Raw genomic sequence first — 224954 nt, forward strand, 5'->3', positions numbered from 1 at the left:
CTTTTGCCTCGAGCGCCTTGTCCGCCGTTTGTGTTCTGAGTGGATCTTCGCAGCCTGTGCTTTGCCGCAGGCTGTTTTGCCATCTGAAAGGAAAGCATGATGGATGCCATGCAGGATTTCCTGCGCCGCGCCGAGGCGGTGCTGACCCGGCTGGAGCCTATGCTGCCGCCGCCCGGGCGCGAGCCGGACTGGAGAGGCCAGGCTTTCCGCTGGCGCCGCCAGGGCCTGGCCGGCTGGCTGGAGGCGGTGCGCGATCCGCACACGGTGGAGCTGACGCGGCTGACCCAGGTGGACAGCCAGCGCGAGCAGCTGCTGGCCAACACCCGCCAGTTCGCCGCCGGCCTGCCGGCCAACAACGTGTTGCTGACCGGCGCGCGCGGCACCGGCAAGTCCTCGCTGGTGAAAGCGTTGCTGCCGCTGTTCGCCGCCGAGGGGCTGAGGCTGATCGAGATCGAGCGCGAGCACCTGGCCGACCTGCCGCAGCTGGTGGAACTGGTGGCGGGGCGTCCGGAGCGCTTCATCCTGTATTGCGACGACCTGTCGTTCGAAGCCGGCGACGCTGGCTACAAGGCGTTGAAAAGCGCGCTGGACGGCGGCCTCTCGCGCCGTTGCGACAACCTGCTGGTGTATGCCACTTCCAACCGCCGCCACTTGCTGGCGGAGCAGATGGCCGACAATCGCGAAGGCTGGCTGAAGGATGGCGAGATCCACCCGGGCGAGGCGGTGGAGGAGAAAGTGTCGCTATCCGACCGCTTTGGCCTGTGGCTGTCCTTCTACCCGTTCGACCAGGACGGCTATCTGGCGGCGGTGCGGCAGTGGCTGGGCCATTTCGGCCTGAAATACGGCGATCGCGCCGAGCGGGCGGCGTTGCAGTGGAGCCTGTCGCGCGGTAGCCGTTCCGGCCGGGTGGCCTGGCAGTTCGCCTGCCACTGGGCCGGCAGCGAGCGCCTGGCGCGGCGCAAGGACAAGGCTGGCAAGTGACGCAACCGGGCGGCCGCGATGCGGCGGCCCACAGAGACGACGGAATATGACGGGCAGCAAGATCATTGAAGTAGTGGCCGGCGCGCTGATGCGGGCGGACGGCGGTTTCATGCTGGGCAGCCGGCCCGAAGGCAAGCCCTATGCCGGCTATTGGGAGTTTCCCGGCGGCAAGGTGGAGGCGGGGGAGACGGCGCTGCAGGCGCTTAAGCGCGAGTTCGTCGAGGAGATGGGCATAGCTGTCACCGATGCCACGCCGTGGCTGACCAAGACCCACCATTACGAGCACGCCTCGGTGCATCTGCGCTTTTTCCGCATCTGGGACTGGCAGGGCGAGCCGCAGCCGCGGGAGGGCCAGTCTTTCGCCTGGCAACTGCCCGGCCGCTACACGGTGGCGCCGATGTTGCCGGCCAACGGCCCCATCCTGAAGTCGTTGGAACTGCCGCCGCATTACGCGATCACTTGCGCGCATGAGATCGGCGTGGCGGCGCAATTGCAGAAGCTCGCCGAGCGCGACTGGGCGATGGTGCAGGTGCGCGAACCGCAGATGGTGCGGGACGAGCTTGCCGATTTTGTCGCCCGCGCCGCCGCCATCGTCCGGCCGCGCGGCGGCAAGCTGCTGGTGAACGCCGATCCGGCCTGGCTGGCGGGTTGGCCGGTGGATGGCGCGCACTTGAACGGCGCGCGCTTGGCCGCGTGCGAGCGGCGGCCTGATTTTGCCTGGGTGGGCGCGTCGATCCATAGCCAGGCCGAGTTGCTGCGCGCGGGTGAGCTGGGCCTGGATTACGCGTTACTGGGCCATGTGGCCGCCACCGCCAGCCATCCCGGCCATGCGCCCTTGGCTTGGGACGGCTTCACCGGCTGTCTGGCGGGCGACGTGCCGTTGCCGGTGTACGCGCTGGGCGGTCTGGCCGCGGATGATCTGCCCATCGCGCGCGAGCACGGCGCGCACGGCGTGGCCTTGATGCGCGGAGCCTGGCGATGAACCGGCAGCAGCGCAAGTGGTTGATCATAGGCGTGGCGCTGATCGCGCTGGCGGCGGTGAAGGCCGGTCTGATCTACTGGTATCTGCACAACAAGCAGTCGAAGCCCAAACCGCAGGCCCTGGCCTGCGCCATGGGCCGCGGCGCCTGCGCCTTGCCGGGCGGCGGTAGTTTGCGCTTCGTCTCGCCGCCGCAACACGGCCAGCCGTTCGAGGTGAGGCTGGAGGGCGTGACGGGCGGCGCCGCGCCGACGGTGGATTTCGCCATGCCGGAAATGGACATGGGCTTCAACCGCTATACCTTTGTCCGCGAGGGCGCTGGCTGGAAGGCCCAGGTGATCCTGCCGATGTGCGTCAGCGGCAGCCGCCGCTGGGTGGCCGAGGTGAAGGTGGGCGAGGCGGCCTATAGCCTGCCGTTCAACGTCAGGTAGGCGTTGGCTGCAATGAAAAAAGCTCCCTCGCGGGAGCTTTTTTTACGCCTGGAGCTTACTTGGCGGCCGAGGCTGCCTTGTGTTCAGCCTTGTGCTTTTGATGCGCGGCGCCGGAAGCGTGCTTCTTGTGCGCTTTCTTGTGCTGGGCCTTCTTGTGTTCGGCCTTGTGTTCCATTTTCTTTTCGGCGGCCGGAGCGGAAGCGGCCGGAGCGGCGAAAGCGGAGCCAGCGAAAGCAGCAGCGATCAGAGCGGTCAGCAGTTTTTTCATGATGTTCACCTTCCTGTGTGACTTATTGGTATCGGCGTGTATGCCCTTTGCCGGGACAGGACCCGGCCATGCTCAGAGCCGGCTGGCGCGGGAGAAGTTCATGAAAATGGGTCAATCTGGATGTAATTTATTGTAAATGTCATATTTTTTTGGGGTCAGCGCAGCCAGTAGCTGAGCAGCACGCCGGCGAAAATCGCGGTGCCGACGCGGTTGTTGTCCAGGAAAGCCTTGAAGCACAAGGCGCGGTCGCGGTGGCGGATGTCGCGGTATTGCAGCGCCATCAGCGCGGCAGCCGCGGCCAGTCCCAAGTAGTAGGGCCATAGCAGGCCCAGATGCAAGCCTATGGCTGCCATCGATGCGAGAAAAAGCATATGGAACAACATCACACTGGCGACATCAAAGTTGCCGAAGGTAATCGCCGCGGTTTTAATGCCGATCTTCAGGTCGTCTGGTTTGTCGGCAATGGCGTAGGCGGTGTCATAGGCCAGTACCCAGAGTAAGTTGGCCAGCATCAGAGCCCAAGCCAGCAATGGTACTCGGCCGGTCTGTGCGGCGAAGGCCATTGGAATGCCAAAGGAAAACGCTATGCCGAGATATGCTTGAGGCATGATGAAGAAGCGTTTGGTGAACGGGTAGCTGGCGGCCACCAGCAGCGCTGGCACGCTGAGCAACCAGGTGAGGTGGTTTAGCGGCAGCACTAGCAGGAAGGACAGAATGGCAAGCGCGGCCGCCAGCAACAGGGCTTCCCTCTCGCTCACCGCGCCGCGGGCGAAAGGGCGCTGGCTGGTGCGCGCCACATGGGCGTCGAAGTTGCGGTCGGCATAGTCGTTGATCACGCAGCCGGCCGAGCGCATCAAGAAGGTGCCCAGGCAGAAGATGGCCACCACCAGCGCATCCGGTTTGCCGTCGCCGGCCATCCAGAGTGCCCACAGTGTCGGCCATAGCAGGAGCAAGGTGCCGATGGGCTTGTCCCAGCGCATCAGCTGCTGGTAGTTGTCGTAGCGGTCGCGGAGCGTAGCAAGCGGCATCACAGGAAATCCTTCAAGGTGGGCAGGAACAGTTCGGTCAACAGCAGCGGCGCGTCGTCCAGCAGGAAACGGCAGCGCCGCGCAGGATACTCTGTTGCCGCCCTGGCGACGGCAGCCGCTTCCGCCAGCGGGTGGCTGGCGGCCAGCAGCTGGTAATGCAGCGCTTCGCGGCGCAGCTGCGGCAGCTCGCCGAACAATGTCAGGCCCAGCGAGCGGCTGCCGCGCAGCAGCACCGGCATCCAGGCCGGACAGTTGTGGCGGGTGGCGCTACGGGCGTATACCACCGGGGTTTCGTCCAAGGTCAGCAGCACATGGCGAGCGTATAGCGGGGCGCCGGCGGGCAGGCCGAGCGCGTCGGCCTCGTCGGCGAGCGCGCGGCTGTCGCCCTGATCGAGCACCTGAACGGCGAAACGGCGGCCGCCGGCCTGCAGGCGCAGGCTGAGCGAGGCGGGTTCGGTCAGGCAATCCCGGATGGGGGCGGGGAGGGCGGGCGGCGCGCAGCGCCATTGAGCATCGTTAACCATGGCGCGCATTATGCCAAAAGCCAAGCCGGCTTGTCGCTATCCGCCAGCGCCGGCTTGCCCTTATCATGCAGGCTGGATGCGTGAAGGGAGGCGGTATGCTGGACCTGTTGTTGTGGCTGCTGGCTTATCAGCTGGCGGGCGAGGCGCTGGCGCGGACGTTGGGCTGGCCCTTGCCCGGGCCGGTGCTGGGCATGTTGCTGTTGTTCGCCACGCTGTGGCTGCGCCGCGCGGTGCCGGCCACGCTCAAGAGCGAGACGCCGCGCTTCCTCGGCCATATGTCCTTGCTGTTCATACCGGCCGGCGGCGCGCTCTTGGCTTACGCGCCGCTGCTGCGGAGCCGGGGCGGACAACTGCTGCTGATCCTGTTGGCCTCCACCCTGCTTACCTTGCTGGTCACCGCCGGCATGCTGAAGCTGCTGCTGCGGGGCCGGCACCGATGACCCCGCTCCTGCCCGCCGCGATTCTGGGCTCGCCGCTGACCGGCGTGTTCGTCACCTTGCTGGCCTACCGGCTGGCGCTGGCGGCGAGCCGGCGCGGCAATGGCCATCCGCTGGCCAATCGGGTGCTGCTCGGGGTGTTGATCCTGTTGCTATGGCTGTGGCTGAGCGGCAGCAGCTATGGGCAGTATATGGAGGGGGCGCGCTTTATTCAGCTGCTGCTGGGCCCGGCCACGGTGGCGCTGGCGGTGCCGCTGTACGGCAATTTGTCTCGTCTCAAGCGCGCCGCCGCGCCGTTGTTGCTCAGCATCTTCGCCGGCGGCCTGGCCGGCATGACCAGCGCGGCGGGCCTGGGGTGGTGGCTGGGGCTGGATCGGACGGTGCTGGTGTCGCTGGCCACGCGCACGGTGACCACGCCGATCGCGATGAGTCTGGCCGGCGGCCTGGGCGGCGCGCCGGAACTGGCGGCGATGTTCGTCATCGTGTCCGGCATTCTGGGCGCGGTGCTGGCGCCGCCGCTGTTCCGTCGCCTGGGCTGGGACGACGACATGCTGCTGGGCGTGGCCACAGGGGTTACCGCCCACGGCATCGGCACCGCTCGGGTGTTCCACCTCTCCGAAGCCGCCGGGGCCTTCGCCGGCTTGGCGATGGGGCTGAATGGCGTGTTCACCGCGATGCTGTTGCCATGGCTGGTGCGCTGGCTGCAGGTCGGTTAGCATGCAGAGCGCGGTTGGCTTGGCATGAAGGCAAGCCGCCGGCGAGAAAAGGAGAGCGATATGGATTTGATCTTGTGGCGCCACGCCGAAGCGGAAGAGGGCGTGGACGATCTGGCGCGGGCGCTGACCCGGCGCGGCCAGCAGCAGGCCAGCCAGATGGCGTCCTGGTTGCGTCAGCGCCTGCCGGACAATTATCTGCTGCTGGCTTCCGAAGCCAGGCGTTCGCAGCAGACGGCCAATTATCTGGCCAAGAGTTATACCGTGCTGCCTGAGCTGAACCCGGGCGCCGAGGTGGACGAGGTGCTGGCGGCGGTGGGCTGGCCGGATGCCGAGCGCGCGGTGGTGCTGGTGGGCCATCAGCCTTATATCGGCTGGCTCGCGGCCAGGCTGCTGGCGGAGCAGCAACAGATGTGGAGCGTGAAGAAGGGCTCGGTGTGGTGGCTGAACCACCGCGAGCGCAATGGTTATGAACAGACCAGGCTGAAGCTGATGCTGACGCCGGGAATGCTGGAGCCGTGATGGACGAACAGCCCCCACCCACGACGCCCCGGCTTGTCCGGGGCGTCTTCCTTTGCGCGCCCGCCTTATGCGGTGTGCGCCAGTTCCTCGCGCAATTTTCTGCTGACCTGAACCATGGTCGCCAACGCCGCTTCCACTTCCGGCCAGTCGCGCGTCTTCAGGCCGCAGTCCGGATTCACCCATAGCTGTTCCGCTGGAATCACCTGCAGCGCCTTTTGTAGCAGATGGCGGATTTCATCCGTTTGCGGCACGCGCGGGCTGTGGATGTCGTAGACGCCCGGACCGATGGCGTTGGGGTAGCGGAAGCGGCCGAAGTCGGCCAACAGCGCCATGTCCGAACGCGAGGTTTCGATGGTGATGACGTCGGCGTCCAGCGCGGCGATGGCCGGCAGGATATCGCCGAACTCCGAATAGCACATATGGGTGTGGATCTGAGTGGCGTCGTCGACGCCGCGGCAGGACAGGCGGAAGGCCTGGCCGGCCCAGTTCAGATAGCCTTGGCGCTCGGCGCGCTTCAGCGGCAGCCCTTCGCGGATCGCCGGCTCGTCGATCTGGATCACGCGGATGCCGGCGGCCTCCAGGTCTCTCACCTCGTCGTTCAGCGCCAGCGCGATCTGGCGGCATACCTCGCTGCGCGGCAGGTCATTGCGCGTGAAGCTCCATTGCAGGATGGTGACCGGCCCGGTGAGCATGCCCTTCACCGGCTTGGCGCTGAGGCTTTGCGCAAAGCGCGCCCACGCCACCGTCATCGGCTGCGGCCGAGTGATGTCGCCGTAGATGATCGGCGGCTTCACGCAGCGGCTGCCGTAGCTCTGCACCCAGCCGCCGGCGGTGAAGGCGAAGCCGGACAGCTGCTCGCCGAAATATTCCACCATATCGTTGCGTTCGGCTTCCCCATGGACCAGCACGTCCAGCCCCAGCTCCTCCTGGCGGCGGATCGCCAGTTCGATTTCGCTTTCCATCGCTTTTTGGTAATCAGCGGCGGACAATTCGCCGCGCTTGAAGGCGGCACGGCTGGCGCGGATGGCGGCGGTTTGCGGGAAGGAGCCTATGGTGGTGGTGGGCAGCGGCGGCAGCTTGAGCCACGCCTGCTGCCGCGCGGCGCGTTGCGGATAGGGGCTGGCGCGGCGGTCGGCGTCAGCCGGCAACGCGGCGATGCGCTGGCGCACCGCCGGGCGGTGGATCAGCGGACTACCCTGTTTTTGCTGCTGGGCGAAGTCGCTGCCGGCCAATTCGCCGGCGATGGCGGCGCGGCCCCGCCGCAGACCGCGCTGCAGCGTTTTCAGCTCGTTAAGCTTCTGCACCGCGAACGCCAGCCAGGACTTGAGATCGGCATCCAGCTGGATCTCGGCGGCCAAGTCGAAGGGGCTGTGCAGCAAGGAGCAGCTCGGCGCCAGCCATAGCCGTTCGCCCAGTTGCGCATGGGCGGCCTGCAGCTGCCGCAGCATGAGCGACAGATCGGCGCGCCAGACGTTGCGGCCGTCGATGATGCCGGCCGACAGCACCTTGTCTTCCGGGAAGCCAGCCAGGAAGGCTTGCAGCTGCTGCGGCGCGCGCGCCAGATCCAGGTGCAGGCCGGCCACCGGCAGCGCCTTGAGCCGTGCCGCGTGCTCCGCCGCGCTGCCGAAGTAGCTCGCCAGCAGGATGCTGGGCGCGCCGGCTTGCAGCTGTTGATAGGCCGGAGCGAAGGCGTCCAGCCAGTCCTGTGGCAGGTCCAGCGCCAGGATGGGCTCGTCCAGTTGCACCCACTCCACGCCGGAGGCCCGCAGCGCTGCCAGCAGATCCCGATAGGCGGCCAGCAGGCCCGGCAGCAGTCTCAGCTTGTCGAAGGCCAGGCCCTTGGCCTTGCCCAGCCACAGCAGGCTGAGCGGCCCCACCAGCACTGGCTTGGCGTGGATGCCCAGAGCCTGCGCTTCGCGCACCTGGCCGAGCAGCCGCTGGGGTTGGGCGCTGAACGCGGTGTCCGCATGCCATTCCGGCACCAGGTAGTGGTAGTTGGTGTCGAACCACTTGGTCATTTCCTGCGCCGGTTGTCCGGCATTGCCGCGCGCCAGCTGGAAGTATTGTTCGGCGTCCAGGGCGGCGGGATCGAAGCCGAAGCGCGGCGGCGCCGCGCCCACCAGCAGTTGCGCGTCCAGCACGTGGTCGTACAGCGAGAAGTCCCCCACCGGCAGCAATTCGACGCCGGCGCCTTTTTGCAGCAGCCAGTGGCGCTGGCGCAGCGCGCGCGCGCCGGCTAGCAGCGCGGCTTCGTCGATCTCCTGCTTCCAATAGTTTTCCAGCAGGGTTTTCAGTTCGCGCTTGGCGCCGATGCGGGGGAAGCCCAGCAGGTGGGTGGTGGTCATGGCTTGTTCCTTGTTCCTGTTGGAACAAGCATCTGTCATTGTACTGTATGATTCAAACTCATTATTTTGTAGTTCAGCATGAATGGAATTAATGATGAGCGTACTGGAGCTTCGGCATCTGAAAAGCCTGCTGGCCTTGGCCGAAACCGGCAGCGTGTCGCAGGCGGCGCAAAGGGTTCACCTGACCCAGTCGGCACTGTCGCACCAGCTCAAGCAGCTGGAGGCGGGCTATGGCCTGTCGCTGTTCGAGCGCAAAACCCAGCCCTTGCGCTTCACGCCAGCGGGCGAGCGCCTGCTGGGCCTGGCGCGCGATCTGCTGGCACGGGTGGCGGCGGCCGAGCGCGATCTGGCGCGCATCCGTCAGGGGGAGGCCGGCGAAATCCGGGTGGCGGTGGAGTGCCATACCTGCTTCGACTGGCTGATGCCGGCGATGGACCAGTTCCGCCAGCACTGGCCGGCGGTGGAGCTGGACATCGTGTCCGGCTTTCACGCCGATCCGGTCGGCCTGCTGCTGTCCGACCGCGCCGATCTGGCCATCGTGTCCGAGGCCGAACCGCAGGCCGGCATCGTCCATCAGCCGCTGTTTTCCTACGAGATGGTGGCCATCGCCGCGCGCGAGCATCCGCTGGCGCACAAGGCGTGTTGGCAGGCGGCGGATTTTGCCGGCGAGACGCTGATCCATTACCCGGTGCCGGACGAGATGCTGGACCTGCTGCGCAAGGTGTTGCTGCCGATAGGCGTCAACCCGGCGCGGCGCACCGCCGAGCTGACCATCGCCATCATCCAGCTGGTGGCCAGCCGGCGCGGGGTGGCGGTGCTGCCGTACTGGACGGTGCAACCTTATCTGGAGCGCGGCTACGTGGTGGCGCGCCAGGTGGGGGACGGCGGCTTGCAGAGCGAGCTGTACGCGGCGCTGCGCGGCGAGGATGCCGCCCAGGTCTATATGCTGGATTTTCTGCAGACGGTGCGCGATTGCAGTTTCGCCGCCTTACCTGGCTTGTCGCCGCTGTCCAGTTGAACGCCGCGCTGGCACGGCCATGCGGTATTCATTCAGAATGACGCATGGCGCGCGGGCGGGCGGAGGCCAGTTGCCGGCGCCGCTTCCGCTGGGCTGGCCTCGAATCGCCTAGCGGATTTCCGGCTGTGATGGCGCGGGGCTTTATGTCAGCGCAGCTGAAGCAACAGGTAGTAAGCGACGTAAAGCCAGCTGAGAAAGCCGTGAATGATCGCCCAGAGCAGCGAGTGGTTGTGGGACCATGACAGGGCGACGGCTATCAGCGTCCCCAAGGTAAAGCCTGTGCGTGTTGCATTCATGAGCGGGATCCTGGATGGCGAATCGGGATTGGAGTGGGTTATACAATATATGTTGACAGCTTTTAAGCATTCGAACGAAAGATAGATCATTCAATGGGCATCAAACGACTCAACCACGCCGTGCTGTACGTCAGCGATGTGACCGGCAGCGCCGCTTTCTACCGTGACGTGCTGGGCTTCCGCCCCAAGGGCGACGCCGCCTCCAGCCGCGCGGTGTTCACCCAAGCCGCGCATTCCGACAACGACCACGATCTGGCGCTGTTCAGCCGCAATCTGGGCCAGCAGCGCTCGGGCCCGTTCAGCCCGCGCGGCGAGACTCCCGGCGCGCACGAGCCTGCCGCCGGCTTGTATCACCTGGCCTGGGAGGTGGACACGCTGAGCGAGCTCAAGCGCATCCGCGACCAACTTGCCGAGTTGGGCAAGCTGGGGATGGAGGAAGACCACGGCGTGCACAAGAGCGTCTACGGACACGATCCGGACGGCTTGCTGTTCGAGGTGTGTTGGTTTGTGCCGGAGGAATTGCAGACGGCAGCCGACAGGGAGCCGGCGGATGGCCAGCTGGATTGGACGCGCGAGCTGGCGCGTTTCATCGTGGAGTAAAGGTTTCCGGCAGGTAGCGCGCGCGCAGGATGGGCATCTGCCGCCACAGGCAGGCCACTTGGCGCGGATGCTGGCGAGCGTAGCCGGTGCTGAACACCCAGTAATAGGTTTTGCTCTGCAGCGGCGGCGAAAGCCGGCGGATCTTCAGTTCCGGGTGATGGCGCAGGTAGAGGTCGCCGGCCAGCTGGTGCAGCGCGTAGGCGTCGGTGCGGCCGGCCTGCAGCTTGGCGAAATTGTCGGCGATGCCGTGGCTTTCCTCCACCGGAACGCCGCGCGCCAGCAGGTCGCGCCCTATCGACCAGCCCTGGTTGATGCCTACCGCGCTGGAGAGGCCGCTCAGCTGATTGCCATTCCAGCGCAGCGGGCTGTCGTCCCTGACATAAAAAGCGTAACTGAAGGTGGCCATCCGCCGTTCCGGATCGGCTTGCCCCCGACGCAGCGGAAACGCCATCTGGCCGGCCCGTTCGCTCTTGTAGGACAGCAACAGCGCGCTGTCGATGCGGTTCAGCTCGAGATTCTGCACGATGCGCTCGCCGGGCTGGCGCAGGAACCGGCCAGCCAGCCGGCAGTGGCTCAGCGCCGCCTGGGCCAACTCGATGGCGCGGCCGCGCGGCGGGCTGGCGGCGGATGGGTCTTCAATCACGTAGGGGCTGGTGAGCGCGTCGCTGACGGCGATCTGGAGCGGGGCGGCCGACAGCGACAGCGGACATAGACAGGCCAGTGCGAGGACAGAGCGTGGCATGAAAAGAATCGGGTGGAGATTTTGCCCGATTCTATCAATAAATATTGAAAATTAGAGCTTTTTTCAGCGCTGATTGATTAATAATTGTCAGCCGGCATCGCCATGCTCCAGGCCCAGCTCCTGGATTTTGCGCGTCAGCGTATTGCGCCCCCAGCCCAAGAGATGGGCCGCCTCCACCCGCCGTCCGCCGGTGTGGGCCAGGCTGGCGCGGATGCAGCAGCTTTCGAAGCGCCGCGCCAGCTCGTCGGCGATGCCGCTTTCCCCCGCCTGCAGGCGGAGCCGGATTTCCTCCTCCAGCTGCCGGTCCCAGTCGCTGTCTTCGCGGCGGCTGGCGGCTTGGCCGTGCGGTTCGCGCAATTCCGGCGGCAGATCGGCCACTTCCACCGTCTGGCCCGGGGCCATCACGCAGATCCACTGGCACAGGTTTTCCAGCTCGCGCACATTGCCGGTGAAGACGCTGCGCTGGATCAGCGCCATCGCCGTCTCGGACAGCCGCTTGGGCTCCACTCCCAGTTGCGCGGCGCTTTTGGCCAGGAAGTGGCGGGTCAGCAGCGGAATGTCCTCGGGCCGCTCGCGCAGCGGCGGCAGCCGCAGCCGGATCACGTTGAGGCGGTGATAGAGGTCTTCGCGGAACTGGCCGTCGCGCACCCTCTGCTCCAGATTCTGGTGAGTGGCGGCGATCACCCGCACATTGGCCTTGATCGGCGTATGGCCGCCGACGCGGTAGAAATGGCCATCTGACAGCACCCTCAGCAGCCGGGTTTGCAGCTCGGTCGGCATGTCGCCGATCTCGTCCAGGAACAGCGTGCCGCCCTCGGCTTCCTCGAAGCGGCCGCGGCGGGTGGCCAGCGCGCCGGTGAAGGCGCCTTTCTCATGGCCGAACAGTTCCGACTCCAGCAGGTCCTTGGGGATGGCGGCGGTGTTGAGCGCGATGAAGGGCTTGCCGGCGCGCACCGAATGGCGGTGCAGCGCCTCGGCCACCCGTTCCTTGCCGGTGCCGGATTCGCCGGTGATCAGCACGGTGACGCTGGATTGCGCCAGCCGGCCGATGGCGCGGAACACGTCCTGCATCGCCGGCGCCTGGCCCAGCAGCACCGGCATCGCCTCCGGGCTGTCCGGGCCGGCGGCCTGCGCCTGGCTTTCCGCCAGCGCGCGCTCTATCAGCAGCACCGCCTGGTCGATGTCGAAGGGCTTGGGCAGGTACTCGAAGGCGCCGCCCTGGAAGGCGGACACCGCCGAGTCCAGATCGGAGTGGGCGGTCATGATGATCACCGGCAGCTGCGGGTGCTCGGTTTTGACCTTGGCCAGGAATTTCAGCCCGTCGGTGCCGGGCATGCGGATGTCGGAAATGATGGCCTGCGGCGTGGCGTCGTACAGAGCGTTGAGCGCGTCGTCGGCGCTGGCGAAGCTGTCGAAGCCGATGTCGGCGCGGGTGAGCGCCTTTTCCAGCACCCAGCGTATCGCCTTGTCGTCGTCGATGATCCAGACCGGCTTGGTCATAGGGTTGCCTCCTGAGCGTTCTTGTTGGTATCTGTCAGTTCGTGGTTTCGGTCAGCAGGGGCAGCAGCACGGTGAAGCAGGTCTGTCCCGGGCGCGATTCGAACTCTATGCTGCCGCCGTGCTGGTGGACGAAGGCCTGCGCCAGCGTCAGGCCCAGGCCGGTGCCTTCGGCGCGGCCGGTGACCAGCGGATAAAAGATATGGTCGCGGATGTCATCGGGGACGCCGGGGCCGTTGTCGATGATCTGCAGTTTCAGCGCCAGTTGGTGGCGCTTGCGCGCCAGCGTGGTCTGGCGCGCCACCCGGGTGCGCAGCACGATCCTGCCCTGGCCGCGCAGCGCCTGCACCGCGTTGTTGACGATGTTGAGCACCACCTGGATCAGCTGCTCCTTGTCGGCGGACAGCAGCGGCAGGCTGGTATCGTAGTCGCGGATCACCGCCAGTCCCTGCGGATGCTGGGCCAGCGCGATGCTGCGCACCCGCTCCAGCACCTCGTGGATATTGATCGGACCGCGGCTGTGGCTGCGGTGCGGCGCCAGCAACCGGTCCACCAGCGCCTGCAGCCGCAGCGCTTCCTCGGTGATGACCGCGGTGTATTCCTTCAGTTCGGGCCGGTCGGACAGCTCGTGCTCCAAGAGCTGCGCCGCGCCGCGGATGCCGCCCAGCGGATTCTTGATCTCGTGCGCAAGGTTGCGGATCAGCTCCCGGTTGGCCTGGTGCTGCAACAGCAGCCTCTCCTCGTTGGCTATCTTCAGCTGCTGGTCCAGCGGCCTCAGCTCGATCAGCGCCAGGCTGCCCTCGGCGTCCATGTCTATCGGCGTGATCGACAGCGCGACGTGCAGCACCGCGTCGTTGTGCTGCGGCTTGAGCTCCAGATCGTGTTCGATGTAGCTGGCGCCCTGCTGCAGCGCGGTGGACAACGCCTGCTGCAGCGCGGAGCTGGGCTGGAACAGCTCCAGCAGGCTGTGGCGCAGCATTTCGCGGCTGCCCAGCGCCAGCAGGTTTTCGCAGGCGGGATTGACGAAGCGCAGCGAGGCCGCGGCGTCGCAGATCAGCACCGGCGTGTCTAGGAGTTCCAGTCCGGCAAAGCTGGGTATCGGCATGAGGTTCCGGTTTCGGGTGGTCGGCGCGCGCGCATCGCGCATGACATTGCACAGCAATAAGCGGGCCAGCTCCAGGGCGGGCGGGGAGGCGCTGCGATGCGGCGCGGCGGAGCGCAGGTGTCGTAGTTTGCACCAACTTGGTGCAAGTAGCCATCACATGCCCAGTTCGCGTTTCAGCGCTTCGACATTCTTCTGGCGGTCGGTGACTTCGTCCTGCAGCTTCTGCACCCGGTCCAGGTATTTCTGATAGTTGCGGGCCTCGTCGCCCAGCCGGGTGGCCTTGCCATCGGCCAGCGCCTTCTTGGCGGCTTCCAGCGCCTTCACCTCGTTGGCCAGTTCCTGTTCCAGTATCTTCTTGCGGCCGCTGTTGCGCTGTTTCTGGGTGTCGGCGTCGACATTGGGGTAGCCGCCGGAGGCGGCGGGCTTGCCGGCGGACGCGCCGTTGTCCCTGCGGCTGGGATAGGACGACAGCGGGCTCAGCTTGATCGGCTGCGCGCCGCGTATCGGCACATTGGTGTAGGTGACGTTGCCGTTGGCGTCGACGTATTTGTAGATGGTGGCCGCCTGGGCGCCGCCGCAGGCCAGCAGCAGAATGAGGGCTAATGTTTTCATCGTCTGTGACTGGTTAGGGTGCTTTTGCATGATAAGCAAATCGGGCGGCGTCGTCATATAAGCTTAAGACGGGACGCAAAAAAACGGCAGCCGCGGCTGCCGTTTTTGCAAGCGCCGGTTGGCGTTTAAAGCGAGTAGTACATCGCGAATTCCACCGGGTGGGTGGTCATGCGGGTCAGGTTGACTTCCTGCATCTTCAGCTCGATGTAGGCGTCGATCCAGTCGTTGGAGAACACGCCGCCGCGGGTCAGGAACTCGCGATCCTTGTCCAGCGCGGCCAGCGCTTCGTCCAGCGACGCGCACACGGTCGGGATTAGCTTGTCCTCTTCCGGCGGCAGGTCGTACAGGTTCTTGTCGGCGGCGTCGCCCGGGTGGATCTTGTTCTGGATGCCGTCCAGGCCGGCCATCAGCAGCGCGGAGAAGCACAGGTACGGGTTGGCCAGCGGGTCCGGGAAGCGGGTTTCGATGCGGCGCGCCTTCGGGCTGGCCACGTGCGGGATGCGCACTGAGGCGGAGCGGTTCTTGGCGGAGTAGGCCAGCTTCACCGGGGCTTCGTAATGTGGTACCAGGCGCTTGTAGGAGTTGGTGCCTGGGTTGGTGATGGCGTTCAGCGCCTTGGCGTGCTTGATGATGCCGCCGATGTAGTACAGCGCGGTATCGGACAGGCCGGCGTAGCCGTCGCCGGCGAACAGGTTGACGCCATCCTTCCAGATGGACTGGTGCACGTGCATGCCGGAGCCGTTGTCGCCGACGATGGGCTTGGGCATGAAGGTGGCGGTCTTGCCGTAGCTGTGGGCCACGTTGTGCACCACGTACTTCAGGATCTGGGTCCAGTCGGCGCGCTGGGTCAGCGTGCTGAAGCGGGTGCCGATCTCGTTCTGGCCGGCGGTGGCCACTTCGTGGTGGTGCACTTCAACCGGTACCCCCAGTTCCTCCAGCAGGAGTACCATGGCGGAACGGATGTCTTGCGACGAGTCCACCGGCGGCACCGGGAAGTAGCCGCCCTTAATGCCCGGACGATGGCCCATATTGCCGCCTTCGAACTCTTCCGCCGAGGCCCAGGCCGCTTCTTCGGCCTTGATCTTGACGAAGCAGCCGGACATGTCGGCGCCCCAGGTGATGCTGTCGAAGATGAAGAATTCCGGCTCGGGGCCGAAGTAGGCGGTGTCGCCGTGGCCGGAGGCCTTCAGGTAGGCTTCGGCGCGTTTGGCGATGGAGCGCGGGTCGCGGTCGTAGCCCTTGCCGTCGGCCGGGTCGATCACGTCGCAGTGCATGAACACGGTCGGCTCGTCGAAGAACGGATCGATGCGGGCGGTGGATGGGTCGGCCATCAGCAGCATGTCGGATGCCTGGATGCCTTTCCAGCCGGCGATGGAGGAGCCGTCGAAGGCATGGCCGCGTTCGAACCAGGCGTCGGCGTCTTCCAGCAGCACGTGGGCCGGGATGGAGACGTGCTGTTCTTTGCCGCGGGTATCGGTAAAGCGCAGATCGACAAATTTGACGTCGTTTTCTTGGATCAGTTTGACTACGTCGGCTACGGCCATGGTTTATCTCCTGAAAGGCAACGTGCACCCAAGGGCAAGTGCGAAAAAATCGGTACGCCCGGCTTTAAGCAGAAAGCGTGCCAGCTCCAAAATCGCTGCTGTTGCATTGTGTCATAGGCGGATGGGCTTAGCCAGCCGGCTGGGATGCCGGTTATCGAACCAAACTGGTGCTGATGATTTTGATGTGCACCAATTTGGTGCGATTTGCCAGTCATGCCGACTGGATCGATAATCGGCGACATTAAGCCAATCGTGTTGCAGGAGGAAACCAGCATGAGCAAAGTGAACCAGATTCTGCAAACCGCCCACCAGCGGGCGGAGCAGCTGCAACTGCCCTACAGCGGCGCGCTGCTGCCCGACGAGGCTTACGAGCTGCTGCAGTCGCTGCCCAAGGCGGTGCTGCTGGATGTGCGCAGCCATGCCGAGTGGCAGTTCGTCGGCACCGTGCCGCAGGCGGTCAACATCGAGTGGCGCAGCTATCCGGGCATGGTGGCTAACCCCAACTTCATCGCGCAGCTGACCCACCAGGTGGACCCGGAGGCGGTGCTGATGGTGATGTGCCGCTCCGGAGCCCGCTCCGACGAAGTGGCCCGCCTGGCGGTGAATTCCGGCTATAGCGAGGTGTACAACGTGCTGGAGGGCTTCGAGGGCGATCGCGACGGCGCCGGCCACCGCAATTCGCTGGGCGGCTGGCGCCAGCGCGGCCTGCCCTGGGTGCAGGGCTGAGCGCAGACCGCGCGGCGGCGGTTGAAGTTTGCCGCGTTACGCGGCAAAGTGTGGCTTGAACCCGCTGCCGTTGCCGCAGCCGCCTAAATTTTTGGAAAAGCGAACATGACCGACCGTTACGCCGTTATCGGCAACCCGATTTCCCACAGCCAGTCGCCGTTCATTCATCAAGAGTTTGCCCGGGCCAGCGGCCAGGACATCAGCTATGAGAGGCTGTCTGCCGAACTGGGCGGTTTTCGCCAGGTGGTGGAGGCGTTTGTCGCCGCCGGCGGCAAGGGCCTCAACATCACGCTGCCGTTCAAGGGCGACGCCTTCCGTTTCGCGCAGGAGCTGACCGAGCGGGCGAGCGCCGCCGAGGCGGTGAACACGCTGACCTTCCGCGACGGCAAGGTCTACGGCGACAATACCGACGGCGTCGGCCTGGTGCGCGACATCGTGGAAAACCTGGACTATCCGATCGCCGGCCGGCGCGTGCTGATCCTGGGCGCGGGCGGCGCGGTGCGCGGCGTGCTGGAGCCCATCCTGGAGCAGAAGCCGGCGGCGCTCACCATCGCCAACCGCACCGTGATCAAGGCCGAGGCGCTGGCGCACCATTTCGCCCGCTGGGGCAAGGTTGAGGCGGTAGGCTACGACGCGCTGCAGGGCCGCAGCTTCGACATCATCATCAACGCCACCTCCACCAGCCTCAACAATGAGATGCCGCCGCTGCCGCACGGCGTGTTTACCGCCCGCACCCTGGCCTACGACATGGTGTACAGCAGCGGGCTGACGCCCTTCCTGCAGCGCGCGCAGGGGGAAAACGCCGGCATGCTGGCCGATGGCCTGGGCATGCTGGTGGAGCAGGCGGCCGAATCCTTCTCCATCTGGCGCGGCATCCAGCCGGATACGCGCAAGGTGACCAATATGCTGAGGGAAGTGTTGGCCTGAGCATGTCGCGACTGATATTCAAGTTGTTGGCGGCCCTGGCGGCCGCCTTTGTTCTGTATAACCTGTGGGTGTTCGGCCATGTGCTCTACTGGCGCGACCACAATCCCAGCGCCAGTTCCTTCATGAACGAGCGGCTAGCCAAGCTGCAGGCCGACGATCCGGACGCCGAGCTGAGCCAGCGCTGGGTGCCATACGAGAAGATTTCGCCCAATCTGAAGCGGGCGCTGATCGCCTCCGAGGACGCCCGTTTCGTCGACCACGAAGGCTTCGACTGGGACGGCATCGAGGCGGCGTTCGAGAAAAACCTGAAGAAAGGCAAGATCGTCGCCGGCGGCTCCACCATCAGCCAGCAACTGGCCAAGAACCTGTTTCTATCCAGCGGCAAGACGCCGTGGCGCAAGCTGGAGGAGGCGCTGATCACGCTGATGCTGGAGGCGGTGCTGGACAAGCGCCGCATCTACGAGATCTACCTCAATGTGATCGAGTGGGGCAACGGCGTGTTCGGCGCCGAGGCCGCCGCCCGCTACTACTACCATACCAGCGCGGCCAGGCTGTCGTCGTTCCAGGGCGCCAAGCTGGCGGCGATGGTGCCCAACCCGCGCTATTACGATACTCACCGCAACGCGCCGGGCCTGGCGCGCAAGACGCGCATCATCCAGCGGCGCATGGCTTACGTCGAACTGCCCTGAGCCGCCTGCCTGCGCTCCGATCCGCGCCTTCCCGCGCTGGTTGGAGCGCATTATTACCGTATGTTACAATCGCAACTTTCTTTCCGATTGCCGCGCGCAAGCTGCGGTAAGCGCAATGGACTTACCCGGTTACCCCGTAATCCAATCCCGTTATACCCTTAGCGAATAAGCCCGCCTCACACCGTCAGCACCCTGTGCGCCCTGTGGGCGGAAGGAGACGTGCATGACGGTTGCCTACAAGCAACAATCCGCCGATCGTCTGCAAGAAAGCCTGGGCCTGGTGCAAAGCCTGATCGAGCGCCAACGCCAGCTGGAACATCTTGTATCGCGCCAGGACGCCGCCGAATCGCCGGCCGTCGACCCCCTGGCGCCGCAACACAATCTGACCGAATTGCGCCAGAAACTGGCGCAGCTGCATCCGGCCGACATTGCCCATATCCTGGAGGCGCTGCCGCTGGAGGACCGCCTGCTGGCCTGGGACATGGCTGACGCCGCGCGCGACGGCCCCATTCTGCTGGAAGTCTCCGACGCGGTGCGCGAATCGCTGATCGAGGTGATGGACCAGGAGCAGCTGGTGGCGGCGGTGGGCGATCTGGACGCCGACGAGCTGGCCGAACTGGCGCCGGACCTGCCGCGCCAGGTCGTGTACGAAGTGATGGGGCGGCTGGACGAGGAGGAGCGCGGCCAGTTGCAGGCGGTGCTGTCCTATGGCGACGACCGCGTCGGCGCGCTGATGGATTTCGAGCTGGTGACCATCCGCGCCGACGTCAGCTGCGAGGTGGTGTTGCGTTACCTGCGCCGCTTCGACGAACTGCCGGGCCAGACCGACAAGATCTTCGTTACCGACGAGGCCGGCCATCTCAAGGGCGTGCTGTCCATCCGCAAGCTGCTGGTGTCCGACCCGGATGCCGGGGTGGCCCGGGTGATGGCCACCGAAGTGGTGAGCTTCCACCCGGACGAGGCGGCGCTGGACGCCGCGCTGGCCTTTGAACGCTATGACTTGGTGAGCGCGCCGGTGGTGGACGAGCGCGGCGTGCTGCTGGGCCGCTTGACCGTGGACGCGATGGTGGACGTGATCCGCGAGGAATCCGACAGCGAAGTGCTGAACCTGGCCGGTCTGAAGGAAGAGGAAGACCTGTTCGCGCCGGTGATGGATTCGGTGAGGAACCGCTGGTCCTGGCTGGCGATCAATCTGTGCACCGCCTTCTTCGCCTCGCGGGTCATCGGGGCCTTCGAGCATTCCATCGCCCAACTGGTGGCGCTGGCGGCCTTGATGCCCATCGTCGCCGGCATCGGCGGCAATTCCGGCAACCAGACCATCACCATGATCGTGCGCGCGCTGGCGATGGGCCAGATGCGCATCGGCCAGACCGGCCGGCTATGGCGCAAGGAGCTGGGCGTCAGCATCATCAACGGCATGGTGTGGGGCAGCGTGATCGGCGCGGTGGCCTGGCTGCTGTACGGCAGCGTATCGCTGGGCCTGGTGATGCTGGCGGCGATGACGCTCAACCTGATGCTGGCGGCCACCATGGGCGTGATGATTCCGACGCTGATGCAGAAGTTGGGGAAGGATCCGGCGCTCGGCTCCAGCGTGCTGATCACCGCCTGCACCGACTCAGGCGGCTTCCTGATTTTTCTCGGCCTGGCCACCTTATTCCTACTCTAAATCATGATGCTGACCATAGAACAGGCGCTGCGCCGCCACCCCTTGCCTCGGCTGGAAAGCCGCATGCTGCTGATGCATGCCTGGCCCGGCCTGAGCCATGCAACCATAGTCGGCTACCCCGAGAGGGAACTGGCGGAAGATATCGCAATGGTTTTTGACGCGCTGGCGGCGCGCCGGCTGGCCGGAGAGCCGATGGCTTACCTGCTGGGCGTGCGCGAATTCTACGGCCGCGACTTCGCGGTGAGCCCGGCGGTGCTGATCCCGCGGCCGGAAACCGAACACCTGATCGAGCAGGCGCTGTCGCGGCTGGACGCGGCCCAGCCGGCGCGGGTGGTGGACCTGGGCACCGGCAGCGGCATCATCGCCGTCACCCTGGCGCTGCAGGCGCCGCAGTGGCGCGTCAGCGCGGTGGACCTGTCGGCCGAGGCGCTGGAGGTGGCGAGCGGCAACGCGGCGGCTTTGGGCGCCCAGGTGGATTTCCGGCATGGCAGCTGGTTCGATCCGCTGGCGCCGGATGACAGATTCGAGCTGATCGTCTCCAATCCGCCGTATATCGAGCGCGGCGACCGCCACCTGGGCGAGGGCGACCTGCGCTTCGAGCCGCGCGGCGCGTTGACCGACGAAGCCGACGGCCTGGCCTGCCTGCGCGAGATTGCCGCTGGCGCGCCGGCTCGTCTGCTGCCGGCAGGCTGGCTGATGGTCGAGCACGGCTACGACCAGGGCGCCGCGGTGCGCGGGCTGTTTTGCGCCGCCGGTCTGCTGCAAGTGGAAACCATCCGCGACCTGGCCGGTCAGGACCGTATCACCATCGGGCAAAAACGGGCGGATTGATGTCTCCACGCTGGATTTCCTACTGGCCGGCGCTGCTGCTGGTTCCGCCGATCGCCGCCTTGTTGCTGTGGCCTGACGCCAACCGCCAGCTGTTCCTGGCGCTGCATCCTTGGCTGCATCATGCGCCGGCGCCGCTGTGGCGCTTCGCCAGCGTGTTCGGCGACTGGCCGACGGTGCTGGCGCTGCTGCTGGCCTTGAGTTGGCGCGCGCCGCAGCGGCTGCCGGCATTGGTGGTCGGCAGCATCGCCGCCATTTTGCTGGCCATTGCCTTGAAGGCCGGCTTCGCGGTGCCGAGGCCGCCCCTGGTGCTGCCGCACGGGATGGTGGATCTGCTGGACAAGCTGCCTGGCAATGGCTCCTTCCCCTCCGGCCACGCGATGGCGGTGGCGGCCTTGGCCACCTTCGCCTGGCATGGCGCGCGTTGGGGCAAGGCCGCCGGCTGGTGTCTGCTGGCGGCGCTGGTGATGCTGTCGCGCATCGCCATCGGCGTGCATTGGCCGCTGGACCTGCTGGCGGGGGCCATGCTGGGCTGGGCGTCGATGCGGCTGGCCCTGAGTCATGCCTGGCCCGCCGGCTGGGCGCGCGACGTCACCCGCACCGCGCAGATGATCCTGCTGGTGCTGTTGGCGGGCGAGCTGGCTTGGTTGCTGGGGCATCACGGGGTGTATGCCGAATACTGGCTGCGGGTGGGGATTGGCGCGCTGGTGCTGTTGTCGGGCTTTGCCAGACTGGCCCGCTCCGGCCGCTAGGCAAAACAAAGGCGGGCCCTGGGGCCCGCCCGAGGCGGCGATGGCGTTTCACGCCGCCTGCGGCGCATCAATGATGATGGCCGTGCTCGCCGTGGGCGTGGCCGTGGCTGACTTCCTCGGCGGATGCCGCGCGCACTTCGATCACCTTGGCGGAGAAGCGGATGCTCTGGCCTGCCAGCGGGTGGTTGGCATCGACGATGGCTTTGCCGTCGGCGATGTCGGTGACGCGGAACAGCAGCAGTTCGCCGGTTTCCGGATCATCGGCTTCGAATACCATGCCCACTTCCACATCGGCCGGGAACACGTCCAGGTCTTCCACGCGGACCAGCTCTTCTTCCGGGTCGCCGAAAGCGTCGTCCGGGGTCAGCTTGACGTCGATGGCATCGCCGACTGCCTTGCCTTCCAGCGCCTCTTCCACCAGCGGGAAGATGCCGTCGTAGCCGCCGTGCAGGTAGCTGATCGGCTCTTCGGTCTTGTCGAGGAGGTTGTTGTCGACATCGAACATCTCGTAGTGGAGGGTGACGATGGTGTTTTTGGCGATTTGCATGAGTTGGTTATCCGTGATGGATGGTAAAAAAACTTGACAGGGACGGTCCCGAGGGTGTTCCTTCCACCGCAAGATAGGGCGCTCGCGCTCCTGGCCATATTGTAAACCATAGACGGGCATCTTAGGCCCGTGAAACCGCAATGAACACTACAACTTTACTGGGCGGCATGTCGCCCGAGCAGTTCCTGGCCGAGTACTGGCACAAGAAGCCGCTGCTGATCCGTGGCGCCTTGACCGAGGTCGGTCCGCATGTCGATTTCTCCGTATTGTCGCAATTGGCGCAGCGAGACGACGCCGAGTCCAGGCTGATCGAATGCCGGCAGGGCCGCTGGCATCTGGAGCGCGGCCCGTTCCGCGCCGCGCGTTTCCGCAAGCTGGCGGAGACCGACTGGACCTTGCTGGTGCAGGGGGTGAATCATCATTTGCCGCATATCGACGAGATTTTGTGGCGTTTCAACTTCATCCCTTATGCCAGGCTGGACGACCTGATGATCAGCTATGCTCCGCCGGGTGGCACCGTGGGTCCGCATTTCGACGCCTACGATGTGTTCCTGCTGCAGGTGGGCGGCAGCAAGCGCTGGCAAATCTCGTCGCAGCACGACGACGATTTCATCGAGGACGCGCCGATCCGCGTGTTGAAAGACTTCCGCATGGAACAGGAGTTCGTGCTGGAGCACGGCGACATGCTCTACCTGCCGCCGCGCTATGCGCACCACGGCGTGGCGCTGGAGCCGGGCATGACCTATTCGATCGGATTCCGCGCGCCGCCGGCGCAGGAACTGGCCACCCAGTTCCTGGTTTATCTGCAGGACCGGGTCTGCCTGGACGGCGTGTATGCCGACCCTGACCTCAAGCTGCAGGCGGAGCCTGCGCGCATCGGCGAGGAAATGATAGAGCAGGTGTCCGGCCTGTTGTCGCAGATCCGCTGGGACAAGGCCACGGTTTGCGATTTTTTGGGCCATTACCTGACCGAGCCCAAGGCCCATGTGTTCTACGATGGCCCGAAAGAAGAGTTGGACGAGGAGGCGTTCATCGAAGCGATGGCAGCCCAGGGACTGGAATTGGATCGCAAGAGCCAGATTCTGTTCTGCGACGCCTGCGTCTACTGCAACGGAGAGAAAGTGGCGGCGGAGAACGGGGATTTTGACCACTGGCGGCAATTTGCCAACCATCGCCGGTTGGCTGCGGGCGAATATTCGGCCGATATGCTGGCTTCTTTGTACGATGGTTACTTGTCAGGTTATTGGCATTTGCTGGCTGATGTAGCACAATAACAACAGTTTTTGCACTTGTATCGAATTGGCAACGCGATGGATGGCTACATTTGGGGGGTAAACGCCCGTTTTTGTGCCTGCGCCATCCGCTGCCCGGCTTAGATTGGCAATGTGGTTTTTTTAGATTTTTGCCCTCTATACAGCTATTTTTTTCGTGATACAATTTGCTCACTGATGGATTTTCAGTCGCCCGGCTTATTGTCGAGACCGTGCGATAACTGACGTCTTGTTCAACTTATCCTCAAAGGTAAAGAAAAAATGAAACAGTCGCTCCTCGTTGCTGCCCTGCTGGCCGTAGCCCTGTCCGCTTGCGGTAAGAAAGAAGCTCCGGCTGAGGCTTCCGCTCCTGCAGTTGAAGCTTCCGCTCCGGCCGCTTCGGCTCCGGCTGCTGACGCTTCCGCTCCGGCTGCTTCCGCTCCGGCTGCTGACGCTTCTGCTCCGGCTGCTTCCGCTGCCAAGTAATTCGCAGCAAGCAACATCAAAAAAACCGGCTTCGGCCGGTTTTTTTGTGCCTGCCATTCAGTGGCTTATTAGCCATAGTTGTAAATTTGGTGGAAAAACCACAGAAATTGCCGCGAAATACAAAACGTTACATATTGCGGGACGAGACGGCTCGGATCGATTGGAATCTGGCAACTTGATTCATCCTATCCGATAAATAGATGTGCCCGGCATAAAAAACAGCCCGCAGATGCGGGCTGTTGTTTTTTCGGCTGGAGCCTGTTGCGTTATTGCAGTTCGGTCTGCAGTTTCCCCAGCGCGGCTTTGACGAACTCGTCGGACAGCGGCTTGCCCTGCTTGTCCTGGATCTGCAGCGTGGTGTTGCCGCCGGACTGCTCCACCAGCTTGATCCGGTATTCCTGCTCGGTCGGCTTCACGGACTTGCCGTCGCTGCTCTTCCAGAAGGCCAGGCTGGACCAGAAGCCGCCGCCGGAGTCTTCCTTGCTGTCGGTCTCGCCCTTGGCCGGCTTCACGTAGTACAGGCCCTGCGAGCGGTCGCGGTCGGTGACGATCAGGCCGACGCGGTCCAGCGCCAGGCCGACGCGGCGCCAGGCGCGGTCGAAGCCGTCGGCGAGCTGCAGCTGGCCATCGACGATGGGGTCTTGCGGCTTGGCCGGCTTGGCCAGGGTCTGCTGCACCTGAGCCTTGGCCTTCTCTTCGGTCATGCCCAGGCGGATCATGAAGCGACCCAGCAGTTCGGCTTCCAGGTTGGGATCGGTCGGGCGCGCCTGCCAGATGGTGTTGGTCTTGCTGTTGTCGGCATAGATCTCTTCCATGCCGCGATGCGAGAAGTACACCTCGGTGCCCTGCGGCGTGTTTTCCAGGCGGATGCGGAACTTGTCGCGTTCGCCGGTGGAGTAGACGCTGCCGAGGCCGACGGTTTCCAGCAGTTTGCGCAGGCCGTCGTTGGGCAGTTTGGCGCGGTTTTCCGCCCAGTCGGTTTCCATGATGCCGACGCCTGGGTCTTCAGTCTTGATGACGAAGCCGTTCTCCTGCCAGAAGGCCTTAAGCACCGGCCACAATTCGGCGGCCTTTTTGTTGCCCACCAGCAGCCAGCGTTGGGTGCCGGCGCGCTCCATGCGGACATTGTCCAGCTGGTTGATGGCAACCGGCGAGGCGGCAGCCGCAACGGCGGGATCGGCGCTGGCAGTGGTGACGCCGCCGGGCAGGTTGTATTTGTTCTGGATCTGCGGGGTGGTCAGATCGGGCGGAACTTCCAGGCTGTTGACCGTGGCTTTCGGCGCGTCGGACTTGTAGTCCAGCGGCTTGGTAAGCGGTTGTTCGGTACTGCAAGCGGCCATAATGCCAGTTGCCAGCAAAATCGCGACGGACGCGCTGTGTTTCATGCGGACTCCCATCGTGCAAGGGATGATCAAAGGACTTCTGCTTGTTTCAGGGCCGCTTCGACGGCTGCCTCGGCAGCCTGGCTGAGCGGGGTGAGCGGCAGGCGGATGCCTTCGGGGATGCGTTGCATCCGCGCGAGGGCCCACTTGGCCGGGATAGGGTTGGGCTCGACGAACAGCTGCTTGTGCAGGCCTTGCAGCTTGTCGTTGATGGCGCGGGCGCGTTCGGCCTTGCCGCCGATGGCGGCGGCGCACAGCTCGCTCATCTGCCTGGGGGCGATGTTGGCGGTGACCGAGATCACGCCGTTGCCGCCGCACAGCATGAAGGCCATGCCGCTGGCGTCGTCGCCGGAATACAGCGCAAAGTCGGCAGGCGCGCGCAGCCTCAGGTCGCACAGGCGGGCGATGTCGCCAGTGGCGTCCTTCAAGCCGACGATATTGGGGTGTTCGGCCAGGCGCAGCGCGGTGTCGTTGCTCATGTCGGCCACGGTGCGGCCGGGCACATTATAAAGGATGACCGGCAACGCGCTGGCGTCGGCGATCGCCTTGAAATGCTGGTACAGGCCTTCCTGGGTGGGCTTGTTGTAGTAGGGCACTACCGACAGCAGCATGTCGGCGCCAGCCTCTGCCGAGCGTTGCCCCAGCTCGATGGCTTCGGCGGTGGCGTTGCCGCCGGCTCCGGCGATGACCTTGACGCGTCCGGCAGCGTATTTGACTACGGCTGCGACCACTTCGATATGTTCTTCCACAGACAATGTGGCCGATTCGCCGGTGGTGCCGACGGCGACGATGCCGGCAGTGCCGTTTTCGATGTGGAACTCAACCAATCGTTGCAACGCTGCAAAGTCTACCGCGCCGTCCTGCGACATCGGAGTGACCAGAGCTACCAAGCTGCCGGTAAGCATAGTTCTGCCTATCTGGGATAAGGATTTACAAGGCTTACGATTGTAGCGGAATTCGTCTGGCTGGCAAAAGTTCGTGGAGAGGCGGCGGCGGGGGCTTCGGGAACGTCAGGTGATTGTGCTAGAATCCTACGTTTTTCCGATACTTACGGCGAGCTGGCTGAAGGATCCTCAAGCGTGATTACCACAAGCAACATTACCATGCAGTTTGGCGTGAAACCTTTGTTCGAAAAGGTGACCGTCAAATTCGGCGAAGGCAACCGTTACGGCCTGATCGGCGCCAACGGCTCCGGCAAATCCACTTTCATGAAGATTCTGGGCGGCGACCTGGAGCAGACCTCGGGGGAAGTCGCCATCGAGAACGGCCTGCGCCTGGGCAAGCTGCGCCAGGATCAGTTCGGCTACGAAGATCAGCGCGTGATCGACGTGGTGATGATGGGCCATACCGAGATGTGGGCGGCGATGAGCGAACGCGATGCGATCTACGCCAATCTCGAAGCCACCGAAGACGACTACATGCACGCGGCCGAACTGGAGGCCAAGTTCGCCGAGTACGACGGCTACACCGCCGAAGCGCGCGCCGGCGAGCTGCTGATGGGCGTCGGCATTCCGGTTGAACAGCATTTCGGCCCGATGAGCGAAGTGGCTCCCGGCTGGAAGTTGCGCGTGCTCTTGGCGCAGGCGCTGTTCTCCAACCCGGACATCCTGTTGCTGGACGAACCGACCAACAACCTGGACATCAACACCATCCGCTGGCTGGAACACGTGCTCAACGAGCGCAACGCCACCATGATCATCATCTCGCACGACCGTCACTTCCTGAACTCGGTCTGCACCCACATGGCGGATCTGGACTACAACACCATCCGCATCTACCCGGGCAACTACGACGACTACATGATCGCCTCGGCCCAGGCGCGCGAACGCCAGTTGAGCTCCAACAGCAAGGCCAAGGAGCGGATCCAGGAACTGCAGGAGTTCGTCGCCCGCTTCTCGGCCAACAAGTCCAAGGCCCGCCAGGCTACCAGCCGCCTGAAGCAGGTGGACAAGCTGAAGTCCGAGATGGTGGAAGTGAAGCCGTCCAGCCGGCAAAACCCGTTCATCCGCTTCGAGATGGACGACAAGTTCAAGCTGCACCGCCAGGCCGTTGAGGTGGAAAACCTCAACAAGGCCTACGACAACAAGGTGCTGTTCAAGGACCTGAACCTGATCCTGGAAGCCGGCGCCCGTCTGGCGGTGATCGGCCCCAACGGCGCGGGCAAGACCTCGCTGGCCAAGCTGCTGGCCGGCGCTTTCGACCCCAAGTTCGCCGAAGGGCTGACTGCCGACTACGGCAGCATCAAGTGGGCGGAGAAGGCGCAGATCGGCTACTTCGCGCAGGACCACGAAGCCGACTTCGACAGCGACTGGACCTTGACCGAGTGGATGCGGCAATGGGGCCAGGAGGGCGACGACGAGCAGGTGATCCGCGCCACGCTGGGCCGCCTGCTGTTCGGCGGCGACGAGGTGGGCAAGCCGGTGCGCGTGCTGTCCGGCGGCGAGAAGGGCCGCATGCTGTACGGCAAGCTGCTGCTGCAGAAGCCCAATGTGATGATCATGGACGAACCCACCAACCACATGGACATGGAGTCGATCGAATCCCTGAACATGGCGCTGGAAAAGTACAAGGGCACCCTGATCTTCGTATCGCACGACCGCCAGTTTGTAAGCTCGCTGGCCACCCACGTGCTGGAACTGGATGGCAAGGGTGGTTACGACTACTACACCGGCAACTACGAAGATTATCTGGCCAGCAAGGGCCTGGAGTAAATTCGGATACGGTCTGTCACAGGCCGTAGCTTTACCGGCGGGAGGGCGTGCGCTATATTGCGGTGCACAAACTCCCGCTTTTCATATGCGCCGTCCGCGGCGCGACAACAACAATCAGGGACCTGGCCGGGAAGGCCGATGCTGGAGACATCACGTGCTCATCCGTCCTGGTGATCTGGTGAGATCTGCAAAGTGAAAAAAGGGAATACCATGCGTTTAAAAGGGAAAGTGTCCATCATCACCGGTTCGGCCAGCGGCATCGGCAAGGCCACCGCCGAGAAATTCGTCAAGGAAGGCGCCATCGTCGCGGTGTGCGACCTGAACACGGAGGCCGTCAACGCCGTGGTTGACGAGCTGAAGGCGCTGGGCGGCGAAGCCTACGGCTACAAGGTGGATGTGACCAACAAGGGCCAGATCGCCGAGATGGTGGCCGATCTGAAAAACCGCTGCGGCCGCATCGACGTGCTGGTCAACAACGCCGGCATCGTGCAGGACGCGCAACTGATCAAGATGAGCGAAGACCAGTTTGACAAGGTGATCGACATCAACCTGAAGGGCGTCTACAACTGTGCCCGCGCCGTGGTGGACACCATGGTGGAGCAGGGCGGCGGCGTGATCCTCAACGCATCTTCGGTCGTGGGCGTCTATGGCAACTTCGGCCAGACCAACTACGCCGCGGCCAAGTTCGGCGTAATCGGCTTCGTCAAGACCTGGGCCAAGGAGCTGGGCAAGAAGGGCATTCGCGCCAATGCGGTGTGCCCGGGCTTTGTCGCCACTCCGATCCTGAAGGCGATGCCGGAAAAGGTGCTGCAGGCGATGGAAGACAAAGTGCCGATGCGCCGCATGGCAGATCCGGCCGAGATCGCCAACGTCTACGCCTTCCTGGCGTCGGACGAGGCCAGCTACATCAACGGCGCGGCGATCGAAGTGACGGGCGGCCTGACGCTGTAAGGGCTCGCCGCGGATGCGGGGTCATCGGCTATGGTTTGCGCGTCTGGAGCGGGCGCCTGCTGCGGTTTGGCGATGGCTCCCGCCGCCGGCCGCGCAAAATCCGGCCAGCCAGGGAGGCGTCTATATATGAGTGGCAAAACGTTTGCCGTGCCGGAGGACGAGGTCGAACTCAGCGCCATCCGCGCGCAAGGCGCGGGCGGGCAGAACGTTAACAAGGTGTCGTCGGCGATCCACCTGCGGTTCGACGTGCGCGCCTCGTCGTTGCCGGACTGGCTCAAGCAGCGCCTGCTGCAGCTGGGCGACCAGCGGGTGAGCAAGGACGGCACGGTGGTGATCAAGGCCCAGCAGCACCGCACGCAGGAGCAGAATCGCGCCGATGCGCTGTTGCGCCTGCAGGCCTTGATCGACGGCGCCAGCCATACGCCCAAGGCGCGCCGGGCCACCAAGCCGACCTTCGGCTCCAAGCAGCGCCGCCTGGCAAGCAAGGCCAATCGCAGCGGGACCAAGGCTTTGCGGGGCAAGGTGGATATCTGAAGAGCAGGCTTGCCGAGTCCGAGGCCGGCGGCGTTGATCGCCGCTGCATGCGCCAACAAAACGCCCCGCGCGCTTGCCGGGGCGTTGTCTTTGGGCGAGGAGCCTTATTCGTCCAGCTCGCCGTCGTGCGCCAGCAGCGCCGAGTCCACTTCGCGCCGGTGCAGGTGCGGGGCGAACAGCTCGATGAAGGTGTAGGCGAAGCCGCGCAGATAGGCGTCCTTGCGTATGCCTATCTTGGTGGTGGACGGCTCGAACAGGTGGCTGGCGTCCATCGCCACCAGGCTCTGATCGCGCTCCGGCTCGAAGGCCATGCTGGCGATGATGCCTATGCCCAGGCCCAGCGAGACGTAGGTCTTGATCACGTCGGTATCGATGGCGGTAAGCACCACATTGGGCGTCAGGCCCTCGTCGGCGAACGACTTGTTGATCTTGGAGCGGCCGGCGAAGGCGAAGTCATAGGTGACGATGGGATAGTTGGCGATATCGGCCAGCGTCATCTTTCTGTCCAGTTGGGAGAGCGGGTGGCCGCGCGGCACCACGACCGAGCGGTTCCATTCGTAACAGGGCAGCATCGCCAGTTCCTTGTACAGCGAGATGCCCTCGGTGGCGATGGCGAGGTCGGCTTCGCCGGATACCACCATTTCACAGATCTGCGTCGGGCTGCCCTGCTTCAGCGACAGGCGCACCTTGGGATAGCGGCGCACGAATTCGGCTATCGCCTGCGGCAGCGCGTAACGGGCCTGGGTGTGGGTGGTGGCGATGATGAGCGCACCTTCCGATTCGCGGGAGAACTCGTCGCCGACGCGCTTGAGGTTCTGCGCTTCGCGCAGGATGCGTTCCGAGATGCGCAGCACTTCCTTGCCGGGCTCGGACACCGATACCACCCGCTTGCCGTTGCGGATGAACACCTGAATGCCCAGTTCGTCCTCCAGCAAGCGGATCTGCTTGGAAATGCCGGGCTGCGAGGTATGCAGCTTCTCGGCGGCTTCGGAAACGTTCAGCCCCTGTTTGGCCACTTCCACCAGGTAGCGAAGTTGTTGTAGCTTCATCTTTTCGACCTGCCCTCTATAAAACCTGTAGTCATTAAATACTAACACAATATTCTTTTAGGTTTATAAGCGCTTTGGTTAGGATAAGCTCGAACCATCCCCGGAGCGCTCGATGAGCCTGGAGTCAAAACTCGCCGCTACCACGGTCCTGCTGCAAACCATCGCCAAAGCGCATCCCGACGCGGCGCTGGCCAACAGCTACGGCGCCGAAGACATGGTGCTGACCGATCTGATCGCCAGCCTGGGCCTGCCGCTGCAGAGCTTCAGCCTGGACACCGGCCGTTTGCCGGCGGAAACCTACGCTTTGATGCAACAGGTGGCCGAGCGTTATCCGGCGCACCCGGTCAAGGTCTACTTTCCCGATACGACCGCCACCGAGTCTTACGTCAACCTGCATGGAATCAACGGCTTCTATCAGAGCGTGGCGCTGCGCAAGTCCTGTTGCCAGGTGCGCAAGATTGAGCCGCTCAAACGCGCGCTGACCGGCCGTTCGGCCTGGATTACCGGTCTGAGGCGCGAGCAGTCGCCCACCCGCCAGGATCTGGCCAGCCAAGAATACGACGCCGACAACGGTCTGGAGAAGTTCAGCCCGCTGTTGGAGTGGACCGAGGCCGAGGTATGGCAATACCTGCGTGAGCGCCAGGTGCCGTACAACGCGCTGCACGACCGCCATTACCCGTCGATCGGCTGCGCGCCCTGTACCCGCGCCATCAGCGTGGGCGAGGATGTGCGCGCCGGCCGCTGGTGGTGGGAGAACCCGGAAACCAAGGAGTGCGGGCTGCACGTCAAGGCCAGTCCGCTGCAACGTCCCGTCTGATCCTGCCGGCCTGCAGCCGTCGGCATTCCCGCTGGAATCCATATATGTATCGATATGATGAAGTAGACCACCGCCTGGTGCGGGAGCGCGTTGTGCAGTTCCGCGACCAGACCCGCCGTTTTCTGGCCGGCGAGTTGTCGGAAGACGAATTCCGTCCGCTGCGGCTGATGAATGGCCTGTATATCCAGCGCCACGCGCCGATGCTGCGGGTGGCGATTCCTTATGGCCATCTGCGCAGCGTGCAGCTACGCAAGCTGGCCGAGATCGCCCGCCGCTACGACAAGGGCTATGGCCATTTCACCACCCGGCAGAACATCCAGTTCAACTGGCCTGAGTTGTCGCGGGTGCCGGACATCCTGGAGGAACTGTCCACGGTGGAGATGCACGCCATTCAGACTTCCGGCAACTGCGTGCGCAACACCACCACCGACGCCTTCGCCGGGGTGGCGGCGGATCAATTGTTCGACCCGCGGCCTTACTGCGAGATCATCCGCCAGTGGAGCACCATGCATCCGGAGTTCAGCTTCCTGCCGCGCAAGTTCAAGATCGCGGTGTCCGGCAGCGAGGAAGACCGCGCGGCCACCCAGGTGCACGACATCGGCCTTCACGTCAGCCGCAATGCGGCCGGCGAAGTGGGCTTCCGCGTGATGGCGGGCGGCGGCCTGGGCCGCACGCCGATGGTGGGCGAGGTGGTGCGCGAATTCCTGCCGCGCCAGCACCTGCTGACCTATCTGGACGCGGTGCTGCGGGTGTACAACCGTTTCGGCCGCCGCGACAACAAATACAAGGCGCGCATCAAGATCCTGGTGAAGGCGATGACGCGGGACGGCTTCGCCGCCAAGGTGGAGGACGAGTGGCGGCATCTGAAGGATGGCCCGTCCACGCTGCGCGACGAGGACGTGGCGCACTACGCCAGCTTCTTTGTCGATCCGGATTATCAGCCGCTGGCCGACCAACCGGCCGAACTGGCCACGGCGCTGGCGGCGGACAAGGCCTTCGCCCGCTGGTACGAGCGCAACACCCGCCCCCACCGCCATGCAGGCTACCGCTCGGTTATCCTGTCGCTGAAGGAAACCGGCGCGCCGCCGGGAGACATCACTGCCGAACAGATGGAAGCCGCCGCCGACTGGGCCGACCGTTTCGGTTTTGGCGAATTGCGCGTGGCGCACGAGCAGAATCTGGTGTTGCCTGACGTGGCGCAGAAGGACCTGCCCGCCTTGTGGCAGGCGGCGCGCAAGGCGCGGATGGCCACGCCCAACATCGGCCTGTTGACCGACATCATCAGTTGCCCAGGCGGCGATTTCTGTTCGCTGGCCAACGCCCGCTCCATTCCGGTGGCCAACGCCATCCAGCAGACTTTCGACGATCTGGATTACCTGTACGACCTGGGCGATATCGCCTGTAACTTTTCCGGTTGCATGAACGCCTGCGGCCATCACCATATCGGCAATATCGGCATTCTCGGCGTCGACAAGAACGGCGAGGAGTGGTACCAGATCACGCTGGGCGGCAGCCAGGGCAGCCATACCGCCATCGGCAAGGTGATCGGCCCCTCGTTCGCGCAGGCGGATGTGCCGCGCGCCTTCGCCAAGATCATGCAGGTTTACCTGGAGCGGCGCCAGGCGGGCGAACCCTTCATCGACACGCTGCGCCGCGTGGGCGTCGAGCCTTTCAAGGAGAGGGTGTATGCCCCAGTACATTAAGGATGGCCGCGTCGGCGAGGATGGCTGGCTGCAATTGCGCCTGGACGAGCAGGGCCGGCTGCCGGCCGCGCCAATCGGGCGGGATGTGATCGTGCCGCTGGCCTGCTGGCTGGCGGAGACGGACAGATGGCTGGCGCATGGCGGCCGGGTGGGCGTGTGCCTGGCGCCGGAAGACGATCCGGCCTTGCTGGGAACGCATCTGGCCGACCTTGTCCTGATTGCCATTGACTTTCCGGCTTTCACCGATGGCCGCGGATACAGCCTCGCCAGGCTGCTGCGCGAGCGCTATGATTATGCCGGTGAGCTGCGAGCGGTGGGCGATGTCTGGCCGGATCTGATCCGACCGTTGTGGCAGGTGGGTTTCGATGCCTTCGTGATCAAGGATGGCAAAGCGCTGGATGGGGGGGATTGTTACAATACCTTCAGCGATAGCTATCAGATGACATATCGACAACCTATACCACTGTTTCGCAGACGCGTCACATGATCGTAATGTGTCGCATAGGGGAGACAGGTAGTCGCAATAATTAGCGAAATGTGATGCATTTCTGCAACGCTATAATGACTTTGCTTCGCGCCCTGTGTTGACATGGTGTTGCCGCATTCCTATAGTGCGGGTTAACTGCATTAACACAGCATGTAGCCATCTCTGATGTTTGCAGTCAACTTGTTCGCGTGGTCTTTGCGTCAGCCCGCATTGCTACCCATTTTATAGATTAAAGAGGGAATAACATGACTAAACAGCTGAAACTGAGCGCACTGGTTGCCGCCCTGTTGGTTTCTGCTAGCGCTTTTGCTGCTAAACCGGGTTACGTCGCAGACCAATCCACCGAAGCAGTGACCCGCAACAACTACGGCGAATGCTGGCACACCACCTACTTCGACAAGGCCAAGGATGGTCTGGTCGAATGTGGCGACCGCGAAGCCGCCAAGCCGGTAGTGGTGAAAGATACTCCGAAGCCGGTTATGGTTTCCGTGAAGGAAAAGGTTACCTTGTCCGCCAAGGTTCTGTTCGACTTCAACAAGAACAACCTGCGTCCGGATGCCAAGAACGAACTGGATCCGCTGGTGGCCAAGCTGAAGGCCCACGCCGGCCAAGGCCACCTGAACGGTGTTGAAATCGATGGTTACACCGACTTCCTGGGTTCCGACAAGCTGAACAACGCGCTGTCCCAGAAGCGTGCTGACGCTGTCAAGGCTTACTTCGAGAACGCAGGCGTTCCGGCGGAGAAAATCACTGCCGTAGGCAAGGGCAAGGCTGAAGCCAAGATGACCGAAGAGTGCAAGGCCAAGTTCCCGCGCTACGTGAAGAACAAGAAGCAGAACGCCGAGATCAAGGCTTGCATCGAGTCTGACCGTCGCGTAGAAGTGGTCATCGACGCGGTTAAAGAATCCGTAGTCGAAAAGCCGGCTGCCAACTAAGCATTCCGGTTTGAATCCAAAACCCCGCCAATGTGCGGGGTTTTTTGTTTTTGGCGCTGCGGATAACGGCTGGACGCTATTGACTGCTGGCGGCTACAATCGAAGGTTTCAGGACGTATGTAAAGACCGCAAATGCAGGTATTTCTGGGGGATCCGCGTCGCTTTGCCCTGCAGGGGTGCGCATTGACCATCGGCAATTTCGATGGCGTGCACCTGGGGCACAGACGCATGCTGGAGCGGCTGCGCGCAGAGGCGCGGGTGCGCGGTTTGCCGACTGCCTTGCTGACCTTCGAGCCGCATCCGCGCGAGTTTTTCAGCCGAACCGCTCCGCCGGCCCGTCTGTCGACGCTGCGCGACAAGTTCGCGATGCTGGGCGAGCTGGGCCTGGTGGACTATGTGTTCGTCTATCGCTTCAATCGTAGCTTCTCGAATATGCCAGCCGGCGAATTTGTCGACAAGGTGCTGGTTGAGGAATTGAAAACCCGTTACCTGTTGATTGGCGATGATTTCCAGTTTGGCGCCGCGCGCAAGGGAAATTTCGATCTGCTGGCCTCCTGTCCCCATTTCGCCACCGAGGCCATGCCTTCGGTACTGGTGCAAGGAGAGCGGGCTTCCAGTACGCTGGTGCGGGAAAGATTGGCGGCTGGCGATCTGGATTCGGCGACATCCTTGCTGGGAGGCTGCTACCGGATATCCGGCAAGGTGATGCACGGGCGCAAGCTGGGGCGTACCATAGGCTTTCCGACCGCCAATATCCATCTGCCGCATCTGAAGCCCGCGTTGCGGGGCGTGTTCGTGGTGGAGGCGGATACGCCGCATGGGCGTCTGGGCGGCGTGGCCAGTTTGGGGCTGAATCCCACAGTCAGCGATACGCCCGACTACAAGCTGGAAGTGCATCTGTTCGATTTTGCCGGCGACCTCTACGGCAAGCGTTTGACAGTACGATTCCTGAAAAAGCTGCGCGATGAAGCGCGCTATGATGATTTGGCAACACTGGTGGCGCAGATAGAACGCGACGCCGCCAGCGCCAAGACCTATTTGACAAGTTTGCAGCGAGAGCAGGCATGAGCATCGATTATCGTAAAACCGTAAACCTGCTGGATACACCCTTCGCCATGCGCGGGGATCTAGCCAAACGCGAACCGGCCTGGGTCAAGCGCTGGCAGGACGAAAGGCGCTACGACAAGCTGCGCAAGCTGTCCGCCGGCCGTCCCAAATTCATCCTGCACGACGGCCCGCCCTACGCCAACAACGACATCCACCTGGGCCACGCGGTCAACAAGGTGCTGAAGGACATCATCGTCCGCTCCAAAACGCTGGCCGGCTTCGACGCGCCTTATGTGCCGGGCTGGGATTGCCACGGCCTGCCGATCGAGCTGATGGTGGAGAAGCTGCACGGCAAGGACATTCCCGCCGCCAAGTTCCGCGAATTGTGCCGCGAATACGCGAAGGAGCAGGTGGCGCGCCAGAAGAAGGGCTTCATCCGCCTGGGCGTGCTGGGCGACTGGGACAATCCCTATCTGACCATGGACTTCAAGACCGAGGCCGACATCGTGCGCACCCTCGGCAAGATTCACGAAAACGGCTACCTAAGCAAGGGCGAGAAGCCGGTGCACTGGTGCATCGAGTGCGGCTCGTCGCTGGCCGAAGCCGAGGTGGAGTACGAGGACAAGGTGTCGCCTGCGATCGACGTCGGCTTCAAGGTGATTGACGGCGCCAGGCTGGAGGAGATTTTCGGCGTCGGCGCCGCTGGTGCGATGGCGGTGATCTGGACCACCACGCCGTGGACGCTGCCGGCCAACCAGGCGGTGGCGGTCAACGCCAACCTGGATTACCAGTTGCTGGACACGCCCAAGGGCAAGCTGATCCTGGGCAAGGACCTGGTCGAATCCGCGATGAAGCGCTACGGCGTCGAGTCCTACCGTGTGCTGGGCGAGGCCAAGGGCGCGGAACTGGACCTGCTGCAGCTGCAGCACCCGTTCTACGACCGCCAGGTGCCGGTGATCTGTGGCGACCACGTCACCACCGACGCCGGCACCGGCCTGGTGCACACCGCGCCGGCGCATGGTCTGGAAGACTTCCAGGCCGGCCTGCAGTACCGCTTGCCGATCGCCAACCCGGTGGCCGACGACGGCCGCTACAAGTCCACCACGGAAATCTTCGCCGGCATGCTGGTGTGGGATGCCAACCCGCGCGTGATCGAGACGCTGGAAGCCCATGGCTCGCTGGTGCACAAGACCAAGCTGGAACACAGCTATCCGCACTGCTGGCGCCACAAGACGCCGATCATTTTCCGCGCCACGCCGCAATGGTTCATCAGCATGGACCGCAAGGCAAATGGCGGCGAGACGCTGCGCGAGATCAGCCAGCGCGCGGTGGACGCCACCGAATTCTTCCCGTCCTGGGGCCGCGCGCGCCTGGACGCGATGATCAAGAACAGCCCGGATTGGTGCGTATCGCGCCAGCGCAACTGGGGCGTGCCGATGACCTTCTTCATCCACAAGGAGTCGGGCGAGTTGCATCCGCGCTCGGGCCAACTGCTGGAAGAAGTGGCGCTGCGCATCGAGCAGCAGGGCATCGAAGCCTGGTTCAGCTTGGACGCCAGGGAGTTGCTGGGCGACGAGGCCGAGCAATACCGCAAGCTGACTGACACGCTGGACGTATGGTTCGACTCCGGCGCCACCCACTTCGCGGTGCTGAAGCAGCGCCCGGAGCTGGCCTGGCCGGCCGACTTGTACCTGGAAGGCTCCGACCAGCACCGCGGCTGGTTCCAGTCGTCGCTGAAAACCGGCTGCGCCACCATAGGCCGCGCGCCGTACAAGCAGCTGCTGACCCACGGCTTCACCGTCGACGACAAGGGCTACAAGATGTCCAAGTCGCGCGGCAACGGCATCGCGCCGGATGAGATCTGCGGCACGCTGGGCGCCGATATTCTGCGCCTGTGGGTGGCCAGCGCCGACTACTCCGGCGACATGTCGCTGTCGCAGGAAATCCTCAAGCGGACCACCGAGAGTTACCGCCGCTTGCGCAACACCATCCGCTTCCTGTTGGCCAACCTGTCCGACTTCAGCCCGCTGGAGCACACCGTGCCGCTGGCCGACATGGTGGAACTGGACCAATACGCGCTGCTGCGCGCCCGCGAGGTGCAGGAGAAGGTAGTGGGCGAGCTGTACTCGCGCTACGCCTTCCACCACGTGGTACAGGAGGTGGTCGGCTACTGCTCGGAAGACCTGGGCGCCTTCTACCTGGACGTGATCAAGGACCGACTGTACACCACCCAGGCCGACAGCCATGTCCGCCGCAGCGCGCAGACCGCGCTGTACCACATCACCCGCAGCCTGCTGCTGATGGTGGCGCCCATTCTGTGCTTCACCGCCGACGAGGCGTGGAATGTGTTGGTGGACAGCGAGGAAGAGTCGACGCTGTACCATATCTGGCACGAGTTCCCGAGCCAGGCGGTAGAGCGCGAGCAGGCGTTGGCCGGCAAGTGGCAGGCCATCCGCGAGCTGCGCGCCCAGGTCAATAAACAGATCGAAGAGCTACGCAGCGCGGACAAGCTGGGCTCCTCGCTGCAGGCCGAGGTGGAGATCGACGCGCCGGTGGCCCTGGCGCAGCAGTTGCTGAGCCTGGGCGACGAGCTCAAGTTCGTGCTGATCGTCTCCAAGGCCGGCGTCAAGGAAGCGGCAGAAGTCGCGGTGCGGGTGCACGCCTCTACGCATGAGAAGTGCGAGCGCTGCTGGCATTACTGCACCGACGTGGGCAGCCACGCCGGGCACGGCGCTGTTTGCGGCCGCTGTGTGGACAACCTGGACGGCCAGGGCGAGCATCGCCGCCACGCCTGATCGTCTGATGCGGGGCCGCAGTCGCTGCCCCGCCAGCCCATGGATACAGATTGATGGATTCTGCAATGACTATGCCTGGGGCCCGCCGCTGGTCCAAATGGTTCGTGCTGGCGGCGCTGGTTATCGTGCTGGACCAGTTCAGCAAGCTTTATTTCAACGGCCGTTTCCAGTACGGCGAAGTGCGCTCGGTGGTGGAGGGCTTTTTCAGCTTCACGCTGATCTACAATCCGGGAGCGGCCTTCAGCTTCCTGCACGATGCCGGCGGCTGGCAGAAATACCTGTTCACCGCGCTGGCTTTCGCCGTGTCCGGCTGGCTGGGCTGGAACATCGTCAAGGGCCGCTTTACCGGCATGATGAACCTGGCCGCCGCATTCATCATCGGCGGGGCGCTGGGCAATGTGATCGACCGCCTGGCTTATGGCCACGTGATCGACTTCATCATGGTGCACTACTACAACCAGTGGTACTACCCGGCGTTCAACCTGGCCGACTCCTTCATCTGTGTCGGCGCGGCGCTGATGGTGCTGGACAGCCTGAAAAAGCCGTCGCGCTGAGACGCAGCTAATCTGCGGCATGGCCCGCGAGAGGGTCGTGCGCGCAATTGCCGGAACGTCCGCCGTTCCGGCCTGATCGAGGAAATTCTGATGACGAAGACCATCATGCTCGCCAATCCGCGCGGCTTCTGCGCCGGCGTGGACCGGGCCATCGCCATCGTCGAGCGCGCCATCGAACTGTATGGTGCCCCCATCTACGTGCGCCACGAGGTGGTGCACAACCGTTTCGTGGTGGATGACCTGCGCGGCAAGGGCGCGGTGTTCATCGAGGACTTGAAGGATGTTCCTGCCGGCAGCACGCTGATCTATTCCGCCCATGGTGTGCCGCTGTCGGTGCGGGCCGAGGCCGAGGCTCTGGGGCTGACCGTGTATGACGCCACTTGTCCGCTGGTGACCAAGGTGCATGTGGAAGTGAAGCGCATGCACAAGGCCGACATGGAGATCATCATGATCGGCCACGCCGGCCACCCGGAAGTGGAGGGCACCATGGGCCAGGTGGGCGGCGGCATGTATCTGGTGCAGACGGTCGACGATGTGGCCACGCTTGAGGTGCGGCGCCCAGATGCGCTGTCTTATGTCAGTCAAACCACGCTGTCGGTGGATGAGACCCGCGACATCATCGAGGCGCTGAAGGCCCGCTTTCCGGCTATCCACAGCCCGAAGAAGGACGACATCTGCTACGCCACGCAAAACCGCCAGGACGCGGTCAAGCAGCTGGCGGCGGAGTGCGACATCGTGATCGTGGTGGGTTCGCCCAACAGCTCCAACTCCAACCGCTTGCGCGAAGTGGCGGCGCTGAAGGGCGTGGACGCCTATATGGTGGACAATGCCAGCCTGCTGGAGCCGCAATGGTTCACCGGCAAGCAGCGGGTGGGGCTCACCGCCGGCGCCAGCGCGCCGGAAGTGCTGGTGCAGGCGGTGATAGACCGCATCAAGACCTTCGACATCAGCCAGGTGACGGAGCTGCCCGGCGTGGAGGAGAGCACGGTGTTCGCGTTGCCGCCGGCGCTGCGGCAAGTTTGATTACCCGCGTGCTCCGTCCTGTGAAAAGCCTGCGATGGTCGCAGGCTTTTTTATTGCCCGGAACCGGATCGGGCATTTACATTCGGCGCGGGCTTGAATAGCATATTTGCATAATTATCCGCCTGCCTTCCGGCCGCTGCGCCCGGGCACGTTCCTGTCGATGATCCGCCATGGATGAAGCTGTGATGAACCCTGCCAAATTGATGCCGTTGCTGTCCTGTTCACTGCTGCTGGCCGCGTGCGCCGCGACGCCTGGCGCAAGCGCCTTGTCAGGCGACGATTCGGGCCGTGAAGAGGCGAAGTATATTACCGGCAGCAATATTCCCCACCGCAGCGGAAAGACGGAGGTGCTGTCGGATCAGGCGATGCAAGACCTTGCCGACCGGATTCGGCGCGGCAGCCTGGTGACCCCAGGCGGAAAGCCTTGAGACGAAGCCCGGCGTAGGCGGGTCCTTCGTTCCCGCGCTGCAGGTGGCGTCAGAACGGCAATTCCGGCTGCGCGCCCTGCGGATGCTCGATGCGGGCCTCGGTGCTGCCTTCGGCCAGCCGCAGCGTCACCTTCTCGTGATTGCGCAGCTCCGCCGGGTTTTTCACCGCTTGGCCGTCCTGCTTTTGCACGATGGCGTAGCCGCGGGCCAGCACCGCTTCCGGATTGAAGGCCGCCAGCGTGGCGGACAGCTGCGCCAGCTGTTGTTGGCGGCGCTCCAGCAACCGGTCTTTGGCGCGCTCCAGCCGCGCCTGCCGTTGTTGCATCGCCTGCGCCAGGCGGGCCAGGTCGGGCTGGTGGCGCGAAAGCTTGCTGCCGGCCAGCTGCAGCCGCCAGCGGCTCTGCTCGAAGGCGCCGTTCACACGCTGGCTCAGGCGCCGCGACAGCGCGTCCAGCCGCTCGCGCTGGGCCTGCAGCTTGAGGCCGGGGTGGACCAGGCGGCGACCCAGGAAGTCAAGTTGCTGGGCCTTGTCCGTCAGCAGGCGGCTCAGCGCCCGCTCCAGAGCGCGGCGGGTCTGCTCCAGTTGGATCGCCAGATGCTCGCGGTTGGGCGATACCAGTTCGGCGGCGGCGGTCGGCGTCGGCGCGCGGCGGTCGGCGACGAAGTCGCAGATGGTGAAGTCGGTTTCGTGGCCGACGCCGCTGACGGTGGGAATCGGGCAGGCCGCCACGGCGCGGGCGACGATCTCCTCGTTGAATGACCATAGGTCCTCGATGCTGCCGCCGCCGCGGCAGACGATCAATACATCCACTTCGCGGCGTTCGCCGGCCTGCTGGATGGCCCTGGCGATCTGCTGCGCCGAGCCTTCGCCCTGCACCTGGGCCGGGTAGAGTATCAGCGGTATGCCGGGCATGCGGCGGCGCAGGGTGCTGGCCACGTCTCGCAGCGCGGCGGCGGCGGGCGAGGTGACGATGCCGATGGCTGCCGGGTGGCTGGGCAGCTCGCGCTTGCGGCCGGTGTCGAACAGGCCCTCGGCCTGCAGTTTGGCCTTCAGTCGTTCGAAAGCCTCGAACAGCCTGCCCAGGCCGGCGGAGCGCATTTCTCCGACATTGATCTGAAAATCGCCGCGCGCCTCGTACAGCGTCACCTGGCCGCGCAGTTCCACCTGCATGCCCTCCTTGGGACGGAAGGGCAGGGCGGACACCTTATGGCGGAACATCACGCAGCGAACCTGGGCGCCGCCGTCCTTCAGCGAAAAATAGGCATGGCCGGAACTGGCCAGCGTCAGGTTGGAAATCTCCCCGCCTATCCAGATCGGCGGTATCCCGCTTTCCAGCAGGTCGCGCGCCATGCGGTTGAGGGAGGAGACGCTGATCACATCTTGGCTGTGATCAAAAAAATTATGTCTTGTCAAGTGATCCACAGTGGCTCGCTGGAGTAATTATTCAATGCCCGCTTGGGCGGCAACGCTTGCGTAGTGTTTGATATCAGAGTTAAAGCACAATTAAATCAATGACTTGCAAAAATCAATCCCCGGATGAGAAAATCATTGAAAGCTTGTGCCGGCGGGCGTTTGCACGGTCTATGCACCGGCTTATCAACAAAGTTATCCACAGCCTTGGCCGGAAAAACAGCTTGCCGGCCGGAGAGCCTGACCTGGCCTGGCGCGGCGTTTTTGACTTGCAAATGGCATGTTGTTTTGACGCCGCAGCCTTGAGTAAACGCTAGCTATTTGCGTCGCAACATGCCGGACGGTTGACCTTGACGGGTATGCAACAGCTGGCCGCGCTGCGGACGCGCCATGATAGCAAGAGCCCGGCCGTCTGGCAGCGCATCATCCGCTTGGCGGGGCGGCATGGAAGGGTGGTTTTCAGCTGACTTGGTCTCTGGAGGGACGCGGCAGCTGACCGCCGCAGTGCTTGCAGAAATGGGCGTCCCAGTCGTGGCCTTCGCTGAAGCAGTGCGGGCACAGCCGGGTGGCCGACTGGTTGTCGGAGCGGGAGGCGGGCTTGCCGCGGGCGATTTCCGCAGTGACGATGCCGGTGGGCACGGCGATGATGCCGTAGCCGGTGATCATCACCAGGCTGGCCAGTGCCTGGCCCAGCGGCGTCTTGGGCGTGATGTCGCCGAAACCCACCGTGGTGAGGGTGACGATGGCCCAGTAGATGCTGATGGGGATGCTGGTGAAGCCGTGTTCCGGCCCTTCTATCACGTACATCAGGGTGCCCAGGATGATGACCAGCAGGATGACGGTGGCCAGGAACACGGTGATCTTGCGCCGGCTGGCCGCCAGCGCGCGCCGCAATTCCAGTGCCTCGCTCAGGTGGCGGCTGAGCTTGAGGATGCGGAACATCCTCAGCAGCCTGAGGATGCGGATGTCCGCCAGGAAGCGGCTTTCCGGGATGAACAGGCCCAGATACAGCGGCAGGATGGACAACAGGTCGATCACGCCGAAGAAGCTTTTCACGTAACGCAGCGGCTTGTGCACGCAGATCAGCCGCAGCGCATACTCCACGGTGAACAGTATGGTGAAAAACCAGTCCAACAGGCTGAGCAGCGCGCCGTAGCGCTGGCGAATGCCGGCCACGCTTTCCAGCATCACGCAGGCGACGGATACCAGGATGGCCAGGGTCAGGGTCAGGTCGAACAGGCGGCCGGCGCGGGTGTCGGCTTCGTAGATGATGATGTAGAGCTTGCGGCGCCAGCCGGATAGCGGAATCAGGGTTTCCTGGGTGGGCATGGGTTTCGGACCTGTGTTTCCATTGACTATAACAAAGCCGCTTAGAGCGGGCATGCGGAACTTGGTTTATTGGTTTGCTGGATATAAGCAAACAATATTAGGTTGGATTCTAGCGATTGATTATGATGCTGGGGAATATCATTACAGCTATTGTCGGTTAATGAGGAATAAGACTATGCGTATCGCCAATACCATTACCGACCTGATCGGCAACACTCCGCTGGTCAGGCTTAACCGCGTCACTGAAGGAGCAGGCGCCACCGTGGTGGCCAAGCTGGAGTTCTTCAATCCGGCGCACAGCGTCAAGGATCGCATCGCGGTGGCGATGCTGGATGCGGCGGAGAGGGCCGGCAAGATCGGGCCGGACACCGTCATCGTCGAACCCACCTCGGGCAACACCGGCATCGGTCTGGCGATGGTGTGCGCGGCGCGCGGCTACAAGCTGGTGATCACCATGCCGGAGACGATGAGCAAAGAGCGCCGCCAGCTGTTGAAGGCCTACGGCGCCGAACTGATCCTGACGCCGGGGCCGGACGGGATGGGCGGCGCCATCGCCAAGGCGCGCGCGCTGGTGGACGAATTCCCCGACACCTATTTCATGCCGCAGCAGTTCGAGAATCCGGCGAACCCGGCCATCCACCGCGCCACCACCGCGGAAGAGGTGTGGAACGATACCGAAGGCCAGGTGGATATCTTTGTCTCCGGCGTCGGCACCGGCGGCACCATCACCGGCGTGGGCGAGGTGCTGAAGGCCAGAAAGCCCGGCGTGCGGATCGTGGCGGTGGAGCCGGACGCCTCGCCGGTGCTGTCCGGCGGCGCCAAAGGGCCGCATCCTATCCAGGGAATCGGCGCGGGCTTTGTGCCGGCGATACTGAACACCGATATTTACGACGAGATCATCCGCGTCAAGAACGACGATGCGCTGCAGATCGCGCGCGACGTCGCCACCAAGGAGGGCATCCTGGTCGGCATCTCTTCCGGCGCCGCGGTATGGGCGGCGTTGCAGCTGGCCAAGCGGCCGGAGAACGCCGGCAAGCTGATCGTGGTGGTGATCCCGTCGTTTGGCGAGCGCTATCTGTCCACGGTGCTGTTCGAACATCTGGCCTGAGCCAGCCGCGCACGCGTCTGCCCAGCCCGGTGCGCCGGGCTTTTGCATTTGATGCCGGGCGGCTTGCGCAATCGATCGCAAGATGTTTGCGATTGACGCCGCGCCGGTCGGCCGGGCTACAATGGCCGGCATGAAAAGACTGCTTATGATATCCCTGCTGGCCGGACTTGCCGGTTGCAGCAGCCTGCAGCAGTTGGGCGCGCCGGTGCACTCCGCCAGCCAGACGTCCCAGCCGCCGGCGCATGCCGCCGGCAAGGTCGATCTGCTGCTGGCCGAGGCCAACCGGTTGGCCGACCAGGTGAAGAGCGGCGCGCTGACCCGCACCGCCGCCGCCGATCAACTGAATGCCGCCCGCCTGCGCATTGTCGGCAGCAACGCCGTCGATAACGACAACTTCGCCGTCTACCGCCAGTTGACGGTGGAGCGCGATGCCGGCCGGCTGGATTCCGACGCTTTCCGCTCCCGGCTGGAGCTGCATTTGCGCGAATGGATGCGGCGCTGGCCCAAGTATGCGCCCAAGCCCGCCGATCCGGCCTTCAGCAATTTCCTGCTGAAGCTGTACGGTTTGCCGCCGCTGGGTTACTGATGAAGTCCCGCAAGCAAGCCAACACCGCCTGTCCCTGCGGCGGCGCCGACCTGTCCGCCTGCTGCGGACGCTATCTGGCGCCGGACGGGCCGCCGGCGCCTACCGCCCAGGCCTTGATGCGCTCGCGCTTCAGCGCGTATGCGCTGGGGCGCGAGGACTATCTGCTGGCTACCTGGCATCCGTCCACCCGGCCGCAAAGCCTGGACTTGGCCGAAGAGGCTGGGGTGGTCAAATGGATAGGCCTGGAGGTGAAGCGCTGCGAAGCCGGCCTGCACGGCGACGAGGCGGGCACCGTGGAGTTCGTCGCCCGTTACAAGGTGGGCGGCAAGGCTGAGCGCCTGCATGAAGCCAGCCGCTTCGTCCGCGAGGACGGCCGCTGGTATTACCTGGCGGGCGAGGTGTCCTGAGCGGCGCTTGCTCTGGCGCAAACACGCCGTCATCAGCATTTGACCGCTGCCGGCCGCGGCGGGAGCATGAGGTTTTCCACCCTTGGAAAATATCATGCTCACCATCTATTCCGATTCCCATCGCCTGCAGCACGGCCGCGCCGAGCTGATAGACGGCACCCTCAAGCCTTGTTTCGAAACCCCGTCCCGCGCCGACATGGTGCTGGCCGCGGTGCGCGGGCGCCAGCTGGGCGATGTGGTCCATCCGCGCCGCCATGGCCTGGCATCCATCCTGCGCGTGCACGACGAAGGCTACGTCCGTTTCCTGGAGACCGCCTGGCAGCGCTGGAGCGCGCTGGGCCGCGATTACGACGCGCTGCCGAAGATGTGGCAGATTCGCCGGCTACGCGAGGCGGTGCCAGAGCATGTGGAAGGCCAGCTCTGTTATTACTCGATGGACTGCGGCACGCCGCTCACCGCCGGCACTTGGCCTGCGATCACCGCCGCCGCCGACTGCGCGCTGACCGGGGTGGAGAGGGTCATCGGTGGGGAGCGGGCGGCATTCGCGCTGACCCGGCCGCCCGGCCATCATGCCGCGCGCGACTATTGCGGCGGCTACTGTTTTTTCAACAACGCGGCCATCGCCGCCCAGGCATTGCGCGATCAGGGCCTGCGCAGAGTGGCAGTGCTGGATGTCGACTACCACCACGGCAACGGCACCCAGGACATCTTCTATTCGCGCTCCGACGTATTGTTCCTGTCCATCCATGGCGATCCGCGCACCGAGTACCCGTTCTTCCTGGGTTTTGCCGATGAAAAGGGCGAGGGCGAGGGCTTGGGCTACAATTTCAACTTTCCCTTGCCGGCGGGCGCCTGCGTCAGCACCTGGTTCGTCGCGCTCGATTGCGCGCTGGAGCAGATCGCCCGTTTCGGGGCCGAGGCGCTGGTGGTGTCGCTTGGCGTGGACACTTTCCGCGGCGACCCGATCTCGCGCTTCCAGCTGGATTCGCCGGATTTCGTCACCCTGGGCGCCAGGTTGGCCGGGCTGAAGCTGCCTACGCTGTTCTGCTTGGAGGGCGGCTACGCGGTGGAGCCGATCGGCACCAATGTGGCCAATGTGCTGGCCGGTTTTGAAACTCGCGGCTAGGCGCAGACTTTCACGCCGGCGTGGCCTATGTTCAAAGAGTCGGTCGCAGCCTGGGAGAGGCTGTCAGGTATTGGGAAAGGGAAGGAAGCCGGGCCAAGCCTGTCGGCCGGCAAGGCGCGGCGCAGGGAAGCATCAGACCGAGGGGCCGGGCATGGGTCCGGCATGATGGCAATCTGACTGGGAGGGACGGGATGGGACTGGCCTTGAAAACCTTGCTGGTCGAGCTGGAAACCCAGCGCGTCGGCAATCCTGATGCGATGGTCGAATTGTCCTTGGCGGTGGTGCGCACGCTGGAAGTGCCGTTGGACATCACCGCCTGCCGCGAGCTGAGAATCCTGGCCCATGTGTTCAATGGCGATCAGACCAGGTTGGCCGCGGCTGTGCTGCGCGCGGCGCTGGTGGATATCCAGGAGCATTTGGATGACGATCTGGATTTATTGGCGGCGGATGCCAGGCGCAGCATAGATTCCTGCAGTTGACCGGGGCGCTGGCGCCCCATGACCCGTCTGCCCGACGGGATAGCAAAGCCAGGCGGCTTGGGTGCCAGCCTGGCTTTTGTCATTTCAGCAACGCCTCTATTCGCGACGCTAGCTTTTCCGGGCGGGTGAAGGGCGCAAAGCGCGCCACCACCCGGCCTTGCCGGTCTATCAGGAATTTACTGAAGTTCCAGCGTATCGGCTTGCCCAGCAGGCCCGGCTTCTGATGTTTCAGATAGCGCCATAGCGGGTGGGCGGCGCGGCCGTTGACGTCTATCTTGTCGGCCATGGTGAAGTCCACGCCGTAGTTTTTCTCGCAGAAGGCACCGATCTCCAGGGCACCGCCCGGTTCCTGGCCGCCGAACTGATTGCAGGGAAAGCCGATGACCGCGAGTCCCTGCTCGGCGAAGCGCCGGTGCAGCGATTCCAGCCCGGCGTATTGCGGCGTGAAGCCGCATTGGCTGGCGGTATTGACCAGCAACATCACTTTGCCGCGGTAGGCCGACAGCGCTTGTTCGACGCCGTCGATGCGGCGGAAGGAAAAATCGTAAAGGCTCATGCCGGATTTTGCAGACAAAGAACCGATCATGGCGGGCTTGGCCGGCGCTGACAACTGTCTGGAGCGCATGGCGGCATCAGGGGACGGCGTTAGGCCGGTGAGGGCAGAGGAGAGCTGAGAATAAAAAGGGGGCGCAGCGGCAAGGGGGAACCGCGACGCCCCAAGAAGAAACAGCTTGCTGTGCAAAGGGTCGGCACAACCGGGATGTCAGCTAACCCTTTGTTTATCCTAGAACAGATGCGAAAAATAGCGAGAGGGTTTTTATCCCCCGGCAAACAAAACAGGATGGCCGCAGCCATCCTGTCGTATGCGGGAGAAGGGCGGTTTCAGGGGCGCGGCAGGGTGACGCCCACCTGTCCCATATACTTGCCCGCGCGGTCGGCATAGGACACGTCGCAGATTTCATCGGATTCGAAGAACAGCACCTGGGCCACGCCTTCGTTGGCATAGATCTTGGCCGGCAGCGGCGTGGTGTTGGAGAATTCCAGCGTCACGTAGCCTTCCCATTCCGGCTCGAACGGGGTGACGTTGACGATGATGCCGCAGCGGGCGTAGGTGGATTTGCCCAGGCAGACCGTGAGCACGCTGCGCGGAATGCGGAAATACTCCACGGTGCGCGCCAGAGCGAAGCTATTGGGCGGAATGATGCAATAGCCCTTGCCGGAGACTTCGACGAAGGAGTCCGGATCGAATTTCTTCGGATCGACGATGGTGCTGTTGATATTGGTGAACACCTTGAATTCGTCGGCGCAGCGGATATCGTAGCCGTAGCTTGAGGTGCCGTAGGAGATCACCTTCTGGCCGTCCACCGATTTGATCTGGTTGGATTCGAACGGCGCTATCATATTGTGCTCCGCCGCCATGCGGCGGATCCACTTGTCCGATTTGATGCTCATAGTCTTGGCCCGTGTGTGTCGATATTTCGCAATGGCTGCGATTTTAACCGCTTAGCCGACCAGTAGGCTATTGAAACGGCGGAGAGTTGCCGATGGCGGCGCGGCGGTGCCGGCCGGGGGCGCTTGATCAAGGTCAAGCCGAGCGCGGATTGCGACAATTTGCCGCAAGAGGCGCGTTGCGGCTTCGATATACTAATGCAAACTATTCGCGTTATTGTCGGAGCAATCAAACACATGCCGTCTCTGGATACTGTTCCCGCCGGCTGCCATGGCGTGGTGGCCAGCTTGGAGCTGAGCGACGAAGCTTTCCGCCGGGTAGCGGCCTTCGGCCTCGCGCCGGGCTGCCGTTTTCATCTGCGCCAGGCGGCGCCGTGGGGCGGCCCGCTACTGTTGGAGGTGGGCGCCACCCGCTTTCTGCTCAGGCGCAGCCTGGCCCGGCTGATCCGGGTGAGGATTGCCGAATGAAGCGCTTCGCCCTGCTGGGACTGCCCAATACCGGCAAATCCACCTTGTTCAATCGCCTCACCGGCATGTCGCAGCGGGTGGGCAACTGGCCGGGCCTCACCGTTGACTTGATCAGCTCTCGCCTGCTGTTGGGCGGCAGAATGGTGGAGCTGATCGATCTGCCCGGCGTCAACGATCTCACCGGCTATAGCGATGACGAGGCGGTGGTGCGCGACGTGCTGCTGGCCAGCGCCTTCGACGGCGCGGTGCTGGTGCTCAATGCCTGCCAGCTAGACCGTCAACTGCCCTTGGCCTTGCAGGTGATAGCCAGCGGCCTGCGCTGCCTGATAGTGCTGAACATGGCCGACGAAGCCAGGCTGCTGGGCGTGAGCGTGGACGCCGGCGCGCTGGCGGCGAAGCTTGGCGCGCCTGTGGTGCTGGTGTCGGCCAAGCGGATGGAGGGCTGGCCGCGCCTCAACGCCGCGCTGAACCAGCTGGCCGGCTTCGAGGGGTCGGCAGTGCGCGCCGGGCTGGAGCGGGTGCCTGAATCGTGGCAGGCGATAGACCAGGCCCGCGCCGCGCTGGACGGTTGCTGGCGGCTGCCGCCGGTGCTGCCGACGCTGCTGACCGAAAAAGTGGACCGCTGGCTGCTGCATCCCTGGCTGGGCCTGCCCTTGTTCTTCGTCTTCATGGCGTTGCTGTTCAACCTCACTTATCAGATAGGTACGCCGCTGCAGGATGGCGTGGGCGGCTGGCTGGACTGGATCAAGGACCAGGCATTGACGCCGGCGCTGTCGGCGCTGCCGGCCATGCTGCAGAGCCTGCTGTTGGACGGCGTCTGGCAGGGCGTGGCCACGGTGCTGACTTTCGCCCCGATCCTGTTTGTATTCTTCGTGCTGATGGCGATGGTGGAGGACAGCGGCTATCTGGCGCGCGCGGCCTTCCTCACCGACGCGATGATGGCGAGGCTGGGCCTGGATGGCCGCGGCTTCGTGATGCAGTTGATGGGCTTCGGCTGCAATGTGCCGGCGATACTGGGCACCCGGGTGATGCGCGAGCGCAGGCAGCGGCTGCTGACCATGCTGGTGATCCCGTTTTCGCTATGCTCGGCGCGCTTGCAGGTGGTAGTGTTCTTCGCCGGCATCCTGTTCAGCAAAAGTCAGGCGCCGTGGGTGGTATCGGTCTTGTATCTGCTGACCTTCGTGGTGGCGGTGTTCACCGCCTGGGTGTTCAAGCGCCGCTATCGCGGCGACGAGGCCTTTCTGCTGGAGGTGCCGCCGTACCGGCTGCCGGGCGCGCGCCACATGCTGACCCGGGCTGCGGGGGAGGTCAGCGCCTTTCTCCGGCTGGCCTCCACCTTCATCCTGGCCGGCGTGGTGATGGTGTGGCTGCTCACCCATATTCCGGCCGGCCACGGCCAGACGCTGGCTTATGCCTTGGGCGAGGCGCTGTCGCCGGTGCTCGATCCGATAGGCATCCGCGCCGAGCTGGCTGTGGCGCTGCTGTTCGGCTTCATCGCCAAGGAAATCCTGCTGGGCAGTCTGGCGGTGATCTACGGCGTGTCCGAGAGCGGCCTGGGCGGCGTGCTGGCGCATCAGCTGGACTGGGCGTCGGCGATGAGCTTCCTGATTTTCACGCTGGTGTACGTGCCCTGCCTGTCCACGGTGGCGGCGATGCACCGCGAATCGAAAAGCTGGCGCTTCGCCGCGATGTCGGTGGCTTGGTCGGTGCTGCTGGCCTGGCTGCTGTCCTTCGCCTTCTACCAGGGCGTGCATCTCGCGCGCTGAGCGCCTAGAATGACGGCTTGAGTCACCAGAACAACAAGGTAACAACATGCAAGGCGATCCCAAGACCATAGCGCTGCTCAACGAACTCTTGGCCGAGGAGCTATCCGCCGCCGACCAGTATTTCATCCATGCCGAGATGTACAAGGACATGGGGCTGAACAAGCTGTTCGAACGGATAGACCACGAGCGCGAGGACGAGCTGGAGCACGCGCGCGCGCTGATCGCCCGCATGTTGTTCCTGCAAGGCAAGCCCAATGTGGCGCGCCGGGTGCCTATCCAGGTGGGCGAGGACGTGCCTGGCATGCTGAAGAGCGATCTGGAGGTGGAATACCGCGTCGGCGCCTTGCTGAAGGAGGTGGTCGCCCATTGCGAGAGCGTGCGCGACTACGTCACCCGCGACGCGCTGATGGTGCTGCTGGAAGAAACCGAGAACGACCACGCCCACTGGCTGGAGCAGCAGTTGCGCCTGATCCAGCTGACCGGCCTGGAGAACTACCAGCAGTCGCAGATGTAAGCGCCTCGTCCTTGCTTGCGGTTTATGGAATGCCCGGCCTTGGCCGGGCATTTTTGCAGGGGGCGTTGCCCGCCGGTTGTCTCCCTCCCGGCGGGAAGAGAGGGCGGCATGCGTCATGGTATTGACCTCGCTCAGCGCGCCGGTCGCGGTTTGGCCGCACACTGCCGCCATCTCCAAGCCATTCCCGAGAGCGGCCATGCCTGATCACTTTGCCATAGACCTGTCCGTAAGCTGGCTGGGCCAGACCCTGCCCGGCTGCCTGTACAACGCCTCCGGCGTGATGTGCCGCGAGGAGGGGGAGCTGGAAGCGGTGCGCGCCTCAGCCGCCGGCGCGGTGGTCACCAAGAGCTGCACGTTGCAGCCGCGCGAGGGCAACCCGGAACCGCGCTATTTTCGCACCGTCATTGGCAGCATCAACTCCATGGGCTTGCCCAACCGCGGTTTCGCCTACTACCTGGACTACGCTCGCCGTTACGACTACCGCTGCGGCAAGCCCTTGTTCCTGTCGCTGTCCGGTCTGATGCTGGACGACAACTGCGCGATGCTGCGCGGGTTGGCGGTCGAGGGCCTGCCGGCGATCCCGGAGATCAACCTGTCCTGCCCCAATGTGCCGGGCAAACCGCAGCTGGGTTACGACTTCGCGGCGACGGCCGAGGCGCTGGACGCTTTTGACGCCGCCTATTCTGGTCTGTACGGCGTCAAACTGCCGCCTTATTTCGATCCCGCCCATTTCGCCGCGATGGCGGAGATATTGAACCGCCACTCGAGGCTGGCCTTCGTCACTTGCATCAACTCGATCGGCAACGGCCTAGTGGTGGACATCGACAGCGAGGCGGTGGTCATCAAGCCCAAGGGTGGCCTGGGCGGGCTGGGGGGAGATTACGTGTTGCCCACCGCGCTGGCCAATGTGCGCGAGTTTTACCGGCTGCTGCCGGGCAAGGACATCGTCGGTTGCGGCGGGGTCAGCAGCGGGCGCGAGGCTTTCATGCACATCCTGGCCGGCGCGCGCGCGGTGCAGGTGGGCACTTGCCTGCATCGCGAAGGCGTGGGCGCGTTCGCCCGCATCGCCGCCGAATTGACGGAATTGATGCGGGCCAAGGGCTACCGCAGCCTGGATGATTTCCGCGGCAGGCTGCGCACGCTGTAGCCGCGTTCAGTCGAAGCGCCAGCAGGCCATAGACAATGCGCCCATGCGCCAGTCGTCGTGCAGCTTGAGCGGCGGCGCGCCGTCGCTGGCCGCGCCCAGTGCCACCAGCAGCGGATTGAAATGCTCGTCGCTGGGGTGGTTTTGCCGCGCCTGCGGCGCTCGTTCCAGCCAATGAATGATGTCGTCGTCGCGGCGCTCAAGCAGCGCCTGGTCCATCCAGCCGGTAAACTCGGCCGCCCATGGCGCAACGCTGCTGCCGTCCTGGCGCAGCTCACGCAGATTATGGGTGTAGCTGCCGCTACCTATCAGCAGCACATTGTCGTCGCGCAGCGGCCGCAGCGCGCGGCCCAGCGCGTAGTGCTCGGCGGCGCTGGCGCGATGGCGCAGCGACACCGTCACCAGCGGGATGTCCGACTGCGGGTACATCAGCAGCAACGGCGTCCATATGCCGTGGTCCAGCGGCCTCTCATGCGTTGATTCCGTGCGCAGCCCGGCGCCGCGCAGCAGGGTTTCCGCTTCGGCCGCCAGCGCCGCGTCGGTGGCGGCCGGGTAGCGCAGCGTGCGCAGCAGCGGCGGAAAACCGCCGAAGTCGTACAGGGTGCCGGGGCGCGGCTGGCGGTTGACGGTGAACGCCTGCGCCTCCCAGTGGGCGGAGACGATGACGATGGCGCGCGGCCGCGGCCAATCCTGTCCCAGCTGTGCCAGGAAATGGCGGGTGGGACTGTCCTCGATCGGCAGCGTGGGCGCGCCGTGGGAGATGAACAGGGCGGCTTGTCGGGTGTTCATGATCGGTTGCCTGCAATGAGGGGATGGCAACAGCTTACGCCGGGCGGACGGGTAAAAAAATCCGCTTTCACTCACTTGATTGTTTCTTATTTTTCAATAGTCTCCGCCGGCGCTGACCGCGTGGGCTGGTGTTTCGCGTTGGCGGGATGGTGGGCATCCAGTGCTTGTTGCAGCAGCAGCAGGCAGCCGGCAAGGAAGATGAGCAGGCCCAGCAGGCGGCGCCAGCCTAGGGGGCGCGGTTGCGAAGCTCTGGGCGGATGACGGCGGGACGGGAAGGGGCTGACGGTATGCATGGCGGTTCTCGCGGGTAGTCTTGATATTATAATGATAATGATTATCATTTAATGCAAGAGGCAAAGAAAAACCGCCCCGCCGCAGCGGCAACCCTGGCGGCTTTGAATGGATTTTTATTCCATGCCCTGCGGGCCTGGATGGTGTTGCACTGGTCTTGCTGCGCCGGTGGCGCCGGATCGACGGTTTGCGCGTTGAGATTGTCGACGGCAGGGGGCTTGTCTAGCTGCTTTTCCTGGTGCGATGGCTCCTATGGCAGGCATCCCGATTACTGCAGCCAGGCGAAGCCGGCCCACATTTCCAGCAAGGCGTTGCTCCAGCTTTGCTTCATTACAGGCTCCCGATAGTGAATGGCTGAAGTATCCGTAGCTTTTATAGCCTTGTTAAATTAATTGTTTTCACCACGCAGTTAGATTAAAGCTATTGCTGGATTTGTATCGATAGCATGCGATATGCCTGGCGTAAAAAAACCCGGCCAGGCCGGGTGTTGTTTGCGGGAGGCGCGGTCGCTCAGTCCCAGGGCACATCGTCGGCGTTGCCGGATGCCGGTGCCGGAGCGGAGCCGGTTTGCGGCGGCATCGCCTGGCTGTCTTCTAGGCCGCCCAGCGCATCCACCAGCGCGGTCACCAGTTCGCCCAGCTCTTCGCTCATCAGCAGGAAGGTGGCGGCGAATAGGCTGTCGCGGTCGTCGCCAGCCTGGCTGGCTTCCTCTTGCAGCACGTCTAGAAACTGGATACGTTTGAGCTGCAGGGTATCGGTCAGCTGGAAACGCACCTTTTCGTTCCAGACCAGACCCAGCTTGGTGGCCTGCTTGCCGGTGGCGATGTGTTGGCGGATTTCATCGCTGGTGAGGTCGATGCGGCTGCAGCGCACCACCGCGCCGTTTTCGCTGCCGTCCTTCAGTTCGCAGTCGGCATCCAGCTCGAAGCCGCCCGGCGCTTCGCCGGCGGCCAGCCAGTCTGTCATCGCGGTGTGCGGAGCGATCTTGGTGCGCGGCAGCGCGGCAGGGAAGGGCGGTAGCGCTTCGCGTAGCTTGGACAGCAACGCCTCGGCCTTGCTGGCGGTGCCGGAGTCCACCATCAGCCAGCCACGCTGGATATCCAGATAGGCGCTGGTGCGGCCGCTGCGGACGAAGGCGCGCGGCAGCAGGTCGTCGGTGACCTGTTCCTTCAGCGCCAGCTTCTCCTTACGGCCAACCTTGCGCAACTCCTTGTCCTCGATCTCCTGCACCTTCATGTCGACGAAGTCGCGGATCACCGAGGCCGGCAATACCTTGTCCTCGCGCCGCATCGAAACCATCAGGCTGCCGCGCGCGGCGTAGACCGGCGCATCCAGATGGCCGGCCGGCGGCACCCAGCCTTCGCTGAACCAGTCCAGGCCCATGCAGGGCTGGAACGGACGTTTTTCCAATGCCTGCAGCAGCTTGTCAGCGCCCACCAGGCTTTCCGCGTTCAAACGATAAAAAGATAGTTGCCTAAACCACATATTTGTTCCATAATGCGCGTCCTCTGAAGCCGCTGATTGTACCGCAGCAAGCGATGCAGCAGCAGTTTTTCGGAGCAAGCAGTTTGGCAAGGTCGTCGGAGTGTAGCTTAGCCTGGTAGAGCGCTACGTTCGGGACGTAGAGGCCGGAGGTTCGAATCCTCTCACTCCGACCAGTTAAACAAAATGCTTGTTTGAAAGCGGAACTTGATGTAAATTGGCTTCCCTCGGCGCAAGTCGAAAAAAGTTGTAAATCGGAGTGTAGCTTAGCCTGGTAGAGCGCTACGTTCGGGACGTAGAGGCCGGAGGTTCGAATCCTCTCACTCCGACCAGAATTCTAAAAAGCCTTGATTTTCCCAAACGAGAATCAAGGCTTTTTTAACAGATTGGCTTGCCGGTATAGCTCAGTTGGTAGAGCAGCGCATTCGTAATGCGAAGGTCGGGGGTTCGACTCCTCTTACCGGCACCATTAGAAATCAAGGGGTTAGGCGAATTAAACGCCTGCCCCTTTTTCTTTTGTGCCACGTTTGTGCCACTTCATCCCAAGATGTTGTCTATCTGTCTGGCGTGTTCCGTCAGGTGCGAGGGGGTAAGGTGCGCATAGCGGCGCACCATGTCTATGCTTTCCCATCCCCCATTTCCTGCAGAACGGATAGCGGCACGCCCGATTGAACAAGCAAGCTCGCCCAAGTGTGTCGAAGATCATGAAAGCGGAAATTCTCTATCCCGACACTCTTCAGAGTGGTTTGCCATGCCCGGTTTGAATCTACCCCCATCTTTCGTGCTTTGGGCGTTTGCGTCCCATCTGCCCGAAAGGCTTCTTCAGTGTGAACAAAGACCCATCGCGGGTGCTTGCCAGCCTGCTGGCGCAATATTCCGCAAGCGGGGTCTGCCGCAACGCCAGCCGGAACAGGTTCTTGACGGTCAAGCAGAACTGAATGGCTGCATCGCTGTAGGTCTGTGATCGACCTTTCTTCCCTTGCGGTCTTGCCTGCCATGTCATGCTTGTGTCAAGCCAGATGGACAGAAAGCCGCGTTGGATCAGGGCTTGGTTGTAGCCTTTCCAGTTGGTCGTTCGGTAGCGTTTCGGAGCGGACTTGGTCATGCCACTATCTTACCAGGCCGCTGCGCTGGCGGATTTGTGCAACAGAGCCCGATACGGTCGAACTCGCCCGCCAACAGCTGGCGGTAGATTCTGATCCTTGATCAGCAGCGACTTGCCAGTCCGGCCGGCGCACGGCAGGCGCGAGGGATTGTCGCCGGGGCTGAAGATACCGGAGGCGATCAGGTATTGGGATAGAACGTATTCGCTTCTGGAGTCAGGTGGTTAGCCGGTCGCAGCGTCTCTACGCGGGGCCTGCTGGCCTCAGTTGTAGCCCTGACATAGCTGGATTGACGCTCTATGACGATTTCGGCGTGCATGCCTCGCCGGAAATGGACTCCAGGTCTTGGCTGGCGATTTCGTCGAGGATTTTGGCGGACTCGCGGCGAAGTTCGTCAAGCATGGTTTGCAAAGATGGACTCTTCATAATGGTTCTCCCTAGCGGCGCCGGTTGCTTATTTTACGATATCAAGCCCTGATTTGGTCGTGCCCGGACCGCTTGATGCGCCGCTCAGGGCGGGGTGACGACGATGCCGCGGTAGCGGTGCAGCATGCCCAGCAGGTAATGGACCTTTTTTTCCGCCAGCGGGTCGTCGACCATCGCGACAATCTCCTCGACGGCGAACTTGCCGCCGCCGTTCAATCGATCGACGATGCCCTCCAGTCCCGGGAAGTTGCCGAGCGCGATCTTGGTGCCGCGCACGTAGAGTTCGAGGCGGCCGGCCTGGGGCGCAGGGCGGCACAGCATCCGGTACGGCGGCTCGATGGCGACGCGGCTGTCCGCTTGCATCGCGGGCTTGTCTTGGCGTGGAATCGGGCTGTTGCGGTAGCCGCCGTTGCTGAACAGCGAATAGCGCAAGTCGCGATAGACCTCGCGCATCAACGAGCGCAGATCGCCGCCGCCAGGCAGCGTCAGCAGAGCCAGCGCGGACTCGGCCGCGCCGATGTCGTCTATTGGATGCCGGTCGGCCTTGAGCATGATCTCGGATGGGCGCAGATAGGCTTCCCGGACCCGATGCAGCAGCTCGCAGGCGAAATCGTGGTCGGAGCGGTTGTAGAACCAGCAGGCGATGCCGACCGACAACTCGTCCTGCATGCCGAGGTGGAAGGTGTTGGCCGGCATGTAGTAGAGCTGGCCCTCGCCGAAGGTGTGGCGCGCGGCGCTGGGCAGATGGGGAGCAATGTCCATATTGTTGCAGCGCTTTTCGCCGGGCGCGGTGACGTAGTCGTCATCGCCCCAGGTATACATGGTCTTGGGGCCGGGTCCGAGGTGGAAATGGATCACGCTCTTGCCGAGCGAGTCCTTGTGTATGCCCAGCGGGGTCATGTCGTAATTGCCGATGAACACCGTGAACAGGATGCCCTCGGTCGGCATGCCTATCATGCGCAGAGCCGGCTCCAGGATGTGCGCGATCGCCTGGGACAGGCCGGAGCTGAACTTTTCGCCCCGGTTCAGGATAATGCCGAACTTGCGTTCGCCGAAGGCGCGGCGCACCCAGTCCCCGATGTCTTCGTGGGGCTGGGGATGCTGGGCGAAGTGTTCGTCCAGATCATCGATCTGCCGGCCATCCAGCCACAGGCGGTAGCCGTATTTCGCCTTGTGTATCTGGCCGATCTCGGCCAGGATGTCCAGCACCTGGCGGCGCATGATGCGCGCTTGCGGCGCGTCCAGCGCGTCGGCAAAGACGCAGGGCCGGCTCATCTGCTCGGTTCGGTCTAGGAAGCGGGTCCACCAACCGGCGTCGAACTGTTGTCGCAGGTGGGCCGGGGCGAGGCTGTTGGCCGTCGTTTCGTTCTCGCTGGGATGATGCATGCTTGGCTCCCTGGCTCGGGTGGGGGAAGGCGATCAGTCCGATGGCGGGTCCAGCCGGCTGATGCCGCGCCAGTGGAGCAATTCGGTCAGCAGATGCAGCCCTATCTTGGCCGGCCAGTGCGGGTCCAGCAGCTCCAGTAGCTCGGCCACGCCGCAGTCCTGGCCTTGGTTCAAGCGGTGAAGCATCGAGATCAGGCCGGGATGGCGGTTCATTTCCAGCTTGTTGCCGCGAACGTAGACGGCCATTCTGCCCGGCGTTGTCTCGCGCGTCAGGATGCGGTATGGCGTTTCTGCCCGTACCCGGTCGGCAGGCGTCAAGCTTTCCCTCGCTTCCTGCGGGAAGGGCGGGCTGCGGTAGCCTGCATTGCTGGCCAGGCAGTGGCGCCAGTCAAGGTAGGCTAGGCGCATCAGTTGGTGGTAATCCCGCCCGCGGTACTCCTCCGGCAGCCGGCGGTTGGCGAAGATCGCATCCAGCGCGCTGGCGTCGTCCGGCGGGGATGGGTCGTGGACGATGGCCTCGTCCGGCTGGCCGTCCAGTTGTTTGAGCAGGAAGGCGTGCAGGTTCCTGGCCATCGCCTGATTGGTGTGGGTGTATTGCCAGACGGTGATGCCGATGGACAGCTCGTCTTGCTCGCCGATGTGGAAGGTGCCTTCCGGCATGAAGAACAGGTCGCCGGCTTCGAAGTGGAAGATTCTGGCGTAAGGTTTGAGCGCGGCGAAGTCGCGCTTGGTGACGCCTTCTTCTTCAGTGAGCCGGCGATATTGTTCCGGATCCCACAGATACATTGTCTTGGCGCCGGGGCCGACATGGAAATGGATGACGTTCTCGCCGCGCAGGTCCTGGTGTACGCCGAGCGGGGTCTTGTCGTAATTGCCGATGAAGATGCTGAACTGGACGCCGTCACGCGGCAGGCCGATTTTCTGGAACAGCGGGCCCAGCATCAGCGCGATCTCGCGCGATAATTGATGGTGGAATTTCTCCCCGGCATTGAGAATGATGCCGTACGGCGTGCCGGGAAACACCCGCTCGCCCCACGTCTCCAGGTTTTCCCCGGGCTGGGGCGGACAGTCGTAGACGCGCTCCAGTTCATCGCGATTCAACAGCCGTCCGTCCGCGTAGACGCGAAAGCCATAGGGGCGCTCGCGCAGGCTAGCCCGGGTGGCCAGCAGCTCCAGCACCGCCTGCCGGAACGCGGCGACCTGGGCATCGCCGAGCGCGCCCTTGAACACGACCGGGTTGTTCAGCTGCCGGGACTCCTGCAGAAAACCCTCCCACCATGCGTCGCTGAAGCTTGGGGTGTGCTTGTCCATCGAATGTGTTCTCCGAAATGGCCGCTGAGCGAGAGGCAAGGGGCGAAGCGCGCCCGGTCTCCTGGCGGAGCCGGGCGCTAATGCGGGCTCTGGGGAAGGCGGGCTGGCTTAGCTGGCGCTCGGATGGACGTGGACATGGTCCTCGTCGGTGTGGACGGGTTCAACGCCGCCGCTGACCGCGCCTTCCTCCAGCGGCGACAGGACGGTGATGCCGAGGATGTCAGCGATTTCCTGGTCCTGATCCAGTTCGGTCTGTTCCACTTGCTTGTCGGTTTGCATGGTGCTTCTCCTAATGCGTGTGTGGGGGTCGACAGCGGTCGGCCCGAACGCGTCAACGAATGGATCCCGCGGCCTGGTTGCGTGGCCGAGCGATGGGTGAGACATGGATCATTCCATTGATGACAGTAAAATATTGAACTGTGCGGATGGGGAAACAATCGGGGTGATTACGGATGCGCGGCAGCGGTGAAACAGCGTCGGATTGTCTGCATTGCGCAACAGATCAGTCATCCTTGCCCAGCATGGTTATTGCCGATGGAGGAGGAGGAACATGTTCGAAATGATGGACATTGACCAGTCCTAATGGACAGTGTGGTGCGCATGTGGTCTGTGATGGGAATTTAAAGAAGAGAACCAGTTGAATTGGCGTCCGCCCACTCGCCGTGGCGCATGAATGCCGTTGGCGCTTTTTGCTTTTTTAAAATGTCATTGGAATTAATGGTAAAGTGCCGAACCTCCGCATGTCGCGACTAGGCATGCCCACCGAAGGCGTCCTATCCGTGCCACTTTTTCGTTCCGCAGCGCTCACCCATGCCTCAGATCGGCGTTATGGCCGCATCGTGTTGTTGCGTCCCGCCAGCTTCGCCTGGCTGACCGCCGTGTTCGCGCTGATCGCCATCGCCATCGTCCTGTTCTTTTCCCTGGCCAGCTATACCCGCAAGGCCCAGGTGCCGGGCGTGCTGCTGCCCAGCCAGGGCCTGATCCGGGTGCAGCCGGCGCAGTCCGGCGTGGTGGCCGAGGTGAAGGTGCGCGAGGGCCAGCAGGTGCGGGCCGGCGACGTGCTGTTCGTGCTCGGCAACGAACGCGAGAGCGCCACCCGCGGCGATACCGGCCGCGAGATCACCTCGCTGCTGCAATCGCGGCGCGACAGCCTGGCCGGCGACCAGGCGATGCTGCGTTTGCAGGCCAGGCAAAAACAGGAAACGCTGCGGCGCAAGGCCGACGATCTGGGGCGCGAGTTGCAGCGGATGGACGAGCAGATCGGTCTGCAGCGGCGGCGGGTGGCGCTGGCCGAGGACACGCTGCGGCGCAACCGCAGGCTGCTGGAGTCGCAGTTCATCTCCGCCGCCGCGTTGCAGGACAAGCAGGCCGAGGTGATAGACCAGCAGACCAAGCTGGCCGATCTGCAGCGCAGCCGCGCCGCCCTGCAGAGCGAGCATGACGCGGCTTTGTCCGATCTGGCCGATTTGCAGCTGCAGGCGAAGCGGGACGAGGCGGCGGCGCAGCGCGGCATGGCGGAGCTGGAGCAGGACCTGACCGAGAACGAAGCCAAGCGCAAATTGCTGGTGCGGGCATCGCAGGCTGGCATGGTCAGCGGCATCGCCGCCCAGCTCGGCCAGACCGTGGCGTCCGGACAGACGCTGGCGAATCTGTCGCCGGCCGGCTCGCCTCTGGAGGCGGAGCTGTACGCGCCGTCGCGCGCCGCCGGCTTCGTCAAGCCGGGCATGGCGGTGCTGATCCGCTACCAGGCTTACCCCTACCAGAAGTTCGGCCAGTTCAAGGGCACAGTGCGCGAGGTGTCGCGCAGCGCGCTGCGGCCGGAGGAGCTGTACCTGCCCGGCGGCCAGGGCGGCTCCAGCGAGCAGTTGTACCGGGTGCGGGTGAGGCTGGAGCGCCAGAGCGTCATCACCTACGGCCAGTCCCAATCCTTGAAGGCCGGCATGGCGCTGGACGCCAGCGTGCTGCTGGAGCGGCGCAAGCTGTACGAATGGGTGCTGGAGCCGCTCTACAGCATCAGCGGAAAGGTGTGAGATGAGCCATCAGCAACCGACACTGCGATTTTGGGGCCGCCGCCGGCTGCCGCTGCTGCTGCAGACCGAGGCCGCCGAATGCGGACTGGCCAGCCTGGCGATGGTGGCCGGCTATTGGGGCCACCGCATCGACCTGGCCAATATGCGCCGCCGCTTCTCGGTGTCGCTGAAGGGCAGCACGCTGAAAAGCCTGATCGCGATGGCCCAGGGTCTCGGACTGGCGGCCCGTCCGCTGAAGCTGGATCTGCCGCATCTGCCGCAGCTGAAGCTGCCCTGTGTGCTGCACTGGGACATGAACCATTTCGTGGTGCTCAGGCAGGTGTCGGCGCGCCACATCGTCATCCACGATCCGGCGGTGGGCGAGCGCAAGCTGACGCTGGACGAGGCGTCCAAGCATTTCACCGGCGTGGCGCTGGAGCTGACGCCGGACACATCGTTTCAAAAGCGCGAGGAAAAGCTGCAGTTCAGCCTGCTGTCGCTGATGGGGCGGGTGGACGGCCTGGGCGGCGGGCTGTTCCAGCTGTTGCTGCTGGGCATCGCTCTGCAGGTATGCGCGCTGGCCGCGCCGTTCTACCTGCAGTGGGTGGTGGACGAAGCGCTGGTGGCGGCCGATCGCGACCTGATCACCGTGTTGGGCATCGGCTTCCTGCTGCTGGTGCTGTTGCAGACCGCGATCGGCGCGGTGCGTTCCTGGGCGACGACGGCGCTGGCCACCAGCCTCAACTTCCAGTGGCTGGGCAACGCCTTCGCCCACCTGATGCGGCTGCCGCTGCCGTGGTTCGAGAAGCGCCACCTGGGCGACATCACCTCGCGCTTCGGCTCGATCCAGACCATCCAGAAGAGCCTGACCACCCAGTTCGTCGAGGGGGTGATAGACGGCTTGCTGGTGATCGCCACGCTGATCGTGATGCTGCTCTACAGCGCGCCGCTGGCGGCGGTGAGCCTAATCGCGGTGGGCTTGTACGCGCTGTTGCGCTGGAGCATTTTCCGCGCGCTGCGCGAGGCCACTGCCGAGCAGATCATCCACGCCTCGCGGCAGAGCACTCATTTCATCGAGTCGGCGCGGGGCGCGCAGAGCGTGCGGCTGTTCGGCCGCCAGGAGGAGCGGCGCATCGGCTGGATGAACGCGCTGGCCGAGCAGTTCAACGCCGACCTGCGCATCGCCCGGCTCAGCCTGTCGTTCCAGACCGCCAACGCGTTGTTGTTCAACGCCGAACGGGTGATCGTGGTGTGGCTGGCGGCGCTGGCGGTGATGGACGGCCGCTTCTCGGTGGGCATGCTGTTCGCCTTCCTCAGCTACAAGGACCAGTTCAGCCAGCGCATCGCCGCGCTGATCGACAAGCTGTTCGAGCTGCGCATGCTGCGGCTGCACGGCGAGCGCGTGGCCGACATTCTGCTGACCGAGCCGGAGCCGGAGCTGAACGACGTGGAAATCGATCCGGCCCAGGTCCAGGCGGCGATCGAGCTGCGCAACGTCTCCTTCCGATATTCCGACAGCGAGCCCTATGTGCTGCGCGAACTGAGCCTGGCGATTCCGGCCGGCCAGTGCCTGGCCGTCACCGGCGCGTCCGGCTGCGGCAAGACCACGTTGTTGAAGTTGATCCTGGGCCTGATGGAACCGACGGAGGGCGAGGTGCTGATCGGCGGCGTGCCGCTCAAGCAGCTGGGCCTGACCAATTACCGTCAGATGCTGGGCACGGTGATGCAGGATGACCTGCTGTTCTCCGGCTCCATCGCCGACAATATCTGTTTTTTCGACCCGCAGCCGGATCAGGAGCGCATCCGCCGCTGCGCCGGCTTCGCCGCCATCCACGACGAAATCATGGCGATGCCGATGAACTACAACACCCTGGTCGGCGACATCGGCTCCGGCCTGTCCGGCGGCCAGAAGCAGCGCGTGCTGCTGGCGCGGGCGCTGTACAAGCAGCCGCGGCTTCTGGTGCTGGACGAAGCCACCAGCCATCTGGACGTATGGAACGAACAGCTGGTCAACGCCGCGGTGAGGGATATCGACATGACGCGCATCCTGGTCGCCCACCGGCCGGAAACCATCGCCATGGCCGAGCGGGTGGTGGTGCTGGAGCAGGGACGCATCGTGCAGGATTCTCCGGCGGCGGCCGCGGCGGGACAGAGGATGGCGAGGGTGGGCGGCGGTCCCGGGCGGGCCGGCGATCATGTAGAATGATCGCGCCCGGCGGCACCCGCAGACGATCCGCCGCGCATCCCCATGGCTCTGTTGCACAAATCCGCCAGCGCAGCGGCCTGGTAAGATAGCTGCATGACTAAGCCGGCTCCGAAACGCTACCGAACCGCCAACTGGAAAGCCTACAACCAAGCCCTGATCCAGCGCGGCTCCCTGTCCATCTGGTTGGACACGAGCATGTCATGGCGGGCAACGCGACAGGACAAACGCGGACGGACGCAGACCTATAGCGATGCCGCCATTCCATTCTGTCTGACCATCAAGAACCTATTTGGACTGCCTTTGCGGCAGACCATCGGTTTCATTCAAAGCCTGCTCAAGTTGGCGGACTGGACTGGAGCGTCCTGGACTACAGCACGTTGTCCAGCCGGCAGCAGACGCTGCAAGTCAGCATCCCCTATCAAAAGCGTTCAGGCGCGTTGCATCCGCTGGTGGATAGCACCGGCATCAAGATGCTGGGCGAAGGCGAGTGGAAAACCAAGAAACACGGCGCGGAATACCGCCGGCAATGGCGCAAGGTGCATTTGGGCATCGATGCGAAAACCCTGCAAATCCGCGCCATGGAGGTGACAGACAAGCGCCAGGGCGATGCGCAAATGCTGCCTTCGCTCTTGGTGCAAATCCCGGCCGATCAGCCGATAGCCTGCGTGAGTGGCGAGGGGGCTTTCGATACCAAGGCATGTCATGAGGCGATTGCCGCGCGCGGTGCAATCGGGTGCATCCCGACGCGCAAGAATGCGCGGCCGTGGAAAGGAAGTTCGCCGGGTGTGCTGGCTCGAAACGAGATTCTGCGGGCCACCAAACGGCTAGGCAGGGCGATCGGGAAACGCTGGAGCGGCTACCATCGCCGCAGCTTGGTGGAAACCAAGATGCATTGCTTCAAGTTACTGGGTGAAAGAGTGACCGCCCGGTGCTTCGATGGCCAAGTGGCAGAGCTGCAAGTGCGTGTTGCCATCTTGAACCGCTTCAGCATGCTGGGCCGTCCGTGGACGGTGGCTGTGGCGTAAATCCGCTTGGGTCCCTGGCTTGGATTTATGCAACAGGGCCGCTAGAGGGGGGTGATCCGCCGCGAATCGCCCGATTGGTGAGGCGCGTGCCAAGCTAGTTCGCCGCGACTTCACCCAAGCTATTGACTCCCATTGGCGCAAGCGGGCGATAGAGTGGAACCGGATTGATCCGAACAGCCAAGTTAGGGAAGCTAGGTTGTGTCGAGTGTATGACGTAGCTTGTGCCATAGATGTGTCGTGAAGGTGTGAAATACTACCGAGTGTCACTTTGGTGTGTGCGATAAATTTATTTTTAATCAATGATTTAGTAGTTGTGCTGCTGATTCGTAATGCGAAGGTCGGGGGGAGGGGGCGACTCCTCTTACCGGCACCATAAGCAAATAAGGGTTGAGCCAAGCTCAGCCCTTTTGCTTGCCGTCTGGTTGGCGGTTGATTGTTTTTTGATTGCGGTCGGTAAAAAAAATTAAAAAACACTTGCAGAGATAAAAAGCTGAAGGTAATATTATCTTCTCTCGAGACGGAAAGCGAATCGGGAAGTGTTGGCGGTTAGCTCAGTTGGTAGAGCATCGGATTTTGATTCCGAGGGTCACAGGTTCGAACCCTGTATCGCCTGCCAGAATATGAAAAGCCCCAGGTGAAGACCTGGGGCTTTTCGCGTTTGGATTGCTTTGCCTGGTTTATTTGGCAGATAAAAAAGGCCCGCAAATGCGGGCCTTTTTATTTATTGGCCGCTGGCCGCCAGGAGTGGCGAATATCCCAGGTTGCGCAGCTTGCTCATCGCCTCGTCGGCCTCGGCGCGGGTTTTGAATGGTCCCAGCTGGACGCGGGTGACGGTGTGAGCGGCGATGCCGTGTTTTTGCAGGTCTTTGACCAGCTTCTGCGCATTGCCGATGCTGGTGAACAGGCCGAGCTGTACCTGATAGCCGACCGAGCTGCCGGCTGGCAGCGCCTTGTTGGTGGCTTCCGCGGTTGCCTTGGCGGGGGGGCGCTGTCGATGGCGGCTGCCGCCGGTTGCGAAGTGGCTTCCGGCGCGCTGCTGCGGGCAGGTTCGGTCTGTCGGCTGGCGGCGGCAGCGGTTTGGCGGTTTGGCGGCGCGGCCTTTTCCTGCGGGGCTGGCTTGGCTTGGGCGGAGGAGGGTTGGCGCGTGTTGGCGGCATGGCGGCTGGCGGCCTGCTGGTTGGCTACCGCCGGAGTCTTGCTCAGGTCGGGTGTTGCTGGGCTGTTGGCAGCCGGCGCGACCGGGGCGTGGTCGACGGGTTCCACCGCTGGGGCGCTGCTCTGCGTTGCCGGCGCGCTGGCCACCTTGGGCAGGGTGATGGCGCCGGCTTCGGGGGGCGGGACGGCGGGTTTGATGATTTTGCCGGAGCTTGGACTCTGCGCGTCGCTGCTCATTTCTACCTTGGGCTTGGTCAGCGCGTCCATCAATGGGATGGCGGCCAGGGCGACGGCGACCAGGCCGCCGGCTATCCATAGCCGTTTCTTCAGCTTGCTGTTGAGGTCGGATTCGTCGCCGTCGTCGACCGGCGGTTGCTGTTGGTTTTGTTCGCGCATGGTGCCTGGATGGAATGTGCAGCACGTGTTTGAAAACACTGCTAAAATAGCGGGTTCGTCAGAATTGGGTAACCCGAGTGGCGTAATAATACTCAAGTTTAGCCACTTGTCTTGTCGTTAGGGAGAATTTATATGGCAATTGAACGTACCTTGTCCATCGTTAAGCCGGACGCTGTAGCCAAAAACGTCATCGGCAAAATTTACGACCGTTTCGAATCCGCCGGCCTGAAGGTCGTGGCCGCCAAGATGAAGCAACTGTCCCGCGCCGAAGCCGAGGGCTTCTACGCCGTGCACAAAGAGCGTCCTTTCTTCAAGGACCTGGTTGACTTCATGGTTTCCGGCCCGGTGATGATCCAGGCGCTGGAAGGCGAGAACGCCGTTCTGAAGAACCGCGAACTGATGGGCGCCACCGACCCGAAAAAGGCTGAGGCCGGCACCATCCGCGCCGACTTCGCCGAATCAATCGACGCCAATGCCGTTCACGGTTCCGACAGCGTGGAAAACGCTGCCATCGAAGTGGCTTATTTCTTTGCCGCTTCCGAGATCAGCTCGCGCTAATCTCAATAAAGGTAGTTGATTGACCGGAGGCTGCCGTCGTCTGAGGCGGCCTCTTTTCCCTCTTGAGGATTGCATGAAAACCAACCTGCTCGACTTCAATCTGGATCAGCTCACCCAGCATTTTGCCGAAATGGGCGAGAAGCCGTTCCGCGCCAAGCAAGTGATGCGCTGGATGCACCAGATGGCGGAAGCCGATTTTGACGCGATGACCGACCTTGCCAAGAGCCTGCGCGCCAAGCTGCACGAGCGCGCCGAGGTGAGAGTGCCGTCGCTGATGACCGGGCAGGCGTCCAGTGATGGCACCCGCAAGTGGCTGCTCGACGTCGGCACCGGCAACGGTGTGGAAACCGTGTTCATTCCGGAAGACGAACGCGGCACCTTGTGCGTGTCATCCCAGGTGGGCTGTGCGCTGGAGTGCACTTTCTGCTCCACCGGCCGCCAGGGATTCAACCGCAATCTGTCCACCGCCGAGATCATCGGCCAGCTGTGGTGGGCCAACAAGGCGATGGGCGTGACGCCCAAGAACGAGCGCGTGGTGTCCAATGTGGTGATGATGGGCATGGGCGAGCCGCTGGCCAACTTCGACAATGTGGTCAGCGCCTTGCAAATCATGCTGGACGATCACGGCTACGGCCTGTCGCGCCGCCGCGTGACGTTATCGACCTCAGGCCTGGTGCCGCAAATGGACCGGCTGCGCGAGGCATGCCCGGTGGCGCTGGCGGTGTCGCTGCATGCGCCCAACGACGCCATTCGCGACGAAATCGTGCCCATCAACAAGAAATATCCGCTCGCGGAGCTGATGGCGGCCTGCCGCCGCTATCTGGAAAAGGCGCCGCGCGATTTCATCACCTTTGAATATGTGATGCTTGACGGGGTTAACGATAGGCCGGAACATGCTCGCCAGCTGCTGGAGTTGGTGCGGGATGTGCCGTGCAAATTCAATCTGATCCCGTTCAACCCGTTTCCCAACTCGGGGTATGATCGCTCCAGCAACAACGCGATTCGCATTTTCCGTGAAATTCTGCAAGAACGAGGATATGTGGTGACGGTGCGCAAGACCCGCGGCGACGACATCGATGCCGCCTGTGGCCAGCTCGCCGGCCAGGTACAGGACAAGACGCGGCGCCAGGCCAAGTGGATGCAGATAGTCGAGGACAAGAAACTATGATGACGTGGCGAAAGTGGTGGGCTGGATGGCTGTTGGCATTTGGCGTTTCCACTTTCGCCATGGCGGCGGGCGGCGGCCGCGAGCTGGCGCAGATCCGCAGCCAGCTGGCGGTTGAGTATGCGAAGATCGGCAATCTGAAATCGGCGCTGGACAACGCCAACCAGGCGGTCAAGGCCGATCCGTCCTTCATCACCGCCTATGTGACCCGCGCCTACGTGCTGGGCCTGCTGCAGCAGGACGGGCAGGCCGAGGAGGATTTCAGGCAGGCGCTGCGGCTGGACCCCGCCAATCCTGAAGCCAATAATAATTACGGCTTGTTCCTGTGCGAGCATGAACGGGCCAAGGACTCGCTGGCGCTGTTCCAGAAGGCGCTGGCCAATCCCTTGTATGATTCGCCGCAGTCGGCCTATCTCAACCTTGGGCGCTGCAGCGCGAAGTTGGGGCAGACCGATCAGGCCAATGACTATCTGCTCAGCGCCCTGCGGCTGGCGCCGGATTACGCGCCGGCGCTGCGCGAGCTGGCGGAGATGCATCTTGGCCTGGGCAACGCCAAACTGGCCGCGTTTTATTTTGGACGGCTGCGCAACGGCGGTCCAAACGGTTTGACCGCGGCCGATCTGTGGCTGGGAGCCAGAATCGCCCGCAAGACCGGTGACGGCGCGTTGGAGAGCGAATGCGCCAATACGCTGAAAAACCGGTATCCGGACTCTAGGGAAACACAACTGCTGTTGAGTGGAAGCTGAGGATGGAAAAAAAAATCGAACATCATGACTCGCCTATGCCCAGCGGTATCGGCGCTCGTTTGAAAGCCGCCCGCGAAGCGGCTGGCCTGGGCCTGGGGGAAGTGGCCGACAGGCTGAAATTATCGCTCAGGCAACTGGAGGCGATAGAGCGCGACGATTTCGACGCTTTGCCCGGCGCGACATTCGTTCGCGGTTTTGTCCGCAACTACGCGCGTTTTCTGGAGGTGGATTCCGAGCCGCTGATGCAGGCGCTGGAGCAGCACTTTCCTTCCGCGGTCAATGAAGTGGCCAATCTGGTCAAAGGCACCGCCGCGCGCGAGGCCACGCATGTGCCGGAAGAGCCGGAGCCGGAGTCCTCCGGCGACGGCGCCGCCGGCAAATGGCTGGCTCTGGTCGTGGTGGTGGCCGCGCTGGTGGGCGCCAGCGTCTGGTACGCCAACCGCGACAGCGATTCCGCGGCCAAGCCGGCGGACAGCGCCGACAGCCAGCTGGCTCCGATGCTGACTCAGCAGCATGAAGCGTCGGCCGCGGCGGCGAATAAGGTTGCCCAGGCGGCGTCGGCGCCATCCGCGGCGGCGGCATCGGCTCCCGCCAAGCTGGCCAAGCCCCAGGCGTCCGCGCCACCGGCCGTTGCCAAGGCCGCGGTCAAGCCGGTCGCCAGCGCGGTAGTGGCCAAGGCGGCAAAGCCGGCGGCCAGCGCGCCGCAAGCGGAGGGAACGGATCGCGTCAGCGTCAATGTCAAGGACGCGGCCTGGGTTTCGGTGCAGGACGCCAATGGCCGCCGCCTGATTTATCAGGTGATGCAGCCGGGCAGTCCCAGCGAAGTGACCGGCCTGGCGCCGTTCAAGGTGGTGGTGGGCAACGCCAGCCAGGTGGAATTGAACTACAACGGCAAGCCGGTGGATTTGAGCGGCAAGATCCGCGGCACCACCGCTAAGATTCAACTTAAGTAATGCTTAGGGTAGCGAATGGATAGCGTGAACATCGCGCGCCGCCTCACCCGCCAGGTGCGGGTCGGGCATGTTTTGGTGGGCTCGGCCGCGCCGGTGATGGTGCAGTCGATGACCAATACCGACACCGCCGACGCGGCGGCCACCATCGAACAGGTTTACCAGTTGGCCGAGGCCGGCTCCGAAGTGGTGCGCATCACGGTCAACTCGCCCGAGGCTGCGGCCAAGGTGGCGGAAATCCGCCAACGCCTGGACGATATGGGCTGCGACGTGCCGCTGGTGGGCGACTTCCACTTCAACGGCGACCGCCTGCTGAAGGAATATCCGGACTGCGCGCGCGCGCTGGCCAAGTACCGGATCAATCCCGGCAACGTCGGCAAGGGCGCCAAGGGCGACGACAAGTTCGCCTTCATGATCCGCACCGCGATGGAGCACGACAAGGCGGTGCGCATCGGCGTCAACTGGGGCAGCCTGGATCAGGCCTTGCTCGCGCGGATGATGGACGCCAACAGCCGCGCCGCCAGTCCGCTGCCTTTGCCCAAGCTGATGCAGGAGGCGCTGATCGTCTCGGCGCTGGAGTCGGCCGAGAAGGCGGTGGAGATCGGCCTGTCGCCCGACAACATCATTCTCTCCTGCAAGGTCAGCAATGTGCAGGATCTGATCAGCGTCTACCGCGATCTGGGCAGCCGCTGCGATTACCCGCTGCACCTGGGCCTGACCGAGGCCGGCATGGGCAGCAAGGGCATCGTCGCCTCCAGCGCCGCTCTGGCCGTCTTGCTGCAGGAAGGCATAGGCGACACCATCCGGATCTCGCTGACGCCGCAGCCGGGCGAGGCGCGCACCAAGGAAGTGGTGGTGGCGCAGGAGCTGCTGCAGACCATGGGCCTGCGCAGCTTCACGCCGCTGGTCACTGCCTGTCCCGGCTGCGGCCGCACCACCAGCACCTTCTTCCAGGAACTGGCCGACCACATCCAGAGCTATCTGCGCGAGCAGATGCCGATCTGGCGCCTGCAGTATCCGGGCGTGGAGGACATGAAAGTGGCGGTGATGGGCTGCGTGGTCAATGGGCCCGGCGAGAGCAAGCTGGCCGACATCGGCATCAGCCTGCCCGGCACCGGCGAAGTGCCGGTGGCGCCGGTCTATGTGGACGGCTGCAAGGACGTGACGCTGAAGGGAGACAACATCCCCGCGGAATTCACCGCCATTGTCGACAATTATGTGCGGACCCGCTACGGCGAGGGCGGCGCCAAGCGCCGCGAAGGGCCGGCGGAGCGCACCATTCCCATCCACCCGGTGGGCGCCAGATAATTACAGATCAAGCAGATACAAGAAGACAGCAATGACTCAGAAATACCAAGCGGTCAAAGGCATGAACGATGTGCTGCCGGCCGAGTCGTACCAGTGGGAATATTTTGAAGGGGTGCTGCGCAAGCTGCTGGCCGATTACGGCTATCAGAACATCCGTACTCCCATCGTCGAGGGCACGCCGCTGTTCGTGCGCTCCATCGGCGAAGTGACCGACATCGTCGAGAAGGAAATGTACACTTTCATCGACAGCCTGAACGGCGACAGCTTGACGCTGCGTCCGGAAGGCACCGCCGGCACGCTGCGCGCGGTGGTGGAGCACAACCTGCTCTACAACGCTACGCCCAAGCTGTGGTATATGGGTCCGATGTACCGCCATGAGCGCCCGCAGAAGGGCCGCTACCGTCAGTTCCACCAGGTGGGCGTGGAAGCGCTGGGTCTGGCCGGTCCGGACATCGACGCCGAAGTCATCGCGATGACCGCTGACCTGTGGCGCCGCCTGGGCATCAGCCAGTTCGTCCGCCTGGAGATCAACTCCCTGGGCAACGCCGAAGAGCGCGCCGCCCACCGCGAAGCGCTGATCCAGTATCTGGAACAGCACGTCGACATCATGGACGAGGACGGCAAGCGCCGCCTGTACACCAATCCGTTGCGCGTGCTGGACACCAAGAATCCGGCGTTGCAGGACATGGCCGACAACGCGCCCAGGCTGTCCGACTACCTGGGCGAAGAGTCGCGCGCCCATTATGCCGGCTGGAAGGCGACGATCGCCGCGCTGGGCATCGAATTCGTCGAAAATCCGCGCTTGGTGCGCGGTCTCGATTACTATAACCGTTCGGTGTTCGAGTGGGTGACCAGCGAGCTGGGCGCTCAGGGCACGGTTTGCGCCGGCGGCCGCTACGACGGGCTGGTCGAGCAATTGGGCGGCAAGGCCGCGCCCGGCATCGGTTTCGGCATGGGCATGGAGCGCGTGCTGCTGTTGCTGCAGGACAAGAACCTGTTGCCGGCGCAGCGCAGCGTCGACGTCTACCTGGTCAACCAGGGCGAGGGCGCCGGGTTGTACTCGATGAAACTGGCGCAGCAGCTGCGCGCCGCGGGCTACTCGGTGGTGCAGCATCTGGGCGAGGCCAGTTTCAAGTCGCAAATGAAAAAGGCCGACGGCAGCGGCGCCGAGTTCGCGCTGATCGTCGGTGAAAACGAAATCCAGGCCGGTCAGGTGGTGATCAAGGCGCTGCGCGCCGACATCGTTCAGCAGACCGTGGCGGCCGATGCGGTTCTGGCCACTCTTGCCTCTTTGAAAGCTTGATAGAAAGGGGAACGCAATGGCGTTCGACTTGCAGGAACAGGAACAGATTGATTCGTTGAAGGCGTTCTGGCAGCAGTGGGGCAAATTGCTGAGCGGCGCGCTGCTGGCGGTTTGCCTGGGCACGCTGGGCTACAAGGGCTATCAGCTGTACCAGAAGCAGCAGTCGGAGAAGGCTGCCGCGGCCTATCAGGCCGTCGACAACGCGGTGGAAGCCAAGGACATCGCCAAGCTGAAGTCGGCCGCCCAGTTGCTGCAGGGCGAGTATCCCGGCACTGTCTACGCCAGCCGCAGCGCGCTGGTGCTGGCCAAGGCGGCGTTCGACAAGAATGACGCGGCGCTGGCCTCCAGCCAGTTGGAGTGGGTGGTGAAGAACGGCAAGGACGAAGCGATCCAGGCGATCGCCCGCATGCGCCTGGCGTCCTTGCAGCTGGACCAGAAGAAATACGATGCCGCCGTCTCCGAGCTGAACCAGGAGCATCCTGCCGCATTCGACGCGCAATACCTGGAGCTGAAGGGCGATGTGTTCGTCGCCAAGGGCGACAATGCCGCCGCCCGCGACGCTTACAAGGCCGCCCTGGCCAAGCTGGTGGAGGATAGCCCGAACCGCCAACTGGTCCAGACCAAACTCGACGCGCTGGGAGCCTGACTGCATGCGCCGCCAACTGTTGCTTACTACCGTTTTGTCCTCGATGTTGCTGGCCGGTTGCGCCAGCTGGTTTGAAGGTTCTTCGCAGTTCCAGCCGACCCCGCTGGCCAGCATCAAGCCGTTGCAGGCGCTGGATGTCAAATGGTCGCTGCAGCAGGCTGCGCCGGCCGGCAGTTTCCTGCCGGTCTACGAAAGCGGCGATGTGGTGAGCGCCGACGCCGAAGGCCGCATCCGCAGCGTGGACGCGCTCAGCGGCAAAGTGCAGGCCGACGTGGCGCTCAAGCGCCCGTTGGCCAGCGGCGTCGCGGTCAGCGGGGACACCGCGCTGGTCGGCAGCGCGGACGCCCAGCTGCTCGCGGTTGACCGCAAGAGCGGCAAGATACTGTGGCAGCAGGCTTTGACCAGCCTGATGCTGGAGCCGCCGCAGGTCGCCGGCGGCATCGTGGTGGTGCGTACCAACGACGCCCGCCTGACCGGCTTCAATCTGGCCGACGGCAAGCAACAATGGTCGGTGGGCAATGTGCTGCCGCAGCTGACGGTGCGCAACAACGGCTCCATGCGCGCGGTGGGCAAGGAGGCGGTGATGGTCGGCCAGGCCGGCGGCCGCCTTGACATCATCAATCCGCAAACCGGCAACACCCTGTGGCAGGGCGCGGTGGCCACGCCGCGCGGCGCCACCGAGCTGGAGCGCGTCACCGACGTCACCAGCCGTCCGGCATACGACGGCGGCCAGGTGTGCGCGGTGGCTTACCAGGGCCGCGTCGCCTGCTTCGAGGCGCGCAACGGCAGCCTGTTGTGGGGCCGCGAGGTGTCGTCCAGCCGCGGTCTGACGGTGGACGCGCGCAATGTCTACGTGACCGCCGAAGACGGCTCGATCTGGGCTTACGACCGCCAGAGCGGCCGCAATGTCTGGAAAAACGATGAACTCAAGTACCGCAATGTTTCCGGCCCGGCCATGATCGGGCGTTTCGTGCTGGTGGTGGATGGCGAAGGCTATGCGCATCTGCTATCCAACGAGAGCGGCAGCATTGTCGGACGCAGCAAGATCGGCACCTCCGGGCCGGTCAATCAACCGGTATCGCTCGGTTCCTCCGCCCTGATCCAGGGGCAGGACGGTCGCTTGGCGATGCTGAATCTGGGATAAAAAGCAGTATTACATGAAACCTACCGTAGCTCTGGTCGGCCGCCCCAATGTGGGCAAGTCGACCCTCTTCAACCGGCTGACTCGCAGCCGTGACGCACTGGTCGCCGACCTGCCGGGTTTGACGCGTGACCGACACTACGGCCAAGGCCGCGTGGGCGAGAAACCGTATCTGGTGGTGGATACCGGTGGCTTCGAGCCGGTAGTGGACGAAGGCATCCTCTTTGAAATGGCCAAGCAGACGCTGCAGGCCGTGGACGAGGCCGATGCCGTGGTTTTCCTGGTGGATGGCCGTTCGGGCCTGACGCCGCAAGACAAGATCATCGCCAACCGCCTGCGCCAGCTTGACCGCCCGGTATACCTGGCAGTCAACAAGGCCGAGGGCATGCGCCACGCCATCGCCGGCGCCGAGTTCCATGAACTGGCGCTGGGCGAGCCGCTGGTGATTTCCGCCGCCCACGGCGACGGCGTGCGCGAACTGATGGAGCTGGTGCTGGAAACCTTCCCGGAAGAAGTCGAGGAAGAAGACAGCCGCCATCCCAAGTTCGCCGTCATCGGCCGCCCCAACGTCGGCAAATCCACGCTGGTGAACGCCATTCTGGGCGAGGAGCGGGTGATCGCCTTCGACCAGGCCGGCACCACGCGCGACAGCATCTATATTGATTTTGAGCGCGAAGGCCATACCTATACCATCATCGACACCGCCGGCGTGCGCCGTCGGGCCAAGGTCAACGAGATGCTGGAGAAGTTCTCGGTGATCAAGACCATGAAGGCGATCGAGGACGCCAACGTGGCGGTGCTGGTGCTGGATGCTCAGCTGGACATTTCCGAGCAGGACGCCACCATCGCCGGCTTCGCGCTGGAAGCGGGGCGGGCCCTGGTGGTGGCCGTCAATAAGTGGGACAACCTGGACAGCGAGCAGAAGGATAACGTTCGCCGCGAGATTGCCCGCAAGCTGAACTTCCTCGATTTTGCGAAGTTTCATTACATCTCGGCCATTGAGGGCCGCGGTGTGGCAGACTTGTTCAAATCCATCGACGAGGCCTACCGGGCGGCGATGGTGAAGCTCGCAACGCCGAAGCTGACGCGGGTGCTGCAGGTGGCGCTGGAGCGCCAGCAGCCGCCGCGCTCCGGTCTGATCCGCCCCAAGATGCGCTACGCGCACCAGGGCGGCCAGAACCCGCCGATCATCGTCGTGCACGGCAATGCGCTAGACAATATACCGGCCAGCTATACTCGTTATCTGGAACATACTTTCCGGAAAGTGTTCAAACTGCAGGGGACGCCGCTGCGCGTGCAGTACAAGTCGTCGGAAAACCCGTTCGACACCGAGGAAGGCAAGGAAAAGTCTCGCGCCAAGCCCAAGCCGATGTCCAAGATGCGGGGCAGGGAAAAAGAAGTTCGCTACGGCAAAAGCAGCAAAAAATAGTACGGCGGAATGTTTTCTGCTAAAAATAAGCAGGCCGCCACTGCTGTTCGCTGCAGAGTCAATACAACAATCAACGATTCGGAGAAAAACGAATGAGCTCTAAAGGGCAAATGTTACAAGACCCGTTCCTGAATATCCTGCGCAAGGAACACGTGCCGGTCTCCATCTATCTGGTAAACGGCATCAAGCTGCAGGGGCAGGTTGAATCCTTCGACCAATATGTGGTGCTGCTGAAGAACACGGTTACCCAGATGGTCTACAAGCACGCCATCTCCACCGTGGTTCCGGCCCGTCCGGTCAGCATCCCGCACGAACATCCGGTGCAAAAGCAGGAACAGGCGCAGGACGCTTAAGGCGCCGCTGCCGCATCGATCGGGCCGATTGGCTGCATCGCAAGATGCAGTCATTCGGCTTTTGTCATTTATTGCCCCATCCATTTGGCTGATAAACCGTGTTTGATCGTCCCGACTTAGGAGACCAGGCCATCCTGGTCAGCCTGGATTTCGGTGATCCCGACTACCAGGAAAGTGTCGCTGAATGCGCCGAATTGGTGCGCAGCAGCAATGTGGAAATCCTCGGCAAGGTGGAGGGCAAGCGCCAGCGCCCGGATGCCGCGCTGTTCGCCGGCAAGGGCAAGGTAGAGGAGATCGCTGTCATGGTGCGCGCCACCGGCGCCAATGTGGTGATCTTCAACCATGCGCTGTCACCGGGGCAGGAGCGCAATCTGGAGCGCGCGCTGCAGTGCCGGGTGATAGACCGCAACAGCCTGATTCTGGACATCTTCGCCCAGCGCGCGCGCAGCCATGAAGGCAAGCTGCAGGTGGAGCTGGCGCAATTGTCGCACTTGTCCACCCGCCTGGTGCGGGGTTGGACCCACCTGGAGCGGCAGAAAGGCGGCATCGGCCTGCGCGGCCCCGGCGAAACCCAGCTGGAAACCGACCGCCGGCTGTTGGGCATCCGCGTCAAGGCGTTGAAGGACCGGCTGGCCCAGGTGCAGAAGCAGCGCACTACCCAGCGCAGGAGCCGCAGCCGCGCCGGCATCGCCTCGGTGTCCATTGTCGGCTATACCAACGCCGGCAAGTCGACGCTGTTCAACGCGCTGACCAAGGCCAACATCTATGCCGCCGACCAGCTGTTCGCCACGCTGGACACCACCAGCCGCAAGCTGTTCCTCCACCACCAGCTCTCGGTGGTGCTGTCGGACACTGTCGGCTTCATCCGCGATCTGCCGCACACCCTGGTGGCCGCTTTCCGCGCCACGCTGGAGGAGACGCTGCAGGCCAACCTGCTGCTGCACGTGGTGGACTGCTCCAATCCGATGCGCGACGCGCAAATCGAGGAGGTGAACAAGGTGTTGGCGGAGATCGACGCCGATGGCATCGAACAGCTGATCGTCTGGAATAAGTGCGACCTGCGCGAGGAATTGGCGCCGGAGCTGGAGCGCGACGCCGAAGGCAGGATCGTCGCGGTGCGGGTATCGGCGCTGACCGGCGCCGGCCTGGAACTCTTGCGCGAAGCGATTGCCGAAAAGGTGCAACCTTCCGCAAATAACCATAAAGAACCATACGAGCATGTCGCAGAATGACCCGAACCGTGGCCGCAACGGCCAGAATGGGCCGCCGGACCTCGATGAAGTGTTCCGTAACCTGAACCAGAAACTGGCCCGCCTGTTGGGGGGTAAATCCGCCGGAGGCCGGCCTGGCGGCGCCGGAGCGCCTCCCTCCTACAAAGGCGGCGCCGTCGCCGTGGTCGGCGTGCTGGCGGCCCTGTGGCTGGCCAGCGGCTTTTACGTGGTGGACGCCCGCGAAGAGGGCGTGGTGCTGCGTCTTGGCAGCTTCAACCGCCTGACCGAGCCCGGCCTGCAGTGGCATGCGCCCTATCCGTTCGAGAAAGTGGAGATCGTCAACCTGACCGAACTGCGCAGCGTGGAAGTGGGCTACCGCAGCAGCGCGCAGAACCGCGTGCCGGAAGAGTCGCTGATGCTGACCGCCGACCAGAACATCATCGATGTGCAGCTGTCGGTGCAGTACGACATCAAGGACGCCCGGGCCTTCCTGTTCAACAACGCCGCGCGCGAGCGCGACGCCAAGGACATCGTCAAACAGGCCACCGAAACCGCCATCCGCGAAGTGGTGGGCCGCAACAAGGTGGACTTCGTGCTGAACGAGGGCCGCGCGGTGATCGCCGCCGAGGCGCGCAAGGTGATCCAGGACGTGCTGGACCGCTATTCGCTGGGCATCCGCATCGCCAAGGTCAACATCAACGACGTGCAGCCGCCGCAAGCGGTGCTGGCGGCGTTCGACGATGCGGTGAAGGCCGGTCAGGACAAGGACAAGCTGCTGAACGAAGGCATGGCCTACGCCAACGAGGTGGTGCCCAAGGCCAAGGGCATGGCCGCGCGTCTGGAGCAGGAAGCCGAGGGTTACCAGCAGCAGGTGGTGTCGCGCGCCCAAGGCGATGCCGAGCGTTTCAAACAAGTGTTGTCTGAATACAACAAGGCTCCCAAGGTGATGCGCGAGCGCATGTATCTGGACATGATGCAGCAGGTGATGAACAGCAGCAGCAAGGTGCTGGTGGATCAGAAGGGTGGCAGCAACCTGCTCTATCTGCCGCTGGACAAGCTGATGCAGATGTCGGAATCGCCGTCGGCGACCTCGGCCCAACCTCCCGCAGCCACGCCCGCGGCCCCGGCAGCCACACCGCCGGCGGCGAAGAACGGGCGCGATATTTCGCGCGGTCGCGATTTCTTTGGAGCGGAGCGATGATGGATAGATTGATTCCGACTGTGGTGGCGATAGCCGGTGCGCTGTTTGTCGCCAGCCTATCCCTGTTTACCGTGGATCAACGGCAATTCGCGCTGGTATTCCAGTTTGGCGAGGTGGTGAAGATCATCAGCCAGCCGGGCATCCAGTTCAAGATCCCGCTGCTGCAGAACGTCCGCTATTTCGACCGCCGGGTGCAGACCATAGACGCCGAGGCGCCGGAGCTGTTCAATACCCGCGAGAAAAAGAACGTGCTGGTGGACAGCTTCGTGAAGTGGCGTGTGGTAGATGTGTCACAGTTCTACAAGAGCGTCGGTTCCGAGGCCGCGGCGGTGGCGCGCCTGAAGCAGACCATCAACGATGGCCTGCGCGCCGAGTTCGGCCAGAAGACGGTTGCCGACGTCATTTCCGGCCAGCGCGACCAGGTGATGGAGACGGTTCGCAAGCGCGCCGACGCGGATGCGCGTAAAATAGGCGTGGAAATTCTCGACGTGCGCTTAAAACGCGTCGATTTTCCGGATAAAATAAGCAGTTCCGTCTACGACCGCATGCAGTCCGAGCGTCGCACCGTGGCCAGTCAGCTGCGCAGCGAAGGTTCCGCCGACGCCGAGCGGGTGCGGGCCGAGGCCGACAAGCAGCGCGAGGTGATCCTGGCCGAAGCCTATAGCAAGGCCCAGGCGCTGAAGGGGCAGGGCGACGCCAAGGCGGCGGCGATTTACGCCGATGCTTACGGCCGGAATCCGGAGTTCTACGCCTTCTGGCGCAGCATGGACGCCTACAAGGAATCGTTCAAGAACAAGAGCGATGTGCTGGTGCTGGACCCGAGCAGCGATTTCTTCAAGTATCTGAAGAACCCGCAGGCGGGCCAGGGCAAAGGCAAGTAGCGGACTGACAATTTGATTTTTAAAGAAGACTGGCCGGGGAGACCTGGCCAGTTTGCTGATAACAAGGCGGGCTACCATCCCGCCTTTTATTCTGTTGAAACGAAATGCGCAACTGGCTGTTACCCGAATATATCGCTGACATCCTGCCGGCCACCGCCAGGCAGGTAGAGTCGGCCAAGGCCGCGATGCTGGAAGGCTTCCGCGTAGCCGGCTACGAGCTGGTGCTGCCGCCGCTGATCGAATACATCGATTCCCTGGTGAGCGAAGGCGACGTCACGCTGGATCTGAAAACCTTCAAGCTGGACGACCAGCTGTCTGGACGCCAGCTTGGCCTGCGCGCCGACATCACGCCGCAGGTGGCGCGCATCGACGCCCACCTGCTCGGCGGCCGCACCGGTGTCACCCGCCTGTGCTACGCCGGCAGCGTGGTGCACAGCCGCCCGTCCGGCCTGACCAGCTCGCGCGAGCCGCTGCAGGTGGGCGCCGAGTTGTACGGCTACGCCGGCATCGAGGCCGATCTGGAAATCATCGATTTGATGCTGTCCACGCTGGAAAAAGCCGGTGTGAAGCAGCTGCGGCTCGATGTCGGCCATATCGCCATCTTCCGCGGCCTGGCCGCGGCGGCTGGTCTGGCGCCGGAGATGACCCGCGAGCTGTTCAGCCTGTTGCAGAACAAGGATGCGGCTAGCATCGCCGAATTGGTTGCCGGCGTGGCCGAGCCGTACAAGAGCGCTTTCCTCGCCTTGCCCGAGCTGTACGGCCCAGCCAGCGTGCTGGACAAGGCGCGCACCCGCCTGCCTTCGCTGCCGGAGGTGGAGCTGGGGCTGATGCAGCTGTCGGCCATCGCCCGCGCGGCGCAGGGCAGGGTGGAGCTGAGCTTCGACCTGGCCGAGCTGCGCGGCGATTTCTACCACACCGGCCTGATGTTCGCCGCCTATGCGCCGGGCTGGTCCGACGCTATCGCCCGCGGCGGCCGCTATGACAATGTCGGCCGCCGTTTCGGCCGCGCCCGTCCGGCCACCGGCTTCAGCCTGGATCTGCGCGACTTGGTGCGCATCCTGCCGGAGCGCGATCCGTGCCGCGGAGTGCGGGTGGCCGCGCGCCATCTGCCGGCGGCGGCGGAAGAGGTGGCGCGCTTGCGCGCCGCCGGCGAGATGGTGGTGGTGGATTATCTCGGGGAGTCCGCGGTGGCGCTCAATTGCGACCGCGAGCTGGCGCCGGCTGCCGATGGATGGCAGCTGGCTCCTTTTAACTGATTTTTGTTTGAATCTGACTGAAGAAGAGGTTTTTTCCAATGTCCAAGAACGTTGTCGTGATTGGCACCCAGTGGGGTGACGAAGGCAAGGGCAAGATCGTTGACTGGCTGACCGACCATGCGCGCGCGGTCGTTCGCTTCCAGGGCGGCCACAATGCCGGCCATACCCTGGTGGTGGGCGGCAAGAAAACCGTGTTGCGCCTGATTCCGTCCGGCATCCTGCGTCCCGACGTGGAATGCTTCATCGGCAACGGCGTGGTGTTGTCGCCGGAAGCGCTGCTGAAGGAAATCGACGAGCTGGAAACCGCCGGCGTCAATGTGGCCGCGCGTCTGAAGATCGCCGAGGGCTGCCCGCTGATTCTGCCGTATCACGTCGCGCTGGATCAGGCGCGCGAAGCCGCCAAGGGCGAAGCCAAGATCGGCACCACCGGCCGCGGCATCGGTCCCTGCTATGAAGACAAGGTGGCGCGCCGCGCGCTGAAGGTGATCGACCTGTTCGATCCGGCCGGCTTCGCCGTCAAGCTGCGTGAAAACGTCGACTACTACAACTTCCTGCTGACTCAGCTGTTCAAAGCCGAGCCGGTGAGTTTCGACGCCATCCTGGCGCAAACCATGCTGCTGGCCGAGCGCATCAAGCCTATGGTGGCGGATGTGTCGCGCACGCTGTACGACATGAACCAGGCCGGCACCCCGCTGCTGTTCGAAGGCGCGCAAGGCACGCTGCTGGACATCGACCACGGCACCTACCCGTTCGTCACCTCGTCCAACTGCGTGGCTGGCGCGGCTGCGCCGGGCGCCGGCGTGGCGCCGCAGATGCTCAACTACGTGCTGGGCATCGTCAAGGGTTACACCACCCGCGTCGGCTCCGGCCCGTTCCCGACCGAGCAGGACAACGATATCGGCATGTTCCTGGCCAAGCGCGGCAACGAGTTCGGTTCGGTCACCGGCCGTCCGCGCCGCTGTGGCTGGTTCGACGCCGCTGCGCTGAAGCGCTCCATCCAGATCAACGGCGTGTCCGGTCTGTGCGTGACCAAGCTGGACGTGATGGACGGTTTGGAAGAGATCAAGCTGTGCGTGGGCTACATGCTGGACGGCAAGCGGGTGGACATCCTGCCGTTCGGTTCCGACGCGGTGACCAAGTGCGAGCCGATCTATGAAAGCATGCCGGGCTGGACCGAATCCACTTTCGGCACCAAGCGCTGGGAAGATCTGCCGGCCAACGCGCAGGCTTACCTGACCCGCATCGCCGATGTTTGCGGCGCGCCGGTTGCCATCGTCTCCACGGGTCCGGACCGCGAAGAAACCATCGTGCTGGACCACCCGTACGGTCTGTAAGCGATTTGCTTGCAGCATGCGAAAGCCCACCGCGATGCGGTGGGCTTTTTTTGTCAGCCTGCGTCATCTGGCATGGCTTGCCGACGGCGCTATTCGTGCTGCAGGATGTTGACGAGTTTTTCCAGCGGATCGCGGACGAAGAAGCGCCGCACGCCCCACGGTTCGCTGGTGGGACCGTATTCGACGGCGATGCCGGCCTGAAGGACCCGCGTCAAAGCCTGCTCCAGATCACCTCGACCGACAGCTCCGGCACCGGCGCGCCGGAGCCGCCTTCGCTGGCCAAGCTGAGCTGCGCCTGCATTGAGGCAGCGGCTGCGTAGGTGCGAATCCAGCCATGGTCCATGACGACGTTCAGGCCCAGGATGCCACGGTAGAACGCGTCAGCGCGTTCCGGGTCCGCGGCGGCGATATTGGCGACGATGCGCTGCACTTGCATGGGGCCTCCCGAAGGATTTCATGTGAACGATATACGCACATCATGGATTGAATCCGCAGCTTGCCGCCCGGCCTCTAATGGCGATGCCGGACGGGCGCTGGCCTCAGCCGCGTCGTCCCGGCTTGTAGCCATCGTTCAGCGTTTTCAGGAAGACCAGCATGTCGACGATGTCGCGCTCGTTGAAGGCTGGTTTGCCGCCGGGCTTGCCGCCAAACGGCGCTTCCATGTTGACGTTGCCCTGGTAGCGCGCCGGCAGATCGTCGAACTTGGCCGTCTTGCCATCCTTGCCCTTCGGATACCATTTTTCCGGCTTCACGTCGCGTTCGGCGTAGAAGCGCAGCACCTGGCGCAGGTCGTGGAAGGCGCCGTTATGGAAGAACACCTTGCGGGTGGCGACATTGCGCAGGCCGGGCGTGCGGAACAGGCCGCAGTAATCGTCGCGGGTCTTGAAGTCGGTGCGGTAGGGGCCGCACAGGCCCAGGTCGTAGTAACGGCTATTGCTGTTGGCGGCGATGGCCGGATTGCGCGGCGCGCCGACGGCGATGTGGCCGTAGTCGCTGAAGAAGGGGAAGGCTCCGCTTTCGCTGCGCTGGCTGAGGTGGCAGGAGGCGCAGTTGCCCTTGTCCGGATCGTTGAAGATTTTCAGGCCGCGCATTTCCTGGGCGGACAGCTTGACCTGTCCGCGCAGGTAGAAATCGTATTTGCTGTCGTAGGGGTAGAACTCCTGAGGATTTTGCTGGAACACCTCCAGCGCCAGCACCGCCTTGTCGAAAGTCTGTTTGGGCTGTTGGAAGATGTCCTGGCCGAACAGCTGCCGGAATGCGGGCGCATGGGCGGAGGCCTGTAGTTTCCTCGCGACTTCTTCCGGACTGCCGTTGGCCATTTCGTTGGCGGCCAGCAGCGGCAACGCCGCCTGATTGTGGGTATAGTCGGCGCGGCCATCCCAGGTGAAGCCGCCGGTGGGGCCGGCGTCTTCACTGTCGTTGCCGTCGTTGTCATGGAAGTGCTCGCTGAAGGGCGGCACGTTCTGCAGATAGCGCAGGGATGGCACGGTGCGCGTCCCCGGCTGTTTACCGTCCTTGCCGCCCAGTTGAACCGCCAGTCCATTGGGCGGGCCATAGGCATGGGCCGGGCTGTGGCAGGTGGCGCAGGACATCTGGCCGGAGGCGGATAGCGAGCGGTCGAAGAACAATTGCCGGCCCAGCGCCTCCAGCTGCCTGGCGGAGGGGGGATGGGCGCCGGGCGCATAGCTGGCGTCGCTGTAGGCGGGTTTGCCGGGGCTTGCCGCGTGGGAGGCGGTGGCGGCGATCGCCAGGGTGCCGGCGGCGATCAGACTGAGGGTCAAAACCCAAGGGGTGGCAACGTGCATGGCATGGACAAGGGAAGTGAGTTGGCGGCGACTGTAATGCACGAAAATGACAGAAATATGAAAAATGGCGACGGGATTTATACCCAGCATGCCTTGAAAAAAATTAACAGAATGTAAATGGAGTGTAACATTCCATGGTGATAATCCGCGCTTCCCTCCATTTCTAGGAAATGCGCAATGAACCGCCTGACCTGTAGCTTGGCGCTGACGCTGATCAGCGCCGCCGTGTTGAGTGCCTGTGGCAGTTCTTCCTCTTCCGCCAATGCCACCAGCGGCGTCGTCACCGGCAGCTATTTCCGCCATGCCAAGGTCTGCCTGGATGTGAACGGCAATGGCCATTGCGATGCGGGCGAGCCGAGCACGTATACCGATAATGACGGCGCATTCAAATTGATTGGCAGCGGCGGGGTGGTGGTGGAGGTGGGCGTCGACGCCACCCGTTACGACCCCGATACCAATACCGCCGCAGCCGTGACCCAGCCGCTGGTATTCCGCGCCCCGGCTGGCAGCGGCAATGTGGTGGTCAGCTCGCTCACCACTGAAGTGGCCGACCTGATGGACAATAACGGCGGCGACCTGAACGCCGCGCGCAACGCGGTGGCGGACCGCCTGGGCGTGCCGGCCGACAAGGTGATGGCCGATCACAACAAGGAAACCGATCCGGACATCAAAGCCACGCTGAAAGCGGCGATCAACCAGAACATCGACGCGATCGCCGACGCGGTGAAGGAAGCCGGCATGAGCGGCGACATCAAGACCAGCCTGCACAAGCGCATGGCGCTGAGCGATATCAAGAACGTGGTGGTGATCTACGCGGAGAACCGCGGCTTCGACAACCTGTACGGGCTGTTTCCCGGCGCCAACGGCATTCCGGGCGTGAATCCGGCGTCCCGAGGCCAGTATGTGCCGCAGAAGGACTTCGACAATTCGGCGCTGCCGGTCCTGCCGCCGACCTGGGGCGGCCTGACCGCCGCCGGCCAGACGGTGACGCTGAACCAGGCGCAGACCATGAATTTCGCCAACAAGCCGTTCCAGATCGATGACGCCAATGGCCTGAACGGCACCGGCGTGGTGGTTCCGCAATCGGTGGTGACGCGCGATCTGGTGCATCGCTTCTATAACAACCAGATGCAGATCGACGGCGGCGCCAACGACAAGTTCGCCGCCTACACCGATGCCGGCGGCCTGACCATGGGCTACTACGACGGCAGCAAGATGTCGATGTGGAATCTGGCCCAGCAGTACACGCTGGCGGACAACTTCTTCATGGGCGCTTTCGGCGGCTCCTTCCTCAATCACCAATACCTGATCTGCGGCTGCGCGCCGGAATATCCGAATGCCGACACCTCGCCGGCCAAGGGCAGCATCTCCGCGATCGACACCGACGCCAAGGGCAACTTCATCCGGCTGACGCCGGCCGTCAATACCCCGGCGTCGGTGCTTTCCGGCACGGCCAAGTATCTGAACGACGGCAACCTGACGCCGAAGGACGGCGCAGGCAAGTATTACGCGGTGAATACCATGCAGCCGCCGTTTCAGCCCAGCGGCAACGCGCCCACGGCCGACAAGCCGCAGTATGCCGACCCGAGCAAGGCCACCACGCTGCCGGCCCAGAGCCAGGCGACCATCGCCGACCGTCTGGATGCCAGGCAGATCAGTTGGGCCTGGTACGCCGGCGGCTGGGCGGCGTCGCTGTCCGATCGCGGCAACATTTATAATGGCAGCCAGCCCAACTTCCAAGCTCATCATCAGCCCTTCAACTACTTTGCCTCTTTTGATCCGGTGGCGCAGGCAGGCTACCGCAGCGCGCATTTGAAAGATTTCGACCAGAGCTTCCTAGCGGATGCCGCGGCCGGAAAATTGCCGCAGGTGGCGTTCTACAAGCCGCAGGGCAATCTCAACCAGCACTCCGGCTATGCCAGCGTGGCCGATGGCGACGCCCACATCGCAGCGGTGGTCGCCAAGCTGCAGCAGAGTCCGCAATGGAAGAACATGATGGTGGTGGTCACCTATGACGAAAACGGCGGTTTCTACGATCATGCGCAAGTGCCGAAGGGCGATCGCTGGGGGCCGGGCACCCGCATTCCTGCGATCCTGATCTCGCCGTTCGCCAAGAGGGGCTATGTCGATCACACCCAGTACGATACCGGCTCTATCCTGCGCTTCCTGACCCGGCGCTTCGGCTTGAAATCGCTGCCGGGCGTGGCGGCCCGCGATGCTTCGCTGGTGAAGAACGGCGGCCAGCCTATGGGCGACTTCACCACCGCCTTGTCGTTCGGCAATAAATAAGATCGGCAGAATATTCGTCAGCCACCCGGCAGACCGGGTGGCTTTTCGTTTTCTGTCAGTACGGTTCGGCTCGGCGGCTGGCGATGGCCAGTGGTAAACTGCATGCCCCGCCATCATCAGTTCCCCGTCATGCAGTTGAAAATCGCTCCCGGCATGCTGACGCCGTTGATTGTCGCCACCGCCCTGTTCATGGAAAACATGGACGCCACCGTCATCTCTACCTCCTTGCCGGCCATCGCCCAGGATCTGGCTGTCGATCCCATCTCGCTGAAGCTGGCGTTGACGTCCTATCTAGTCAGCCTGGCAGTGTTCATCCCGGTCAGCGGCTGGATGGCCGACCGTTTCGGCGCGCGCCGCATTTTCCGTTCGGCCATCGTGGTGTTCATGCTGGGCTCGCTGCTGTGCGCGGTGACCAGCACCCTGCATGGCTTCGTGGCGGCGCGCTTCCTGCAGGGCATAGGCGGCGCGATGATGGTGCCGGTCGGCCGGCTGGTGATTCTGCGCACCATAGACAAGGCGGATCTGGTGCGGGCGCTCAGCTATCTCACCGTGCCGGCGCTGCTGGGGCCAGTGATCGGCCCGCCGCTGGGCGGCTTCATCAGCACCTATTTCCACTGGCGCTGGATTTTCCTGATCAATATCCCGATTGGCCTGCTGGGGTTGGTTTTGGCCGGGCGATTCATCGCCAATCTGAAAGAGGACGATGTGCCCAGGCTGGACGTGTCCGGCTTCGCTTTGACCGGGGCCGGCTTGTCGATGCTGATGCTGGGGTTGGCCTCGGAGGGCAAGCACATGCTGTCGGCCACTGCCTCCGTCTGGCTCACCGGATTGGGCGCGGTGTTGTTGCTGGCCTATCTCTGGCATTACCGCCGCCAGCAGCATCCGCTACTGGATTTGTCCCTGTTGCGTTTGTCCACTTTCAATGCTGGCGTGGTGGGCGGCTTCATGTTCCGGGTGGGCATCGGCACCATTCCCTTCCTGCTGCCGCTGATGTTGCAATTAGGCTTCGGCTTTTCGCCATTTGAATCCGGCCTGCTGACCTGTTCCACGGCGATGGGGGCGATAGGCATGAAGACGGTGGTGGCCAGGGTGCTGCAGCGTTTCGGCTTCCGCCGCGTGCTGGTGCTCAACAGTATCCTGGCAGGGTGTTCGGTGGCGGTGTATGCGCTGTTCAAGGCGGACACGTCGCATTGGATATTGCTGATGGTGTTTGTTCTGGGCGGTTGCCTGCGTTCGCTGCAATTCACCAGCCTCAACGCCATTACCTTCGCCGATGTCGACAAGGATAGGCTGAGCCATGCCACTAGCCTGTCCAGCGTGGCGCAGCAACTGGCGGCTGGGATGGGGGTGACGGTGGGGGCATTTGCCTTGCAGGCCGCGTCCTGGCTGCAAGGCCATCAGCAGCTGATGGCCGGCGATTTCGGCGATGCCTTCCTGTTCATGGGCAGCCTGACGGCTTTGTCCAGCCTGCTGTTCCTGCGGTTGGAACGCGATGCCGGCCAGCAGGTGTCGGCCGGCCATGAGGGCGGTGAGGGGAAGTAGGCAAGATCGGAAGGCTGGCCTGAGCCGGCTTTTTTCTTGATGAGAATGGACGCAAAAAAGCCGCTGATCAGAGATCAGCGGCTTTTTTATTTGGTGCCCAAGAGAAGACTCGAACTTCCACACCCTTGCGGGCGCTAGGACCTGAACCTAGTGCGTCTACCAATTCCGCCACCTGGGCAAAGCAAATTGTCTACAGCCGGCCAGTAGCAGTTGTACTAACCTTAATGAATTGTGTTGGTGCCCAAGAGAAGACTCGAACTTCCACACCCTTGCGGGCGCTAGGACCTGAACCTAGTGCGTCTACCAATTCCGCCACCTGGGCAACAAAGATACTGCCAGCCGATACCAAGGTACCAGCCTTGAAACTTTAAAACCTGTTTGGTGCCCAAGAGAAGACTCGAACTTCCACACCCTTGCGGGCGCTAGGACCTGAACCTAGTGCGTCTACCAATTCCGCCACCTGGGCCAACCAGATTTTTATGATGCCAGCAAAGCAACGCGCTTACAATAGTAAGATGGTGCCCAAGAGAAGACTCGAACTTCCACACCCTTGCGGGCGCTAGGACCTGAACCTAGTGCGTCTACCAATTCCGCCACCTGGGCTTCGCTTTACTGTATCATCTGTTGCATAGCTGCAACGAGATGCGAATTATAGACATAATATTGAGGGTGTCAATGGCTCAACCGCAAAAAAAACAAAAAAAACTTTCCCTGAGAGACCAGGATCCTTTTCTGGAACGGGAAAAACTTAAATATTCCAATCCCTTGCCTAGCCGTGAATTCGTCATGCAAATTCTCGCCGAGCAAGGGGTTCCGCTGTTTCCGGATGAATTGGCGCAAATGTTGTCGATTCATCAAGATGAGATCATTTATTTCGAGCGCCGTCTGCGTGCAATGGAGCGCGACGGTGAAGTCATCATCAACCGCAAGGGCGCGGTTTGCGTCGCCCAGAAGCTAGACCTGGTCCGTTGCAAGGTTTCTGGCCACCGCGACGGTTTTGGTTTTGCCGTGCCTGACGAAGGCGAGGGTAGTGGCAGCGATATCTTCCTGCCCGAGCGCGAGATGAAGAAGGTTATGCATGGCGACCGAGTCATGGTGCGGCCGTCGGGCGTGGACCGGCGTGGCCGGCAGGAAGGGAAGATCGTCGAGGTGCTGGAGCACGCGGTCAGCCGTCTGGTGGGCCGCATCCAGCGCGAGCGCGGCGTGTGGGTGGTGCGTCCGGAAGACAAGCGCATCAATCACGACATCCTGATCGAGCCGGGCGGCGAAGCCGGCGCCAAGGACGGTCAGGTGGTGATGGTGGAAATCCTGCAGCAGCCGGACGCCTTCCGCCAGCCGATAGGCCAGGTGAGCGAGGTGCTGGGCAATTACGCCGATCCCGGGATGGAGATCGAGATCGCGTTGCGCAAGCACGATCTGCCGCACCGCTTCCCGGACGAAGCGCTGGTCCAGGCCAAGGACACGCCGAGGAAGGTGCGTAAAAAAGACTGGGCCAAGGACCGAGTCGATCTGCGCGATCTGCCATTGGTTACCATCGATGGCGAAACCGCGCGCGATTTCGACGACGCGGTGTATGCGCAGAAGCAAGGCAAGGGCTTCCGCTTGGTGGTGGCCATCGCTGACGTCAGCTTCTATGTGCAGCCGGGCGACGCGCTCGACCAGGAGGCGCTCAACCGCGGCACTTCGGTCTATTTCCCGCGCCGGGTCATTCCGATGCTGCCGGAGGCGCTGTCCAACGGCATCTGTTCGCTCAATCCGGATGTGGAGCGGATGTGCGTGGTCTGTGACATGCAGATCAACAGCAAGGGCGAAGTGAAGAAGTACCAGTTCTATCCGGCGGTGATGCAGTCCAAGGCCAGGCTGACATACAACCAAGTATGGGACTGGCTGCAGAACGGCAGCGACCATCCGATGCTGCCGGATATCAAGGCTTTGTACGCGCTGTTCAAGGTGCTGTTGGCTGCGCGCGGCAAGCGCGGCGCCATCGAGTTCGACTCCACCGAAACCCAGATGATCTTCAACGACAACGGCAAGATCGACCGCATCGTGCCGGTGGTGCGCAACGATGCGCACCGGTTGATTGAGGAATGCATGCTGGCGGCCAACGTCTGCTCGGCCGATTTCCTGCTGAAGAGCGGCCATAAGGCGTTGTACCGCGTGCATGAGGGGCCGACGCCGGAGAAACTGGAAAACCTGCGCACCTATCTGCGCCTGGTCGGCCTGACCCTGAGTGGCGAAGACAAGCCCAGCGCGAAGGACTACGCCAAGCTGGCGGAACAGATCCATGGCCGTCCCGACGCGCCGGTGCTGCAGACCATGCTGCTGCGCTCGATGCAGCAAGCGGTCTATACGCCGGACAACAACGGCCACTTCGGCCTGGCTTACGAGGCTTATACCCACTTCACTTCGCCGATCCGTCGTTACCCCGATCTGCTGGTGCATCGGGCGATCAAGGCGGTGCTGAAGAGCGAAAAATACAAGCCGGGCAAATGGTCGGCTTTGGGCGTGCATTGCTCGATGGCCGAGCGGCGCGCCGACGACGCCAGCCGCGACGTGGAGTCCTGGCTGAAAACCTACTATATGCGCGACAAGGTCGGCGAGATCTTCCACGGCAAGATCAGCGCGGTCACCAGCTTTGGCGTGTTCGTGCTGCTGGATGACGTCTATGCCGAGGGGTTGGTGCATATTTCCGAGCTGGGCAAGGACTACTTCCACTTCAAGAAGGATATCCAGGCGATTGTCGGTGAGAAGAGCGGTATGCAGTACCGCCTGGGCGATCCGCTGACGGTCAAGGTGATGAGCGCCAATCTTGAAAGCGCGCAGGTCGATTTTGCCCTGGTTAAGGAGTCGTCTCCTGTGGCGGAAGGAGGGGAAGCACAGTCCGCTCCCGCCAAGCCGGCCCACCGTGACAGTCGATCGCGATCAACTGCAAGATCCGGACGCGAGGCCAAGCCCCAGTTGCGGACTCAGCCTCAAGTCGAGGCGAGTCGTCAGGTGGCCAAGCCTCAAGCGACAGCCAAGCCTCAAGCGACAGCCAAGCCTCAAGCGACAGCCAAGCCTCAAGCGACAGCCAAGCCTCAAGCGACAGCCAAGCCTCAAGCGACAGCCAAGCCTCAAGCGACAGCCAAGCCTCAAGTGGCGGCCAAACCTCAAGTGGCGGCCAAACCGCCTGTTGCGGAAAACACTGCGCAGGATGTGGTGGCGCCGGAAGGCAAGCCGGCAGGGCTGCCTAACGCACCCAGAGGGCGGACGCGCAGCCGCGCCAAGCCGGCGGTTTCGGAGCCGATTGCCCCGGCGTCAACTCCGCAAGGTCAGCGCCGTCAGCCGGCAACGCCTGCCGATGATGCTCAGCCCGTTGCGCGCAAGCGGCGGAATCCCAGAAACGCCAACAAGGGCGGGAGCGAGGAGTAGTCAGATCATATCTATATTAAAGGTATAAGAAAGCCGGCCTGAGCGTGATGTTCGGGCCGGCTTTTTTTGGAGAGGAGGGTGGCTTTGTCGTGCGTTTGATGATGAGATGAACATGGATTGAAAATTCTTTCCAGCCCAGTTTCATTGCACATCAATGACTTGGGTGGGTGGGTGCCGGTTTTTTGCATTTCATCCGGCAAAAGGTGTTGACGAGGATAGGGCGCGGCGGTATAGTTCGCCTCCTCAGCTGACGCAGCGAACGAAACAAGCCGAACGAAACAGGTTCCGGCGGTGTTCGAAGCGGCCGGCACTGCTCTTTAACAGAACGAATAACCGATAGGTGTAAGTGCTTGGCGAAAGCCAAAAACTTGCACTGCAAGAGACAAGAAATACTTGTTTTATTTCTTTGAACTTGCGTGCCAGAAAATTTGCTATGAGATTGAACTGAAGAGTTTGATCCTGGCTCAGATTGAACGCTGGCGGCATGCTTTACACATGCAAGTCGAACGGTAACAGGGAGCTTGCTCCGCTGACGAGTGGCGAACGGGTGAGTAACGCATCGGAATGTACCGTGTAATGGGGGATAGCTCGGCGAAAGCCGGATTAATACCGCATACGCCCTGAGGGGGAAAGTGGGGGACCGTAAGGCCTCACGTTATACGAGCAGCCGATGTCTGATTAGCTAGTTGGTGAGGTAAGAGCTCACCAAGGCGACGATCAGTAGCGGGTCTGAGAGGATGATCCGCCACACTGGGACTGAGACACGGCCCAGACTCCTACGGGAGGCAGCAGTGGGGAATTTTGGACAATGGGCGCAAGCCTGATCCAGCCATGCCGCGTGTCTGAAGAAGGCCTTCGGGTTGTAAAGGACTTTTGTTCGGGAGGAAATCCCGCTGGTTAATACCTGGCGGGGATGACAGTACCGGAAGAATAAGCACCGGCTAACTACGTGCCAGCAGCCGCGGTAATACGTAGGGTGCAAGCGTTAATCGGAATTACTGGGCGTAAAGCGTGCGCAGGCGGTTTTGCAAGTCTGATGTGAAAGCCCCGGGCTCAACCTGGGAACGGCATTGGAGACTGCAAGACTAGAGTGCGTCAGAGGGGGGTAGAATTCCGCGTGTAGCAGTGAAATGCGTAGAGATGCGGAGGAATACCGATGGCGAAGGCAGCCCCCTGGGATGACACTGACGCTCATGCACGAAAGCGTGGGGAGCAAACAGGATTAGATACCCTGGTAGTCCACGCCCTAAACGATGTCAATTAGCTGTTGGGGGTTTGAATCCTTGGTAGCGTAGCTAACGCGTGAAATTGACCGCCTGGGGAGTACGGCCGCAAGGTTAAAACTCAAAGGAATTGACGGGGACCCGCACAAGCGGTGGATGATGTGGATTAATTCGATGCAACGCGAAAAACCTTACCTGCTCTTGACATGTACGGAACTTGCCAGAGATGGCTTGGTGCCCGAAAGGGAGCCGTAACACAGGTGCTGCATGGCTGTCGTCAGCTCGTGTCGTGAGATGTTGGGTTAAGTCCCGCAACGAGCGCAACCCTTGTCATTAGTTGCCATCATTAAGTTGGGCACTCTAATGAGACTGCCGGTGACAAACCGGAGGAAGGTGGGGATGACGTCAAGTCCTCATGGCCCTTATGAGCAGGGCTTCACACGTCATACAATGGTCGGTACAGAGGGTCGCTAAGCCGCGAGGTGGTGCCAATCTCATAAAACCGATCGTAGTCCGGATCGCACTCTGCAACTCGAGTGCGTGAAGTCGGAATCGCTAGTAATCGCAGATCAGCATGCTGCGGTGAATACGTTCCCGGGTCTTGTACACACCGCCCGTCACACCATGGGAGTGAGTTTCACCAGAAGTGGGTAGGCTAACCGCAAGGAGGCCGCTTACCACGGTGGGATTCATGACTGGGGTGAAGTCGTAACAAGGTAGCCGTAGGGGAACCTGCGGCTGGATCACCTCCTTTCTAGAGAAGGCGATCGTCAAGTACTTACAGCCTATCGGTTATTCAAGTTAAGGGCATGGCGGCGGAAGCCGTCGAGTCAACTGGGTTTGTAGCTCAGCTGGTTAGAGCACTGTGTTGATAACGCAGGGGTCGTAGGTTCGAGTCCTACCAGACCCACCAGTATGTATCTGGGTGATCTGAACTGGCACCCGGAGATAAAGCCGAAAGACAAGGCGCGAAGAAGCGACGTGTGCGGATGCACACGAGCGACTGAGCAACGCGGTATTTCGGATTTAGAGGGGGATTAGCTCAGTTGGGAGAGCACCTGCTTTGCAAGCAGGGGGTCGTCGGTTCGATCCCGTCATCCTCCACCACAACTCAAACACAAGCGAACTCGGAAGAGTTTGGTTCTGTTTGCGTTGTAATTTTAACGCCCGATCTTTAACAAACTGAAGAAGCCGAATATATAAGACGGCGAAATGAAAGCGTAGAGTTAATTCTGTACGCGGACAAATCGTCATCTTGGGTATTTGATTGTATCTAAGGCTGCGTCGCCATATCAAAAGGGGCGGTGCAGTCGTCGCGCAAACACGCTCTGTCATGAAGTGACGTAGGTTACTGAAATGATAGGGTCAAGCGACTAAGTGCATCTGGTGGATGCCTTGGCGATCACAGGCGATGAAGGACGTGTAAGCCTGCGAAAAGCGTGGGGGAGCTGGCAATAGAGCTTTGATCCCACGATATCCGAATGGGGAAACCCGGCCCTTAGGGGTCATCCCGTGCTGAATACATAGGCACGAGGAAGCGAACTCAGCGAACTGAAACATCTAAGTAGCTGAAGGAAAAGAAATCAACCGAGATTCCGTAAGTAGTGGCGAGCGAACGCGGAACAGCCTGTATGTGATAGAGATTGAGTTAGTGGAAGGTTCATGGAAAGGACCGCCGTAGTGGGTGATAGCCCCGTACACGAAAACGCATTCTTGGTACTAAGCATACGAAAAGTAGGGCGGGACACGCGAAATCCTGTTTGAAGATGGGGGGACCATCCTCCAAGGCTAAATACTCGTGATCGACCGATAGTGAACCAGTACCGTGAGGGAAAGGCGAAAAGAACCCCGGGAGGGGAGTGAAATAGAACCTGAAACCGGATGCATACAAACAGTGGGAGCGGACTTGTTCCGTGACTGCGTACCTTTTGTATAATGGGTCAGCGACTTACATTCAGTGGCAAGCTTAACCGAATAGGGGAGGCGTAGGGAAACCGAGTCCGAATAGGGCGAATCAGTCGCTGGGTGTAGACCCGAAACCGAGTGATCTATCCATGGCCAGGATGAAGGTGCGGTAACACGCACTGGAGGTCCGAACCCACTAGTGTTGCAAAACTAGGGGATGAGCTGTGGATAGGGGTGAAAGGCTAAACAAACTCGGAGATAGCTGGTTCTCCCCGAAAACTATTTAGGTAGTGCCTCATGTATCACTTCCGGGGGTAAAGCACTGTTATGGCTAGGGGGTCATTGCGATTTACCAAACCATGGCAAACTCTGAATACCGGAAAGTGCCAGCATGGGAGACAGACAGTGGGTGCTAACGTCCATTGTCAAGAGGGAAACAACCCAGACCGCCAGCTAAGGTCCCAAATGATCAGTTAAGTGGTAAACGAAGTGGGAAGGCATAGACAGCCAGGATGTTGGCTTAGAAGCAGCCATCATTTAAAGAAAGCGTAATAGCTCACTGGTCGAGTCGTCCTGCGCGGAAGATGTAACGGGGCTCAAACTGATAACCGAAGCTGCGGATGGGCACAGTCAAATGTGTCCGTGGTAGGGGAGCGTTCTGTAGGTCTGTGAAGGTGTGTCGAGAGGCATGCTGGAGATATCAGAAGTGCGAATGCTGACATGAGTAGCGATAAAGCGGGTGAAAAGCCCGCTCGCCGAAAGCCCAAGGTTTCCTACGCAACGTTCATCGGCGTAGGGTGAGTCGGCCCCTAAGGCGAGGCTGAAAAGCGTAGTCGATGGGAAACGGGTTAAAATTCCCGTACTTTTGTGTAGTGCGATGTGGGGACGGAGAAGGTTAGGTCAGCAGACTGTTGGAATAGTCTGTTCAAGCCGGTAGGTGTGAAGAGTAGGCAAATCCGCTCTTCTTTAACACCGAGACGTGATAACGAGGGTCTACGGACCTGAAGTGACTGATACCACGCTTCCAGGAAAAGCCACTAAGCTTCAGCTACACAAGAACCGTACCGCAAACCGACACAGGTGGGCAGGATGAGAATTCTAAGGCGCTTGAGAGAACTCAGGAGAAGGAACTCGGCAAATTGATACCGTAACTTCGGGAGAAGGTATGCCTGTTGTGGTGTAAGACTTCGCGTCTGAAGCTATGACAGGTCGCAGAGAATCGGTGGCTGCGACTGTTTAACAAAAACACAGCACTGTGCCAACACGAAAGTGGACGTATACGGTGTGACGCCTGCCCGGTGCCGGAAGGTTAAGTGATGGGGTGCAAGCTCTTGATCGAAGCCCCGGTAAACGGCGGCCGTAACTATAACGGTCCTAAGGTAGCGAAATTCCTTGTCGGGTAAGTTCCGACCCGCACGAATGGCGTAACGATGGCCACACTGTCTCCTCCTGAGACTCAGCGAAGTTGAAGTGTTTGTGAAGATGCAATCTACCCGCTGCTAGACGGAAAGACCCCGTGAACCTTTACTGTAGCTTTGCATTGGACTTTGAAGTGGTTTGTGTAGGATAGGTGGGAGGCTATGAAGCCTGGACGCTAGTTCAGGTGGAGCCAACCTTGAAATACCACCCTGACCCCTTTGAGGTTCTAACCTTGGTCCGTGATCCGGATTGGGGACAGTGCATGGTAGGCAGTTTGACTGGGGCGGTCTCCTCCCAAAGTGTAACGGAGGAGTTCGAAGGTTACCTAGGTACGGTCGGAAATCGTGCTGATAGTGCAATGGCAAAAGGTAGCTTAACTGCGAGACCGACAAGTCGAGCAGGTGCGAAAGCAGGACATAGTGATCCGGTGGTTCTGTATGGAAGGGCCATCGCTCAACGGATAAAAGGTACTCCGGGGATAACAGGCTGATACCGCCCAAGAGTTCACATCGACGGCGGTGTTTGGCACCTCGATGTCGGCTCATCACATCCTGGGGCTGTAGCCGGTCCCAAGGGTATGGCTGTTCGCCATTTAAAGTGGTACGTGAGCTGGGTTCAAAACGTCGTGAGACAGTTTGGTCCCTATCTGCAGTGGGCGTTGGAAGTTTGACGGGGGCTGCTCCTAGTACGAGAGGACCGGAGTGGACGAACCTCTGGTGTACCGGTTGTCACGCCAGTGGCATCGCCGGGTAGCTAAGTTCGGAAGAGATAACCGCTGAAAGCATCTAAGCGGGAAACTCGCCTGAAGATGAGACTTCCCTGGAGGCTAGACCTCCCTGAAGAGTCGTTCGAGACCAGGACGTTGATAGGTCGGGTGTGGAAGCGCTGTGAGGCGTGAAGCTAACCGATACTAATTGCTCGTGAGGCTTGATCCTATCATTTGAGTGGCTTGGGAAACTGAGTGACGAAGATGGAGTGTGAGTGCGACACAATTGAGTACCCGAAAAAATATTCAGAACGCGTTGAGAGACGAGTTCAGGCTTCTTGAGTTTGTACCAGTTTATGTCTGGTGGCCATAGCGAGGTGGTCCCACGCCTTCCCATCCCGAACAGGACCGTGAAACGCCTTAGCGCCGATGATAGTGTGGCATTCGCCATGTGAAAGTAGGACACCGCCAGACGCCCGATAGCGGAACCCCAGCTCAATGAGCTGGGGTTTTTGCGTTTGGCGCGCCGGATGAGTTTGTTGAAACCCCATGGACCGATTCCATGGGGTTTTTGCGTTTCAGTCGGTAGTCGTATCATGATGGTTTGTCATGGGAGACGATGATGTTTGATCGATTATTGAGAGTGGGGCTGCTGGGCTTTGGCTATGCGGGGGCGACATTTCATGCGCCACTGCTGGTCGCGACACCTGGCGTCAAGTTGATGGCAGTGGCCTCGAGCAGGCCTGAACTGGTCCGGAGCGCCTTGTCGGAGGTTCGGGTTTTTCCATCGCCGGAGGAGCTGTTGACCGGCTCGGATGTGGATCTGGTCGTGATCGCCACGCCAAACGACAGTCATTTTCCATTGGCTCGGGCGGCGCTGTTGGCCGGCAAACATGTTGTGGTGGACAAGCCGTTCACCGTGCGGGCGGATGAGGCGGGTCAGTTGGCTGCGCAGGCCGAGCAAGCCGGCTTGCTGCTGTCGGTGTTTCATAATCGCCGTTGGGATGCCGATTTCCTCACGGTGCAAAAGTTGTTGGCGGAGGGCGCGTTGGGACGGGTGACGCATTTCGAGTCGCATTTCGACCGCTACCGGCCCCAGGTACGCGAACGTTGGCGCGAGTCGGCCCAGGCTGGCGCCGGCTTGTGGTATGACCTGGGGCCGCATTTGCTGGATCAGGCGCTGCGACTTTTTGGCGCCCCGCTGGCCATGATGCTGGAGCGAGCGGCATTGCGCGACGGCGCGCAAGCCGACGATTGGTTTCATGCCCAATTGCGCTATGCCGACAAGCGGGTGATTCTGCATGCCAGCGCTTTGGTGGCGGATGCCGGCCCGCGTTTCGCGATTCACGGCACCGGCGGCAGCTTCACCAAATACGGACTGGATCCGCAGGAAGACGCGTTGAAGGCCGGTGGCCGGCCAGGTCAGGCGGAATGGGGGCGGGATGCCACGTCCGGACGCTTGCTGCTCGCCGGAAGCGAGCCGGTGGAGTATCCCGGAGAGACTGGAGATTACACCCGCTACTATGCCGGAGTGCGCGATGCGATCCTGGATGGCGCCGCCAATCCGGTGGCGGCGCGAGAGGCCTGGCAGGTGATGGTTTTACTGGAACTTGGGCTGGAAAGCGCTGCCCAACAGTCCTGGAAGACCGTGATGCAGCCTTTGGCCTAGCCTTTGCTCTTGTCTTTGCCGCGGCCGCTTTTTCCGTTGCCGTCCGCTTCGGGCGAGGCTTGCTGCGCAGGGGCGATTTCGGTCAGCAGTTGCTCCAGCAGCTTGCTGCGCGAGCTGATGTGGTGGTCGAAGCGCCAGTCTTTCAGCAGGTCTATGGCGACATCAAAGTAGCGCATGTCGATGTCGTACAGTTGGCTCAGATCGAAAGAGCGGCCCATCTCCAGCGAGGAGGCCAATTCCTTCAGTACCTGCATCTGCTGCGGGTCATGGCCTTCTTCGATGAAGCGGCGGATTTTTTTGGCGGCGTTCATATGCGGTCCTGTGTGCTCGGCTATTGGGCATGTCCAATGGTTGGCAATGCATCCGTTATGATGGGCGGCGACGTCGGCTGCGTCAATTTTCCTTTCATGCTCTTCATTGCCGCTTTGCGAACGGAATAACTGCGGCAAAGCGGCATATCCGTCTGGCAATTCTGCGTATTGAGCCGGATTTCCATCTGGAATATGTTGAGTCAGCTCAATATAAATCAGTAATTTGTCGTTGCATGTTGTCATTCTTCGTGTTTTTCAAGGAGTTTTCTCTATGAAGCCGGAAGAAGTGCGTCGTCGTGCCTTTGCCATGCCCTTGACCAGCCCGGCCTTTCCGCCGGGGCCTTACCGCTTCTGCGATCGGGAATATATGGTCATTACCTATCGTACCGATCCCGAAGCCATCCAGGCGATATTGCCGGAGCCGCTGCAGGCGGATGGGGCGATCGTGAAGTATGAGTTCATCCGCATGCCCGATTCGACTGGTTTCGGCGACTACTCCGAGAGCGGCCAGGTGATTCCAGTGACCTTCCATGGCACGCGTGGCAGCTATGTCCATTCGATGTACCTGGATGATTTGCCGCCGATTGCCGGCGGGAGGGAGCTGTGGGGGTTTCCGAAGAAGGCCGGCAAGCCGCGGCTGGAGGTGCAGCGCGACACCTTGATCGGCAGCCTGGATTTCGGGCCGCTGCGCATCGCCACCGGCACCATGGGCTACAAGTATGAGACGCTGGATCATGCGGCATTGCAAACCAGCATGGCAGAGCCCAATTTCCTATTGAAGATCATTCCCCATGTGGATGGCACGCCGCGGATCTGCGAGCTGGTGCGTTATTACACCAGCGATGTCACCATCAAGGGCGCATGGAGCTCTCCCGGCGCGCTGGAGCTACATCCGCACGCATTGGCGCCGGTGGCGCAGTTGCCGGTGCTGGAGGTGCTGTCGGCGCATCATTTCATTTGCGACCTGACGCTGGATCTGGGATCGGTGGCATTCGACTATCTGCAGCAATAGCCGATGCCGGGGTGGATGGTGCCATGTAAATAAATGTGAATAATCGCTAACATTTAGATACAGACGAACTGGCGGGGCAGCCTTTATGCTCTGGCTTCAACTTTCAGGCGAGTGTACGAAATGAAGTCGAGCATTCTGATGTTTGCCATCGGGCTGGCGCTGTCTGCTGGGGCCGCCCTTGCGGATACCACCACTAATACCATCGTCGGAGGCGCGCTGGGCGGTGCGGCTGGCGCGGCGATTGGCCATTCGGTAGGAGGCCGCGATGGCGCGATCATCGGCGGTGCGCTCGGCGGCGGCGCCGGCGCTGCCATCGGCAATGGTTATGGCAAGTCCGACCGGCGCGAAGCAGCCAGCGATAGGCGCGCTTATCGCTGCAAGCACAGGCATCGCCGCCGGCATTGCCGATAAGCGCTTGCCGCCTCAGTCCGTCCCCCTTTGAAAAACGCCCGGTTTCCGGGCGTTTTTTGCACGGATGTACTAGTAATAGTACTGATGCGGATCATTGTTTTATCGTCCGCCCATGGGGGTGGAGCATGCCGTCATCCGTCTGATTTCAACTGCAGGACGGGGCGGAGCGGGATGCTGTGGCCGATGAGCCGGTTTACGGCTTGCTTGCTCGTCTTGGCCGTGTTTTCGGCATGCTTGCGCGGCAGTCCGCCAAACCTTGGCGTTGGCGGCCGGGATTGTCGTCATCGGATGTTTCCGGCGCGTCGCTTGCGGCCGCCAGCCTCACGTCCGATCCGCCTGGGAGGCTGAATCATGTTGTCGCGCCTGTCGCTGGCCAGCAAACTGTTGCTGCTGATCATTCCCTTCTCCCTTGTCCTGATCCTGCTGGCTGCGGTGCTGGCCATGGGCAGGCTGCGCACGCTGGACGAGTTGCGGCAATCGGACCAGCTGATCAGCCTGGCCGGCAGCGCCAGCCAGTTGATTCACGACCTGCAGACCGAGCGGGGGCTGACCAATGGCTTCCTGAGCGGCAAGGCGGCATCGCCGCCGGATGCGCTGATTCAGGCCCAGGCCCAAAGCGACAAGGATGTGGCAGGTTTCCGCCTGCAGGCGGATAGCCTGGCAGGTTCGGCGCTGGGCGCGGATGCGGCGGGGACCGCGCGAGCGCTGGAGGCGGTGCCGGGGTTGCGCAAGCAGACCGGCAACCGGACGATTGCGGCGGCGGACGCTTTCGCCGTTTATTCCGCGCGGATCGACGGATTGATCGCCATGATCGCTCATCTGGCTCAGGCCAATGACGATGGCGATTTGCTGCGCAGCACGGCGGCGTTGCTCAGCTTGCAATGCGAAAAGGAATTCGCCGGACGCGAGCGCGGTTTTGTCAACGGCGTGCTGAGCGGCGCCGGCTTCAATCAGGCCAGCCTGACCCAGGCGGCCGGCTTGGCGGCGCGGCAGCAGGCTTGCGAGGGACAGTTCAAGTTGATGGCATCGGCGGCGCTGCGCAGCCAAATGGAGGCCCTGGACCAGGGGGCGGAAACCCAGGCGGTGCTGGCGTTGCGCGGCAAATTGTTGCAACAGCCGCTGGGACAAGCGCCGGGTGTGACGGCATCGGACTGGTTTCAGGCAGCCACCGCGCGGATCGCGGCATTGAAGGCCTTGCAGGACCAGCTGCTGCAGGACCTGTCGCAGCAGGTGGCGCGCAAGGTGGAGCAGGCGCGGACCGATCTGGAGCTGACTCTGGGTGGTTCGGGAGCGGTGATCCTGCTGCTGGGCGCGATGGGCTGGCTAATCTATCGCAGCGTGCATGGGCCGGTGCGCTTGCTCGAACGGATGATGACTTCGATGAGCCGGGATCTGGACCTGGGGCCGCGCGCCGGCATCCGCGGATCGGACGAGGTGGCACGGATGGGGCAGGCTTTTGACCACCTGGTGGAGGCCTTCGCCCAGACGCTGAACCAGGTGAAAAACAATGCGCATCAGGTGGTAGACGCAGCCAGCGCCATGCTGGACATCTCGCGACGCGCGTCGGAGGCTGCGACTTCGCAAAGCGAGTCCGCCGCCCAAATCGCGGCGGCGGTGGAGCAGATGACCGCCGGGATCGAGTCGGTATCGGACAATACCCGCCTGTCGCTGACGGTGGCGCGGCAGATGCAGGGCAGCGTCACCGACGGCCGCGAGCGGATGCAGGACACAGCCTCGGCCATCAGTCAGACCGCCGCGGTGCTGGACGACGCCGGCAGCCGCATCGAGACCTTGCAGCAAAAGTCGGAAGACATCCGCTCCATCATCACGGCGATCCGGGAAATCGCCGATCAGACCAACCTGCTGGCGCTGAACGCCGCCATTGAAGCGGCGCGCGCCGGCGAGATGGGGCGCGGTTTCGCGGTGGTGGCGGACGAAGTGCGCAAACTGGCCGAGCGCACCGGCAAGGAGACGCTGGACATCACCACGCTGATCGAGGATATCCGCGATGAAACCCGGACCGCCGCCCTGCATATGCAAGAGGCCAGGCAGCGGATGGAGTCGGGCTTGAAGATGGTGGGCCTCACGGTGGAGGATCTTAACCATATCCATGGCGAGGCGGCGGAGGCCGCCAGCAAGAGCCATGGCACGGCGGCGGCGATGGCCGAGCAAAGCCAGGCCAGCACCGAGGTGGCCAACAATATCTGCGTGATCGCCTCGTTGGCCGAAGACAACTCCGGCATGGTCAAGGAGGTCGCGACGCTGTCGATGAGCTTGAACCGCTCGGCTTCGGAGCTGGCGGCGCTGGTGGACCGTTTCCGTCACGCCTGACGGGCTGACTGCGATGAATGGAAAAACGGCCTTCGCGTGCGAAGGCCGTTTGCGTTGCCAGCCTAAGGCTGGATCAGAACCAGAAGTAGCGGTGCAGCGCCGCGTCCAGGTTGGCGACGTCGGGCGCGCCGACGCCGGTAGCCTGATCGTAGCCGCGGTGCGCGTTGTAGCCCCAGTTGCCGCCGGCGGTGATGTCGCGCAACGGCGCGCCGTGGTGGCCGAAACCGTGATAGGCGTGGCCGGTGGCCAGCAGGCTGTACAGCGAGAAGTTGAGCAGGCCCAGGCGGCCGCCCATCGACTGGTTGAGCAGGGCGGTGATGCCGGCCAGCTGCGGCGCGACGAAGCTGGTGCCGCCGCTGTTGCTCTGGATGGCGAAGCCGTTCTTGTCCGAGGTGTAGTACACCACGTAGCCGGTTTCCGGGTCGCCGTTCATCGAGATGTCGGGCAGATTGCGGCCCTTGAAGTTGGCCGGCACGCTGCCGATCACCTGCGGCGGGGTCTGGCTGCTATCAACCAGTTGCTGGCCGGCTGGGGTGTTCTGCATGCCGGGTATCCAGTTCTGGTAGAACGGACGGCTGATGAAGCCGCTGACGCCGCCGCCGTCGCCCACCGGGAAGATGCCGCACGCCACCTGATCCTTGCCCAGCGCCTTGCACAGGCCGTTCAGGTAGTCCCAGCCCCAGGCGCGCTCGGTGGAGATCTTCACTTTCATCTCCTTGCCGTTGGGGTGGAAGGTGAGAGTGGTGGGAACGGTGGTGGCGCCGGCCGCGGTGATGAATTGCTGGTTGGCGGGGCTGTCCACCGACAGCACCTTGTTGTATTGCGGCAGGGGGGCGGCGCGGTTGACATCGTAGGCTCCGGAGTCGCCAGAGGCCGCGAACAGGGTCTGGCCTTGCAGCGCGGCCTGCAGGAACAGGTCATGGTAGGCCTGCAGCACATTGGTGGTCTTGCCGTTCACCGGGTCCACCGCCTGGCTTTGCTGGTCAAACCATTCCCACTCGCCCCAGCTGACCGACAGCGTGTCGGCGCTGTTGCTTTCTATGGCCTGGGCGAAGGCGTCGACAAAGCCCTGGGTGGTGTTGGGCGCCTGGTAGACAATGATCTTGGCGTCCGGAGCGATGCCGCCGGATTGCTCCACGTCCAGCGTGGTCTCGTCGGAGCCGCCGGTGTCGCTGGGCGCGCCGGGACCGCCGTCGATGTTGACGATGCTCAGGCGGTTGGGGTCGGTGGACAGGCCGACGGCGCTCCAGTATTGGAAGGCGTCGGACGGCGTGAAGCTGGCCAGGGTGACGATGCCGATGGTGCTGCCCTTGCCATGGATGCCTTTGTTGTAAAGTGGGGTGATGTCATAGTGGCGTGCCAGGTCGGTCACGGTCCACTGGCCGGGGGCGTTGCCGCTGGTCACCGCGCTGGCACCCTTGCCGAGAGAGGGTTGCAGATGGTTGGGCACCTGGCGCAGGTGCGGGCGGAAATGCGGGCGGCTGTCCAGGCCGATCACGGCTTGTACTTCGCTCAGGTCAACCTTGGGCGTCGCGGTGCGCACTGGCGCGATGTAGCGGGCTGTGCCTTGGACGGCGGTCTTGTTTTGGAACACATGGACTTCCGCGCCGAAGGCCTGTTGCACGGTGGCGGCCGGACCGCTGACCTGCAGCAGGGTGCTGCCTATGCGCTTTACGGTCAGGCCGGCGGCCTGCAGGTGGGCGCTGACGCGGCTGACGGTGGCGTCGTTGGGCGCGAAGCGGGCGCGGAACTCGGCCGGGGTCAGGAATCTGTGATAGTTGGCGTCGGCGGGGCTGTGAACCGCTTGCAGATAGCGGGTGGCGGCGTCGCGGTCGCGCAGGTTCAGGGCTACGGTCACGGTCAGTTGTTGCGATGGCGCGGCTTGTTCGACCTTGCCCAGATCGAAGGCCGCGGCGGCCATCGCGCTGGAGGAAACCGCTGCCGCCAGGGCGGCGACCACCATTTTTATTTTGAAGGCATTTGCCATGTTTCTAGTTCTCCTTTGAGGGGCCGGGCCGGGTCCGCGCGGCATGGCGGATGGCGGCCCTATCCTGCCGCTTGCGATCTGTGGGCGGGACTTGCCGAGTGTTGGCGAGTCCGGCTGCGCTGTGTTTTCATGATCGGCGGGATATCCAATTTGATTAAACTGGAGAGGCCAGTATAAGAACGGCGAATTGTGACAAGTTGAGTGTTTTTGTAACATTCTGTATGGCAATTTTGTCAGTAAATTATTGCTAACTTGTTGATCTAAATGTTAAGTAGCTGGTGCTTTCAATTAATGTTGCGGGATTTTTCATGCGCATGGCCTGACATTGGTATGATCGATGCCGCGAAGTCGCGGGTTTTGCTGCGGCAATGGTTATGCATTTTGGTTTTGCCAGCTATCGATGATGTTGAGCGGTGAAGCGGGGACTGCTGCAGTACAATTCAGATAGAGCTTGTTAGCTGTTGTGATGAGCGGCAGTGTCAAATTGCCAAAATGGCGACAGATTGCGTCGGCGACGGCGACCAAATGGAATCAAGTGAGAGAAGGTGTTGGAGGATGCATGCTGATTGATCGTTTTGGTCGCGCCATCGAGTATCTGCGGCTGTCGGTGACCGACCGCTGCGACCTGCGTTGCAGCTATTGCCTGCCCAAGGGCTTCAAGGGTTTCGAAGAGCCGGCCAACTGGCTGACTTTCGACGAAATCGAGCGGGTGGTGGCGGTGTTTGCGCGGCTGGGTACCCGTCGCGTGCGCTTGACTGGCGGCGAGCCGCTGCTCAGACGCAATCTGCCCGAACTGGCGGCCAGGCTGTCCGCCCTGCCCGGGCTGGACGACCTGTCGCTGACGACCAACGGCACCCAGCTGCAGCGTCATGCGCTGGCATTGCGGCAGGCCGGCGTGCGCCGCATCAATCTCAGCCTGGATTCGCTGCGCGGCGATTGCGTCGAGCAGATCACCGGCAGCGACAGCCTGCCGCGGGTGTTGGAGGGCTTGATGGCGGCTAAGGCCGCCGGCTTCGCGCCGATCAAGATCAATATGGTGGCGATGCGCGGGGTCAACGAGCAGGACATCGAAGCCATGGTCGCTTTCTGCATCGAGCATGGCTTCATCCTGCGGTTGATTGAAACCATGCCGATGGGCGATACCGGCCGCGCCGCGCATTATCTTGATCTACAGCCGGTGCTGCGGCGTTTATGCGGCCAGTTTGGCCTGGTGGCGCAGACCTGTACGCTGGGAGGCGGGCCGGCCCGCTACTGGGGCAGCGCCGACGGCCGCTTTTCGCTGGGGGTGATCACGCCGATTTCGCAGCACTTCTGCGCGACCTGCAACCGCGTGCGGCTGTCGGTGGATGGCACCCTGTACATGTGCCTGGGGCAGGAGGAGAAGATGGAGTTGCGGCCCTTGCTGCGCGCCGGCATTGACGATGCCGGCCTGGAGGAGGCGATCCGGCTGGCGATAGAGCTGAAACCCGAGCGCCACGAGTTTCTCGAGCAGCCGCAGAAGCTGGTGCGCTTCATGTCGATGACCGGCGGTTGAGCCGGAGCCTCAGCGCTCCAGTATGGCGCGGCGGTGGCGGCGGAATACCCATTTCTCCCACATCAGATGGGTGTCCAGATCGAATGTGCCGCGAATGTCGGCAACCAGCAGATGGTGCTGTTGCGACAGGCTGTCGCACTGGGTGACGTAGCCATTGAGGCACAGGCTGAGCGCGGAGTCCGGGTTGGGGTAGAGCGAGATCAGCAGCGGCTGGCCCAGCGGCCAGGACTGGCTATCCTGCCAGGCCACCGAATTGAGGCCCAGCCGGCAGGGCGTGCAGGTGGGGCGGTCCGGGTGGCGCTCCAGTAGCGAAACCTCCAGCGCCAGGTCCAGCTTGGCTTCCAGTCTAAGCAGCACCGGGTTGCTGTCGTCCGGCGTTTCGCCCGGCGCGGCCAGCACGCGCAGCGCCAGCCGGGTTTCCCTCTGCAGCCGCGGCGAGTAGTCGCCCTCCCGCACCTGCGCCAGAAAAGGCAGATCCGCATCAAAGCTGACGGTATCCAGTTGCAGCAGGTCGGGGGCCTTGGTGTCTTGCATGTCCATCGCTCAGTGATACAGCTGCAGGATGGCGTCCAGGCCGCCGTGCTCGATGGCGATGTCGGCTGCGGCGCTGACCCTGGGTTTGGCGTGATAGGCGACGCCGATGCCGGCCTCTTGCAGCATCGGCAAGTCGTTGGCGCCGTCGCCGACAGCCATCACCTGCTCCGGCTTCAGCTTGAGCGCGGAGCGGGTCGCCATCAGCAGCTGTTTCTTGGCGACGGCGTCGATGATCTCGCCGCTCAGGCGGCCGGTCAGACGGCCATCGACGATTTCCAGCTGGTTGGCGTAGGCGTAGTCCAGGCCGTAGTCGGCTTTCAGCCTGTCGGTGAAATAGGTGAAGCCGCCGGACACCAGCAGGGTCTTGATACCCAGCCTGCGGCAGGCCGACAGCAGCTGCTCCGCGCCGGGATTGAGCCGCAGCCGCTCGCGGTACACCTGTTCCAATGCCGATTCCGGCAGGCCTGCCAGCAGCGCCACCCTTTCCTGCAGCGCGGCGGAAAAGTCCAGTTCGCCGCGCATCGCCCTTTCCGTAATCTCCGCCACTTGCGGCTTGATGCCCTTGATGTCGGCGATTTCGTCTATGCACTCGATATTGATCAACGTGGAGTCCATGTCGGACACCAGCAGGCGGAAGTCGCCCAGATGCTTGCCGTTGTCGATGTAGGCGGCGTCGTAGCCGTGACGGTGGCACAGCGCGATCACTTCCTGGCGGCGTTCCGCTTTGGCTCCGCGCATGCGCACGATATCGGCGCCGGGGTGGTCCAGATGCGGGGCCTCCGCCAGATGGGCGATGTCGGTGATGTGCTGGGGGTCCGGTTGCGGAGCGAGTACTACCAGGGTTTTCAGTGTGCTCATTGTGCGATCGGCATCAGGGTGGTTTGCTTTATTATGCCACGTCTTTTACCGTTTTCCGCTCCGCAACCGGGTTTTGTCAGCTCTGGGAATGGCCGCCGCGCTTTTGCAGCCACCATTGAACCAGCCGGTCCAGCGACACCAGGCCGGGGCCGAAGGCTAGCAGCACCAGGATCTGCGCGCCCCAGAAATAGTGGAACTGGCGCGTGGCTTCGGTCAGGTCCGGATAGCTGATGACGGCGACAGCGTTGAGAATGAACAGGCCGGAGGCGGCGAAGCGTCCGCCCAACCCGAATGCCAGCAAGGAAGACAGGCCCAGTTCGCCGCAGGTGGCCATCACCGCGGCCACGGCCGGCGGCAGCAGCGGTACATGGTATTCGTCGGTGAACAAGGCCAGAGTCACGTCCCAGTCGGCGATCTTGGTCAGGCCGGAGCTGAAGAAGACATGGGCGATCCACAGCCGCAGCAACAGCAGCACCAGCGGCTGCAGCAGATTGCCGGCGCGGATCAACAGCTGATAGGCGCATACGGGAGCTTGGAGAGGTTTGTTCATGTGCTTGAGCCTTGCAAGTGGATGGCGGAGAGCAGGGGTGGCTGAAACAGGCCGAGCAAGGCGGCCTGCAGATCGAAGCCTTCATCGAGCTGCAGGGCCGGGCCGATGGCGTTCCCCAGCGGTTGCCGCTTGAACAGCGCGGCGTAAAAAGCGTGGCGGGCCGGATCCAGCGCCAGCACCTGGACCTCGCCATGCCGGCGCAGCACCAGGGCGTTTTCCGCCGGTCGCTGCAAAATGCCTTCCAGCGAGCCGCCATCGCGGTGCGCGAGCCAGATGCTGGCCGCCGGAGTGGCGGCGGCGCATAGCGCCACGTCCGGCAAGGGTGTGAAGCAGAGCTGGTCCCATTGTTCCGGAGCGATGGCAGCCAGCGCGCCGCTGTCTAGCGGCTGGATGTCGGCGGCGTAGTAGCTGCGGTGCACCGCCCATTCCAGGCGGGCGACATCGGCCAGGTAGGGCAGGTCGCGGCAGTGTGCGAAACCGGCGATGAAATCGGCGAAGGCATCGCCGTACAGGTGCAGATTGCCGCTGTGCGAAGCGTGGCCCTTGACGTATTCGCGCGCCAGCGCGGTGAAGAACTCCTCTCCCACCAGCTGCAGGCAAACCGGGTGGCTGTGGGACAGCGCGTCGATCAGGCCGACCCGGTAGTTGTTGCGGTATACCGCCAGTCCGGCGGCCCGCAGCTGCAACCCGGCGGGAGGCTCTTGCTGGGCGGGGTCGGCAATCGCCTCCAGCAATGCGCTTTGCCAGTCATGCCAATTCATGGCGGGCCTCCAGTATCGCTTGCGCCTTGGCGGCCTCGTCCAGCAGCACCGCCAGCGGTGGAATCTCCATGTCCCATTCGATCAGGGTCGGCCGCGGGCCGATCTGCGCGATCACTTCGCGGAAGAATTGCCAGACGCCGTCATGCACCGGCTGGCTGTGGGTGTCCACCAGCAGGCCCTCGCGCTCGCTGTAGCCGGCCAGGTGGATTTCACCTATCGCGTCGGCGGGCAGGGCTGCCAGCACCGCGCGGGTGTCGGTGCCGAGATTGACGCGGTTGACGTAGAGATTGTTGACGTCCAGCAGGATGCCGCAACCGGTGGTGCGCACCAATTCAGCCAGGAATTCGCCCTCGTTCATTTCATTGCCGGGAAACTCGACGTAGCTGGACAGGTTTTCCAGCAGGATGCGGCGCTGCAGCGTGTCCTGGGTTTCCGCCACATGGCCGGCGATCGCGTCGAGCGCGGCGCGGGTGTACGGAACGGGCAGCAGATCGTTGACGTAGCGCAGCGGCGAATGGTTGAACGACAGGTGCTCGGAGATGGATGCTGGATTGAGCTCGTCCACCAGCCGCTTCAGCGACGCCAGGTGTGCGGCGTCGGGGCGGGGACAGGAGCCCAGGCCCAGGCCGACGCCATGCAGCGACAGCGGCCAGTGGGCGGCCACGCGTCTGAGCATGGCGAGCGGCGTGCCGCCATCGAAGAAGTTTTCACTATGCACCTCAACCCAGCCCAGCGGCGGCAGGGTTTCCAGCGTTTCGCGGTAGTGCGGGGCGCGCAGGCCTATGCCACAGACATTGGGCAGGATGGACATCGATGACTTCCTGTAGGGCGGGAGGACAGCCCGCCGGGAAGCGGGCTTGTTGCGGTCAGGCTTAGTTTTTTTTGACGGCCGTGCTGCCGCCCATCTTTTCGCAACTGCCCTTGGCCACGTATTTCCAGTCGCCCGGGTCCTTGTCCGTCTTGGCCTGGCCGGCGCAGGAATGGGCGCCGGTGGCGGAGGCGCAGTCGTTCTTGCCCGCCTGGGCGATGCCGTAACACTTTTCCTTGTCTGCGGCGGACGCCGGAGCGGCGGTGAGGACGCCCATGGCGATGACGGCGCCGAGCGCGGATGCGATGAGGGCTTTGTTCTGGTTCATGTCTGACTCCTGGGTGGTATGGCCCGGCAGGCGAAGCTGCCGGGCGGTGAACGTATGGTAATCAAAGTGGCTGGGGTTGCCACCAGGGAAAATTACATCGGCTTGCTTTGACCGCCCATTTGCTGACAAGTGCCGGCTGGAACCAGCTTGAAGTCGGTCGGGTCATTGTCCGTTTTGGCCTGGCCCGCGCAGGCGTGGCTGGCGTTCTTGCAGTCGTTCTGGCCGGCCTTGGCGATGCCGAAACACGGGTCTTTATCGGCCGCTGCCGCCGGGGTGCTGGCCAGTACGCCCATGGCGATGACGGCGCCGAGTGCGGATGCGATCAGAGTCTTGTTGCGGTTCATGGCTTTCTCCTGGGAAGTTCACCAAGTCGGTGAATGGCGATTGGTCGCCGGAAGTGGCGGGTCATTACAGTCCTGGTGGGCTGAAGCATCGCCTGACAAAGGTTGAGTCGGGGTGTCTTCGGCTTTCTTACGCGGGAGGGGAAAAAATATTCCAGCGCGCCAGGATCGTCGTGCCGGACGACTGCCACATATCATCCGGTGTTGATGCTCCCGTCGTTATAGTGCGCTTTATCATGGACGCATAGATCGCATGCGCAGGCCGTTTGACCTAATTGGCGTGGCGAGAAGGAGATAGGGGGAAAGCCAGGCCGCATTGCACGGCCTGACTGGGCCTTTAGCGGATATGCACCACCTTGTGGGTCTGCACCGACAGCCGCCATTTCGGGTGGGCCATGCAGTATTCGATGGCGGCGCGGGTGTTGGCGGCGATGTCGGGCCCGTCCATCGGTTGCAGGTAAAAGGTGTCGAAATCCAGATGGGACACGGTTTCCGGCAGTTGCGCCTGTTGCGGGTAGACCAGCTTCAGCTCGTTGCCGGACAGCTGCTTCAGCTCCGATCCCGCCTTGGGGCTGACGCAGATCCAGTCCAGTCCGGCCGGCGCGGCGATGGTGCCGTTGGTTTCCACCGCCACTTCAAAGCCCTCGGCGTGCAGCGCGCGGATCAGCGCTTCGTCCAGTTGCAGCAGCGGCTCGCCGCCGGTGCACACCACGTAGCGCACGCCGCCTGCGTCCTCGGGCCATTCGCTGGCGATACGCGCCGCTAGCTTGGCCGCGCCGCTGAACTTGCCGCCGTCCGGGCCGGTGCCGACGAAGTCGGTATCGCAGAACTGGCAGACCGCCTTGCCGCGGTCCTCCTCGCGGCCCGACCATAGATTGCAGCCGGCGAAGCGGCAGAACACCGCGGCGCGGCCGGCCTGGCGGCCCTCGCCCTGCAGCGTGTAGAAGATTTCCTTGACGGTATAGGTAGTCACAGCGGTATCTCGAAGTGGATGGCTTACAGCAGCGGCCAGCGCATGTCCTGATTGAAGTGCAGCGACACGCCGGCGTGCTCGTTTTCCATCAGGTCGATGCGGGCCAGCTCCGGAACCAGCGGCGACAGTTGGGCATGGATCCACTCGGCCACGGCGGCGTTGTCCCGGCTGCGCAGCCCGGACAGCTTGTCCAGCGGGTTGTGGTCCAACTGGCGGTAGATGGGCTTGAAGCGGTCCTTCACATCGCCGAAATCCAGCAGCCAGCCCATGGTGCGGTCGATGTCGCCGGCCAGCATCAGCCGCACTAGATAGCTGTGGCCGGTGTAGTTGCCGGCCGCGTCGAAGGGCATGGCGCTTTCGAAGCGCTGTTCTTTCCAGATGCGGAAGCGTTGGCCGTCGAACTGGCTGCCGGCGCTGTGCGTCTCGCGCACCTCCACCCAGGCTAGTCCCGGCAGCTCGCCTTGCAACTGCTGATGCAGCCAGTGCGCCAGCACCTCGCTGGTCGGATTGTCCAGCCCGGCGATGTCGTTGAGGTAATGCTGGTCGAGGCGGCGGTGCAGCGGCGCCCAGGCGCGTGCCAGATCATGCTGGTTGCAGCTGGCGGCATCGGCCGCTAGACGCACGCCGAAACCATGGCCGTGCAGGCGGCCGCACTTGTGTCCCGCCGGCACATGCGGCAGATAGTGGGCGGCCTCGAACGACACGTTCAGCCAGACCAGTGTCCGGGCGCCATCCAGCATCACTCCGCGGTCCGGCGCGCCTTGCAGCTTGATGGCTGCCGGATGGGGCAGGGCATGGGCCACATGGCGAGCCAGGGCGAGGTCGTCGCAGGCGGCCAGCACGGCGTTGAGGTCGGCGTAATCCAGTGGCGCCACAGCGGCTTGCAACGCTGCCTGCAGCGCGGCCTGGTCGGTGTATTGGGCTTCGCAGCGGGCGCTGAGGCGGAAGCTGTGGCCATGCAGGCGGGCTTCGCGGCCAGGAGCGGCATGCAGCCGCCGCGCCGCTTCAAAGCCGGCGTCGGCCATCATGTAACAGGCGTGCATGTCAGTTTCCTTGCGCTTCCGCCTGGCAGCGCGCTACCAGCGGGTCGGCCACGCCCACTTCGGCGAAGCCTTTGGCGCGCAGCTCGCATGACGCGCAGCGGCCGCAAGGCGGCACCTCGCCGTTGTAACAGGTGTGGCTCCAGGCCAGGGCGTCCATGGCGCCTACCTGTTGCGCCAGCGTCACAGTTTCAGCCTTGGATAGATACATCAGCGGAGCATGCAGCTCCACCCGGCTATCCATGCCCAGCCGCAGCGCCACTTCCAGCGCCTTCAGCGTGTTTTCGCGGCAGTCCGGGTAGCCGGAGTAGTCGGTCTGGGCGACTCCGGCTACCAGATGGCGGGCGCCGCGGGTGTAGCCGAAGGCGGCCGCGAAGGTGAGGAATACCAGATTGCGGCCGGGCACGAAGGTGTTGGGCAGCGCGTCGTCGTCGCGCGCGCCGGACTCCGGCGCGATGCTGTCGTCGGTCAGCGCGTTGCCGCCGATGGCGGCGAAGGTATCGATCGGGAGCACGGTCTGGCGCACGCCGGCGAGGGCGGCGATTTTCCTGGCGCACTCCAGTTCGACGCGGTGGCGCTGGCCGTAGTCGAAGGTTACAGCTTCCACATTGCCGGCGCCGAAGCGCCGCAGCGCCCAGTACAGGCAGGTGGTGGAGTCCTGGCCGCCGGAGAGAACCACCAGGGCCTTTTCAGATGCTTGATTCATAGTCCGTCGAAAAACAGTCGAGGGTTGCAACGGCGCGCCGGGATCGGTCTCACCCAGCGCAGGTAACCTTAAATTCTACCCCACTATAGCCCAGCGATGTTGGCTATGAAACGAGTGGCATTTTTATGACATGTGGAATTGTTGCAACGATGCGGATTTTATTGATTGCGATCATGGCTTGTTCATGCAATTAATTATATTCGCATGACAAATGCGTTCTTTATAACTTTTCGTGATGTAAAAAACACCCAATAAAGGGGAAAAAAATGGACAAGAGATTGCCTATCGCCGTGTCGGCCCTGCTGTTGGCCGCTTCCGCAGCCCATGCCGCAGATCTGCAGGTCAGTTTGGGACAGCCTGTGATCAGCGCCGGCCAGGAGGTTGATGTGGCCTTGACCTATCGCAATACCGGCAAGGAGACCTTGCATGTCTACCGCTGGTTTGTGCCGGGCAAGGATCTGCAGGAGCAATTCCTGGCGGTGAACGTGGACGGCAAGCCGGTCGAGTATCTGGGGCCGCGCTACAAGCGCGTGGTGCCGTCGCTGCGGGATACCGTGACGTTGGCTCCCGGCGCCACGCTGAGCGCCAAGGTGAGGGTGTCCGAGTACTACGACCTGTCCAAGGCCGGCCAGTTGAGCGTCCGCTTTGAAAGCAGCAGCAACAAGGTGCTCAACCGCAGCCTGCCGGCCGGCGTCAGCGCCAAGCAGGCCGCGGCTCCGCAGGCGGACGAGGCGATTGCCTCCAATGTGGTGGGCGTCTATAGCTCGGGCCACGTCAGCTCCTTGTTGACCAAGTCCCGCACCGCCAAGCAGGAGTGGCAGGCGCTCAGCCGCAGCGCGGTAAGCGGCGTCAGTTACGCCGGCAATTGCTCGGTGAGCCAGCAGTCGCAATCGCGCGACGGCGTGGTGGCGGCGGGCGCGATGGCCGATGAGGCCGCGGCCTATCTGAACGGCTCGCCATCCAGCACTCCGCGCTATTCCACGTGGTTCGGCAAGTTCAGCCAGGCTAACTGGGCCACAGCCAAGTCGCATTACGTGAAGATCAAGGATGCGCTGGACAGCAAACCGATCCAGCTGGATTGCAGCTGCACCGACGGCGGCACTTATGCCTACGTTTATCCGTCGCAGCCTTACACCGTTTACCTGTGCGGCGCGTTCTGGACCGCTCCGACCAAGGGAACCGACTCCAAGGGCGGCACCCTGGTGCATGAGCTGTCGCATTTCACCGTCGTCGCGGGCACTCAGGACCATGTCTACGGCCAGGCCGGCGCCAAAAACCTGGCCAAGAGCAGTCCCGCCCAGGCGCTGGACAATGCGGACAATCATGAATATTTCGCCGAGAATACTCCGGCGCAGCAGTGATTAGGCCGGTTGTCTGACCGTTCCATCCCCGCCGCGGCGCCTGCTGCGTCGGGGATGTTTGCATTGCGGCGCAGATGGCGTATCGGCTAGGCCGGGGCGGGATGGCTGGTCTATTATGTGCCGCAGCGGCGGCCGATAGTGGGCTATGCTATTGACAAGGGCAGGGTTCGGGTGACGGCCCGGCTTAACGGCCAGGCCGCAATGTCATGCCGACCGGCAGCATACATGGGCTAGAGGGAGCGATGTCGTCGACGACCATTTTGCTGGTAGAGGATAGCGCCACCAACCGGTACTTCATCGAGCAGTTTGTCATGGAGCTGGGCTATCAATGCGTGGCGGCTAAGAATGGATTGGAAGCGGTGGCCTATTGCAGGGACAAGGTGCCGGATTTGATCCTGATGGATGTCATCATGCCGGAAATGGACGGCCTGCAGGCAACCGCCGAGCTGCGCCGGATGTTTGGCGAGCATTGGGTGCCCATCATCTTTCTCACCAGCCTGAACGAATTGGAAAGCGTGGTGGGAGGGCTGAAGTCGGGCGGTGACGACTATCTGGCCAAGCCGGTGAGCTTCGATCTGCTGTCTGCCAAGATCCATGTCTTCCTGCGCATCGCCGAAATGCAGAACCAGATCAATCAGGATGCGGTGCGGCTGGAGAAATACTATCGCGAGAACGAGGTCGAGCAGCAGCTGGCGCTGGAGCTGATCGAGCGGCTGATAGGCCAGCGCACCTCCAGGCCGGACCACGTCTGGCAGTATCTCAGCCCGGCAGCCGGTTTCAATGGCGACCTGATCATCATTTGCCAGCCGCCGTCCGGCGGAGAGCACATCATGCTGGCCGACTGCACTGGCCACGGCCTGACGGCGGCCATCAGCGCCTTGCCGGCGATCGACTGTTTCTATGAAATGACCCAGGCGGGCTGCGGCATGGCCGAGATCGCCAGAGGGGTCAACCAGAAGTTGCACCGCCTGCTGCCGGGAGGGCGCTTTGTGGCGGCGGCGCTGATCGCCATCGATCCGGACGGCGTGCGGGTTAGCATCTGGAATGGCGGTGTGCCATGCGTACTGCTGTTCAACGAGCGGGCCGAAGTGGCCGCCAGCTGCAACTCCACCCATCCGCCATTGGGCATTTTGCCGGCCGAGGCGTTCGACGATTCGATGCAGTCGCTTGATTGGCAGCCGTCGCAGGTGCTGGTGGTGAGTTCGGACGGCATCACCGAGGCGAAGGACGGCAACGGCGTGATGTTCGGTTTGCCGGGGGTGGTGGAGGCGGTGGGCAGGGGCTGGCCCGCCCGGATTGGCGAGGGCGTTCTGGAAGCGGTCAGGGCGCATATGCATGGCGACGCGGCGAGCGACGATATTTCCCTGCTGGTGATCCGCCACGCGGCGGCCGAGCAGCCGCCGGGCGGCTAAACGGCGCAAACGCGCGCGCGGCCGGTTTTCTTGGCCAGATAGAGCTGATCGTCGGCCAGTTGAATCAGGTGCTGGCTGTTGTTGTCGGCGTCCGGTTCGACGGTGGCCACGCCCAAGCTGAGGGTGACGACATCGGCGGCCGCCGAGTCGGCATGTTCGATATGCAAGGCGCGGATCGCCGCTTCCATCTTGATGGCCACGGAGACGGCGCCCGCCAGGCTGGTTTCCGGCAGCAGACAGGCAAACTCCTCTCCGCCCAGGCGCGCCGCCAGGTCATAGGGCCGGTTCAGCTGCAGTTGCAAGGTGTGCGCCACCTGTTGCAGACATTCGTCTCCCGACAGGTTGCCGTAGCGGTCGTTGTATTTCTTGAAATGGTCGATGTCGGACAGGATCAGGGCCAGGCTGGCGCGGTGGCGCTGGCAATGCCGCCATTCACGGTCCAGCCTTTCATTGAACAGGCGCCGGTTGGCGATGCCGGTCAGACTGTCGGTGAAGGCCAGCTCCCGCAACTGGTCGGCCTGGAATTTCAGCGTGAGATGGGCATGGACCCGGTTGCGCAGCGTCGCCGGCGTGACCGGCTTGGTGACGAAGTCCACGGCGCCGGCCTCCCAGCAGGCCATTTCCTGCTCCTGGCTCTGGAGTCCGGTCACGAAGATGACCGGGATGTCCCGAGTGTCCGGCCACTGTTTCAACAGCCGGCATACCTCCATGCCGTTCATCCCCGGCATCTCCACGTCCAGCAACAGCAGATCGGGCGGCGTGTTCTGACAGAAGGCGATGGCCTGCTCGCCGTTGGTGGCCATGAAAACCTCATGCAGCGGGTGCAATATCTGGTGGGCGACCACGATATTGGTCGGCTGGTCGTCCACTATCAGTATCCGGCCGCGGCGGCAGCCTTGGCTGCCGGATGTCGGGGAGGGGATGTCGTCGTTCATGACTGGTCTACCTTCTGCCGTTGCAGGATCTCCGCGCACAGGCTGGCGGCTGCCGCGAAGTTCATTTTCATGATGGCGTCGTTGAGCTGGTCGAACTCATTCGGCATGACGCGATAGTATTGCTGCCTCAGCTGGTCGAAAACGTTCATCGCGTCCAGATTGGACATGCTCAGCATGTGCCGCAGGCCGACCAGGCCGATCTGCAGGTCTTCGGCGTCCTGTTCGGTCGGGGCGTCCGAGTTTGTTTCCACGGCGGCGAGCGGCAGCTGCTGAGCCTCAAGCCGGGCGGCAGCCTCCGCGCGCTGCGCAGCCTCTTGCAGCGGCGAAAAGTCTTCCGGCCAAGGCTGGGCGGGATCGCGCATGGCTTTTTCCTCCGCGGCGGCCAGTCCGGCCAACTCTTCGGCGCCGACGGTGGCGGCCAGGCCCTTCAGCGTGTGCAGGGCTTGCACGGCCTGGTCCCGCTGCTGCTGTTGCCGCGCGTTTGACAGATTGGCCAGCAGCGAGTGGATTTCATCGCAGAAACTGAGCAGGGTGTGGCGGTAGATTTCAAGATTGCCGCCGAAGCGCGGGATGGCCGCCTGGCTGTTCATCACCCGATTACCGCCCGCCGTCGCCTGCGGCGGAGGCGACGGGGCCATGGGCGGAGCCGATTGGCGGCTGGTGTGGTGCAGGATGACTTCCACCAGTTGGGTCAGGTCAAAAGGTTTGCCGACGTGATCGTTCATGCCTGCCGTCAGCGCGGCTTCGCGGTCGGCCGGCATCACATTGGCGGTCATGGCGATGATGGGCAGTTGCTCGGCGGAGAAGCTGGCGCGGATCAGCCTGGTGACGGTGTAGCCGTCCATATCGGGCATTTGGATGTCCATCAGCACCAGGTCGTATAAGGGGGAGGCTTTCTGCATGGCAAGCAGCGCCGCCTGTCCGCAATCGGCCACATCCACATGCGCGCCTTCATTGTTCAGCAGTTCGCGGGCGACCTGCTGGTTGGTAAGGTTATCCTCCACCAGCAGCAGGTGAAGTCCGTTCAGCCGGGGCTCGAGATCCGCTGGGCGGCTGGGTTGCGGGGTGGGTTGGCCATGGTTGGCGTGGGCGTCTGCCACCGCGTCGAACAGCATGGAGGCGGTGATCGGCTTGATCAGCAGGCTGTCGAAGATGCCGGGATTCAGCTTCTGCCTCTGGGCAAACAGTTCGCGTCCATAGGCGGTGACCATCACGATCACCGGCGTGTGCTTGCCGCTTTGCATCTGCCGCAGATGGTTGCAGGTTTCCCAGCCGTCCATGCCAGGCATACGCCAGTCTATCAGGATGATGTTGTAGTCCCTTTCCGGGCCGCCTTCCGCTACCATTTCCAGCGCTTCCTCGCCGCTGCGGGCGACGTCCACCTGCCAGCCGAAAGAGCTCAGGATGGCGCCTTGCGCTTCGCGCGCGGTGTCGTTGTCCTCGATCACCAGGCAGCGCAGGCTCTGCAGCGAGATGCGGCTGGCCTCCGGGGCGGACGATGCGCTTTCCGCCCTGTCGCATTCGATGGTGAAGCTGAAAGTGCTGCCTTGTCCCTGCGTGCTTTTCACATCAAGTTGGCCGCCCATCAGGCTGACCAGGCGCTGGCTGATGGCCAGGCCCAGGCCCGAGCCGCCATAGCGGCGCGCGGTGGAGGTCTCCGCCTGTGAAAAGCCTTCGAAGATGCGCTGGCACTGTTCCGGCGAGATGCCTATGCCCGTGTCGCGCACGGCGAAGGCGATTCTCATCAACTTGCCTTCCTGGTGCAGCAGCCGGGCCGACAATACCACTTCGCCGTGCTCGGTGAACTTGATGGCATTGCCTGACAGGTTGATCAGGATCTGCTGCAGGCGCAGGGCGTCGCCGATGATCCAGTTGGGCAGCTCGGGATCGATGTCGAACAGGATTTCGACATCCTTGCTGCCCACATTGGAGGACAGGATCACACCGATGTCGCGCAGCAGCTTGTCCAGGCTGAAAGCATGGGGGTCCAGCGTCAGCTTGCCGGCCTCCACCCGCGAGAAGTCTAGGATGTCGTTGAGAATGGCCAGCAGCGTGCGCGCCGCGGTGCTGGCTTTCTCGGTGTAGTCGGCTTGGCGCATGTTCAGGCCGGTCTGCTGCAGCAGTTGCAGCATGCCGAGGATGGCGTTCATCGGCGTTCGGATTTCATGGCTCATATTGGCCAGAAACTCCGACTTGGCGCGGCTGGCGCTGTCCGCGGCGGCTTTGGCCGCCAGCAGCCAGTCTTCCTGCTGGCGTTGCAGGGTGACGTCGCGGTTGATGCCCAGCATGCGGCGGGGCTTGCCGCTGGCTTCGTATTCGATCAGCGCGGCGGCCTGCACGTAGCGGACTTCGCCGTCCTGCCGGACGATGCGGAAGATGGGGTTGTAGACGTCGGTTCCTTCCAGCGCGCCTTGCAGTTTGAGCTCCGCCATCTCGATGTCGTCCGGATGGACGCGCGAGCGCCAGTGATTGTAGTACAGGCCGAATGCCTTGAAAGATTTGGGGATGTCGTATATTTCGAACATCCGGTCGTTCCACTCCAGCGTATCGCTGTCTATTTTCCAGTTCCAAATGCCCAGCTCGGCCACTTCGGCGGCCTTCTCCAACTGGTCGCGCGCGGACTCCAGCTCGCGCCTGTCCTGCTCGCGCTGAGTGATGTCCGATGCGATGCCCAGGTAGCCGGTGATGGTGCCGACCTCGTTTTCCAGCGTGGAGACCGTCAGCAGCACCGGCAGCAGGCTGCCGTCGCGGCGGGTATAGGTCCACTGGCTTTCGTTGAACTGGCCGTGCCTTGACTTGGCGACGATGGCGTCGAAGCCGGCGGCCACGTTTTCTTGCAATTCCTGGGACAGCATGGCGGCCCGGGCGGCCAATTCGCTCTTGCTATGGAAGCGCGTCAAGGACTGCTGGCCCAACATGTCCTCCGACCGGTATCCCAGCATGCGTTCGGCCGCCGGATTGAACAGGGTGATCAGGCCTTCCGGGTCGGTGGCGATGATGGCATAGCCGGCATTGGCCAGGATGGCGTTCTGCAGCGCGGAGTAGATGCGGATCTGCGCGGTGCGCTCCTCCACCTGCTGCTCCAGGGAGGCGTTCAATTCCAGGATCTGTTTCTCGGCCGCCTTCTGCCGGCTGATGTCCCGTATGGTCTTGGCAATGCCTATCACCTGTTTGTGGCTTCCCAGAATCGGCGACATGGTGATGGCCACATCCATCCACTGGCCGCTGCGGGTGCGGTTGATGCTGTTCATGCTGATGATGGCGCTGCCCTTGCGGACTTGTTCCGTCAACGCCTCCTCTTCCGCCATGACTTCCGCCGGAATGATCAGCTGGGTCAGCTTCTGTCCTATGGCTTCCTGGGCGGAAAAACCGAACAGCTTTTCCGCGCCCTTGTTCCAGCTGGTGATGGTTCCATCCAGGGTCTTGCCGATGATCGCGTCGTGAGAGCTTTCCACGATGGCGGCCAGCTCCGCCTGCCTGGCGCTGGCTTGGCGGTATTTTCTCAGGTAAAGCGAGGATATGGCGCCTATCAGCAGAAAGATGCCGAGCGTGGTGGCCAGCGTGGCGCGGCGGGTGGTGTCCACCATGCGGGCGACATCCTGGTCTTGCAGCACCGCGTGCACGGTGGCGTAATGATTGGGAAAGTCGGAGTTGAACGGGATATCTATCGAACGGACATAGGCGGTGCCGTGAGGCGATGTGTAAGTCTGCAGGTCTTCCAGCTGTTCCGGTTTGGCGGCGGCCGGATGGAAGTCGTCTTGCCAGCGCCATTGCTGTTTCTTCACAAAGCCGAAGACGCGGTTGGCGTCCGGCTGGGCCAGATAGTCGCCGTCCTGGTTGGTGATGTAGAGCTTCAGTTCAACCGGAATGCTCTGGAATAGCGAGTCCAGCAGATTGCGCGCGTTGAAGTTGATGATCACGATGCCGAACACCTTGCCGTTCTGATCGTGGATCGGAGTGGCTACGCGGATGGTGGGGATCGCGCCGGTGCTGGCCGGTTTGCCGTGCGTAGAGCCCAAGTTGATGTCGGAGAAATATATCTGTCCAGGCCGCAGCTTGACGGTTTCCCGCATGTAGTCGCGGTTGCCGTGTGGTGCCAGCTGCTTGGCCGAGGCGGTTTCCACCTGGCCCTGCGCATTGCGTTGCGCCCGCACCAGTTCTTGCCCGCCGTTGGCGACGCCGATGAAGCGGATGGACGAGAATTCCGGGTTGGCGGTGAGGAAGGCGCTGAAAATGGAGGTTAGGCGCGCGTTCCAGGCCGCCATTGTGGAGCTTTCCTGCGGGTCGACGCCGCCATGCTCGCTGGCGCGGACCATGCCGGAAACCGGCGGCGTGGAACTGAGGAAGCGCACATCGCGCGCCAACTGGTCGAATTGGTTTCTCAGCATGACGTTGCGGGTGTGGATCACATAGCCCAGGCGTATCTGGTAGGTGGCAAGCAATTGCTGGCGCTGGTGTAATCCGGTCTGCAAAACGACTACGGTTGTGACGACTATCATCGTGCAGATAAATGCTATGGCGAGGCGCAACTCAGGCCGTGACCAGATGTGGGGACGGGGAATGGGCAAGTTGCCGCTCCTGAAGAGGGATCAAGGAGGTGCAGGCCCCCTGGGGGAGCCTTGTGCTTCATTATAGGAGCTGCTGTAGGTCATTCAAATTGCATCGGTCTCTCCTAGGCCTGCCGCCGGCTGCAAGCAGAAAAAACCCCGCCGCGGCGGGGTTGTAAGCGGAGTCAGCGCAGCTGTTTCCACAGGAAGGCGTATTCCATCGCGGCGATGCGCGCTTCCTCGTCGTGGTTGGCCGCCGCGCCGTGGCCGCCCTCGGTGCGCTCGTAATAGCGGACGTCGGCGCCGATCTGCTTCATGGCGGCGAACATCTTGCGGGCGTGGCCGGGGTGGACGCGGTCGTCCAGCGTCGAGGTGACGAACAGCGTGGCCGGATACGGTGTGCCCCGGCGGATGTTCTGGTACGGCGAGTACTTGCGGATATAGGCCCAGTCGGAAGGCTTGTCCGGATTGCCGTATTCATCCATCCAGCTGGCGCCGGCCAGCAGCTTGTTGAAGCGCTTCATGTCCAGCAGCGGCACCTGGCAGACAATGGCGTTGAACAGCTGCGGGTACTTGGTCAGCATCACGCCCATCAGCAAGCCGCCGTTGCTGCCGCCTTTGATGCCCAGATGATGCGCGTCGGCGATGCCGCGGCGCGCGAGATCCCTGGCGATCGACGAGAAGTCGTCGTAGGCTTTTTGCCGATGCTGCTTGCGCGCCGCCTCGTGCCAGGCCGGGCCGTATTCGCCGCCGCCGCGGATATTGCCCAGCGCGTAGACGCCGCCCTTCTCCAGCCACGCCTTGCCCAAAGTGCCGCTGTAGTAGGGCGTCATCGACACTTCAAAGCCGCCGTAGCCGTAGAGCAGGGTGGGGTTCTTGCCGTTCAGTTTCAGGTCTTTGCGCGCCACCACGAAATAGGGCACTTTGGTGCCGTCATCGGAGCGGGCGAAGAACTGCTTGATCTGGTAGCGGCTGGCGTCGAAGAAGGCCGGCTGCTGTTTCAGCAGCTCGCGCGCGTCGCTGCCGGCATGGGCCAGCGACAGCGTGGTCGGCGTCAGGAAGTCGGTGAAGGTGAAGAAGTAGTCGTCGGAGCTGTCGTTGTCCACCGGGCTGACGTCTATGCTGCCATAGCCTGGCGCGGTCACTTGGCGCGATTGCCATTTGCCGTCCACCACTTTCCATTCCACCAGCCGGCTCTTGACGTTGTCCAGCACGGTCAGGATCAGCGCGTTGCGGGTGCTGGCGTTGCTGGACAGCGAGGTGGTGGCGGTGGGTTGGAACAGCGGGGTGAAGTCGCGCTTGCCCTGCTGGTAGTCGTCCGCGCGTATCGCCAGCAGGCTGCCGGACTTCCAGCGGCGGCCGGCCACTTTCCAGTCCTGGCGCGGTTTCAGCAGCAGCCAGGGGCCGTAGAAGCCGGCCTCCACGTGGCCGGGCTTGTCCAGCTTCTGCCACTGTTCGCCCTGCTTCAGATAGGTGTCATTGCTGAAGAAGCTGGTGCCCTGGCTGATCAGGTCGTAGTGATGGCCGGCGGTGTCGATATGGCTGGCGTTGACCGAGATGTCGGTGCGCTTTCCCTCGAACAGGGTGCGGGCGGCGCTCAGCGGCTGGCCGCGCTTCCATTCCTTGACGATGCGCGGGTAGCCGGAGTCGGTCAGCGTGTCCTTGCCGAAATCGGTGCTGACATACAGCGTGTCGCGGTCTTTCCAGTTGACTTCGCTCTTGGCTTCCGGCACCAGGAAACCGTCGCCGACGAAGCGCTTGCCGGCCAGGTCGAACTCCCTCACCACCGCGGCGTCGCCGCCGCCGCGGCTCAGGCGGAGCAGGCAGCGGTCTTGCTGCGGCTTGACGCAGTCGGCGCCTTGCCATACCCAGTTTTCCTTTTCATCCTTGGCCAACTTGTCCAGGTCCAGCACGGTCTCCCAGGCCGGGCTGGCCTTGCGGTATTCGTCCAGCGTGCTGCTGCGCCACAGGCCGCGCGGATGTTCTGCGTCGCGCCAGAAGTTGTAGTAGCGGTCGCCTATCTTCTCGATGCCGGGGATGCGCGCGCCGGAGTTGAGAATGGACAGGATGTCCTGTTTCAAGGGCTGGAAATCCTGCCAGTGTTCCACTTCTTTGCTGGTGGTGGCATTTTGCTGGTGTACCCATTGCAGGGCATCCTGGCCTTGTACGGCCTCCAGCCACAGATAGGGGTCGTCGGCCGCATGGCATTGCGCGGCCAGCATCAGAGCGGCGGCGAGCAATTTGGTCTTCATGATGTTCTCCTGAGTGCGGAGCCCTTGCCGCCGGCGGAGCCGGCGTGCAGCGCGTCCTGTTGTCGCGGCGAGCCGCTTGCGGCGGCGGCCAGTCCCAGACTGTAGCGCGTTTCAAATCCTACTGTCATCACCGCGCCGCGACGGTTCTCCCTGCCTCTTGCTTGGTATATGCCTTGATGGCTACGCCCAGAGACTTCCGATGCCGGCGTGGTGTGCGGTGGCCGGGCATGGCCCTGTCACGTTTGAGCAGGCTCCCGCCTGGCTGGCGGAATGGGATAGCGGCTTGCTGAACGCCGCCGCTCCCCTGTTACGCCATTGGCGAGGCTCATTCTCCCCCGCCCATGCTGTAGGTCTGCGGTCTTCCCGCGGCAAGCTCCGCTCCAGCTAGCCGGCTATCCGGAACAGCGCATCCTCCCGCCCGCCCGGCGCGACGAACTGCATGCCGACCGGCAAACCCGATGCCGCGTCCTGAAAAAGCGGAACCGACATGGCCGGCGATCCGGACGCGTTGAAGACCGGAGTGAAAGGCGAACTGCCCATCACCCGCTCGGTCCACTGCTGGCCGTCCATCGTTTCCGCGCCAACTGCATAGGCAGGGGCCAGATCCGGCAACGTCGGCGTCAAAAGCAGGTCGTAGCGCGTGAAGAACGCCGCAACGCTACGGGCGACCGCATTGCGCAGATCGAGCGCCCGCACTATTTCGGTTCCACGGATTGCGCGTCCCGTTCGATAAACCACGAGCGTCTGCGGCTTTAGCGTCGCCAGATCGACCTTGCGTTCCATCGCGGCCGCCATGTCGTCAACCCGGGCGGCGATGTTGACGGCCGACAGCGCCGAGCTGGCGCCAAGGGAAGCTCGCTTCTTCCATGACATGGCCGAGGGATGGATGCCGCGGTGCGCTTTCCGTCCCAGGAATGGGGCATGACGCCGATGCGCAGATTGCCAGGGTCGGCGCCGATTTGCGAAAGATAACCGCCAGCGGGCCTTGAGATGGAGAAAGGCCCTGCGCAGTCCGCTCCGTGCACCGCGTCGACGAGCGCGGCGTTGTCGCGCACCGAACGGCTCACGTCCAGCTGCGCGGCCAGGCGATTGATCGCCTCGTCCTGCGCGGGTCCATCGGAAACACGGCCGCGCGTCGGCTTGAGTCCGGATACGCCGCGGTCGAGCTGTTCTACAGCGGGCGAAGGCGTAGCCTGGGGAGAGCGTCGCGGCGCAATGAAAAAGCCCCGCGGATCGGCGGGGCTGGAGAGTAGCTTATAGCGCGGGGTAGTCGGTATAGCCTTCCGCGCCGCCGCCGTAGAAGGTTTCCGGCTTGGGAGGGTTAAGCGGCGCATTGTGTTTCAGCCGCTCCACCAGGTCGGGGTTGGCGATGTAGCTGCGGCCGAAGGCGGCAGCGTCGATATAGCCTTTCTTCAGCAACGTTTCGGCCTTCTCCGCGGTGTAGCCGCCGGCGCCGACGATCACGCCCGGGTAGCGCTGACGCAGTTCGGCGCGGAAGGCGTCGTCCAGCGCCGGGCCGCCGGCCCAGTCCGGTTCGGAAATGTGCAGGAAGGCCAGCTTGCGCTTGGCCAGCTGTTCTGCCAGGTACAGCGCCATTTCCAACTGGTCGGTGTTGGACACGCCGTTGAAGATGCCCAGCGGCGAGATGCGGATGCCGACATGGCCGGCGTCCCATTCCGCCACCACCGCGTCCACGACCTCTAGCAGGAAGCGGGCGCGGTTTTCCACGCGGCCGCCGTACTGGTCGGTGCGGACATTGGCTTGCGGCGACAGGAACTGGTCCAGCAGATAGCCGTGGGCGCCGTGGATTTCCACCAGGTCGAAGCCGGCGCGGCGCGCGTTGTCGGTGGCGCGGCGGTAGTCTTCCAGGATGTCGTCGATTTCCTCGATCTCCAGCGCGCGCGGGGTGTCGCACTGTTCGCGCACCAGGCTGCCGTCGGCGGCGCGGATATTGGTGCGGCTGTCGGCCTGGATGGCGGACGGGCCCACCGGCGCGTCGCCGTTAGGCTGCAGCGAACGGTGCGAAATGCGGCCGGTGTGCCACAGCTGCAGCGCGATCTTGCCGCCGTCCCGATGCACGGCCGCGGTGACTTCGCTCCAGGCCCTCACCTGCTCTTCGCTGTAGATGCCGGGCGCGCCGGCATAGCCCTTGGCGGTGGCGGAGATGTGGGTGCCTTCGGCCACGATCAGGCCGGCGCTGGCGCGCTGACGGTAGTATTCCTTGGCCAGCGGGCCCGGCACGTCGCCCGGCTCGATGTTGCGCAGGCGGGTCAGCGGCGCCATCGCCACGCGGTTGGCCAGGGTGACGGCGCCCATTTGCAGCGGCGTGAACAGTTTGTCGGCTTGCATGTCTTGGTCCTCAAAGAATGGGGTGATGGCTTACTGCTCGAATCCGAAGCCCTGGCGGCGCGCGGCCGGCGCCACCTGGGGGAAGTACACCTGGCGGTAGTAGCGGGCGGTATTGCTGGTCCACGCTTCGCCGTCGCCGCGGCCAATGTCCTGCCAGTGGCGCTGCAGGATCCGATCGTAGTCGGCGATGTGGTCGGCGAGGCCTTCGGCCTGGTAATGCTCGGTGTGGACGAAACTGGCGCGCGGCAGGCGCGGCTTTTGCTCGCCGTCCTGATCGGTGTGGCCCAGCACCAGTCCCACCAACGGGAAGGTCAGCTCCGGCAGCTGCAGCAGTTCAATCATCGCCTGCGGATCGCGGCGGATGCCGCCGATCGGCACCACGCCCAGGCCGGCGGCGTGGGCGGCGGTCATCATATTGCCCAGCGCGATGCCGGCATCGACCGCGCCGACGGCGAACGCCTCCACGCTGTTGTGTATCACCTGCTCGGCGCCGGCCATTTCCACGCCCAGGCGGGTCTTGTGGAAGTCGATCACCACGGCGACGAATACCGGCGCTTGGGCGATCCAGGGCTGGCCGCCGGCGATCTCGGCGATGCGCTGGCGGCGTTCGGCGTCTCGTACCACTACCAGCGAGACCTGCTGGCCGTTGATGGAGGTGGGGCCTTTCCAGGCGGCGTCCAGCACCGCGTCCAGCGTTTCGGCGGCGATGGGCTTGTCCTGGTAGCTGCGCACGCTGCGGTGTTGCTGCATCAGTTGCAAGGTTTCGTTCATGACAACTCCATTTAGTAGACCAGTCGTCTAGTTTTTGTGTCAACAAAACCCGCTGCGTGCAGCGGGCATTCAGGGGATTAGCCGCCGCAGCTGACTGCGGACGGTATCTTCAACATGGCTTCGGTCAGCTTCAGCGCATTGAGCATCGGTTGGCCGGAACGTTGCACCTTGTACAGCAGGGCGCTTCCCACCCACAGGCTGTATAGGCTGGCGGCCAGTTCGTCCGCCGGCAGATGAACGCACAGGCTGCCTTCCTGCTGGCCGCGGCGGATGGCATCGGCCAGCCGCGCCATCACCCGGGCCATGCCTTCCGCCAGCGCCTCGCGCATCGGCTCGGACAGGTCGGATACCTCGGCGGCCAGTTTCACCGCCAGGCAGGTATGGCTTTGCGCATCGCAGCGGTGCTTGTTCACCCAGCCATCGAAATATTTGAGCAGGGCGTCGCGGGCCGGGCCTGTTTCCGGGCGCAGCAGTACAAGCAGCTGTTCGTCGTAGTTGAGGAAATAACGACGCAGCATCTCCACGCCATAGCCTTCCTTGGACTGGAAGTAATGGTAGAACGACCCCTTGGGCACGCCGGCGCTGGACAGGATTTCCGCCAGGCCGACAGCGGCAAAGCCCTTGCCCAGAATGATTTCCTCTCCTGTGGCAAGCAGGTGCTCACGGGTATCGGCGGTGTGATTGGCTCGTGACATGGATTGATACTACTAGACCAGTCGTCTAGTTTCAAGGCAGTTGATCATTTCTTCGGGCGGAATGTTGCGCAAAGCAGACAAGCATGCGGCGATGGCGGCCAGATTTGCCTGTTTGCGCGCGCTCGCCACCTGCTTGGCCTTCTCATTCGGGCTGGGCATCCCCCCGCAGTCGGCGGCCTTCGGCACGGAAGCGTACGTGTTCGGCGGCCGGCACCAGCGAACCACCGGTGGACCAGACGACATGGGTGGCGTTGGCAAGCAGATGGCCCAGTCCGTGGCGATCCAGATAGGCGCGGCCGGTTTCCGAGCGGCAGATCCAGGCCGGGCCGGGCAGACCGGCGGCCGCGGAGGGCTCCAGCTCGATGCCTTCGGCTTCGAACAGGCTGAGCAGCGCGGCGAACAGCTGCCTGTCTTCCACGGTAAACACGCCGGAGAGCAGGCTGGCCATCAAGGGACTGACCAGCGGGGAGGCCAGACCCACCGCCAGCCCGTCCGCCTCGGTGCGATTGTCCAGGCCGATGTCGTAGACTGACACCGGCGCGCCCAGCCCCGCAGCCAGTTGCACTAGCATGCAGGGCGCGGCGGCCGGCTCGGCGAAGAAGCAATGCACATGTTCGCCGAACAAGGTTTTCAGTCCCAAGGCGATGCCGCCGGGCGCGCCGCCGACGCCGCAGGGCAGGTAGACGAACAGTGGGTGTGCCGCATCCACCATGCGGCCGGCCTGCTGCAATTGGTCCGCCAGTTCCCGGGCAGCGGTGGCGTAGCCCAGGAACAGTTCCAGCGAGTGTTCGTCATCGACGAAGTGGGTCGTCGGGTCGGCCAGGGCGGCGGAGCGGCCGGCGGCCACCGCCTGTGCATAGTCGCCAGCGTGTTCCACCACTTGCACGCCGTGGCGGCGCAGCCGCTCCTTCTTCCATGCTTTCGCGTCCACCGACATGTGGACCACGGCGCGGAATCCCAATGCCGCGGCGATCAATCCTATGCTCATGCCCAGATTGCCGGTGCTGCCGACCATCACCGCATGATGGGAGAAGCATTCGCGCGCGGCGGGCGAGGCCAGCGCGGCGCGGTCGCCGGCTTCGTCCAGCAGGCCGTGGCGCTGGGCGATGGATTCCGCCAGCGCCAATACCTCGTGAAAGCCGCCGCGAGCCTTGATCGAGCCTGCCACCGGCAGCGCGTGGTCGGCCTTGAGCAGCCACATGCCTTCTCGCGCGGCGTCGCTGCCTTGGGCCTGCTGCAGGCTCGCCAGCGGCAGCAGCGGCGACTCGATGGCGCCGCCGTTGCCGGCCAGCTGCGGAAACAGTTTCGCCAGCAGCCCCCGGCAGCGTTGCAGCCTGGCGCGGGCGGACTCTATGTCGGAAGGCGCCGGCTGCGGCGGCACGGGGGCGGATCCCGCATTGTCGTTCAGCCATAGCATGGCCTGTTTGGACAGAAGTCTGGCGGATAGCGGGCTAGGAAGGTGCTGGCTCATGGCGGCGGCGGAGAGTGGGATACCGGCAAATCCTATAAGGACAAGCGGCGGGCGGGAAGCGATAATTGCTGCTTCTATCATTAGCCAGGCTAATGCCAATGCTCGATTCCTCCGTGCTCGGCGCGCTGAAAAGCTTCGAAGCCGCCGGGCGCCTGCTCAACTTCACCCGGGCGGCGCAAGAGCTGCATCTCACTCAGGGCGCGGTGAGCCAGCAGATCCGCAATCTGGAAGACCGCCTGGGATACCGGCTGTTCCTGCGTGGCCGGCGCGCGCTGTCGCTGACGGAGAAGGGGACCGTGCTGCTGCAGACCGTGGCCCGGTCGCTGGACGAGATCGAGCGGACGCTGGCGCGCTTGGGCGCTGACGCCGCGCCGTTGCGGCTCAGCTGCGTGCCTTCCTTCGCGCTGTGCTGGCTGATGCCGCGACTGACCGAGTTTCAGCGCCTGGCGCCGGACGCGCCGCTGCGCATGCTGGCCGAATTCCAGGCGTGGGACGGCCTGGCGGAGGGGCCGGGGGGCGCGGACATTTCGATCCGCTACGACACCGCGTGCTGCGCCATCGCGCAAGCCCGGCCGCTGTTGGACGAATACATGATGCCGGTGGCCACGCCCGCCTACCTGGCGAGCCATCCGGCCTTCGCCGCCGGCGAATCCATCGCAGGCGTCGCGATGCTGCACGACGCCTCGCCATGGGCCGGAGCCGGGGATTTTGCCGAATGGCGCGTGTGGCTGGCGGCGGAGCGGCCAGACTGGCTGCCGATGCTGGGCGGCGCGCAGTTCAACCTGTCCAGCCTGGCTCTCGGCATGGCGTTGAATCACCAGGGCGTGGCGATGGCGCGCAGCGCGCTGGTGTGGGATGAGCTGCGGAGCGGCAGGCTGGTGGACGTGTTTGGCCGGTGGGTGGCGTCGCCGGCGCGCTACATGCTGCTCAGCCGCGATCCCTTGCGGCGGGAGACCCGAGTATTCACGGACTGGATGACGGCTGTCTGCAAACGCTTCGACGCCGAACGCAGACAGGCGTTGTGGCCTGGAAGCCAAGCTTTGCCGGAAGCGTGACCGTCGGGCGGTGGGGGCCTGGGTTCGGATAGACTTGGCGAAATATTTGTTATGTTATAACATTTATATGTTACGGTATAACATGATAATTTATTTCGATGGATGGGACTGGCCAGCGTGGCGGAGGCTGCGGCAAGCGCCAGCCTGCGGCTTTCAAGGAAAATCCGATGCAGAAACTTCCCGTCACCGTATTGTCCGGCTTCCTCGGCGCCGGCAAGACCACCTTGCTCAACCATATCCTCAACAACCGCGAGGGTCGGCGGGTGGCGGTGATCGTCAACGACATGTCCGAAGTCAATATCGACGCCCGGCTGGTGCGCGAGGGTGGTGCCCAATTGTCGCGCGCCGAGGAAAAACTGGTGGAGATGAGCAATGGCTGCATCTGCTGCACCCTGCGCGAAGACTTGCTGCTGGAAATCGGCAAGCTGGCGCAGGCGGGGCGTTTCGACTACCTGCTGATCGAATCCACCGGTATTTCCGAACCGTTGCCGGTGGCGGAGACTTTCACGTTCCGCGACGAGCAGGGGCAGAGCCTGTCCGATATCGCCCGGCTGGATACCATGGTGACGGTGGTGGATGCCTTCAACTTTCTGCGCGACTACGGCTCGCGCGCCAGCCTGTCCGAGCGCGGCGAAAGCCTGGGCGAGCAGGATGATCGCACCGTGGTGGATCTGTTGGTGGAACAGGTGGAGTTTTGCGACGTCATCGTGCTGAACAAGACCGATCTGGTGGGCGAGGACGATCTGGCCCGGCTGGATGGCATGCTGCGCGCGCTCAACCCGCGCGCCGACATCGTGCGCGGCGCGTTTGGCGCGGTGCCGCTGGCAAGCGTGCTGGACACCGGCCGCTTCGACTTTGAAGCCGCCGCCGAAGCGCCGGGCTGGCTGGCCGAGCTGCGCGGCGAGCATCTGCCGGAAAGCGAGGCTTACGGCATCGCCAGTTTCGTCTACCGCGCGCGGCGGCCGTTCCATCCGCAACGGTTGTGGCGGTGGCTGGCGCGCGAATGGCCGGGGGTGGTGCGCTCCAAGGGCTATTTTTGGCTGGCCAGCCGGCCGGATTTCGCCGGGATCTGGTCGCAGGCCGGCGCCGTGGTCCGCCACAGCCGGGCCGGATTGTGGTGGGCGGCGGTGGATCGCCAGGATTGGCCGCGGGATGAGGACAGCCTGGCGATGATAGCGGCGCGCTGGCGAGAACCCCATGGCGACCGCCAGCAGGAATTGGTGCTGATCGGCGCCGGGATGGATCAGGCGGCATTGACCGCCGGCTTCGACGCCTGTCTGCTGAATGACGCGGAGATGGCCGAGGGCGAGCTTGGCTGGCTGCGTCTGTCCGATCCGTTTCCCGCCTGGGCGGATGCCGAGGAGGCGTCATTGCCGGCCTGATGACGGTGGTCCGGGATCAGTTCTGGCTGGCGAGTGGCTTGTACATCAGCGTGGTGGCGTCCAGCTGGCGGCCATGCACGTCCAGCGCGAAGCCGGGAATCACGCCGGCGATTTGATAACCCAGCGCCCGGTACAGCGGCTCGGCCTTGTCGCCGCTGCGGGTGTCCAGGGTCAGCAGGCAGTGGCCCCGCGCGAGGGCGTGCTCTTCCGCCGCGCGCATCAAGGCCTTGGCTATGCCCTGGCGGCGGTTGTCGGGATGCACCATCAACTTGCATATTTCGGCGCGGTGCGGCTGATTCGGCGGCGTGTCGCAGTCCAACTGCACGCTGCCTACCAGTTGTTCCCGCAAGAATGCCGCCAGCAGCAGGCGGCCATCGCGCCGCAGGGCCGGCAGCGCCTTGTTTTGCCAGAAGCCGGCCGCATCCTCGCGGCGGAACGGCAGGATGAAATTGAGGCTGGCGCCGTCCCGCACGCAGGCGCGCAGCAGTTCCGCCAGTTCCGGCAGCAGGGCTTCGGCTTGTTCGGCGCTGAGTGTCACGATTTCCAGCTTGGCCATGGCTTGTTGCCTCATACGATGAACAGCAGATAGCGTGCCGGCGCGTCGCCGGTGCGAAAGGCGCTGGCGCCGGATAGCCGATAGCGCAGGCAGTCGCCGGCCTGCAGCCGGTAGCTTTGCCCGCCCACGCTGATTTCCAGGCATCCGTCCAGCATCAGCAGGTGGTGTTCCAGCCCGCGGCGCGGCGGCGCGTCGTAGCGGATGTCGCAGAACGGCGGCAGCTCGCATCGCAGCACCTCGCCGGCCAGGCCGCGCGCCGGCGGCGAGACCGAATGGCGGCGCTGGCCGCTGGCGGGGTCGGTCCACAAGGGCTGGACGGCGGCTGGCAGCAGCGGCGTAAATTCGTCTTCCACCATGCGCATCAATTGCGACAGCGCCAGGCCGTGGGCGGCGCATAATTTGCCCAGCGCGGCGGCGGTGGCGCTGACTTCGGCGTTTTCCAGCCTCGACAGCGTGGCCCGGCTGAGCCCGCTGCGCCGCGCGAGCTCGTCCAGCGGCCAGCCGCGCGCGCGGCGCAGCGCTTTCAACCTGTCGGCGATCTGGCGGTCAAGGTTGGGATTGTCGGTGTTTTCCACATATGGAAATATATTTCACAAGTGGAAATCATGGCAAGGGATAAGGAGGCAATCCGCGCGTGGCCAGGCGCGCCGGGGCGAAAGCCGCAACCGGCCCCGGCAAGGGGCCGGCCATGGCTCAGGGATCGGGCGGGCGCGGCAGCGGCTTGGCGTCGGGGATGTCCGGCGCGCCGCGCTGGACGTCCGCCTTGGCCACTGGCGCCGCCTCCGGCCGCCAGCTGTTGCCGCCTTTCCTCACCGGCGGCAGCGCCGGCCGGCTGGGGGGATGCCAGGGCGTGGCCGGGGTGGGGCGGCTGACGATGGGCCGGGCCGGCGGCGCGGCAGCCGCGGCGCGTGGCGCGGGAGGAGCGGCCGGCTCTGGAGCCGGCCACAGCCGCCAGGCCGCGCCGCCGGCCGCCGCCATCAGCAGCGCGGCGGACCAGGCGCGGCGCCGGCTCACCAGCTCACCTGATCGTTCAGGCTGAGGCCGCCGCTGGTCGGCGTCGCCATGCTGCGGTTGCCGGAGAGGTTTTCCCAGCTGACGCTGCCGTCGGCGTTCTTGCGGTAGTACTTGTAGGCGATCTGCTGGCCGGCCGGCAGGTTGACGCTGTTCTGCCATAGCGGGTAGTTGGCCGGGTCCACCGGGAGGCCGAGGTCGGTGTTCCAGTTGCCCAGCGCGCGGGCGTTGCCGGTGATGTAAACCTGCTGGCCCCATTGGGTGGCGGCGTTGACGCTGATGCTGACCGGCGCCTCGCCGGCGTTGGGCGCGGCTGCGCAGTTGTGGTAGCGCGCGCATACCACTTGCGGAATGTCGACGATGCGGCCGGCGTGGATCGAGGCCAGCAGGCTGATGTATTCGCCCATCGCCCAGTTCAGCGGCGCCATCGACTTGGTGGGGGCGCCTGCTTGATAGCCGGCCGGCGTGGTAACCGCCCAGCCGTCCGGCAGCGTGGCGCTGTTGGACCATACCTGTTCCGGCAACATGCCTTCCGGCGTGGCCAGCAGCCTCAGCGTGGCGAAGTAGGGCTGGCCGGCGCTGCCTGCGCGCTGGCGGGCGATTTCGTAAATGCCGCGTTCGGCGGTGAAGATGGGCCACAGCCGGCCGGCGCCGCTGCCGTCGAAATCGTTGCCGTCGTTGTGTTCGCCGTAGCCGTCGAAGTTGTAGCGGAACCACGCGTTGGCGGGCAGCGCCGGCGCGCCCGGCAGCGCGAGGCTCTGCCCCAGCACGCTGTCGAACACCCCTATGGTGTTGGCGATGGTGGGGTCGTTGGCGCTTTTCACGCCCATCCGCACCAGTTCCAGGAAGCCGCCGTCCACCACCCGGCGCGCGTCGTGGCTGCCGCCGCCGTTCTTGATCGTCAAGGTCTGCGCGGTGTCCGGGCCGCTTTGCGGCGCGAAGCTGGCGCGGTCGGCGCCTGCGCCTGCGCGCGCGGCCGGGTTGATCCGCAGGTAGTAGCTGCCGTTGCCGAAGCTGCCGCTGCTGGTGTAGGTCCAGGCGGCGACATTCTCTTGCCAGTAGTCGGCGGCGGACAGATAGCGGCCGGCGCTGGCGTCGTCGCCGTTGTTGCGGGCGATGTCGGCGGCGGCCACCAGGCCGGCGATCTCGGCGGCGATGGTGGACGGCGAGTAGCCGGAGTTCTCTTCCCAGCGCTCCTGGTAGCTCCACGGTCCGGTGGCCACGATGTAGTCGGCGGTCAGCTTGATCTTGGGCCACAAGGGATTGGACACCGCCGGCCCCAGCCGCCAGGCCAGCAGGATGGGCATGGCCTGTTCGTCCATCTGGGTGCCTTGCCAGTAGGGCCAGCCGCTGACCCAGGCGTTCTGCGGGAAGCGGCCGATGCGGCTGTAGCCGGCCGCGCAGCCGGCGGCGTTGTATTCGGCCGTGCCGCAGTTGCTGGTTTGCTGCAGTGTATTGAACAGATAGCCCACCACGGTGGTGGCGCTGGCGCTGTCGCCGGCGGTGTAGAGCGCGTTGGCGAACTTGAACAGGTCTCGCGGCCATACCAGGTGGTAGCCGCCCTGGTTAGCGTCGCCCTGGGTTTCGCCCCATGGCGTGCCGATGCCGGCCACCATCGCGCCGTTGCTCTTGTCCTGCATGGTTTTCAGCGTCATCGCCGCCAGGTAGTAGCGGTCGTCGGCCAAGCCTCCCTGGCCGGACAGGCCGGCGGCATAGTTGTGCCAGCCATTGTCGTACTGCTGCTGCGCGGCGGTGAGGTCAGAATCCAGCGAGGCGGCGGCGGTATTGAGCGCGTCGCCCTGGCTGGCGCCGAAACCCAGCACCACGTCGAAGGACACGCTGGCGGCGGCGGGGTCGCCCAGGTCAAGCCAGCCCATCTGCGCGACGTTGCCGTTGGTCGCCGAGCTGTAGCTCCAGTTCATGGCGTTGTCGCCGCTGCCTATCAGGTCGGTCCAGCCGTCGCTGTGGCCGACGAAGCCGTTGGAGACCATGCTTTGGCCGTTCACAACCTTCCACGGCAGGCTGGCCAGCAGCGCCGAGGCGCGGCTGTTGTGGCTGGCGGCCAGCGCGTAGCCGCCGGCGGTGGACACGGTCTGCGCGCTGTTGCCGCTGCCGGCGTTGTCCAGATAGGGCTTGAACAGCAGGTAGAGGTTGAAGTCTCCCACCGTGCGGCCGTTGAGCGCGGTGAAGGTGACGCGCTGCACCAGCGAGTCATGGCTGGGATCGGTGAAGATACGCTTGCTGATCTGCCAGTTGTGGCCGGCGTTGCCGGTGCTGGCCAGCCAGCTCATGGTGCGGCTGTCGCTCTGGCTGGCCGAATAAGCCTGGCGCTTCTCTTCATCGACGAAGGTCTTGCCGGCGTCGCTGACCAAGAATTGCAGATCCACCGATTCCGGCGTGTCCAGCACCGGGTAGTACACCTCGGACACGATGCCGCGGTAGCCGGTGAAGTAGACGCGCGAGGAACTGCCCACCGCTGTGCCGAGGAAGGACTTGGCGGCCTGGCCGCGTACCGGGGCTTGGCCGGGAGAGCCGAATGCCTCATCGGCGCGGGCGAAGGGGTTGAATAAGCTGGCGATCAGAAGGCCCAGCAACGCCGGGCGGGCAAGGGATGGGTGAGGCATGGTGTTGTCTCCATTTGTAGTTTTGTCTGCCCTTTACTACAGGTTTTGCCTGATGTAAATGTAGTTTTACTACTAAATATATCAAATAAATAGCAAATGTCATTTTTTTGGTTGGTGTGAATAAAGGCGGCGCCGTTGTCTTATCGGCGCCAACCCTGTGCGGAGAGGACCCGGCAGTACGGTCAGCGATGGCCGGTGTTTGCGGCGCGCTAGTCAGAAAGGCCAGCTCTCGGCCGTGGCGAAATGGCTACGATGCGTGCAGCCGGTTTGCCGTCTGGCGACGCCGGTTTTGTTTATTTCCATCATTCAAGGGGATTGCCATGAGTCAAACCAAGATGGAGTCGAAAGCCGGCCTGCAGCCCAGGCATGGCCAGGTGTTCAAGCCGGAGTCGCGCGGCCAGTTCTGCGTGGACGGCGTCAACGCCCAGTGTCCGCTGCAAAGCTGGCAGGTGAATGGCCTGGAGGGCGGCAAGTTCTTCCCGGCGGCCGCCGCTGGCCTGATGGATCCGCTGGCGCCGACCGATACCCCGAATGCGGCGCCGCCGGCCGACGGCAAGATCGCCAGCGCCGGCCAGGCGCACTCGGCGGTGCTGGACGAGCAAAGCGCCGAGCGCTGGCGCAAGCATCCGGTCAGGGCCGGGCAGGAGATGGAGTTCAAGTGGAGCTACCATGCCCGCCATCTGACCCGGCGCTGGAACTATTTCATCACCAAGGCCGACTGGAATCCGAACCAGCCGTTGACCCGCGCCCAGTTCGAGGCCACGCCGTTCCACAAAGTGGAGATGACTGCCCAGCCATACTGGGAGCACAGCGCCGAGCTGATGCCGCCGGAACCCACGATTCATATGATGCGCATGCCGCAACGCCAGGGTTACCACGTGGTGCTGGCGGTGTGGGAAGTCGCCGATACCGGCAATGCCTTCTATCAGGTGATCGATTTCGATTTCTCTTGAAGCGCGGATAGCTGACGCGGGCCAGGCGTCCCCGCCGGTTTTTCCGGCGGCCGCCCGGCCCGATCCTTTGCCGCCCGGCGGCGGCGTTGAGTAAAAATGGCAACACTTAATGGATGGCTTTGCATGCTATGGCTGACAGGCGTATCTTTAAGATGTATTATTTTTACATCTTAAGTTTGCAAGCCTCCTTCGCGAGGTATTTTTCGATCATTAAAGATGTATTTTATTTATATCTTATAAGGGGCAAAACATGCTGAGCGAACACACCCGTTCCCTGGTCAAGGCCACTGTGCCGGTGCTGCAACAACATGGCGTGGCGCTGACCAGCCATTTCTACCGCCGCATGTTCGAGCACAATCCGGAGCTGAAGCACCTGTTCAACCAGGGCCACCAGCACTCCGGCCAGCAGCAGCAGGCGCTGGCGATGGCGGTGCTGGCCTATGCCCAGCACATCGACGATCCGTCGCCGCTGCTGCCGGTGTTGACGCGGGTGGGGCACAAGCATGCCAGCTTGGGCATCCGCGCCGAGCACTATCCGGTAGTCGGCAAGCACCTGTTGGCTTCCATCCGCGAAGTGCTGGGCGAGGCCGCCAGCGACGAGTTGATCCAGGCCTGGGCCGAGGCCTATGGCCAGCTGGCGGGCCTGATGGTGGGAGTAGAGAACGAGCTGTATCAGAGCACTACCGCCGGCGATGGCGGCTGGAGCGGCTGGCGGCCGTTCCGGGTGGTGCGCAAGGAGGCGGAGAGCGAGGAGATCACTTCCTTCTACTTACAGCCATCGGACGGCGGCGCGCTGCCCGTTTTCCGTCCCGGTCAGTATGTGTCGGTCAGGCATTTCGTGTCAGAGTGGGGGCTGAGCCAGCCGCGGCAGTACAGCCTGTCCGACGCGCCCAACGGCGTGCACCTGCGCATCTCGGTGAAGCGCGAGGATGCCGGCGCGGGCAAGCCGGCGGGGCGGATGTCCAATCTACTGCACGGCGAAGTGAATGTCGGCGACGTGCTGGACCTGAGCGCGCCGCAGGGCGATTTCTTCCTGAACGAGCAAGGCGATGGCCCGGTGGTGATGATCAGCGCCGGCGTCGGCCAGACGCCGATGCAGTCGATGCTGGGCCATTTGCTGGCCGGCGGCGGCCAGCGCGAAATCCGTTTCCTGCATGCGGCGCGCCACGGCGGCGCGCATGCGATGAAGCACAAAGTGCGCCAGTTGGCCGAGCGCCATCCACAGCTGAAACTGCATGTCTGCTACGAACAGCCGCGCGCGCAGGACGTGGCCGGCACGGATTACCACGCCGCGGGCCGGCTGCAGTTGTCGGACGTGAAGAGCCTGGCGCTGCTGCCGGACGCCGATTACTACCTGTGCGGCCCGCTGGGTTTCATGCACGCGCAGAAGGGCAGCCTGCTGGAGTGGGGCGTGCCGGCGGGGCGCATCCATTACGAGGTGTTCGGCTCCAATCCGTCTGCGGACTGAGCGCTGTCGCGGGTCGATTGAGGCGGCGCGCCAATCCGGGGTATGCTGCCGCCCATTGATTCATGTGAAAACCATCGATGCGACCATCACCATGCAACTGACCCGCTTCACCGACCTCGGCCTGCGCGTGCTGATGTACCTGACCGGCCTGGAGGCCGGCCAACTGGCCACCATTCCGGAGATCGCCGAGCGCTTCGCCATCTCGCGCAACCATCTGGTGAAGGTGGTGCATTTCATGGCGCAGCAGGGTTGGCTGGCCACCAGCCGCGGCAAGGGCGGCGGGCTGGCGCTGGCCAGGCCGCCGGAGCACTTCCGGCTGGGCCAGGTGGTGCGCGCGCTGGAGGGCTTGTCGCAACTGATAGACTGCGCCGAGCCGCCATGCGCGCTCTACGGCGGCTGTCGGCTGAAGGGCGCGCTGGACGCGGCCTTGCTGGTGTTTTTCCAGACGCTGGACGGCTACACCCTGCGCGACATCATCGCCAGTCCCACCGGCGAGGCCATCATCCGCATGCACCGCGGCTTGTCGGCCTTTCAGGCCGAAGGCGGCCCCTTTCGCTCCACCGCCTCGCCGCCCGGATCGGGCAGGTAGCGCGAGGCCTGCGGCTTTCGGCGCCTGGCCGGCTCCACCTGCAATGGCGCCCCGGCCGCGCCGACGGAATGAGGAAGGGAAATAATGGAGATGCTATCTGGTTTGCTGCGGACAACTGGCCTGTTTGTCCTGACCGCGCTGGCGGAAATTCTTGGCTGCTATCTGCCCTGGCTGGTGTTGCGCCAGGGCAGGCCGATGTGGTTGTTGTTGCCGGCGGCGGCTGCGCTGGCGCTGTTCGCCTGGCTGCTGACGCTGCACCCCACCGCCGCAGGCCGCACCTACGCCGCGTACGGCGGCGTGTACGTGGTGGTGGCGCTGGGCTGGCTGTGGCTGGTGGACGGCGTCCAGCCCAGCCGCTGGGACGCGCTGGGCGCCGCCATCGTGCTGGCCGGCATGGCGGTGATCATGCTGGCGCCGCGCGGTTGAACTTAGCGGGCTATTTCAATGCGGCGGTAGCCGCGCGCATCCAGCCCGCGCCGGCGTAGCGCCGCATTGGCGGGGTCCGTGACGAGGCGTGCAACCAGCGTCGCCGTCAGCATGCTCAGTAATAGAAATACCGCCAGCCAAGGAAGGCCCGTGGCGAAGCTCAACTGATCCTTGTTGACCAGATTACGCAATAGCGCCAGCACGATGATGTGAAACAGATAGAGTTCATAGCTGCGCCGGCCCAGCCAGCGCAGTGGCGCGCTCAGGCGCAGCCGCCATATCCCCGGTGAGGATGCGTGGGCCGAACCGATTAGCCAGCAGGCGCTGGTCAGGGCAAGCAGCGAGAAGCCTGCGATTTGATGGCCGTCGATGCCCTGCAGGTAGACGGCCGATATCGACAGCGCCGCCAACAGTCGCAATCCGGCTGCTGTCCGGTCGGAGAGGGTGACGCGATGCGACAGCAAAGCGGCCAGGCAGCCGATGGCGATGGCGTCGATACAGGCGAAATAGCCATACAAATAGAAAATCTCATTGTTCAGATTGGCGGCGCGGTACAACGGGCCGGCGATAACCAGTCCTAGGCAGACCAGCGCCAGCATCCAGGTGCGGCCCAACAACAGGCAGAGCAGTGGCAGAGTCAGATAGAATTTCCTCCACCGCCAGGGCCAGCAGCAGCGGTAGCAGAATGCGGGCAAAGCGCAGGATATAGAATGCGCGCAGTTCCATCGCGGGCAGTTTTTCCGCCGCCGCCGGCCGGCTGGGCTTGACCAAGCCGGCGGCCTGCAGAGCCAGCCGCAGGGCCTGCTGCGCCTCAGCGTGCCGATGGCCTTCGGCCGCTTGCACTTGTCGCCGCTAGTGCCGCAGTTCCTGCGAGAGCATCCGGGCATCCAGTTGGACATGGTGATGGACGACAGGATGGTGGATCTGGTGGAGGGCGGCTACGACCTGGCCATCCGCATCGGCAATCTGCCGGACAACCGCATGGTGGCGCGCCGCCTGGCGCCGTGCCGGGTGGTGATGTGCGCATCGCCGGACTATCTGGCGGCGCATGGCGCGCCCCGGCATCCGGCCGAGCTGGCCAGCCACAACTGCATCCATTATTCCGATTACCGCGGTGGCGCCAGCTGGGTGTTCGGCGGACCGGACGGACCGCACAAGGTACAGCCGCGCGGCAATTACCAGGTCAACAACAGCGAAGCGCGCCGCGACGCGCTACTGGCGGGGCTGGGCATCTGCGAGATGCCCACCTTCATCGTCGGGCCGGATCTGCTGGCTGGCCGTTTGCAGGCGGTCCTGCAGGACTACCCGCTACCGCTGCATGCGATCTATGCGGTGTTTCCCGAGCGGCGGCAGGTGGCGGCCAAGGTGCGCGCCTTCGTCGATTTCATCGAACAGCGGCTGGGACGGGATGCCCCGGACTGGGACCAGGGCCTGAGAATCTGGTCTAGCGGGACCGGCTGATTCATACTGCGTTTCTTTGTCGTCGCTCCGGAGCCTTGCATGTCCGAACTCCATCAAACCGCCCTGGTCTGGCTGCGCCGCGATCTGCGGCTGGAAGACCATGCCGCCTTGTACCATGCGCTCAAATCCAGCCGCGCCGCGCTGCCGGTATTCATTTTTGACCGCGCCATCCTGGATGGGCTGCCGCGCGATGACCGCCGCGTCGATTTCATCTGGCAAAGCGTGGCGGCGCTGAAGGCGGAATTGCAGGCGCTGGGCGGCGATCTGCTAGTGCGCCACGGTCTGCCGGCCGAGGAGATTCCGCGCTTGGCTGTCGAGCTGGGCGCTCAGGCGGTGTTCTGCAACCATGATTACGAGCCGGCGGCGCGGGCGCGCGACGCCGAGGTGGAGCGGCGGCTGGCGCGGCAGGGCGTGGCGATGTTCAGCTTCAAGGACCAGGTGGTGTTCGAGCGCGACGAGGTGCTGACCGGCGCCGGCAAGCCGTTCGGGGTGTTCACGCCGTACAAGAACGCCTGGCTGAAGAAGCTGACGCCGTTCTACCTGCAGGCCTACCCGGTGCGGCGCTATCTGCGGTCCTTGATGCCGCGGACGGCCGAGCCGATGCCGCCGCTGACCGATATCGGCTTTCGCGCGAGCGATTTGGACTCGCTGCCGGTTCAGCCGGGCTCGGCCGGCGCGGAGGCGCTGTTTGCCGACTTCGCCGGCCGAATCGATCATTACCAGGCGGCGCGCGATTTTCCCGCGGTGAAGGGTGTGTCCTATCTCAGCGCCCACCTGCGTTTCGGCACGATTTCCATCCGCCAGCTGGCGGCCTACGCCTGGCATGAGGGCAGCGCGGGCGCCATGTGCTGGCTGGGCGAGCTGATCTGGCGCGACTTCTATCAACAGGTGCTATGGCACCGGCCGGAGGTGGCAGAGCATGCGTTCAAGCCGGAGTACGACGCGCTGCCGTTTCCCAACAATCCGGAGTGGTTCGCAGCCTGGCGCGAGGGCCGCACCGGTTATCCGCTGGTGGATGCGGCGATGCGCCAGCTCAACCGCAGCGGCTATATGCACAACCGGCTGCGGATGGTGGCGGCGAGCTTCCTGGTGAAGGACCTGCTGATAGATTGGCGCTGGGGCGAAAAATACTTCGCAGAGAAGCTGCTGGACTTCGATCTGGCGGCCAACAACGGCGGTTGGCAGTGGGCGGCCAGCACCGGCTGCGACGCCCAGCCGTACTTTCGCATCTTCAATCCGGTCAGCCAGAGCGAGAAGTTCGATGCCGCCGGCCGCTTCATCCGCCGCTACGTGCCGGAGCTGTCGCGGCTGCCGGACAAGCTGATCCACGCCCCGTGGCAGGCCAAGGCGGAACAGCTGGCGGCGGCCGGGATCCAGTTGGGGCGCGATTATCCGCATCCCATCGTAGACCACGCGGTGCAGCGCTTGCTGGCGCTGGCGCTGTTCAAACGCTGAGGCCATCCTGCCACTGGCCATCCTGCAATAGCTGGCGGCGGTAGCGCTCCGGCGAATCGCCCAGCTGTTTCTGGAACATGGCGATGAAGGCGGACGGGGTGGCATAGCCCAGCGCCGCGGAAATATCTTGCACGCTGTCGCCCTGCTTCAGCCGCGACAGCGCCTCCAGCAACCGCGCCCGGGCGCGCCATTGGCCGAAGCTCATCCCCAGTTCGCGTTGAAACAGCCGCGCCAGCGTGCGCTCGGTGCTGAACACCTGTTCCGCCCACTGCTTGAGCGTGGTGGCGTCGGCCGGATCTTGGCGTATCGCCTGCAAGATCGGTTGCAGCAGCCGCTGGGCGCTGTCCGGCAGATAGCTTTCCTCGTGGCTGGCGCGCACCAGCCTTTCCACCAGCAGCTCGGCCTGGCGCGTGTCCCATGGGTCGGATATCACGGTGATCTGGCGCTGGCAGAAATCGTCGAGCAGCGCGCGGATCAGCGACGTCTGTTCGATCAGGCAGATATGCGCCGGCAACCGCGCTGCCTGTTCGCGATTGATGTAGATCGAGGTGTAGTGCATGGCGTGGCGGATATAGGCGGCATGTGGCACTTCGGCCGGCGTCCACAACAGGTATTGCGCCGGAGCCACCACCCGCTGGTCTTCCAGCAACAGCTCCATCAGTCCCAGGCTGATGCGGCTCAACTGCCCCCAGCGGTGGCGGTGGCGGCCGAATTCGCTGTGGGGGGCGAAGCGGTGGTAGCGGAAGGTCAGCGGCGCCGGTTCCGCCAGTCCCTGATCCACCAGAAAGTATTCAGCGTCCATCTTGTCGGATTTGCCTCAGCATCTTGTCTGTTTTGAATTATATAGCCGTTAACGGACGGCACTAGAATAGCAGAGTCGAATATTTGCCGGAGGCTGCGATGGCCATGCTGTTCCCCTTGCTGGCGGTGCTGATCTGGGCCGCCAATACCGTTGTTTCCAAGGCTGCCGCCCAGGTGCTGGACCCGGCGGCGATCTCCTTCTACCGCTGGCTGCTGGCGGCGCTGATCTTGACGCCGTTCTGCCTGCGCCCGCTGTGGCGTTTGCGCCATGAATTGCGCCCCTGGCTGGGCAAATTCCTGCTGTTGTCGGCGCTGGGCATGGTGATGTTCCAGTGCCTGGCCTATTATGCCGCGCACAACACCACTGCCACCAATATGGGCGTGATCACCGCGCTGGTGCCGCTGCTGGGCCTGGTATTGAACGCGCTGGCATTCCGCCAGCCGGTGGGCGGGCAGGCCTGGTTCGGCGTGGCGGTGTCGCTGGCCGGCGTGCTGTATCTGCTGGGGCACGGCAATCCGCTGGGGCTGATCGCCAATGGCATCAACCACGGCGACGCGCTGATGCTGTCGGGCGCCGCCGCCTATGCTCTGTACGGCATTTTGCTGCGGCGCTGGGCGCCGCCTTTCGGCGCCTGGCTCAATCTTTATCTGCAGGTGGGCATGGCGGTATTGTTGCTGGCGCCGTTGACCTTGACCGCCGACAGCATGGCGATTCCGGCGCGCGGCGTCGGCCTAGTGTTGTTCGCCGGCATAGGCTCGTCGGTGCTGGCGGCTTATCTGTGGATGCGCGGCATCCAGCGGTTGGGCAGCGAGCGCACCGCCATCTTCATGAACCTGCTGCCTTTGTTCACCGCGCTGATGGCCAGCGCGACGCTGGGCGAAACCATCCATTCCTACCACTGGCTGGGCGGCGGCATGATTCTGCTGGGGGTGGTGCTGGGACAGGGCATGCTGCGGCTGAAAACGGCTGGCAGGCCGGCTTTTGTAAATAAATAATATAAATCGTTCACAAAAATTTACTGTGTGATTTTGGCGTTTTGTTGCGTGAAAATCGCAATCGGAGCGCCAATTTTTTTCTTTTGGCGAATGCGAGGTTGTCTTGTGGCAGCTTGCCGCCAACCGCGCTGCCGCGCCGCAAAATCTTGATGTCATCGGGTGGTTGACGATGATTTCGCCGCGGGATTAACATCTCGCCGTTTTCGTTACTGGGGGCTGATGCCTTGGAAAGTTGCAGTAGTAGTTGGTTAACGACAGGGTCGTGCCGACCGGCAAAGGCATAGCTTCCATTCTGAATGGCCGCTGTCTTGCCGCGAGGCGAGACGGTGCGCATCTTGAGCGGTCCATCCGGGCCGCCGCCGCGTATCCACCCATACCATTGTTGCTAGTTACTGCTTGATTACTGCGTCCTGCCATGTACTGGGCGCCGAGTCAGGCTTGCGCATGTCGTGTCTGCACCGGGCGGGACTTTCATGTCTTCCGCCATCGCAGCCGCGTTCGTGCCCGCATGCCTTCGTTTGCTTGCAAAACGATGGGCGGTCCTCCCTTGGCCGCCGGTCGGGAGATAACAATGACCAATCCAATCAAAAACGAAGCTGTACTGGATAGCGCCCACGTCGGCGACATCCGCGGTGCTTTCGGCACCATCCGCCATGGCGATGTGGCGGCCCGCAAAGGCGTCTGGCAGCGTCTGCGCACGCTGATGGCCATCCTGGGCCCTGGCCTGATCGTGATGGTGGGCGACAACGACGCCGGCGCTTTCAGCACTTATTCGCAGGCCGGCCAGAATTACGGCACGTCGTTGCTGTGGACGCTGATCCTGCTGATCCCGGTGCTGTATGTGAATCAGGAAATGGTGCTGCGCCTGGGCGCCGTCACTGGCGTCGGCCATGCGAGGCTGATCCTGGAGCGCTTCGGCAAGTTCTGGGGCGCCTTCAGCGCCATCGACCTGTTCCTGCTCAACGCGCTGACCATCGTCACCGAGTTCATCGGCATCACCCTTGCCTTGCAGTATCTGGGGCTGCCCAAGGAGTGGGGGGTGGTGGCGTCCGCGGTGCTGGTGATGGCCGCGGCCAGTACCGGCGACTTCCGCCGCTTCGAGCGCTTCTCGATGATACTGGTGGTGTTCAGCCTGCTGTTGGTGCCGGTATTCATGATGGTGCATCCGCCGCTGGCGCAGATCGGCCATGACCTGTTTGTGCCGGGCATGCCGGCCGGCGGCAAGATGTCCGACGTGATGCTGCTGATCATCGGCATCGTAGGCACCACCGTGGCGCCGTGGCAGCTGTTCTTCCAGCAAAGCTATGTGATAGACAAGCGCATCACCCCGCGTTTCATCAAGTATGAGCGCGCTGACCTGTGGCTGGGCATCGTAATGGTGTTGATCGGTGCCATCGCCATCATCGCGATGGCCGCCGCGCTGTTCGCCGGCAAGCCGGAATTCGGCAATTTCCAGGACGCGGGCGCGGTTGCCGCCGGGCTGGGCAAATACCACAGCCATCTGGCCGGGGTGTTGTTCTCGGTCGCGCTGATCGACGCCAGCCTGATCGGCGCCAGCGCGGTGTCGCTGTCCACCGCCTACGCGCTGGCCGACGTGCTGAACATGAAGCACTCGCTGCACCGCAAACCGACCGATGCGCGCGCCTTCTACCTGGTGTACTTCCTGCTGATCGCCGGCGCCGCCGCGCTGGTGTTGATTCCGGGCGTGCCGCTGGGCCTGCTGACCAATGCCGTGCAAACGCTTGCCGGCGTGCTGTTGCCGTCCGCTTCCGTTTTCCTGCTGTTGCTGTGCAATGACAAGGAAGTGCTGGGTCCGTGGGTGAACGGCCGCTGGACCAATCTGTTCACCGGCGCCGTCGCCGCGGTGCTGGTGCTGTTGTCGGTGATTCTGACCGCTTCGGTGCTGTGGCCGGACATCAGCAGCCAGACCATCATCAACATCCTGGTGGGCGGCGGCATCGTTGGCGGCATCGTGGTGATCGCCGCTCACACCGTCAAGCTGCGCCGCGACGCCGAAACCGGCGCCGATCTGGCGGAGGAGGCCAAGCCGACCAAGCTGTACCTGCACAACTGGCGCATGCCGCCGCTGGCGCAGCTCAAGCCCATGGTGCTGTCGCGCACCAACCGCCTGTGGATGGGTGTATTGCGCGGCTATCTGGTCGTGGCTGTCATCATGGTGGTGTACAAGGTGACAGAGCTCGCCTTGCTAGCCCACTGAGAGGCGGGTTAAGGTGTGGCCGGCGACGTGGAATTTGGCGCCGCCGGCGGTGTGGAAGCCGCCCCTCGTGGGCGGTTTTCGCATTAGGGCCTGGGCATGGTGGTTTTCATGGAAAGCCACGATGCGCGTACCTTATATATCAACACTCAACAAGCAGGAGGACGCATGCATTACAACCTGCATAATCTATTCGATATCGACCTGTTCGGCATGTTGCATACCTTGGTCTGTCTGGCGACGGCTTTCATCTCCGGCACGGTGATCGGCCTGGAGCGGCAATACCGGCAACGTACCGCCGGCTTGCGCACCAACGCGCTGGTGGCGGTGAGCGCGGCGGCCTTTGTCAATATGGCCTTGCAACTGGATGGCACCGGCAGCGCGGCCAGAGTGGTGGCCTATGTGGTGTCCGGCGTCGGTTTTCTCGGCGCGGGCACCATCATGAAGGAAGGCCTGAACGTGCGCGGCCTGAATACCGCCGCCACGCTGTGGGGCTCGGCGGCCACCGGCGCTTGCGCCGGCGCCGGCATGCTGGGCCAGGCTTTTCTCACCACGCTGTTCGTGCTGGCGGTGAACACGCTGCTGCGGCCGGTGGTGAACTCCATCAATCGCCGCCCGATCGACGACGAGACCAGCGAAGTCACTTATCAGCTGTGCGTGATCGCCAGCCGCGACGAGCAGAAGCGGGCGTTGGCGCAGGTGGGCGAGCTGTTGGAGCAGGCCAACTACCCGGTGGGCGATCTGGATGTGGAGTCGTTCAGCGACGACGAGGTGGAGATGACCGCCACCCTGCTGGCGACATCGGTGGATTCCGATGAACTGGACCGCATCGCCGCCGCGCTGGCCGCCCATCCCTACATCAGCCAGGCGTATTGGAATACCAGCACCAGCGAGTAATACGCTGCTTTTTGCGCAAGGCCGCAGCCGCCGCGACTTCCGTCCGGCGGCTGTTTTTGTTGCGGGCGGGCGCGGCGCAGGATGGTTGGCGATGAGATCGTCCGCATGCCTTGTCCGGGATCAAAGTTGGTGACGGACAGTGATACAATTCAGACAGGTTTTTAGTTGTCGCGCGGCGCCGGAATTGCGGGGGCGCCGGTGCGGCGGGGTAATCCACGGGCGGCCGCATCGGCGCCCGGTTTCTCGAGACAGCCTTATGACCATCATCCGGCAGGACGACTTCATCCAGAGCATCGCCGATGCTTTCCAGTACATCAGCTGTTATCACCCGAAAGACTATATCGACGCGCTGTACCAGGCCTACCTGAACGAGGAAAGCGTCGCCGCCAAGGACGCGATGGCGCAGATCCTGGTCAACAGCCGCATGTGCGCCGAAGGGCAGCGTCCCATTTGCCAGGATACCGGCATCGCCGTGGTATTCCTCAAGGTGGGCATGCAAGTGCAATGGGACGCCACCCTCAGCGTGCAGGAGATGGTCAACGAAGGCGTGCGCCGCGCCTACAACCATCCGGACAACAAGCTGCGCGCCTCGGTGCTGCTGGACCCGGCCGGCAAGCGCCAGAACTCCAAGGACAACACCCCGGCGGTGGTCCACTTCGAGATCGTCGAAGGCGACCAGCTGGACGTGATCTGCGCGGCCAAGGGCGGCGGCTCGGAGAACAAGTCCAAGATGGTGATGCTCAATCCATCCGACTCCATCGTCGATTGGGTGTTGAAGACGCTGCCGACCATGGGCGCGGGCTGGTGTCCGCCGGGCATTCTCGGCCTGGGCATAGGCGGCACGCCGGAAAAGGCGATGTTGCTGGCGAAAGAGTCGCTGATGGACCACGTCGACATCCACGAACTGAAGGCCAAGGCGGCTGGCGGCGCGGAATTGTCCCGCGTCGAGCAACTGCGTCTGGAGCTGTTCGAGAAGGTCAATGCGCTGGGCATAGGCGCGCAGGGCCTCGGCGGCCTGACCACCGTGCTGGACGTCAAGATCCTGGATTATCCGACCCACGCGGCGTCCTTGCCGGTGGCGATGATCCCCAACTGCGCGGCCACCCGCCACATCCATTTCCATCTGGACGGCAACGGCCCGGCGCATTTGGAGCCGCCTAAGCTGGAAGACTGGCCGGACATCACCTACGACCCTTCCAACGGCAAGCGGGTGAACCTCGACAACATCACCCGCGAAGAAGTGGCCAGCTGGCAGCCGGGCGACGTGCTGCTGCTCAACGGCAAGATACTTACCGGCCGCGACGCCGCCCACAAGCGCATGATTGACATGCTGAACAAGGGCGAGAAGCTGCCGGTGGACTTCACCAACCGCTTCATCTATTACGTCGGCCCGGTGGATCCGGTGCGCGACGAAGTGGTCGGCCCGGCCGGCCCCACCACCGCCACCCGGATGGACAAGTTCACCCGCCAGATGCTGGAGCAGACCGGTCTTCTGGGCATGATAGGCAAGGCCGAGCGCGGCCCGGCGGCGATCGAGGCGATCAAGGACAACAAGGCGGTGTACCTGATGGCGGTCGGCGGTTCGGCTTATCTGGTGTCCAAGGCGATCAAGGCGTCCCGCGTGGTGGGCTTCGCCGATCTCGGCATGGAGGCGATCTACGAGTTCGAGGTCAAGGACATGCCGGTGACGGTGGCGGTGGATTCCTGTGGCACCTCGGTGCACAACACCGGCCCGGCGGAGTGGCGGGTGAAGATAGGCAAGATTCCGGTGAGTATCGGTTGATATCCGCGAGTTCATAGGCTCGATGTCGGCAATGCCGTTCGCTTGTATCAAGTGGACGGCATTTTTTATTCTGTTTCGGCGGCGGGGCGCGACGCCTGACAGCTTGTGCTGCCTAAGAGATCCCGGCTGAGGAGATATTCTGCAGGGCGGTTTTTATGGTGATAAATGGCGGAGCCTAGGTTGTCCCGCTGCCATTGCTGAACTTCCTGGCGCGGATTGCCACTGTTTTCAGGCTAGCATGGCCTGCAATCAAGCAGTGTTTTTATGGCAAATAAATTTAATATTCAATTATTAAGTTATTTTATTATTTTAATACCATAGAGATGGTAACGGCAGCATTTGCCCCACCCACTGCGGGCACCGCATCGGTGTCGCGGTGTTGTGGATGAGCGTTTTCTTTAAACCATTGATTTTTAATTGATATTGTCGTCGTGTGAAATCGATTGAGAGTGTCCTACTGTTGTTGTAGAGTGGCGGCACTAGTGAGAGAATATGAAAGAAAAAACGCGGTTGGGCTTGCAAATGCCGTGGTTACAGCATAAATACTGAAAATGTTTTCGGCATTGTTTCAGTGGTTCTACCTAGCGAGTAATGAATATGGCCCCCGGTTCCGTAGCAACCTTCAGCCTGTACGCCGATCTGTACGCGCGTTATCGTCCTTCCTACCCGGAAGAGTTGTACGGTTGGCTGCTGCCGTTGTGTCCCGGTTACCAGCGGGCGTGGGATTGCGCTACCGGCAGCGGGCAGACCGCGGTCCGGCTGGGCGAGAGCTTTGCCCGCGTCGATGCCACCGATATCAGCTCTACCCAATTGTCGGTTGCCGAACCGCATACCCAGGTGTATTACCGCGAGTGCCCGGCGGAGGTGACGCCGTTCGACGATGATTGTTTCGATCTGGTCTGCGTGTCGCAGGCCTTGCACTGGTTCCACCACCCTTCGTTCTGGCCAGAGGTGCAGCGGGTCTTGAAGCCGGGCGGGATTTTTGCCGCCTGGGGTTATCACCATTGCGTGGTGACGCCGGAAATAGACCGCGCCTGCAGCGTGTTGTGGTCCATCATCGAACCGTTCTGGTCCAGCCGCTGCCAGCTGCTGTGGGATGACTTCCGCAGCAGCGGCTGTCCATTGCCGCTGCTCAAGGCGCCCTGTTTCACCATCAGCAATGATTGGACGCTGGAGCACTTTCTGGGTTTTCTCAACACCACTTCCGCCAGCAAGCTGTGCAAGCAGGCACTGGGGGAGAATATCCTGGACGACGCCTGTCTGCGCATTGCGCGCGCCTGGGGCTTGCCCAGCCAGACGCGGCGGGTGGAACTGCCGCTGCACCTGATGGTGGCGCGCAAGGATATGCCACGGGATTTTTCCGTTTACGGTTGAGTCAACGCCGGCGCTCGTATTCGGCCTGCAGGTCGGACAGCAGGATGTTGAGCGCGTCCGACGAGCGCACCAGTTCCAGCAGCGACACCGCCAGCGAGCCTATCATGCTCAGCAGGCTTGCGCCGAAAGTGATTTCCCCCCACGCCTGCCAGCCGGTGTAAACCTGAAACATCGCCACCGTGCACAAGAACAGGCTGGCGATGCCGAGAAACTGCATCCATTTTATCAGCGTGATGCGGGTGCGCAGATTGCCGATCTGGCGCAGGATTTTCGGGTCCTGGCTGTCGCGGTATTCTTCGTACAGATTGCGGATGATGCCGGCCAGGCCGAGGAAGCGGTTGGTGTAGGCCAGCAATAGCAGGGAGATGGCGGGAAACAGCAGCGCCGGGGTGCTCAGGGTCAGTGCGGAATGCATCAGGAGTTCTCGTCTATCCATACGTCGACGCCAGTGCGGGTGGCGTCGAACAGTTCAATCACATCGTGGTTCTTCATGCGGATGCAGCCCAGCGAACTGGGTGTTCCCCATGGTACATGATCGCCGGCGCCGTGGATGTAGATGGCGCGATCATAGCTGTCGACATCACCGCCCTGATTCAATCCCGGCTCCTGGCCGCACAGCCACAGGATGCGGGTAAGGATCCAGTCCTTGTTCGGATATTGCGCGTGCAGCTCCGGCGTGTATTTCCATGGCGTGATCTGGCGGCGGAAGATGATGGTGTTTTCCGCCGCGCCGTCGCCTATGCGCTGGCAGACGGTGTGCCAGCCGCGCGGCGTCTGGTAGCTGCCGCTGCTTTCGCCCACGCCGTTCTTCGCCGTGGACACCAGATATCGCTTCTGCTGTAGACCCCAGCCATCGAACAGCCGCAGGCTTTGCGACTTCACTCCCACCCAGATCCAGGGCGCGCCGTAATGGCGCGGATTGGCGTGGGTTTCCCGCAGCGGCGCGTCGGTTTGCGCCTGCAGCAGCATGGCGGCCGGACTGTCGTTCGCCTGGCAGGCCAGGGAGAAGCCGCATAGCAGGATAGCGGCAGGGACGCGCATTCAATCCTCCTTGTTTTGTCGGCGAAGCTGGAAGAAAGCGGATAGTTGTTCCGCGCAGCGTTCGGCCTCGATGCCGCCGAAAACCGCCGCATGGTGGTTCAACTGCGCATTGGCGAACAAATCGACGGTGCTGCCAGCCGCGCCGGTCTTGGCATCGCGCGCGCCGTACAGCACGCGGGCTATGCGGGCGTGCAGGATAGCGCCGCTGCACATCGGGCAGGGTTCCAGCGTCACGTACAGGTCGCAGCCATCCAGCCGGTAATTGCCCAGATGCCGCGCGGCGTCGCGCAGCGCCAGCATCTCGGCATGAGCGGAAGGGTCGTGCAGGCCTATCGGTTGATTATAGCCGCGGCCTACCACCATCCCATTTTTCACCACCACTGCGCCTACCGGCACTTCCCCCTCGACGGCGGCCAGTTCCGCCAATTGCAGCGCCTGCAGCATGAAGCCGCGGCGGCTGGCCTCATCCGGCGGCAGCGCTACCGGAGGATGGCTGGCCAACTGCTGCAACAGGGCTGCCCGGTCTCCGTCGTTCAATTGCTGCCAATGTATGCCACGGGCGGCGGCTTCCAGCGCGAACAGCAGGCGGCGGGTGACGGTGTGGCCGGCGGCCTTCAGTTGCAGAAAGGCCGTGACGGCGCCGCGCTGCTGCAATTGCGGGCGGGTGCGGATGTTCAGGCTGGCAAGCCAGCCTATGGCGGCGGGAGGAAGCGGCGGGGAGCTGAGTGTCACGGCAATGGGCTATCGGGATGTGGTTTAACGCTAGCTGCTGGCGCGAGGTTTTGCAGCCGACGCGGCAAGGTACACCGAAACGCCGCCGCTTGCCAGCGCGGATTGGATGGGCGGCTTCCGCTCAAGCATCGGCGCTTGTGGCCGATATGAAAAGCATAAACACTAAAAAAGAAGCATGCCATGTCCGTGATATCGTCAGCAACCGCCGGGCTGTCGCCCATTGCCGTCAGGCAGGCGGCGCAGTCCGCATCCAAGCCTGCATCTATTCCACCTTCGAACCCTCCGGACTCTATGGCCGGCAATGCCGCTGCCCCATCCGCTGGGGGCGCGTTCCGGGGGCTGGAGCAAAGCCTGTTGGCGATAGCCAATCGCAGCAAGGTGTTCTGGCCGGCGTCGTCAAAGCCCAAGGGGCAGGTGGACCCCTTCATGAAGGAAATGTTGAAGAAAAAGGTGGAAATGCTGCAGTGGATGATGCGTACCGCCGGCCACGACAAGGGCAGCCTCAAGGCGCTGGCGGCCCAGTTGGCCCAGGTGGCGCGCGAGTTGAAGCAACTGGTTGGCGATGCGCAGGGCGGAGGCGACGATACGCAGATATCGGCGAATATCGCCGCGCCGGCCAGTGCGGATGCCTCCGCTGCCGCTTCCGGCGGGCAGGGCGCGCTTGCTGCCGGAGCGGATGGCTCCGCCGATGGCGGGGATGCCGAAAACGATGCGCCGGCAGACCCCGAGGCCGAGGCTGCTGCCAGTGCCAGTGCCAGTGCCAGTGCCAGTGCCAGCGCCACGGTTGCCGCTTCAGCCCGCGGCGGGACCAGCGCGGACGCGGGGGGCGAGGCTGGCTCAGGCGGGAAAGATGCGAGCGGCAGCCAGGTTGCTGCGTCGTCTGGTTCCGCGAAAGCGGGGAATGGCGCAAGCGCCGATCCTGACGTCATGCAGATGCTGCAGACGCTGAAAGCGATTCAGAGTTGGTTGAAGCAGCAGACGAGGCAGATGCGCGGCAGCGACCGGGAGCTGTCGGAGAACCTGGACAAGACGGACAAGGCGTTGCATGGAGTCGATCAATTGCTGGCCGGCCAGCCCGACGATGCCGGCTTCGACGACCTGCGGATCAACATCGATCAGGGGAGCATGTCGTCGCTGGGGGCGACCAGCGCCTGAGGCTCAGCGCCGCAGCCAGCGCCGGGCCAGCCGCCATAACAGCCAACCGCTGCCGCCGGCTTTCAGCAGCCGGCGCAGCCTGGCCGAAGGTATCCAGTCCTCCAGCAATGAAAGCCAGCGTTGCAACTGCTGGTTTTCAGCCAAGAGACCAACGCTGGCTCCCGCAGCCTGCCATGGCTGGCACAGCCTCTCCTTCTCCAGTCTGAGCTTGAGGCGCAGCGCCTCTCCCTTCATCAGCAGCAGTTGTTTCCTCAGTGCGCGGTCTTGCGGACTCATTTGGGCTCCTGTCCGGACATGGCGCCCCAATCCTTGCGCAGCTCTTGTATGGTGAGGGCGAAGGCTGGACCCTGGCGGAGCAGGCGGCGGCGCAATTGCCACAGCAGCAGCAGGCTGCCGCCTATGAACAGCAGCGCCATGCTGGCCATTGCCCATGCCTTGAATGCGACAGGAGTCAGTATCCACAGCAAGAACAGGGTGGCCAGCAGGCCTATGGCCAGCAAAATCAACGCCAGCATGCCGCTGAACAGGTTGGCCAGGATTTCGTCCTTCAATTCCTGGGCTTCCAGCGTCAACAGCTCGGCACGGGTCAGTAGCAGCGAAACCACCCCATCGGCAAATGAGCTCAGGCTGCCGGGGTGGTGAGAGTGCTGTTTTTCAGACATGGGCGGGGCGCGGACTCAGCGGCGGGAAACCAGCATGCCCAGCAGGAAGCCGACGCCGGCAGCGATGCTGATCGACTTCCACGGATTTTCATGCACGTACTGATCGGTTGCCTTGACCGCCTCCTTGGCTTTGCCGACCACCACTTGCTCGGCCTCCACCAGCTTGGCCTTGGCCACGGTCAGCTTGTCGGCCAGCCGTTTGCGCAATTCCTTGCTTTGCTGGCTGCCATCGTCGATGGTGGCATTCAGCAACTCCTCCGTGCTGGCCAGCACCTGGCGCACGTCATCCAGTAACTGTTCTTTTTCCTTGGCAATTGCGGCAGTAGACATAGCAAGCTCCTGGCGAATGAAAATAAGGAAGAATCGGGACGGCGCGGGTTTGCGCAGCGTAGCAACTCGGCCGGCAAGGTTCAAGCTAACAGGCTGGCGCGGCGCCGTCAAACCGCGCCAGCCCAGGTTTCAGCCTTGCTGATACAGCGCTTCATCCAGGGCCGGCGTTTTGCCAGCCTGGGCGCGGCGAGCGCAGAACAGGCCGACAACGGCCATCAGCGCGCAGTAGAACACACAGATCCACGGGCTCCACGGCATGGCGGCGATCAGCAGCAGCGGGGTGACGCTGGCCCAGATCGAGTAGGCGATGTTGTAGGTGAAGGAGATGCCGGAAACGCGCACTCTGGCCGGGAACATGCCGACCATGATGGAGGGCACCACGCCGACGATGCCGCAACACAGGCCGGCTACCGCGTAGGCGAGTCCCGGCCAGCCCCAGCCGCCGATCAGGCAGGCGTACAGCAGGCCGATCCCCAGTGGCAGCAGCAGGCTGTACAACGCCAGGCTGCGGCGCTGGCCGATGCGGTCGCAGGCGTGGCCGGCGATGACGCAGCCGATGTTGAGGAAGACGATGCCTATGCTGCTCAGGCCGAAGGCGTGATCGGCGCTCATGCCGAAGCGTTGTTGCAGCAGTGTGGGGGTCACCACGACCAGCACCACCACCGCGGAGGTGAGCACGCAAGTGAGCAGGGCCGCCGGCAGCAAGGTGGCGCGGTGTTCCCGGATCACCGTCAGCAAGGGATAGGAAACCTGTTCGGCCTGGCGGCTGCGCATCGCCAGAAAGATGGGGGTCTCGTTGAGCCAGCGGCGCAGCCATACGCCCAGCAGGCCGAACGGCCCGCCCAGCAGGAAGGGAATGCGCCAGCCATAGTCCAACATTTCCTGCGGGGTGAAAACGCGCGCCAGCAGGGTAGCGGTGAGCGCGCCCAGCAGGTAGCCGAAGGTCAGCCCGGCTTGCAGCACACCCAGCGCATAGCCGCGGCGCTTAAGCGGCGCATGCTCGGCGACGAAGGACCAGGCGCTGGGCACCTCGCCCCCTACCGCCGCCCCCTGCAAAATGCGCAGCGCCAGCAGGATCAGCGCGGCGGCGTAGCCGATGTCGGCATAGGTGGGGAGCAGGCCTATCAGCAGGCAGGGGCCGGCCATCAGCAGGATGGTCAGGCTGAAGATGCGCTTGCGGCCGAGCACATCGGCGAAGTGGGCCATCAGGATGCCGCCCAGCGGCCGGGCCAGGTAGCCGGTGGCGAAGATGCCGAAGGTCTGCAGCAGGCGCAGCCATTCCGGCATGTGCGGCGGGAAGAATAGCTTGCTCAGCGTGGTGGCGAAGAAGGCGAAGATGATGAAATCGTAGATTTCCAGCGCGCCGCCCAGCGCCGCCAGGCCCAGAGTCTGGTAGTCGGCGCGGGAAAGCGTTGCGGAGTGGGAGTCAGTCATGTGCAATCACGAAGTGCTTGGGCCGCCGGCATGCGGTTCGGCTCTGGTAGTAATGATGGGTCCGCTCAGCTTTGCCGGCGCGCATGCCTGAGCCATGTGGCGGCGGTGCGTAGAAGCGGCGGCAGAGGGCCTGCATGGCGGCCAGTTTAGCGCGTGAGCGGCATTCTGCGGGAATAATGATATTCCTATTGCATTTCTCTGCGCGGGAAGTGCGATCACGGTTTTGCTGGCGATAAAAGCCGCTCGGCCAGAAAGTCGATGAATACCCGCAATTTGGGTGGCTGGTGGCGGCTAGAGGGCCAGACGGCAGAGAACTTTCCCGGTTCGGCGGCGCAATTCTCCAGCACGGGCAGCAACCGGCCATCCGCCAGTTCGCGGCCAACCGCGAAGTCGGGCAGCCAGGCAATGCCCAAGCCGTCGGCGGCTGCGGCGACCAGCGCTTCTATGCTGTTGCAAGTCAGGAAATGGCTCAGTTGCGGCGTTGCCACATCGCCAATATGACGCAAGGCCCAGAGCTGCAGTTGGCCGTTGTACGGAAACCGGTAGCGCAGGCAGGCATGGTCAAGCAAATCTCCAGGATGCAGGGGCAGGCCGCGGCGGTGGAAATAGCCGGGCGAGCCGACCAGCATGAAACGAAATGGTCCCAGCAGCCTGGCCTGAAGCCTCGAGTCGCTCAGTTCGCCGCTACGCACCGCAACATCGAATCCCTCTGCCACCAGATCCACCATGCGGTCGCTGAAGTCCAGCTCCAGTTCGATCTCCGGGTAGCGGGCGTGGAATTCCGGCAGCAGGGGCGACAGCATGCGGTGGCCGATCAAGGGCAAGCTGGCTTTCAGCCGACCGCGAGGCGCGGCGGCATTCTGCGCCAGTTCGGCCGAAGCCTCTTCCAGCTCCGCCATGATGCGGCGGCAGCGTTCAAATAGCAGGAGACCTTCCTGCGTCAGACTGATGCGGCGGGTGCTGCGGTGAAACAGCCGCGCCGCCAGCTTGTCTTCCAGGCGGCTGATGCTTTTGCTGACCGCGGAGGCTGAAATGCCCAGACGATCGCCCGCGGCGACGAAACTGCCCAGCTCCGCCGCGCGGACAAAGGCCAACAGGCCGCTCAAACTGTCCATGCCATTCATGGTAAGCACCATTTGCCGATATTAAGTCATGAATAAGATGACATTGTGCCCATTTATTGGAGTAATTGCCCGGCTTATCATTTTCTTGATTGCAACCAGCGCCTGGCTCAGCCTGGGCGCGCTGGACGGAGGAAGAGGGAAAATGGAGCCAAGAGGTGGAGGAGGCGGGCGATGGTCGGTATTGGCGGCGGTATGCTTGGCTGCGCTGGCGTTGCCGTGGAGCTTTGTCGGCGGCGCGGTGGCCACGCCGGCCGTGGGGCGCGAGTTGGGCGGCAGCCCGCAGGCGCTAGGCTGGGTGACCAGCGCCTTCATGCTGAGTTTTGGCAGCTGCCTGATGGTGGCGGGCGCGTTGGCTGACCAGTTTGGCCGCAAGCGGCTGTTCGGCATCGGCATCGCGCTATTCGGGCTGGTCTCGCTAGCCATCTGCCTGGCGCCGGACATATGGTGGCTGAACGCGCTGCGCGCGGCGCAGGGGCTGGCGGCCGCGGCGGCGATGGCTGGCGGCTCGGCCGCGCTGGCGCAGGAATATGAAGGAGAGGCAAGGGGGCGCGCGTTCAGCCTGCTGGGTACGACTTTTGGCCTGGGGCTGGCCTTTGGCCCGCTATTGTCCGGCTACTTGATCCAGTGCTTGAGCTGGCGGGCCATATTCGCCTGTGGCGCGGCCATGGGCTTGCTGGCCCTGCTGCTGGGATTGCCGCGCATGCACGAGTCGCGTGATCCGAGTGCGGCGGGGCTGGACTGGCCGGGAGCCTGCAGCTTTACGGCTATGCTGGCGCTGTTCACTACGGCCTTGCTGCAGGGGCCGCAACTGGGGTGGTATAGCTTGCTTGTACGCATGCTGTTGCTTGGATCTCTGGCGCTATTGCTGGCTTTTGTCTGGATAGAGCGGCGCGTGGCGCGTCCGATGTTGGATCTATCGCTGTTTCGCTACCCGCGCTTTGTCGGCGTGCAGTGCTTGCCGATTGCCACTAGCTATTGTTATGTGGCGCTATTGGTGCTGCTGCCGCTACGCTTCATCGGCATCGAGGGAGTGGGAGAGGTGGGGGCGGGCTTATGGATGTTGGCCTTGTCTGCGCCGATGCTGGTGGTGCCGTCTCTGGCGGTATCGCTGACGCGCTGGCGCTCCGCCGGCTTCATTTCCGCCATGGGCCTGCTGCTGGCGGCGATCGGACTGCTTGGCTTGAGTCAGGCGCGGGCAGGCTCGCCCGCCATGTTGCTGGCGCTGCTGCTGATAGGCTGTGGCAGCGGCCTGCCCTGGGGCTTGATGGACGGCTTGTCGGTGAGCGTGGTGCCCAAGGAGCGCGCCGGCATGGCCAGCGGCATCTTCAGCACCACCCGGGTGGCCGGCGAAGGCATCGCGCTGGCGATGGCCGGCGCGCTGATGGCCTTGTTTACCGGGAAGGGTTTGGCGGATGCCGGGCTAAGAACCTCGGCCGCTGTCGTGCAGCGCCTGGCCTCGGGGAATCTGACCCAGGCTCATGCCCTGTTGCCCATGGTGAATCCTGCGCGGCTGGCAGAGACCTATGGACTGGCTTTCCAGCAGTTGCTTTATCTGCTGATTGCGCTGACGCTGCTGTCGGCGGGGATGGTGCTGGTTTTTCTGCGAAGCGAAACCGAGAGTCGCGTCTAGCGAGGGGCAATAAAAAACGCCCCGTTCGAATCGGGGCGTTTTGCGCGGGGATGGCCAGAGTCAGGCTCATTCCCACTCAATAGTAACGTTGGTTGAAAACGTAGCATTTATAGGGGTTACAGCGCACCGTAAGTCCGTTGTGTAACTTTTGCGCAACTTTACCATTGTGTATTTAAGCACTCTTTTTTACGTTGGTTGTTGTGTTTGTTAGATTTTACACGCTTATGGTTACACGTTGCGCGGCAGAAACAGAAAACACTTTGAGCTGCTACGAAGCACGAGTAAAATGAAGCGTCGCCACACAACAAATAACATGACGCATGACGCACGAAACACAAACTTGCTACGAAAAGAACCAAAACTTCAATCCGCTTGTAAGTTGGCTACATAGCATTAGGTACAAATATCTGATTGAACTTTTTGACCAGCTAAGAAATGAAAATCCAGACAAGCAACTAAAGGTTGTCGATATAGGCTGCGCACACGCAAAAACGTTTGGCTTATTGAACGAACGATACAACATAAGTTATGTTGGCATTGAACTTGATCAGACGTTTGCTGAAACAGCCAAATCGAGATACGGTTCAAAATCTAACTTTCGAATAATCAACGACAGCATTGAGAACCACTATACAGAGCTTGAAAACGTTGATTTTTTAATGTCTCTCGAAACGTTAGAGCATATTCCAGAAAATATCGTCGTTCGCCTAATCGAGCATATCGCCGCCGCAAATCCAAAATACTTTGTTTGCTCCGTTCCAAACGAAGTGGGCCCGATAGTATGGATTAAAAATGTCGGGAGCTTACTAATGGGCTATATGCGACACACGGAGTATAAGTGGAGCGAAACTTTATACGCTGGACTTTATCAACTCGACAAAGTAGAAACGCACGGAACTGGGCACAAAGGTTTTGATTGGCGCTGGCTTGCGCAGACTATTAGGCACAATAGGAAGATAACTCAAACGCTTTCCAGCCCTTTCCGCTGGCTACCAAAGACATTTTCTGTTTCGGTTATTTTTATTTCTCGTCGTTCAGACTAAACCAACTCAATAGCAGCTTTAATAACAGCTGGGCGCAAGTCAATATAGCGTTGTGTAGTCGCCATATTGCTGTGTCCAGCCAATGCCATAAGCGTTCTCACACCCACTCCACGTTCCGCTAAGTTTGTAAGTCCAGTGCGTCTTCCACTATGCGACGTTGCGCCACTAATGCCTGCGACTTTGTAAATGCCATTCACAATGTGCGTCAACGTGTTAGCTGTAAATCCGTCACTGCGCTGCGTATAAAACAATGGCTGTGTAAGTTGCTTTGGTTTGTGCGCTGACAGATAAGCAGCAAGTTCAACACGTATCTTTTCAGCAAACCAAACCTTACGTGCTTTGTTGCCCTTCGTTTGTGCCGCACTAATCGTTGTCTCCGCTTTAATCTCTCCGTCTGCGTCAACAACGTCGCAATAACGCAAAGCGGCAACTTCGCCAACACGCAACATTGCGTAATACGTCAGTAAAATAATCGCTCTGTTACGCTTGGAGTGTCTGCGTGTTCGCAAGTAATCTAAAACACGTTGTAGCTGCTGCTGTGTCAGTGTTGCTGCCTGTGCCATTTTGTAGCCCTTTCGCTTTGGTGCTGTTTTGCTACATATATTGTGTTTTCTGTTCAAAGTTTTTCCTACCTCTTTTTGCCAGCACAAACCACGTTGATTTTGTTAGTTTGCTTTGTGTATTTTTTGCGCTGCTATTTTCAGCACATACCCATTTTCTTTTGTGCTGGTGATTTTTACCTATACCCCCTTTTTTTGCTACTTTGTATAGCAAACCTACATTGCCATTGCCAGTCTCACTTATTGTTAGCATTCAATAGTCTGTATTGTGTGTTTGAAAGGCTTAGACAATACCAATACAACTAACACTTCATCCAGTGTCAGCAAAGTCGTTTATGTTGTCCAATCAGTTTTTGTTTGTCGCCAGCGCTGCGTCAAACGCCAAGCCGTGCCTATGTGTTGTAGATTAAATCGCTGCCAGTATGTGCTTTGGTGCTTGTGTGTTGCTGTAGTCAATAACTTCCTAGTTGCCTATATGTGCGTCTTTGCTAATATATTCATTCCAACGTTGTTCAGTGCCTTTTGTTAGCTTATCTAACTTTATGTCTGTTGTGCCTACTGCTGTTGCTGCCCATAACTGCCTAATGCCGTCTTCTAATAAATCGTGTGTAGCAGCATTCGGCAAGTTACCTAACGCTATGTGTATGTGTAGTGTTCTATTCTTATCGTATGTGTTTCGCGTGCCTTCAATCGCAGCAACAAACACGGGCACATATTTGTCATTGCGTAGCCAGCCATTACCAGTTAGCAAGCGATTTAGACGAAGACGAAACTGACACAAGCTACTTCGTGTTGCGTCTAAACGCTATTCCATAGTTGTCGCGCTGATAGCGTAAGTTGGTAAGCTGGTTTGTAAAGTCAGTGTGTAGTCACAATGCTGCGCTAATCGTTCCAAATAGTCTGCTTGCGCTGCCACATATGCCGTTTTGTTAGTGTTTTGCTTTTCATTATTCATATCCTTATTTATGTTTGAACAGAAAAAGTTAAATATTTTTACCTTATCTGTTCATACAGCCTTAAAGCCTTGTCCAGCAACGCTTTACGAGCATATTGTTAGTGTTGCGCTGCGTCATAAATCGCTTACGCACACAACTGAAAAACTGAAAGGACTGAAAATGACACTGGCAAACTTAAAACTCACTGCTGCTAAAAAGCCCACTCAAATCTCTGCTGTTGTTCAACGTCGCAATAGGCTCGTTATGCGTTTGCGCGAACAAATAAAACTGGCGAAAGCGGAACAAAATGGCACAGCATATTTGCCAACAAAACTACGAAGCGTGACTGACACTGAAACTGGTATTCGCAAGCAAGTCGCTCTGCCAAAGCGTCTTAAAAGTTGGGCGTTTGTTACTGAAAACGGCAAGCTCTGCGTCAATGTGCGTTACGGCGCACGTATTTTGGAGTTGGCTAAAGGCAAAACAGCGATTGAAGTAGCCACAGCGAAAGAACTTGTCACAACGTTTGAGACAATATGTGCTGCGGTAACTGCTGACGAGTTAGACGCTGCGATTGACGCAGCAAGCAATCAGCTGCGTTCTGGCTTTACCAAATAACATCCAAGCTCGTCGCTTCTGCTGTCACTCTTTCTGTTCAATAAATACATTAGCAACATAGGGACTAATGTATGAGAATATTTGAAATAGCTGACGCAGAAGCACAACTAGTGTTATGGAAGCTGGTAAATGATAGCAGTTTGGACTGCTATACAGACGCAACAACACGAACAAGCTAAACAGAAAGCCGCAGCACAGCAGCAGAAAAAAGCTAAACGCAGCAAACGTGTTGGTAAACGTATTGCCTCTGCGCCAGCACCCATACTAAAAATACCAAAGCCATCACCTAAGTTAGCAGCACCCAATAAGCCCAATGCCAACCCTCAGCAACAACCTATACAAAAAACTGCCACCCCCAGTAACGTTCAACCCAACCCACAGCACGTAACACCATACCCACCCAAAGCCTTACCAACAAAAAGTGCCACCCCCTACATAAACCCAACCAACCCAACCAGCAATGTAGCCACAACTACTAACCCCACCTACCCACAAAGTCAGCAAACATTGCCACAACAAAATGCGTTATCGGCGCAAAAGAAGCGTGTTTTACCCAATAAACGTGTGTAAATAAAAATCTTAAACACACGGACGACAGACATAGCTAAAATGGTTACGACTACTTTGGAATAAGCAAGCCGTCTCTATATTCAAACTGCGGCAGCGCATTGGTAATCATTTTCGCTTCGCTTGTATGGATGTAAGTTTTTTCAATCTGCGCCGTGCTCGTGCCACACGTCTCAGCCACTTGCGTTGGCGTTGCGCCTCTGTTTACTCTGTCCGTAATAAAGTAATGGCGAAAGCTGTATGGCACTAAGTCACGTGTGTCTGTATCTTTAATCTCAGCCAACTCTACTATTTTGTCAAAGTGATAGCCAATAGCACGGGGCGTTAGCATTGAAGTTCCGTTTGCGCTAAAAACAAATGTGTCACCAAATGCTTTTGCTTTTTTGTTGTCTTTGTTTGCTTTTACATAGCGCGGCTGTAGCAACTTAAATAACTCGTCAAAATATTCCGAATCTTTAACAACGAAGTGTCGTGTTTTCCTAACCTTCGTTGTTTCTGCTCGCACCGTTATTTTGACTAAGTTATATGTATCGTCCGATGTTTGTCCTTTTACATTCTTTTCAAGCCATTTAATGCCGCTCCACTTTAGCTGTATCTGCTCGCCTCTGCGTAAGCCAGTAATAATGGATATGAGCAAATAGTAGCCCGTTATTGCTTTCGCTAAGTTGCCTTCTTCTTTTATGTTTTTCTTTGCGTCAGCAATGTATGTTTCAAGCTCTGTTTTAATCCTAACTATTTCGTCGTCTTCAAATGTGCTGCGCCTTAGTGCTTCGTCACATCTGTCAATACGTTTTAACGGCTTAAAATCAAACGCTTCAATGTATGTTTCATTACGCTTATACAGCCAAGCCATCATTGCGTTTATTGAACTTTGTTCATTCGCTACCGTTGTTTGACTGACATTGATTTTCTTTTTTGTTTTAGTGCGCGAATGTAAGTAGTTCTCGCAATCAGTGCGTTCAAGCTCTTTCAGCTTTGTGTCTCGTCCAATAAAATCAAGCCAATGTTCCAAATGCGTTTTAATAGTGCCATAACGTCCTTTCACTATTAGCTCCGCTTCAACGTCAAGCGCACGTTGCTTCAAATATTCTTCAACACCTTGCTTTGTTGTTTTGGAGAAATACGTTTTACCCGCTAACTGCTGTGCCATTAGCTCGTGATAGTATTTTTTCGCTTTATCTATTGCTGTATCTCTATTGCGTGTGCGTAAGCTAAAACGTGCGTATTTCTTTTCCTTTCCTAACCACATACGCATTTGCCAATACTCGCCGCGCTTATACACAACAGCCTCGTCGTATATCTCTATTTCGTCAGCATTAAACGTTTGTTTTTTTAGCGGCATATGTGCGTTGGGTTACTACGTTTTTGAACGGCTACAGCGTTTTGTAGCTTTACGTGTAACTTTAATGCCAACGCCCAACTAAATCAACAACTTAGTTGGGCGTGTGTCTGTTTTGTGTAACTACAAAACATATATAAATCAACAGCTTACGACGGCATTTCTACTCCCACTCGATGGTGGCCGGCGGCTTGCCGCTCACATCGTAGACCACGCGGTTGATGCCGCGTACTTCGTTGATGATGCGGTTGGAAGCGCGGCCCAGCAGCGCGTAGGGCAGTTCGGCCCAGTGCGCGGTCATGAAGTCGCTGGTGACCACGGCGCGCAGTGCGACGACGTAGTCGTAGGTGCGGCCGTCGCCCATCACGCCGACCGACTTCACCGGCAGGAACACCGCGAATGCCTGACTGGTCAGTTCGTACCAGTTCTTGCCGGTTTTTTCGTCCACGGTGTTGCGCAGCTCTTCGATGAAGATGGCGTCGGCCTGGCGCAGCAGGTCGGCGTATTCCTGTTTCACTTCGCCGAGGATGCGCACGCCCAGGCCCGGGCCCGGGAACGGGTGGCGATAGACCATGTCGTGCGGCAGGCCGAGCGCCACGCCCAGCTGGCGCACTTCGTCCTTGAACAGTTCGCGCAGCGGCTCCAGCAGCTTCAGGTCCATGTCTTCCGGCAGGCCGCCCACATTGTGGTGGCTCTTGATGGTGTGGGCCTTCTTGGTCTTGGCGCCGGCCGATTCGATCACGTCCGGATAGATGGTGCCCTGGGCCAGCCACTTGGCGTTGGTCAGTTTGCCGGATTCGCGCTGGAACACTTCGACGAACTCGGCGCCGATGATCTTGCGTTTCTTCTCCGGGTCGGCTTCGCCGGCCAGCTTGGCCATGAAGTCGGCTTCGGCGTTGACTTGAATCACCTTGACGCCCAGGTTCTGGGCGAACATTTCCATCACCATCTTGCCTTCGTTCAGGCGCAACAGGCCGTGGTCGACGAAGACGCAGGTCAGCTGGTTGCCGATGGCGCGGTGGATCAGCGCGGCGGCGACAGAGGAGTCCACCCCGCCGGACAGGCCGAGAATCACTTCCTCATCGCCCACCTGGTCGCGGATCTTCTTCACCGCTTCATCGATGTAGTTGGGCATGGTCCAGCTGGGCTTGCAGCCGGCCACATGCAGCACGAAGCGGTGGAGCATCTCGGTGCCGCGCTTGGTGTGCGTCACTTCCGGGTGGAACTGCACGCCGTAGAAGCCGCGGGCCTCGTCGGCCATCGCCGCGATCGGGCAGGACGGGGTTTCGGCGATGACGTGGAAGCCGGCCGGCAACTGGGTGACCTTGTCGCCGTGGCTCATCCAAACGTCCAGGAAGCCGTTGCCGGCGTCGTCGATCTGGTCCTGCAGGCCTTCCAGCAGCTTGGAATGGTGGCGCGCCTTGATCTGGGCGTAGCCGAACTCGCGCTTGTCGCCGCCTTCCACCTTGCCGCCCATGGTTTGCGCCATGAACTGCATGCCGTAGCAGATGCCCAGCACCGGGATGCCCAGCTCGAACAGCTTGGGATCGGCCTGGTAATCGGACTCGTATACCGAATTGGGACCGCCGGACAGGATGATGGCCTTGGGCGCGAAGGCCTGGATCTCTTCGATCGGCATGTCGAAAGAGTGAAGCTCACAGTAGACGTGAGCTTCGCGTACGCGGCGGGCGATCAGCTGGGTGACTTGCGAGCCGAAATCGAGAATGAGGATCTTGTCCATGCCTATCCTTGAAAGTAATGCAGGCCGTTAAGGCCATTATCGTCAATGCTTGAAAAAATATTTGTGTTTCAGACTATTGGCGGGCGATGTCTTCCATCGCCGCGCGCCGGCCTGGATCAGTCGTCCCGCGGCGGCAGCCGGCGCGGCGGTTCGCGGCGTTCCGGTATGCTGTCGCTGCGCGCCACCAGCATCAGCACGCCCATCAGCACCATGCCCAACGCCGCGAAATGGCTGGCGCGCAGGCCCAACTGGTCTATCGCGTAGATGGCGGCGCCGGTGTAGGCCAGCATTGGGCTGGTCACCAGAGTGGATTTGTTGAATCCGTCCAGCGCCAATAGCAACACGCCCGCCGCGAACAGCAGCAGGGCGAGCAGGGTGGCGGTGCTGGGCAGCAGGGCTGTGCTTTTCAGCAACCAGACGCAGCCCAGGCAGATCAGGACGATGGGGAGGGCGGCGCCGCGCTTCATGCCGCGCCCCGATGATTCTTCATCACGCGCTGCTTCTCGCGCTGCCATTCGCGGTCTTTCTCGGTGTCGCGCTTGTCATGCAGCTTCTTGCCCTTGGCCAGGCCGACGTTGGCCTTGACGTTGCCCTTGGAGTAGTGGAGGTCCAGCGCCATCATGGTGTAGCCGGCGCGTTCCACCTTGCCGATGAAGCGGTTGATTTGCTCTTGCGACAGCAGCAGTTTGCGCGGGCGCACCGGGTCGGGCTTGACATGGGTGGAGGCGGATTGCAGAGGGGTGATGTGGCAGCCGATCAGCCAGAAGGCGCCGTTCTTCCAGTCGACGTAGCTTTCCTTCAGCTGGACGCGGCCGGCGCGGATGGCCTTGACCTCCCACCCTTCCAGCACGAGCCCGGCCTCGAGTTCTTCCTCGATGAAGTAGTCGTGGAAAGCCTTGCGGTTCTGGATGATGCTCATGTGATGGTGAGTTCCTTAGAATCCGGCATTGTACCAGAAGCCGCCGGCCAACCAAAGTCACGCAAATTCAGTGGCTTGATGTGGAGATATTTTCGCCGCTGACGGTCTGAGGGGGGGCGGCTGGCGGCGGCAGGACAGCAACGGGTGGTTTTTGCTAAAATCACCGCTTGATTGTTCAGCTTCGAGACCCCGGCGGCGCCGGGTTTTTGCCGATGCAGCTTGTCGAAAAGAGCGTCCTGGTGGCGCATACCCCGGCGCAGATGTACGCGCTGGTGGACGATGTGGATCATTACAGCCGCTTTCTGCCATGGTGCGGCAAGGCGGAGGTATTGTCGCGCGATGAAGAGCAGGTGGTGGCCAGCCTGCATATCGATTATTTGAAAGTGCGCCAGCATTTCACCACCCGCAACCGCAATGTCAAGGACGAGTCCATCATGATGGAGCTGGTGGAGGGGCCGTTTGAATTGTTGGAGGGGCGCTGGCATTTCAAGCCGCTGGGCGACTTTGGCTGCCGGATAGAGTTCAGCCTGCGCTACCAGTTTTCCAGCCGCATCCTGGAAAAGTTGATCGGCCCGGTGTTCGGCCACATTTCCGGCTCGCTGGTGGACGCTTTCATCAAGGAGGCGGACAGGAAATATGGCAGCGACTGAAATGCTGGATGTCGAAGTGGCTTACGCGCGGCCGGACCGGCAATGGCTGATCGCCGTCAGCCTGCCGGCGGGCGCGACGGTGGCGCAGGCGGTGGCGCGATCGGGCATTCTGGCGCAATGCCCGGAACTCGACGCGGAGGCGTTGAGGCTGGGGATTTTCGGCAAGGCGGTCAAGCCGGAGGCCGAATTGAGGCAGCATGATCGGGTGGAAATCTACCGCCCGCTGCTGGCCGATCCGAAGGAAGTGCGAAGGCGGCGTGCCGAAGCCGGCATGCGCATGAAAAAAGGCGGCGGAGCCGCCTGAAACCAAAAGATGGCCGGAGGCCATCCCTCACAACCGGTCCATCCATTCAGTCCTGGCTCAGGGCTTCCTCGGCCGAACAGACCCGGTTCTTGCCGTTGATCTTGGCCTGGTACATCGCATGGTCGGCGCGCTCCAGCACGTCGGCCTCCTGCTCGCCCAGATGCCAGCGGGCGACACCGGCGCTGAAGGTGATCAGCAGCTTGTCGTTGTTGGCCAGGAAGAAGGTTTTGGTCAATTCGCGCTGCAGCCTCTGCACTGTCAGGATCGCTTCGTTCTCGGGCGTATCCGGCATCAGGATCACGAACTCCTCGCCGCCGAAGCGGGCGACGATGTCGGCCGGGCGCAGGCTGTGCTTGATCACGTCCACCAGATATTTGAGCGCGTCGTCGCCGGCCAGATGGCCGTAGCGGTCGTTCAGCTGCTTGAAATTGTCCACGTCTATCAGCGCCACCGACAACGGCGCGGCGGTGCGTTCGGCGCGGCCGATCTCGCGTTGGAAGTATTCTGCCAGGCCGCGGCGGTTGTAGGCGCCGGTCAACTGGTCTTCCTTGACCTTGGCGCTGGCGGTTTCCAGCGCGGTTTCCAGTTCCTGGATGCGGTATTCGGCCGCTTCCACCTGCTCCTTGGCGGAAATCAGCTCGTCGCGCGAGCGGGTGAGGTCCAGCTGCATCACCGATGTGTCTTCCATCAGCGCGCTGATGATGCCGCCCAGATCGTCGACATTCTGCGTCTGCTTCAGCTTCTCGCTGTGGCTCTGGATCTTGGCGTGGAAATCGTCGGTGCTGTCGGTCATCAGGGCCAGCCGGGTGACGAAGCGGTCAAGCAGCGCGCGCAAGGAGCTGGCGGCCTCGTCCAGCGAGCTTTTCAGCATGCCCTGCTTGCGTATCACTTCCTTCAGGCTGGTTTCCAGCTGGTAGATCTGCTGCATGGACAACGGCTCGTGGGTGAGCATTTCCTGCAGCGAGCTCACCTGGCCCAGCAGATATTCGTCCGAGCGGTTCAGTTCCGCCACATTGTCCAGCATCAGGCGCAGCAGGCTGGTGAGTCCCGAGGTGAGGCGGCCCTCCTGCTGCGATTGCAGCTCCAGCTTGATCATGAAGGCCCTGAGCTTGGGCATGAAGGCGTTCAGGCTGGCGTCGTCGGCGATCGCGTCCAGCTCTTTGAGCAGGCTGCCCAGGCTATCCACCAGGTCGGGATAGCTGGCCAGGCGCGGCTCCAGGCCGTGCTTGAGCGCGAAGGCCAGCGTGCGCTGCCAGGACAGCCAGCTGCTGGAAGCGGCGGGCTCTTCGCCTGCGTCGGCATCCTCCGGCGTCGGCACGGTTTCCCTGGCCGAGGGGGAGGCGTTCCAGTTCTGCAGCAGCGCCGCCAGTTTCTGATTGAGTTCTTCCGGCTGATTGCCGTAATTGATCAGAACGCGCTCGAGCGCGCTTTGCTTATGATGCTGAGGCAGGTCGGGCTGGCGCGTGTCCCAGCTGCGCATCAGGCTTTGGATCAGCAGGCCCCAGCTCTGCGACAACTGCTGGGTGGCAAAAGTGCTGCGCAGGAAGTCGATGACCAGTTGCGGCGCCTGCTCCCAGCGGTTTTCCTCAAACGCCTGCCGCAGGCGCGACAGGGTCACCTTGGCCTGGACGTTGTCCTGGGGCAAGGTTTCCAATGCCCGCAACAACAGAACGGCCAGTTTGTTGTCGCGCACCATCGGGGTTTGCGTCAACTCGTGGTAAACCCGCTCGAAGTTCTCCGGCGTCGGCAGCAGCTTCCGCAATGACAACTGCTTCAGGGTTTCGCGTGCAACTTCGATAGGGTTTTGTGTCGTCATTGCCCAAACCTTGGTGCTTTTAAGGCCTGCCATCATGAGTTGTCAGTGGGAGTGAGTGTCCGTTGTCGGGTGGCCCGCCAGCGGGGTATTTTTGCTTGCATCCAGTAACTGGAAAAATACCTCGCCATTGCGAATCATGCCAAGTTCGTTACGAGCTCTTTCCTCTATCGCGTCGCTGCCTTGCTTTAGGTCGCGGACTTCGGCGTCCAGGGCGGCGTTGCGGGCAACCAGCTTTTGGGTGGTCGCCCGCTGTTCCTGCAGCTGCTTGTCCAGCTGCCAGACCCTGAGCCAACTGCCTTTGCCGAACCACAGCGGCCATTGCAAGGCAAGGATCACGGTTACCAGGGTCACGGTCAGCCAGCGCATGCAATCACTTCAGATGGTAAAACGCTGCGCGGCCCGGGTAGTAGGCGGCGTCGCCCAGCTCTTCCTCGATGCGCAGCAGTTGGTTGTACTTGGCCATGCGGTCGGAACGCGACAGGGAGCCGGTCTTGATCTGCATGCAGTTGGTGGCGACTGCCAGATCGGCGATGGTACTGTCCTCGGTCTCGCCCGAGCGATGACTCATAACGCAGGTATAGCGGGAACGCTTGGCCAGATCAACTGCTTTCAGGGTTTCCGACAGCGTGCCGATCTGGTTGACCTTCACCAGCAGCGAATTGGCCACGCCCTTGGCGATGCCGTCGGCCAGAATCTTGGGATTGGTGACGAATACGTCGTCGCCAACGATTTGCACTTTTTGGCCCAAGCGCTCGGTCAGCAGGTTCCAGCCGGCCCAGTCCTGCTCGGCCATGCCGTCCTCGATCGAGATGATCGGGTACTTGTCGGCCAGGTTTTCCAGGTAGTCGGCGAACTCTTCCGAGCTCAGCGACAATTTTTCTGCGGTCAGGTGGTACTTGCCGTCGCGGAAGAATTCGGAGGCGGCGCAGTCCAGAGCGATCAGCACGTCCTGGCCGGCCACATAGCCGGCGGCGTCTACCGCCTCAAGGATCAGCTTGATCGCGTCTTCATGGCTTTCCAGGTTGGGCGCGAAGCCGCCTTCGTCGCCGACGGTGGTGGCATAGCCCTTCTTGTCGCAGATCTTTTTCAGGCTGTGGAAGATCTCGGCGCCGCAGCGCAGCGCTTCGCGGAAGGTTTGCGCGCCAACCGGGATGATCATGAATTCCTGGATGTCCAGGGTGTTGTTCGCGTGTTCGCCGCCGTTGATGACGTTCATCATCGGCACCGGCAGCGCCATCGGGCCGGCGCCGCCCAGGTAGCGGTACAGCGGCAGGCCGGCGTCTTCGGCGGCGGCGCGGGCCACGGCCATCGAGACCGCCAGCATGGCGTTGGCGCCGAGGCGGGACTTGGTCTCGGTGCCATCGAGTTCGATCAGGGTCTTGTCGATGAAGGTCTGGTCGGAAGCATCCAGGCCGAGGATGGCTTCGCAGATTTCGGTGTTGATATTGTCGACGGCCTTGAGCACGCCCTTGCCCAGATAGCGGCTCTTGTCGCCATCGCGCAATTCCAGGGCTTCGCGCGTGCCGGTGGAGGCGCCGGACGGCACCGCGGCGCGGCCCATTACGCCGGATTCCAGCAACACGTCGGCTTCCACCGTCGGATTGCCGCGCGAATCCAGAATCTCACGAGCTACCACGTCAACGATCGAACTCATTGTCTTTCCCTTCATAGCTTTCGGTTGAACTTGCAGAGGCGGTCCGCCGGGCGTGCCCGGCGGACTCTACCGGCTGTGTATTACAGCGAGTGCTCAGGCCAGGGAGTTTGCTTGACCAGCTTGTCCAGCGTCTTGAGCGTGGTCAGCAATTCCTTGATGCGCGACAGCGGCCAGGCGTTCGGGCCGTCCGACATCGCGCAGGCGGGATCCGGATGGGTTTCCATGAAGATGCCGGCGATGCCGGCTGCGACGGCCGCGCGCGCCAGCACCGGTACGAAGTGGCGCTGGCTGGCGAGGCTTGCGCTGCCGGGCAGTTGGACCGAATGGGTGGCGTCGTACACCACCGGGCAGCCGGTCTCGCGCATCATGCTCAGCGAGCGCATGTCCGACACCATATTGTTGTAGCCGAATGAGGCGCCGCGCTCGCAAACCATGAAGCTGTCCTCTTCCAGGCCGGCTTCGCGCGCGGCCTCGCGGGCTTTGAGGATGACCTGGGTCATGTCGTTCGGGGCCAGGAACTGGCCCTTCTTGATATTGACCGGCTTGCCGCATTGGGCGACTGCGCGGATGAAGTCGGCCTGGCTGCTGAGGAAGGCCGGCGTCTGCAGCACGTCGGCTACGCTGGCGACCTGCACCACTTCGTTCTCGGTGTGGACGTCGGTCAGCACCGGCACCTCGATCTGGCGCTTGACCTCGGACAGGATGCGCAGGCCCTCGTCGATGCCGAAGCCGCGGAACGAGTCGCCGTAGGTGTAGCTGGCCTTGTCGTAGCTCGACTTGTAGATGAAGTGGATGCCCAGCGCCTGGGCGATCTCCTTCAGCTGGCCGGCGGTATCCAGCGCCATCTGTTCGCTCTCTATCACGCTGGGACCGGCGATCAGGAACAGCGGCTGGTCCAGGCCGACTTCAAATCCGCACAATTTCATCTACTTCAGTTTCCTTGCTTGTCGGCCTGGTACGCCAGAGCGGCCTTCACGTAGGCGATGAACAGCGGGTGGCCGTCGCGCGGGGTGGAGGTGAACTCGGGGTGGAACTGGCAGGCAAAGAACCAGCGGTGGTTGGCCAGTTCGACCGTTTCCACCAGCTTTTCATGGCCGGACGAGCGGCCGCTGATGGTCAGGCCGGCCTGCTCCAGCCGCTGGATGTAGTAGTTGTTCACTTCATAGCGGTGGCGGTGGCGTTCGACGATCTCGGTGTTGCCGTAGACGCGCGCCGCCAGCGAGCCGGCTGCCAGATCGCACTGCTGGCCACCCAGGCGCATGGTGCCGCCCAGATTGGAGTTTTCGTCGCGCTTTTCCACCTTGCCGTCGTGATTGACCCACTCGTCGATCAGCGCCACCACCGGGTAGTTGGTGTCGAGGTCGAACTCGGTCGAGTTGGCGCCGGCGAGGCCGGCCACGTCTCGCGCGTATTCGATCAGCGCGATCTGCATGCCCAGGCAGATGCCCAGGTAGGGGATGTTGTTTTCTCGGGCGAACTTGACCGCCTTGATCTTGCCTTCCACGCCGCGCTTGCCGAAGCCGCCCGGCACCAGGATCGCGTCCATGTCCTTCAGCGATTCCGCGCCGTCGCGCTCGATCTCTTCCGAGTCGACATAGACGATGTTGACGCTGGTACGGGTGTGGATGCCGGCGTGCTTCAGCGCCTCGGTCAGCGACTTGTACGACTCGGTCAGGTCAACGTATTTGCCGACCATCGCGATATTGATGGCGTGGTCCGGATGCTGGATGGCGTCGATGATGCCGTCCCACACGGCGAGATCGGCCTTCGGCAGGTCCAGTTGCAGCTGTTCGGCGATGATGTCGTCGATGCCTTGAGCGTGCAGCATGCTCGGCACCTTGTAGATGGAGTCGGAGTCGTAACAGCCGATCACCGCGTTCTCTTCCACGTTGCAGAACAGGGCGATCTTGCGCTTTTCGTCTTCCGGCAGCTCGCGGTCCATCCGGCACAGCAGGATGTCCGGCTGGATGCCGATCTCGCGCAGCTCCTTCACCGAGTGCTGGGTCGGCTTGGTCTTGATCTCGCCGGCGGTGGCGATGTACGGCACGTAGGACAGGTGCACGTACAGGGTGTTCTTGCGGCCGTGATTGGAGCGCATCTGGCGGATGGCTTCCAGGAAGGGCAGCGATTCGATGTCGCCGACGGTGCCGCCGATCTCGACGATGGCGATGTCGGCGTCGGCTGCGCCTTCCTTCATCTTCAGCTTGATTTCGTCGGTGATGTGCGGGATCACCTGCACGGTGCCGCCCAGATAGTCGCCGCGGCGTTCCTTGGTGATGACCGATTCGTACACCTGGCCGGTGGTGAAATTGTTGCTCTTCTTCATCTTGGCCTGGATGAAGCGCTCGTAGTGGCCGAGATCGAGGTCGGTTTCCGCGCCGTCTTCGGTCACGAAGACCTCGCCGTGCTGGAAGGGGCTCATGGTGCCCGGGTCGACGTTGATGTACGGGTCGAGCTTCAGCATGGTGACTTTCAGCCCGCGAGACTCGAGGATGGCGGCGATGGACGCAGCGGCAATGCCCTTACCCAGGGAGGACACCACACCGCCGGTAACGAAGATGTACTTGGTCATGAGATTACGGCTCTATGGGAATCCGGGATTTTACCCTGAAATGGTCGTAAGTTAAATCACCTGACAGCATCTTGTTGCAGGAAAGAATGCAACACCGGATGCCGCCCTTAACGATAGTACTCGCGTCGCTGTGGCGAATCCGTTACAATCCTGCCGAATGTTTGATACGAGAATCGCACCCGGCAGCACCAAGGGTGCGTTTTATGCTTGAATGTCTGGCTTTATTTATGTTATAAATCCAGCTTTTACCGGTTTTGGGAGTTTAACCATGGCGCGTGTTTGCAAAGTCACCGGCAAGCGTCCGATGACCGGGAACAACGTTTCCCACGCCAACAACAAGACTAAACGTCGTTTCCTGCCGAACCTGCAATATCGCAAGTTCTGGGTAGAAAGCGAAAACCGCTGGGTACGTCTGCGCGTATCCAACGCTGCACTGCGTACCATCGATAAAGTTGGCATCGATGTAGTGCTGGCTGATCTGCGCGCTCGCGGCGAGATCTGAGCGGTCAACCAGATAAAGCACTGAGGTAGACATCATGCGCGATAAAATCAAGCTGGAATCCACTGCTGGTACCGGCCACTTCTACACCACCACCAAGAACAAGCGCACCATGCCGGAAAAGATGGAGATCAAGAAATTTGATCCCGTTGCCCGCAAGCACGTTCTGTACAAAGAAACCAAGCTGAAGTAAGCCTTGTTTCCGGTTGGTTGAAGAGCCCTTCTCTGGTGCACGGAGAAGGGTTTTTTATTGCCTGCGGCGCGCCGCAGGGCAGCGCATATGAAAAAGCCAGTCCGCGGACTGGCTTTTTGCGTTTGCGCGCGGCGCGGTCAGTTGCCGCCGGCCTGTTCGAACACCCGTTTGGCGAGCAGCAGGTCCTGCCAGGCCTTGGCCTTGTCCGGCTGATTGCGCAGTAGGTAGGCGGGGTGATAGCTGACCACCATCGGCACGTCTTGGTAACGATGTACCTGGCCGCGCAGCCGGCCGATAGACTCTTCAGTTTGCAGCAGGGTCTGGGCGGCGAAACGGCCCAGCGCCAGGATTAGCGTCGGCTGGATGTGATGGATCTGCTGCTGCAAGTAGCCGTGGCAGGCGGCGATCTCATCCGGGGCGGGGTTGCGGTTGCCTGGCGGGCGGCACTTGAGCACATTGGCGATATAGACGTCCTGCTCGCGGTCGAGGCCGGTGGCGGCCAGCATATTGTCCAGCAACTGGCCGGCCTTGCCGACGAAGGGAAGGCCTTGCCTGTCCTCCTGCTCGCCGGGGGCTTCGCCTATCAACAGCCAGCGCGCCTTGGGATTGCCGCGGCCAAATACGGTCTGCGTGCGGGTTTCGCACAGTCGGCAGCGCTGGCAATCGGCAACCTGGCGTTCCAGTTGCGGCCAGTCCAGCGTTTGTTCGGGCCGGGCTTGGACAATGGCGGTGGCAACGCTGGCGGCAAGCGGAGACGGCTCAGGAGATGGCGGCATGACCGGGAGCGGCGCTGGCGCGGCATCCGCCGTCGCCAGCTGGATCGCGATAGGCTCGGCATCCATGGCGTCTTGCATGGCTTGCGGGGATGCAGGCGTGATGCCGGCATCGGTTGCAGCGTCTGCGGCGATTTTGGCTTGCAGCAGGATGGCCGGGTGTTGTTCGAACCAGCTGTCGCGCGGCTGCCAGGCGGGGCCCAGTCCCATGGTTTGCTGCAGCAGGCTATTGCGGCTCACAGTGTGGCCTCCATCAAAATGGCGTGTTCGCGGCCGTTGCCGGCCGGATAATAGTTCTTGCGCAGTCCGCAGGGTTGAAAGCCGCAATATTGGTAAAGGCGCCGCGCCGCCGCGTTGCTCTCTCTGACTTCCAGGAATAGGCGCTTGACGCCGCTGGCGGCCAGCGCCTGCATGCTGGCTTGCAGCAACCGCCGGCCCAGGCCTTGCCCTTGATGACCGCTGGCGATGACGATATTCAGGATTTCCGCCTCGTCCAGTACGCGCATGATCAGCATGAAGCCCAGCAGGGCGTCTTCGCCATCGAACAGGCCGTGACAGGCGTAGCCGGCGGCGATGGCGTCGCGGTACTGGCCGCAGCTCCAGGCATGCTGCGCCGCTTGCTGTTCGATATCGGCCAGCAGTTGGGGATTGTCCGGAGCGAACGGGCGGACCGAACTCATCGATTGCGGACCTGCTGCTGCTCGATCGAGGTGAGCGCTACTTTGTTGCGCACATAAAGTAGTTCCGCCTCGCGCGGATGGCCGGCCGGGTAGCGGCCGCTTCTGGCTAACTGGATATAGGCCTCGGCGTGGGGGCGCGGGTGGGGAGACAGGGGCAGCTGCGCGCGGCTGTCGGCCAGCAGTTGCGGATAGCTGTCGAAACCGTCACCAGCCAGCAAGGTGGAGCCGGCGGGCAGGCTGACTTCCTCCGGCGAGACCACGCTGATCGGGGATAGCCGCTGCCAGTCCGCGCCGGTCTGGTACAGCGCGGTGTATACCTGTTGCATGCGGGCGTCGAAGCAGACCAGCACCTGGCCTTCCCCTGCCTGCCAGGCGAGATTGTCCAGCGTCGGGATGCCGGTTACCGCCAGGTCGGCGGAGTAGGCCAAGCCCTGAGCCAGGCCGCAGGCGATGCGCAGGCCGGTGAAGGAACCCGGCCCCTGGCCGAAGACGATGCCGTCCAGCGCCGACAGGGAGACGCCGGCTTCGGCGAGCAGGCGCGACACCTCCGGCAGCGTGCGCTCGGCGTGCTTCTGGGCAACGCATTGGTGGAAGACCAGCGTTTCCGTTTCCAGGCTCAGCGCCAGGGAAAGATAGGTGGTGGAGGTGTCTAGGGCTAACAGTTTCATTGGGCTTGAGGCAACCTTGCAAGGTTGTGGATTATAAGCCCAGTTCCTCCACCCAGGCGAGCGCGGAGATATGGGCCTGGTTCAGTTGCTCGCTTGAGAGTCCCAATTGATCGCATAGTTGCGGTACGCCATCCAGACTGCCGTCTTCGCAGGCCCTGGTCAGCCGCAGGTAGTGGCTCATGGCGCCGCGTTCGTGCAGCAGCGCGTCGGTGATGGGGGCGGGAAGCTGCAGATGCTCGATGATCTTGTCCATCGGCATGTCGAACAGCACGTCCAGCAGGCTGAACAGGCCGACGATGAACAGGTTGTCGTTGACGTCATGGCGTTCGCCCAGCGTGATGCCCAGCAGCTCCATGAAGCGGCCGCGGGTGACGGCGGTTTTCTGCAGCGCCGGCGGCGCATGGTTGTCGTCTGAGGCGGTGACCAGCAGCAGCGTCAGCCAGCGGTATAGCTTCTGGTAGCCCAGCACGGTGACGGCGTGGGAGAACGAGCTGATCGAGGTATTGAGCCCGGCGGCGGCGGAGTTAACATAGCGCAGCAGCTTGTAGGACAGCGCCACGTCGCGTTTGAGCACCTGCTCGATGTCGCGGATGTCGGCATCCAGCCGCAGCAGATTTAGCAGTTCCAGGGTGTTGCTGAAGGTGGGGTGGATCACCTTGGCAGTCAGGGTTTCCGGCTTGGCGAAATAATAGCCCTGGAAGCCGTCCATGCCGAGTTCCTTGCACAAATGGAACTGGGCATGGGTCTCCACGCGTTCGGCGATGCGGATCAGCGGATAGCTGCGCAGCCGCGCCGCCAGCATCTGGAAGCGGGTGGTGTCCTGATTCTGGATGTCCAGCTTGACGTAGTTGGCCAGCTCGAGAAAGGCGGCGGCGGGTGACTCGAAACTGAAGTCGTCCAGCGCGATGCCGAAGCCCATCGAACGCAGATGGCGCGTGCGCGACAGCAATTCATTGCTGGGCACGATGCGTGGCGAAATATCCAGGATGATGCGGCGCGGCGGCAGCAGCTCGAGGAATTCGCTGTTGAGCATGGCCTCGCCGATATTGATGAAGGCCAGCTTGTTGCCTATCAGCCAGCTGGTGCCCATATTGTTGAGCGTGTTCACCAGCACGTCGGTGTCGGCCTGCAGTTCGGTATGCTTGCCGACGCCCACCGCATCGCCGCTGGGACGAAAAAGCAGCTCATAACCTATGAGCTGCTGATTGCGGTTGAGGACCGGCTGCCGTCCGATGAAGGCGGTGTTTGAGGTCATTATTGCACCTTACGGTAAGGTTAGGTGGCAATCACATCGGTCGTCCGCACCGTGGTGTTGTTGCTTTCGCTGGAGGCGAGCAGGTCTTCCATGTCGAGCACCAGTACGACGGAGCCGTCGCCGGACAGCGTCGCGCCGGCCACGCCTTTGGGGCGGATGTTCTGCAGCGGCTTGATCACGACGTCGTCGCGGCCGACGAAGGAGTCGATCGCCAGGATGAAGGACTTTTCCGCGGACTGCATCAGAACGCCGAAATACGGTTTCTGCGTCGGCGCCCAGCCTAGCAGGCCGGCCAGCGTCTTCAACGGCAGGATTTCATCGCGCACCACGATGGTGGGCTTGCCTGAGACCTCCTGGATCGCGCTGCTGTCGATGGTGATGATTTCACGCACCATGGCCAGCGGAACGGCGAACGGTTGATTGCAGGCACGCACTACCAGCACCGGCAGGATGGCGAGGGTCAGCGGCAGCGAGATGCTGATGCGGGTGCCTTCGCCGGCTACCGAGTTGATGTCGATGCGGCCGTTCAGTTTCTGGATGTTGGTGCGCACCACGTCCATGCCGACGCCGCGGCCGGATACGCTGGAAATCTGATCCTTGGTGGAGAAGCCCGGCAGGAAGATCAGCTGCAGGCATTGCTTCTCGTCCAGCGAGTTGGCGGTTTCCTGGTCGATCAGGCCCTTTTCGATGGCCTTGCGGCGCAGCGCGTCGGGATTCATGCCCTTGCCGTCGTCGGTGATCTCGATCAGGATGTGGTCGCCCACCTGTTCGGCGGTCAGTTGCACCAGGGCCTGCGGCTTCTTGCCGCTGGCAATGCGGTCTTCCAGCGACTCGATGCCGTGGTCCACCGCATTGCGCACCAGGTGAACCAGCGGATCGTTCAAGTCCTCGATCATGGTCTTGTCGAGTTCGGTTTCCTCGCCGGACAGCACCAGCTCCACTTCCTTGCCCAATTGGCGGGCCAGGTCGCGGGCCAGGCGGGGGTATTTCTGGAACAGGCGGCCGATCGGCTGCATGCGGGTTTTCATCACCGCGTTCTGCAGATCGCCGACCAGCAGATCCAGCTGGCTGATGGCTTCGTCCAGCGAGCGCAGCGTGTTGGTGTCGCGGTTGCCCTGCAGGATTTCCGTGCGCAGCGTGGTGAGGCGGTTCTTGGTCAGGCCGATTTCGCCGGACAGGTTGAGCACCATGTCCAGGCGCACAGTGTCGATGCGGATGGTGTTTTCCTGCGGGCCGCTGGCTGCGGGGGCGTTGCCGCTGGGTTTGGATTGCTGCGCAGGTTTTGGCGCTGGCGGTTTTGCCGCCGCGGGTGCAGGAGGCACGGCTTCCACGCGAGCGGGCGTTGCCGGGGCAGCCGCCTGCGGCGCTGCCGGAGCGGGCGCGGCGGCCGCTGCTGCGGGGGCGACGGCTTGGTACAGCTGATTCCAGTCCGGACTGCCTGCGGCCGGAGCGGCTTGAGGCGCGGCTGGAGCAGGCGCAGCCGCCTGAGCGGCGACCTCCGCCAGCGGCTGGCCGGCCAGCGCTGCGTCCAGAGCCGACAGGATGCGCGGATCGGCGTCGCCCGGCATCAGGCCCTGGCCCAGAGTGCCGAACATGTCGCGGACGATGCCGGTGGCGTCCAGAATCACATCCATCACTTCCGAACTGATGTGCAACTCGCCGTTGCGCAGCTTGTCGAACAGGTTTTCCGTGCGGTGGCACAGATTGACCATGGGGATGACATTGAGAAAGCCTGCCCCGCCCTTGATGGTATGGAAGCCGCGGAAGATATCATTGAGCAGCGCTTTGTCTTCCGGACGCTTTTCCAGTTCGACCAGTTTATTGTCCACATCGGACAGAAGGTCGGTGGACTCCATCAGGAAGTCCTGTAGCAACTCTTCCATGCCGCCAAATTCGCTCATTTTTCCACCCCACGCGTCGTGCGTTGTCTGCTTTTGCTTGCGTTGCTCAGAAGCCCAGGCTTTCCAGCAAGTCGTCGACCTGCTGTTGGCTGCCTACCACGTCGGTCCGTCCTTCGGGATTGATGACCGGGCCGTTCAGCAGGCTGCTGTTGAGCTCGCCCTTCTTTTCATCTGGGGAGAACTCGATCAGGAAGCTGACCAGTTCGGTCTCCAGGATCTTGACCATGCCCATCATCTTCTTGATCACCTGGCCGGTCAGGTCCTGGAAGTCTTGCGCCATCACGATTTCAAGCAACTGGGTATTGGTGGCCTGGGTCTGGTTCGGCACGTCCTTCAGGTACTGCCGGGTCTCGTTGGCCAGGTTCTTGAACTCTTCCACGCTCAGCAGGTTGGCGAACAGTTTTTCCCAGCGCTCGCTCAGCGCCTGGGCCTGGCGTTCGAGATTGTCCTGAAACGGTTTGGCGATGTCTGTGGCGTTCAGCACGCGCTCGGCCGAGTTTTCCGTCAGCGTGGCGATATAGGCCAATCGGTCCTTGGCATCGGGAATGGTTTCCGCTACCCTTTCCAGTGATTTGTCATAGCCGAGGTCGCGCAGGGCGTCATGCATCTTGCGGGTCATCTGCCCGATGTGTTCATACATCGTGGAGGGATTGGTTTCGCTTGAGAATATCTTGGAGTCCGCGCCTTCGCCCGCCGATTCGACTGCTGGCGGCTCCGGCTGCTGCTGGCGCGCGACGCTTTCAAACAGGGCTTCGAGCTCTGGCGAGTCTCCATTATTCAAAATAGGGTCCGGCACTTTCAATCCTCCTCAATGCGAATGCGGGCAGTCTTGTGTGATGCTCAGGCTGGCTTGTTCATATTCTGGAAGATTTTGTTCATCTTCTCTTCCATGGTGGCTGCGGTGAAAGGTTTCACAATGTAGCCACTGGCACCGGCCATCGCCGCCTCGATGATGTTTTCTCTCTTGGCCTCGGCGGTAATCATCATGAACGGGAGATGCTTCAGTTGGGGATCTGCCCGGACTGCCTTGAGTAGCTCAATACCCGTCATATTGGGCATGTTCCAGTCGGAAACGACGAAGTCGAAGCTTTGGGTCTTCAGCTTGTGCAACGCCACCTGGCCGTCTTCAGCCTCGTCGACGTTGGTGAAGCCCAACTCTTTCAACAGGTTGCGGACGATCCTTCGCATGGTGGAGAAGTCGTCCACGACCAGAAATTTCATATTCTTGTCTGACATCGAGGTATATCCTGAATTATCTGTGTTCCATCAAGGCGCACATTGTAGCGACTACCTTTGCAGGAATGGAATCAAAGTTTCTGCCAGCACGCCCGGGTCAAACTTCGCCACATAGGAATCCACGCCCACGCTGGAACCCATTGCACGGTTGGCATTGGACGACAGCGAGGAGTGCATGATCACCGGTATGCCCTTGAAACGCTGGTCGGATTTGATCAGCTTGGTCAGCACGTAGCCGTCCATTTCCGGCATTTCGGCATCGACCAGAATGATCTTCAGATAGTCGTGCAGGCATTCGCCTTCTCCCCAGTTGCGTCCGGCAAGCACCTGCAACCGGTCCCAGGCTTCGCGGCCATTGGTGGCCTGCTGGAACTTGATGCCCATTTTCTCCAATACGCCGGTGATCTCCTTGCGCGCGACTACCGAGTCGTCGACAAAGAAGATGTATTGGTCGATTTCCAGCTGCGCGGTGGGCACGTCCGGCAGGCGGGGTTCGCCCACTACGCTGGCGAGGATCTGTTCCACATCGAGAATGGATACCAGCTTGCCGTTTTCCAGTTCGGTGATGGCGGTGATCAAGTTCTGATTGGCGCCGGCGGCCGCCATGATGTTTTCCGGCGCGCGCACCTTGTCCCAGTCCACCCGAATGATGCGGTCCACCGAGTCCACCAGGAAGGCCTGGGTGCTCTTGTTGAATTCGGTGACGATCATGGTGTCGAACTTGCTTTCGTTGTTCTCGTGTCGGATGAACTTGGCGAGCGAGATGACCGGAATGATGTTGCCGCGCAACGACAGCACCCCTTCGACGCCGAACGGCATATTGGGAGTCTTGGTGATGGCCGGCGTCTGCGAAACTTCGCGCACCTTGAACACGTTGATGCCGAATGTCTCACGGGTTCCCAGCGAGAACAGCAGAATCTCCATCTTGTTGGAGCCGGCAAGCTTGGTCCTGGCGTCAACACTGGCAAGCAAGGAGGCGTCGGTGCTAGGCATGTCTTATCCCTATCCCTTGAAAATCTTGAAGAAGACTGTATTTAGTTGCTCGGTTCCAGTTTCAGCATCTGGCGCAGCTTGCTGGCCAGTTTCTGAGGTTCGAACTTGGCAACATAGGAGTCGACGCCGACCGATTCTCCGAGCTTCTGGTTGGACGAGCCGGAGAGTGAGGAGTGCATGAGAACCGGAATGCCGGCAAAGCGCGGGTCGCTCTTGATCATCTTGGTCAGCATATAGCCGTCCATCTCCGGCATTTCAACGTCGGTCAGCACCAGATGCAGCTCATCGCACAGCTGGCGGCCGGCGGCCTCGGCCTGGTGGGCCATCTTCTGCAGGTCTTCCCAGCCGCGCATGCCGTTGATGGCGGAGGTGTACTTGATGTTCATCGCCTCCAGCGTGCGCTCGATCTGCTTGCGTGCCACGGCGCTGTCGTCGGCGAAGAAGATGCGGCGTTCTTCCTTGACTGGTTCGATATTGATGAAGGTATGCCCGTCTTCGACGATGCTGGTTTCCGCCAGCACCTTTTCCACATCCATCATCATCACCAGGGTGCCGTTGTCCAGCTCGGTGACGGCTGTCACCAAGCCGGCCATTCGGTTGGTGATCATGTCGGGCGGGACGCGCATGGCAGACCAGTCCAGACGCAGGATGGTGTCGACAGCCTCAACCAGGAAACCTTGCGTGTGGGCGTTATATTCGGTGACGATCATGATTTCCGGGCGATTGCTGGTCACAATGCCGGCATACTTGGCCAAGTCGATCACCGGCACCAAGGAGCCGCGCAGGCTGACCATGCCTTCGACCGAAGAGGGCATTTCCGGAGCGGATGTGATTTCGGGGGTGCGCATGACTTCACGCACCTTGAACACGTTGATACCAAAAACTTCTTTGCGGCCGGTACGCTGATCATGCCCTAGTGAGAACAGCAGGATTTCCAGCTTGTTGGTGCCTGCCAGTTTGGTTCTGGCGTCGATTTTTTTGAGAAGCTCTGACACAGAAACCTCCGCAGCATCTTTTGGAATGGCGTACTACTTCCCTTTATACGCCAGATATGAGTTTTTCCCGGTTTTTTTTGCTCGCGGCCATGTCGGACGCAAGTTGGCTCACCGTGAATGGATCATTATCATACTGTTTAAGGGGTTTTTACAAATGACAGTGAAGCGATGACGACTATGGTTTCAAGCCTGAAGGATCAGCAGCAGCTTGAGGCGGCATTTGAGCAGTTCAACGCGGTATCCAGTCAACTCATTGATGCATATAGGCAACTTGAGGTTCAAGTCAATGTTTTGAATGCCCAATTGGACGAGGCTAACAATCAGTTGCGAAAGCAACGCGACGAAAACGCGGCTCTGGCTGAACGGCTGGCACTGTTGCTTAAAGTGTTGCCGGCCGGGGTGGTGGAGTTGTCGCCGGAGGGGAGGGTCATCGCGGAGAACCTGGCGGCGGGGGTGCTGTTAAACCGCTGTTATATAGGTGAAAGCTGGTCGGATTTCCTGAGCGGGTTGCAGCGTTCGGAGCAGGACGACACCTATGCCTTGGCGCTGGAAGGCGCGACTAGGCGACTGACCTTGCAATATCAGGATTTGCCGGCATCGGGCGGAAGGATTGTGCTTATTCACGATGTGACCAGGCTGCACCAGCTGACCGGAGAACTGGCGCAGCAGCAAAAGTTGGCTTCGATGGGGAGCATGGCGGCGGCGCTGGCGCACCAGCTGCGCACGCCGCTGGCCAGCGCGATGCTGTATACCGCCAATTTGAAGCAGGACATCCCTCGTCCGGAGGACCGCGCGCGTTTCGTCGACAAGAGCCTGGCGCGGATGCGGGCGTTGGAAGGCCTGATCCAGAACATGCTGGGTTATGTGCGTGGCCAGGTTTCTTCGCTGGAGAAGGTGGAGGTGGTGGCGCTGCTGGAGGATGTCTGTTCGGTATTGGCGCCGCAATGCCATGACAAAGGTGTGTTTTTTGATTGCAATCTGCCGGAAAACTCTGCCATAACGGTCTTGATAGATCGCAAAGCCTTGCAAGGGGCATTGATCAATCTGCTGGAAAATGCCTTGCAGTTCACGCCCGCCGGAGCGAGGGTCGGGCTGGAGGTGGTCCGGGAGCCGGATGGCGTGGCTTTCCGTGTCGATGATGGCGGTCCCGGGGTGGACGTCGCGGTGGCGGACAAGATTTTCGAACCGTTTTTCACCTTGCGTCCGGGCGGCACCGGCCTGGGGCTGGCGATCGTTAAGAAGGTGGTGGAAGAGCTGGGTGGCAATGTACGTTGCTACAACAAGGCGGAGGGCGGGGCCTGCTTCGAATTGAAGCTCCCGGCTTGCCAGGATTAATGCCCGGTGCAGGCGGCGCCCATTCAATTTGTCTCGAATCTAAGGAAAGCCGAGGATCAGTGATGAAACCGATTGTGAGTGTAGAGGGGCGTGTCGGAACCATGCGGCTGATTGGGCAGTTTGATTTCAATCTGCACAAAGACTTCCGTCAAGCCAGTCAGGAATTGCTGGACAACGGGTCGGTGCAGGAGATTCATGTCGATTTCGATCAGGTCCCGTTTCTGGACAGCTCCGCGCTAGGCATGCTGCTGCTGTTGAAGGAGCGCGCCGCAGGACAGAAAAAGTCGATGATCCTGATCAATTGCCGCGAGGCGGTGATGCAGGTCTTCGAAATTGCCTGCTTCAACAAGATGTTCACTATCCGGCCCACCGCCTGAGACTGGGTGCCCCGGTCCGTGCCGACACCGCGCATCCATGCCGGCTTGATGGCCGTCGTCGCTGACCGGTGATGGGCATGGTTTCGTGCGCGGTTGTCGTATTGCGACCATTAAGCGGGGCAGCCGGGATGGTTTCTCCTTGCTAAAGACCCTTGCTTGGTAAGGGCGCAGCGGCTTGTCGCGTCGAGAGCTTGAAGGATGACGGGTATCTGGAACTAAAAACGCGCGTGGCGCGGCCGGCCGGGCATGTGGCGTCACGCCGCTGGCGCCTGATCCGGTTGCTTGCGTTATTGCTGCAAGGGGGCGGGGGGCGCATGCGTCTGGCTTGCTTGGCTTGTGTGCCCGCTCGGCCGATTGGAAGGCAAACCCGAGGAAAGCCGGGGATCCGCGATGAGACCGATAGTCAAAGTTGAGGGAAGCATCGGGCTGATGATTTTAATCGGACAGTTCGATTTCAATATGCACAGGGAGTTTCGAGAAGCCAGCCAGGGGTTGCTGGAAAACGATCAGATCAGGACGATCCGTATCGATTTCGCCGAGGTTCCGTGGATAGACAGCTCCGCGCTGGGGATGTTGCTGCTGCTTAGGGAACGGGCCAGCGCCACCAGAAACATTCCTCTGGAGCTGCTCAACTGCCGACCGGACGTGAAGCAGATTTTCGCGGTTGCCAGCCTTCTCAGAGAGTTCAACTTCCAACCCGCCTGAATGGTTGCCGGCCTGCGCTGCACGCGATTTCCCCGCACTGCGCTGCGTGCGGGGATGCTCCCGCAACGGGGTGGCGGCGGGTTCGCTTTTCCCTTCTTTCGAAACGCCTTTTCCAATTGGGCGCTTTCCCATTTTTCCGGATGTGTCTATGGCGATTCCGTCTGCTGGTTCCCAATGATTGCGTGTCTGCGGATATCCCGCATCTCATTTCGGCTATGTGAATGCTATTGCGCAGAATAAGCTTGATTCGCTACCGATTATTGCTGATCACGTAATGGAGGCGCGGGGGCTCGTGGCCCAGTATTGCCATGGCGACGGGCGGGGAGACGAGTTTGGTCCGTCAGGCGCGCCGGAGAGGCGTGTCTGACCCGATGTCGATAATTATTCTTCGTTTTATGCCGATATTGTCTAATCTGCGAATGGAATAACTGTTTTCGCAGTGGGGAATGCGCTTGCTGTCCGACCGGGCGCGGGCGGTTGCCAGGCTGAGCCTAGGGGAAGGGCGCCGCGAGGCTAGAGCGCCGGTCGGCATCCCGAATGGGCAGGACTGAAAAGGTTGCAGTGGTTGTATCAACTGGAATCACTAAATAGCGGAAATGCCATGTCTAAGAGAATCCTCACAGTGGACGATTCGGCATCGATTCGTCAGATGGTCAGTTTTACCCTCAAGAGCGCAGGTTACGAGGTGGCGGAGGCGGTTGACGGCAATGCCGGGCTGAGCAAGGCGCAGAGCGCGCAGTTCGATCTGGTGCTGACTGACCAGAACATGCCGGGCATGGATGGCTTGACCTTGATCCGCTCGCTGCGCAAGCAGCCGGCCTACACTTCCACCCCCATCCTGATGTTGACCACCGAGTCCAGCGACCAGATGAAGGCGTTGGGCCGCGCGGCCGGAGCCTCGGGCTGGCTGGTCAAGCCCTTCGACCCCCAAAAGCTGCTGGATGTCGTCAAGCGTTTGGTCGGCTAACGCTTCATCGCTACGAGGGGGGACGATTGTGGCGATCGATATGTCTCAGTTTCATCAGGTTTTTTTTGATGAAGCGGATGAGCACCTGGCAACCATGGAGTCGCTGTTGCTGGCGATGGATATCGTCAGCCCGGAGTCGGAAGACCTGCACGCGGTTTTTCGGGCTGCGCACTCGATCAAGGGCGGCGCCGCCACCTTCGGTTTTTCCGACATGGCCGATCTGACCCATGTGCTGGAAAACCTGCTGGACCGGGTGCGCAAGGGCAGTATGGCGCTGACCGCGCCGATGGTGGACGCCTTCCTGCAATCCAAGGATGTGCTGCAAGGCATGCTGACCGCCCACAAGGGCGGCGAGCAGGTGGATCCGGCGCAGGTGGCGGAGGTCAAGCAGCAGCTGGTGGACATCGAGAGCGGTGGTGGCGAAGTGCCAGCCGCGCCGCCGCCGTCGGCGGAGGACGGCCTCCCAGACCATGGTCCGGACAAGATCTGGACGTTGTTCCTCGAATTTACTCCGGCTGATGGCGTAGACGTGCGTCCGGTGCTGGATTCGCTGGCGCAGCATGGCGATCTGACCGTGGTTCAGGAAGGCGGCGCTGCCGAGGAACTGCCCTGGGTCGCGGTATTCACCTCCGGGCTGGAAGCCAGCGAGGTGGCCGAGTCGCTGGCCTTCATGCTGGCGCCAGAACAGTTTCGCATCAGCATCGATCACGGCGGCGAAGAGAGCGGCGATTTCGGTTTTTTCCTGCCTGGCGACAGCGTGAATCCCGGCCAGGGCCGCCCGGCCGCCGGCGCCGACTCCTTGCAGGAGGATGGCGGTTTCGGTCTGTTCGAGCCATTGTCGCATCCTGCGGCCGCCAAAGCGGCGGAACAGGATATCGAAGGCGATGGCTTCGGCTTGTACGCCAAGGCGCCGGGTGTGCCCAAGGCCGCGGACGAGCAGGCAGCCAAGCCTGCGTCGGTCGCCGCCAGCCCCCGCCTGGCGGACAAGGCCGATAAGGCTCCCGCTGCGGCCGGCGCGGCGGCGGCCGGCGAGAACTCGATCCGCGTCAATATCGAAAAAGTGGACCTGCTGCTCAACCTGGTGGGCGAGCTGGTGATCACCCAGTCGATGCTGATGCAGTCCGGCAGCGCGCTCGATCCTGTCGAACACGAGCGGCTGTTGAACGGCATCAGCGCCTTGCAGCGCAACTCCCGCGAGCTGCAGGAGGCGGTGATGTCCATCCGGATGACGCCGATCGCCTTTGTTTTCAACCGCTTCCCGCGCGTGGTGCGCGATCTGGCCAGCAAGTTGGGCAAGCAGGTGGATCTGAAGATGGTGGGGGAGAATACCGAGCTGGACAAGGGCTTCATCGAGAAGCTGTCCGACCCCCTGACCCACCTGGTGCGCAACAGCCTGGACCATGGCATCGAATCCCCCGATATCCGCCGCGGCAAGGGCAAAGCGCCGTCGGGCAGGCTGACGCTGCGCGCTTTCCACCAGGGCGGCAGCATCGTGATCGAAGTCAGCGACGACGGCGCCGGGCTCAACCGCGAGCGCATTCTGGCCAAGGCGCGCGAGCGTGGCATGGCGATAAACGACGGCATTTCCGATTCGGAAGTCTGGGGGCTGATCTTCGAGGCCGGTTTTTCCACCGCGGCCGAGGTCACTGATGTATCGGGCCGCGGGGTGGGGATGGATGTGGTCAAGCGCAATATCCAGAACATGGGCGGGCGGATCGAGATCGATTCGATGGTCGATGTCGGCACCACCATGAGCATCCGCCTGCCGCTGACGCTGGCCATCATGGACGGCATGTCGGTGCGGGTGGGCAAGGAAATCTATGTGCTGCCGCTGGGCTTCATCCTGGAGTCGCTGCAGCCTGAGCCGCGTGAAATCAAGACCGTGGCTGGCCGTGGCGAGGTGGTGCACATCCGCGGCGAATACCTGCCGATTGTCACGCTGGGCAAGTATTTCGGGGTGGCGGACGCCAGGGTTTCCGCCGAGGAGGGCATTCTGGTGATCGTCGAGGCGTCGGACTCGCGGGTGGCCTTGCTGGTAGACGATCTGATCGGCCAGCAGCAGTTCGTGGTGAAGAACCTGGAAACCAATTACCGCAAGGTGGATGGCCTGTCGGGCGCCACCATTCTGGGAGACGGCCAGGTGGCGCTGATCCTCGATATTTCAACCATCGCCCGCTGCAATAGCTGCCAGCGGAGCGCGCAGAACGCCGCGCCGCAGGCGGCGACCGTTGCCGAATAACCGGCGGAGAGGCCAGACATGCAGGCGGACAACCTGAACGATATCCAGGCGCGGGGCGCCGAGGCGCGCGAGCTGCTGGTTTTCACGCTGGGTAGCGAGGAGTACGGCATCGACATCCTGAAGGTGCAGGAGATCCGCGGCTATGACACGGTCACTCGCATCGCCAACGCGCCGGACTTCATCAAGGGCGTAATCAACCTGCGCGGCAGCATCGTGCCGATTGTCGACTTGCGCCTCAAGTTCGGCCTGGGCGATCCGCAATACAACGAATTCACCGTGGTGATCATCCTCAACGTCAGCAAGCGGACGGTCGGCATCGTGGTGGACGGCGTCTCCGACGTGATCCAGCTGGACAAGGATTCGTTGCGCGCGCCGCCGGAGTTCGGCGCTTCCGTCGACACCGCCTATATCGAGGGGCTGGGGACGGTGGAGGAGCAGATGATCATCATTGTCGATATCGAGCGCCTGATGAGCAGCGACGAGATGGCGTTGACCGACGTGACAGCCCGGGCCTGATGCCCGCACCCTTGGGAGAAGCAAACATGAGCGACATCAAGTTGAAGCACCTGCTGACCCTTGGTTTCGGGTTGTTGGTAGTGGCGATGGCGGCGGCGCTGTATTTGGCGCAGTCGCAACTGCACCGGTTGCAGGGAGCTGCGGACGATTTTTCCTCATCCCAGTCGGTACAGGTCGCTCAATTGGTGCAGGCCAGCCGGGCGCAGGAGGCGGCCGGCCAGTTGGCGCGTCAGCTGGCTGGCCTGCTGGCCGGCGGCGAGACTGCGCAGCTGCGCGCCGCGCAGCCGCAGGTGGACGCCGCGCTGGACGGGGTGACGGGCAGGTTGAATACGTTGTCGGCCCACGTGTCCAACGAGGGAAAGCCGCTGCTGGACGCCGCGCGGGGCGGAGACTCGCTGCTGCGCAACCAGGTGGCGAGCTATCGCCAGTTGCTGGCGGCGAACCATGGCGACGAGGCGCGCGGCTACCTGCAAGCCACTTTGTGGCCGACGGCGCTGAAGTATCAGGACGCGGTCAGCCAGTATGCCCGCTTCGAGAGCGAGCTGTCGTTGAAGATGGCCCCGGCCGCAGGAGCGGGCGCGGCCGATCAGGCGGCGAACGAAATCATCGGCATGGGCGGCGCGGTGGCGGCACTGGCCATCGTCCTGGCCTGGCTGCTGACCCGCGCGGCGGAGCGGCAGATCGGCGGGGATCCGCAAGTGCTGGCGGCGGTGCTGCGCGAATTGGCCAGCGGCGAGGTGCGCACCGAGTTCCGCGTCCGCAAGGGCGACCAGAGCAGCCCGTTCGCCTTCCTGCACGACGTGGTGGCGCGCACGCTGGAGAATCTGCGGCTGCGCAGCGCGCTGGACGTGTGCACCACCAATGTGATGATCGCCGACGCGGAGCATCAAGTGGTGTATGCCAACCGCGCGGTGCTGGACATGTTCCAGCAGGCCGAGGCGGACATCCGGCAGGATCTGCCGCAGTTTTCCGCGCGCGGCATCCTGGGCAGCAATATCGACAGCTTCCATCGCAATCCGGCCTACCAGCGCGGCGTGCTGCAGCAGCTGCGCAACACCCATCGCGGCACCATCAAGGTGGGCGGACGCACTTTCAGCCTGGTGCTGACCCCGATACTGGACGGGCAGAACCGCAAATTGGGCTCGGTGGTCGAGTGGGTGGACGCCACGAGGGAGCTTGAGCGGAAGGCTGCCGAGGACGGGCGCCAGGCCGTGGATCGCCAGGCGGCGGCGGAGAACGCCCGCATCCGCAGCGCGCTGGACGTATGCACCACCAATGTGATGATCGCCGACGAGAACCATCAGATCATCTACGCCAACCAGTCTGTCCTCAATATGTTCCGCAACGCGGAGGCGGATATCCGCAAGGATATTCCGCGCTTCTCCGCCAGCAGTCTGCTGGGCGCCAATATCGACCAGTTCCACAAGAATCCCAGCTACCAGCGTGGGCTGCTGCTGCAAGTGAAGGAGACCCATCGTTCATCCATCGTGGTGGGCGGACGCACCTTCGGCCTGATCCTGTCGCCGATATTCAACGACAAGGGCGAGCGGCTGGGCGCGGTGGTGGAGTGGCAGGACAACACCGAGATGCTGCGCCTGCAGCATGAGGCCCAGCTGCGGACAGACAAGGAACGCGAGCAGGCGGCGGAAAACGCCCGCATCCGCAGCGCGCTGGATGTCTGTACCACCAACGTGATGATCGCGGACGAGCAGCATCGCATCATCTACGCCAACCAGTCGGTCCTCGATATGTTCCGCAACGCGGAGGCGGACATCCGCAAGGATATCCCGCGTTTCTCCACCGGCAACCTGATGGGGACCAAGATTGACGAATTCCACAAGAACCCCAGCTACCAGCACGGCATGCTGCAGCAGGTGAGGGAGACGCACCGCTCGTCCATCATGGTGGGCGGGCGCACTTTCGGCCTGATCCTGTCGCCGATATTCAACGACAAGGGCGAGCGGCTGGGCGCGGTGGTGGAGTGGCAGGACAATACCGAGATGCTGCGCCTGCAGGCCGAGGCCGATGTCCGCGCCGCGGAGGAGCGCAAGGTGGCGGCGGAGAATGGCCGCATCCGCAGCGCGCTGGACAATTGCACCACCAATGTGATGATCGCCGACAATGATCGCAAGATCATCTACATGAACCACAGCGTCACCGACATGCTGCGCGGAGTGGAGGGCGATCTGCGCAAGGCCTTGCCCAATTTCGATGTGCGCGCGCTGATGGGCTCCACCATCGACGAATTCCACAAGAACCCGGCGCACCAGCGCGACCTGCTGGCCAATATGCGCTCTACCTACCGCACCGAGATCGTTGTGGCCGGACGTACCTTCTCCCTGGTGGCCAATCCGGTGTTCGGCACCGATGGCACCCGGCTGGGTTCGGTGGTGGAGTGGAAAGACCGCACCGCCGAGGTCGAGATCGAGCGCGAAGTGGCGGAAATCGTCAGCGCGGCCTCGGCGGGCGAGTTCGGCAAGCGCATCGAGGTGGAAGGCAAGCAGGGGTTCTTCAAGCTGCTGAGCGAAGGCATGAACCAGCTGATGGGGGTGACCAGCCAGGGGCTGAGCGATATCGCCACGGTGCTGGGCGCGCTGGCGCGCGGCGATCTCACCCGAACCATTGCGGCCGACTATCAGGGGCTGTTCGGCCAATTGAAGACGGATAGCAATGCCACCGTGGACAAGCTGAAGGAGATCGTCACCAATATCAAGGACTCCACCGACGCGATCAATACCGCGGCCAAGGAGATCGCCGCCGGCAACTCCAACCTGTCCGGCCGCACCGAGCAGCAGGCGGCCAGCCTGGAGGAAACCGCGTCCAGCATGGAGGAGATCACCAGCACGGTGCGGCAGAACGCCGAAAACGCCAAGAAGGCCAATTCGCTGGCAACCGGCGCTTCCGACATCGCCGCGCGCGGCGGCAAGGTGGTGGGCGACGTGGTGTCCACCATGAACGAGATCAATGAAAGCGCCAAGAAGATCGTCGACATCATCAGCGTGATCGACGGCATCGCCTTCCAGACCAATATTCTGGCCTTGAACGCGGCGGTGGAGGCCGCGCGGGCGGGCGAGCAGGGCCGCGGCTTCGCGGTGGTGGCGAGCGAGGTGCGCAATCTGGCGCAGCGCTCGGCGGCGGCGGCGAAAGAGATCAAGTCGCTGATCGGCAATTCGGTGGACAAGGTGGAGTCGGGCAGCCGGCTGGTGGACGAGGCGGGCCGCACCATGAACGAGATCGTGGTTTCCATCCGCCGGGTGGCGGACATCATGAGCGATATCTCGGCCGCCTCGGCGGAGCAAAGCTCGGGCATCGAGCAGGTGAACCTGGCCGTCACCCAGATGGACGAGAACACCCAGAAGAACGCCGCGCTGGTCGAGCAGGCCGCAGCCGCCGCCGAGTCGCTGGAGGAGCAGGCCCGCTATCTGTCCGACGCGGTGGCGGTGTTCAAGCTGGACGAGAGGCTGTCGCATGGCAGGCCGCCGGCCGGCAAGCCGTCGGTCCAGCATGGCTTCACCAGCGGCAGCACCAGCCATCTGAGCAACCAGCACTCCACGCACCAGCTGGCCTCCGCCGCGGCCGGCAAAAGCGCCAGCCATGCCGGCAGCTATCATGTGAAGTCCCGGTCGCCGGAGCCGATCCGCCCGCAGGGCGACTCGGGCGAAGGCTCGTGGGAGGAGTTCTGATCCGCTGAGTCGGCGAGGCTCCCTCCATCCCGCTGCGATGCGCACCGCTGGATGGAGGGAGCCGCGGCGCGGATAGGCCGGCGGAGCGGGCGCAGAGCGAGGATGGCTACATGGCGGAAGACACGGAACTCAAGTTCACCCAAAGCGATTTCCGGCGCGTGCGTGACATGCTTTACCAGCGGGTGGGCATCTCGCTGAACGAGTCCAAGACCCACATGGCGTATGCGCGGCTGGCCAAGCGCGTGCGTTCGCGCGGGCTGCGCAGCTTTACCGAGTATCTGGATTTGCTGCAGGACAGCCAGGAGGCCGATGAGTGGCAGGGGTTCATCAATGCGTTGACCACCAATCTCACCTCATTCTTCCGCGAGTCCCACCATTTCGACATGCTGCGCGAGCATGCCCGCCAGCACCGCCGGGCCGGGGAGACGTTCCGGGTATGGAGTTCGGCCTCCTCCACCGGGGAGGAGCCCTACTCCATAGCCATCACCATGCTTGAGCTGTGGGACGGGGCCGGCGGCGGCTTCGAACTGCTGGCGTCGGACATCGACACCAATGTGCTGCAGCAGGCGGCGCTTGGCGTTTATGGCCGGGAACGCACCGAAAAAGTCTCGCCGCAACTACTGAAGAAGTATTTCGACAAGGGCGTCGGCGCCAACGAGGGCAAGGTCAGGCTCAAGCAGAAGGCGAGGGACGCGTTGTCGTTCTTCCAGTTCAATCTGGTGGAACCGTGCTGGCCGGATATCGGGCGGTTCGACGTGATTTTCTGCCGCAATGTATTGATCTATTTCGACAAGCCCACCCAGGCGGAAATACTGTCCAAGATGGAGAGTTGCTTGAAGCCGGATGGTCTGCTGCTGCTGGGGCATTCGGAGAATATCGTGCATCTGACCGATGCTTTTGTCGGTTGCGGCAGGACGGCTTACCGCCTGGCGCATCCGGAGCGTGGAGGGTAGGAGACATGGCGGCTGCCATCCAGAACAGAATCAGGGTGGTGGTGGTGGACGATTCGGCGCTGATCCGCAATCTTCTGACCGCCATCATCAACGAGGCGCCGGATATGGAGGTGGTGGCGACCGCCTCCGACCCCATCATCGCCCGCGAACGGATACGCGAGACCAATCCGGACGTGGTGACGCTGGACGTGGAGATGCCGCGCATGGATGGGCTGGAGTTCCTGCGCCGCCTGATGCGGCTGAAGCCGACGCCGGTGCTGATGATCTCGTCGCTGACGGAGTCGGGTTCGGAAACCACCCTGATCGCCTTGGAGCTGGGCGCGGTGGATTTCGTGCACAAGCCTTCCGAGGATGTGTCGCGCCGGATGCAGGAGTACGCCGAGGAAATCCGCGAGAAGCTGCGGGTGGTGGCCGGCGCCCGGCTGCGGCAGCCGATGCGCTTCAAGCAGCCCCCGCCGCCGCCGGCGCCGGCACGCAGCGGCCCGCTCCTGTTCCGGCAGAACGCCGTGATCTTCGTCGGCGCCTCCACCGGCGGCACCGAGGCGATCAAGGACTTCCTGATGGGTATGCCGGCCAATTGCCCGCCGATATTGATCGTCCAGCATATGCCGGAGCACTTCACCTTCACGTTTGCCGCCAGGCTCAACAATCTGTGTCCGATGCAGGTGAAGGAGGCGCAGGACGGCGAGCAGGTGAGGAGCGGCATGGCGTATATCGCGCCGGGAAACTGGCACATGCGGGTGTGTCCGGGCGGACCGACCGGCTACCAGATCGCGCTGGATCAGGGGGATCAGGTCAATCGCCATCGTCCGGCGGTGGACCCACTGTTCGATTCGGCCGCGCAGCATCTGCGCAAGAGCGCGATCGGCGTGATTCTCACCGGCATGGGCCGGGACGGCGCCGACGGCATGCTGCGGATGCGCAATGCCGGCGCCGTCACATTTGGCCAGGACGAGGCCAGCTGCGTGGTATACGGCATGCCCAGGGAGGCCTTCAAGGCCGGCGGGGTGATGCACGTCTACCCGTTGGGCCAATTGGCGTCCAGGGTCGTCGAGTGCCTGCAAAATCATGCCGAAAGGGCAAGTACATGAATCATGCCGACGCGATGAACGGCCATCAGTACTACGACAAGCATTTCCAGATCATGGCGGTAAAGGTGTTCCCGGGCGAGTTTCATGCCACCAATCAGCCTAGGATGCTGGTGACGCTGCTGGGCTCCTGCGTGGCGGTGTGCCTGAGCGACCGCACGTCTGGCGTATGCGGCATGAACCACTTCCTGTTGCCCGAAGGCTCGCTGGATCTGGGCGCGGGCACGTCCGCCGCGCGTTTCGGCGTCAACGCGATGGAGCTGTTGATCACCGACATGCAGAAGCTGGGAGCGATGCGGCACCGGCTGGAGGCCAAGATATTCGGCGCCGGCAACGTGCTGGAGGGCATGACCGTGGTGAATGTGGGCGAGCGCAATACCAACTTTATCCGCGGCTATCTGGCCAACGAGCAGATTCCGGTGCTGGCAGAGGACCTGCTGGGCGAATGCGCGCGCAAGGTGTATTTTTTCACCCATACCGGCAAGGTGCTGATCAAGAAGCTCAAGCGCAGCAGTTTGGCGATCAAGGCCGAGCAGCCATACCGCGGCCGCATCCTGGAGCAGAACGAAGGGGCGAAGACCGGCGATATCGATCTGTTCATTTGACGATGCGAGCGAATGGCGAGGATCTTGGGGTGGGCGGACGCTTCGATTGGCCAAGGCGGATGGGCGGGTGGCTGGCAGCCGGCTGCCTGGGCGGATGCGCCTTGCACGGCATCGCCTTTGTCGCGCCGGGAGAGACGGTGAAACCATGGTCTTTTTCTAGCGCGGGCATCACATACCAGTACATGCATGTGTACGACGGCGAGCTGCCTTACGCCGCCGGGTTGGCGGATGGCTATTGCGGCGGCTTGGGCAGGCGCGCGGTTCTGGCGCGGGTGGGGAAGCAGGCCGCGGATCGTAGTCTGGCGATATTCAAATGCCAATAGTTCCGCGATGCGCGAGGGAGCCGGCCGTTGTCACTTTTCCAGGTGTTGCAACTTGCCGGACACCTGGGCCCAATCGGCGTGGTCGGCCGGCGGATCTGCCCGCTGGGTGATGGTCGGCCAGCCTTTGGCCAGTTCGGCATTGAGCTGGATGAAACCTTCCTGGCCCTGGGGCACATCGTCCTCCGCGTAGATGGCGTTCACCGGGCACTCCGCCACGCACAGCGAGCAATCTATGCATTCGTCGGGGTCTATCGCCAGGAAGTTGGGACCCTCGTGGAAGCAGTCCACCGGACACACTTCCACGCAGTCGGTGTATTTGCATTTGATACAGGCATCGGTTACAACGTACGCCATTCGTGTACCCTCATTAAAGCGGAATCGTGAATCGGGATAGTTGTATTTTAGCGATAATTTGTCCCGTTGTAGATTTCGGCCTGCCTAATCAAGATGTCTAAGTCATTATACCGGGGCCGTTTCGCCCCCAGCCCGACCGGCCTGTTGCATGCCGGGTCTCTTTGCACCGCAGTCGGCAGCTATCTGGAAGCGCGCAGCCGCGGCGGCGAGTGGCTGCTGAGGATGGAGGACCTGGACCCGCCGCGCGAGGTGGCTGGCGCGGCGGACGATATCCTGCGCACGCTGGAGGCCTTCGGTTTTGAATGGGACGGCAAAGTGGTTTACCAGAGCCGACGCCACCACCTTTACCGCGCCGCGCTGCAGCAATTGATTGCCAGCGGCCACGCCTATGTCTGCTGCTGCACCCGCAAGGAAATCGCCGCCCGCGCCCAGCGCGGGTTGGATGGCTACGTCTATCCCGGCACTTGTCGCCGCGGCTGCCCGGACGGGCGGGAGGGCAGGGCCTGGCGTTTGCGGACGCGGGATGGGGACCGGGTGGTGATGGACCGCCTGCAGGGCGAAAGCCGGCAGAATCTGGCGCGGGATATCGGCGATTTCGTCCTGCTGCGCGCCGATGGATTCTGGGCCTACCAGCTGGCGGTCGTGGTGGATGACGCCGATCAGGGCATCAACGACATCGTGCGCGGCGCCGATCTCCTGGTGTCCACGCCGCGCCAGCTGCAGGTGTACGACAGCCTGGGGCTGGCGCCGCCTGACTATTGCCATCTGCCGATGCTGACCAATGCCGCCGGAGAGAAGCTGTCCAAACAGACGCTGGCGCCGGCGATATGCGTGGACGACGCCGCCCGCCAGCTGCGCGCCGCGCTGACCTTGCTGGGCCACCCGCCGCCGCCGGAGTGCGGCAGTCTGGGTGAGCTGTGGCGCTGGGCTATCGCCAGCTGGTCCCTGAGCAGGGTGCCGCGCGGCCCGCTGGTCTTGTCCGACATATAAGGCCTTTCTTATTCTTTTGACATAAGCATTTGTCGCGGCACGATTTTTTTGTAAAAAAATCGGCAATGCGACATGTTTTTACGTCAAAACTGTGTTTTAATGCGCCCTTTTTTTCCGGCGCGGCGGTTGGCGCCCAGGCCGGCCGATGTCGAGAGATCGGCCAAGCAGCCAGGGCTGGGCTATCTTGAAGCCTGCAAGACAAGCCAGCCTAAGCCGTCGTTTTCCCCAATCATCCGCATGTTTGCGCCCGACTCTCGCGAGTCCGGCGCGGGATGCTTTCCGCCTCAACGGAGAATCTGGTTTGAGCGAAAACAGTTCCATCCAAAAGAAAGGCTCGCTCGGGGTCTGGATGTGCACCGCCTTGGTGGTGGGCAATATGATAGGTTCCGGCGTGTTCCTGCTGCCGGCGTCGCTGGCGCCGTTCGGCGGCATATCCATGCTGGGCTGGCTGCTGACTTCGTGCGGCGCGATCTGCCTGGCGCTGGTGTTCGCCCGCCTGTCGGCGATGCTGCCGCGCGAAGGCGGGCCGTATGCCTATATACATGCCGGTTTCGGCGACTTCGCCGGCTTCTGGATCGCCTGGGGCTACTGGATTGCGCTGTGGGCCGGAAATGCGGCGCTGGCGGTGGCCGCCACCAGCTATATGCAAGTGTTTTTCCCCATCCTGGGACACAGCGAGCCTTTGGCGGGAGCCTTCGCCATCAGCCTGATCTGGATCGTCACCTGGATCAACAGCCGCGGCGCGCGCAGCTCCGGGATGGTGGCGGTGGTGACCACGCTGCTCAAGCTGCTGCCGCTGGCGGCGGTGACCTTCATCGGCTTTTTCCATTTGAACGCGGATAATCTGGTGTTCAACCCGCATCACAAGCCTTTGATGTCGTCGTTGTCCGCGACCATGGCGCTGACGCTGTGGGCCTTCCTTGGCCTGGAGTCGGCCTCTGTGCCGGCCGGAGACGTGGTGGAGCCGGCCAAAACCATCCCGCGCGCCACCGTGATAGGCACGCTGCTGGCCACCCTGCTGTACATCCTGTCCACCGTGTCGCTGATGGGTCTGATGCCGGCCGACGTGCTGGCGGCTTCGCAGGCGCCGTTCGCCGACGCCGCCCGGCTGATGTGGGGCGATTGGGGCTATTGGGCGGTCGGTTTCGGCGCGGTGGTGTCCTGCTTCGGCGCGCTCAACGGCTGGAGCCTGATGCAGGCGCATGTGCCGGCGGCGGCGGCCAAGGACAAGCTGTTCCCCAGCCGTTTCGCGCGGCGCAACGCCGCGGGCGTGCCTATTTTCGGCCTAGTGCTGTCCAGCACCCTGGTGACCATTCTGATGGCCATCAAGTATGCCGGCGGCGACAGCGGCGTGAAAATCTTCGAATTCATCATCCTGCTGGCCACCGCCGCCACGCTGCTGCCATACGCCTTCTGCTCGATGGCGCTGATTGCCATCATGCTGATGCGCGGCAAGGCGTTTTCCAAGCGGGACTTTGTGGCGCCGGGCTTTTTCGCCGGGATAGGCTTTGTCTACTCGCTGTGGGCCTTGTACGGCTCCGGCGCGGATACCGTGATGTGGGGCATGCTGCTGTTGCTGCTGGGTCTGCCGGTGTATGTCTGGCAGCTGAAGGAGCGGCACGCCGCAGCCTGACGGCGCGATGGCTCACCGTAAAAGCGCAGCGTTCAGCGCTGCGCTTTTTTCATGGCAGGCCGCCGGCAGGTCCATAAGCATCTTGGCAGCGGCTGTTAGCGGATAGGCTGGTTTGACCGGTGAAATTTTCGCATCCGAATGGCAATTATTATTATTTTTGTAATATTCTTTTCTTATAAGAACAGAAAAACAAACTGTTTTACTTCGAAATAAACTCGGCTTGCCAAGCCGCCGCGACTGCTACCATAATCGCCGGGTCATACAGGAGAGAGCGGTCCTTGCGATCGCCGCCGAAGGCGCAAGTGCACCCGCAATCGCTCAGGCAAAAGGACTGTATCATCGGGCTGGCGGCTGCCGGCTTGCAGAATCTGGAGAGCGGCGTCCCCGTGGCGCCCACCGAAGGGGCTAACGGCTGATCCAGCCGGAAAATCTCAGGTGCAGGGACAGAGGGGTGTGGTTGATAGAGGAAACACACACCTGCAAGAGGACCACCGCACCATGACGGCCCCGAAACGTACCCCGCTGTTCGACGCCCACGTCGCCGCCGGCGCGAAGATGGTTGACTTCGCCGGTTGGGAAATGCCCATCCATTACGGTTCCCAGCTCAAGGAACACGAAATCGTCCGCAGCGACGCCGGCATGTTCGACGTCTCCCACATGACGGTGATAGACGTCACCGGCTCCGACGCCAAATCCTGGTTGCAAAAACTGATCGCCAACGACGTCGCCAAGCTCGGTTTCGAGGGCAAGGCGCTGTATTCCGGCATGCTCACGCCGGAAGGCACCGTCGTCGACGACCTGATCGTCTACCTCACTTCCTACGGCTACCGCATGGTGGTCAACGCCGGCACCACTGAAAAAGACTTGGCCTGGATGGACGCGCAGAAGGCCGGCTTCGACGTGGCGCTCAAGGTGCGCCGCGACCTCGCCATGCTGGCGGTGCAGGGTCCGGAGGCCATAGACAAGGTTTGCAGGATCAAGCCGGAACTGGCCGACGCCATCCGCGCGCTGAAAGTGTTCCAGGGCCTGCCGCAGGATGAATGGTTCTACGCCCGCACCGGCTATACCGGCGAGGACGGTCTGGAAATCATGGTCCCCGCCGATCAGGCCATCGCCTTCTTCAATCAGTTGCAAGCCGTTGACGTCGCGCCGATCGGTCTGGGCGCGCGCGACACGCTGCGCCTGGAGGCCGGCATGAACCTGTACGGCCACGACATGGACGAAACCGTATCGCCGCTGGAGGCCGGCATGGGTTGGACCATCGCCTGGGAGCCTAAGGAGCGCAAGTTCAACGGACGCGAGGCGCTGGAAGCGCAAAAGGCCAAGGGCGTGGCGATGAAGCAGGTGGGCCTGGTGCTCGAAGGCCGCGGCGTTTTGCGCGAAGGCCTGAAGGTGGTGGTGGAGGGCGTCGGCGAAGGCGTCATCACCAGCGGCACCTTCTCGCCCACGCTGAAGCACTCCATCGCGATCGCTCGGGTGCCCGCCGCCACCGGCGCCGCCGCCCAGGTGGATCTGCGCGGCACGCTGACCGATGTGCGCGTGGTGAAGATGCCCTTCGTGCGCAACGGCAAGAAAGTATTCGAATAATAGGGCGGCGTCCAAACGACGACCGCCATGACCATTGATCTGATCTTAAGCTGGAGAACTTCAAGATGAGCAACATCCCCGCCGAACTGAAATACGTCGAAAGCCACGAGTGGCTGCGCCTGGAAGCCGACGGCTCCGTAACCGTGGGCATCACCGAGCACGCGCAGGAGCTGCTGGGCGACATCGTTTTCGTAGAGCTGCCCAAGGTGGGCGCGCAACTGGCCCGCGATGAGCAGGCCGGGGTGGTTGAGTCGGTGAAGGCCGCGTCCGACGTGTACTGTCCGATCGCAGGCGAAATCCTGGCGGTGAACGAAGAGCTGGAAGGCGCGCCGGACCTGGCCAACAGCGAGCCTTACGGCGCCGGCTGGTTCTTCAAGCTCAAACCGGCCAATCCGGCCGATCTGGACGGCCTGATGGACGCAGCCGCCTACGCCAAGGAAATCGGCGCCTGATCGCTGAACCCGCCCTGCAGTCGCGAGACTCAGGGCGTTTTTTTTGGCCGCGAACCGTAAACGGCATGAACATCGATGGGCGAGCGCTGGCAGTTCTCGCCGACATCTGGGCATGGCGGGTTTCGCGGCAGCAATGGAAGGTCTTGAACATGTCGCTCTCCGAACTCTTCAATCGCAACGAATTCATCGCCCGCCACATCGGACCGTCCGACGACGAGCGCCAACAGATGCTGGCGGCCATCGGCGCGGCGTCCATCGACGCGCTGGTCGGCGAAACGCTGCCGGCCGACATCCGGCTGAACCGCGCGCTGGACCTGCCGCCGTCGCAGCCGGAGGCCGAGGCGCTGGCCGCGCTCAAGGCAGTTGCCGCCAAGAACGTGGTCAATAAATCCTTTATCGGTCTGGGCTACTACCCGGTGAAGACGCCGGCCGTCATCCTGCGCAATGTGCTGGAAAACCCCGGCTGGTATACCGCCTATACCCCGTACCAGGCCGAGATCGCCCAGGGCCGGCTGGAGGCGCTGCTCAATTTCCAGCAGATGGTGATAGACCTCAGCGGTCTGGAAATGGCCAACGCGTCCTTGCTGGACGAGGCCACCGCCGCCGCCGAGGCGATGGCGATGGCCGGCCGCGTGTCCAAGTCCAAGTCGCGCCGCTTCTTCGTCGACAGCCGCGTGCTGCCGCAAACCTATGATGTGATGTCCACCCGGGCCAAGTACTTCGGCTTCGAGCTGGTGCAGGGCCATCCGGAAGAAGCCGGCAACGGCGACTACTTCGGCGCGCTGTTCCAGTATCCGGGCGAGGCCGGCGACCTGATCGACCTCACCCCGCATATCGCGGCGGTCAAGGCCAAGGGCGGCATCGCCGCGGTGGCGGCTGACGTGATGGCGCTGGTGGCGCTGAAGTCTCCGGGCGAGATGGGCGCCGACATCGCGCTGGGCAATACCCAGCGCTTCGGCGTGCCTATGGGCTTCGGCGGCCCGCACGCCGCCTATTTCGCTTTCAAGGACGAGATGAAGCGCTCGGCGCCGGGCCGCATCATCGGAGTGTCGGTCGACGCCAAGGGCAAGACCGCGCTGCGGATGGCGCTGCAGACCCGCGAACAGCACATCCGCCGCGAGAAGGCCAATTCCAATATCTGCACCAGCCAGGTGTTGCTGGCCAATATGGCCAGCATGTATGCGGTGTATCACGGCGCGGAGGGCGTCAAGCGCATCGCCGCCCGCATTCACCGGCTGGCCGCCATTTTCGCCCACGCGGTGCGGGCCGCCGGCGGCAAGCTGGTGTTCGACCGCTTCTTCGACACGGTGCAGGTGGAGGCCGTCAAGGCCGACGCCATCTATGCCGCCGCCTTGGCCGCAGGCTACAACCTGCGTCGCGCCGGCAAGAATGTGCTGGGCGTGGCCTTCCATGAAGCCGCCAGCGAGGCGGACCTCGTCAAGCTGATCGAGCTGTTCACAGGCCAGAGCGCCGACATCGCCCAGCTTGACGCCGCCGCTCAGGACGCGATCCCGGCGGCGCTCAAGCGCGAGTCCGCGATCCTGACGCACCCGGTGTTCAATGTTCACCATAGCGAGCACGAGATGCTGCGCTATATGAAAAAGCTGGAAAACCGCGACCTGGCGATGAACCACTCGATGATCAGCTTGGGCAGCTGCACCATGAAGCTGAACGCCACCAGCGAGATGATTCCCGTCACCTGGCCGGAATTCGCCAATATGCACCCGTTCGCGCCGCGCGAGCAGACTGTGGGCTATCTGGAGATGATCGCCGGCCTGGAGACGCAGTTGCGCGCCATCACCGGCTTCGACATCATCTCGATGCAGCCCAACTCCGGCGCTCAGGGCGAGTACGCCGGCCTGTTGGCCATCAGCCGCTACCATGAGTCGCGCGGCGAGGCCCACCGCAACATCTGCCTGATTCCGCGCTCGGCCCACGGCACCAATCCGGCCACCGCGCAGATGATGAACATGCAGGTGGTGGTGGTGGACTGCGACGAGGCCGGCAATGTGGACGTGGCCGATCTCAAGGCGCGCGCCGAGCAGCATTCGGCCAATCTGGCGGCGCTGATGATCACCTATCCGTCCACCCACGGCGTGTTCGAGCAAGGCATCAAGCAGATCTGCGAGATCGTGCACCGCCACGGCGGCCAGGTGTACATGGACGGCGCCAACCTCAACGCCCAGGTGGGGCTGACCCGTCCGGCCGACATCGGTGCCGACGTGTCGCACATGAACCTGCACAAGACCTTCTGCATTCCGCACGGCGGCGGCGGCCCGGGCATGGGGCCGATAGGCCTGAAGGCGCATCTGGCGCCCTTCATCGCCAACCACGTGGTGACGCCGGTGCCGGGCGCCGAAGCCGGCCAGAGCGCGGTGTCCGCCGCGCCGTTCGGTTCCGCCTCCATCCTGCCCATCTCCTATATGTACATCGCGATGATGGGCGCGGAAGGCATGAAGCAGGCCACCGAGAATGCGCTGTTGTCAGCCAACTACTTGGCCACCCGTCTGGGCGAGCACTTCCCGGTGCTGTACACCGGCGCCAACGGCCGCGTCGCGCACGAGTGCATCATCGACCTGCGCCCGCTCAAGGCCGCCAGCGGCGTCACCGAGGTGGATGTGGCCAAGCGGCTGATGGACTACGGCTTCCACGCCCCCACCATGAGCTTCCCGGTGCCGGGCACGCTGATGATAGAGCCCACCGAGTCCGAGCCCAAAGCCGAGCTGGACCGCTTCGTCGCGGCGATGGCGGCCATCCGCCAGGAGATCGACCAGGTGCAGAGCGGCGCATGGCCGGCGGACAACAACCCGCTGGTAAACGCGCCGCACAGCAAGGCCGATATCGCGGGCGACTGGGACCGCCCGTACAGCCGCGAGCAAGGCTTGTTCCCGCTGCCATATGTACTGGAAAACAAGTTCTGGCCGAGCGTGAACCGCATCGACGACGTCTACGGCGACCGCAACCTGGTGTGCAGCTGCCCGAGCACCGACAGCTACGAATAAACCCGTTGCCCTAGGGCAACAGTTGAAAAGCGCCGCCCCGCAAGGCTTTCCGCCTGCGGGGCGGTTTCTTTTGCCGCCGGACAGGGGAGGGGGCTGCTAATTCTACTTAGTAAGAATATCTAAGCTGACACTATGTCCTATGCTGATTACTAAGCCATATAAGTGGTGGTACTTAGTCCGAATGATATGGAATGAGTGCCGGTTTTGTAAGCAAGAGCGAGTAGGGGCAGGAAATGGGTGCTGCTGATTTTGATGGCGTTTATCGCAATAATGGGTCGTTGTATGGAGACAAGCCGTCTCCCTTTCTGGTGCATTATCTGGAGAAGTACGCTGTAGAAGGACGTGGAACGGGGTTGGATCTGGGATGCGGGCAGGGGCGCAATGCCCTGTATTTGGCAAGCTGCGGGTTTGCGATGCATGGCGTCGACGCCTCGTCCGTGGCGGTTGCCCGCCTGGCGAGCCTGGCGGACGAGCGGCATCTGGATGTCAAAGGCAGGGTGGCCGACCTGTCCGCGGTGTCGATTGAGCCGCAACGCTATCACCTCATTGTGGCCAATACCTCGCTCGATCATCTGGACGAGGCGTCGGGGGCGCGGCTGGCGGTGGCGATGATGGCGGGTCTGGCGCCGGGGGGATACCTGTTCGTGTCGGTGTTCATGGTCAATGATCCGGGGTGCGCGGTGCATGGCGGGCAGGCTAGCGAGACCGCCGCCTACGTTCGGCACTATTACCGGCCGGACGAGTTGCGCCAGCAGTTCTCCGCGCTGGCGGTGCTGGCTTATCAGGAGGAGTATGCGCTGGATATCGGCCATGGCCAGCCGCACTATCACGGCATTGCCAGACTGTTTGCGCGCAAGGCGGCTGATTTGCAAGCCAACTGAGCCTGCCGCGGCAGTAAAAGGCAGAACGCGCCGCGTTCTGCTTTTTTTATTTCCGCGCGCAATCGCCGGCGCAAAGGAAACCCTGCGGTTCATAAACGAACGGGCGGAACCGTTGCCGGCCGATGGGCGCGGGCAAGGGCGCCGGCGCTAGAAAAGAGCGGGCGACGACCGTTTGCTTGCTACAATACCCGGCGCCGGCAGTGGCAGCTTTGGCTATTTTCTGATGAATAAATAAAAGGTTAACGGCGATATGCCGATGAAGAATCCAATCTCCTGGCAGGGGGGCAATCTGTCGATGCTGGAGGCCTTGAGCCTGCCGGTGTGGGTTTTCGATATTGATCAAAAATACGTGTTCTGGGCCAATCCGGCCGCGCTGCGGGTGTGGGGCGCGCATAGTCTGGAGGAACTGCAGCAGCGCGACATGTCGCTGGACATGTCGGTATCGGTGGCGCAGCGGCTTTGCCAGTATCAGCAGGACTTCGAGCGCGAAGACGCCAGCTTCGTCGAAAGCTGGACCCTGTATCCCAACGGCCTGCCTTGCGTGCTGAAAGTGGCGTTCCGCGGCATCCGGGTAGACGGGCGAATGATGATGTTCTGCGAGGCGCAGAATCATCTCACCGCCGATCCGGCCAGCTTGCGCAGCGCCGAGGCGCTGATGCACACCTCGGTGCTGATCACCCTGTACGACGCGGCCGGAAGGGCGCTGTACCGCAATCCATCGGCGCGCGCCCAGGTGGCGCACGCCAGCGAGGCCTGGCGCCAGCATTTCATCCACGACGGCGACTGGCAGGCGCTGCAGCAGGGCGTGGCGGCCAGCGGCGAGGCCAGGCGATCGGCCCAGGTGTGCACGCGGCTGGGTACGCGCTGGCACGAGATCGCGGTGCGGGCTTGCCGCGACGCGGTGTCCGGGCAGGACGCGCTGCTGGTCAGCGAGGTGGACATCACCGATCTGAAGCACGCTGAGGGGCGCGCCAATTTCCTGGCCAATCACGACATGCTGACCGGCCTGCCCAACCGCAATGGCATCCGCAGCGATTTCCTGCCTTATTTGCAGCAGGCGCTGCGCGACGGGCGCCAGGTGGCCTTGATGTTCATCGACCTGGACCGTTTCAAGAACGTCAACGACTCGTTGGGGCACGCCAGCGGCGATGAACTGCTGATCGGCATGGCTGCCCGCCTGACGAAGCTGCTGGGGCACGACGAGAAAGCGGCGCGGCTGGGCGGCGACGAATTCCTGGTGATGCTGGCCGCGCCTGAGGCGGCAGAACGCGCTGACGCGCTGGGCCGCGGCATTCTGCAGGCGCTGGGCATGCCGATCCGGCTGGGGGGCATGGACATCAGCGTGTCGGCGTCGATAGGCGTGAGCGTCTGCCGCGCCGGCATGCTGGACATCGAGCAGATGATGCGCCACGCTGACCTGGCGATGTACGCGGCCAAGGATGCCGGCCGCAACAACCTGATGTTCTTCACGCCGGCGCTTGAGGCGCGCACCCAGGCGCAGCTGGCGCTGGAAAGCGATATCCGGCGCGGCCTCGAAAACGGCGAGTTCATCGCCTATTTCCAGCCGCGCGTCGATGTCGCCAGCGGCAGTGTGGTCGGCGCCGAAGCGCTGGCGCGCTGGAACCACCCGCAACGCGGTGTGCTGAAACCGGACAGCTTCATCCAGGTGTGCGAGGACAGCGGACTGATCCTGGCCCTGGGCAGGCAGATCCTGGCGCAGGCTGCAGAGCAGCAGAGACGGTGGCGCGAGATGGGGCTGGACCTGATGGTGTCGGTCAATCTGTCTCCCTGCCAGTTTGTCGATCCGGCGCTGCCGGCGATGGTGGCGGGCGTGCTGGCTGGCAGCGGCTGCCAGGCCGAGCGCCTGGAGCTGGAGATCACCGAGTCCGTGTTGCTGGGGCATGACGATCAGACCATGTGCACCTTGCAGGCGCTGCGCGGCCAGGGCGTGCGCATCGCGGTCGACGATTTCGGCACCGGCTATTCCAATTTGGCCTATCTGCAGCGCTACCCGCTCAGTTCGCTGAAAATAGACCGTTCCTTCATCGCCGATCTCGACAGCACGCCGGCCATCGCCGAACTGATCATCACCATGTGCCGGATGCTGGAATTGAAAGTGGTGGCGGAGGGCGTGGAGACCTCGCGACAGCTGGAATGGCTGCGGCAGCGCGGCTGTCAGGAGTACCAGGGCTATCTGTGCAGCCCGGCGCTGGCCGCCGGCGAGTTTCACAAGCTGTTGTTGTGAGCGGACGCTCGCCTTATATCAATATGTAGATTAAGTCGTTGGTTTTTGCACCATATTGACTTACTCTAGTGCGATTCATGCTGCCGGCATTGACGGTGGCCGCAAGGAGAAAGTCATGAAAACCATCAACGCCCTATTGTTCGCGGCGTGGCTGCCGGCCTTGGCCGCGGCCGCCAAACCGCTTACCGTCTGCACCGACGCCAATCCGGAAGGCTTCGACGTGGTGCAGTACAACTCGCTGGTCACCACCAACGCGTCGGCCGACGTATTGATGGACCGGCTGGTGGAATACGATGCCGCCGCAGGCAAGCTGCAGGCCAGCCTGGTGCGCAGTTGGGAGGCGGGCGCGGATGGTCTGAGCTACACCTTCCATTTGCGCTCCGATGTCGGCTTTCACGCCACGGAATACTTCAAGCCCAGCCGCAAGCTGAACGCCGACGATGTGGTGTTCACTTTCGACCGCATGCTGAATCCTGACAATCCCTGGTACAAGACCGCGCCCACCGGCTACCCGCACGCGCAGGCGATGCAGTTTCCCAAGCTGATCAAGGCGGTGCGCAAGCTGGACGGGCAAACGGTGCGCTTCGAACTCAATTATCCGGAAGCCACCTTCCTGTCCAGCCTGACCATGGGCTTCGCTTCCATCTATTCCGCCGAGTACGCCAGCCAGTTGCTGGCCGCCGGCAAGACGGCCGATCTCAACAGCAAGCCCATCGGCACCGGCCCGTTCATCTTCAAGAGCTTCGCCAAGGACGCGCAGGTGCGCTATCTGCCCAATCCAGCCTATTTCGGCGCCAAGCCCAAGGTGTCGGCGCTGATCTACGCGATTACGCCGGACTCTTCGGTCCGGCTGCAGAAGCTGCGCGCCGGCGAATGCCAGATCGCGCTGTCGCCCAAGCCGCAAGATGTGTTGGCGGCGCAGGGCGACGGCAGGCTGCGGGTGCTGCAGACGCCGGCCTTCATGACGGCATTTGTCGCGTTCAACAGCCAGAAGAAGCCTTTGAGCAATCCGCTGGTGCGCCAGGCGATCAACCTGGCGTTCGACAAGGGCAGCTATCTGAAAGCGGTGTTCGGCAATACCGCCGTCGCCGCCAATCTGGTCTATCCGCCCAATACCTGGAGCTACGACAAGACCATCCGGCCTTATCCTTACGACCCGGCGCAGGCCAGGAAGCTGCTGGCCCAGGCGGGCTACCCCAACGGCTTCGACACCAGTATCTGGGTGCGTCCTGGCGGCAGCACGCTGAATCCCAACCCCAAGGCCGGGGCGGAGCTGCTGCAGGCCGATCTGGCCAAGGTGGGCATCCGGCTGCAGATCAAGGTGCTGGAGTGGGGCGAGCTGATCAAGCGCGGCAAGGCCGGCGAGCATGAGATGCTGTTCATGGGCTGGGCCGGTGACAACGGCGATCCGGATAATTTCCTTACTCCCCAGTTTTCCTGCTCGGCGGTGCAGTCGGGCACCAACTTCGCGCGCTATTGCGATGCGAAGCTGGACAAGCTGATAGCCGACGGCAAGAAGGCCAGCGATTTCAAGGCGCGCGCCAAGCTGTACCAGGCGGCGCAGAAGATCATCCACGACCAGGCGCTGTGGCTGCCGCTGGCGCATCCCACCGCCTTTGGCTTGGCGCGCAAGGAAGTCAGCGGCTATGCGGTAAACCCTTATGGCCGGGTCAGTTTTGCCGCGGTCGGCCTGAAATAGCGTGCGAGAGGCTGATGGACGGAGTCCATCAGTAATTAATGAAATAGAGTGGATTCTATCTTTTGTCGAAATGTTTGCGCCGCCACAAGGCTGGCGCGGCGGCGGCGGCGGACAATGCGTTCCGCCGCCGCATGATGCAGGCTGGCGCGGCAGTCCGCGCAAGCTCAGGCCAGAGCTTGATCCCGCAGGCTTGGCACCTGTTGTTTGGGCCAGTGTGGACTGGCGAAGCAAGTTGCATATTCCCCGGCAGGTTTTGGTAGTATTGCTGTAGTGGCCGGTTTCGATGTGGCTGCAGGGGAGAGAGGAGCGCCTGGTTGTTGGCGTGTCTTGCTTGTTCTTAGAATGTGCCCACCCTCGCTTGCATACGTTGTTTCACGTATCATCTGGCCGGGCTTGGGACGATAAATGATAAAACAATAGATGCAGACCAGACGAACACAGCAAAGCCGCAGGGAGTCCACCATAGGCAAACTGGTGGAAGCGGCGATCGAATGCCTGATGGAGTGCGGCTACCATGGCACCAGCGTGCAGTTGATCTGCAATCGCGCCGGCGTGTCGCAGGGCGCGCTGTTCCGGCATTTCGCCACCAAAAACGAGCTGATGCAGCCGGTAGGCCGCAAGGTGGTGGACGATATCTTCGACTCCGGTCTGGCGCTGGCCGGCCAGTTGCCTGCCAGCATGCCGGAGGAAGAGCGCATCGTCGCGCTGATGAAGGCGCTGGTGATGACGCCGCGGCATATCGTGCTGCTGGAATTGTTGATGGCGGCGCGCACCACGCCGGATCTGCGCGAAATCTTCCTCAGCAATGCCAGCACCTATTTCCGCGACCGCTTCGTCGCGATGATGGCGTCGCTATTTCCGCGCTACGCCATTTCCACCGGCTTTTTCGCCACTCTGCTCACCATGATGACCACCATGCACGGCATGGCGTTGTACCGCACGCTGTCCGAGCATCCGGATGGCGACAAGATGCGCGAGCAATGGCTGCAGAACGCGCTGCGCAGCGAGCTGGAGCGGATACGTCTGGAAGGCGCGGACAGCCGCAATCCGGTTTATCAGCTGCCGTTCTGATCCGCCGCCGGCCTTGCGCCAGCTAAGACCAACCCCGTCGCCGGCGACGGGGTTTTTGCTTGTCCCCGGTTCAGCGCGGCGGCGCTTGGCAGGGGAGGGCCGGCTGCAAGTCGGGGATGGCCGCCGGCTCCGCGTCCACGGCGCTGCCCGAAGGCAACTGGACGAGGTTCAGTCGGCAACGGTCCGCTACGTTGAGCATGGCTTCGTAGTCGGCGCCGGCCTGGGGGGTGAAGCTGGCGGCCTGCGTGTCGCAATGCGGGCCGTTGACCGCATTGAGGCTGGCGCTGAAAGTCACCGCTTGTCCGGGCATCAGCGGGAATTCCTGGTAATAGGCGGTCGAGCCCAGCCTGCTGCGTTGAGATAGTTGCCGGGTATTCAGGCTTTCCGGCATGCCTATGCTCTTGTTGGACACGCTGCCGAACAGCGAGCGGAACGGATTGCCGGCGCCGGCGCGCACCAGATTGCCGGAACGGAGCTTGGGGGGATAGCAGGAGCGGTTGGGATAGAGCCCGACGATGACGCTGTTTTGCATGAATACGCGGATACGGGCCGGGGCCGGCTCGGCAGCCTCATCGGCGCGGGCTGGCAGGCCGTTCAGGACCAGCAGCAGCGCGGGGAGATAAAGAGTTTTCATGGGGAATGCGCTTTATGGACGTAAAAAAGCCCGCCGAAGCGGGCTTTTCTTCTGTTCACGGGTTCTTGCGTCGAACCGGTTAATTAGAAGCTGTGAACCATGTTCAGGCCGAAGGACTTGAGATCCTTGTTGTTGCCCTTGAAGTCCAGATCGCCGTACTGAGCGCCGATAGTGGTGCGCTTGGACAGCGCGTAGTCAGCGCCCACAACGTATTGGTCGTAGCCGGAGTCACCGATGGACTGGCCGCCAACCTTAACGTCCTTGGCCTTAACATAGCTGAACTTCGGAGTGATCGCACCAAAGGTGTAAGCCGCAGTCAGCGCGATTTCCTGAGTCTTCACTTTATCAGTAGCGGCGATACCTACCGGGATAGCTACGCTGGTCAGGTAGCTTTCCCAACCAACGATGTCTTCATTGCCCTTCTGCTGTTGGTAGGCCAGACCTACGAACAGGTTGTTGGCATTGTAGCCAACTTCCAGGCGGTGTTTATCGTTAGCGGAGTCATTCAGCTTGTAGTCATTCAGCTTGGCTACGTTCTTGCTTTCGTGAATGTAAGCATATTTGCCGAAGAAGCCGCTGTTCTCGTAGCCGAGGCCCAAGACGGTGGTTTCGCGGTCATTGTTGGCCAAGCCCTTGACTTCCTTGGTGCCGTATTGCAGAGCGGCGGTCAGGCCCGGAACCACGGACGGTAGGTCGTAGCGTACCGAGTTCTTCAGACGGGTGCCATCACGGGTGAATACGCTCAGGCCCAGAGCGTCGCTGTTATATTGCCATACGTCAACAGTGCCCATGTCGCTGTCCAGGAAGTTGGACACGTTGCCGAAACGCAGGGTACCCAGGTTGCTTTGCAGGCCCAGGAAGGAGTTGCGGTTGGCGAAGGTGCCACTGTTGGAAGGGCTGTATTGGTCTTTGTTGCCGTCAACGGCGAAGCCGGTTTCAACTTGCCAGATAGCCTTCAGGCCGCTGCCCAGATCTTCAGCGCCCTTGAAGCCGATGCGGGAACCCAGATCGTCGATATTGGTTTTCTTGGTGGTGCCGTTGTCGTTGTATTCAACGCCAGCCTTCAGGGTGCCGTAGATGGTTACGTCAGCAAAAGCTGCAGCCGGCAGAGTGGCTACCAGCAGGGCAATCAGACTTTTTTTCATGGTCAAGTCATCCTTTTTAGGTTTTAGGAATGTGAGCAAATGCTATTGGCTGGGTTGTGAAAATGCAACTATGGCTGGCGGATAGTGTTGCGATCAAGCAACGATTGTTGCTATTGAACATGCCTAATGTTCAATTTTTTATTTCGTAACTTGTTGAATAGTCAGGATAGTTACTGTGTATTTGCAAGGCTGTTAATGGTGTTGCGAAAAAGCATCATTCGGCTAGATTGCCCATACAGGCTTGATTCTCAGGCCGATTGGCCTGATTGCGAGTAAAAAAATAGCCCGCCGGTGTGGGCGGGCTGAAAAATCAACGTGACTTGAAGTGAATCCAGGTTGGCGCGGATTGCATCGACTTGAATTCGCTTGTGATCATGTTAAAAGAAAGCGTCAACTATGTAAATGGAAAGAGTGTTGAAACTATATTGCTGTTTCATGTGTAATGTGTGTGCAAGCTATTGGTATTAAACAAAAATATTTCTCCAGGTTTTGTTTTTGCTAGTTTTATACATGTGGCCAGGTGATGCATTTTGGCTACGGATTGGCGCTTGGCGCTTGCGCCGCGGTTTGACGGGGGCCAGGCGCGGCAATCTGGGATGTTCTACAATCCGGGCGGTTGCTGTCGATGACGGGTATTGTGGGGCGGAGCATGAACCGAGGAAGGTATATATAAGGATGCAAGGGATGCAGACGCTGACAGTGATTGGCCCTGGGCGGCTGGGAAGCACCCTGGCGCGTCTGGCGCGCCAGTCCGGAGAGTTTGAGGTGGTGGACGTGATGGCCAGGCGGGTGGAGCCGCTGCGGCTGGCTTGCGACTTCATCGGCGCCGGGCGGCCGGTGAGCGAGATGCGCCAGTTGGCGCCGGTCGATCTATACCTGCTGGCGGTGCCGGATGCTGCCGTCGCATTCTGCGCCAGGGCGTTGGCGGCGGCCGGAGTGGTGCCGGCGGGCAGCGTGGTTTTCCATGCGAGCGGGGTGGGCGAGGCATCGCTGCTGCAGCCGCTGGCCGAGCGGGGCGCGCATGTCGCCAGCCTGCATCCGGCGTTTTCTTTCGCCGATCCGGCCAGGGCGGTGGCGGGCTTTGCCGGCACCTTGTGCGCGCTGGAGGGCGATGAGGCGGCCTGTCTGCGGCTGGAGCCGTTTGTGTTGGCGCTTGGCGGGCGGCCGTTCCGCCTGGCCGCCGGCGGCAAGGCGGCCTACCATGCCGCGCTGTCGGTGGCGTCCAATTATCTGGTGGCGCTGACGGCGATGGCGCAAGGCCTGACCCGGCAGGCCGGGGTGCCCGCCGAACTGGCGGCGCCGCTGCTGGGCGGGCTGATGCGGCAGACGCTGGACAATGCGCTGGAGTTGGGGCCGCGCGCGGCGCTGACCGGGCCGATCTTGCGCGGCGATGTCGGCACCGTGGAGCGGCATCTGTCGGTGCTGGCGGATGTGGAACTGGCATCCGCCTACCGGGCGCTGGGGCGGCAGACGGTGGCGCTGGCCGGGGAGCGGCTGCCGGACGAGGCGCGCCGGCAGCTGATGGCCTTGCTGTACTGAACGCCTATCGCGGCGAACTGATCCGGAACACCTGGCGCAGGTAGGCGAGGAAGGTTTCGTCGCTGCACATGGTCTTGCCTGGGCTGTCGGACAGCTTGGCCACCGGCTGGCCGTTGCAGCTGACCAGCTTGAGGACGATCTGCAGCGGCTCCAGCCCCATGTCATTGGTGAAGTGGGTGCCGATGCCGAAGCTCACCTGGATGTGCGGGCTGAAGTGGCGGTGCAATTGCAGCGCGCGGTCCACTGAAAGGCCGTCGCTGAAGGTCAGCATCTTGCTGGCGGGGTCGATGCGCAGCTTGCGGTAGTGGGCGATGGCTTTTTCGCCCCAGACGTAAGGATCGCCGCTGTCGTGGCGAAGGCCGTCGAACAGCTTGGCGAAGTAGAGGTCGAAATCCGCCAGGAAGGCGTCCATGCCCACCACGTCGGTCAGGGCGATGCCCAGGTCGCCGCGGTATTCCTGCACCCACGATTCCAGCGCGGCGGTCTGAAAGTCGCGCAGCCTCACGCCCAGCGCCTGGAAGGCCTGGAAGAATTCATGCGCCATGGTGCCGATCGGCGTGATGCCCAGCTTGCGCGCCAGGTGCACGTTGCTGGTGCCGCGGAAGATTTCCGGCAGCGTGCCGTTGAGCCTCTCCACCACATGCTCCTGCCAGTCGCGGCTGAAGCGGCGGCGGGTGCCGAAGTCGGCGATCAGCAGCGGGAAGCGCTGGCCGGCGGCCTCTTCGGCGCGGAAGCGCTGCAGCGTGGCGATCTTGTCCTCCAGCCGCCGCACGCCTTCCGATCGCACCTCCACGGTGTCCAGCGGGCGGAAATACAGCTCGTTGACGATGGACAGCACGAAGATCTCGAAGAACATCGCCTGCACCATCGGCCCTTTGATCCGTATTGCCAGCTGATCGCCTTCCTCGGTCACGTCGATGAAGCGGCGTTGCAGGTGGAACAGTTCCAGGTAATCGACGAAATCGCTCTTGATGAAGCGCAGGCCGCGCAGGTAGTCGAGTTCATCCTGGCTGAAGCGCAGCCGGCATAAATGATCCAGCTGCGCTTCCAGTTGTTGTTTCAGCTGGGTCAGCGGCGTATCCGGGTGGTTGCGGCACTTGAATTCGTATTCGCCGTGCGCGGCCGGAAACTGGTGCAGCACCACCTGCAGCATGGTGAATTTGTACAGGTCGGTGTCCAGCAGCGAGTGGATCAGCGGTGGGGTGTGCGGCATGCTTGGGCTCGATCAGGCGGCGTGGATGACGAAGATGGCCGGCCGCTTGTGCAGGTCGGGCGCATTTTGCGGCCAGTCCCGCACCGGGTGGCTGACTATGGTCTGCGTCGGCAGGGTCAGGTCGCAGGCTACCGCAAGGCGGGTGGTCGGCGCCAGCGTCTCGCGCAGTTGCTGCAGCAGCGCGTTGTTGCGGTACGGCGTTTCGATGAACAGCTGGGTTTCATTGTTCTTGCGCGAACGCAGTTCCAGCTCCTTCACCGCCTTGGCCTTCTCCGCCGCGTCCACCGGCAGGTAGCCGTGGAAGGCGAAGCATTGGCCGTTGGCGCCGCTGGCCATCAGCGCAAGCAGGATGGACGAGGGTCCGATCAGCGGCTCGACGCGGATGCCGTGCTGGTGGGCCAGCGCCACCAGTTGCGCGCCGGGGTCGGCCACCGCCGGGCAGCCGGCCTCGGAGATCAGGCCGACATCGTGGCCGGCCTTCAGCGGCGCGAGCAGCGCGGACACCTCGGCCGGCTTGGTGTGCTCGTTTAGCGTGTCCATCGCCAGTTCGCGGATGGGGGCGGCCACCCCCAGCGCCTTCAGGTGCTTGCGCGCGGTTTTCTCAGCCTCCACCACGAAGTGGGTGATGTGGACCACCTTGGCGCGTTCGCCCTCCGGCAGCCAGGCCGCGTTCTCGTCGCCCAGCGGGGCGGGAATCAGGAACAGGGTGCCGCTCATCGCAACACCTCCACGCCTTCGCCCGCCAGCATGCTGATTAGCTGGAACAGCGGCACCCCTATCAGCGCGTTGGGGTCGTCGGACTCCACTTTTTCCAGCAGCGCGCCGCCCAGGCCTTCGCTCTTGGCGCTGCCGGCGCAAAACAGCGCATCCGGTTCGCGGGTCAGATAATTGCGGATCTGCGCTTCGGTCAACTGGCGCAATGTCACCTTGGTGATGCCCACGCATTCCCGCAGCTTGCCGCTGTGGCTGTTGTACAACGCCAGCGCGGAGTGGAAGACCACGGTGCGGCCGCTCATCCACTTGAGCATTTCCACGCCGTTTTCATAGCTGCCGGGCTTGCCTATCTGGCGGCCGTCCAGCAGGGCGACCTGGTCGGAGCCTATGATCAGGGCGTCGGGGTGCTTGTCCGCCAGCGATTGCGCCTTGGTGCGGGCCAGGCGCACGGCGGTTTCCAGCGCGGTTTCGCCGGTTAGCGGCGTTTCGTCGCAGACGGGCGGCTCGGCGCTGAAAGGCAGGCCGAGGCGGGCGATGATCTCTTGGCGATAGCGTGAAGTGGAGGCCAGTACGATTTGCATGTTTCGAGCCGGGTTGCGGCAATGCCGGGCGCGCCATCCGGCCGCTCCGTCCTTGCCTTGTTTCTTTTGACAAATCAGGGGAGTGGATTGTAACATGCTGGGTTTATGTCTAAACCGATTTTGATCGACCCGCTCAAGTTCGCCCGGGAAGGGCGTTCGCAGTCCGGCCAGGTGCCGGTTTGCGAACTGGACGAGCGTGTGCACAGCGACCTGTCCGACACCTCCGGCGAGGTGTCGTATCAGCTCACCGGCTTTCGTGACGAGCTGCAGCGCTTTGCGCTGCGCATCCAGCTGGATGCCAAGCTGCAAGTCACCTGTCAGCGCTGCCTGGACGGCATGCCGTTCAGCCTGGCCACCGATTCGGTGATCACGCTGTTTGCCAGTCAGGACAAGCTGGACGAAGCCTGCGAGCTGGACGAGGAGCTGGACGCCATTCTCGCCGAGCCCGAACTGAACGCGATTGCGCTGATCGAAGACGAAATCATAATGGGCTTGCCGCATTCGCCCAAACACGACGAATGTAGCAGGGATACTCTCTCGCTCGCCAAGGCTGACAAGCCCAACCCGTTTGCGGTGCTGGCGGCGCTTAAGGGACCCAAGTCCGAGTAAAACCCGGATTCGCATTAGAATCTACTTGAATTTCTTAGGAGTCGACCATGGCTGTTCAACAGAACAAAAAGTCCCCGTCCAAGCGCGGTATGCATCGTGCCCACGATTTTCTGACCGCTCCGGCACTGGCAGTTGAAGCCAGCACCGGCGAGGCTCACCTGCGCCACCACATCAGCCCGAACGGCTTTTACCGTGGCCGCAAGGTTGTGAAGACCAAAGGCGAGTAATCGCCCGCCGTTTTTACTTCCTTTCCTTAGTTTGGTGGGCACTTTATACCGCAATCGTTGATGACTATCACCGTCGCGGTTGATGCTATGGGCGGTGACGTTGGCCTCAAGGTTACCGTCCCGGCATCGATCCAATTCCTGCAAGACCACCCCGACATCCATCTGATTCTCGTAGGCGACCAGCCAGCCCTAGAGGCGGAACTGGCCCTGCACGACGGTGCCGTGCGTGAGCGCATCCTCATCCAGCATGCCACCCAGGTGGTGGGCATGGACGAGGCGCCTCAGCTCGCCCTCAAGAATAAAAAAGATTCGTCGATGCGGGTGGCAATCAACCTGGTCAAGGAAGGCAAGGCTCAGGCCGCCGTATCCGCCGGCAACACCGGCGCGCTGATGGCGACCGCGCGTTTCGTCCTCAAGACCATTCCAGGCATCGACCGCCCGGCCATCGCCAAGCTGCTGCCCAATGTGAAGGGCACTTCCTGCGTGCTGGACCTGGGAGCCAACGTCGATTGCACCCCAGAACAACTGTTGCAGTTCGGAATCATGGGTTCCGAGCTGGTGGCCTGCCTGCAAGGGCGGACCAACCCCAGCGTCGGGCTGCTGAATATCGGCAGCGAGGACATCAAGGGTAACGACAACATCAAGAAGACTGCCGAACTGCTGCGCCAGTCGGAGCTGAATTTCTACGGCAATGTGGAAGGCGACGACATCTGCAAGGGCACAGTGGATGTGGTAGTCTGCGACGGTTTCACCGGCAACGTGGCGCTCAAGACAGCTGAGGGGCTGGCGCACATGTTCGCCGTATTCCTGAAGGAAGAGTTCGGCCGTAGTTGGTGGACGCGCCTGTGCGCGCTGGCCGCGCTGCCGGTATTGGGACTCTTCAAGAAGCGCATCGATCCGCGCCGCTACAATGGGGCCAGCTTGCTGGGCCTGCGCGGCATCGTGGTGAAAAGCCATGGCGGCGCCGATGTCACAGGATTTCGTTACGCGTTGGCGCAGGCATGCGAGGAGGCCGGCTCCGACGTAATTGGTCACATCGCCGAACGGGTTGCAAACCAATTAAACAATCTCAAGCAATCCGAGGCAGAAGCGAACTGACAACCATGGGCTATTCCCGCATTCTCGGCACCGGCAGTTTTCTGCCAGCTCGGGTGCTTACCAATGCGCAATTGGCCGAACGTGTGGATACCAGCGACGAGTGGATTGTTTCTCGCACTGGTATCCGCGCGCGCCATATTGCCGACGATCAGCACAAGACCAGCGACCTCGCGTTCAAGGCGGCGCAAGCTGCCATTGAAAGCGCTGGCATAGACAAGCACGAGATCGACCTGATCATCGTGGCCACCACCACTCCCGACATGATTTTCCCCAGCACCGCCTGCATCTTGCAGGAGAAGCTGGGTCTGCCCGGCATTCCCGCTTTCGATGTGCAAGCGGTGTGCGCCGGCTTCATCTACGCGCTTTCTACCGCCAACGCCTATATCAAGAGTGGCATGGCGAAGAAGGCCCTGGTGATCGGCGCCGAGATCATGTCGCGGGTGCTGGATTGGGACGATCGGCGCACCTGCGTGCTGTTTGGCGACGGCGCCGGCGCGGTAGTGCTGGGCGCGTCCGACGAGCCGGGCATTTTGCACGCCAAGCTGGCGGCCGATGGCCGCTACCAGGGCCTGCTCAACACGCCGGCGCAGATTTCCGGCGGCAAGATCCAGGGCATGCCCTATCTGCACATGGACGGTCCGGCGGTATTCAAGTTCGCCGTCAAGTCGCTGTCCGAGATCGCCGTTTCCACTTTGAAGGAGGCCGGCGTCGACAAGGCGGCGGTGGACTGGCTGGTGCCGCATCAGGCCAATCTGCGCATCATAGAATCCACGGCCAAGCATCTGGGGCTGAGCATGGAGCGGGTGGTGGTGACCCTGCCGACGCAGGGCAATACCTCGGCCGCCTCGGTGCCGTTGGCGCTCGATGTCGCGGTGCGGGATGGGCGGATCCGGCGCGGCCAGACCGTGCTGCTGGAAGGCATAGGCGGCGGTTTCGCCTGGGGTGCGGTGTTGCTGACTTTTTAAAAAGTGACGCATAAATGGTGGTTTTGCCGCCTGATCGCCGATAATGACCGGGTTTATTGATCGGCGTGCTTGGCAACAGCCACTGCTTTGCGTCATTCTTTGCGTCGAATTCTCTGGAGTCGACTATGGCTTTTGCTTTTCTTTTTCCGGGTCAGGGCTCGCAAAGCCTGAAAATGATGGACGGCTTCGCCGACCTGCCCGTGGTGCAGCACACGTTTGAAGAGGCGTCCGACACCTTGTCGCTGGATCTGTGGGCGATGCTCCAGGCCGACAGCGCCGATGCGATCAACGCCACCGTCAATACCCAGCCCATCATGCTGGCAGCCGGCTATGCCGCCTATCTGGCGTGGCAGGAGTTGAACGGCAAGCAGCCGGCGCTGGTCGCCGGCCATAGCCTGGGCGAGTACACCGCCCTGGTGGCCGCCGGCGCGCTGCCTTTCGCCGAGGCGGTCAAACTGGTGCGTCTGCGCGCCGAGGCGATGCAGGTTGCGGTGCCGGCCGGCGTCGGCGCGATGGCCGCGATACTCGGCCTGGCCGACGAAGACATCCGCGCCGCGTGCGCGGAGGCGGCGCAGGGCGAAGTGGCTGAGGCGGTGAATTTTAATTCGCCAGGCCAGGTGGTGATCGCCGGTCACAAGGCCGCCGTCGAGCGCGCGATGGCGTTGTGCAAGGCGCGCGGCGCCAAGCGCGCCTTGCCGTTGCCGGTTTCGGTGCCGTCCCACTGCGCGCTGATGCGTCCGGCGGCCGAGCGTCTGGCCGAGGCGCTGAAGGACGTGCACCTGAATGCGCCGGCGATACCGGTTTTGCACAATGCGGATGTGGCCAGCTATGGCGACGCCGCGCAGATCCGCGATGCGCTGACGCGCCAGCTGTATATGCCGGTGCGCTGGACCGAGACCATTCAGCAGCTGGCGGCCGACGGCGTCACGCTGATGGCCGAATGCGGTCCGGGCAAGGTGCTGGCGGGTCTGGCCAAGCGCATAGACGGCAACGTCAAGTGCCTGGCGCTGACCGACCGCGCCGCGCTGGAAGCCGCGCGCGAGCAACTGGCGTAGCAGGATTAAACCGGGCAGGCCGCGAGGCCGGCCTGCGGCGGCCTGCCGGAGTGATGGCGGGCGTCAACAACAGGGAGACACATTGATGAGTCTGCAAGGCAAAGTGGCGCTGGTGACCGGCGCTTCGCGCGGCATTGGCGCGGCTATCGCCGATGCGCTGCTCGCCGAGGGCGCCATCGTGATCGGCACCGCGACGTCCGAATCGGGCGCGGCGGCCATCCACGAGCGTTTGTCCACCGGCGGCGGCGCCGGCCGAGTGCTGAACGTGACCGAACCGGGCGCGGTGGAAGCGCTGATCGAATCGGTGGAAAAGGAGTTCGGCGGCATCGCCGTGCTGGTCAATAATGCCGGCATCACCCGCGACGGTTTGTTGATGCGGATGAAGGACGATGACTGGGACGCAATCATGGACACCAACCTGAAGTCGGTGTTCAGGGCCTCCAAGGCCGTGCTGCGTGGCATGATGAAGGCGCGTTTCGGCCGCATCATCAACATCGCCTCGGTGGTTGGGGTGATGGGCAACGCCGGCCAGGCCAACTACGCGGCGGCCAAGGCGGGCATCATCGGCTTCACCAAGTCGATGGCGCGCGAGGTCGGCAGCCGCAATATCACCGTCAATTGCGTGGCGCCGGGTTTCATCGATACCGACATGACCCGCGCGCTGCCGGAAGCGCAACGCGAAGCGCTGGTGGGCCAGATCGCTCTGGGCCGCCTGGGCGACGCCAAGGATATCGCCGATGCCGTTGTGTTCCTGGCATCGGCTCGTGCGGCCTATATCACGGGCCAAACCTTGCATGTCAATGGGGGCATGCTGATGCCGTAATCCTGCCCGGCTAGCGCCGGAGCAAGATTTAGGTAGGCTGCTCTAATTTTTTTTTGTAGAATACCGGGGTTTTGCGATCCCGAATCAGAAAGGTCAAGGGTTTATACAATGGAAAACATCGAAGCGCGCGTTAAGAAGATCGTTGCCGAACAACTGGGCGTGAACGAGGCTGAAGTCAAGATTGAGTCCTCCTTCGTTGACGATCTGGGCGCCGACTCCCTCGACACCGTTGAGCTGGTCATGGCTCTGGAAGAAGAGTTCGAGTGCGAAATCCCGGATGAAGAGGCCGAGAAGATCACTACCGTTCAGCAAGCCGTAGACTACGTCAGCGCTCACCTGAACAAATAATCCCCTTTTGAGGGACCAGGACCTCTGCCCGGTGCTGCTTCGGCTCGCCTGCAGAGGTTCTTTTGCTAAGAGGATTCCAAACGTGCGTTTGAATTATCATATGGTTCGGACGGGCGGCAAGGTTTCATGGGGAGACTGCCCTCCCATCTCTCACGGAGATTCTTCGTGTCCAAACGCAGAGTAGTAGTAACCGGCCTGGGCCATGTGTCCCCGGTCGGCAATGATGTCGCCACCGGTTGGGCCAACCTGTTGGCCGGCAAGAGCGGCATCGCCAAGATCACCCGTTTCGACGCCAGCGACATGGCATGCCAGATTGCCGGCGAGGTCAAGGATTTCGACATCAGCCAGTACATCTCGCCGAAAGAGGCGCGGCGGAACGACCTGTTCATCCACTACGGCATTGCTGCGGCGCTGCAGGCGGTGGCGGATGCGGGCCTGGACGATGTGCCGGGCCTGGACAAGACCCGCGTCGGCGTCAACATCGGTTCCGGCATCGGCGGCTTGCCGCTGATCGAGGAAACCGGCGTGGCGCTGATGGATGGCGGCCCGCGCAAGATCGGCCCGTTCTTCATTCCCGGTTCGCTGATCAATTTGATCGCCGGCCAGGTATCGATCCTGAAGGGCTATCAGGGGCCGACCTACGGCATCGTGTCGGCCTGCACCACCGGTGCGCACTGCATCGGCGATGCGGCGCGGCTGATCCAGTACGGCGACGCCGACGTGATGGTGGCCGGTGGTTCCGAAGGCGCGATCTCGCGCCTGGGCATTGGCGGCTTTGCCGCGATGAAGGCGATGTCGACCCGCAATGACGACCCCGCCGCAGCTTCGCGTCCCTGGGACAAGGGTCGCGACGGTTTCGTGATGGGCGAGGGCGCCGGCGTGCTGGTGCTGGAGGACTACGAGCACGCGGTGAAACGCGGCGCCAGGATCTATGCGGAGCTGATCGGCTTCGGCATGAGCTCGGACGCCCATCACATCACCGCGCCCAGCTCGGAGGGGCCGGCGCGCGGCGTGGCCAACGCCTTGCGCGACGCCGGCATCAATCCGGACCAGGTGCAGTACGTCAACGCGCATGGCACCTCGACCCCGCTGGGCGACGCCAACGAAACCAGCGCGCTGAAAATCGCGTTTGGCGACCACGCCAAGAAGCTGGCGGTCAATTCCACCAAGTCGATGACCGGCCACCTGTTGGGCGGCGCCGGCGGCGTGGAGGCGATCTACACCATTCTGTCGGTGCACAATCAGGTGTCGCCGCCGACCATCAACCTGGTCGATCAGGATGTGGAGGCCGGTTGCGATCTGGATTACGTGGCCAATACGGCGCGCGACATGAAGATCGACATCGGCATCTCCAACTCCTTCGGTTTTGGCGGTACCAACGGCACGCTGGTATTCAAGCGAGTCTGATACCGCATTCGCCGATTGACAGTCCGAACCGCTGCGTTACACTCGCAGCGGTTTTTCTTTTTTTTGTCACCCGCCGCGGTGCCGGGCGGGGACGCGTATTTCGAATCAGCGCCGGGCCGTTCCGGCCCAGGACTTCAGATGTACACCCAGAAACTCGAATTCATTCCCGATCTGTTGGCGCTGCATGCGGCCGATCGAGCCAACTTTCCCTACCTGATGCAGTCGTCCGGCGACAGCGGTTGGGATTTGCTGCTGATGCAGAGCGAGCGCCGCGTGTTCGCGGCGGACCAGGGCCGGGATTTCCTGCGCGAAGTGCGGGGATTCCGGCCGCAGCCGGTGTCCAATCCGCACCAGCTGCCTTTTGTCGGCGGCTGGTTCGTCTACATGGCGTACGATCTGTTGTCGGAATTCGAACCGCGGGTGCCGACGGCCTTGCCGGACAGCTTTCCGCTGGCGGTGTGGGCGCGCACGCCGGCCGCGGTGCTGGTGGACCGCGCCAATAGCGAGGCCTGGCTGGTAGGCGAGACCGCCGAAGACTGGCACCGGCTGGAGCAACTGGTAGGCTGCCAAGCCGGTTTCGAGCCGGCAGCCGTGGAGCTGGCGGCGCTGGAGGAAGACCCGCCCGAGTGGTATACCGATGCGGTGGTGCGGCTGAAGCGGTACATCTACGAGGGCGACGTGTTCCAGGTGAACATCTCGCGCGGCTGGCGCGCCACCCTGGCCGACGGCATCGCCGCGCCCGACCTGTTCGCCGCGCTGCGCCGCGCCAATCCGGCGCCGTTCTCGGCGCTGGCCGACTTCGGCGATGCACAGATCGTCAGCTCCTCGCCGGAGCGGCTGGTGCGGGTGCGCGACGGCTGGGCGGAAACCCGGCCCATCGCCGGCACCCATCCTCGCTCACAAGATGCCGCCGAGGACGCCGCGCTGAAGCAGCGGCTGATTTCCAGCATCAAGGAACGCGCCGAGCATGTGATGCTGATAGACCTGGAACGCAACGACCTGGGCCGCATTTGCCAACCCGGCACGGTGGAGGTCAACGAATTGATGGCGGTCGCCAGCTACGCCTATGTCCACCATATCGAATCCAATGTGCGCGGCAAATTGCGTGATGACATCGCCCCGGCGGACGTGCTGCGCGCGCTGTTCCCCGGCGGCACCATCACCGGCTGTCCCAAGGTGCGTACCATGCAGATCATCCGCGAGCTGGAAAACAGCGCGCGTCGCGCCTATACCGGCAGCCTGGGCTACCTCAACCGCGACGGCACAATGGACATGAATATCCTGATCCGCACCTTCATGCAGCAGGGCAGCCAGCTGCGCTTCCGCGCCGGCGGCGGCATCGTCGCCGACTCCGACCCCGAGCGCGAGCTGATGGAAACCCGCCACAAGGCGCGCGGCCTGCTGCGCGCGCTGGGCGTCGAGCAGGCCTGATGGCGATGCTGGTCAACGGCTTGCCGGCGGAAGTGGTGTCGGCGCGGGACCGCGGCCTGAGCTACGGCGACGGCGTGTTCCGCACCATGCAGCTGCGCGATGGCAGGCCCCGGCTGTGGCGCTGGCAGTATGCGCGGCTGGCCGACGACGCGGCGCGGCTGAGCCTGCAACTGCCGGATGAGCAACTGCTGCTGGACGAGCTGGCGGCATTGGGGCGCGGGCATGCGCTGGCGGTGGGCAAGATCACGCTGACCCGCGGCGCGGGGGCGCGCGGCTATGCGATGGCGGCGGCCGGCGCGCCAACCCGCATCGTCGCGGCCGCGCCGTGGCAGGGCTATCCGGAAGAGCAGGGTCGCGATGGCGTCCATGTCCGCTGGTGCGAACTGAAGCTATCCCTGCAGCCGCGCTTGGCCGGCATCAAGCACCTCAACCGGCTGGAAAGCGTGCTGGCGCGCTCGGAGTGGGACGATCCGGCGATCCAGGAGGGCCTGCTGCTGGACCAGGATGGCTGGCTGGCGGAAGGCACCATGAGCAATGTCTATCTGCTGCGCGATCGGCAGGTGCTGACGCCCAGGCTGGACAGATGCGGGGTGAACGGCGCAGTGAGGGATTGGTTGACAGAAAATGTTTCTCAATTCGGACTTGAATTTATCGAATCGCGACTTTCTGCCGCCGACTTGATTGACGCTGACGCGGTGTTTCTCTCCAATAGCCTGATGGGCCTCTGGCCGGTGGCCCGCCTGGGCGACCGCGTCTGGACGCCTTCCCCTTTGCTGCAGACGCTGCGGCAAGCCTTATTACAACAAGCCTGATGCCTTGCGCCGGAGGGACTGCCGGCGCGAGGTTCCGCTTGCCGTTTCGGCAGGCTTCCCGTTTTCTCCCGATACCTGCCGGCAGCCATGGCCGGCGGGGACGGTTTTGCCTTGCGCATCGCCGCATGGGAGGACGGCAGGCTGGATAAGCTGACAAGAGGTTGCCTGTGAGGTTGATTCTGAAGTTGCTGGCCGGCATGGCGCTGGGCATCGCGCTGGGGCTGTTCGCGCCGGTTCCGCTGCTGTCGTTGCTGTTGACGTTCAAGGGCCTGTTCGGCCAATTCATCGGATTCATGATCCCGCTTATCATCGTGTTCTACATCATGAGCGGCATCGCCGCGTTGGACCGCGGCTCGGGGCGGATGCTGGGCTGGACTGTCGGCCTGGCCTACGCTTCCACCGTGCTGTCCGGCATGCTGGCTTTTGCCGCGGCGTCGGCAGTGCTGCCGCAATGGGTGGGCGAGGCCGCCGCGGTTCCGGCTGTGGCGGCGCAGACCGCTCCGTTGTTCAAGCTGGAGATCAAGCCGCTGTTCGATGTGATGACGGCGCTGATGCTGGCCTTCGTCTTCGGCCTGGGCATCGCCGCCACCGGCGCGCAGCGGCTGCGTGAGGTGGCGGAGCAGGGCAAGGAGATTGTCGAGCGGGTGCTGGCGCGGGTGTTGGTGCCTTTTTTGCCGGCCTATATCGCCTGCGTGTTCGCCGAGATGGCGGCCGCCGGCAGCGCGCTGGACACGTTGAAGACCTTCGGCGTGGTGTTGCTGCTGGCGGTTGCGCTGCATGGCCTGTGGCTGACGCTGCTGTACGGCGCCAGCGGCCTGTTGCTCGGCCGCAATCCGCTTTCGCTGCTGCGCGCCATGTTGCCGGCCTATTTCACCGCGCTGGGCACCATGTCCTCGGCGGCCACCATCCCGGTGGCGCTGCGTTCGGCCGGCAATATGAAGGTGGCGCCGCCGGTGGCGAATTTCGTGATGCCGCTGTGCGCCACCATCCACTTGTGCGGCTCCACCATCACCCTGGTCAGCTGCGCCACCGCGGTGATGCTGATGACCGGCGGCCTGGAGGTGCCGGGCTGGGAGGTGATGCTGCCCTTCATCCTGCTGTTGGGCGTCACCATGGTGGCGGCGCCGGGCGCGCCGGGCGGCGGCGTGATGGCGGCGCTGGGCATCCTGTCCAGCATGCTGGGCTTTCCCGAGGCCAGCCTGGCGTTGATGATCGCGCTGTACCTGGCGCAGGACAGTTTCGGCACCGCCTGCAACGTGGCCGGCGACGGCGTGATCGCGCTGTGGGTGGAGAAGCTGGTCGGAGGCGCGGCGGAGTCGGCCGCAGAGGCGGCGGCGCAGCGCGGTTGACGGTGATTTGCTAAGCAGAACAAGTGATTTGGTAAGGGCGCGAGCCTTGAGTATATTGATTGCCTAGCCGTTTTCGCTTGCCGCCTCCGGGCGGAAGGTTTCGGTTTCTCTCGTATCGTGTTTCTTTGACAGGCTGGGCCAGGCGCCCGGCCTTTTTCTCGTCCGTGGCGGCTACAGCGGCTGAAACCATTCCCGATGGCAGTCTATGTCCAGGCCGTGTCTCAGGCGGGCGGCCTGCCAGACCTCCAGGAAAGCGGCGCGGTCGGATATTTCCGGGTAGACCTCCATCCAGGTGTCCGCGTCGTCGCAGCGGCGCAAGAGCTGCCCCGGCCAGCCGGCGGCGGCCATTTCCTCCTGCAGCGCGCGCAGTCGCGCCAGTTGCGCGGGATGATCGGTCCCGGCCTTGAAATAGCAATACAGCGTGGGCTTCATCGGCGTCTCCCGGCCATGGGCTGGCCATGGCGGCAAAATCGCTTATGATAGACCTTCATGCCGCCCTGGTGGCGGCGAGCATAGGGGGAGCGCAGTGCAGCAGCAGATAGACACCCTGGTGGTGGCGGGCGTCGGCCTGATCGGCGGGTCGTTCGCGCTGGCCTTGAGGCGGGCCGGCCGGGTGCGGCGGGTGATAGGCGTGGGCCGCACCCTGGCCAACCTGGAGCGGGCGCTGGCGCTGGGGGTGGTGGACGAGATCAGCCAGGACATCGCCGAAGTGGCGGGGCGGGCCGATCTGGTGCTGCTGGCGTCGCCGGTGGGGCAGATGGGCGCGCTGATGGCGGCGTTGGCGCCGGGCCTGCGCGCTGGGGCCATCGTCACCGACGGCGGCAGCACCAAGAGCGATGTGGCGGCGCTGTATCGCGAGCATCTGCCGAATCATCTGGCCTACTGCGTGCCGGCGCATCCCATCGCCGGTTCCGACATGTCCGGCGCGGTGGCCGCCCAGTACGGCCTGTACGAAAACCGCCGGGTGGTGCTGACGCCGCTGGACGAAACGCTGCCGGAGTCCGCCGCCATGGTGGCCGGCTGGTGGCAGGCCTGCGGCGCCGAGATCCACAGCATGAGCGCCGCCGAGCACGACGCGGTGTTCGCCAGCGTCAGCCATCTGCCCCATCTGCTCGCCTTCGCTTATGTCGACCGGGTGGCGGCCAAGGACAATGCCGAGCGCTGTTTCGACTTCGCCGCCACCGGTTTCCGCGACTTTACCCGCATCGCCGGCAGCCATCCGGAAATGTGGACCGACATCAGCCTGGCCAACCGCGAGGCGCTGCTGGCTGAGCTGGCCGACTACCGCGCCGGGCTGGAGCGCTTGAGCGGCATGCTGGAGCGGGGCGACGCCACTGGACTCAATCGGTTGTTCAGCGAGGCGCGCGGCGTGCGCAGCCGCTGGCATCAGCAATTTCTACGCAAGGGATGAGCATGGACGGCAAGGTAGCGCTGGTGACGGGGGGCTCGCGCGGCATCGGCGCGGCGACGGTGCGGCAACTGGTGCGGAAGGGCTGGCGGGTGGCGGTCAACTACCGCAGCGACGAGGCCAGCGCCGCAGCGTTGAAGGGCGAACTGGGCGAGGCGGTGGAGCTGTTCCGCGCAGACGTCTCGCAGGAGGCTGCCATCGTGAGGCTGTTCGAAGATGTGCTGTGCCGCTTCGGCCATCTGGACGCGCTGATCAACAATGCCGGCGTCACCGCGCCGATGTGCCGGCTGGAAGACTACAGCGCCGAGCGCGTGTCCCGTTTGCTGCAAGTGAACGTGCTGGGGCCGATACTGTGCTGCCGCGAGGCGGTGCGGCATATGTCCACCCGCCATGGCGGGGAGGGCGGCGCCATTGTCAATGTGTCGTCGGCCGCTTCCCGGCTGGGCTCGGCCGGCGAATACATAGACTACGCCGCCAGCAAGGGGGCGGTGGACACGCTGACTCTGGGCCTGGCGCGCGAGGTGGCTGCCGAGGGCATACGCGTCAACGCGGTGCGGCCCGGGCTGATTCACACCGATATCCACGCGATCAGCGGGGAGCCGGGCCGGGTTGAAAGACTGGCCCCGAGCGTGCCGATGCGGCGCGGCGGCCAGCCGGAAGAGGTAGCCGCCGCCATCGTCTGGCTGCTGTCCGACGCCAGCTCCTTCTGCACCGGCAGCCTGCTGGACGTCAGCGGCGGCCGCTGAGCCTCAGTCGCGCACGCTGGCGAGGAAATTCGCCACCAGCGGCGAATCTTCGTCAT

211 protein-coding genes, 9 tRNA genes, 3 rRNA genes, 2 pseudogenes and 2 riboswitches (1 of these 227 cut by a window edge) are annotated in these 224954 nt (G+C 62.6%); of the genes and pseudogenes, 128 read left to right on the forward strand and 97 right to left on the reverse strand.

Translation table 11 applies throughout. The features are described 5' to 3' along the window. Positions 1 to 99: 99 nt before the first annotated feature. The 3 genes from BI347_RS05605 to BI347_RS05615 are packed head-to-tail and all read left to right on the forward strand — an operon-like array spanning position 100 to position 2391. Entirely contained in the window at positions 100 to 981 is an 882-nt protein-coding gene (locus BI347_RS05605; protein ID WP_071115478.1) for an ATP-binding protein, read from the forward strand. Positions 982 to 1027: 46 nt separating this feature from the next. Further along, the gene (locus BI347_RS05610) at positions 1028 to 1963 is read left to right on the forward strand and encodes a Nudix family hydrolase (RefSeq protein WP_071113680.1); all 936 of its coding nucleotides are present in this window, start codon (positions 1028 to 1030) and stop codon (positions 1961 to 1963) included. After that, positions 1960 to 2391 carry a flagellar basal body-associated FliL family protein gene (locus BI347_RS05615; RefSeq protein WP_071113681.1) on the forward strand — a complete coding sequence of 144 codons (432 nt, stop codon included), beginning with the start codon at positions 1960 to 1962 and terminating at the stop codon, positions 2389 to 2391. The genes BI347_RS05610 and BI347_RS05615 overlap by 4 nt, the downstream gene beginning before the upstream one ends. A 55-nt stretch (positions 2392 to 2446) precedes the next feature. On the opposite strand, the gene BI347_RS05620 is transcribed toward BI347_RS05615, so the two are convergent. The 3 genes from BI347_RS05620 to BI347_RS05630 form a co-directional block, all read right to left on the reverse strand. Further along, positions 2447 to 2659, reverse strand: a complete 213-nt coding sequence (locus BI347_RS05620; RefSeq protein WP_071113682.1) for a hypothetical protein — start codon at positions 2657 to 2659, stop codon at positions 2447 to 2449. A 155-nt stretch (positions 2660 to 2814) separates the two neighbouring features. Continuing rightward, positions 2815 to 3687 carry a 4-hydroxybenzoate octaprenyltransferase gene (gene ubiA, locus BI347_RS05625; protein WP_071113683.1) on the reverse strand — a complete coding sequence of 291 codons (873 nt, stop codon included), beginning with the start codon at positions 3685 to 3687 and terminating at the stop codon, positions 2815 to 2817. Beyond that, on the reverse strand, positions 3687 to 4211 hold the full coding sequence (locus tag BI347_RS05630) for a chorismate--pyruvate lyase family protein (protein ID WP_239690825.1): 525 nt from the start codon (positions 4209 to 4211) through the stop codon (positions 3687 to 3689). The genes ubiA and BI347_RS05630 overlap by 1 nt, the downstream gene beginning before the upstream one ends. A 95-nt stretch (positions 4212 to 4306) precedes the next feature. Here BI347_RS05630 and BI347_RS05635 point away from each other — a divergent pair, with 95 nt between their 5' ends. Genes BI347_RS05635 through BI347_RS05645 form a run of 3 tightly spaced genes read left to right on the forward strand, consistent with a single transcriptional unit; the run spans position 4307 to position 5883 of the window. Next, positions 4307 to 4651: a CidA/LrgA family protein gene (locus BI347_RS05635; protein ID WP_071115479.1), complete on the forward strand. Its 345-nt coding sequence runs from the start codon at positions 4307 to 4309 to the stop codon at positions 4649 to 4651. Further along, on the forward strand, positions 4648 to 5364 hold the full coding sequence (locus tag BI347_RS05640; RefSeq protein WP_071115480.1) for an LrgB family protein: 717 nt from the start codon (positions 4648 to 4650) through the stop codon (positions 5362 to 5364). The genes BI347_RS05635 and BI347_RS05640 overlap by 4 nt, the downstream gene beginning before the upstream one ends. A 60-nt stretch (positions 5365 to 5424) precedes the next feature. After that, positions 5425 to 5883, forward strand: a complete 459-nt coding sequence (locus BI347_RS05645; protein ID WP_071113687.1) for a SixA phosphatase family protein — start codon at positions 5425 to 5427, stop codon at positions 5881 to 5883. A gap of 65 nt (positions 5884 to 5948) precedes the next feature. Here the strand turns inward: BI347_RS05645 and metE are convergent, their stop codons facing one another. Beyond that, positions 5949 to 8228, reverse strand: a complete 2280-nt coding sequence (gene metE / locus BI347_RS05650) for a 5-methyltetrahydropteroyltriglutamate--homocysteine S-methyltransferase (protein ID WP_071115481.1) — start codon at positions 8226 to 8228, stop codon at positions 5949 to 5951. A gap of 91 nt (positions 8229 to 8319) precedes the next feature. Here metE and BI347_RS05655 point away from each other — a divergent pair, with 91 nt between their 5' ends. Continuing rightward, positions 8320 to 9246: a LysR family transcriptional regulator gene (locus tag BI347_RS05655; RefSeq protein WP_071115482.1), complete on the forward strand. Its 927-nt coding sequence runs from the start codon at positions 8320 to 8322 to the stop codon at positions 9244 to 9246. Positions 9247 to 9392: 146 nt separating this feature from the next. Here the strand turns inward: BI347_RS05655 and BI347_RS24130 are convergent, their stop codons facing one another. After that, complete coding sequence (locus BI347_RS24130; RefSeq protein ID WP_167359403.1) at positions 9393 to 9542, reverse strand: hypothetical protein; 150 nt, start codon at positions 9540 to 9542, stop codon at positions 9393 to 9395. Positions 9543 to 9635: 93 nt separating this feature from the next. On the opposite strand from BI347_RS24130, the gene BI347_RS05660 reads away from it, so the two are divergent. Further along, positions 9636 to 10142 carry a VOC family protein gene (locus BI347_RS05660; RefSeq protein ID WP_071113690.1) on the forward strand — a complete coding sequence of 169 codons (507 nt, stop codon included), beginning with the start codon at positions 9636 to 9638 and terminating at the stop codon, positions 10140 to 10142. Here the strand turns inward: BI347_RS05660 and BI347_RS05665 are convergent. From BI347_RS05665 to glnA, 5 genes are all read right to left on the reverse strand, one after another. Beyond that, entirely contained in the window at positions 10129 to 10884 is a 756-nt protein-coding gene (locus tag BI347_RS05665; RefSeq protein WP_071115483.1) for a substrate-binding periplasmic protein, read from the reverse strand. The two genes, BI347_RS05660 and BI347_RS05665, sit on opposite strands and share 14 nt — an antisense overlap. 87 nt (positions 10885 to 10971) lie before the next feature. Then, positions 10972 to 12384, reverse strand: a complete 1413-nt coding sequence (ntrC, locus tag BI347_RS05670; RefSeq protein ID WP_071115484.1) for a nitrogen regulation protein NR(I) — start codon at positions 12382 to 12384, stop codon at positions 10972 to 10974. Positions 12385 to 12418: 34 nt separating this feature from the next. Then, positions 12419 to 13486, reverse strand: a complete 1068-nt coding sequence (gene glnL, locus BI347_RS05675) for a nitrogen regulation protein NR(II) (protein ID WP_071113762.1) — start codon at positions 13484 to 13486, stop codon at positions 12419 to 12421. 153 nt (positions 13487 to 13639) lie between these two features. Further along, on the reverse strand, positions 13640 to 14098 hold the full coding sequence (locus tag BI347_RS05680; RefSeq protein WP_071115485.1) for a DUF4124 domain-containing protein: 459 nt from the start codon (positions 14096 to 14098) through the stop codon (positions 13640 to 13642). 125 nt (positions 14099 to 14223) lie between these two features. Continuing rightward, positions 14224 to 15642: a glutamate--ammonia ligase gene (gene glnA / locus BI347_RS05685; RefSeq protein WP_071113694.1), complete on the reverse strand. Its 1419-nt coding sequence runs from the start codon at positions 15640 to 15642 to the stop codon at positions 14224 to 14226. Positions 15643 to 15915: 273 nt separating this feature from the next. Between glnA and BI347_RS05690 the strand changes: the two genes are divergently transcribed. From BI347_RS05690 to BI347_RS05715, 6 genes are all read left to right on the forward strand, one after another. Further along, positions 15916 to 16368 carry a rhodanese-like domain-containing protein gene (locus BI347_RS05690; protein ID WP_071113695.1) on the forward strand — a complete coding sequence of 151 codons (453 nt, stop codon included), beginning with the start codon at positions 15916 to 15918 and terminating at the stop codon, positions 16366 to 16368. Between the two features lie 105 nt (positions 16369 to 16473). Then, the gene (gene aroE / locus BI347_RS05695) at positions 16474 to 17295 is read left to right on the forward strand and encodes a shikimate dehydrogenase (RefSeq protein ID WP_071113696.1); all 822 of its coding nucleotides are present in this window, start codon (positions 16474 to 16476) and stop codon (positions 17293 to 17295) included. A gap of 2 nt (positions 17296 to 17297) precedes the next feature. Next, positions 17298 to 17984 (forward strand): monofunctional biosynthetic peptidoglycan transglycosylase, encoded by a 687-nt coding sequence (gene mtgA, locus BI347_RS05700; RefSeq protein ID WP_071113697.1) that lies wholly within the window; start codon positions 17298 to 17300, stop codon positions 17982 to 17984. Positions 17985 to 18207: 223 nt separating this feature from the next. After that, complete coding sequence (gene mgtE, locus BI347_RS05705; RefSeq protein WP_071113698.1) at positions 18208 to 19650, forward strand: magnesium transporter; 1443 nt, start codon at positions 18208 to 18210, stop codon at positions 19648 to 19650. A gap of 9 nt (positions 19651 to 19659) precedes the next feature. Then, positions 19660 to 20481, forward strand: a complete 822-nt coding sequence (gene prmC, locus BI347_RS05710; protein WP_071116349.1) for a peptide chain release factor N(5)-glutamine methyltransferase — start codon at positions 19660 to 19662, stop codon at positions 20479 to 20481. Continuing rightward, on the forward strand, positions 20481 to 21230 hold the full coding sequence (locus tag BI347_RS05715) for a phosphatase PAP2 family protein (RefSeq protein ID WP_071113699.1): 750 nt from the start codon (positions 20481 to 20483) through the stop codon (positions 21228 to 21230). The genes prmC and BI347_RS05715 overlap by 1 nt, the downstream gene beginning before the upstream one ends. 67 nt (positions 21231 to 21297) lie before the next feature. On the opposite strand, the gene BI347_RS05720 is transcribed toward BI347_RS05715, so the two are convergent. Continuing rightward, a complete protein-coding gene (locus tag BI347_RS05720; protein ID WP_071113700.1) occupies positions 21298 to 21777 on the reverse strand; it encodes an FKBP-type peptidyl-prolyl cis-trans isomerase in 480 nt (159 codons plus the stop codon). A gap of 140 nt (positions 21778 to 21917) precedes the next feature. Here BI347_RS05720 and BI347_RS05725 point away from each other — a divergent pair, with 140 nt between their 5' ends. Then, positions 21918 to 23051: a ribosomal protein uL16 3-hydroxylase gene (locus BI347_RS05725; RefSeq protein WP_071115486.1), complete on the forward strand. Its 1134-nt coding sequence runs from the start codon at positions 21918 to 21920 to the stop codon at positions 23049 to 23051. Between the two features lie 728 nt (positions 23052 to 23779). On the opposite strand, the gene bamC is transcribed toward BI347_RS05725, so the two are convergent. Next, positions 23780 to 24853: an outer membrane protein assembly factor BamC gene (gene bamC / locus BI347_RS05730; RefSeq protein WP_239690826.1), complete on the reverse strand. Its 1074-nt coding sequence runs from the start codon at positions 24851 to 24853 to the stop codon at positions 23780 to 23782. 71 nt (positions 24854 to 24924) lie between these two features. Then, positions 24925 to 25800 (reverse strand): 4-hydroxy-tetrahydrodipicolinate synthase, encoded by an 876-nt coding sequence (gene dapA / locus BI347_RS05735; protein ID WP_071113702.1) that lies wholly within the window; start codon positions 25798 to 25800, stop codon positions 24925 to 24927. Between the two features lie 174 nt (positions 25801 to 25974). Between dapA and BI347_RS05740 the strand changes: the two genes are divergently transcribed. From BI347_RS05740 to arfB, 3 genes are all read left to right on the forward strand, one after another. After that, positions 25975 to 27606 carry an ABC-F family ATPase gene (locus BI347_RS05740; protein ID WP_071113703.1) on the forward strand — a complete coding sequence of 544 codons (1632 nt, stop codon included), beginning with the start codon at positions 25975 to 25977 and terminating at the stop codon, positions 27604 to 27606. A 210-nt stretch (positions 27607 to 27816) separates the two neighbouring features. Further along, the gene (fabG, locus tag BI347_RS05745; RefSeq protein WP_071113704.1) at positions 27817 to 28557 is read left to right on the forward strand and encodes a 3-oxoacyl-ACP reductase FabG; all 741 of its coding nucleotides are present in this window, start codon (positions 27817 to 27819) and stop codon (positions 28555 to 28557) included. A 126-nt stretch (positions 28558 to 28683) separates the two neighbouring features. Beyond that, complete coding sequence (gene arfB / locus BI347_RS05750) at positions 28684 to 29091, forward strand: alternative ribosome rescue aminoacyl-tRNA hydrolase ArfB (protein WP_071113705.1); 408 nt, start codon at positions 28684 to 28686, stop codon at positions 29089 to 29091. Positions 29092 to 29195: 104 nt separating this feature from the next. Here arfB and cysB read toward each other — a convergent pair whose 3' ends face one another. After that, the gene (cysB, locus tag BI347_RS05755; RefSeq protein ID WP_071113706.1) at positions 29196 to 30140 is read right to left on the reverse strand and encodes an HTH-type transcriptional regulator CysB; all 945 of its coding nucleotides are present in this window, start codon (positions 30138 to 30140) and stop codon (positions 29196 to 29198) included. A 112-nt stretch (positions 30141 to 30252) separates the two neighbouring features. Here cysB and BI347_RS05760 point away from each other — a divergent pair, with 112 nt between their 5' ends. From BI347_RS05760 to BI347_RS05800, 9 genes are all read left to right on the forward strand, one after another. After that, positions 30253 to 30957 (forward strand): phosphoadenylyl-sulfate reductase, encoded by a 705-nt coding sequence (locus tag BI347_RS05760; RefSeq protein WP_071113707.1) that lies wholly within the window; start codon positions 30253 to 30255, stop codon positions 30955 to 30957. A 44-nt stretch (positions 30958 to 31001) separates the two neighbouring features. Continuing rightward, the gene (locus BI347_RS05765; protein ID WP_071115487.1) at positions 31002 to 32660 is read left to right on the forward strand and encodes a nitrite/sulfite reductase; all 1659 of its coding nucleotides are present in this window, start codon (positions 31002 to 31004) and stop codon (positions 32658 to 32660) included. Further along, entirely contained in the window at positions 32644 to 33147 is a 504-nt protein-coding gene (locus BI347_RS05770; protein WP_071113709.1) for a DUF934 domain-containing protein, read from the forward strand. Before BI347_RS05765 ends, BI347_RS05770 begins: the two co-directional genes overlap by 17 nt. A gap of 245 nt (positions 33148 to 33392) precedes the next feature. Continuing rightward, positions 33393 to 34082: an OmpA family protein gene (locus BI347_RS05775; RefSeq protein ID WP_071113710.1), complete on the forward strand. Its 690-nt coding sequence runs from the start codon at positions 33393 to 33395 to the stop codon at positions 34080 to 34082. Positions 34083 to 34214: 132 nt separating this feature from the next. Continuing rightward, on the forward strand, positions 34215 to 35150 hold the full coding sequence (locus BI347_RS05780) for a bifunctional riboflavin kinase/FAD synthetase (RefSeq protein WP_071113711.1): 936 nt from the start codon (positions 34215 to 34217) through the stop codon (positions 35148 to 35150). Next, positions 35147 to 37924 carry an isoleucine--tRNA ligase gene (gene ileS, locus BI347_RS05785; RefSeq protein ID WP_071115488.1) on the forward strand — a complete coding sequence of 926 codons (2778 nt, stop codon included), beginning with the start codon at positions 35147 to 35149 and terminating at the stop codon, positions 37922 to 37924. The genes BI347_RS05780 and ileS overlap by 4 nt, the downstream gene beginning before the upstream one ends. 71 nt (positions 37925 to 37995) lie before the next feature. Next, positions 37996 to 38478 (forward strand): signal peptidase II, encoded by a 483-nt coding sequence (gene lspA / locus BI347_RS05790; protein ID WP_239690905.1) that lies wholly within the window; start codon positions 37996 to 37998, stop codon positions 38476 to 38478. A 90-nt stretch (positions 38479 to 38568) separates the two neighbouring features. Then, positions 38569 to 39501 (forward strand): 4-hydroxy-3-methylbut-2-enyl diphosphate reductase, encoded by a 933-nt coding sequence (gene ispH / locus BI347_RS05795; RefSeq protein ID WP_071113714.1) that lies wholly within the window; start codon positions 38569 to 38571, stop codon positions 39499 to 39501. Between the two features lie 170 nt (positions 39502 to 39671). Then, complete coding sequence (locus tag BI347_RS05800) at positions 39672 to 39929, forward strand: hypothetical protein (protein WP_139167038.1); 258 nt, start codon at positions 39672 to 39674, stop codon at positions 39927 to 39929. Positions 39930 to 39978: 49 nt separating this feature from the next. On the opposite strand, the gene xseA is transcribed toward BI347_RS05800, so the two are convergent. Together xseA and BI347_RS05810 are read right to left on the reverse strand one after the other, a co-directional pair. Continuing rightward, positions 39979 to 41343: an exodeoxyribonuclease VII large subunit gene (xseA, locus tag BI347_RS05805; RefSeq protein WP_083338720.1), complete on the reverse strand. Its 1365-nt coding sequence runs from the start codon at positions 41341 to 41343 to the stop codon at positions 39979 to 39981. Between the two features lie 456 nt (positions 41344 to 41799). Continuing rightward, entirely contained in the window at positions 41800 to 42669 is an 870-nt protein-coding gene (locus BI347_RS05810) for an ion transporter (RefSeq protein ID WP_071113717.1), read from the reverse strand. A gap of 175 nt (positions 42670 to 42844) precedes the next feature. Between BI347_RS05810 and cysK the strand changes: the two genes are divergently transcribed. The 5 genes from cysK (at position 42845) to BI347_RS05835 (ending at position 46375) form a co-directional block, all read left to right on the forward strand. Further along, on the forward strand, positions 42845 to 43777 hold the full coding sequence (gene cysK, locus BI347_RS05815) for a cysteine synthase A (RefSeq protein WP_071113718.1): 933 nt from the start codon (positions 42845 to 42847) through the stop codon (positions 43775 to 43777). Positions 43778 to 43907: 130 nt separating this feature from the next. Next, entirely contained in the window at positions 43908 to 44363 is a 456-nt protein-coding gene (locus BI347_RS05820; RefSeq protein WP_071113765.1) for a hypothetical protein, read from the forward strand. Then, positions 44363 to 44770, forward strand: a complete 408-nt coding sequence (locus tag BI347_RS05825; RefSeq protein WP_071115490.1) for a YchJ family protein — start codon at positions 44363 to 44365, stop codon at positions 44768 to 44770. The genes BI347_RS05820 and BI347_RS05825 overlap by 1 nt, the downstream gene beginning before the upstream one ends. Positions 44771 to 44864: 94 nt before the next feature. Further along, positions 44865 to 45896 (forward strand): histone deacetylase family protein, encoded by a 1032-nt coding sequence (locus BI347_RS05830; protein ID WP_071115491.1) that lies wholly within the window; start codon positions 44865 to 44867, stop codon positions 45894 to 45896. 191 nt (positions 45897 to 46087) lie between these two features. After that, positions 46088 to 46375 carry a hypothetical protein gene (locus BI347_RS05835; protein ID WP_071113720.1) on the forward strand — a complete coding sequence of 96 codons (288 nt, stop codon included), beginning with the start codon at positions 46088 to 46090 and terminating at the stop codon, positions 46373 to 46375. Between the two features lie 79 nt (positions 46376 to 46454). Here the strand turns inward: BI347_RS05835 and BI347_RS05840 are convergent, their stop codons facing one another. Together BI347_RS05840 and dcd are read right to left on the reverse strand one after the other, a co-directional pair. Then, positions 46455 to 46931 carry a glutathione peroxidase gene (locus tag BI347_RS05840; RefSeq protein WP_071113721.1) on the reverse strand — a complete coding sequence of 159 codons (477 nt, stop codon included), beginning with the start codon at positions 46929 to 46931 and terminating at the stop codon, positions 46455 to 46457. A gap of 326 nt (positions 46932 to 47257) precedes the next feature. Continuing rightward, the gene (gene dcd, locus BI347_RS05845; RefSeq protein WP_071113722.1) at positions 47258 to 47827 is read right to left on the reverse strand and encodes a dCTP deaminase; all 570 of its coding nucleotides are present in this window, start codon (positions 47825 to 47827) and stop codon (positions 47258 to 47260) included. A 234-nt stretch (positions 47828 to 48061) separates the two neighbouring features. On the opposite strand from dcd, the gene BI347_RS05850 reads away from it, so the two are divergent. The 4 genes from BI347_RS05850 (at position 48062) to BI347_RS05865 (ending at position 51719) form a co-directional block, all read left to right on the forward strand. Beyond that, positions 48062 to 48292: a FeoA family protein gene (locus tag BI347_RS05850; RefSeq protein WP_071115492.1), complete on the forward strand. Its 231-nt coding sequence runs from the start codon at positions 48062 to 48064 to the stop codon at positions 48290 to 48292. Continuing rightward, positions 48289 to 50058, forward strand: coding sequence for a ferrous iron transport protein B (gene feoB, locus BI347_RS05855; RefSeq protein WP_071115493.1), 1770 nt, complete (start codon positions 48289 to 48291; stop codon positions 50056 to 50058). The genes BI347_RS05850 and feoB overlap by 4 nt, the downstream gene beginning before the upstream one ends. A gap of 46 nt (positions 50059 to 50104) precedes the next feature. After that, positions 50105 to 50572 (forward strand): bacterioferritin, encoded by a 468-nt coding sequence (bfr, locus tag BI347_RS05860; RefSeq protein ID WP_071115494.1) that lies wholly within the window; start codon positions 50105 to 50107, stop codon positions 50570 to 50572. A gap of 196 nt (positions 50573 to 50768) precedes the next feature. Next, on the forward strand, positions 50769 to 51719 hold the full coding sequence (locus BI347_RS05865) for a dihydroorotate oxidase (protein WP_083338944.1): 951 nt from the start codon (positions 50769 to 50771) through the stop codon (positions 51717 to 51719). A gap of 6 nt (positions 51720 to 51725) precedes the next feature. On the opposite strand, the gene BI347_RS05870 is transcribed toward BI347_RS05865, so the two are convergent. Together BI347_RS05870 and BI347_RS05875 are read right to left on the reverse strand one after the other, a co-directional pair. Further along, positions 51726 to 52505, reverse strand: a complete 780-nt coding sequence (locus BI347_RS05870; protein WP_071115495.1) for a DODA-type extradiol aromatic ring-opening family dioxygenase — start codon at positions 52503 to 52505, stop codon at positions 51726 to 51728. Positions 52506 to 53306: 801 nt separating this feature from the next. Next, the gene (locus BI347_RS05875; RefSeq protein ID WP_071113727.1) at positions 53307 to 54281 is read right to left on the reverse strand and encodes a recombination-associated protein RdgC; all 975 of its coding nucleotides are present in this window, start codon (positions 54279 to 54281) and stop codon (positions 53307 to 53309) included. A 96-nt stretch (positions 54282 to 54377) separates the two neighbouring features. On the opposite strand from BI347_RS05875, the gene BI347_RS05880 reads away from it, so the two are divergent. The 3 genes from BI347_RS05880 (at position 54378) to BI347_RS05890 (ending at position 54747) form a co-directional block, all read left to right on the forward strand. Continuing rightward, positions 54378 to 54454: transfer RNA gene (locus BI347_RS05880), tRNA-Pro, on the forward strand. Positions 54455 to 54533: 79 nt separating this feature from the next. Then, positions 54534 to 54610 (forward strand) — tRNA-Pro (locus BI347_RS05885). A 61-nt stretch (positions 54611 to 54671) separates the two neighbouring features. Next, positions 54672 to 54747 (forward strand) — tRNA-Thr (locus tag BI347_RS05890). Between the two features lie 148 nt (positions 54748 to 54895). On the opposite strand, the gene BI347_RS22535 is transcribed toward BI347_RS05890, so the two are convergent. From BI347_RS22535 to BI347_RS23945, 6 genes and pseudogenes are all read right to left on the reverse strand, one after another. Further along, positions 54896 to 55150: a tyrosine-type recombinase/integrase gene (locus BI347_RS22535; RefSeq protein WP_338032371.1), complete on the reverse strand. Its 255-nt coding sequence runs from the start codon at positions 55148 to 55150 to the stop codon at positions 54896 to 54898. Between the two features lie 17 nt (positions 55151 to 55167). Continuing rightward, positions 55168 to 55383, reverse strand: a pseudogene (locus BI347_RS24525) (transposase); the annotation flags it as partial. Positions 55384 to 55678: 295 nt separating this feature from the next. Then, positions 55679 to 55807, reverse strand: a complete 129-nt coding sequence (locus tag BI347_RS24765) for a hypothetical protein (protein WP_275637108.1) — start codon at positions 55805 to 55807, stop codon at positions 55679 to 55681. 84 nt (positions 55808 to 55891) lie between these two features. Next, positions 55892 to 57193, reverse strand: a complete 1302-nt coding sequence (locus tag BI347_RS05900; RefSeq protein ID WP_071113729.1) for a hypothetical protein — start codon at positions 57191 to 57193, stop codon at positions 55892 to 55894. A 33-nt stretch (positions 57194 to 57226) separates the two neighbouring features. After that, a complete protein-coding gene (locus BI347_RS05905) occupies positions 57227 to 58504 on the reverse strand; it encodes a cupin domain-containing protein (protein WP_071115497.1) in 1278 nt (425 codons plus the stop codon). A 108-nt stretch (positions 58505 to 58612) separates the two neighbouring features. Beyond that, entirely contained in the window at positions 58613 to 58783 is a 171-nt protein-coding gene (locus tag BI347_RS23945) for a hypothetical protein (protein WP_158020742.1), read from the reverse strand. A 500-nt stretch (positions 58784 to 59283) separates the two neighbouring features. On the opposite strand from BI347_RS23945, the gene BI347_RS05910 reads away from it, so the two are divergent. From BI347_RS05910 to BI347_RS05920, 3 genes and pseudogenes are all read left to right on the forward strand, one after another. Next, positions 59284 to 60534 carry an HlyD family secretion protein gene (locus tag BI347_RS05910; RefSeq protein WP_083338945.1) on the forward strand — a complete coding sequence of 417 codons (1251 nt, stop codon included), beginning with the start codon at positions 59284 to 59286 and terminating at the stop codon, positions 60532 to 60534. A gap of 1 nt (position 60535) precedes the next feature. Further along, positions 60536 to 62719, forward strand: coding sequence for a peptidase domain-containing ABC transporter (locus BI347_RS05915; protein ID WP_071113731.1), 2184 nt, complete (start codon positions 60536 to 60538; stop codon positions 62717 to 62719). A 93-nt stretch (positions 62720 to 62812) separates the two neighbouring features. After that, a pseudogene (locus BI347_RS05920) lies at positions 62813 to 63744 on the forward strand (IS5 family transposase). Positions 63745 to 64465: 721 nt separating this feature from the next. Here the strand turns inward: BI347_RS05920 and BI347_RS22545 are convergent. Then, the gene (locus tag BI347_RS22545; RefSeq protein ID WP_239690827.1) at positions 64466 to 65215 is read right to left on the reverse strand and encodes an SPOR domain-containing protein; all 750 of its coding nucleotides are present in this window, start codon (positions 65213 to 65215) and stop codon (positions 64466 to 64468) included. A gap of 212 nt (positions 65216 to 65427) precedes the next feature. On the opposite strand from BI347_RS22545, the gene ndk reads away from it, so the two are divergent. The 15 genes from ndk (at position 65428) to BI347_RS06005 (ending at position 80777) form a co-directional block, all read left to right on the forward strand. Continuing rightward, positions 65428 to 65853 (forward strand): nucleoside-diphosphate kinase, encoded by a 426-nt coding sequence (gene ndk / locus BI347_RS05935; protein WP_071113734.1) that lies wholly within the window; start codon positions 65428 to 65430, stop codon positions 65851 to 65853. A 73-nt stretch (positions 65854 to 65926) separates the two neighbouring features. Further along, a complete protein-coding gene (rlmN, locus tag BI347_RS05940) occupies positions 65927 to 67021 on the forward strand; it encodes a dual-specificity RNA methyltransferase RlmN (RefSeq protein WP_071113735.1) in 1095 nt (364 codons plus the stop codon). Continuing rightward, the gene (pilW, locus tag BI347_RS05945) at positions 67018 to 67764 is read left to right on the forward strand and encodes a type IV pilus biogenesis/stability protein PilW (RefSeq protein WP_239690828.1); all 747 of its coding nucleotides are present in this window, start codon (positions 67018 to 67020) and stop codon (positions 67762 to 67764) included. Before rlmN ends, pilW begins: the two co-directional genes overlap by 4 nt. Before the next feature lie 2 nt (positions 67765 to 67766). After that, complete coding sequence (locus tag BI347_RS05950) at positions 67767 to 68717, forward strand: helix-turn-helix domain-containing protein (RefSeq protein ID WP_071115499.1); 951 nt, start codon at positions 67767 to 67769, stop codon at positions 68715 to 68717. Between the two features lie 15 nt (positions 68718 to 68732). Continuing rightward, positions 68733 to 70022, forward strand: a complete 1290-nt coding sequence (ispG, locus tag BI347_RS05955; protein ID WP_071115500.1) for a flavodoxin-dependent (E)-4-hydroxy-3-methylbut-2-enyl-diphosphate synthase — start codon at positions 68733 to 68735, stop codon at positions 70020 to 70022. A 31-nt stretch (positions 70023 to 70053) separates the two neighbouring features. Further along, complete coding sequence (gene hisS / locus BI347_RS05960; RefSeq protein WP_071115501.1) at positions 70054 to 71325, forward strand: histidine--tRNA ligase; 1272 nt, start codon at positions 70054 to 70056, stop codon at positions 71323 to 71325. 16 nt (positions 71326 to 71341) lie between these two features. Next, on the forward strand, positions 71342 to 71971 hold the full coding sequence (locus BI347_RS05965) for a YfgM family protein (RefSeq protein WP_071113740.1): 630 nt from the start codon (positions 71342 to 71344) through the stop codon (positions 71969 to 71971). A gap of 4 nt (positions 71972 to 71975) precedes the next feature. Further along, on the forward strand, positions 71976 to 73115 hold the full coding sequence (gene bamB, locus BI347_RS05970) for an outer membrane protein assembly factor BamB (RefSeq protein WP_071113741.1): 1140 nt from the start codon (positions 71976 to 71978) through the stop codon (positions 73113 to 73115). Between the two features lie 13 nt (positions 73116 to 73128). Continuing rightward, a complete protein-coding gene (gene der / locus BI347_RS05975; RefSeq protein ID WP_071113742.1) occupies positions 73129 to 74541 on the forward strand; it encodes a ribosome biogenesis GTPase Der in 1413 nt (470 codons plus the stop codon). 92 nt (positions 74542 to 74633) lie between these two features. Continuing rightward, a complete protein-coding gene (gene hfq / locus BI347_RS05980; RefSeq protein ID WP_071113743.1) occupies positions 74634 to 74894 on the forward strand; it encodes an RNA chaperone Hfq in 261 nt (86 codons plus the stop codon). Between the two features lie 98 nt (positions 74895 to 74992). Next, positions 74993 to 76126 carry a ribosome rescue GTPase HflX gene (hflX, locus tag BI347_RS05985; RefSeq protein WP_071113744.1) on the forward strand — a complete coding sequence of 378 codons (1134 nt, stop codon included), beginning with the start codon at positions 74993 to 74995 and terminating at the stop codon, positions 76124 to 76126. Beyond that, entirely contained in the window at positions 76113 to 77306 is a 1194-nt protein-coding gene (gene hflK / locus BI347_RS05990) for an FtsH protease activity modulator HflK (protein ID WP_071113745.1), read from the forward strand. The genes hflX and hflK overlap by 14 nt, the downstream gene beginning before the upstream one ends. Continuing rightward, positions 77306 to 78187, forward strand: coding sequence for a protease modulator HflC (hflC, locus tag BI347_RS05995; protein WP_071113769.1), 882 nt, complete (start codon positions 77306 to 77308; stop codon positions 78185 to 78187). The genes hflK and hflC overlap by 1 nt, the downstream gene beginning before the upstream one ends. 104 nt (positions 78188 to 78291) lie before the next feature. Then, a complete protein-coding gene (locus BI347_RS06000; protein ID WP_071113746.1) occupies positions 78292 to 79443 on the forward strand; it encodes an ATP phosphoribosyltransferase regulatory subunit in 1152 nt (383 codons plus the stop codon). Between the two features lie 38 nt (positions 79444 to 79481). After that, positions 79482 to 80777 carry an adenylosuccinate synthase gene (locus BI347_RS06005; protein ID WP_071113747.1) on the forward strand — a complete coding sequence of 432 codons (1296 nt, stop codon included), beginning with the start codon at positions 79482 to 79484 and terminating at the stop codon, positions 80775 to 80777. Between the two features lie 89 nt (positions 80778 to 80866). Here BI347_RS06005 and BI347_RS24770 read toward each other — a convergent pair whose 3' ends face one another. The 3 genes from BI347_RS24770 to BI347_RS06015 all read right to left on the reverse strand — a co-directional run bounded on the left by BI347_RS24770 (position 80867) and on the right by BI347_RS06015 (position 82582). Further along, positions 80867 to 80992 carry a VOC family protein gene (locus BI347_RS24770; RefSeq protein WP_275637122.1) on the reverse strand — a complete coding sequence of 42 codons (126 nt, stop codon included), beginning with the start codon at positions 80990 to 80992 and terminating at the stop codon, positions 80867 to 80869. Continuing rightward, positions 80989 to 81213 (reverse strand): VOC family protein, encoded by a 225-nt coding sequence (locus BI347_RS24530; protein WP_239690829.1) that lies wholly within the window; start codon positions 81211 to 81213, stop codon positions 80989 to 80991. The genes BI347_RS24770 and BI347_RS24530 overlap by 4 nt, the downstream gene beginning before the upstream one ends. 103 nt (positions 81214 to 81316) lie before the next feature. After that, positions 81317 to 82582, reverse strand: coding sequence for a cytochrome-c peroxidase (locus BI347_RS06015; RefSeq protein ID WP_071115502.1), 1266 nt, complete (start codon positions 82580 to 82582; stop codon positions 81317 to 81319). 177 nt (positions 82583 to 82759) lie between these two features. On the opposite strand from BI347_RS06015, the gene BI347_RS06020 reads away from it, so the two are divergent. Both BI347_RS06020 and BI347_RS06025 read left to right on the forward strand, forming a co-directional pair. After that, positions 82760 to 84871, forward strand: a complete 2112-nt coding sequence (locus BI347_RS06020) for an acid phosphatase (RefSeq protein ID WP_071113749.1) — start codon at positions 82760 to 82762, stop codon at positions 84869 to 84871. A gap of 129 nt (positions 84872 to 85000) precedes the next feature. Next, a complete protein-coding gene (locus tag BI347_RS06025; protein WP_239690830.1) occupies positions 85001 to 86413 on the forward strand; it encodes a DHA2 family efflux MFS transporter permease subunit in 1413 nt (470 codons plus the stop codon). A 91-nt stretch (positions 86414 to 86504) separates the two neighbouring features. On the opposite strand, the gene BI347_RS06030 is transcribed toward BI347_RS06025, so the two are convergent. The 4 genes from BI347_RS06030 to BI347_RS06045 form a co-directional block, all read right to left on the reverse strand. Next, a tRNA-Leu gene (locus tag BI347_RS06030) sits at positions 86505 to 86591 on the reverse strand. Between the two features lie 57 nt (positions 86592 to 86648). Continuing rightward, positions 86649 to 86735 (reverse strand) — tRNA-Leu (locus tag BI347_RS06035). Positions 86736 to 86792: 57 nt separating this feature from the next. Further along, positions 86793 to 86879 (reverse strand) — tRNA-Leu (locus BI347_RS06040). A gap of 50 nt (positions 86880 to 86929) precedes the next feature. Next, positions 86930 to 87016: transfer RNA gene (locus BI347_RS06045), tRNA-Leu, on the reverse strand. A gap of 72 nt (positions 87017 to 87088) precedes the next feature. Between BI347_RS06045 and rnr the strand changes: the two genes are divergently transcribed. From rnr to BI347_RS06080, 7 genes are all read left to right on the forward strand, one after another. Next, the gene (gene rnr, locus BI347_RS06050; protein ID WP_071115503.1) at positions 87089 to 89824 is read left to right on the forward strand and encodes a ribonuclease R; all 2736 of its coding nucleotides are present in this window, start codon (positions 87089 to 87091) and stop codon (positions 89822 to 89824) included. Positions 89825 to 90265: 441 nt separating this feature from the next. Then, positions 90266 to 91801: ribosomal RNA gene (locus BI347_RS06055) — 16S ribosomal RNA — on the forward strand. Positions 91802 to 91883: 82 nt separating this feature from the next. Continuing rightward, positions 91884 to 91960 (forward strand) — tRNA-Ile (locus tag BI347_RS06060). Positions 91961 to 92078: 118 nt separating this feature from the next. After that, positions 92079 to 92154, forward strand: a tRNA-Ala gene (locus BI347_RS06065). A 256-nt stretch (positions 92155 to 92410) separates the two neighbouring features. Next, positions 92411 to 95306, forward strand: a 23S ribosomal RNA gene (locus tag BI347_RS06070). Between the two features lie 130 nt (positions 95307 to 95436). Further along, positions 95437 to 95551: ribosomal RNA gene (gene rrf / locus BI347_RS06075) — 5S ribosomal RNA — on the forward strand. The 16S, 23S and 5S rRNA genes sit together here with 2 tRNA genes alongside, the layout of an rRNA operon. A gap of 148 nt (positions 95552 to 95699) precedes the next feature. Further along, the gene (locus tag BI347_RS06080; RefSeq protein WP_071115504.1) at positions 95700 to 96746 is read left to right on the forward strand and encodes an oxidoreductase; all 1047 of its coding nucleotides are present in this window, start codon (positions 95700 to 95702) and stop codon (positions 96744 to 96746) included. On the opposite strand, the gene BI347_RS23470 is transcribed toward BI347_RS06080, so the two are convergent. Further along, positions 96743 to 97300: a hypothetical protein gene (locus tag BI347_RS23470; protein ID WP_139167180.1), complete on the reverse strand. Its 558-nt coding sequence runs from the start codon at positions 97298 to 97300 to the stop codon at positions 96743 to 96745. The two genes, BI347_RS06080 and BI347_RS23470, sit on opposite strands and share 4 nt — an antisense overlap. Before the next feature lie 28 nt (positions 97301 to 97328). On the opposite strand from BI347_RS23470, the gene BI347_RS06090 reads away from it, so the two are divergent. From BI347_RS06090 to BI347_RS06100, 3 genes are all read left to right on the forward strand, one after another. Then, positions 97329 to 98069, forward strand: coding sequence for an acetoacetate decarboxylase (locus tag BI347_RS06090; RefSeq protein WP_071111043.1), 741 nt, complete (start codon positions 97329 to 97331; stop codon positions 98067 to 98069). Between the two features lie 120 nt (positions 98070 to 98189). Beyond that, positions 98190 to 98480 (forward strand): glycine zipper domain-containing protein, encoded by a 291-nt coding sequence (locus BI347_RS06095; RefSeq protein ID WP_071115506.1) that lies wholly within the window; start codon positions 98190 to 98192, stop codon positions 98478 to 98480. 351 nt (positions 98481 to 98831) lie between these two features. Continuing rightward, entirely contained in the window at positions 98832 to 100811 is a 1980-nt protein-coding gene (locus tag BI347_RS06100; protein ID WP_071115507.1) for a methyl-accepting chemotaxis protein, read from the forward strand. A 73-nt stretch (positions 100812 to 100884) separates the two neighbouring features. Here BI347_RS06100 and BI347_RS06105 read toward each other — a convergent pair whose 3' ends face one another. Then, a complete protein-coding gene (locus tag BI347_RS06105; RefSeq protein ID WP_071111040.1) occupies positions 100885 to 102798 on the reverse strand; it encodes a S53 family peptidase in 1914 nt (637 codons plus the stop codon). Positions 102799 to 103357: 559 nt separating this feature from the next. Here BI347_RS06105 and moaA point away from each other — a divergent pair. Next, positions 103358 to 104332, forward strand: a complete 975-nt coding sequence (moaA, locus tag BI347_RS06110; protein ID WP_071111039.1) for a GTP 3',8-cyclase MoaA — start codon at positions 103358 to 103360, stop codon at positions 104330 to 104332. A 9-nt stretch (positions 104333 to 104341) separates the two neighbouring features. Here moaA and BI347_RS06115 read toward each other — a convergent pair whose 3' ends face one another. The 10 genes from BI347_RS06115 to queC all read right to left on the reverse strand — a co-directional run bounded on the left by BI347_RS06115 (position 104342) and on the right by queC (position 111231). Next, positions 104342 to 104866 (reverse strand): hypothetical protein, encoded by a 525-nt coding sequence (locus BI347_RS06115; RefSeq protein WP_071112007.1) that lies wholly within the window; start codon positions 104864 to 104866, stop codon positions 104342 to 104344. 9 nt (positions 104867 to 104875) lie between these two features. Next, complete coding sequence (gene serB, locus BI347_RS06120; RefSeq protein ID WP_071115508.1) at positions 104876 to 105724, reverse strand: phosphoserine phosphatase SerB; 849 nt, start codon at positions 105722 to 105724, stop codon at positions 104876 to 104878. Between the two features lie 76 nt (positions 105725 to 105800). After that, entirely contained in the window at positions 105801 to 106274 is a 474-nt protein-coding gene (locus tag BI347_RS06125) for a DoxX family protein (RefSeq protein ID WP_071115509.1), read from the reverse strand. Beyond that, positions 106271 to 107035 (reverse strand): HvfC/BufC N-terminal domain-containing protein, encoded by a 765-nt coding sequence (locus BI347_RS06130; protein WP_071115510.1) that lies wholly within the window; start codon positions 107033 to 107035, stop codon positions 106271 to 106273. Before BI347_RS06130 ends, BI347_RS06125 begins: the two co-directional genes overlap by 4 nt. Beyond that, positions 107022 to 107846 (reverse strand): MNIO family bufferin maturase, encoded by an 825-nt coding sequence (gene bufB, locus BI347_RS06135; protein ID WP_071111035.1) that lies wholly within the window; start codon positions 107844 to 107846, stop codon positions 107022 to 107024. Before bufB ends, BI347_RS06130 begins: the two co-directional genes overlap by 14 nt. Before the next feature lie 61 nt (positions 107847 to 107907). Then, entirely contained in the window at positions 107908 to 108171 is a 264-nt protein-coding gene (locus tag BI347_RS06140) for a BufA1 family periplasmic bufferin-type metallophore (protein WP_071111034.1), read from the reverse strand. A gap of 92 nt (positions 108172 to 108263) precedes the next feature. Then, a complete protein-coding gene (locus tag BI347_RS06145; protein ID WP_071111033.1) occupies positions 108264 to 108515 on the reverse strand; it encodes a BufA1 family periplasmic bufferin-type metallophore in 252 nt (83 codons plus the stop codon). Between the two features lie 334 nt (positions 108516 to 108849). After that, on the reverse strand, positions 108850 to 109485 hold the full coding sequence (gene queE, locus BI347_RS06150; RefSeq protein ID WP_071115511.1) for a 7-carboxy-7-deazaguanine synthase: 636 nt from the start codon (positions 109483 to 109485) through the stop codon (positions 108850 to 108852). A gap of 23 nt (positions 109486 to 109508) precedes the next feature. Beyond that, positions 109509 to 110528: a 6-pyruvoyl trahydropterin synthase family protein gene (locus BI347_RS25095; RefSeq protein WP_071115512.1), complete on the reverse strand. Its 1020-nt coding sequence runs from the start codon at positions 110526 to 110528 to the stop codon at positions 109509 to 109511. 1 nt (position 110529) lies between these two features. Continuing rightward, entirely contained in the window at positions 110530 to 111231 is a 702-nt protein-coding gene (queC, locus tag BI347_RS06160) for a 7-cyano-7-deazaguanine synthase QueC (RefSeq protein ID WP_071111030.1), read from the reverse strand. Between the two features lie 266 nt (positions 111232 to 111497). Here queC and BI347_RS06165 point away from each other — a divergent pair, with 266 nt between their 5' ends. Then, positions 111498 to 112592 carry a M35 family metalloendopeptidase gene (locus BI347_RS06165; protein ID WP_071115513.1) on the forward strand — a complete coding sequence of 365 codons (1095 nt, stop codon included), beginning with the start codon at positions 111498 to 111500 and terminating at the stop codon, positions 112590 to 112592. 242 nt (positions 112593 to 112834) lie between these two features. Continuing rightward, positions 112835 to 114004 carry a PP2C family protein-serine/threonine phosphatase gene (locus BI347_RS06170; RefSeq protein ID WP_071115514.1) on the forward strand — a complete coding sequence of 390 codons (1170 nt, stop codon included), beginning with the start codon at positions 112835 to 112837 and terminating at the stop codon, positions 114002 to 114004. On the opposite strand, the gene BI347_RS06175 is transcribed toward BI347_RS06170, so the two are convergent. From BI347_RS06175 to BI347_RS06215, 9 genes are all read right to left on the reverse strand, one after another. Further along, entirely contained in the window at positions 114001 to 114939 is a 939-nt protein-coding gene (locus BI347_RS06175; protein ID WP_071111027.1) for a GGDEF domain-containing response regulator, read from the reverse strand. The genes BI347_RS06170 and BI347_RS06175 overlap by 4 nt on opposite strands. Continuing rightward, the gene (locus BI347_RS06180; protein ID WP_083338724.1) at positions 114936 to 119438 is read right to left on the reverse strand and encodes a PAS domain S-box protein; all 4503 of its coding nucleotides are present in this window, start codon (positions 119436 to 119438) and stop codon (positions 114936 to 114938) included. Before BI347_RS06180 ends, BI347_RS06175 begins: the two co-directional genes overlap by 4 nt. A gap of 233 nt (positions 119439 to 119671) precedes the next feature. Continuing rightward, positions 119672 to 121738, reverse strand: coding sequence for a prolyl oligopeptidase family serine peptidase (locus tag BI347_RS06185; protein WP_071111025.1), 2067 nt, complete (start codon positions 121736 to 121738; stop codon positions 119672 to 119674). Further along, positions 121735 to 121866 (reverse strand): hypothetical protein, encoded by a 132-nt coding sequence (locus BI347_RS24790; protein WP_275637133.1) that lies wholly within the window; start codon positions 121864 to 121866, stop codon positions 121735 to 121737. The genes BI347_RS06185 and BI347_RS24790 overlap by 4 nt, the downstream gene beginning before the upstream one ends. A gap of 256 nt (positions 121867 to 122122) precedes the next feature. Next, on the reverse strand, positions 122123 to 122611 hold the full coding sequence (locus BI347_RS24350; protein WP_071115516.1) for an amidase family protein: 489 nt from the start codon (positions 122609 to 122611) through the stop codon (positions 122123 to 122125). 381 nt (positions 122612 to 122992) lie between these two features. After that, complete coding sequence (nemA, locus tag BI347_RS06200) at positions 122993 to 124087, reverse strand: alkene reductase (RefSeq protein ID WP_071115517.1); 1095 nt, start codon at positions 124085 to 124087, stop codon at positions 122993 to 122995. Positions 124088 to 124117: 30 nt separating this feature from the next. Then, entirely contained in the window at positions 124118 to 124858 is a 741-nt protein-coding gene (locus BI347_RS06205; RefSeq protein ID WP_071115518.1) for an NADPH-dependent oxidoreductase, read from the reverse strand. 77 nt (positions 124859 to 124935) lie between these two features. Then, positions 124936 to 125553 carry a TetR/AcrR family transcriptional regulator gene (locus tag BI347_RS06210; protein WP_071111020.1) on the reverse strand — a complete coding sequence of 206 codons (618 nt, stop codon included), beginning with the start codon at positions 125551 to 125553 and terminating at the stop codon, positions 124936 to 124938. Positions 125554 to 125695: 142 nt separating this feature from the next. Then, positions 125696 to 127024, reverse strand: coding sequence for a D-serine ammonia-lyase (locus tag BI347_RS06215; protein WP_071115519.1), 1329 nt, complete (start codon positions 127022 to 127024; stop codon positions 125696 to 125698). 98 nt (positions 127025 to 127122) lie between these two features. Here BI347_RS06215 and BI347_RS06220 point away from each other — a divergent pair, with 98 nt between their 5' ends. Together BI347_RS06220 and zigA are read left to right on the forward strand one after the other, a co-directional pair. Beyond that, positions 127123 to 128079, forward strand: coding sequence for a LysR family transcriptional regulator (locus tag BI347_RS06220; RefSeq protein ID WP_095210764.1), 957 nt, complete (start codon positions 127123 to 127125; stop codon positions 128077 to 128079). Positions 128080 to 128246: 167 nt separating this feature from the next. Further along, positions 128247 to 129461 (forward strand): zinc metallochaperone GTPase ZigA, encoded by a 1215-nt coding sequence (gene zigA / locus BI347_RS06225; RefSeq protein WP_071112006.1) that lies wholly within the window; start codon positions 128247 to 128249, stop codon positions 129459 to 129461. 16 nt (positions 129462 to 129477) lie between these two features. Here zigA and BI347_RS06230 read toward each other — a convergent pair whose 3' ends face one another. From BI347_RS06230 to BI347_RS06245, 4 genes are all read right to left on the reverse strand, one after another. Then, the gene (locus BI347_RS06230) at positions 129478 to 130017 is read right to left on the reverse strand and encodes a GNAT family N-acetyltransferase (RefSeq protein ID WP_071115520.1); all 540 of its coding nucleotides are present in this window, start codon (positions 130015 to 130017) and stop codon (positions 129478 to 129480) included. 11 nt (positions 130018 to 130028) lie between these two features. Continuing rightward, the gene (locus tag BI347_RS06235) at positions 130029 to 130592 is read right to left on the reverse strand and encodes a helix-turn-helix domain-containing protein (protein ID WP_071115521.1); all 564 of its coding nucleotides are present in this window, start codon (positions 130590 to 130592) and stop codon (positions 130029 to 130031) included. 118 nt (positions 130593 to 130710) lie between these two features. Beyond that, a complete protein-coding gene (locus tag BI347_RS06240) occupies positions 130711 to 131031 on the reverse strand; it encodes a hypothetical protein (protein WP_204378007.1) in 321 nt (106 codons plus the stop codon). Further along, positions 131028 to 133652 (reverse strand): glycoside hydrolase family 15 protein, encoded by a 2625-nt coding sequence (locus BI347_RS06245; RefSeq protein WP_083338725.1) that lies wholly within the window; start codon positions 133650 to 133652, stop codon positions 131028 to 131030. Before BI347_RS06245 ends, BI347_RS06240 begins: the two co-directional genes overlap by 4 nt. A 320-nt stretch (positions 133653 to 133972) precedes the next feature. Here BI347_RS06245 and BI347_RS06250 point away from each other — a divergent pair, with 320 nt between their 5' ends. The 4 genes from BI347_RS06250 (at position 133973) to BI347_RS06265 (ending at position 137088) form a co-directional block, all read left to right on the forward strand. Further along, the gene (locus tag BI347_RS06250; RefSeq protein WP_071111014.1) at positions 133973 to 134605 is read left to right on the forward strand and encodes a lytic polysaccharide monooxygenase auxiliary activity family 9 protein; all 633 of its coding nucleotides are present in this window, start codon (positions 133973 to 133975) and stop codon (positions 134603 to 134605) included. Positions 134606 to 134855: 250 nt separating this feature from the next. Beyond that, positions 134856 to 136073, forward strand: a complete 1218-nt coding sequence (gene hmpA, locus BI347_RS06255) for an NO-inducible flavohemoprotein (RefSeq protein WP_071115523.1) — start codon at positions 134856 to 134858, stop codon at positions 136071 to 136073. 64 nt (positions 136074 to 136137) lie between these two features. Beyond that, complete coding sequence (locus tag BI347_RS06260) at positions 136138 to 136662, forward strand: Rrf2 family transcriptional regulator (RefSeq protein WP_239690831.1); 525 nt, start codon at positions 136138 to 136140, stop codon at positions 136660 to 136662. Positions 136663 to 136746: 84 nt separating this feature from the next. Further along, positions 136747 to 137088, forward strand: a complete 342-nt coding sequence (locus BI347_RS06265; RefSeq protein ID WP_193430940.1) for a YnfA family protein — start codon at positions 136747 to 136749, stop codon at positions 137086 to 137088. 2 nt (positions 137089 to 137090) lie between these two features. Here the strand turns inward: BI347_RS06265 and BI347_RS06270 are convergent, their stop codons facing one another. Further along, a complete protein-coding gene (locus BI347_RS06270; protein ID WP_139167181.1) occupies positions 137091 to 137987 on the reverse strand; it encodes an acyltransferase family protein in 897 nt (298 codons plus the stop codon). On the opposite strand from BI347_RS06270, the gene BI347_RS06275 reads away from it, so the two are divergent. Together BI347_RS06275 and BI347_RS06280 are read left to right on the forward strand one after the other, a co-directional pair. Beyond that, complete coding sequence (locus BI347_RS06275) at positions 137869 to 138549, forward strand: substrate binding domain-containing protein (RefSeq protein WP_275638228.1); 681 nt, start codon at positions 137869 to 137871, stop codon at positions 138547 to 138549. The genes BI347_RS06270 and BI347_RS06275 overlap by 119 nt on opposite strands. Before the next feature lie 39 nt (positions 138550 to 138588). Further along, positions 138589 to 140004 carry a cryptochrome/photolyase family protein gene (locus tag BI347_RS06280; RefSeq protein ID WP_071111012.1) on the forward strand — a complete coding sequence of 472 codons (1416 nt, stop codon included), beginning with the start codon at positions 138589 to 138591 and terminating at the stop codon, positions 140002 to 140004. Here the strand turns inward: BI347_RS06280 and BI347_RS06285 are convergent. Further along, on the reverse strand, positions 139994 to 140806 hold the full coding sequence (locus tag BI347_RS06285; protein ID WP_071115525.1) for an AraC family transcriptional regulator: 813 nt from the start codon (positions 140804 to 140806) through the stop codon (positions 139994 to 139996). The two genes, BI347_RS06280 and BI347_RS06285, sit on opposite strands and share 11 nt — an antisense overlap. Positions 140807 to 140904: 98 nt before the next feature. On the opposite strand from BI347_RS06285, the gene BI347_RS06290 reads away from it, so the two are divergent. Further along, on the forward strand, positions 140905 to 141801 hold the full coding sequence (locus BI347_RS06290; protein WP_071111010.1) for a DMT family transporter: 897 nt from the start codon (positions 140905 to 140907) through the stop codon (positions 141799 to 141801). Between the two features lie 10 nt (positions 141802 to 141811). On the opposite strand, the gene BI347_RS23475 is transcribed toward BI347_RS06290, so the two are convergent. Next, positions 141812 to 142135 carry a hypothetical protein gene (locus BI347_RS23475; protein ID WP_139167182.1) on the reverse strand — a complete coding sequence of 108 codons (324 nt, stop codon included), beginning with the start codon at positions 142133 to 142135 and terminating at the stop codon, positions 141812 to 141814. 237 nt (positions 142136 to 142372) lie between these two features. Between BI347_RS23475 and BI347_RS06295 the strand changes: the two genes are divergently transcribed. The 4 genes from BI347_RS06295 (at position 142373) to BI347_RS06310 (ending at position 148070) form a co-directional block, all read left to right on the forward strand. After that, complete coding sequence (locus BI347_RS06295) at positions 142373 to 144019, forward strand: Nramp family divalent metal transporter (RefSeq protein WP_071111009.1); 1647 nt, start codon at positions 142373 to 142375, stop codon at positions 144017 to 144019. A 165-nt stretch (positions 144020 to 144184) separates the two neighbouring features. After that, complete coding sequence (locus BI347_RS06300) at positions 144185 to 144913, forward strand: MgtC/SapB family protein (protein ID WP_071111008.1); 729 nt, start codon at positions 144185 to 144187, stop codon at positions 144911 to 144913. Positions 144914 to 145169: 256 nt separating this feature from the next. Continuing rightward, a complete protein-coding gene (locus BI347_RS06305) occupies positions 145170 to 146696 on the forward strand; it encodes a fumarate hydratase (RefSeq protein WP_071115526.1) in 1527 nt (508 codons plus the stop codon). A 597-nt stretch (positions 146697 to 147293) separates the two neighbouring features. Continuing rightward, entirely contained in the window at positions 147294 to 148070 is a 777-nt protein-coding gene (locus BI347_RS06310) for a class I SAM-dependent methyltransferase (protein WP_071111006.1), read from the forward strand. Position 148071: 1 nt separating this feature from the next. On the opposite strand, the gene BI347_RS06315 is transcribed toward BI347_RS06310, so the two are convergent. Genes BI347_RS06315 through tadA form a run of 3 tightly spaced genes read right to left on the reverse strand, consistent with a single transcriptional unit; the run spans position 148072 to position 149843 of the window. After that, on the reverse strand, positions 148072 to 148485 hold the full coding sequence (locus tag BI347_RS06315) for a DUF2721 domain-containing protein (RefSeq protein ID WP_071111005.1): 414 nt from the start codon (positions 148483 to 148485) through the stop codon (positions 148072 to 148074). After that, positions 148485 to 149111 carry a L,D-transpeptidase gene (locus BI347_RS06320; protein WP_071111004.1) on the reverse strand — a complete coding sequence of 209 codons (627 nt, stop codon included), beginning with the start codon at positions 149109 to 149111 and terminating at the stop codon, positions 148485 to 148487. Before BI347_RS06320 ends, BI347_RS06315 begins: the two co-directional genes overlap by 1 nt. Beyond that, positions 149112 to 149843 (reverse strand): tRNA adenosine(34) deaminase TadA, encoded by a 732-nt coding sequence (tadA, locus tag BI347_RS06325; RefSeq protein WP_071111003.1) that lies wholly within the window; start codon positions 149841 to 149843, stop codon positions 149112 to 149114. Between the two features lie 354 nt (positions 149844 to 150197). Here tadA and BI347_RS06330 point away from each other — a divergent pair, with 354 nt between their 5' ends. Beyond that, the gene (locus tag BI347_RS06330) at positions 150198 to 150998 is read left to right on the forward strand and encodes a hypothetical protein (protein WP_139167183.1); all 801 of its coding nucleotides are present in this window, start codon (positions 150198 to 150200) and stop codon (positions 150996 to 150998) included. A gap of 3 nt (positions 150999 to 151001) precedes the next feature. Here BI347_RS06330 and BI347_RS06335 read toward each other — a convergent pair whose 3' ends face one another. The 5 genes from BI347_RS06335 to BI347_RS06355 form a co-directional block, all read right to left on the reverse strand. Further along, positions 151002 to 151274, reverse strand: coding sequence for a hypothetical protein (locus BI347_RS06335; RefSeq protein ID WP_071115528.1), 273 nt, complete (start codon positions 151272 to 151274; stop codon positions 151002 to 151004). Further along, positions 151271 to 151660 carry a phage holin family protein gene (locus tag BI347_RS06340; RefSeq protein ID WP_071111000.1) on the reverse strand — a complete coding sequence of 130 codons (390 nt, stop codon included), beginning with the start codon at positions 151658 to 151660 and terminating at the stop codon, positions 151271 to 151273. The genes BI347_RS06335 and BI347_RS06340 overlap by 4 nt, the downstream gene beginning before the upstream one ends. Before the next feature lie 15 nt (positions 151661 to 151675). After that, positions 151676 to 151990, reverse strand: a complete 315-nt coding sequence (locus tag BI347_RS06345; protein WP_071110999.1) for an ElaB/YgaM/YqjD family protein — start codon at positions 151988 to 151990, stop codon at positions 151676 to 151678. A gap of 129 nt (positions 151991 to 152119) precedes the next feature. Continuing rightward, positions 152120 to 153424 (reverse strand): MFS transporter, encoded by a 1305-nt coding sequence (locus BI347_RS06350; protein WP_071110998.1) that lies wholly within the window; start codon positions 153422 to 153424, stop codon positions 152120 to 152122. 215 nt (positions 153425 to 153639) lie between these two features. Continuing rightward, positions 153640 to 154539, reverse strand: a complete 900-nt coding sequence (locus BI347_RS06355; protein WP_071115529.1) for a LysR family transcriptional regulator — start codon at positions 154537 to 154539, stop codon at positions 153640 to 153642. Positions 154540 to 154690: 151 nt separating this feature from the next. Between BI347_RS06355 and BI347_RS06360 the strand changes: the two genes are divergently transcribed. Both BI347_RS06360 and BI347_RS22555 read left to right on the forward strand, forming a co-directional pair. Beyond that, positions 154691 to 156178 (forward strand): MFS transporter, encoded by a 1488-nt coding sequence (locus BI347_RS06360; protein ID WP_071115530.1) that lies wholly within the window; start codon positions 154691 to 154693, stop codon positions 156176 to 156178. A gap of 320 nt (positions 156179 to 156498) precedes the next feature. Further along, entirely contained in the window at positions 156499 to 157221 is a 723-nt protein-coding gene (locus BI347_RS22555; protein ID WP_083338728.1) for a class I SAM-dependent methyltransferase, read from the forward strand. On the opposite strand, the gene BI347_RS22560 is transcribed toward BI347_RS22555, so the two are convergent. Then, positions 157218 to 157841 (reverse strand): tyrosine-type recombinase/integrase, encoded by a 624-nt coding sequence (locus tag BI347_RS22560; RefSeq protein ID WP_204378009.1) that lies wholly within the window; start codon positions 157839 to 157841, stop codon positions 157218 to 157220. The two genes, BI347_RS22555 and BI347_RS22560, sit on opposite strands and share 4 nt — an antisense overlap. Positions 157842 to 158746: 905 nt before the next feature. Between BI347_RS22560 and BI347_RS22565 the strand changes: the two genes are divergently transcribed. Both BI347_RS22565 and BI347_RS23480 read left to right on the forward strand, forming a co-directional pair. Beyond that, entirely contained in the window at positions 158747 to 159334 is a 588-nt protein-coding gene (locus tag BI347_RS22565; RefSeq protein ID WP_204378010.1) for a DUF6641 family protein, read from the forward strand. A gap of 129 nt (positions 159335 to 159463) precedes the next feature. After that, on the forward strand, positions 159464 to 159904 hold the full coding sequence (locus BI347_RS23480; protein WP_139167184.1) for a hypothetical protein: 441 nt from the start codon (positions 159464 to 159466) through the stop codon (positions 159902 to 159904). A gap of 49 nt (positions 159905 to 159953) precedes the next feature. Here the strand turns inward: BI347_RS23480 and BI347_RS06365 are convergent, their stop codons facing one another. The 4 genes from BI347_RS06365 to smpB all read right to left on the reverse strand — a co-directional run bounded on the left by BI347_RS06365 (position 159954) and on the right by smpB (position 163900). Further along, positions 159954 to 161243, reverse strand: a complete 1290-nt coding sequence (locus tag BI347_RS06365) for a tyrosine-type recombinase/integrase (RefSeq protein ID WP_071110995.1) — start codon at positions 161241 to 161243, stop codon at positions 159954 to 159956. A 160-nt stretch (positions 161244 to 161403) separates the two neighbouring features. After that, positions 161404 to 162987 (reverse strand): glutamine-hydrolyzing GMP synthase, encoded by a 1584-nt coding sequence (gene guaA / locus BI347_RS06370; protein WP_095210763.1) that lies wholly within the window; start codon positions 162985 to 162987, stop codon positions 161404 to 161406. A 110-nt stretch (positions 162988 to 163097) separates the two neighbouring features. Continuing rightward, on the reverse strand, positions 163098 to 163448 hold the full coding sequence (locus BI347_RS06375) for a hypothetical protein (protein WP_071110993.1): 351 nt from the start codon (positions 163446 to 163448) through the stop codon (positions 163098 to 163100). Next, the gene (gene smpB, locus BI347_RS06380) at positions 163445 to 163900 is read right to left on the reverse strand and encodes an SsrA-binding protein SmpB (protein WP_071110992.1); all 456 of its coding nucleotides are present in this window, start codon (positions 163898 to 163900) and stop codon (positions 163445 to 163447) included. Before smpB ends, BI347_RS06375 begins: the two co-directional genes overlap by 4 nt. A gap of 212 nt (positions 163901 to 164112) precedes the next feature. Between smpB and BI347_RS06385 the strand changes: the two genes are divergently transcribed. Both BI347_RS06385 and BI347_RS06390 read left to right on the forward strand, forming a co-directional pair. Further along, positions 164113 to 164550, forward strand: coding sequence for a type II toxin-antitoxin system RatA family toxin (locus BI347_RS06385; RefSeq protein WP_071110991.1), 438 nt, complete (start codon positions 164113 to 164115; stop codon positions 164548 to 164550). After that, the gene (locus BI347_RS06390) at positions 164537 to 164854 is read left to right on the forward strand and encodes an RnfH family protein (RefSeq protein WP_071110990.1); all 318 of its coding nucleotides are present in this window, start codon (positions 164537 to 164539) and stop codon (positions 164852 to 164854) included. Before BI347_RS06385 ends, BI347_RS06390 begins: the two co-directional genes overlap by 14 nt. Positions 164855 to 164900: 46 nt before the next feature. On the opposite strand, the gene BI347_RS06395 is transcribed toward BI347_RS06390, so the two are convergent. The 5 genes from BI347_RS06395 to BI347_RS06415 all read right to left on the reverse strand — a co-directional run bounded on the left by BI347_RS06395 (position 164901) and on the right by BI347_RS06415 (position 170896). Continuing rightward, positions 164901 to 166670, reverse strand: a complete 1770-nt coding sequence (locus tag BI347_RS06395) for a GGDEF domain-containing protein (protein ID WP_071110989.1) — start codon at positions 166668 to 166670, stop codon at positions 164901 to 164903. Positions 166671 to 166712: 42 nt separating this feature from the next. Beyond that, a complete protein-coding gene (gene ftsB / locus BI347_RS06400) occupies positions 166713 to 167036 on the reverse strand; it encodes a cell division protein FtsB (RefSeq protein ID WP_071110988.1) in 324 nt (107 codons plus the stop codon). A gap of 4 nt (positions 167037 to 167040) precedes the next feature. Beyond that, positions 167041 to 168324, reverse strand: a complete 1284-nt coding sequence (gene eno / locus BI347_RS06405) for a phosphopyruvate hydratase (protein WP_071115531.1) — start codon at positions 168322 to 168324, stop codon at positions 167041 to 167043. Positions 168325 to 168404: 80 nt separating this feature from the next. Then, on the reverse strand, positions 168405 to 169250 hold the full coding sequence (kdsA, locus tag BI347_RS06410; RefSeq protein WP_071115532.1) for a 3-deoxy-8-phosphooctulonate synthase: 846 nt from the start codon (positions 169248 to 169250) through the stop codon (positions 168405 to 168407). 5 nt (positions 169251 to 169255) lie between these two features. Beyond that, on the reverse strand, positions 169256 to 170896 hold the full coding sequence (locus tag BI347_RS06415; RefSeq protein ID WP_071110985.1) for a CTP synthase: 1641 nt from the start codon (positions 170894 to 170896) through the stop codon (positions 169256 to 169258). 268 nt (positions 170897 to 171164) lie between these two features. Between BI347_RS06415 and rpmB the strand changes: the two genes are divergently transcribed. Together rpmB and rpmG are read left to right on the forward strand one after the other, a co-directional pair. Beyond that, positions 171165 to 171398 carry a 50S ribosomal protein L28 gene (gene rpmB, locus BI347_RS06420; RefSeq protein ID WP_011137003.1) on the forward strand — a complete coding sequence of 78 codons (234 nt, stop codon included), beginning with the start codon at positions 171165 to 171167 and terminating at the stop codon, positions 171396 to 171398. 34 nt (positions 171399 to 171432) lie between these two features. Beyond that, complete coding sequence (gene rpmG, locus BI347_RS06425; RefSeq protein ID WP_017506994.1) at positions 171433 to 171588, forward strand: 50S ribosomal protein L33; 156 nt, start codon at positions 171433 to 171435, stop codon at positions 171586 to 171588. A 137-nt stretch (positions 171589 to 171725) separates the two neighbouring features. Here rpmG and BI347_RS06430 read toward each other — a convergent pair whose 3' ends face one another. From BI347_RS06430 to BI347_RS06470, 9 genes are read right to left on the reverse strand one after another with little or no spacing between them, the layout of a single operon-like run. Next, complete coding sequence (locus BI347_RS06430) at positions 171726 to 172601, reverse strand: uracil-DNA glycosylase (RefSeq protein ID WP_071115533.1); 876 nt, start codon at positions 172599 to 172601, stop codon at positions 171726 to 171728. Next, positions 172598 to 173041 carry a ribosomal protein S18-alanine N-acetyltransferase gene (gene rimI, locus BI347_RS06435; RefSeq protein WP_071115534.1) on the reverse strand — a complete coding sequence of 148 codons (444 nt, stop codon included), beginning with the start codon at positions 173039 to 173041 and terminating at the stop codon, positions 172598 to 172600. Before rimI ends, BI347_RS06430 begins: the two co-directional genes overlap by 4 nt. Next, positions 173038 to 173709 (reverse strand): tRNA (adenosine(37)-N6)-threonylcarbamoyltransferase complex dimerization subunit type 1 TsaB, encoded by a 672-nt coding sequence (tsaB, locus tag BI347_RS06440; protein WP_071110982.1) that lies wholly within the window; start codon positions 173707 to 173709, stop codon positions 173038 to 173040. Before tsaB ends, rimI begins: the two co-directional genes overlap by 4 nt. A gap of 31 nt (positions 173710 to 173740) precedes the next feature. Next, positions 173741 to 174964, reverse strand: coding sequence for an EAL and HDOD domain-containing protein (locus tag BI347_RS06445; protein ID WP_071115535.1), 1224 nt, complete (start codon positions 174962 to 174964; stop codon positions 173741 to 173743). 20 nt (positions 174965 to 174984) lie between these two features. Continuing rightward, positions 174985 to 176865, reverse strand: a complete 1881-nt coding sequence (locus BI347_RS06450) for a chemotaxis protein CheA (RefSeq protein WP_071115536.1) — start codon at positions 176863 to 176865, stop codon at positions 174985 to 174987. A gap of 46 nt (positions 176866 to 176911) precedes the next feature. Further along, entirely contained in the window at positions 176912 to 177661 is a 750-nt protein-coding gene (gene cheZ / locus BI347_RS06455) for a protein phosphatase CheZ (RefSeq protein WP_071112001.1), read from the reverse strand. A gap of 44 nt (positions 177662 to 177705) precedes the next feature. Beyond that, the gene (cheY, locus tag BI347_RS06460; RefSeq protein ID WP_080509481.1) at positions 177706 to 178101 is read right to left on the reverse strand and encodes a chemotaxis response regulator CheY; all 396 of its coding nucleotides are present in this window, start codon (positions 178099 to 178101) and stop codon (positions 177706 to 177708) included. A gap of 51 nt (positions 178102 to 178152) precedes the next feature. Continuing rightward, on the reverse strand, positions 178153 to 179094 hold the full coding sequence (locus tag BI347_RS06465; protein WP_071110979.1) for a chemotaxis protein: 942 nt from the start codon (positions 179092 to 179094) through the stop codon (positions 178153 to 178155). Positions 179095 to 179135: 41 nt separating this feature from the next. Then, positions 179136 to 180089, reverse strand: coding sequence for a chemotaxis protein (locus tag BI347_RS06470; protein ID WP_071110978.1), 954 nt, complete (start codon positions 180087 to 180089; stop codon positions 179136 to 179138). A gap of 324 nt (positions 180090 to 180413) precedes the next feature. On the opposite strand from BI347_RS06470, the gene BI347_RS06475 reads away from it, so the two are divergent. The 11 genes from BI347_RS06475 (at position 180414) to BI347_RS06525 (ending at position 192880) form a co-directional block, all read left to right on the forward strand. Further along, entirely contained in the window at positions 180414 to 181424 is a 1011-nt protein-coding gene (locus BI347_RS06475) for a sensor histidine kinase (RefSeq protein WP_239690833.1), read from the forward strand. Positions 181425 to 181486: 62 nt separating this feature from the next. After that, positions 181487 to 181801, forward strand: coding sequence for an STAS domain-containing protein (locus BI347_RS06480; protein ID WP_071110976.1), 315 nt, complete (start codon positions 181487 to 181489; stop codon positions 181799 to 181801). A 390-nt stretch (positions 181802 to 182191) separates the two neighbouring features. Next, positions 182192 to 182506, forward strand: a complete 315-nt coding sequence (locus tag BI347_RS06485) for an STAS domain-containing protein (RefSeq protein WP_071110975.1) — start codon at positions 182192 to 182194, stop codon at positions 182504 to 182506. Between the two features lie 601 nt (positions 182507 to 183107). Continuing rightward, positions 183108 to 183473 (forward strand): response regulator, encoded by a 366-nt coding sequence (locus BI347_RS06490; RefSeq protein WP_071110974.1) that lies wholly within the window; start codon positions 183108 to 183110, stop codon positions 183471 to 183473. A 40-nt stretch (positions 183474 to 183513) separates the two neighbouring features. Beyond that, positions 183514 to 185712 carry a chemotaxis protein CheW gene (locus BI347_RS06495; protein ID WP_239690834.1) on the forward strand — a complete coding sequence of 733 codons (2199 nt, stop codon included), beginning with the start codon at positions 183514 to 183516 and terminating at the stop codon, positions 185710 to 185712. An 18-nt stretch (positions 185713 to 185730) separates the two neighbouring features. Further along, positions 185731 to 186228, forward strand: a complete 498-nt coding sequence (locus BI347_RS06500; protein ID WP_071110972.1) for a chemotaxis protein CheW — start codon at positions 185731 to 185733, stop codon at positions 186226 to 186228. A 26-nt stretch (positions 186229 to 186254) separates the two neighbouring features. Continuing rightward, entirely contained in the window at positions 186255 to 189911 is a 3657-nt protein-coding gene (locus tag BI347_RS06505; RefSeq protein WP_239690835.1) for a methyl-accepting chemotaxis protein, read from the forward strand. Between the two features lie 110 nt (positions 189912 to 190021). Then, the gene (locus tag BI347_RS06510; RefSeq protein WP_071115538.1) at positions 190022 to 190864 is read left to right on the forward strand and encodes a CheR family methyltransferase; all 843 of its coding nucleotides are present in this window, start codon (positions 190022 to 190024) and stop codon (positions 190862 to 190864) included. Positions 190865 to 190869: 5 nt separating this feature from the next. Further along, positions 190870 to 191955, forward strand: a complete 1086-nt coding sequence (locus tag BI347_RS06515; RefSeq protein ID WP_071115539.1) for a protein-glutamate methylesterase/protein-glutamine glutaminase — start codon at positions 190870 to 190872, stop codon at positions 191953 to 191955. Continuing rightward, positions 191952 to 192557, forward strand: coding sequence for a chemoreceptor glutamine deamidase CheD (cheD, locus tag BI347_RS06520; protein ID WP_071110969.1), 606 nt, complete (start codon positions 191952 to 191954; stop codon positions 192555 to 192557). The genes BI347_RS06515 and cheD overlap by 4 nt, the downstream gene beginning before the upstream one ends. Positions 192558 to 192616: 59 nt before the next feature. Further along, positions 192617 to 192880 (forward strand): hypothetical protein, encoded by a 264-nt coding sequence (locus tag BI347_RS06525; protein WP_158020746.1) that lies wholly within the window; start codon positions 192617 to 192619, stop codon positions 192878 to 192880. A gap of 30 nt (positions 192881 to 192910) precedes the next feature. Here BI347_RS06525 and fdxA read toward each other — a convergent pair whose 3' ends face one another. Beyond that, the gene (fdxA, locus tag BI347_RS06530) at positions 192911 to 193234 is read right to left on the reverse strand and encodes a ferredoxin FdxA (RefSeq protein ID WP_071110967.1); all 324 of its coding nucleotides are present in this window, start codon (positions 193232 to 193234) and stop codon (positions 192911 to 192913) included. Positions 193235 to 193327: 93 nt separating this feature from the next. On the opposite strand from fdxA, the gene gluQRS reads away from it, so the two are divergent. From gluQRS to BI347_RS06575, 9 genes are all read left to right on the forward strand, one after another. Then, positions 193328 to 194224, forward strand: coding sequence for a tRNA glutamyl-Q(34) synthetase GluQRS (gene gluQRS / locus BI347_RS06535; protein WP_071115541.1), 897 nt, complete (start codon positions 193328 to 193330; stop codon positions 194222 to 194224). 301 nt (positions 194225 to 194525) lie between these two features. Beyond that, positions 194526 to 195857, forward strand: a complete 1332-nt coding sequence (locus BI347_RS06540) for an amino acid permease (protein WP_101686120.1) — start codon at positions 194526 to 194528, stop codon at positions 195855 to 195857. 252 nt (positions 195858 to 196109) lie between these two features. Further along, a riboswitch (glycine riboswitch) is annotated at positions 196110 to 196201 on the forward strand. A 14-nt stretch (positions 196202 to 196215) separates the two neighbouring features. Further along, positions 196216 to 196314, forward strand: a riboswitch (glycine riboswitch). Between the two features lie 41 nt (positions 196315 to 196355). Further along, positions 196356 to 197444 carry a glycine cleavage system aminomethyltransferase GcvT gene (gcvT, locus tag BI347_RS06545; RefSeq protein WP_071115542.1) on the forward strand — a complete coding sequence of 363 codons (1089 nt, stop codon included), beginning with the start codon at positions 196356 to 196358 and terminating at the stop codon, positions 197442 to 197444. Between the two features lie 65 nt (positions 197445 to 197509). Beyond that, entirely contained in the window at positions 197510 to 197896 is a 387-nt protein-coding gene (gene gcvH, locus BI347_RS06550; protein WP_071110964.1) for a glycine cleavage system protein GcvH, read from the forward strand. 149 nt (positions 197897 to 198045) lie between these two features. Next, positions 198046 to 200898, forward strand: coding sequence for an aminomethyl-transferring glycine dehydrogenase (gene gcvP / locus BI347_RS06555; protein ID WP_071115543.1), 2853 nt, complete (start codon positions 198046 to 198048; stop codon positions 200896 to 200898). 233 nt (positions 200899 to 201131) lie between these two features. Further along, entirely contained in the window at positions 201132 to 201779 is a 648-nt protein-coding gene (locus BI347_RS06560; protein ID WP_083338732.1) for a class I SAM-dependent methyltransferase, read from the forward strand. Positions 201780 to 202035: 256 nt separating this feature from the next. Beyond that, positions 202036 to 204024 (forward strand): putative bifunctional diguanylate cyclase/phosphodiesterase, encoded by a 1989-nt coding sequence (locus BI347_RS06565; RefSeq protein ID WP_071115545.1) that lies wholly within the window; start codon positions 202036 to 202038, stop codon positions 204022 to 204024. 115 nt (positions 204025 to 204139) lie between these two features. Continuing rightward, positions 204140 to 205723, forward strand: coding sequence for an ABC transporter substrate-binding protein (locus BI347_RS06570; protein WP_071115546.1), 1584 nt, complete (start codon positions 204140 to 204142; stop codon positions 205721 to 205723). A gap of 420 nt (positions 205724 to 206143) precedes the next feature. Next, the gene (locus tag BI347_RS06575) at positions 206144 to 206794 is read left to right on the forward strand and encodes a TetR/AcrR family transcriptional regulator (RefSeq protein ID WP_071110959.1); all 651 of its coding nucleotides are present in this window, start codon (positions 206144 to 206146) and stop codon (positions 206792 to 206794) included. Positions 206795 to 206864: 70 nt separating this feature from the next. Here the strand turns inward: BI347_RS06575 and BI347_RS06580 are convergent, their stop codons facing one another. Together BI347_RS06580 and BI347_RS06585 are read right to left on the reverse strand one after the other, a co-directional pair. Continuing rightward, positions 206865 to 207428: a hypothetical protein gene (locus BI347_RS06580; protein ID WP_071110958.1), complete on the reverse strand. Its 564-nt coding sequence runs from the start codon at positions 207426 to 207428 to the stop codon at positions 206865 to 206867. Positions 207429 to 207511: 83 nt separating this feature from the next. Further along, on the reverse strand, positions 207512 to 208573 hold the full coding sequence (locus tag BI347_RS06585; RefSeq protein ID WP_071115547.1) for a porin: 1062 nt from the start codon (positions 208571 to 208573) through the stop codon (positions 207512 to 207514). A gap of 684 nt (positions 208574 to 209257) precedes the next feature. Between BI347_RS06585 and BI347_RS06590 the strand changes: the two genes are divergently transcribed. Then, complete coding sequence (locus BI347_RS06590) at positions 209258 to 210112, forward strand: Rossmann-like and DUF2520 domain-containing protein (protein ID WP_071110956.1); 855 nt, start codon at positions 209258 to 209260, stop codon at positions 210110 to 210112. A 4-nt stretch (positions 210113 to 210116) separates the two neighbouring features. Here BI347_RS06590 and pncB read toward each other — a convergent pair whose 3' ends face one another. From pncB to BI347_RS06605, 3 genes are read right to left on the reverse strand one after another with little or no spacing between them, the layout of a single operon-like run. After that, a complete protein-coding gene (gene pncB, locus BI347_RS06595; protein ID WP_071110955.1) occupies positions 210117 to 211325 on the reverse strand; it encodes a nicotinate phosphoribosyltransferase in 1209 nt (402 codons plus the stop codon). A gap of 12 nt (positions 211326 to 211337) precedes the next feature. Continuing rightward, positions 211338 to 212042 (reverse strand): SAM-dependent methyltransferase, encoded by a 705-nt coding sequence (locus tag BI347_RS06600; protein WP_071110954.1) that lies wholly within the window; start codon positions 212040 to 212042, stop codon positions 211338 to 211340. Next, on the reverse strand, positions 212039 to 212620 hold the full coding sequence (locus BI347_RS06605; protein ID WP_071110953.1) for a Maf family protein: 582 nt from the start codon (positions 212618 to 212620) through the stop codon (positions 212039 to 212041). The genes BI347_RS06600 and BI347_RS06605 overlap by 4 nt, the downstream gene beginning before the upstream one ends. A 105-nt stretch (positions 212621 to 212725) precedes the next feature. Between BI347_RS06605 and BI347_RS06610 the strand changes: the two genes are divergently transcribed. The 11 genes from BI347_RS06610 (at position 212726) to BI347_RS06660 (ending at position 222744) form a co-directional block, all read left to right on the forward strand. Next, positions 212726 to 213229: a YceD family protein gene (locus tag BI347_RS06610; RefSeq protein ID WP_071110952.1), complete on the forward strand. Its 504-nt coding sequence runs from the start codon at positions 212726 to 212728 to the stop codon at positions 213227 to 213229. Between the two features lie 47 nt (positions 213230 to 213276). After that, entirely contained in the window at positions 213277 to 213456 is a 180-nt protein-coding gene (gene rpmF / locus BI347_RS06615; RefSeq protein WP_011136965.1) for a 50S ribosomal protein L32, read from the forward strand. Between the two features lie 60 nt (positions 213457 to 213516). After that, the gene (gene plsX / locus BI347_RS06620) at positions 213517 to 214554 is read left to right on the forward strand and encodes a phosphate acyltransferase PlsX (protein ID WP_071110951.1); all 1038 of its coding nucleotides are present in this window, start codon (positions 213517 to 213519) and stop codon (positions 214552 to 214554) included. Between the two features lie 5 nt (positions 214555 to 214559). Next, positions 214560 to 215519, forward strand: a complete 960-nt coding sequence (locus BI347_RS06625; RefSeq protein WP_071110950.1) for a beta-ketoacyl-ACP synthase III — start codon at positions 214560 to 214562, stop codon at positions 215517 to 215519. A 125-nt stretch (positions 215520 to 215644) separates the two neighbouring features. Continuing rightward, complete coding sequence (gene fabD, locus BI347_RS06630) at positions 215645 to 216574, forward strand: ACP S-malonyltransferase (RefSeq protein WP_071115548.1); 930 nt, start codon at positions 215645 to 215647, stop codon at positions 216572 to 216574. Positions 216575 to 216659: 85 nt separating this feature from the next. Continuing rightward, a complete protein-coding gene (gene fabG / locus BI347_RS06635) occupies positions 216660 to 217397 on the forward strand; it encodes a 3-oxoacyl-ACP reductase FabG (RefSeq protein WP_071110948.1) in 738 nt (245 codons plus the stop codon). Between the two features lie 108 nt (positions 217398 to 217505). Then, positions 217506 to 217745, forward strand: a complete 240-nt coding sequence (acpP, locus tag BI347_RS06640) for an acyl carrier protein (protein WP_071110947.1) — start codon at positions 217506 to 217508, stop codon at positions 217743 to 217745. A gap of 165 nt (positions 217746 to 217910) precedes the next feature. Next, positions 217911 to 219152 (forward strand): beta-ketoacyl-ACP synthase II, encoded by a 1242-nt coding sequence (fabF, locus tag BI347_RS06645; RefSeq protein ID WP_071110946.1) that lies wholly within the window; start codon positions 217911 to 217913, stop codon positions 219150 to 219152. Between the two features lie 138 nt (positions 219153 to 219290). Next, positions 219291 to 220583 (forward strand): aminodeoxychorismate synthase component I, encoded by a 1293-nt coding sequence (locus tag BI347_RS06650; RefSeq protein WP_071115549.1) that lies wholly within the window; start codon positions 219291 to 219293, stop codon positions 220581 to 220583. Continuing rightward, positions 220583 to 221395 (forward strand): aminodeoxychorismate lyase, encoded by an 813-nt coding sequence (pabC, locus tag BI347_RS06655; RefSeq protein WP_071110944.1) that lies wholly within the window; start codon positions 220583 to 220585, stop codon positions 221393 to 221395. The genes BI347_RS06650 and pabC overlap by 1 nt, the downstream gene beginning before the upstream one ends. Positions 221396 to 221562: 167 nt before the next feature. Then, positions 221563 to 222744 (forward strand): dicarboxylate/amino acid:cation symporter, encoded by a 1182-nt coding sequence (locus BI347_RS06660; RefSeq protein ID WP_071110943.1) that lies wholly within the window; start codon positions 221563 to 221565, stop codon positions 222742 to 222744. Between the two features lie 171 nt (positions 222745 to 222915). Here BI347_RS06660 and BI347_RS06665 read toward each other — a convergent pair whose 3' ends face one another. Then, positions 222916 to 223176, reverse strand: a complete 261-nt coding sequence (locus tag BI347_RS06665; protein WP_071115550.1) for a DUF4936 family protein — start codon at positions 223174 to 223176, stop codon at positions 222916 to 222918. 94 nt (positions 223177 to 223270) lie between these two features. On the opposite strand from BI347_RS06665, the gene BI347_RS06670 reads away from it, so the two are divergent. Together BI347_RS06670 and BI347_RS06675 are read left to right on the forward strand one after the other, a co-directional pair. Beyond that, on the forward strand, positions 223271 to 224155 hold the full coding sequence (locus BI347_RS06670; protein WP_071110941.1) for a prephenate dehydrogenase: 885 nt from the start codon (positions 223271 to 223273) through the stop codon (positions 224153 to 224155). A 2-nt stretch (positions 224156 to 224157) separates the two neighbouring features. Further along, positions 224158 to 224898 (forward strand): glucose 1-dehydrogenase, encoded by a 741-nt coding sequence (locus BI347_RS06675; RefSeq protein WP_071116355.1) that lies wholly within the window; start codon positions 224158 to 224160, stop codon positions 224896 to 224898. A 3-nt stretch (positions 224899 to 224901) separates the two neighbouring features. Here the strand turns inward: BI347_RS06675 and BI347_RS06680 are convergent, their stop codons facing one another. Then, positions 224902 to 224954, reverse strand: partial view of a LysR substrate-binding domain-containing protein gene (locus BI347_RS06680; RefSeq protein WP_071115551.1) — the 3' end only. The gene runs 829 nt beyond the window's last position; the window shows 53 of its 882 coding nt (coding positions 830-882); its start codon lies beyond the right edge, outside the window; the stop codon is at positions 224902 to 224904.

Source organism: Chromobacterium sphagni (genome assembly GCF_001855575.1).
Classification (GTDB): Bacteria; Pseudomonadota; Gammaproteobacteria; order Burkholderiales; family Chromobacteriaceae; genus Chromobacterium; species Chromobacterium sphagni.

Bases quoted from the DNA above. Each gene is read 5' to 3' on its own strand.
- BI347_RS24765 (WP_275637108.1), bottom strand. From the start codon at position 55,807: ATGAAGAGTCCATCTTTGCAAACCATGCTTGACGAACTTCGCCGCGAG.
- BI347_RS06020 (WP_071113749.1), top strand. From the start codon at position 82,760: ATGAACCGCCTGACCTGTAGCTTGGCGCTGACGCTGATCAGCGCCGCC.
- BI347_RS06485 (WP_071110975.1), top strand. From the start codon at position 182,192: ATGAGACCGATAGTCAAAGTTGAGGGAAGCATCGGGCTGATGATTTTA.
- ispG (WP_071115500.1), top strand. From the start codon at position 68,733: ATGGATAGCGTGAACATCGCGCGCCGCCTCACCCGCCAGGTGCGGGTC.
- BI347_RS05605 (WP_071115478.1), top strand. From the start codon at position 100: ATGGATGCCATGCAGGATTTCCTGCGCCGCGCCGAGGCGGTGCTGACC.
- BI347_RS06005 (WP_071113747.1), top strand. From the start codon at position 79,482: ATGTCCAAGAACGTTGTCGTGATTGGCACCCAGTGGGGTGACGAAGGC.
- zigA (WP_071112006.1), top strand. From the start codon at position 128,247: ATGCAGAAACTTCCCGTCACCGTATTGTCCGGCTTCCTCGGCGCCGGC.
- BI347_RS05850 (WP_071115492.1), top strand. From the start codon at position 48,062: ATGCCGTCTCTGGATACTGTTCCCGCCGGCTGCCATGGCGTGGTGGCC.
- ndk (WP_071113734.1), top strand. From the start codon at position 65,428: ATGGCAATTGAACGTACCTTGTCCATCGTTAAGCCGGACGCTGTAGCC.
- hfq (WP_071113743.1), top strand. From the start codon at position 74,634: ATGAGCTCTAAAGGGCAAATGTTACAAGACCCGTTCCTGAATATCCTG.
- BI347_RS06570 (WP_071115546.1), top strand. From the start codon at position 204,140: ATGAAAACCATCAACGCCCTATTGTTCGCGGCGTGGCTGCCGGCCTTG.
- BI347_RS06280 (WP_071111012.1), top strand. From the start codon at position 138,589: ATGTCCGAACTCCATCAAACCGCCCTGGTCTGGCTGCGCCGCGATCTG.
- BI347_RS06675 (WP_071116355.1), top strand. From the start codon at position 224,158: ATGGACGGCAAGGTAGCGCTGGTGACGGGGGGCTCGCGCGGCATCGGC.
- BI347_RS06495 (WP_239690834.1), top strand. From the start codon at position 183,514: ATGTCTCAGTTTCATCAGGTTTTTTTTGATGAAGCGGATGAGCACCTG.
- bamC (WP_239690826.1), bottom strand. From the start codon at position 24,853: ATGGCCGCTTGCAGTACCGAACAACCGCTTACCAAGCCGCTGGACTAC.
- cheD (WP_071110969.1), top strand. From the start codon at position 191,952: ATGAATCATGCCGACGCGATGAACGGCCATCAGTACTACGACAAGCAT.
- der (WP_071113742.1), top strand. From the start codon at position 73,129: ATGAAACCTACCGTAGCTCTGGTCGGCCGCCCCAATGTGGGCAAGTCG.
- BI347_RS05660 (WP_071113690.1), top strand. From the start codon at position 9,636: ATGGGCATCAAACGACTCAACCACGCCGTGCTGTACGTCAGCGATGTG.
- bfr (WP_071115494.1), top strand. From the start codon at position 50,105: ATGCAAGGCGATCCCAAGACCATAGCGCTGCTCAACGAACTCTTGGCC.
- BI347_RS06590 (WP_071110956.1), top strand. From the start codon at position 209,258: ATGCAGACGCTGACAGTGATTGGCCCTGGGCGGCTGGGAAGCACCCTG.
- ftsB (WP_071110988.1), bottom strand. From the start codon at position 167,036: ATGCGCTGGCTGACCGTGACCCTGGTAACCGTGATCCTTGCCTTGCAA.
- pncB (WP_071110955.1), bottom strand. From the start codon at position 211,325: ATGCCGCACACCCCACCGCTGATCCACTCGCTGCTGGACACCGACCTG.
- gcvH (WP_071110964.1), top strand. From the start codon at position 197,510: ATGAGCAACATCCCCGCCGAACTGAAATACGTCGAAAGCCACGAGTGG.
- BI347_RS05835 (WP_071113720.1), top strand. From the start codon at position 46,088: ATGGGACTGGCCTTGAAAACCTTGCTGGTCGAGCTGGAAACCCAGCGC.
- BI347_RS06415 (WP_071110985.1), bottom strand. From the start codon at position 170,896: ATGACCAAGTACATCTTCGTTACCGGCGGTGTGGTGTCCTCCCTGGGT.
- smpB (WP_071110992.1), bottom strand. From the start codon at position 163,900: ATGAGCATCATCCAGAACCGCAAGGCTTTCCACGACTACTTCATCGAG.
- BI347_RS05915 (WP_071113731.1), top strand. From the start codon at position 60,536: ATGAGCCATCAGCAACCGACACTGCGATTTTGGGGCCGCCGCCGGCTG.
- BI347_RS06125 (WP_071115509.1), bottom strand. From the start codon at position 106,274: ATGAACAAACCTCTCCAAGCTCCCGTATGCGCCTATCAGCTGTTGATC.
- BI347_RS06355 (WP_071115529.1), bottom strand. From the start codon at position 154,539: ATGGACAGTTTGAGCGGCCTGTTGGCCTTTGTCCGCGCGGCGGAGCTG.
- BI347_RS22545 (WP_239690827.1), bottom strand. From the start codon at position 65,215: ATGGATAGCCGGCGGCCTGGTCGCCGTCGCCCTGGCCGCCATCCCATT.
- fabD (WP_071115548.1), top strand. From the start codon at position 215,645: ATGGCTTTTGCTTTTCTTTTTCCGGGTCAGGGCTCGCAAAGCCTGAAA.
- BI347_RS05725 (WP_071115486.1), top strand. From the start codon at position 21,918: ATGAACACTACAACTTTACTGGGCGGCATGTCGCCCGAGCAGTTCCTG.
- BI347_RS23480 (WP_139167184.1), top strand. From the start codon at position 159,464: ATGATAGCAGTTTGGACTGCTATACAGACGCAACAACACGAACAAGCT.
- BI347_RS06445 (WP_071115535.1), bottom strand. From the start codon at position 174,964: ATGACCTCAAACACCGCCTTCATCGGACGGCAGCCGGTCCTCAACCGC.
- pabC (WP_071110944.1), top strand. From the start codon at position 220,583: ATGGCGATGCTGGTCAACGGCTTGCCGGCGGAAGTGGTGTCGGCGCGG.
- BI347_RS06335 (WP_071115528.1), bottom strand. From the start codon at position 151,274: ATGAGTCCGCAAGACCGCGCACTGAGGAAACAACTGCTGCTGATGAAG.
- BI347_RS05665 (WP_071115483.1), bottom strand. From the start codon at position 10,884: ATGCCACGCTCTGTCCTCGCACTGGCCTGTCTATGTCCGCTGTCGCTG.
- BI347_RS05950 (WP_071115499.1), top strand. From the start codon at position 67,767: ATGGAAAAAAAAATCGAACATCATGACTCGCCTATGCCCAGCGGTATC.
- BI347_RS06250 (WP_071111014.1), top strand. From the start codon at position 133,973: ATGAGTCAAACCAAGATGGAGTCGAAAGCCGGCCTGCAGCCCAGGCAT.
- BI347_RS05775 (WP_071113710.1), top strand. From the start codon at position 33,393: ATGACTAAACAGCTGAAACTGAGCGCACTGGTTGCCGCCCTGTTGGTT.
- BI347_RS06265 (WP_193430940.1), top strand. From the start codon at position 136,747: ATGGAGATGCTATCTGGTTTGCTGCGGACAACTGGCCTGTTTGTCCTG.
- kdsA (WP_071115532.1), bottom strand. From the start codon at position 169,250: ATGAAATTGTGCGGATTTGAAGTCGGCCTGGACCAGCCGCTGTTCCTG.
- BI347_RS05825 (WP_071115490.1), top strand. From the start codon at position 44,363: ATGAAGTCCCGCAAGCAAGCCAACACCGCCTGTCCCTGCGGCGGCGCC.
- BI347_RS05655 (WP_071115482.1), top strand. From the start codon at position 8,320: ATGATGAGCGTACTGGAGCTTCGGCATCTGAAAAGCCTGCTGGCCTTG.
- BI347_RS06175 (WP_071111027.1), bottom strand. From the start codon at position 114,939: ATGAACGACGACATCCCCTCCCCGACATCCGGCAGCCAAGGCTGCCGC.
- BI347_RS24130 (WP_167359403.1), bottom strand. From the start codon at position 9,542: ATGAATGCAACACGCACAGGCTTTACCTTGGGGACGCTGATAGCCGTC.
- BI347_RS05780 (WP_071113711.1), top strand. From the start codon at position 34,215: ATGCAGGTATTTCTGGGGGATCCGCGTCGCTTTGCCCTGCAGGGGTGC.
- cysK (WP_071113718.1), top strand. From the start codon at position 42,845: ATGCGTATCGCCAATACCATTACCGACCTGATCGGCAACACTCCGCTG.
- BI347_RS06465 (WP_071110979.1), bottom strand. From the start codon at position 179,094: ATGCCTAGCACCGACGCCTCCTTGCTTGCCAGTGTTGACGCCAGGACC.
- mtgA (WP_071113697.1), top strand. From the start codon at position 17,298: ATGTCGCGACTGATATTCAAGTTGTTGGCGGCCCTGGCGGCCGCCTTT.
- BI347_RS06385 (WP_071110991.1), top strand. From the start codon at position 164,113: ATGCAGCTTGTCGAAAAGAGCGTCCTGGTGGCGCATACCCCGGCGCAG.
- BI347_RS05905 (WP_071115497.1), bottom strand. From the start codon at position 58,504: ATGGACAAGCACACCCCAAGCTTCAGCGACGCATGGTGGGAGGGTTTT.
- BI347_RS06345 (WP_071110999.1), bottom strand. From the start codon at position 151,990: ATGTCTACTGCCGCAATTGCCAAGGAAAAAGAACAGTTACTGGATGAC.
- BI347_RS06095 (WP_071115506.1), top strand. From the start codon at position 98,190: ATGAAGTCGAGCATTCTGATGTTTGCCATCGGGCTGGCGCTGTCTGCT.
- BI347_RS05800 (WP_139167038.1), top strand. From the start codon at position 39,672: ATGGATGAAGCTGTGATGAACCCTGCCAAATTGATGCCGTTGCTGTCC.
- BI347_RS06515 (WP_071115539.1), top strand. From the start codon at position 190,870: ATGGCGGCTGCCATCCAGAACAGAATCAGGGTGGTGGTGGTGGACGAT.
- BI347_RS06605 (WP_071110953.1), bottom strand. From the start codon at position 212,620: ATGCAAATCGTACTGGCCTCCACTTCACGCTATCGCCAAGAGATCATC.
- BI347_RS06000 (WP_071113746.1), top strand. From the start codon at position 78,292: ATGCGCAACTGGCTGTTACCCGAATATATCGCTGACATCCTGCCGGCC.
- acpP (WP_071110947.1), top strand. From the start codon at position 217,506: ATGGAAAACATCGAAGCGCGCGTTAAGAAGATCGTTGCCGAACAACTG.
- BI347_RS06230 (WP_071115520.1), bottom strand. From the start codon at position 130,017: ATGGCCAAGCTGGAAATCGTGACACTCAGCGCCGAACAAGCCGAAGCC.
- cheY (WP_080509481.1), bottom strand. From the start codon at position 178,101: ATGTCAGACAAGAATATGAAATTTCTGGTCGTGGACGACTTCTCCACC.
- BI347_RS05620 (WP_071113682.1), bottom strand. From the start codon at position 2,659: ATGAAAAAACTGCTGACCGCTCTGATCGCTGCTGCTTTCGCTGGCTCC.
- plsX (WP_071110951.1), top strand. From the start codon at position 213,517: ATGACTATCACCGTCGCGGTTGATGCTATGGGCGGTGACGTTGGCCTC.
- ntrC (WP_071115484.1), bottom strand. From the start codon at position 12,384: ATGACCAAGCCGGTCTGGATCATCGACGACGACAAGGCGATACGCTGG.
- rpmF (WP_011136965.1), top strand. From the start codon at position 213,277: ATGGCTGTTCAACAGAACAAAAAGTCCCCGTCCAAGCGCGGTATGCAT.
- BI347_RS06215 (WP_071115519.1), bottom strand. From the start codon at position 127,024: ATGAGCCAGCACCTTCCTAGCCCGCTATCCGCCAGACTTCTGTCCAAA.
- BI347_RS05640 (WP_071115480.1), top strand. From the start codon at position 4,648: ATGACCCCGCTCCTGCCCGCCGCGATTCTGGGCTCGCCGCTGACCGGC.
- BI347_RS06390 (WP_071110990.1), top strand. From the start codon at position 164,537: ATGGCAGCGACTGAAATGCTGGATGTCGAAGTGGCTTACGCGCGGCCG.
- glnL (WP_071113762.1), bottom strand. From the start codon at position 13,486: ATGCCGATACCCAGCTTTGCCGGACTGGAACTCCTAGACACGCCGGTG.
- cysB (WP_071113706.1), bottom strand. From the start codon at position 30,140: ATGAAGCTACAACAACTTCGCTACCTGGTGGAAGTGGCCAAACAGGGG.
- BI347_RS06165 (WP_071115513.1), top strand. From the start codon at position 111,498: ATGGACAAGAGATTGCCTATCGCCGTGTCGGCCCTGCTGTTGGCCGCT.
- BI347_RS23470 (WP_139167180.1), bottom strand. From the start codon at position 97,300: ATGACAACATGCAACGACAAATTACTGATTTATATTGAGCTGACTCAA.
- BI347_RS05870 (WP_071115495.1), bottom strand. From the start codon at position 52,505: ATGAACACCCGACAAGCCGCCCTGTTCATCTCCCACGGCGCGCCCACG.
- BI347_RS05715 (WP_071113699.1), top strand. From the start codon at position 20,481: ATGTCTCCACGCTGGATTTCCTACTGGCCGGCGCTGCTGCTGGTTCCG.
- BI347_RS06090 (WP_071111043.1), top strand. From the start codon at position 97,329: ATGAAGCCGGAAGAAGTGCGTCGTCGTGCCTTTGCCATGCCCTTGACC.
- BI347_RS06560 (WP_083338732.1), top strand. From the start codon at position 201,132: ATGGGTGCTGCTGATTTTGATGGCGTTTATCGCAATAATGGGTCGTTG.
- BI347_RS06565 (WP_071115545.1), top strand. From the start codon at position 202,036: ATGAAGAATCCAATCTCCTGGCAGGGGGGCAATCTGTCGATGCTGGAG.
- glnA (WP_071113694.1), bottom strand. From the start codon at position 15,642: ATGGCCGTAGCCGACGTAGTCAAACTGATCCAAGAAAACGACGTCAAA.
- BI347_RS06295 (WP_071111009.1), top strand. From the start codon at position 142,373: ATGACCAATCCAATCAAAAACGAAGCTGTACTGGATAGCGCCCACGTC.
- BI347_RS24790 (WP_275637133.1), bottom strand. From the start codon at position 121,866: ATGACAGTAGGATTTGAAACGCGCTACAGTCTGGGACTGGCCGCCGCC.
- BI347_RS06505 (WP_239690835.1), top strand. From the start codon at position 186,255: ATGAGCGACATCAAGTTGAAGCACCTGCTGACCCTTGGTTTCGGGTTG.
- BI347_RS06650 (WP_071115549.1), top strand. From the start codon at position 219,291: ATGTACACCCAGAAACTCGAATTCATTCCCGATCTGTTGGCGCTGCAT.
- BI347_RS05635 (WP_071115479.1), top strand. From the start codon at position 4,307: ATGCTGGACCTGTTGTTGTGGCTGCTGGCTTATCAGCTGGCGGGCGAG.
- bamB (WP_071113741.1), top strand. From the start codon at position 71,976: ATGCGCCGCCAACTGTTGCTTACTACCGTTTTGTCCTCGATGTTGCTG.
- hflC (WP_071113769.1), top strand. From the start codon at position 77,306: ATGGATAGATTGATTCCGACTGTGGTGGCGATAGCCGGTGCGCTGTTT.
- BI347_RS05820 (WP_071113765.1), top strand. From the start codon at position 43,908: ATGAAAAGACTGCTTATGATATCCCTGCTGGCCGGACTTGCCGGTTGC.
- BI347_RS06180 (WP_083338724.1), bottom strand. From the start codon at position 119,438: ATGATAGTCGTCACAACCGTAGTCGTTTTGCAGACCGGATTACACCAG.
- BI347_RS06525 (WP_158020746.1), top strand. From the start codon at position 192,617: ATGGGCGGGTGGCTGGCAGCCGGCTGCCTGGGCGGATGCGCCTTGCAC.
- gcvP (WP_071115543.1), top strand. From the start codon at position 198,046: ATGTCGCTCTCCGAACTCTTCAATCGCAACGAATTCATCGCCCGCCAC.
- fabG (WP_071113704.1), top strand. From the start codon at position 27,817: ATGCGTTTAAAAGGGAAAGTGTCCATCATCACCGGTTCGGCCAGCGGC.
- BI347_RS06130 (WP_071115510.1), bottom strand. From the start codon at position 107,035: ATGAATTGGCATGACTGGCAAAGCGCATTGCTGGAGGCGATTGCCGAC.
- moaA (WP_071111039.1), top strand. From the start codon at position 103,358: ATGCTGATTGATCGTTTTGGTCGCGCCATCGAGTATCTGCGGCTGTCG.
- BI347_RS06365 (WP_071110995.1), bottom strand. From the start codon at position 161,243: ATGCCGCTAAAAAAACAAACGTTTAATGCTGACGAAATAGAGATATAC.
- nemA (WP_071115517.1), bottom strand. From the start codon at position 124,087: ATGCAAGCCGACAAACTGTTCACGCCGCTGCAAATGGGCGCCGTCACC.
- BI347_RS06115 (WP_071112007.1), bottom strand. From the start codon at position 104,866: ATGCAAGACACCAAGGCCCCCGACCTGCTGCAACTGGATACCGTCAGC.
- BI347_RS06580 (WP_071110958.1), bottom strand. From the start codon at position 207,428: ATGAAAACTCTTTATCTCCCCGCGCTGCTGCTGGTCCTGAACGGCCTG.
- BI347_RS05865 (WP_083338944.1), top strand. From the start codon at position 50,769: ATGCCTGATCACTTTGCCATAGACCTGTCCGTAAGCTGGCTGGGCCAG.
- hflK (WP_071113745.1), top strand. From the start codon at position 76,113: ATGTCGCAGAATGACCCGAACCGTGGCCGCAACGGCCAGAATGGGCCG.
- BI347_RS06395 (WP_071110989.1), bottom strand. From the start codon at position 166,670: ATGACGACACAAAACCCTATCGAAGTTGCACGCGAAACCCTGAAGCAG.
- BI347_RS06320 (WP_071111004.1), bottom strand. From the start codon at position 149,111: ATGCGCGTCCCTGCCGCTATCCTGCTATGCGGCTTCTCCCTGGCCTGC.
- BI347_RS06480 (WP_071110976.1), top strand. From the start codon at position 181,487: ATGAAACCGATTGTGAGTGTAGAGGGGCGTGTCGGAACCATGCGGCTG.
- BI347_RS05615 (WP_071113681.1), top strand. From the start codon at position 1,960: ATGAACCGGCAGCAGCGCAAGTGGTTGATCATAGGCGTGGCGCTGATC.
- BI347_RS06610 (WP_071110952.1), top strand. From the start codon at position 212,726: ATGTCTAAACCGATTTTGATCGACCCGCTCAAGTTCGCCCGGGAAGGG.
- BI347_RS06340 (WP_071111000.1), bottom strand. From the start codon at position 151,660: ATGTCTGAAAAACAGCACTCTCACCACCCCGGCAGCCTGAGCTCATTT.
- eno (WP_071115531.1), bottom strand. From the start codon at position 168,324: ATGAGTTCGATCGTTGACGTGGTAGCTCGTGAGATTCTGGATTCGCGC.
- BI347_RS05900 (WP_071113729.1), bottom strand. From the start codon at position 57,193: ATGCATCATCCCAGCGAGAACGAAACGACGGCCAACAGCCTCGCCCCG.
- BI347_RS06145 (WP_071111033.1), bottom strand. From the start codon at position 108,515: ATGAACCGCAACAAGACTCTGATCGCATCCGCACTCGGCGCCGTCATC.
- BI347_RS06305 (WP_071115526.1), top strand. From the start codon at position 145,170: ATGACCATCATCCGGCAGGACGACTTCATCCAGAGCATCGCCGATGCT.
- BI347_RS06285 (WP_071115525.1), bottom strand. From the start codon at position 140,806: ATGGACGCTGAATACTTTCTGGTGGATCAGGGACTGGCGGAACCGGCG.
- queC (WP_071111030.1), bottom strand. From the start codon at position 111,231: ATGAATCAAGCATCTGAAAAGGCCCTGGTGGTTCTCTCCGGCGGCCAG.
- BI347_RS06105 (WP_071111040.1), bottom strand. From the start codon at position 102,798: ATGGCAAATGCCTTCAAAATAAAAATGGTGGTCGCCGCCCTGGCGGCA.
- BI347_RS05965 (WP_071113740.1), top strand. From the start codon at position 71,342: ATGGCGTTCGACTTGCAGGAACAGGAACAGATTGATTCGTTGAAGGCG.
- BI347_RS23945 (WP_158020742.1), bottom strand. From the start codon at position 58,783: ATGCAAACCGACAAGCAAGTGGAACAGACCGAACTGGATCAGGACCAG.
- BI347_RS06375 (WP_071110993.1), bottom strand. From the start codon at position 163,448: ATGAAGCGCGGCGCCGCCCTCCCCATCGTCCTGATCTGCCTGGGCTGC.
- BI347_RS06170 (WP_071115514.1), top strand. From the start codon at position 112,835: ATGTCGTCGACGACCATTTTGCTGGTAGAGGATAGCGCCACCAACCGG.
- BI347_RS06220 (WP_095210764.1), top strand. From the start codon at position 127,123: ATGCTCGATTCCTCCGTGCTCGGCGCGCTGAAAAGCTTCGAAGCCGCC.
- BI347_RS06360 (WP_071115530.1), top strand. From the start codon at position 154,691: ATGGAGCCAAGAGGTGGAGGAGGCGGGCGATGGTCGGTATTGGCGGCG.
- BI347_RS05690 (WP_071113695.1), top strand. From the start codon at position 15,916: ATGAGCAAAGTGAACCAGATTCTGCAAACCGCCCACCAGCGGGCGGAG.
- hmpA (WP_071115523.1), top strand. From the start codon at position 134,856: ATGCTGAGCGAACACACCCGTTCCCTGGTCAAGGCCACTGTGCCGGTG.
- rpmB (WP_011137003.1), top strand. From the start codon at position 171,165: ATGGCGCGTGTTTGCAAAGTCACCGGCAAGCGTCCGATGACCGGGAAC.
- BI347_RS05875 (WP_071113727.1), bottom strand. From the start codon at position 54,281: ATGTGGTTTAGGCAACTATCTTTTTATCGTTTGAACGCGGAAAGCCTG.
- aroE (WP_071113696.1), top strand. From the start codon at position 16,474: ATGACCGACCGTTACGCCGTTATCGGCAACCCGATTTCCCACAGCCAG.
- BI347_RS05770 (WP_071113709.1), top strand. From the start codon at position 32,644: ATGCCCCAGTACATTAAGGATGGCCGCGTCGGCGAGGATGGCTGGCTG.
- BI347_RS06600 (WP_071110954.1), bottom strand. From the start codon at position 212,042: ATGAGCGGCACCCTGTTCCTGATTCCCGCCCCGCTGGGCGACGAGAAC.
- fabG (WP_071110948.1), top strand. From the start codon at position 216,660: ATGAGTCTGCAAGGCAAAGTGGCGCTGGTGACCGGCGCTTCGCGCGGC.
- ileS (WP_071115488.1), top strand. From the start codon at position 35,147: ATGAGCATCGATTATCGTAAAACCGTAAACCTGCTGGATACACCCTTC.
- BI347_RS06500 (WP_071110972.1), top strand. From the start codon at position 185,731: ATGCAGGCGGACAACCTGAACGATATCCAGGCGCGGGGCGCCGAGGCG.
- BI347_RS05840 (WP_071113721.1), bottom strand. From the start codon at position 46,931: ATGAGCCTTTACGATTTTTCCTTCCGCCGCATCGACGGCGTCGAACAA.
- BI347_RS06575 (WP_071110959.1), top strand. From the start codon at position 206,144: ATGCAGACCAGACGAACACAGCAAAGCCGCAGGGAGTCCACCATAGGC.
- rnr (WP_071115503.1), top strand. From the start codon at position 87,089: ATGGCTCAACCGCAAAAAAAACAAAAAAAACTTTCCCTGAGAGACCAG.
- BI347_RS06290 (WP_071111010.1), top strand. From the start codon at position 140,905: ATGGCCATGCTGTTCCCCTTGCTGGCGGTGCTGATCTGGGCCGCCAAT.
- BI347_RS06310 (WP_071111006.1), top strand. From the start codon at position 147,294: ATGGCCCCCGGTTCCGTAGCAACCTTCAGCCTGTACGCCGATCTGTAC.
- BI347_RS06450 (WP_071115536.1), bottom strand. From the start codon at position 176,865: ATGAGCGAATTTGGCGGCATGGAAGAGTTGCTACAGGACTTCCTGATG.
- tsaB (WP_071110982.1), bottom strand. From the start codon at position 173,709: ATGAAACTGTTAGCCCTAGACACCTCCACCACCTATCTTTCCCTGGCG.
- BI347_RS05610 (WP_071113680.1), top strand. From the start codon at position 1,028: ATGACGGGCAGCAAGATCATTGAAGTAGTGGCCGGCGCGCTGATGCGG.
- gcvT (WP_071115542.1), top strand. From the start codon at position 196,356: ATGACGGCCCCGAAACGTACCCCGCTGTTCGACGCCCACGTCGCCGCC.
- BI347_RS06585 (WP_071115547.1), bottom strand. From the start codon at position 208,573: ATGAAAAAAAGTCTGATTGCCCTGCTGGTAGCCACTCTGCCGGCTGCA.
- BI347_RS23475 (WP_139167182.1), bottom strand. From the start codon at position 142,135: ATGCGCACCGTCTCGCCTCGCGGCAAGACAGCGGCCATTCAGAATGGA.
- pilW (WP_239690828.1), top strand. From the start codon at position 67,018: ATGATGACGTGGCGAAAGTGGTGGGCTGGATGGCTGTTGGCATTTGGC.
- rpmG (WP_017506994.1), top strand. From the start codon at position 171,433: ATGCGCGATAAAATCAAGCTGGAATCCACTGCTGGTACCGGCCACTTC.
- metE (WP_071115481.1), bottom strand. From the start codon at position 8,228: ATGACCACCACCCACCTGCTGGGCTTCCCCCGCATCGGCGCCAAGCGC.
- BI347_RS25095 (WP_071115512.1), bottom strand. From the start codon at position 110,528: ATGCACGCCTGTTACATGATGGCCGACGCCGGCTTTGAAGCGGCGCGG.
- BI347_RS06205 (WP_071115518.1), bottom strand. From the start codon at position 124,858: ATGAACGAAACCTTGCAACTGATGCAGCAACACCGCAGCGTGCGCAGC.
- fdxA (WP_071110967.1), bottom strand. From the start codon at position 193,234: ATGGCGTACGTTGTAACCGATGCCTGTATCAAATGCAAATACACCGAC.
- ubiA (WP_071113683.1), bottom strand. From the start codon at position 3,687: ATGCCGCTTGCTACGCTCCGCGACCGCTACGACAACTACCAGCAGCTG.
- serB (WP_071115508.1), bottom strand. From the start codon at position 105,724: ATGAGCACACTGAAAACCCTGGTAGTACTCGCTCCGCAACCGGACCCC.
- ispH (WP_071113714.1), top strand. From the start codon at position 38,569: ATGACGAAGACCATCATGCTCGCCAATCCGCGCGGCTTCTGCGCCGGC.
- BI347_RS22555 (WP_083338728.1), top strand. From the start codon at position 156,499: ATGACGCACGAAACACAAACTTGCTACGAAAAGAACCAAAACTTCAAT.
- BI347_RS06185 (WP_071111025.1), bottom strand. From the start codon at position 121,738: ATGAAGACCAAATTGCTCGCCGCCGCTCTGATGCTGGCCGCGCAATGC.
- BI347_RS05810 (WP_071113717.1), bottom strand. From the start codon at position 42,669: ATGCCCACCCAGGAAACCCTGATTCCGCTATCCGGCTGGCGCCGCAAG.
- BI347_RS24530 (WP_239690829.1), bottom strand. From the start codon at position 81,213: ATGCAAGTGCAGCGCATCGTCGCCAATATCGCCGCCGCGGACCCGGAA.
- BI347_RS06300 (WP_071111008.1), top strand. From the start codon at position 144,185: ATGCATTACAACCTGCATAATCTATTCGATATCGACCTGTTCGGCATG.
- BI347_RS06100 (WP_071115507.1), top strand. From the start codon at position 98,832: ATGTTGTCGCGCCTGTCGCTGGCCAGCAAACTGTTGCTGCTGATCATT.
- hisS (WP_071115501.1), top strand. From the start codon at position 70,054: ATGACTCAGAAATACCAAGCGGTCAAAGGCATGAACGATGTGCTGCCG.
- BI347_RS06270 (WP_139167181.1), bottom strand. From the start codon at position 137,987: ATGTCCAACTGGATGCCCGGATGCTCTCGCAGGAACTGCGGCACTAGC.
- bufB (WP_071111035.1), bottom strand. From the start codon at position 107,846: ATGTCCATCCTGCCCAATGTCTGTGGCATAGGCCTGCGCGCCCCGCAC.
- feoB (WP_071115493.1), top strand. From the start codon at position 48,289: ATGAAGCGCTTCGCCCTGCTGGGACTGCCCAATACCGGCAAATCCACC.
- BI347_RS06625 (WP_071110950.1), top strand. From the start codon at position 214,560: ATGGGCTATTCCCGCATTCTCGGCACCGGCAGTTTTCTGCCAGCTCGG.
- BI347_RS24350 (WP_071115516.1), bottom strand. From the start codon at position 122,611: ATGTCATGGAAGAAGCGAGCTTCCCTTGGCGCCAGCTCGGCGCTGTCG.
- BI347_RS06665 (WP_071115550.1), bottom strand. From the start codon at position 223,176: ATGAAGCCCACGCTGTATTGCTATTTCAAGGCCGGGACCGATCATCCC.
- BI347_RS22565 (WP_204378010.1), top strand. From the start codon at position 158,747: ATGTTTGAACAGAAAAAGTTAAATATTTTTACCTTATCTGTTCATACA.
- BI347_RS06025 (WP_239690830.1), top strand. From the start codon at position 85,001: ATGCAGTTGAAAATCGCTCCCGGCATGCTGACGCCGTTGATTGTCGCC.
- mgtE (WP_071113698.1), top strand. From the start codon at position 18,208: ATGACGGTTGCCTACAAGCAACAATCCGCCGATCGTCTGCAAGAAAGC.
- BI347_RS05760 (WP_071113707.1), top strand. From the start codon at position 30,253: ATGAGCCTGGAGTCAAAACTCGCCGCTACCACGGTCCTGCTGCAAACC.
- BI347_RS05630 (WP_239690825.1), bottom strand. From the start codon at position 4,211: ATGGTTAACGATGCTCAATGGCGCTGCGCGCCGCCCGCCCTCCCCGCC.
- BI347_RS06315 (WP_071111005.1), bottom strand. From the start codon at position 148,485: ATGCATTCCGCACTGACCCTGAGCACCCCGGCGCTGCTGTTTCCCGCC.
- rlmN (WP_071113735.1), top strand. From the start codon at position 65,927: ATGAAAACCAACCTGCTCGACTTCAATCTGGATCAGCTCACCCAGCAT.
- BI347_RS05765 (WP_071115487.1), top strand. From the start codon at position 31,002: ATGTATCGATATGATGAAGTAGACCACCGCCTGGTGCGGGAGCGCGTT.
- BI347_RS05680 (WP_071115485.1), bottom strand. From the start codon at position 14,098: ATGAAAACATTAGCCCTCATTCTGCTGCTGGCCTGCGGCGGCGCCCAG.
- arfB (WP_071113705.1), top strand. From the start codon at position 28,684: ATGAGTGGCAAAACGTTTGCCGTGCCGGAGGACGAGGTCGAACTCAGC.
- BI347_RS06080 (WP_071115504.1), top strand. From the start codon at position 95,700: ATGTTTGATCGATTATTGAGAGTGGGGCTGCTGGGCTTTGGCTATGCG.
- BI347_RS06350 (WP_071110998.1), bottom strand. From the start codon at position 153,424: ATGACTGACTCCCACTCCGCAACGCTTTCCCGCGCCGACTACCAGACT.
- BI347_RS06490 (WP_071110974.1), top strand. From the start codon at position 183,108: ATGTCTAAGAGAATCCTCACAGTGGACGATTCGGCATCGATTCGTCAG.
- BI347_RS06140 (WP_071111034.1), bottom strand. From the start codon at position 108,171: ATGAACCAGAACAAAGCCCTCATCGCATCCGCGCTCGGCGCCGTCATC.
- BI347_RS06245 (WP_083338725.1), bottom strand. From the start codon at position 133,652: ATGCCTCACCCATCCCTTGCCCGCCCGGCGTTGCTGGGCCTTCTGATC.
- BI347_RS05830 (WP_071115491.1), top strand. From the start codon at position 44,865: ATGCTCACCATCTATTCCGATTCCCATCGCCTGCAGCACGGCCGCGCC.
- BI347_RS05720 (WP_071113700.1), bottom strand. From the start codon at position 21,777: ATGCAAATCGCCAAAAACACCATCGTCACCCTCCACTACGAGATGTTC.
- rimI (WP_071115534.1), bottom strand. From the start codon at position 173,041: ATGAGTTCGGTCCGCCCGTTCGCTCCGGACAATCCCCAACTGCTGGCC.
- lspA (WP_239690905.1), top strand. From the start codon at position 37,996: ATGCCTGGGGCCCGCCGCTGGTCCAAATGGTTCGTGCTGGCGGCGCTG.
- gluQRS (WP_071115541.1), top strand. From the start codon at position 193,328: ATGTCTAAGTCATTATACCGGGGCCGTTTCGCCCCCAGCCCGACCGGC.
- BI347_RS06510 (WP_071115538.1), top strand. From the start codon at position 190,022: ATGGCGGAAGACACGGAACTCAAGTTCACCCAAAGCGATTTCCGGCGC.
- BI347_RS06210 (WP_071111020.1), bottom strand. From the start codon at position 125,553: ATGTCACGAGCCAATCACACCGCCGATACCCGTGAGCACCTGCTTGCC.
- BI347_RS05645 (WP_071113687.1), top strand. From the start codon at position 5,425: ATGGATTTGATCTTGTGGCGCCACGCCGAAGCGGAAGAGGGCGTGGAC.
- BI347_RS06015 (WP_071115502.1), bottom strand. From the start codon at position 82,582: ATGCACGTTGCCACCCCTTGGGTTTTGACCCTCAGTCTGATCGCCGCC.
- dcd (WP_071113722.1), bottom strand. From the start codon at position 47,827: ATGAGCATCAAATCGGACAAGTGGATCCGCCGCATGGCGGCGGAGCAC.
- dapA (WP_071113702.1), bottom strand. From the start codon at position 25,800: ATGCTTACCGGCAGCTTGGTAGCTCTGGTCACTCCGATGTCGCAGGAC.